Genomic DNA, 230686 nt, shown 5'->3' on the forward strand with positions numbered 1-230686 from the left:
CCCACAACACCATGGCCGACTACTTCTTCAGCGACGGTCCGGGTATCAGCGCCGTCATCATGGCGCTCGCGGACGCCTTCTACGAGGCCGCGATCGATCAGCGCACGGACGTGTGAGCAGCCCGGCCCGTAAGGAGGTCGTCCGGCCCGGTTGACCAGCGTTATGATTCCAACACCACCGCCACTCTGAGGCGGGTTCGGGTGAGCTGATGTTCGGGGAGTTTAGGCGCGTCGATCTGCATCGCGGCGTCAAGGAGCACCCTCGGCACCGGGGCAGCCGGACGACCTCGTGTTCATCACCCGATCGGGGAGGGGCGAGCCGTGGGACGTGAACACCATGCTCGACCGGGTGCTACGGAGAGCGAGCATCGACCGCAGCCGCGTGCATGACTTGCGCCACACCTGCGCGACGCTGCTCCTGGAGGACGGGGCGACCATCCGCGAGGTGATGGAGCAGCTCGGCCACGCCTCGATCACGACCACGGCCAACATCTACGGTCACGTGCTGGACCAGGCGAAGCGCCAGATGGCCGAGCGGATGAACCAGCTGGCCGCGGGGAACTGATGTCACCCCTGGATGTCAACAGGGCCCCGGATGATCTCCGGGGCCCTGTTTGCGCTGCTCCCCCGGCTGGACTCGAACCAGCAACCCTTCGGTTAACAGCCGAATGCTCTGCCAATTGAGCTACAGGGGAACGCTCTGCCTGCCCGGATCGCTCCGGGCTGACGGGAGAGAACTTTAGCTCATGGGCGATCGCGCTCTGCACGCACCCCCCGGCACTTTCGCGGGGGTTGGGGGACAATGAGTGATCGAGCCGGAGACACCAGGAGGCGGGCATGAAGACTTTCCTGCTCGGCGCGGCCGTCGGGTACGTGCTCGGGGCGCGGGCGGGCCGTGCGCGGTACGAGCAGATCGTGCGGACCTACCGGGCGGTCGCCGACCACCCGGCGGTCCAGGGCGCGGCCGGGGTCGTGCGGGCCAAGGTCGGCGAGAAGGTGGGGGAGCGGCTGCCGTTCGCGCGCTCCCACGGTGGGCCGAACGGTCACCGGGCCCGGGAGCCGAAGGCCACGCAGGCCTGAGGCGCCTCGGGGTGGTGATGCTCACTCCGGGCTCCGGGCTCCGGTTCCGGGAATTCCCCGGAGGCGGGCACGCGGTGATCGCGGCTAGCGTCACTGCTCGTGCTCTTGCGTACCTTTCAGCCGCTGTCCCGCGTGACCGGCGACCTCTTCGGTGACTGGGACCGCGTGCCGCCGGCCCTGGTGGCGCCCTACCGGGCGATGGTCGACGCCATGGAACGCGCCGGGGTCGCCACCGGCGGGCGGCCGCCGGTGTGGGCGTGGCGCGGTGAGCTGCGGCTGATCGACGCGGTGTCGCTGTTCGACACCGAGCACGAGCTGAGCCGCGGCTTCGCGACGGTCGAGTTCGACGCGCCCGAGCGGCTGGTGGTGGCCTCGGACTACGGGCGGTGGAACGACTTCCTCGCCGCGTCGCTGGAAGGCCGGGAGTGCGCGTGGGAGCTGGGGCCGGCCGAGCGCGAGCCGGTGCAGGTGTGCCTGCCGTACCTGCGGGCGGAGTGGGTGCGCGACGTCCGGCCGCTGCCGACCGGCGGGTGGGACCGGCTCGACCTCGTGGCCGCGGTGTGAGTCACCTTGTCCTGTTGTGTCATTGACCGGCCGTGGCCGGGCGATGACGATCGCGGAGTGGGAGAGGTGACCGACCTGCCCCGCGGCGACCTGGTGCTGCTGGGGCTGCTCGCGGAGGGGCTGTCGCCGGAGGAGGTGGCCGAGCGGGTGGGCCTGTCCGGGCGAACCGTGCGACGCCGCATCAGGGCCGTCTGCGACCGCCTCGGCGTGGCGACGCCCATCCAGGCGGTGGTGTGGGCCGTGCGGCGCGGGGTGATCTGACTTCGTGCCCGGCGGAGGCCGGGTCGGCGGTGGCACGGGGGCGCGCGTGCCCGCGGCCGTGTGGTGGCGGGGGCACGGGCGTGGGCGGTGGCTCCGGCGGGCCTGCCAATCCCCGCCGGAGCCGGACCCCGCCCGCCTAGCGCAGCCGCAGGGCGGCCAGGTAGTCGTGCATGCGGTCGGCCCGTGAATCGGTCAGCGGGTTGCTCTGGTCGTCGTTCTCGATGATGAACTCGCGCATGCCCAGGCGGGTCGCGCCGCTGAGGATGGTGCGGTAGTCGATCACCCCGGTGCCCAGGTCCGCCAGGTTGCCGGAAGCGTCCAGGTCCTTCACGTGCGCCAGCAGCATCCGCCCCCGGTTCGCCCGGATCAGCTCGACGTTGTCCTGCGCGCTCAACCCCGCCGCCGACGACCACGCCATGTCCAGCTCCAGGTACAGCAACTCCGGATCCGAACCGTCCAGCAGGATCTGGTAGAAGCTCCGCCCGTCCGGCCCGTGCCCGGTGAACTCGCTGGTGTGGTTGTGGTACCCGAGCTTCATCCCCGCCCGCCGGATCCGCTCGCCGGCCCGGTCGAACACGGTAGCGGCCTCGGCGAAACCCTCCGCCGTGTCCGGCACCCCGCCGGGGCACACGATGTACCGCTGCCCCAGGATCCGGGCCATCTCGATCAGCTCACCCACCCGCGCGTCGTCGAGGAACTCCGCGTACCCGTGGTGACTGGACACCGCCCGCAGCCCGTACTTCTCCAGCAGCGGCCGGACCTCCCGCGCGTGCGCCGGATCCGTCCCGCCCGGGAACCCGGCGAACTCCAGGTTCCGGTACCCGGCCCGGGCCAGCGCCCGCAGCACCGCCTCCGGCTGGGACATGAACGCGTCCCGCACCGAGTACATCTGCAACCCGATCCGGCTGTTCGGGATGCGCCGCCCCGGCGAGGCGGCCGCCGTCGCGGGGACCCCCAGCGCCGCCACCCCGGCCGCCGTCGCCGCCACACCCTTCAGGAACCGCCGCCGGTCGACGACGACGGGCACACCACCACACATGCCGCTCTCCTTCGCGAATCTCAGTGTTCGTGGACACCGGGCGGCATGGTGCCGTCGGCGTTGCGCACCAGGAACATCCCGGCCATCCCCATGTCCGAGTGGTTCTGGACGTGGCAGTGGTACATCCACATCCCCGGCCCGACCCCCTCGCCGGCGATCACCTGGAACCCGAACGACACCCCGGGGTTGAGGTCCTTGATGTCGATCAGCGGGCTGGGGTCGTACTCGCTGGTCCGCATCCCGGTGCGGTTGTCCAGCCAGCGGTGCCCGTGCAGGTGGAAGGTGTGGAAGTTGCTGCCGTGCCCGATCGCGATCCACTCCACCCGCTCGCCGAGGTTCGCCTCGAACGTCGGCGCGTCGTGGTGCGACCGGTTGTTGATCATCATGTCGTTGAACACCACGGTGAACTGCCGCTTCGGCAGCAGATCGCCCTGCCGCCGCACCACCAGCGCCCCGTACAGGCCCTTGAGCACACCCTCGGTGCCGTGCTCGGTGCCCATCGCGTGGTCGTGGTAGTGCCAGTAACCCGCCGTGCCCTCGGCCCACGACCCGTCCGCCCGCCGGTAGCCGACGTGGCTCTTCCACACGTACCGCCGGGTCTGGCCGGGCATCACCGCGGAGCCGTTCATCAGCGTGCCGTCGGAGTTGATGTCGTAGTCGACGCCGTGCGGGTGCAGCGACAGCACCCGGTCGGTCGTGTTGACCAGGTCGATCTCGAGGGTGTCGCCCTCCCACATCTCCAGCACCGGCCCGGGCACCGTCGCCCCGCCGGGCGCGAGGCCGTAGCCGTACAGCTCGTCGGAGATCTTCTCGGCGTACATCGTGATCCGCCGGGTCGTGCCCTGCGCCCGCACCGGTGCCGCTGCCGCGACACCGGGCACCGACGCGGCCAGCCCGGCCGCCGCGGTGCCGAGCACGGCGCGCCGCGTCAACTTGGCCATGAATGGTCCTTTCGTGAAAGGGAGGAGTCACACCATGCGTTCGAACGCCGGGTTCGGCTGCCGCTCCTGCTTCGAGGGGCCGCTCGACGACACGATGGTGAACGTGACGCTGCCGATCTCGCTGGTGTTGCCTGCCTCGTCGGTGGCGCGGTAGCGGATCGTGTGGGTGCCGACGCGGTCGACGACGAACGGCTTGCGGTAGCGGGTGAACACGTTGCCGTCCAGCGAGTACTGGATGCGCGCGACACCCGAGGCCTCGTCCGTCGCGGACAGCGTGACCGTCACCGGGCCCACGTAGTCCCACGACCAGTTCTGCGCCCCGGACAGCTGCACGGACACGACGGGCGCGGTCAGGTCGCCGGCTTCGGCGATGGTGAACGACAGCATCCGCACCGCGCTGGTGTTGCCTGCCCGGTCGGTCGCCCGGTAGTGCAGCATGTGCGTGCCGACCGCGGTGATGGTCACCGGCTGGCCGTAGCGGACGAAACCGGCGCCGTCCAGGTCGTACTCGATGGAGGCGATCCCGGATTCGGTGTCGGTGGCGGCCAGGACGAGCGTGGCCTTGCCGACGTAGGAGCCCTCGGTGTTCAGCTCGCCGTCCAGGTCGGCCGTCACGTAGGGCGCGACGACGTCGCCGAGCGGATCCACCTGCACCGTCAGGGTTTTCGGCTCGCTGGTGTTGCCGGCCTTGTCGGTGGCGCGGTAGGTCAGCGTGTGGGTGCCGGTGCCGAGCACGACCGGCTGGGTGTAGGTCACGTACCCGCCGCCGTCCATCGTGTACTCGACCTTCGCCACGCCAGACTCGGCGTCGGTCGCGCTGAGCGTCACGGTGGCGCTGCCCGCGTAGTTCCCGGCGTCGTTGCGCTCACCGGCGACGCTCGCGGTCACCTGCGGCGCGGTGGTGTCGTCGTTGGGCTGCACGACGTTGATCACCAGGGTCTTCGGGTCGCTCGCGTTGCCCGCCTTGTCGGTGGCGCGGTAGTGCACGGTGTGCGCGCCGGGCGCGGTGATCGTGACCGGCCCGCTGTACGGGCGGTAGGTGTCGTCGTCGAGGGTGTATTCGACGGTCCCGACCCCGGAGCTGTCGTCGGTCGCGGTCAGCGTGAGCGTGGCCGTGCCGACGTAGTTGCCGTCGGCGTCGGTGGTGCCGTCGACGGACGCGGTCACCTCGGGCGGCGTCGTGTCCTGCTCGCCGCTCTCGGTGACGATCAGCTCGCCGCTCATCGTGTGCCCGGGCATCGCGCAGTAGTAGCGGTACTTGCCCGGGGTGAGGGTCACCTGCGCCTGGTGCAGCCCGTGCTGGGCGTCCAGCGGGCTCGCGGTGATGTTGAGGTCGACGTCGTGGTTGTAGCCCGGCGTCGACGTGTCGAAGGTCAGGGTGTGCGTCATGCCGGTGGTGTTGCCGGTGTCCGTGCTGTTCTCGAACACGATGGTCGCCGGGCCCGCCACCGCCGTCGCCGGCGCCGAGGCGTACTCGGTCAGGCTGTCGTCGGCGGTCCAGGTCAGCACCTGCTCGGCCGCCGCGGTGATCGGCACCGGCTCGGCGACCGCGGCGGTGGTCGTGCCGGTGAGCAGGCACAGTCCCGCCGTCGCGGCCACGAGCGCGCCACGCAGAATTCTCATGGGTTTCCTCGCAGGGGGGAGCCCGGTGGCGCCGCGCGCGGCGGCGCCACCGGGGAAACGGGAGTTGCTTACAGCTGCCGCACCCGGATGTTGCGGAACTCGATCACGTCGCGGTCGCTGTGGTTCTGCAGCCCGATGAACCCGCTGAAGAACTGCCGCAGATCGGTCGGCGGGTCACCGGCACGCGACGACTGCTTGCCGGGCGTGTTGTCGAACTCGTTGATCACCACGCCGTTGCGGATGACCGTGTAGTGCTGGCCGGTCACCCGCACCTCGTAGTCGTTCCACACGCCCTTCGGCGTCGGCATCGCCCGGTCCAGGCCCACCTGCGAGAAGTTGTAGACCGAACCGGTCTTCTGCGCGTCACCCGCGGTGTTGTCGTTGATCTGGATCTCCTGTCCACAGTAGATCGCGACCCACGCCTGCGAGGTCCGCGCCGAGCCGACCGTGCCGCAGCTGCCCGGCGGGCGTTGCTCCAGCGGGATGCGCGGATCGGGGAACCGCGTGAACACCCCGCTGTTGGCCCGGTCACCGGCCGGTGCCACGTCCCGGAACTGCAGCCGCACCGAGAAGTCGCCGAACGCCTTGCCGGAGTACCACAGCATGCCCATGCCGCCCGCGCTGTGCAGCGTGCCGTCCGGTTGCAGGTCGAACCGGCCGTCCGGCGCCTGGCTCCAGCCGGCCGTCGAGGTGCCGTCGAAGAGCCATTCGTAGGCGGTGGACCGGCCGACCTGGGACGCCGAGGCCGCCCGGGTCAGCTGGTTGGCCTCCTTGTCGGACAGCAGCCCGAAGCCACGCAGCTTCGCCGCCACGTCGGTCACGTACGCGGTGAACGCGTCGTGGCTCGCCCACGGCCGCTCGTCGTCGACCAGGTCGTTGATCGTGCAGGCGAGTCCGATGTTGCGGTTGGGCACCGCGGTTTCGCTGTCCAGCAGCCACACCTTCTGCCGGGCGTCGGGCGCCGGGCAGCTGACGGTCACCGGCAGGTTCGCGGTGGCCTTCTCCCCGTCGGCGTAGGTGACCTCCAGCGTCGCGTAGTACGTGCCGCCGCGCAGGTAGGTGTGCTTCGGGTTGGCCTCGGTGGAGGTGGTGCCGTCACCGAAGTCCCAGCGCCACGCGACGCCACCGGCCTTGGCGCCGGTGAACGCCATGGTCATCGGGCCGGCCTGCGTGGTGGTCCCGACCGTGGCGGCCGCGGGAGCCGGGGTGGCCGCCCCGCCGTGGTAGGTGATGCGCAGCAGCTTCTGGTTGGGGTCGAGGCTGAAGAAGCCGCCCGCGTAGTCCAGCAGGTACAGCGCGCCGTCCGGGCCGAACTTGGCGTCCATCCAGCTCTGCAGGCCGGTGTCGCCACCGCCGCCCTTGATGATCTGCCGCAGGTCCTCGGCGAACGCGGGCGCGCCCTGGGCAGGCACGCGCGCCGGGTCCAGCGTCACCGCGATCCGGTTGTTGCCGTTGGACTCGTCACCGATGAACCACTTGTCCTCCCAGTACGCCGGCCACGCGACACCGCTGGCGGTGTTCACCTCGGCGCGGTGGTAGGTCGGACCGGACATCACGGCCTGCCCGCCGCCCTTGAGGTAGGGCTCGGTGTAGGTCGCCTCGGACTGCACGTAGGACGGGACGCCGCTGCCGTCCGCGCGCGCCGGGTAGACCGGGCCGCCGCCCTGCGGCGAGTACCAGATCGCGTTGTCCCGGGCGGGCGGGATGTCCACCAGGCCGGTGTTGCGCGGCGAGGTGTTCTTCAGGTTGTCGCAGTCGTACCAGCCGGTGAGCACGCTGGCGTCGGTGTTGCTGCGGTCGCGGTAGGGCTGCCGGTTGCCCATGCAGTACGGCCAGCCCTGGTTGCCCGCCGAGGTGATGACGGTGGCCGTCTCGTACTTGGCCGGCCCCAGTTCCGGGTTCGGCGCGCCGGCGTCCGGGCCGACCCAGCCCGCGGTGAGCCAGTCGTGCTGCTTGTCGACGGCCAGCCGGGCGATGTTGCGCACGCCCATCACGTAGATCTCCGGGCGGGTCTTGCCGCCGCCCTCCTCGGTGCCGGTGAACAGGTTGCCCGGCGGGATCGTGTAGGTGCCGTCCGGCTCCGGGTGGATGCGCAGGATCTTGCCGTTGAGGTCGTTGGTGTTGCCCGACGTGCGGCGCGCGTCCTGGAACGAGACGCCCTGGTACTCGGCCGTCCAGTTGTTGCCGGAGTAGCCGTCGGAGCCGCCGGAGGAGTTGTTGTCCCCGACGCCGATGTAGAGGTTGCCGGCGTCGTCGAACGCCATGCCGCCACCGGCGTGGCAGCAGCTGTGGATCTGCGCCGGCCAGTGCAGCAGGTCCTTGCGGGTGGCCTGGTCGATGGTCTGGCGCGCGGCGTCGTAGGTGAAGCGGGACACCGTGCGCTGGCCGATCCGCTTCTCCCGGTCGATGGAGGAGTGCGGCATCCAGTAGACGTAGAACCAGCCGTTGCGCGCGAAGTCCGGGTCGAGCGTCATGCCCACCAGGCCCTCTTCGTTCTTGACCAGTTCGTCACCGCTGCCGCGGTTGCCCATCACGGGCAGCGTGGTGAGCAGCTTGACCTGCTTGGTCTTCGGGTCCCACTGGTGGATGGTGCCGCAGCCCAGGCCCACGTTGGGGTCGTTCCAGTCCACGATCGGGCCGGACGGGCAGGCGGCCTTGCCGATGTAGAACACCTTGCCGTCGGGGGCGATGGTCAGGCCGTGGGGTTCGCCGATCTGGTCGAGCTGGCCGGGCGCGTTCTGCTTGGTGAGCCGCTCGACGGTGTAGTTCGAGGCGATCGTGGCCTTGCAGTCGCCGCGCACCATGCCGGTGGTCCAGCGGATCGCGCCGAGCAGGTGGCCGCGGAAGAGCTGGTCGGTGGTGTAGCTCTCGACGGTGCGGCCCATGCCGGTGTAGAAGGAGCGGCCGCCGGAGTAGTCGCGGCACCAGGACACCGGGTGGAACGCGCCGTTGGCGCCCTGCCCCGGCTGGTACTTCCACTCCTCGACCTGCGCGATCGTGTGCACCTGGCCGACCGGGTTCGGGCTCCAGTTCAGCCACTGGTCGGAGCGGGTCCAGTTCAGCGGCAGGCCGGCGTTGGCCGGGTGCTGGCGGTCGGTCACGTCGACGACGGCCTGCTGCACGGTGTCCGGGCTGGTGGTGGGCCGGGTGCCGATCAGGCCGGTGAACCAGTCCGATGTGGACTGCGCGCGAGCGGCGTCGTGGACGCCGACGAACCCGTTGCCCGCGGCGACGAACGCCTTGAGCGCGTCCTCCTGCGCGGCGCTGAGCGTGACCGAGTTCGCGGAGAGGAACACGACGCCGCGGTAGCGGGCGAGGTTGGCCGGGGTGAAGGCGGCCGGGTCGGCGGCGACGTCGGCCTGGAATCCGCCGGTGCGGCCGAGTTCCTGGATGGCCGCGGCGGCCGTGTTGACGGGGTCGGCCTGGCGGTCGGAGGGGCCGTGGAAGACCAGGACCCGGACGGGTTCGGGCGCGGCGGCTGGTGGTTGCTGTGGTGGGGGTGCCGGTGCCGCGAGTGCGGGCAGCACGGGCACGGCGGTGAGCAGGACCAGCCCGCACAACTGGGCCAGTACCCGGCGGAACCGGCGTCTTGATCGGTTCGGTTCGAGGACACGTCGGTGGCGCATACCATCCCTCGCTCGGATTTCCTGGGCTGCGCGGGGTTCTCCCGCTCGGGTTCAGATGAGCTTGCGCCGCGCGGCCCAGACCACGGCCTGGATCGGGGCGTGCACGTCCAGCCGGTCGCAGATGCGCCGGATCCGGCGCTGCACCGTGCGTTTGGACAGGTTGAGCCGCCGCGCGACCGCGTCGACGGGCAGGCCGTCGGCGAGCAGCGCGAGGACCGCCAGCTCTTCGGCGGTGAGCAGGGCGGCTCTGAGGGGTTGGTCGAGCGTGGCGGTCACTTCACGCCCGCCCGGAGACCGGCCGGCAGCGTGAAACGGGATCGGATCGACATTGATCTCTGCCCTCCCAGCAGCGGGCTACTGATGCTCTGGGAAACTAACCACTTCTGCGCACGGTAGGAAGATGTCTGTCGCGAACTGGCCACTGGAAGGTCGCAAACAGGAAGAAGTGACTCCGTTCGGACCACAACTTTCGAAGGGAGTTCCGGTGGGGTGACCTGGCGTCAGCGGGGCGCGGCGACCTGGCGGTGCGTCCGTTGCCACGGCGGGGATGTTGCCGTGCCGGGCATCGCGGTGGACGCCCGCGGCAACTCCGCGTCAGGGGGCCGAGGAACTTCAGGTGCGGCCGCTGTCGCCCCCGCAGCGTCGAGGCCGCGGCGATTGCGGCCAGGAGCACCGCCGCGCGCCACGCGGCGCCCTCACCTCAGTGAGACGACGACCTGGCGGTGCGTCCGTCGCCACGGCGGGGATGCTGCCGTGCCGGCGGCACCGCGGCGCCCCCGCGTCAGCGAGGCCCGAGGAACTTCAGGTGCGTCCGCTGCCGCAGGCGCACCGACGACGCCACCGCTACCGCGGCCAGCAGCACCGCCGTGCATGCCACCCCGTGCAGCACTCCGCGCACCAGGCAGCCGCTGTCCACGCCCTCGATCGCGTACGTGCCGATCTCCCGGCTGAACCAGAACGGCAGGGCCCGCGCCACCGCGCTGCCGGGGGGGGGGGTCGGTCAATCATCCGCAGCCCGACCGCTCAGGGCCAGCCCGAACGGCACGAGACGCCACCATGATCACCATCGTCAGCGCCACCGGCCCGTGCCGCACGCCGTCCTGGTCCGGGGTCTTCGCACACGTCACCGCGGAGGCGCCGCAGGGTGCGTCCGCAGTGGACCGCGACGTGCCAGGCCGAGGCAGCCCACGGGGAGCAGGGCGGCGCTGATCGTGCTGGCCCTGTCACGGTGCGCGGTACCCGGTCGCCGCACTTGCTCAACCGGCGCCGGTGGCGGCTGAACCGTCGATCACCGCCCACACCGCCTTTCCGCCGTCCGCCCTCAGCCGGTGTCCCCACGCGGCCGACAGCCTGTCTGCCAGCACCAGGCCCCGTCCGCGTGGCGACTTCGGGTTCCCGTCGCCCAGCAGCGGGGGGTCCGGGGACCCGTCGTCGACCTCCACCAGGATTCGGTTGCCGCTGCGGGACAGGCGGATCCGGCCGTGCCCGCCGCCGTGGTCGTAGGCGTTCGTGAGCAGCTCGGTCGCCACCAGCTGCACCGCGGCCACCCGGGCGTCCCCCAGGTCGGCCAGCTCGGCCGCGATCCACCGGCGCACCCGCACCAGCGGCGGCACCGGGTCCGGCAGGTCGAGCACGAACTCGCCCCTCGCCGGTGCGTCGTCCATCCCGCTCACCTACGCCCTGTCTGCTCAAAGCGCTGCGAGCGGCCGTCCCGCTCGCCGAAACCACGGCCAGTCCATGGCACACCCTGCGAGCCGGAAGCGCCACCCCCGCCTGTGATCACGGCCATCTGGACCGCGCACCCCGGCGTTGATTTAGGATCGGCTTGCCTAATCCCGAGAGGTTTCCCATGCGTTTCCCACGGCCGCGTGCGCGCGGTTCCCTCCTGGCTCTCCTCCTGGGCGCGGTCCTCGTGCTCGCGGGTTGCGGCTCGCCCGCGGAGCAGGGCCCGGCCGAGCCGGCGACCCCGGCCACCGGCCAGTTCCCGGTCACCATCCCGACCGCGTTCGGTGACGTCACGATCGACCGGCAGCCGCAGCGGGTCGTCGCGCTCGGATGGGGTGATGCGGAGGTCGCGCTGACCCTCGGGGTGCAGCCGGTGGGCGCCGCGGACTGGCTGCCGATCGGCGGCGACGGCGTCGCGCCGTGGATGCCGCAGGACAAGCGCTACACGACCGCGCCCACGATGCTCGGCACGATGGAGGTCAGCGCCGAGCAGGTCGCCGCGCTGAACCCGGACCTGATCCTGGACACCCGCGCCAGCGGCGACCGGGCCCGCTACGACCAGCTGGCCGCCCTCGGCGTCCCCGTCCTGGGCATCCCGGCCGGCGGCGAGGCCTACGCGACCACCTGGCAACAGCAGCTCGACATGATCGGCAAGGCGCTCGGCCGGACCGCCCAGGCCGAGCAGGTGAAGGGCGACCTGGACGCCAAGTTCGCCCAAGCGGCCGACGCGCACCCCGAGTTCAAGGGCAAGACCGTCGCGGTCGGCGCGAAGATGGCCACCTCCTACGGCGCCTACGTCAACGGCGGCGCCCGCGTCGAGTTCCTGGAGCGCCTCGGCTTCACGCAGTCCCCGCGGGTGCAGGCGCTGGCCGGGAAGGACTTCTACATCACCGTCTCCCCGGAGCGGATGGACCTGTTCGACGCTGACCTCACCGTCATGTCGCCGATCGGCATCGACGCGAGCCAGATCGGCAGCGACCCGCTGTTCCAGGCGGTGCCGTCGGTCAAGGCCGGGCACGTGGTCGTGCTGTCCGACCAGACGATCTCGCAGGCCTTCGCCAGCGCCACCCCGCTGGGCCTGAGCTACGCGATCGACAAGGTGGTGCCGATGATCACCGAGGCGATGGCACGCTGAGCGAGGTGCTCCGCGAACCCACGACCGGACTCCCCCAGCGCCGCCGGGCCCCGCTCGGCCTGGGCCTGATCCTGGGCCTGGTGGCGCTGGGGCTGGCCGTGGTGGCCAGCGTCGCGGTGGGGCCAAGGGGCTCCCGCCGTCGGTCGTCGCCGACGCCCTGCTGCACCACGATCCGGCGAACCCGGACCACCTGATCGTGTGGCAGATCCGGATCCCGCGGACCCTGATCGGGGTGCTGGCCGGCGCCGCGCTCGGCCTGGCCGGGGCGATCATCCAGGGCGTCACCCGCAACCCGCTCGCCGATCCCGGCATCCTCGGCGTCAACGCGGGGGCGTCGCTGTGCGTGGTCGCCGCGATCAGCCTCGCCGGGATCCAGTCGATGACCGGGTACGTCTGGTTCGCGTTCCTCGGCGCGGCGCTCGCGGCGGTCCTCGTCTACGGCATCGGCTCGCTCGGCCGCGACCGCGTCACCCCGCTGAAGATCGCGCTCACCGGCGCCGCGTGCGAGGCCGCGTTCCGGTCGCTGACCACCGGCATCCTGGTCACCGACAACGCCACCTACGAGCAGTTCCGGTTCTGGCAGGTCGGCTCGCTGGCCGGCCGCGACTCCGCGGTGGTCACGCAGGCGCTGCCGTTCCTGGTCGTGGGCTTCGTGCTGGCCCTGGCCGCCGCGCGCGCCCTCAACGGCCTGGCGATGGGCGACGACGTGGCCCGCGGGCTCGGGGTGAACGTCAACGCCGGCCGGGCGCTGTGTGCGCTGGCCGTGGTGATCCTGTGCGGCACGGCGACCGCGATGGCCGGCCCGATCGCCTTCGTCGGCCTGATGGTGCCGCACGCCGCGCGGCTGATCACCGGTCCGGACCACCGGTGGCTGCTGCCGTACTCGATGGTGCTGGCGCCGCTGGTGCTGCTGGCCGCCGACATCCTCGGGCGGGTGCTCGCGCAGCCCGGCGAGCTCCAGGTCGGCATCGTGACGGCCGCGATCGGCGCGCCCGTGTTCATCGCGCTGGTGCGCCGGAAGCGGGTGCGCGGATGAGCACGGTCCTGGCGGTCCACCGCCGCACGGCGCGCCGGACCGCGATCGTCACCGCCGCGCTGGCCGTGGCGGTGCTCGCGGTCTTCCTGCTCGCACTGTCCATCGGGGACTTCCCGATCGCGCTGCCCGACGTGGTGCGCACGCTGTTCGGCGGCGGCACGGTCCGGGACGACTACATCGTGCTGCGGCTGCGGCTGCCCCGCGCGCTCGCCGGGCTGCTGGCCGGGTTCGCGTTCGGCCTGTCCGGCGCCCTGTTCCAGCGGCTCCTGCGCAATCCGCTCGCCAGCCCGGACGTCATCGGCGTGACCGCGGGCTCGTCGCTGGCCGCGGTGCTGTGCCTGATCACCTTCGGCGTGTCCGGGCTGGTCGTGCCCGCCGCCGCGCTCACCGGCGGTCTCCTCACGTCGGTGCTGATCTACGTGCTGGCCTGGCGGCGCGGCGTCACCGGGCACCGGCTCGTGCTGGTCGGCATCGGGGTCGCCGCGCTGGCCGCGAGCGCCATGTCCTACTTCCTGACCCGCGCGGACGTGCGGATCGCCGCGCAGGCGCTGGTGTGGATCACCGGCAGCTTCGGCCGCGTCGGCTGGGGCGAGGTCCGGATGGCGGCGGTGTTCCTGGTCGTGCTCGTGCCGGCCGCGTTGCTGCTCGGGCGCGCGCTGGCGGTGCTGCAGCTCGGCGACGACGCCGCCAAGGGACTGGGCGTGCGCGTGGACCGGGTGCGGCTCGGGTTGCTGGCGCTGGCCGCCGCGCTGTGCGGGGTGGCGACGTCGGTCGGCGGGCCGATCGCGTTCGTGGCGTTCCTGTCCGGGCCGATCGCGACGCGCGTCCTGCGCACCGGGCGACCGGGGCTGGTCCCGTCCGCGCTGGTCGGTGCGCTGGTCACGCTCGTCGCGGACTTCGCCGCGCAGCACCTGCTCAGCGGCGCGCACCAGCTGCCGGTGGGGGTCGTCACCGGGGCGGTCGGGGCGCCGTACCTGCTGTGGCTGCTGGCCACCGGGAACCGCGGAGCGCGCTCGTGACCCGCCGTCAACCGCGGCGCGGGCGGTCCGCCAGCGCGGTGGTGATCGCGCGGACCGCGGCGTCCGGGTCGTCGGCGTAGAACCGGATCGTGCGCGCCTCACCGGTCCGGCCGAGGGGACGCGTGACGGTCACCGGGTGGTGGAGTTCGAGCACCACGTTCGTCTGCCAGGACAGCGCGAGGGTGAAGATGTCGCCGGCGAGGTGGATCATCGGCTTGCCGGAGTGGTCTTCGCGCCGGATACGCGCCGCGGCGATGGCGTCCGCGGGGATCGGGACGTCCACGTAGGCGCCGTACCGGACCCGGACTTCCTCGGGTGAGGCGCTGTGCGGGTAGCAGGTCATCGAGCACAGCAGACCCAGCAGGAGGAGCAACGAGTACACCTCGACGACGGCGAGGACGAGGTGCACCGCGACCCCGAAGCCGACGAGCACGAACAGCAGGCCCTCGGCCACGGTCAGGACGGCGAACACGATCAGCAGCGGGCGCTGTGCCCGCGAATAGGGCATCGCGTCGGCGTCGGCCGCAAGCGCTTTCCTGCCGCGCAGCGCGAGCCCGATGGCTGCGAACGTGCGGCGCTCGTTCCGCAGGTAGTGACGTACCCCCATGGCGCCCCCAGCGTCGTTCGTGTGCTCCAGGGTAGCGACGGCTTGACCTTCGAGCCGGTCGAAGGGGCAACGTGGGCGTATGTCGAGAGAAGAGCTGGCCCGGGCGATGACGGCGGAACCGGCCGAGGCGCGGCGGATCCTGTTGCGGTTGTGGGAGGAGGGGCCGGCGGTCGACCGCTGCGCGGCGGCGCACTTCCTGGCCGACCGGCAGGAGTCGCCGGAGGAGGAGTTGCGGTGGGACCTCCGCGCGCTGGAGGTGGCGCGGGCCGCCGATCCCGCGGAGGTGCGGGGGTTCTTCCCGTCGCTGCACCTGAACCTGGGCGACGTGTATCGCCGGCTGGGTGATGTGCGGCGGGCGCGCGAGCACCTGGCCGAGGCGCAGGCGGAGATCGGCACGCTGGCGGACGACGGTTACGGCCGCATGATCCGGGACGGGATCGCGCGCCTGGCGCAGCGGCTGGCGGTGACGGACACGAGCGGCTGAGGTGGTGGGGGTGGCGTTCGGCGGAGGGGATTGGGGCCTGGGGCGGGGCGCGGGCGCGAGTGGGGGAGTGGCTGGGAGCGCCCGGTGCGGGTGGTTGAGTTGGGGTGGCTGGCGCCGGTGGTGGGGGTGCTGCGCGTGGTGGGGCAGCGGGGAGTGCCTGGCGTGGGTGGCTGAGCTGCCGTGTCTGGTGGAGGGGCTTGGGCCGGGTTCACCGCCGCGAGTGGGGGAGTGGCTGGGGAGCGCCCGGCGCGGGTGGCGCGGTTGGCTGACTGGCGCCGGTGGGGGTGTTGCGCGTGGTGGGGCAGCGGGGAGTGCCTGGAGCGGCTGGGGCTTCCTGGTCCGGGTAACTGAGGCCCCTCAGAAGATCCCCGGTCCCGGGGTCAGCACGCCCGCCGGGTCGTAGCGGGACTTCCATGCTCGCAGGGACGGCCACTGGTCGCCGAAGTGGTGGTGCCAGTCCGGGGGCGTGAAGGGGATCGCGCCGATCGGGTACGTCACTCCACCCAGCTCGCGGGCCTCCTCGTAGAAGCGGCGGTTCTCCGTGACCTGCCGGGCCGCCAGCGCGGCGTCGTCCGGGGGAAGCGCAGGAGCGCGACCAGGAAGGCGATCCGCTCGGCCGGCAGACGCACCAGCGGAGCCCGCACCCGGCCGGTGAAGACGGGGTAGAACAGCACACACCCGGCCTCGCCGAGATCCTCCGGCCTCAGCCGCTCCACCAGCGTGCTCAGGAAGTCCACCGCGGCCGGCTCGGGCAGGAAGCAGTTCCACCACGGGTGCGGGTGGAACCACGCGCCGGTCCCGGTCAGCAGCGCCTCCGCGGCGTCCAGCCGGTGCTGGAACTCCAGGAACGGCAGGTCCCCGCCCCCTTCGGAGTACGTCTCCAGGAACACCCGCCGCCCGGAGCCGCCAAAACGAACCTGCCCCTGCACGAAGTCGAACCGGTCCTCGGAGATGAACCGGACCTGATCGAGCGCCGCCGCCGCCACCGTGTCGTAGTCCAGCTCCTGACGGCGCACGTGCGCCGGTGCGGGGACCAGCCGCAGCGTGGCACGCGTGATGATCCCGCACTGGCCCAGCCCGCCCAGCACCGCCGCGAACAGCTCGTCCCCCGGCCCGCACGTCCGCACCACACCATCACCCGTGACGACCTCCAGCGAAAGCACCGTGTCGGTCTGCAACCCGTGCCGGAAGCTGGTCCCGCCGATCCCGCCGGCCGACAACGTGCCGCCCACCGACAACCCCAGGTAGTCGGTCAGCACCGGCGGCGTGCGCCCGCGCTCCCACGCCGCCGCGAGCACCGCGTCCCACCCCGCGCCCGCGTCCACCACGATCCGGTCGTCACCTGCTTCGTGCACCGCCGCCAGCGTGGACATGTCGGCCACGACACCGTCCGTCAACGCTTGCCCGTACCCGGAGTGACCGCGTCCCCGCGCCGCGACCGGCACACCGTCCGCCGCCGCGCTCCGGACGACACCGGCGATCTCCGCGGCCGAGCGCGGGCGCACCACGGCGGACGGCCGCCGCCGCACCAGGTGTCCGAAGTCGACGGACGCGTCGGAGACGTTCACCCGGCTAGTACCTCTGCCAGACCCCGGCCGGTTTCCGCGCGCCCACGCCCGGCTTGCCCCAGTCGCACACCCCGTCGGGGAACGCGGCACGCAACCGCCGCTGCTCCTCACGGGTGAAACCCACCGGGTAGTCGCGGAAGTCGATCGGCTTCAGGCGGCACTTCAGCGCCTCCATCGCCAGCCCCGAACCAGCCACCAGACGCGGGTTCGCGGCCACCGGGAACAACTCCCCGCACCGCCCGCTGGACGGGTAGGTCAACGGCTCCCGCAACCGCTCGGTCGCCGACACGTAACACCCGTCACCCAGGTCCGCGGGCCGGTTCGCCACCACCTTCTGCTGCGCGCCGCGCGGCGACCGGTCGTTGCCGATCGCCGTCAGCCAGCGGTCCATCGCGTCCAGCTCGTAGCGAGCCGCCACCGCCGCGTCGGCCGGACGGCTCGCGATGATGACCTGGTTCTCCGCCGTCCCGCTGCGCCGCAGCCGCTCCCGCATCACGAACGACCACTCGGTCGTGTGGATGTCGGCCCCGAACCCGGCCAGGTCCAGATCCGTGCGCTGGTCGATGATCGGCGTCGTGCGCAACCCCAGCGACGCCGAGTTGAACAGCCCCGACCGGTAGGCCGCCGACAGCGCCTTCGGATCGGCCGCGCTGCGCTGCGGAACCGGGGCGCCCGTGTAGTCCAGCCCGCCGATCGAGGCGTTCAGGTCCACGAACTGCGCCGCGGAGATCCGCCCCGATCGCAACGCCGCGAGCCCGTACTGCACCCCGGTGTTGTCCAGCGTGCTCCGCGCGAACCCGGTCCGCGGATCGCGCCCGAGCTGGTTCACCAGCTGCTCGTTGGAGTTGCAGATGACACCGTCCGGATTGGACACCGGATCCCACCGCTCCGGCACCGGGATCAGCGGGCTGCAGCTGCCGGTCGCCGTCGCGCGGTTGGCGAACGTCTGCTCCCACGACACGCACGTGCTGTAGGTGTGGAACCCGGCCACCGCCACCCGCTGCTCGGGAGTGAACGAGCTGCCCGGCCCGGCGAAGTACCGGTTGAGCAGGCGGCAGTCGGTGACCGGCCCGCCGGTGCTGAGCGGGTCGGGGTAGGAGATGCCGGGGATGATGCCGTCCAGGATGCCCGGGTAGTTCTCGGCGATGTCGTACTGCTGGATCGCGCCGCCGGACCCGCCCCAGCCGATCGTGTGCCGCACCGGCCCGTACGTCTCGGTGAAGTGCTCCTTGACCATCATCGCCGCCTCCGCGGAGATGATCGGGCTGCAGTTGTTGTCCAGCACGTTCAGGCTCGACGAGGCCACCGCGTAACCCTGCGACAGGAACAGGTCGTTGAGCACCCCGCCGGTCGAGGCGCCCTGGTGGAACCCGGAATTGCAGCCGCCGCCGAAGGTGTAGACGAGCCGTTCGTTCCAGCCGCGCTCCACGGTGAACGGGGACGGCGCGGTGCCGTCCGTCAGCGCGGCGATCTCGTAGACCGCGCGATCGATCGTGCCGCGTTCCACCCGCACGATGTAGGGCATCCCGTTGACCGAGGCGAGATCCGCCGGCCGGGACGCGGGATCGGCCAGCGGCCGGAACTGCCCGCCGGTCGTCCGGTACTGGTAGCTGACCCGGGTCGGCGCGGTGCACAGCGGCGGGGTTGCGGCCGGCAGCCCGTACGCCTGCGTCTCGCAGTAGAACGGCTCTTGCTGCCGCCCGGAGAACACCGGTCCGGTGATCGGGTGGTTGGTGACCCGCAGGCTCGCGCGGCCCCGCCCCGGCGCGCTCGCGACGATCTCGGTGGCGCCGTCCGGCAGGCCGTCGACCAGGCCCAGCAGTGTGTCGCCGGTCTGCTTGAACGCGCCGGTGACGTCGCGCCCGTTGGCCGTCACCCGCACGTCCCGTGCCGCCGGCACCCGGACCAGCACCTGCCCGCCGCTGACCAGGTCGGGGTGCGGGTTGGACACGGATTCCACGGTCAGCCGGGGCGGGGCCGCGACCGCCGCCGGGACGGTGAGCAGCGGCGCCGTCAGCGCGGCGGCCAGCACCAGTGCACGCAACACGGGAGAACCCCCAGGCTCGTGCGCCACCTCCTCGTGGCGCTCAGGCCGGTATAGCACGGTGCCCGGTCAAGGCAAAAGTGTGGAACTGGGTTCTGTTCGATCACGCTCGAGCGGATTGTCCGAAGGGGCTGTGCAAGACAGCCCGATGTGTGTACGGTCCCTCCAAACCGAACCTGATTCTGTTTTACGCACCTGCGAAGAGGCGGTGGTCGCGAGAAATGGCGCAGCACGCTCCGTTGCTACGAGTGGACGAGCTGAACGTGTCCTTCGGCGGGTTGAAGGTCCTCCAGGCGGTCTCGCTCGAGGTGACCGAAGGGGAGGTGCTCGGCGTCATCGGTCCCAACGGCGCCGGCAAGACGACCCTGTTCAACACGATCTGCGGGTTCGTCCGCCCGGACTCCGGCACCCTGTCCTTCGACGGGCACCGGCTCGTGCCCCGGCCACACCGGCTCACCCGGCTCGGCATCGCCCGCACCCTGCAGGGGCTCGGGTTGTTCCCCAACCTCAGCGCGCTGGACAACGTCGCCGCCGGTGCCACGCACCGCTCGCGCACCGGCCCGGTCGGCGCGCTGCTCGCCTCGCCGTGGGCCGAGCGGCACGAGCTGCGGCTGCGGGACCAGGCGATGGGGATGCTGGAGCAGTTCGGCATCGCCGACGCCGCGCACCGCCCGTGCGCGAGCCTGCCCTACGGCATCCGCAAGCGCGTCGCGCTGGCCCGCGCGCTGATCAGCGAACCGCGCCTGCTGCTCCTCGACGAACCCGCGGCCGGGCTGTCCGCCGCCGAGACCGGCGAGCTGGCCGAGATCGTGCGCGGGTTGCGGCAGCGCACCACGGTCATGCTCGTGGAGCACCACATGGAGTTCGTGATGAACCTCTGCGACCGGCTCGTCGTGCTCGACTTCGGCGAGGTGATCGCCACCGGGACGCCCGCGCGGGTGCGGGAGGACCCGGCCGTGCAGCGCGCCTACCTCGGCGAGGCGGTGGCGGCCGATGCTTGAGGTCAGCGGCCTGGTCGCCGAGTACGGACCGGTGCGCGCGCTGCACGACATCGACATGACGGTGGAACGCGGCTCGATCACCGCGGTGCTCGGCGCGAACGGCGCCGGCAAGACGACGCTGCTGCGCTCGCTGTCCGGGCTGCTGCGGCCCAAGTCCGGGTCGGTGCGCCTGAACGACCGGGACATCACGCGTCACGGCCCGGAGGACCTGGTCCGGCTGGGCGTTGCGCACGTGCCCGAGGGCCGCGGCGTGATCGTCGAGCTGACCGTCGAGGAGAACCTGCGGCTGGGCGGGCTGTGGCGGCGGGACCGGGCGTGGCTGCGCACCGGCGTGGCGCGGATGTTCGAGCTGTTCCCGCCGCTCGAGCAGCGGCGGCACCAGCGCGCGGAGACGCTGTCCGGCGGCGAGCGGCAGATGCTCGCGATCGGCCGCGCCCTGATGAGCCGTCCCGACCTGCTGCTGCTCGACGAGCCGTCGCTCGGGCTCGCGCCGCGCACCGCCGCGCAGATCGTCGCCACGCTGCGCCGCCTGCGTGCCGAAACCGGTCTGACCCTGCTGCTGGTCGAGCAGAACGCGGGCACGGCGCTGTCGGTGGCCGACCGCGCCGTCGTGCTCAACGTCGGCCGCAAGGTCGCCGACGACGAAGCCGCCCGGCTGGCCGCCGACGACCGGGTCCGCCGGGCCTACCTGGAGATGTGATGGGACGGTTCCTCGACTTGACGCTCGCCGGGCTGACCAGCGGCGCGGTGTACGCCGCGGTCGCGCTGGCCCTGGTGCTGATCTGGCGCTCCACCCGCATCGTCAACTTCGCGCAGGGCGGGATGTTGATGATCACGACGTTCCTGGGCTACACCGTGGTCAGCAACGGCGGGTCCTACTGGCTGGCGCTGGCCGTCGCGATCGCCGCCGGGCTCGTGCTCGGCGCGGTCGTGGAGCGGGTGCTGATCCGGCCGGTCGCCAAGCGGCCGCCGCTGGACGCCGTGGTGGTCACGTTCGGCCTGCTGGTCGGGCTGCAGGGCATCGCCGGGATGGTGTTCGGCGGCACCCCGCAGTCCTACCCGCCCGCGTTCTCGATCGCCGGGTTCCAGGCCGGCGGGCGCCAGATCCTGTTCTCGCCCAACGACCTGTGGATCGTGCTCGTGGTGCTCGCCGTGATGGTGGTGCTGGCGGTGGTGTTCCGCCGGACCTCGGCCGGGCTGCGGATGCGGGCGACGGCGTTCGCGCCGGAGGTGGCCCGGCTGCTGGGGGTGCGGGTCGGCCGGATGCTGACCGTCGGCTGGGCGCTGGCCGCGGTGGTCGGCGCGATCGCCGGGGTCCTGATCGCGCCGAGCACCTTCGTCAGTCCGACGGCGTTCGACGCGGTGCTGGTGTTCGGGTTCACCGCCGCCGTGATCGGCGGGCTGGACAGCCCGCCGGGCGCGGTCGTCGGCGGGCTCGCGCTGGGCCTGGTGCTCAGTTTCGTCTCGGGCTACCTGGGCCCGGACATCGTGACGCTGGGCGCGCTGGTCGTGCTCATCGTGGTGCTGATGGTGCGGCCGCACGGGTTGTTCGGCGCGGGAGCGAGGCGGCGGGTATGACGATGACGGAAACGCAGGCACCCCGGCGGGAGACGCCCCGGGTGCCGGTGTGGCGGCGCTCGACGTTGCTGCGCCACGGGTGCTGGGCGGTGCTCGGGCTGGCCGGGTTCTGGCTGGTGTCGATCGCGCTGGACCCGTTCGCGAACCTGCAGCTGGCCCAGATCGCCTACATGGCCATCGCCGTCGCCGGCCTGACGGTGCTGTCCGGCCTCAGTGGACAGATCTCGCTCGGGCACGGCGCGTTCGTCGCCGTCGGCGCCTACACCTCCGCGCTGCTGCTGGAGAACGCGGAGTGGAGCCTGGTGCCGGTGCTGATCGTGGCGACCGCCGGCACCGCGCTGGTCGGCGCGCTGGTCGGGGTGGCCGCGGCGCGGCTGCGCGGGCCGTACCTGGCCGGCGCGACGCTCGCCCTCGCGGTGGGGCTGCCGTCGCTGGCCGACTACCACGGCCTGCGCGACGTCCTCGGCGGCGCGAACGGGCTGATCGTCAGCCCGCCGGTGCCGCCGCTGTCGCTCGGCGAGACGTTCCCGCTGGAGCGGTGGCAGGCCTGGATCTGCGGCATCTGCCTGGTGATCGTGTTGTTCCTGCTCGCCAACCTCAGCCGCAGCCGGCTGGGCCGGGACATGCGGCTGGTCCGCGAGGACGAGGACGCCGCCGCCCTGTCCGGCGTGCACGTCGCCCGCACCCAGATCCTCGCGTTCTGCGTCAGCGCCGGTTGTGCCGGGCTGGCCGGTGGCCTGTTCGCGATCGTCAACAACCTCGCCGCGCCCGGGGCGTTCACGCTGGCCCTGTCGCTGTCGCTGCTCACCGCAGCGGTGCTCGGCGGGCTGGGCAGCCTCGCCGGCGCGGTGTACGGCGCGGTGATCGTGACGCTGCTGCCGAACTGGTCCACCGATCTCGCGCAGCAGGCCGACCTGCCGCGCGCGGTCTACGCCAACATCCCGCTGGTCCTTTATGGACTGGTCCTGATCCTGGTCATCCTGGCCTTCCCCGGCGGCATCCAGTCCGGGGTGCGCCGGATCGGCCGCCTGCTCCGCCGTAACCGCACGAACTGAAGGAGACGAGATGGTCCTGTCCAGACGCCCGCGCGCGGCGGTCGCGCTCACCGCGGCGCTCGCCCTCACGTTGACGGCGTGCGGCGGTGGTGGTGGCGGTGGCGGCAGCACGCCCGGCGTGACCGACACCGAGGTGCTGATCGGCAGCACCCTGCCGCTGACCGGCAACGCGGCGCCCGGCTACAGCGAGCAGGGGCCGGCCGCGAAGGCGATGTTCGACTACATCAACGCCAACGGCGGCATCCACGGGCGCAAGATCAACCTGAAGTACGTCGACGACGCCTACAACCCGGCGAACACGGTGACGCTGACCAAGCAGCTGGTGCTGGAGGACAAGGTGTTCGCGATGGTCGGCGCGCTCGGCACGCCGACCCACACCAAGGTCGTGGACTTCCTCAACAGCTCACGCGTGCCGGACCTGTTCGTCGCGTCCGGCTGCACCTGCTGGGACCAGCCGGACCGCAACCCCTACACCTACGGCTGGCAGCCCGACTACACGGTCGAGGGCAAGATCCTCGGCGACTACGTGGCGAAGAACTTCGCCGGCAAGAAGGTCGCCTACTTCTACCAGGACGACGACTTCGGCGCCGACGGCATGAAGGGGCTGGACAAGTTCATCGACCAGAGCCTGGTCGTGGCGCGGCAGCCGTACCAGCCGGGCAACACCGACGTCGCCGCCCAGGTGTCGGCGATCGCGCGCAGCGGCGCGGAGGTCGTGGTGCTGGAGACGATCCCGGCCTACACCGCGTTGTTCAAGCTGACCGCGCTGAAGCTGGGCTACAACCCGCAGCTGATCGCGTCCAGCGTCGGCGCGGACCCGGTGACGGTGTCCGGGCTGCTGGAGAACTTCGCCAAGCAGAGCGGCGCCTCGGTCAAGGGCAGCGACCTGGTCGAAGGGCTGGTCAGCAGCGCCTACCTGCCGGCCAGCAGCAGCGCGGACAACTCGTGGATCCAGCTGTTCAAGAAGGTGCACGACACCTACATCCCGAACCTGCCGTTCGACGGCAACGTCATCTACGCGATGTCCTACGCCTACACGTTCGCGCAGGTGCTGCAGGCCGCGGGCAAGGACCTGACGCGGCAGGGGCTGATCGACGCGCTGAACAAGGGCGGGTTCACCGGGCCGGGCCTGGTGCCGTTCCGGTACGGGCCGGACTCGCACGCCGGCTACACCGGCGGGCAGATCTCGACCATCCGCGGCGGGCAGCAGGTGCTGTCCGGCACGCCGCTGACCACCGACGGCGGCGACGGCCCGGTGGTGCCGTACACGACGCCGCAACCGGCGGCGCCGGCCAACGGCGTGCCGGCGGCGTGAGGTGGGCGCCGCGTCCCGGCGGGGCTCACGTCACGCCGGGACCGGCGCGAGCCGTGCGGTCCGGCACAATCGGGGTATGACCGAGGCCACCACCGGGAGCACGCGGGCGCAGATCACGCGCGCCGCCCTGCTCGACGCTGCCCGCGAGGTGTTCGTCGCCTCCGGTTACGAGGACGCCAAGCTGGTCGACATCGCCGACCGGGCGGGTGCCAGCATCGGCAGCCTCTACCACCACTTCACCGCCAAGTCGGACCTGTGGATCACGCTGTACGACGAGTACACGCGGCGGCAGCAGCACCGGTCGGCGCGCGCGTTCCGGAGCGCGCTGGCGGCGGGGGAGGAGGACGCGCTGCGGCTGTTCATCGCCGGTACCCGGGCGTACCTGGAGGGGTGCTGGGAGGAGCGGCAGCTGGCGCGGATCTTCCTGTCCGGCAGCGGGCCGGCCGGGTTCGGGCTGCTGACGCGGCAGCGGTTCCGCGAGTGGCTGCACGCGAACTCGACGCTGGTCAACGGCCACGAGCGGCCGCTGTCGGACATGCTGGTGCTGTGCCTGACGGCGATGGCGACGGAGGCGGGCCGCGAGGTCGCGGCGGCCCCGTCGAAGGCGAAGGCCCGCAAGATGATCGACGAGGTGCTGGAGCTGATGGGGCACCTGTACCCGGGCTCGGAGTGATCCCCCTGGACAGCCCTTGTCCCGGTCAGACCGGTGCGGTCTCGCCGGCTCGCCGGTGTTCCGCGGCTTCGAGGTAGCCGTGCAGGGTCTGGCGCGCCCGGAGGAGCGTGCCGATGTGGTCGTCCAGCCCGTGCAGCCTGCCGCGCAGGACTGCCAGCAGCTCGTCGCACGGCTCCAGGTCCGGCGCGGCCCCGCTGGCGCAGGGCAGCAGCACCCCGATCTCCTCCGTGGACAACCCGGCGTCCAGCAGGTTCCGGATCTGTGTGACGGTCACCACGGCGTCCTCGCCGTACTCGCGGTAGCCGTTGGTGCCCCGGTCCGGTTTCAGCAGGCCCTGGGCCTCGTAGTAGCGCAGCTGGTGGGTGTTGACCCCGGTCCGCCTGCCGAGCTCGCCGATCAGCACGCCGGTTCCTCCTTGACCTTCATACCGGTGTGAACCCCGACCATCGTGCCATGACGAAGAACTCCGTGACCGTGCTCGGCCTGGGGCTGATGGGCCAGGCGCTCGCCGGTGCGCTGGTGCGCGCCGGTCACGCCACGACGGTGTGGAACCGCTCGCCGGCCAAGGCGGACGCCCTGGTCGCGCAGGGGGCGACCCGCGCCGGATCCGTTCGTGACGCCGTGACGGCGAGCCCGCTGGTGATCGTGTGCGTCACCGGCGCCGATGCCGTGCGGGAAATCCTCGACCCGGTGGCCGGCGAGCTCGGCGACCGCGTCCTGGTGAACCTGAGCTCAGGCACCTCCCGGGAGGCGCGGGAGACGGCGGCGCGCCACCCGGGCCGGTACCTGGACGGCGCGATCATGGCCGCCCCGCCCGCCATCGGCACGCCGGAGGCGGCCATCGTCTACAGCGGAGCGCGGGCGGCCTTCGACGAGCACGAGCAGATCCTGCGCGACCTCGGCACGGCGACCTTCCTCGGCGACGACCCCGCCCTGTCGGCGCTGCACGAGACGGCCGTGCTGGGCCTGATGTACGGCATCCTGAACGGCTTCCTGCACAGCGCCGCCCTGCTCGGCGCCGCGGGGGTGCCGGCGGACTCGTTCCTCCCGTTCGCCCGCGCGGGAATCGACACGGTCGCCGGGTGGTTGCCCGGGTATGCGCGCCAGATCGACGAGGGCACCTACCCGGCACTCGACGCCACCCTCGGCACCCACCTGGCCGCCATCGAGCACGTCGTCCACGAGAGCGAGGACGCCGGGGTCGACCCCGCGCTGCCGGCGCTCGTCCGCGCGGCCGCGCGGCGCGCGGTGTCCGCGGGGCACGGCGGCGACAGCTACGCCTCGGTGATCGAACAGTTCCGCGACAAGGAGTCCGCATGACCACGTCCTTCGACCCGCACCAGTTGCTCGCCGAGAGCCGGATCGCCGTCCTGGCGACCATCAAGGCCAACGGCCTGCCGCAGCTGTCGCCCGTCACGCCGTACTACGACCGCGACGCCGGCCTGATCTACGTGTCCATGACGGAGGGCCGGGCCAAGACCCGCAACCTCCGCCGCGATCCGCGCGCGGCGCTCGAGGTCACCAGCGCCGACGGCTGGGCGTGGGCGACCGCCGAGGGCAGCGTCACCCTCACCGGCCCGGGCACCGACCCGCACGGCCCCGAGGTCGCAGCGCTGGTCGACTACTACCGCGCGGCCGCGGGCGAGCACCCGGACTGGAACGAGTATCGCGAGGTCATGGTGTCCGACCGCCGGGTGCTGATGACGCTGAAGGTCGAGCGCGTCTACGGCGAGAAGATCCGCTGACGCCTCAGAGGTCGAGGCGGATCAGGCCGGTCTCGGTCATCGGCTCGCCGTGCGCGGCGGCGCTGCTCAGCAGGTCCCGGACCCCGGCGGGGAAGTCCAGTTCCACGCCGTGGGCCTGCGCGTACGCGATCCGCGCGTTGACCCCGTGCCGCTCGCCGGCGCCCCACGCCGGCCAGCGCGCCCGGGCGGCCGCCTCGATCGCGGCGAAGTCCGCGGACCCGGCGACCGCCTCGCGCAGCCACTCGAAGTACTCCCGCACGTCCGCGACCGGGTCGTCCGCCGCCGCGGTCACCGGGCCGTGGCCGGGCACGTACGTCGTGGCGCCGAAGGTTTCCAGCCAGGTCAGCGCCTCCAGCCACCCGGCGATCGACCCGGCGAGCGCGAGCGGCGTGACCCCCAGGAACAGCAGGTCGCCGGTGAACAGCGTGCCCGACTCCGCGTGCCAGACCACCAGGTCGCCGTGCGTGTGGGCGGGCCCGGGCACCGGCACGACCGTCACCGACGTGCCGCCGAGGTCGAGGTCCCGCGGCTCGGTGACCGGGGAGATGCCGGACGGCGGGTCGATCGCGCCCCAGTCGCAGCTGAACAGGAAGTCGTACGTGTGCGGCCCGGACAGCACCTCGCCCGCGGCCGGCGGGGTGGCCAGGATCGTCGTGCCCGCGGCGGCCAGCCGTCCGGCTCCGTGGGCGTGGTCGCCGTGGGCGTGGGTCAGCGCGACGGTGCGGCGCGTGCCCGGTTCGAGGTAGGCGTCGATCGCGGTCTCCAGCCGCCGGTTCAGCGGCTCGGTCGCGAACGTGTCGATCTGCAGGGCGGCGTCCCGGCCGGCGACGAGTCCGGCGTTGCTGACGAACCAGCCGCCGGGCGGCTGGTGGAAGGCGATGACGCCGGGGTGCAGCGCCACCGGGTTCAGGTCTGGTCTGGACACGCGGCCCAGCATCCTCCCTCGGCGCGCGTGCGGGGAAGAGCCCTCCGGGACGAACACCTCGCCCCGAAGGGCTCATTCCATTGTGGACTTCCTCACTGCGGTGGCGGCTGTTCCTGCTGCCCGCGCGCGAAGTCCTTGGCCTTCTGCGACGCCTGGTCGATCTTGTCGGCGTGCTGACCGAAGCGGTCCTTGGCGGCCTCGGCCACCTTGTCGATGCCCTGGTCCGCCTTGTCCGGGTTCTTGCCCAGGGCGTCCTTGGCCTTGTCGAACATGTTCATGGCTACCTCCTCGGCGCCCCGGCTACCCGGACCGGATCGGCGAAAACGCCACGTCCCCCGCTCGCGGGTCACTCACGTGAGCGGAGGTTTCGGCCCGGCCCGGTGTTGGATCGGTGTGGTCCACGGTGCTCGAACTGATTGGCCCGTTGCGGTCCCGGCACGATGAACGGCGCCGTGGGGCGCGTCGCCGCCGCGGTGGACGTGCCGGTCAGCGCCGACATCGAGAACGGTTACGGGGAACGGCCCGGGACGTGGCCGCGACGGGCACCGCCGTCCTCGACGCGGGTGCCGCCGGGATCAACCTGGAGGGCTCGCGGGCACCGTCGCGATCGTGCGGCGTTGACCTTGTCACTGTGTCAGCCTTTTACCGTCGCCGCATGAGTGGAGTGGTTGTCATCGGCGCGGGGCCGGGTATCGGGCAGGCTGTGGCGAGGCGGTTCGCGCGCGAGGGGTTGCCCGTCGCGCTCGTGGCGCGGACCGAACGGACCCTGCCGGGGGCGCGCAGTTTCGTCGCCGACAGCACCGACGAGCACGCCCTGCGGGAAGCCCTGGACGCGGCGGCCGCGGAGTTCGGCACGCCGGACGTGCTGGTCTACAACGCGGCGATCATCCAGCCGGACGCGCCGGGGGAGCTGCCCGCGCGGGCGCAGCTGGACGCGTGGGCGGTGAACGTCGTCGGCGCGCTGACCGCCGCGGCGCACGTCGCGCCCGCGATGGCCGCCCGGGGCAGCGGCACGATCCTCGTCACCGGCGGGATGCCGGAGCCCGACCCGCGGTACGTGAGCCTGTCGCTGGGCAAGGCCGGGGTCCGCACGCTCGTCGCCCTGCTCGACGCCCAGTACGGGGCCGCCGGGGTGCACGTGGCGTCGGTGACGGTCGCCGGGCCGGTCGCCCCGGGCACGGCCTTCGACCCGGACGACATCGCCGAGCACTACTGGGCCCTGCACACGCAGGACCGGCCCTGGTCGCTCGAGGTGGTCCACGACGGGCGGGCCAACCAATGGAACGCGGGCTGATCGGGGTGCGCGGGTCATCCGATACTGCAGCTCCCTCGGATCGAAGGAGCCCCGATGTGCGACCGCCCGGCCTCGCGCCGTTCCGCCCTGAAGATGAGCCTCGCCGCAGGCGGGGCGCTGCTGGCGGGGAGCACGCTCACCGCCGCACCCGCCCAGGCCGCGACCGGCGACCGGCTCGTCATGCTGGGCGTGGACGGCGGGCCGAAGGTCAACGCCGGCCGCGCCAAGCCCGCCCTCGCGCTGGTCACCGGCGGCCGCACCTACCTCGTCGACTGCGGTCTGGACACCACCCGGCAGCTCGTGGCCGCGGGGCTGACCTTCGCGTCGGTGCGCAACCTGTTCGTCACGCACCACCACCTCGACCACACCTCCGGGCTGCCGGACCTGGTCCTGCACGGCTGGACCAACGCCCCCACCGCCCTGAGCGACCTCGGGCTGTGGGGGCCGCCCGGGATGAGCCGCAAGGTCGCCGGCCTGAAGACCTTGTTCGGCCAGGACGTGGAGCTGTTCGAGACCGGTGGCGGGTTCCCGGAGTTCCCGCGGCTGCGGGCGCGGGACGTGTCGGTGGGCGCCCGGATCACCCACGTGATGGAGGACGAGCACGTCGTGGTCGACGCGACGCGCGTGTTCCACGGCCCCGAGGTGAAGAACGCCTACGCCTACCGGTTCACGCTCAAGCGCAGCGGCAAACGGGTGGTCTTCTCCGGCGACACCGCCGCTCCCGACCCGAACCTCATCGAGCTGGCGCGGGGCTGTGACGTGCTGGTGCACGAGGTCCAGGACAACGACCAGGTCGACGCGATCGCGAACACGCTGCCCCCGGACCAGGGCGAGGCGCTGCGCCGGCACCTGCTGGAGGCGCACTCGAACGTGACGGACGTGCCCGCGGTGGCGAAGGCGGCCGGCGTGCGGACGCTCGTGTTCTGCCACTACACGCCGGTGCCGCAGCCCGCCTCCGTCTACCTCGGGAAGGCGAAGGCGGCGGCGGACGCGATCGGTTACCGGGGCACCATCATCGCGCCCGGCGATCTCGACGTGATTCCACTGTAGACCGGACGCCGATTCCGGGGCCGGTTTCAGGGTGTTCCCGGATGCCCGGGCCGCCGGGACCGAGCACCATCACCGGCATGATCCGGAGATCTCTCGTGCTCGCCGTGACGGTGCTGCTCGCGTCGGCGGTGCCGGTGTCCGCGGCGCCGAAGCTCGCGTTGCCCCAGCCCACCGGTCCGTACCGGGTGGGGGAGACCGCCCTGCACCTGGTCGACCCGGCGCGCACCGACCCGTGGCGCGGCGGCCCGCGCGAGCTGATGGTGACGCTGCACTACCCCGCGTTGCCCGGCCCGGGGCGCCCGGCGCCCTACATGCTGCCCGGCGCCGCGGCGCACTTCGACGCGGTCACCGCCAACGGTTTGCTGGGTCTCGGCGTGCCCGCCACGGACTGGGCGTCGGTGCGGACCAACGCGCGCCGCGACGCCGTGCCGGTGCCCGGGCGGCACCCGGTGATCGTCTACTCGCCCGGGCTGGGCGAGCCGCGCACCTGGGGCACCGCGACGGCCGAAGACCTGGCCGGCCGCGGGTACGTCGTGGTGAGCATCGACCACACGTGGGAGTCGCCGGAGGTGGAGTTCCCGGACGGCTCGGTGCGGACCATGGTCGACCCCGGCGAGCCTGACGCGTTCCTGCGCAAGGCGCTCGGCGTGCGGGTCGCGGACACGCGGTTCGTGCTGGACGCGCTGTCGAGCCGCCTGGACGTGAGCCGGGTCGGCATGATCGGCCACTCGATGGGCGGGGCGGCCGCGGCGCTGACGATGGCGGCCGACCCGCGCGTGGTGGCCGGGGTGAACCTGGACGGGAACCTGACGTGGTTCGACGGCAGCCTCATGCCCCCGGCGGCGGACGGCCTGCACGGGCCGTTCCTGCTGGTCGGCAAGGACGGCGAGACCGACACCGGCCCCGGCTGGACGGCCTTCCTCGCCGCGACGCACGGCTGGGCGCGGCAGCTGAAGCTGCTCGGCTCGGAGCACGCGTCCTTCACCGACGCCGCGGCCCTGCTGCCGCAGCTGGGCGTGCCGCTGGGCACCCTCCACCCGGCGACGGCCGTGCGCACCCAGCGCGCGTACGTGGCGTCGTTCTTCGACCGGTGGCTGCGCGGCCGCGACGACCACCTGCTGGACGGCCCGTCGCCGCGTTACCCGGAAATGGTGTTCCCGCGCGGCAGCTCCTGAGCCAGGATGAGCCGATGCTGGCCGATCACTTCCCGCTGCTCGCGCTCCGCGTGCGGACCCCACGGCTCGAACTGCGGCTGCCCGCGCCCGACGAGCTCGCCGAGCTGGCCGAACTCGCCGCCGAGGGGATCCACGATCCGGGCGCGATGCCGTTCCTCGTCCCGTGGACCGACCAGGAACCGGGGCTCGTGGCGCGGTCGCTCGTGCAGTTCCACTGGCTCCGGCTGGGCAGCTGGAGCCCGGACGACTGGGGCCTGGACCTCGTCGTCTTCCGCGACGGCCAGGTGGTCGGCCAGCAGAGCGTGAGCGCGAAGCGGTTCGCCATCACCCGCGAGGTGCACACCGGCTCGTGGGTCGGCCGGCGGCACCAGGGCCAGGGCATCGGCACCGAGATGCGCCGCGCGGTGCTGCACCTGGCCTTCGCCGGGCTCGGCGCGGAGGAGGCGGCGTCCGGCGCGTTCGAGGACAACGCCGCTTCGCTCGCCGTGTCGCGCAAGCTCGGCTACCGGCCGGACGGCGTCGCGCGGCACGTGGTCCAGGACAAGCTGGCGGTGGAGCACAGGCTGCGCCTCAGCCGCGACGCGTGGCGCGACGAGATCCCGGTGACGATCGAGAGTTTGCCGCCCTGCCTGCCGCTGTTCGGGATCTAGAGTCGGCGGGTGCGTGTGGCGGAGTGGGCGGCCCGCTGGGTGCCGCCGGGGGCGGTGGCCGCGACGACCGCGCACGCGCCCAGCAGGGGAAGCAGCCGGTCCCGCCCTCGCGCGACGACGTGGAGCACCAGCGCGGTGGCGGCGAAGGGATCCCAGAGCACCCCGAGGAACGCGGCCGCCGACGACACCACCAGCACCGGGACCGGCCACCGCCGCTGGAGCAGCACGGCGAGCCCGAGCACGATCGCGACCGCCACCGGCCCGCCCAGCCGCCAGCCGGTGTCGTCGCGCAGCAGGTTGCCCCGACGGCGACGTCCACGGCGACCAGGAGCGCGGCCGGGAGAGCGGCGGTGGCTCGTGTCCGCCACGGGGAAGGGCGCATTTCCGTGAGGCAGGCACGTCCGCCCAGGGCGGTCATCCCTCGGTCCAATGGCGCCCGAGCGATATCGGGATGGCGGTCACGCCCTGGGCGCGGTGATGGTCGGAAGCGCGGTGCCCGTGGCGGTCCGGGCTGCGGCCCGCGATATCCGGCCGGTGCGGTCCCGCGGCGGTCATACCCAGGTCCGACCCCGCCGCCGGAACTGTCCGCCCTGGCCCGATTCGCCGCGGACGGGCGCTGGCAGGTTCGCCCCATGACTCGTGAACTGCGCTGGATCGGTGGTCCGGCGATGATCGCCGCGCCGTTGTCGTTGCTCGCCGGGATGCTGCTGCTGTGCCCGGCGGTGCTCGCGTTCGCCGCGCGGGCCGGGACCGGCTGGGGTGCCTGCGGCGCGGTTCTCGTCGTGACCAGGCTCTTCGGGCGGGTCTGCCACGCCGGGTTCGACCAGGCCGCCCTCGCCCGCCATCGCGGCGCCGGGTTCGTCGGCGACGCCTACGGGGACCCGCACCTGTTCAGCTACCTGACGTTCACGATCCTGCTCGGCTGGCCGGTGCTCGCGTTCGCCGCCTGGCGGGCGCGCGTGCTGCACCCGGTCCAGGCCCTCGGGCTGGCGGCGACGGCGGCCCTGCCGCTCGGCGTGCTGAAGGGGACCACCGCGCTGTCCCTCGTCGCGGTGGCGGGCCTGGGCGTGGCGCTCGTGCCGGAGGGGTCCGCCTGCTCCGCTCCGCGCCGCGGCCGGACCTCCGGCTGGTGGCCGCCGCGGTGCCGGTCGTGGGGCTGCTCGCGTACGTGAGCACACTGGGGTGAGCGTTTCCCGGCCCGGCGCCCTGGGCAATCCGCCCGGTATGGCCAAGGTTCTCGTGCTCGATGTGGACGGCACGCTGGTGGACACGAACTACCACCACGCGCTCGCGTGGTTCCGCGCCTTCCGCGGCCACGGCGTGACCGTGCCGGTGTGGCGCCTGCACCGCGCCATCGGCATGGGCGGTGACCAGCTGGTGCCCGAGGTCGCCGGGCCGGAGGTCGAGGACTCCTGCGGCGACGACGTCCGCGCCAAGTGGAAGGAGCTGGTCGACGGGATGCTGCCCGAGGTGTGCGCGCTCGACGGCGCCCACGAGCTGCTCCAGGCCGCCCACGACGCCGGCTACCGGGTGGTGCTGGCCAGCTCGGGCAAACCGGACCACGTCGACCACTACCTCGACCTGATCGACGGCCGCGAGCTGGCCGGGGACTGGACCAGCTCCCAGGACGTCGAGGCCACCAAACCGGAACCGGACCTGCTGGAGGTCGCGCTGGAGAAGGTGCGGGGCGAGCAGGCCGTGGTGATCGGCGACTCGGTCTGGGACTGCGTCGCCGCCGGGCGCATCGGCCTGCCGTGCGTCGGCCTGCTCACCGGCGGGTTCTCCGCCGCCGAGCTGACCGAGCACGGGGCCGCGCGCACCTTCGCCGACCTGCACGAACTCCGCGCGAGCCTGGACGACCTGCCGTTCGGATCGACCCCGCGCTGAGGTTACGGCCGCAGGTGGGCGGGCACGCCGTCGAGCGCGACGCGGGTCTGATCGCCGGACGCCATGTCCCGCACGGTGACCTCGCCCGCCTCCTGCTCGGCCGGGCCGTAGATCAGGACCGTGCGCGCGCGCTGGTCGTTGGCCCACTTCAGCTGGCGCGCGAGCTTGCCGGAGGTGCCCAGGTAGACGCCGGTGCGCAGGCCGCGCGCACGCAGCCGGTTCGCCAGCCGCAGCACCTCGTCCTCGGCGCCGAGGACGGTGAGCGCGACGTCCAGGCCACCGGTTTCGGCGTCGGCCGCGGCCTGTCCGGCGAGGATCCGCTCCAGGCCGATCGACCCGCCGCAGGCCGGCATGTCCGGGCCGCCGAGCTTGGCGACGAGCCCGTCGTAGCGGCCGCCGGAGGAGATCGAACCCGGGTAGCCGGCGGTGCTGACCTCGAAGATCGGGCCGGTGTAGTAGTCCAGGCCGCGCACCATCCGCGGGGTGAACACGACCCGGCCGGACGGCAGCCCGGCGGTGAGCTCCAGCAGCTTGTCGACCTCGGCGAGGCCGGCGCGGCCGCGTTCGGTGGTGTCGAGCTGCTTGCGGACCCGGTCGGTGTCGGCGGACACCACGTCGCCGACCAGGCTTTCCGCGGTGCCGGTCGCCAGGCCGCGGTCGGCCAGCTCGGCGATCACGGCGTCCGGCGTGGCCTTGTCCAGCTTGTCCAGGCTGCCGAGCACCTTGGCGCCGGCCTCCTCGGGGATGCCGTAGGCCTCCAGCAGGCCGTGCAGCGCCTGGCGGCTGTTGACCAGGAAGCGGAAGTCCTCGACGCCCAGCGCGATCAGGGCGTCGTTGATCGCCCACAGCGTCTCCGCGTCGGCCAGCGGGGACGACGAGCCGACGGTGTCCAGGTCGCACTGGACGAACTCGCGGAAGCGGCCCTGCGCGGGGCGGTCGGCGCGCCACACCGGGCCGATCACGTAGCGCTTGTAGGGCGCGGGCAGCTTGCTGCCGTAGGTGCCGATGACCCGGGCGAGCGGCACGGTGTGGTCGTAGCGCAGCGCCAGGTCGGCCTCGCCGGAGGCTTCGTGCACGCCGCGTTTGAGGATCTTGAAGATCAGGGCCGATGCGTCGTCGCCGAGCTTGCCCGCGAAGACCTCGAGGCGTTCGAAGGCCGGGGTCTCCAGGGGGTCGAAGCCGTAGCGCTCGAAGACGGCGCTGACGGTGTCGAACGCGGCCTTCCGGCGACGCACGTCGTCGGCCAGGAAGTCGCGGGTACCTGAAGGTGGCTCGGCGGCCTTCGCCATGAATCGGTCCTTTGCTGGTCGGGTGCGCCTGCCATTGTCCCGCGCCGGTGCGGGCGGCCGCGCACGACCCCTGGGCAGACGGAAGCCCCGGCCCGCCGAGGGGGAGGTGGGCCGGGGCTTCCTGCTCCATCCGACGGCACCCCTGCGTCCACCGGATTGCGACTCCGGCGCCTGGTTACCCCGGCCGCCGAGCGGGTAAACCGCCGATGCGGGAAAAAATCACCGGCGGCCGGATTCTGGGATGATCGGGTTCCATGACGACGCCGACGACCCCGTCCGCCCTGATCATCGAGCCGGCGCGGGTGGTGCTGCGCGAGGACGTCGAGCGGTTCCTGGGCCAGGCCGGCGAGCCCCACGATGCCGACGAGCCGGTCCGTCGCCTCGTCCGCGATGACGTAGCTGTCCGGACGCGCGAGGAGCACGGCGCGCACCAGACGCTCGCCGTCGCCGCGTGGCGGGAGTTCCGGGCCTCGTGACCGGACGCGACGCACGGCGGATCGACGTGTCACGCCTGCCGGCGGATGTCGTGGCACTCATCGACGCCCTGGAGCCGGGCGAGGACCTCGTGATCACGCGGAACGGTGAGGCGGTCGCGACGATCTCCAGCACGCTCGGCGCGCCCGGTTCCCGGGGCTCCGCCGGCCCGGCGGCCGAGGGTGAGGTGATGGTGGTCGCCACGGCGATGCGGCTGTCGGAGTCGGCGCGGGCGTCGCTGTCGGCCGAGCTCGGCACGGACTACATCGTGATCGACATGCACGCGGCACCACCGACGGCCGACGTGCTGCTGGTGCCGCCGGTGAGCCCGCAGCTGATCGGCAACCTCCGGAGGTCGTTCCCGCGGGCGCGCGTGGTGGTGGCCGAGATCGAGGACGCCGAGCTGGGCGTCAGCTACGAGGGCCCGGTCCGGCGAATGCTCAACGCCGGCGCGACGACGTACCTCCCGTCGACGACGATCCCCCGCCTGGCACACCAACTCGACCGGACGATCACCGAGGAACGCCAGCTCACGGGCGGGACCCGGCCCCGGCGGGAGATCGATGCGCCGCCGGGGCCGCCGCCTTCGCCGGCCTGATCCCGCTGCCCGGGGTGGCGGAGGATCACGGGCGTGGCGGCGTGGTGGCCGTGCCGGGGTGAGCCTGGTGGGGTGGTGGTGCCGGGGCCGGTTGGTGGGGTGGCGGTCATGCCGGGGTGGGCGTGACTGGATGGCGGCGAGGTGGCCGAGCGCGCGCCTCCCGCGGAGAGGGTGGCTCGCCGCCCCGTCATCGCACTAGGCGGAAGAAGTTCTGGAGTTCCGTTACCCATACCTGCGGTTCCTCCAGCGCCGCGAAGTGGCCGCCGCGGGTGGGTTCGTTCCAGTAGCGGATGTCGGTGTAGCGGCGGGCCGCCCAGCGGCGGGACGGGCGGGGTACCTCGCGCGGGAAGACCGAGCATCCGGTGGGCACCGCGACCGTGTCCGAAGTGGACTTGCTGAACCACTCGGACACCTGCGCGAAGCTCTCCCAGTACAACCGCGCCGACGACGCGCCGCTGCGGGTGAACCAGTACAGGCTCACGTTGTCGAGCAGCTGATCCCGCGTCAGTGCACTTCCGGTGTCCACCCACGAGTGGTACTTCTCCACGATCCACGCGCACAACGCCACCGGCGAGTCCACCAGGCCGTACCCCACGGTCTGCGGCTTCGTCGACTGCTCGGCCGAGTAGCCCGACTCCCGCGACTCCGCCACGGCGAGCGCGTCCAGCGCCTCCCGTTCCCGGGGCGACAGGTCGTCGAACGTCGCCGGGTCGGGGGCGGCGATCGGGGGCTGCACGTGGATCCCCGCCAGCACCTCCGGGTGCTGCTGCCCCAGCGCCGTGGTGACGCTGTTGCCCCAGTCGCTGCCGTGCGCCCCGTAGCGCGTGTACCCGAGCGAAGCCATCAGCGAGGCCCACGCGTCCGCGATCCGCTGCACACCCCAGCCCGGCGACGTGGGCTTGTCGCTGAAGCCGTAGCCGGGCAGCGTGGGCAGCACGAGGTGGAACGCGTCCGAAGCCGACCCGCCGTACGCCACCGGATCGGTCAGCGGCCCGATCACGTCCAGGTACTCCACGATCGACCCCGGCCAGCCGTTCGTCAGCACCAGCGGCAACGCGCCGGGGTGCGGCGAACGCACGTGCGCGAAGTGGATGCCCACCCCGTCCACCGTCGTCCGGTACTGCGGCAGCTCGTTCACCCGCTTCTCGAACGCCCGCCAGTCGTACCCGTCCGCCCAGTACGCGCACAACGACCGCAGGTACGCCAGCGGCACCCCCTGCGACCAGTCGTCCACCGTCTCGGCGTCCGGCCAGCGCGTGCGCTCCAGCCGGTCCCTCAGGTCCGCCAGTTCACCCTCGTCGATCGCGATCCGGAATTCCTCCACGGGCCGACCATAACGGCACCCACCGACAATTCACGGCAACGCGGGCAGCACCTTGTCCAGCGTGATCGGCAGGTCCCGGATCCGCGCCCCGGTCGCGTGGAACACCGCGTTCGCCACCGCCGCCGCCGTGCCCACGATCCCGATCTCGCCGATCCCCTTGACCCCCAGCGCGTTCACGTGCGGGTCGTGCTCGTCGAGCCAGTGCGCCTGGATGTCGCCGGCGTCGGCGTTCACCGAAATGTGGTACTCGGCCAGGTCGTGGTTCACCACCTGCCCGAACCGCGGGTCCCACACGCTCTCCTCGTGCAGCGCCATGGACAGCCCCATCGTCATGCCGCCGAGGAACTGCGACCGCGCGGTCCGCGGGTTGACGATCCGCCCGGCGGCGAACACCCCGAGCAGCCGCGGCACCCGGATCTCGCCGGTGTCCGCGTGCACCCGCGCCTCGGCGAACTGCGCGCCGAACGCGTACATCGCGTACTCCTTGCGCGCCGGGTTGTCCCCGGTCGTCGCGTCGGCCTCGTCGCCGTCGGCGGGGTCGCGGCCGAACTTGTCGCGGAACGTGCGTGCCGCCTCGAACACCGCCGAACCCCACGTCGCGGTGCCCGTCGACCCGCCAGCCACCGCCGCCTTCGGGTACGCCGTGTCGCCGAGGCGCATGTCGATCTCCTCGACCGGCACCTCCAGGGCCTCCGCGGCGATCTGCGGCAGCACCGTCCACGCGCCGGTCCCCAGGTCCGCCGCGCCGATCTCCACCGCGTACCGGCCGCCCTCGAACCGCACCACCGCGGTCGACCCGGGCCGCGTCGACGACGGGTACACCGACGACGCGACCCCGGTGCCGACCAGCCAGCCGTCCGCCATCCGCACGCCCGGCCGCGGGTCCCGCGAGTCCCAGCCGAACCGCCGGGCGCCCTCGCGCAGGCAGTCCACCAGGTGCCGGCTGGAGAACGGGCGGCCCGAATCGGGGTCCACCTCGGGCTCGTTGCGCACCCGCAACTCGACCGGGTCGATGCCCAGCTGGTGGGCCAGTTCGTCCATCGCCACCTCGGGCCCGAACATGCCGGGGCACTCGCCGGGCGCCCGCATCCACGACGGCACCGGCACGTCCAGCGCGGCCAGCCGGTGCGTGGTGCGGCGGTTCGGGGCGGCGTACATCATGCGCGCCGGCAACGCGGTCTGCTCCGCGAACTCCTTGATCCGCGAGGTCTGCTCGACCACGTCGAACCCGATCGCGGTCAGCCTGCCGTCACGCGTCGCGCCGAGCCGCATCTTCTGGATCGTCGGCGTCCGGTACCCGGCCAGCGAGAACATCTGCTGCCGCGTCAGCGCGAGCTTCACCGGCCGTCCCGGGTACGCCCGCGCGGCCATCGCGGCCAGCACCACGTTCGCGTGCGGCAGGCCCTTCGAACCGAACCCGCCGCCGACGTACGGGCACACCACCCGCACCCGCTCCTCGGGCAGCCCGAACACCTTCGCGATCGCCTTGCGCGACGGGTGCACGCCCTGCGTCGAGTCCCACAGGGTCAGGAAGTCGTTGTCCCACAACGCCGTCGTCGCGTGCGGCTCCAGCGGGTTGTTGTGGTACATCGCCGTGCGGTAGGTCTGCTCGACCGTCACGTCGGCGGAGGCCATCGCCGCGTCGACGTCGCCGGTGGCGGTGTCGGTGGGGAACGCGGGGTTGACCTTCTCCGGTTTGTACAGGTCGTCGCGGTCCGCGGACAGCTCGGTGTCGTGCTCGCGCTCGTCGTAGGTGGCGAACACCAGCTCCGCGCCGTGCCGCGCGATCTCCGAGGTCCGCGCGACCACCAGGCCGATCACCTGGCCGCGGAAGGCGACCTCGCGGTCCTGCAGCACGGCCAGCTCGGCGTCCTCTCTGGACGCCAGCCGTTCGGCGGTGCGGTAGGTGATGACGTCCAGCACGCCGTCGAGCATCTCCGCCTCGGCGGTGTGGATCGCGGCGATCCGGCCGCGCGCCACGGTGGCCTGGACGGGGTGGCAGAACACCGGCGCGTCGACGGGGGTCTCGTAGGCGTAGGTGGCGGTGCCGGTGACCTTGCGCGCACCGTCCCGCCGCACCAGCGGTTCACCGATCATGACAGCTCCCGGAGCACGGCGACGAGGGTGCGGGTCAGCAGCGGGACCTTGAACTCGTTGCCGGGCAACGGCCGCGCCTGCGCCAGCTCCGCCGCGGCGGCCGCGCGGAACGTGTCGTCGGTGGCGGGCGCGCCGCGCAGCACGTCCTCGGCCTGCCAGGCGCGCCACGGTTTGTGCGCGACACCGCCGAACGCGATCCGCGCGTCCGCGACCACGCCGTCCTCGACGCGCAGCAACGCGGCCACCGACACCAGCGCGAACGCGTAGGACGCGCGGTCGCGGACCTTGCGGTAGCGCTGCCGGGACGCGGCCGGGGCAGGCAGGTCGATCGAGGTGATCAGGTCGCCGTGCGCCAGCACGGTGTCCCGCTCCGGCGAGTCGCCGGGCAGGCGGTGCAGTTCGGTGAACGGGATCGTGCGCTCGCCGTCCGGGCCGAGCACGCGCACCTCGGCGTCGAGCGCGGCCAGCGCGACCGCCAGGTCGGAGGGGTGCGTGGCGACGCAGTGCTCGGAGGCGCCGAGGATCGCGTGGTAGCGGGTGTAGCCGCCGATCGCGGAGCACCCGGAGCCGGGCTCGCGCTTGTTGCACGGCGTCGTGACGTCCTGGAAGTACACGCACCGCGTGCGCTGCAACGGGTTCCCGCCGGTGGTGGCCATGTTGCGCAGCTGCCCGGACGCCCCGGCGAGCAGCGACTCGGCCAGCACCGGGTAGCGCGACCGGATGCGCGGGTCGGCGGCCAGGTCGCTGTTGCGCACGCCGGCGCCGATCGAGAGCACGCCGTCGCGTTCGGTGATCTCGGCCGAGGTCAGGTGGGTGACGTCGACGAGCCGTCCCGGGCGCGCGATGCCGAGCTTGAGGTGGTCGACCAGGTTCGTGCCGCCGGCCAGGAACACGGCCGACGGGTCGGCGGCGACGGCGCGGACGGCGGTGGCGGCGTCGGCGGGGGAGTCGTAGGTGAACGGCTTCACTCGGCCGCCTCCTCGATCGCGCCGACGATGCCCGCGTAGGCGGCGCACCGGCACAGGTTGCCGCTCATCCGCTCGGCGATCTCGGCGCGCGTCAGGGCGGGGCGGGCGCTCACGTCCGGGCTCGCGTGGCTCGGCCAGCCCTGCTTGACCTCGTCCAGCACGCCCACCGCGGAACAGATCTGGCCCGGCGTGCAGTAGCCGCACTGGAACCCGTCGTGCTCCAGGAACGCGCGCTGCACCGGGTGCAGCTCACCGTCCGGCGCGAGTCCCGCGGCGGTGGTGACCTCGGCCCCGTTCTGCGCGACGGCCAGCGACAGGCACGACAGGATCCGGCGGCCGCCGACCAGGACCGTGCAGGCGCCGCACTGGCCGTGGTCGCAGCCCTTCTTCGGGCTGGTGATGCCGAGCCGGTCACGCAGGGCGTCCAGGAGGGTGGTGCGGCTGTCGAGCGTCAGCCGGTGGGTGGCGCCGTCGACACGCAAGGTGATCTCCGCGTCCATGACGTGGGGCGTACCCGGCGGGGCAGCCGCGAAACGGGCGATCAGACCGGAAGGGCAACCGCGCCGCTCTCGACGCGCCGTGTCCGGACGATCCGCGCGCCGACGGTGATGACCAGTACGAACGCGATGAGCGCGGTCAGCGAGCGCGCGACGTTGAACGCCTCCCACCGATGCAGGATCGACGCGTGGTCGGCCGGTGCCCCGGTGACCGCCCACACCTTGATCCGTCCGTTGATCGGGACGTTGCCGAACCGGGTGATCAGCAACGATGCCAGCGCCAGCGCACCAGCCGCGCCCGCCAGATACCGCGACGCGCCACGGCTGAGCACGGCCAGCGCGAGCGAACTCAGGATCGCCAGCGCCATCGTCGTCTGCATGACCACGCCGTTGAGGTGCATGAGGGCCGTGTGGAAGGTCAGGCGCACGTCGAGCGGCACCGCGTTGAACGCGGACACCAGGTTGACGGCGCCATAGCCGAAGGCTCCCGCCAGCAGGCCGGTGGCCAGCAACGCGAAGGCGGTGACGTACCGGACCATGGGAGCCTCCTATTGCTGAGTTTCTACTCAGAAAATATAGCGTGCTCGGACGCGGGTGGTCCAGCGGAATGTGCGGGGTCAGCCCGGGAGCAGGCCCGGCAGGAGGGTCTCCACCACCTGTGCCGTGCCCGCGACCCCGGGAGTGCCGCCCAGCACGCGGTACACGGCGCGCTGGTGGGCCGTGCCGAGGATGATCAGGGCGACGGCGTCCAGGTCGGCATCGGCGCGCACCCGGCCGAGATCCCGTTCCCTGGCGAGGTAGTCCACGACGGGTGCGAGGCCGCGGCGCGGACCGATGTCGGCCTCGGCGCTGCGCTTCGTGAAGAGATCACGCAGCTCGTGGTCGGCCTGCACCACGGCCAGGACCGGCGTGATGCGCGTGTAGAACGCCTCCAGGCTGTCGAGCAGTTCGACGAGGTTGTCCCGCACGCTGCCGTGCCCGGCCCGCCGGCCGACCTCCGCCGCCACCTCCTTGTACCGCGGCAGATGCAGGTGGACCACGGCGCGCAGCAGCCCGAGCCGGTCCCCGAAGTGGTAGAAGATGCTCGACTCGGCCACCCCGGCCCGCCGGGCGATCTCCTTCGTCGACAGGCGGGCGACGCCGGCTTCGGCGAGGATTTCCTCGGCCGCGGCCAGCACCGCCTCCCGCACCCCTGTCCTGGGCCGCCCCGGTCGCCGCGCGTCTGTCGCCACGCGGTCATCCTGCCAGCGGGGCCGTCCGCGGCCCGCCTTCGTGGGAAAATGCCCGGATGCGGCAGATCGGGAACGACGCCAACCTCGCCGGGAAGATCCTCGACGAGCTCAAGACCGCCATCGTCAACGGTGAACTCGTCGCGGGCAGCCTGTACTCGGTGCACGACCTCGCCGAGCGGCTCGGCGTGTCCCGGACGCCGGTGCGCGAGGCGCTGATCCAGCTGGCCGAGCGCGGCATGGTGCGGTTCGAACGCAACCGGGGCGTGCGGATCCTCCAGACCTCCCTGCACGACCTGGAGGAGGTCTTCGCCATCCGGCTGCTGCTCGAGGTCCCGGCGACCTACCGCGCCGTCACCCAGCGCACCACGGCCTGGGTCAAGGAGCTGGGCGCCCAGCTCAAGGCGATGCGCGCCGCCGCGGACAAGCACGACGAAGCCACCTTCATGGCCGCCGACCGGCGCTTCCACCTGATCATCAACGAGGCGTCCGGCAACCTGCGCCTCGCCCGCTACATCGACTCGCTGCGCGACATGGTCCTGCTGCGCGGCACTTCCACCGTCGACACCTCGCGCAGCCTGCACGACATCCTCGCCGAGCACGAGGAGATCTTCACGCTCATCGGGGCGGGCAAGGCCGACGAGGCGGCCGAGTCCATGCGCGCCCACCTGCTGCACACCGGCCGTCTGCTGATCGGCCAGGAGGCGGCAGCGAGCGGGGACGCGGTGCCGCCGGTCTCGTTGGAGTGGACCGGCTACCCACGTCGTTGACGAGTAGCATGCTACATGCCACTCTGTGCTCGGCCCTGCCCTGACGCGCAAGGAGGCGCAGATGTCGGCACCGAGCAAGGTCCACCTGCTCAAGACCGGAACCATGGAGTGCGACCAGACCTGGCTGCTGCTCAAGCCGGGCGCGACCATCACCGACCGCTCGAACACCCGCAAGGAAGCGGTGTGGACGACCTGCCCGACCCACGCGGTGCTCATCGAGCACCCGGACGGTCGCATCCTCTGGGACACCGGCGTCCCGCAGGACTGGGAGACCCGCTGGGCGCCGACCGGGCTGCAGGAGTTCTTCCCGGTCCAGGAGGGCACCACCTACCTGCAGGACTCGCTGGCCGCTCTGGAGCTGACGCCGGACGACATCGACGTGGTCGTGCTGTCCCACCTGCACTTCGACCACTCGGCGAACGTGAAGCTGTTCGCAGGCGGCAAGACCCGGTTCATCGTCAACCGCGACGAGCACGAGGGCGCGTTCGGTTTCGACGGGCCGTTCCAGGGCGCCCACGTCAAGGTCGACTACGAGGGCATCGACTACGAACTGGTCTCCGGGGACGCCGAAATCGCGCCGGGGGTCAGCGTCATCGCGACACCGGGCCACACCTGGGGGACGATGTCCCTGCGGGTGGACCTGCCGGAGGCGGGCACCAAGATCTTCACCTCCGACGCCGTCTACCTCAGCGAGAGCTGGGGCCCGCCGGCCATCGGCGCCGCGATCGTCTGGGACAGCGTGCGCTGGCTGGAGTCGGTGGAGAAGCTGCGCCGCATCGCCGAGGAGACGAACGCCGAGGTGATCTTCGGGCACGACCCGGAGCAGGCCACCAAGCTTCCGTTCGCCCCCGACGGGTACTTCGGCTGAAAGGCACGGGGATGACCGAATACCTCAACGAGACCGTCTTCACCTGGGGCGCCACGCCGCTGAAGTTCGGCGCCGGTGCCGTCGACGAGATCGGCTGGGACCTCGCGCAGATGGGCGCGGAGCGGGTCCTCATCGTCACCGACCCGGGGGTCGCCGCGACCGGCGTGCCGCAGCGGGTCGCCGACGCCGCCAAGGCCGGCGGGCTGACCGTCGAGGTCTACGACCAGGTGCACGTCGAGCCGACCGACGCCAGCATCCAGGCCGCGGTGGACTTCGCCAAGCAGTCGGAGTGGGACGGGTTCATCGCCGTCGGCGGCGGCTCGTCGATCGACACCGCCAAGGCCATCAACCTGATGACCACCTACCCGGCCGACCTCTACGACTACGTCAACAAACCGATCGGGCAGGGCAAGGCGCCGGCCGGGCCGCTCAAGCCGCTGGTCGCGGTGCCGACCACGGCCGGCACCGGCTCGGAGACGACGCCGGTGTGCATCATGGACTTCCTCGACCTGAAGGTGAAGTCCGGCATCAGCCACCCGCGGCTGCGGCCGTCGATGGCGGTCGTCGACCCGCTGCTCACGCTGAGCATGCCGCCCGAGGTGACCGCGGCCAGCGGCATGGACGTGCTGTGCCACGCGCTGGAGTCCTACACGGCCAAGCCGTTCGACTCCTTCGCCCGGCACCGCCCGGAGACCCGGGTCGCCTACTGCGGGTCCAACCCGATCTCCGACGCCTGGACCGAGCAGGCGCTGACCCTGCTGGCCCGCTCGTTCCGCAAGGCCGTGCTCAACGGCGGCGACCTGGCCGCGCGCACGGACATGATGCTGGCCGCGACCTTCGCCGGCATGGGCTTCGGCAACGCGGGCGTGCACATCCCGCACGCCTGCGCCTACCCGATCGCCGGGCGGGTGAAGGAGTACCGGCCGAAGAACTACCCGCAGGACGAGGCGATGGTCCCGCACGGCGAGTCGGTGTCGCTGACCGCGCCGGCCGCGTTCCGGTTCACCTTCCCGACCAGCCCGGACAAGCACCTGCGGGCCGCGCGGATCCTCGACCCGCACGCGCCCCAGCAGCGTGACCCGGTGGACCAGCTGCCGTTCGTCCTGTCGTCGCTGATGCGGGACATCGGCACCCCGAACGGGATAGGTGGCGTCGGCTACGACGAGAGCGACATCCCGGACCTGGTCGACGGCACGCTCAAGCAGGAGCGGCTGCTGGCCACGGCCCCGCGGCCGGTGCGCGGCGAGGACCTCGAAGCGATCTTCGCCCAGTCGATCGAGAACTGGTGATCCGATGCCGATCTACGACTACTCCTGTGAGTGCGGGAACCGGTTCGAGGCGCTCGTGCCGTCGTTCTCCTCGCCCGCGCCGGCCTGCGGATGCGGGTCGGTGCCGCACCGGCTGCCGCCCGCGGTGCGGCTCGGCGGGGTCGCCTCGGCCGGGCCCAGCCGGGACGACGCGCCGAAGAGCTGGCGCGGGACCGGCAACGGCGACCGGGAGACGGTGCGGCACTGGCACCGGCAGATGACCCGGCGGGAGAAGCTGGAGCAGAAGTACCCGGAGCTGGCCGGTGACCGCCGTCCGGTGCTCGCCCACGAGGGCCGGTTCGCCGCCGCGCCGCTGCGCGCCGGTGATCCGCTGCCGGGGGATCCGGCTTCATGACGGTGGTCGCGGACGAGCGGGTGGCCCGGTTCCTGGCGGAGCTGGGCCGCGCGCTCACCGGTGAGGTGGAGTCCGGCACGACGGCACGCGCGACCTACAGCATGGACGCGTCGAACTACCGGCACGTGCCGCTGGCCGTCGTGTTCCCGTCCACTGTGGAGGATCTGGCGACGACCGTCCGGCTGTGCCGGGAGTTCCGGATCCCCATCACCGCGCGCGGTGCCGGCACCAGCATCGGCGGTCAGGCGCTCGGCGAGGGCGTGGTCATCGACTACAGCCGGCACCTGAACCGGGTGCTGGAGATCGACCCGGAGGCGCGGACCGCGCGCGTGCAACCCGGGGTGGTGCTGGACGCCCTGCGGGCGGCGGCCGCGCCACACGGGCTGACGTTCGGGCCGGATCCGTCGACCCACAGCCGGTGCACGATCGGCGGGATGGTCGGCAACGACGCGTGCGGGTCGCACTCGGTGGCGTGGGGGCGGACCGCGGACAACGTGGTCGCGCTGGACGTGCTGACCGCGGACGGGACGCGGCTGACCATCGGCCCGTCGCTGCCGGACGATCCGCGGGTGGCCGCGTCGAAGCAGCTCGCGCTGGACAACCTGGCCCTGCTGCGCACGTCGTTCCCGTCGATCCCGCGGCGAGTGTCGGGGTACGCGCTGGACCAGCTGCTGCCGGAGAACGGCACGAACCTGGTCCGCGCGCTGGTCGGCACCGAGGGCACGTGCGTGCTGCTGACCGAGATCACCGTGCGGCTGGTGCCCGCGCCCGCGGCTCGCGCGCTGGTCGTCGCGGGGTACGCCGACGACGTCGCGGCCGCCGACGCCGTGCCGTCGGTGCTGCCGCTGAAGCCGTTGACCGTCGAGGGCATGGGCCGCGACCTCATCGACTCACTGCTGATGCGCCGGTCCCACCCGGCGGTCGACCTGCTGCCCGCGGGGCGCGGGTGGCTGTTCGTCGAGGTCGGGGGAGCGGATCCGGCGGAGGCGGCGGCGCGGGCCGCCGAGGTCGCGGCGGTGCTGGAGCGGGAGACCGGGGCGGCGACGGTCGTGGAGACGCGGCCGGCCGACCAGCGGGTGCTGTGGTCGGTGCGCGAGGCCGCGGCCGGGATCGTGACCCGGATGCCGGACGGGTCGGAGGCGTGGCCGGGATGGGAGGACTCCGCGGTCCCGCCCGCCAACCTCGGCGGGTACCTGCGGGATTTCCGGGCGCTGCTGGGGAAGTACGGGTTGCGCGGTGTCCCGTATGGACACTTCGGCGAGGGCTGCGTGCACGTGCGCATCAACTTCGGCCTGATCACCGAGGAGGGGCGCCGGCAGTTCCGCGGGTTCCTGGAGGACGCGGCCGATCTCGTGGTGCGGCACGGCGGGTCGCTGTCCGGCGAGCACGGCGACGGGCAGGCGCGCGCGGAGCTGCTGTCGCGGATGTACCCGCCGGAGATCCTGGCGCTGTTCGAGCGGTTCAAGGCGATCTGGGACCCCGGCGACCTGTTCAACCCCGGCAACCTGGTGCGGCCCCGGAAACTGGACGCGGACCTGCGGTTCGACGGGCCGGTGCGCTCGCTGCCGGTCACGCTGAAGTACCCGCACGACGGCGGCAGCGTCGCGACCGCGACCCGGCGGTGCGTCGGAGTCGGGGCCTGTGTCGACAAGTCGTCCGGCGTGATGTGCCCGAGCTACATGGTCACCGGGCGCGAGGAGCATTCCACGCGCGGACGATCGCGGTTGTTGTTCGAGATGATGCGCGGGGAGACGGTCACCGACGGGTGGCGGTCGTCCGAGGTGCTCGAAGCGCTCGACTTGTGCCTGGCGTGCAAGGGATGCCTGTCCGACTGTCCGGTCAACGTGGACATGGCTTCGTACAAGGCGGAGTTCCTGCACCAGCACTACGCGGGGCGGCTGCGCCCGGCGAGCCACTACACGCTCGGGTTCCTGCCGGTGCTGGCGCGGCTGGCGTCGGGCGCGCCGCGGCTGGCGAACCGCGTGCTGGGCGGGCGGTTGTCCGGGCTGGTGAAGAAGGCAGGCGGGATCACGCCGGAGCGGTCGCTGCCCCGGTTCGCGCCGCGCACGTTCCGGCGCGGGTTCCGCGCGCAGGAGCGGGGGCGCCCGCGGGTGGTGCTGTGGCCGGACACGTTCACGAACTTCCTGTCGCCCGAGGTCGGGCACGACGCGGTGCGGGTGCTGGAGCACGCCGGATTCGACGTGGTGCTGCCGTCGTCGTCGGTGTGCTGCGGGCTGACCTGGATCTCGACCGGGCAGCTCGGGGTGGCGCGCCGGGTGCTGCGGCGGACGGTGCGGGTGCTGCGGCCGGAGCTGGAGGCGGGCACGCCCATCGTGGGGCTGGAGCCGAGCTGCCTGGCGGTGTTCCGGCACGACTCGCGCGAGCTGCTGGACGACGGCGAGCTGCACGGGCTGCCGTCGCGGGCGTTCACGCTGGCGGAGTTCCTGGAGAAGTACGCGCCGGACGTGGAGTTCCCGCAGGTGGAGGCGTCGGCGATCACGCAGCAGCACTGCCACCAGCACGCGGTGATGGGTAACGCGGCGGACGAGCGGTTGTTGCGCCGGGTGGGGGTGGCGAACCGGACGCTGGACTCCGGGTGCTGCGGGCTGGCCGGGAACTTCGGGGTGGAGAAGGGGCACTACGAGGTGTCGGTCGCCGCGGCGCGGCGGGTGCTGGTGCCGGAGGTGGAGGCCGCCCCGGAGGACACGATGGTCCTCGCGGACGGCTTCAGCTGCCGCACCCAGATCGACGACCTCACCGGGCGGCGGGCGCTGCACCTGGCGCAGGTGCTGGCCCGCGCCCTGGACCGCGGTGGGGCCTAGAACCGCGTTGACCCCGCTGTCCAGGACGCCCTAGGATCATTCCGTCGCGCCTCTCCGGGCTCTGCCCCGCGACTCGTCTCGACTGCGGTGTTCCGGTTCTGCCCGCATCGACACCCTCCCCGCACGCCGGTTCTTCAGCCCTGCCCGAGAACGGAGTGAAACCCATGCCCAGCAACAGAATCACCGATGGCGCGGAACGCGCGATCATCGAAAACATGCTCGATCGCAACCGCGCGGCGCTGATCGCGTCCGTGCGCGGCCTCTCCGAAGCCGACGCCCGCCGCCGGCTCGTCGCGTCCCTCACCACACCCGTTTCCTTGATCAAGCACGCCGCGGCCGCCGAACGGATCTGGTTCCAGCGGTTCTGGGCGGGGCTCGACGAGTCCGAATGCGACGGGTACTCGAACCGGGACGAGGGCACCTTCGCCGTCGCCGCCGACGAGTCCGTGGCTGACGTGATCGCCGAGTTCGAACGCGCCAGCGAACGATCACGCGAGATCGCCGCCCGCTTCGACCTCGACGACACCAAGCACAATTCCCGTGAGGGAACGGTCAGCATGCGGTGGACGCTGCTCTCGATGATCGAGGAGTTCGCGCGGCACGCGGGGCACGGCGACATCCTCCGCGAACAGATCGAGCACGCTCCGCCCGTGGCGTAGGCGAGGACCACGCCGCCCAGGCATCGCCCACGGCGTCCTGGGGACCCCCGGACGGGGGCAACTTCTCGACCCGTCCCGTTAACCGCTGCTAACGTGGCTCGGTCATCGGCGCCAAAGGAGGCGAGGATGGAGGACGCCGCGCTGCGGCCCGAGATCGCGTCGTCGTGGCGGCGGGCCGAGCTGTCCGGGCTCCGGCCGGACGCCGCGGTCGACCGGCTGACCGTCGAGGACATCGACCGGCGCAGCAGGCTCGTCCTCGCCGCCGAACCGGTCCTCGACCAGGCCAGCCGCGAGCTCGCCGGCACCGCGTTCGGCCTCGTCCTGGCCGACCGCGACGCCTGGATCGTCGACCGCCGCTTCGGTGAGCGCCACCTGGAGGCGACCTTCGACCGCATCGGCGTCGTGCCCGGCACCCGCTTCACCGAGGAGAACACCGGCACCAACTCGATCGCCACCGTCTTCGAGCTGCGCCAGGGCCTCGCCGTGCACGGGCACGAGCACTTCATCGACAGCTTCAAGCCCTTCGCCTGCTACGGCCACCCGATCACGCACCCGGTGACCCGCCGGCTGGAGGGCGTCCTCGACATCACCTGCCTCGCCGGCCACGCGAATCCGCTGCTCGGCCCGTTCCTGCGCCGCGCGGTCGCCGACATCGAACAGCGCCTGCTGGCCGGCTCGCGCGCCGCCGAGCAGCGCATGCTCGCCGCCTACCAGGCCGCCGCCCTCAACCGCCTGCGCCCGGTCCTGGTCCTGGGCGACGACGTGGTGCTCGCCAACGCCGCCGCCACCGACCTGCTCGACGCCGCCGACCACGCCGTCCTGCGTGGGCTCGCGATGGACGCCCCGTTCGGTGTCCGGCAGGCGCGCAGCGTCCGGCTGTCCTCGGGCCGGGTCGCGGACGTGTCGTTCGAGCGCATCAGCGGCGCGTCCGGTGTGCTGTTCGAGCTGGAACCGCCCGCCGTGCAGGCGATCCCGCGCCGCGTCACCCCGCGGCCGGTGCAGCGCGACTTCGCGGCCTACCGCGAGCAGCGCACGCACGTGCTCATCAGCGGCGAGCCCGGCACCGGCCGCTCGACCGTGGCCCGCGAGCTGGCGGGCGATTCGGCGCCGGCCGTGCTCGACGCCGTCGACGCCCAGCACTGGGCGCCCACCCTCGACCAGCTCGCCGCGTCGCACACCGGGCTGCTGGTGGTCGAGAACATCGCGCTGCTGCCGTCCGAGGCCGCCGCCCGGCTCGCCGCGATCATGGACCGTGGCGCGTGCTGGGTCGCGCTCACCGGCCCGCCGCCGTCCGAGCTGACCGGACCCGCCGCCGACCTCGCCAGCCGCTGCATCGCCCGCCGCGAGCTGGCCCCGCTGCGCTCCCGGCGGGACGAGTTGCCTGCCCTGGTCGCGGCGATGCTGGCCGATCTCGGGTCCACGCTCCGGTTCGTCCCGCGCACGCTGGAGGTGCTGGCCGCGCAGCCGTGGCCGGGGAACCTGCGTGAGCTGAAGGCGCTGCTGCGGCACATCGCGGCTAGCCGGGCGTGTGGGGACGTGCTGCCGCGCGACCTGCCCGAGGCCTACCAGGGCAGCCCGGAAGCACGCCGGCTGACGCCGATCGAGCAACTCGAACACGACGCGATCGCCGCGGCGCTGCGGGACTGCGGCGGGAACAAGGCCCAGGCCGCCAAGCTGCTCGGCATCAGCCGCTCGACGCTGCACCGCCGGGTCCGGAGCCTGCGGCTGAGCTGACCCGTAGCCGGGAACCAGCCCGCCGCGGCGGGCGTCACTGTGTCAACTTGACACGGTTAGCTCGTTGTTGCGCAGGTCACCATTACCGCCACGTCCACGACGAGGAGGTTGGTGTGACTGCGGTAGCGGAGCAGGCCGTGCGGCCGGCGGTGCGGGAGTTCGTGTCCGGAACCAAGCAGCTGCTGATCGGCGGGCAGTGGGTGAACGCGGCGTCGGGCCGGACGTTCCCCACCTTCGACCCCGCCACGGGGGAGAAGATCACCGAGGTGGCGCACGGCGCCGCCGAGGACGTCGACCGCGCGGTGGCCGCGGCGCGGCGCGCGTTCGACGACGGGCCGTGGTCCCGCACCACCCCGTCGGAGCGGCAGCGCCTGATCTGGCGCATGGGCGACCTGCTGCTGGACCGCGCCGAGCAGTTCGCGCAGCTGGAGGCGCTCGACAACGGCAAGTCGGTGGCCGTCGCGCAGGGGGTCGACGTCGCCTGGTCGGCCGACATCTTCCACTACTACGCGGGATGGGCGACCAAGATCGAGGGCCGCACGATCACCCCTTCGGTGCCGTGGATCCCGGGCAGCCAGTGGCACGCCTACACGCTGCGTGAACCGGTCGGGGTGTGCGCGCAGATCATCCCGTGGAACTTCCCGCTGGTGATGGCCGCGTTCAAGCTGGCCCCCGCGCTCGCGGCGGGCAACACGGTCATCCTCAAGCCGGCCGAACAGACCCCGCTCACCGCGCTGCTGCTGGGCGAGCTGTTCTGCGAAGCCGGGTTCCCGGACGGCGTGGTCAACATCGTCACCGGGTTCGGCGACGCGGGCGCGGCGCTGGCCGCGCACGACGACGTCGACAAGGTCGCCTTCACCGGCTCCACCGAGGTGGGCAAGAAGATCGTCGACGCGGCCAAGGGCAACCTGAAGAAGGTGTCGCTGGAGCTGGGCGGCAAGAGCCCCAACATCGTGTTCGCCGACGCCGACCTCGAAGCCGCGATCCCCGGTTCGGCCAACGCCTGGCTGTTCAACCACGGCCAGTGCTGCGTGGCCGGCACGCGGTTGTTCGTCGAGGAGTCCATCTTCGACGAGTTCACCCAGGGCGTCGCCGAGTTCGCCGGCCAGGTCAAGATCGGCCCCGGCCTGGACCCGGCCACACAGCTCGGCCCGCTCGTGTCGCAGGAGCAGCTCGACCGGGTCACCAGCTACCTGCGGCAGGGCCTCGCCGACGGCGCCCGCGCCCTCACCGGCGGCGGCCGTCACGGCGATTCCGGCTACTACGTCGAGCCGACGGTGCTGGTGGACGTGCGCGAGGACATGAGCGTGGTGCGCGAGGAGATCTTCGGGCCGGTGGTGGCCGCGATCCCGTTCTCGGCCGAGGACGGTCTCGCCGCGGCCGCGAACAACACCGAGTACGGCCTCGCCGCCGGCATCTGGACGCGGGACATCTCCAAGGCGCACCGGGTGGCCAAGCAGATCAAGGCCGGTTCGGTGTGGGTCAACTGCTACAACGGCTTCGACACCGCGATCCCGTTCGGCGGGTACAAGCAGTCCGGCTGGGGCCGCGAGCTCGGCGCCGAGGCCATCGACCTCTACACCCAGACCAAAGCCGTCAACGTCGCGCTCTGAGGAGAATTCCCATGAAGGTCAAGGCAGCTGTTCTGACGGACTTCAAGACCCCGTTCGAGATCACCGAGCTGGACCTGGACGGCCCGCGGGAGGGTGAGGTCCTCATCCGGTACGTCGCGGCCGGGTTGTGCCACTCGGACCTGCACCTGTCCGACGGCGACCTGCCGCCGCGGTTCCCGATCGTCGGCGGGCACGAGGGCGCCGGGATCATCGAAGAGGTCGGGCCGGGGGTGACGAAGGTCAAGCCCGGCGATCATGTCGTGTGCTCGTTCATCCCGAACTGCGGCACGTGCCGCTACTGCGCCACCGGGCACCAGAGCCTGTGCGACATGGGCGCGACGATCCTGGAGGGCAGCTTCCCGGACGGCAGTTTCCGGTTCCACTCCGGCGGGGTGGACTACGGCCAGATGTGCATGCTGGGCACGTTCGCCGAGTACTCCACGATTTCGCAGCACTCGGTGGTCAAAGTGGACGAAAGCGTGCCGCTGGAGACCGCGGTGCTCGTCGGCTGCGGGGTGCCGACCGGGTGGGGCACGGCGGTGTACGCGGGTGACGTGCGCCCGGGCGAAACCGTGGTGGTGTACGGGATCGGCGGAATCGGCATCAACTCGGTGCAGGGCGCGGCACACGCCGGGGCGAAGCACGTCGTGGTGGTCGATCCGTTGGCGTTCAAGCGGGACACCGCGTTGAAGCTGGGCGCCACGCACGCGTTCGCCACCGCCGCGGAGGCGCACGAAGTGGTGGCGGAGCTGACCCGGGGCCAGGGCGCGGACAAGGCGCTGGTCACGGTCGGGGTGGTGGACGAGGAGGTCATGTCGGCGGCGTTCGACGTCGTCGGCAAGGGCGGGGTGGTCGTGGTGACGGGCCTGGCCGACCCCGCGAAGGCGACGATCCACGTCTCCGGCGCGGTGCTGACCCTGTGGGAGAAGACGATCAAGGGCAGCCTGTTCGGCAGTGGGAATCCGCAGCGGGACATCCTGAAGATGCTGGACCTGTACCAGGCCGGGACGTTGAAGCTGGACGAGCTGGTGACCAGTCGCTACCGGCTGGAGGACGTGAACCAGGGGTACGAGGACCTGGTGGCGGGGAAGAACATCCGGGGCGTGGTGGTGCACGGCCAGTAGGAAGGGAGGCGGGGGAGGAGGAACGGGCGGCCGGCGAGGCAAGGGTCTCGGGTGCGGGGCGGTCCGGGCCAGCGGACACGACCGTCGGTCGGCGAGGCAAGGGTCTCGGGTGCGGGGCGGTCCGGGCCAGCGGCGCGACCGGCGGTCGGCAACGCAACTATCCGGCTGCAGGGCGGGCCGGGCCAACGCCCGTGACGGGCAGACGGCAACGCAACTGCGCTGGTAGGCGGCTGCCCGCGCGGCAGCCCTGCAAACCGCAAGCCGGCAACGGAAGCCGATCGACCAAGCCCCACACCTCCCCCGCCCCCGATCCCCAGCCCGCTTTTGGTCGCCGAGCAGCGGGGTCAAGGTACTCTTTCCCGCCTTGACGCCGCTGCTCGGCGACCAATACACACTCAACGAGAGGGGGCGGGGGAGGTGGCACCCAAGGTGACCGTCAGGCGCCGTAGGCGCCCTGGTTTTCCCGCCCGCAGGGCGGGCTCTTCGTCTGCCCCCAGCCACCTCTAAAGATCAAAAGATGTCCTCGCCGGACGGGCAGGCTCCGGGATGACGGGGAATGCAGGCACGTCACCTTGACGGGGTGGTCGCTGGGTGGTCATCCCGTCGCCTTCCGGTTTGTGCATATCACCTTGAGCCAGGGCCGCAAGGTTGGCATGCCAACTCACGACCCAGCCCGGGTTGCGGCCCTGGCTCAAGGTGATCGTCCGGTGTCAGGCTCCGGGATGACCACCCAGCTTCGCTGTGTGCGCTGCGCGGCTGGACGTCTGCGTTAGTCAGCGTTAACCTGTTCCTGTGGCGAGTGTGCGTGAGCTGGGGCTGCCCCAGCGGGAGGCGTCCCGGGGCGAGTTGCCCGCTCGGGTTGCGATCTGGGAGGTCGGGCCGCGGGACGGGCTGCAGAACGAGCAGACCGTGATCGGCCTGGACACCAAGCTCGAGTTCCTCGACCGGCTCGCCGCGGCGGGGCTGACGACCCTCGAGGCGACCAGTTTCGTCCACCCGAAGTGGGTCCCGCAGCTCGCCGACGCCGATGACCTGCTCGCGAAGCTCGACCGGCGCCCGGGCGTGAAGTACCCCGTCCTCGTCCCCAACGAGCGCGGCCTCGACCGGGCCCTGGCGCTGGGCGTGGAAGCGATCGCCATCTTCGGCAGCGCCACCGAGACCTTCGCGCGCAAGAACCTCAACCGCTCGTTCGACGAGCAGTTCGCCATGTTCGAGCCGGTCGTGCGGCGGGCCCGCCACGAAGGGCTCGAGGTGCGCGCCTACCTCTCCATGTGCTTCGGCGACCCGTGGGAGGGCGCCGTGCCCGTCGAGCAGGTCGCGGCCGCCGGGCGGCGGCTGCTCGACATGGGCTGCTTCCAGCTCTCCCTCGGGGACACGATCGGCGTCGCCACGCCGGGGCACGTCGAGGCGGTCCTCGGCGCGTTCGGCGACGTCTCCCAGCTCGCCGTGCACTTCCACGACACCTACGGCCAGGCGCTGTCCAACACGCTCGCCGCCCTGAGGGCCGGAGTGACCACAGTGGACTCCTCCGCGGGCGGCCTCGGCGGCTGCCCCTACGCGAAGGCCGCCACCGGCAACCTGGCCACCGAGGACCTGGTCTGGATGCTCGACGGCCTGGGCATCGAGCACGGCGTGGACCTGGACGCGCTCGTGCGGACGAGCGCCTGGATGGCACAGCGGCTCGGCCGCCCCAGCCCGTCCCGCGTCGTCAAGGCCCTGACCGGCGGCTAGGCCGATTCGATCGGCAGCTTGCCCGCCTCCCGGTCGGCCCGCAGCTGCGTCTTCAGCACCTTCCCGCTCGGGTTCCGCGGCAGGGCGGGCACCACCGCGATCCGGCGCGGCCGCTTGTACCGCGCCAACCGGTCGAGGCACCACTCCTCCAGCTCCGCGGCCGTGGGCGCGTCGCCAGGGGTGCGTGGCGCGATCACCGCCAGCGGCGTCTCGCCCCACCTGTCGTCCGGCACGCCGATCAACGCCACCTCGCCGATCTTCGGGTGCGCCGCCAGGACGTTCTCCACCTCGGCGCAGTAGATGTTCTCCCCACCGGAGATGATCATGTCCTTCTTGCGGTCCACCACGAAGTAGTAGCCGTCCTCGTCCTGCCGCACCAGGTCACCGGAGTGGAACCAGCCGCCGCGGAACGCCTCCGCCGTCTCGGCCGGCTTGTTCCAGTACTCCTTCATCACCATCGGGCTGCGGTAGACGATCTCCCCGACCTCGCCCCGCGGCACGTCGTTCATGTCGTCGTCGACCACGCGCACCTCGACGTTGAGCATCGGCTTGCCGACCGACCCGATCTTGCGGATCGAGTCCTCGCCGCGCAGCAGTGTGGTCACCGGGCTGCACTCGGTCTGCCCGAACGCCGTCGTCACCTCGGCCTGGGGGAACGTGTCGATCATCGTGCGCAGCAGGGTCGTCGACGCCGGCGCCGCGCCCCACGAGATCTTCGACAGCGCAGACAGATCGCGCTCGCGGATCCCGGACACGTTCACGATCGCCTGCCACTGCGCCGGCACCAGGAACACCGACGACACCCGCTCGCGCTCCATCAGGTCCACCACCGCGACCGGGTCGAACCGGCCGCTCGGCAGCAGCACCGTCCGGCCGCCGAGCAGCAGGTTCGGCAGCATCCCGGACAGCCCGGCGATGTGGAACAGCGGCGCGGCGGCCAGCCACACCTTGTCCTCCGGCCCGGTGCCCAGCGTCGCCATGTTGCTGAACGCGTGCATCAGCAGGTTGTAATGGGTGAGCACGGCGCCCTTCGGCCGTCCCGTGGTGCCCGAGGTGTACATGATGAACGCCGGGTCCTGCTCGTCCACCGTGATCTCGTCGAACTCCGGCGACGCCGCGGCCAGCGCCTCCGCGTAGTCCGCCATGCCCTCGAACGCGCCGCCGAACACCAGGCACGGGCCCCGGTCGCCGACCTGCTCGCGCGCCTTCGCCAGCGCCGGGGCGAGCGGAGCGTGCACCACGCTGGCCCGGGCCCCGCTGTCGGCGAGCACGTAGGCGATCTCGTCGGCCACGAGCCGGAAGTTCACCGGCACGCAGATCGCGCCCAGGCGCGTCGACGCGAAGTAGGTCTCCAGCACCTCCAGCGTGTTCAGGCCGAGCACGACCACCCGGTCGCCGTAGCCGACGCCCCGGTCGCGCAACGCGTTCGCCAGCCGGCTCACGCGCGTGTCGAACTGGCCGTAGGTGAGGGTGGTGCCCTCGAACGAGAAGGCGGGCTGGCCGCCCTGGGTGCGGGCGTGGCGGGCGAGCTGGTCGCCCATGGTCATCCCGCGCCCGAGCAGGCGGGGTACTTCGACAACTCCGGGCATCGGCAACCTCGGCGATCCGGCGGGTCAGGTACCGCGTTTCTACCGTGCCCGCGGCGAAACAGTCAACACTGACCGTCAGTGAAGAGCAGGCGGTGCGCCAGCGACTTCCACAGCGGGACGTGCGGATCGTTCGCCGGGTCCCGGTGGCGTTCGAAGGTGTAGGGCAGCGCCGCGCCCCGCATGCTCGTGAACAGCAGTTCGCGCAGCTCGGGGTAGTTCGGGTGGGCGCACACCGCCGGTCCCCAGATCCGGTCGCCGACCTCGCGGATCGCCTCCCGCAGCGCCCGCTCCTCCGGCCGCAGCGCCGCCGCGAGCGCCGGGTTGGTCCGCGCCGCCGTCCACAGCTCGACCGCGGCCCAGAACGGCGGCTCGTGGAAGGTCGTCCACAGCAGCTCGATGCACCGCTCGACCCGCCGCGGGCCCTCCGGCTCGTCGGCGAGCTGCTCGGCGACCCGCACCTCGGTCTGGGCGAGCCGGGTCGCCGTCAGGTGCTGGGAGGCCGCGACCAGCAGCTCGTCCCGGGACGGGAAGTGGTGCAGCAGGCGGCCACGGGACACGCCGGCCTTGGCCTGGATGGCCAATGTGGACGCGCCCGCGTAGCCCAGCTCGACCAGGCACGCCACGGCCGCGTCCAGGATCAACGTGCGCGTGCTCGTCGCGCGGTCCTGCCGGTTCCGGGTTTCGGTCACCACGCCGATCACCATAGCCGTTAACAGTCGGTGTTGACTGTTACGCCGGAACCTTGCACTCTCGCAGGGGAGTCCCACGGTTCGAGGAGGAGCCGCATGTACCCGGGTACCCACGCCGACGCCGATCCCGGCAAGCCCGCCGTGATCATGGCGGGTTCAGGCGAGCGGCTGACCTACGGCGAGCTCGACGAGCGGTCCACCCGCCTCGCCGACGCCCTGACCCGCGCCGGCCTCGGCCGTGGCGACACCGTCGCCCTGCTCAGCGACAACTCGGTGCGCGCCTACGAGGTCTACTGGGCCGCCCTGCGCTCCGGCCGCTACCTCGCCGCGGTGAACAGCCACCTGTCCCCGGGCGAGGTCGCCTACATCGTCACCGACTCCGGCGCGCGGGCCCTGGTCGTCTCCGCCGCACTGGGCCCGCTGGCCGCCGCGGTCGCCGAGCTGCTCCCGGACGTGCCGGTCAAGCTCGTCTACGGCGGCGCGGCCGACGGGTACGCGGACTTCGACGACTTCCTCGCCACCGGCTCGCCCGAGCGCCCGGCGGACCAGCCGGCCGGGGCGGACATGCTCTACTCGTCCGGCACCACGGGCCGCCCGAAGGGCATCAAGGTCGACCTGCCGGACCGCCAGGTGGACGAGCCGGGCGACGTGCTGACCCCGGTCCTGCAGCACATGTACGGCTTCGGCCCGGACACGGTCTACCTGTCCCCGGCGCCGGTCTACCACGCCGCGCCGCTGCGGTTCGGCGCGACCGCACAGCGCCTCGGCGGCACGGTGGTGATGATGGAACGCTTCGACGCCGAAGCCGCGCTGCGCGCCATCGAGACCCACCGCGTCACGCACAGCCAGTGGGTGCCGACGATGTTCGTCCGGATGCTCAAGCTGCCCGGCGAGGTGCGCGGCCGCTACGACCTGTCCAGCCACCGCGTCGCGGTGCACGCCGCCGCGCCGTGCCCGGTCGAGGTCAAGCGCGCGATGATCGACTGGTGGGGGCCGGTCCTCTACGAGTACTACGCCTCCACCGAGGGCGCCGGGATGACGTTCATCGACAGCGAGCAGTGGCTCGCCAAGCCCGGCTCGGTGGGCCGCGCGGTGGTCGGCGTCGCCCACATCTGCGACGACGCGGGCGAGCTGCTGCCGCCCGGGGAGATCGGCACCGTCTACTTCGAACGCGACGAGGTCCCGTTCACCTACCACGGTGACCCGGACAAGACCCGCGAGGCGCAGCACCCCGAGCACGAAACCTGGACGACCACCGGCGACGTCGGCTACCTCGACGAGGACGGCTTCCTCCACCTGACCGACCGCAAGGCGTTCATGATCATCTCCGGCGGGGTGAACATCTACCCGCAGGAGGTCGAGGACGCGCTCGCGCTGCACCCCGCGGTGTTCGACGTCGGGGTGATCGGCGTGCCGGACGAGGAGATGGGCGAGGCGGTCAAGGCGTTCGTCCAGCCCGCGCCCGGCGCCACGCCCGGTCCGGAGCTGGCGGCCGAGCTGCTGGCCTACGTCCGCGAGCGGATCGCCCACTACAAGGCGCCGCGCAGCGTGGACTTCGTGGACGAACTGCCCCGCACGCCGACGGGCAAGTTGGTGAAGCGGCGGCTCAAGGAGAAGTACGTGGCTCCGGCCGCGGCCGAGTGAAGGAGGAGCCGTGCGAGACGCGGTGATCGTGGAAGCGGTGCGCACCCCCGTGGGCAAGCGCGAGGGCGGCCTGTCCGGCGTGCACCCGGTGGACCTGTCGGCACACGTGCTGCGTGGTCTGGCGGAGCGGTCCGGGCTCGATCCGGCCGAGATCGACGACGTGGTGTGGGGGTGCGTGAGCCAGGCCGGTGAGCAGACCGGCGACATCGGCCGCAACGCCGTGCTCGCCGCGGGCTGGCCGGAGAGCGTGACCGGCGTGACCGTGGACCGGCAGTGCGGGTCGTCCCAGCAGAGCGTGCACTTCGCCGCCGCCGGGCTGATCGCCGGGCACTACGACGTGGTGGTGGCAGGCGGTGTCGAATCGATGAGCCGGGTGCCGATGGGCTTCTCCGCGCAGGGCAGGAACCCGCTGGGCGAGCAGGTCCTCGCCCGGTACGGCGGGGTGCGGCCCAACCAGGGCATCGGCGCGGAGATGATCGTCGAGCGGTGGGGGTTCAGCCGCACCCAGGTCGACGAGTTCTCCCTCGCCTCGCACGAGAAGGCCGCCGCCGCGCAGGACGCGGGCGCCTTCGACGACCAGCTGCTGCCGATCGCGGACGTCACCGCCGACGAGGGCGTGCGCCGCGGCGGTTCGCTGGAGAAGCTGGCCGGGCTCAAGCCCGCGTTCCGCGAGGACGGCGTCATCACGGCGGGCAACAGCTCGCAGATCAGCGACGGCGCCGCCGCCCTGCTGATGACGACCAGTGAGAAGGCGGCCCAGCTCGGCCTGCGGCCGATCGCACGCGTGCACACCGCGGTGCTCGCGGGCGACGATCCGGTGATCATGCTGACCGCGCCCATCCCGGCGACGAAGAAGGCCTTGCAGCGCAGTGGCTTGTCGATTTCCGACATCGGCGTGTTCGAGGTCAACGAGGCGTTCGCGCCGGTGCCGATGGCGTGGCTGGCCGAGACCGGCGCCGATGCCAAGTCCCTCAACCCGCACGGCGGCGCGATCGCCCTCGGCCACCCGCTCGGCGCGAGCGGCGCGCGCATCATGACCACGCTCGTGCACCACATGCGTGCCGCCGGCATCCGCTACGGCCTGCAGACCATGTGCGAGGGCGGCGGCCAGGCCAACGCCACCATCCTGGAGCTGGTCGCATGAGCGAGTTCCGCGAGAAGGTCCGGGCGTGGCTCGCCGAGAACGTCCCCGGCGACGAGGAACTGGCGACCGCCAAGCGGTTCCAGGCCGCGCTCTACGACGCGGGGCTGGCCGGGATCACCTGGCCGGCGGAGTTCGGCGGTCAGGGCCTCACCGCGGCCGAACAGCAGGTCTTCGACCAGGAGTCGGCCCGCTACGACCTGCCCAACTCGGTGTTCCGGATCGGCATGGGCATGTGCGGGCCGACGATCCTCGACCTGGGCACACCCGAGCAGAAGGCGCGCTACATCCCGCCGCTGCTGCGTGGTGACGAGATCTGGTGCCAGCTGTTCTCCGAGCCGGGCGCCGGGTCCGACGTCGCGAGCCTGCAGACCCGTGCGGTCCGCGACGGGGACGAGTGGGTGATCAACGGGCAGAAGGTGTGGACGACGGTCGCGCACCTGGCCGACTTCGGTGCGTTGCTCGCCCGCACCGACCCGGACGTGCCCAAGCACCAGGGCCTGACGATGTTCCTCATCGACATGCACGACCCGGCCGTGACGGTGCGGCCGCTCAAGGACATGACCGGGCGCGCGCCGTTCAACGAGGTGTACTTCGAGAACCTGCGTCTGCCCGCGGACGCGGTGCTCGGCCAGGTCGGGCAGGGCTGGCTCGCCGCGGTGACCATGCTCGGTCACGAGCGCGTGTCGATCGGCGGGTTCGTCCGCAAGCGGCACGACCCGCTGGCCCACGCGAACCTCGCCGAGACCGCGCGCCGGTACGGGCGCGACGCCGATCCCGTGGTGCGAGCCGAACTCGCGAAGCTGTACGCGGCGGAGCGGGCGCTGGCGCTGTTCAACACGCGGCTGCGGCAGGAGGCCGAGGCCGGGTCCCCGCCGGGCGCGCGCGGGTCGGTGGCCAAGCTCGCCGGTGCACAGCTGCAACAGCAGGCCGTCGCGGTCGCCGGGCTGATCGCCGGGCCGCGGGCCACGGCGTGGGAGCCGGGCGACGCGGCCGGGGACGAACTGGCGCTGGCGATCAACCAGACGCCGTCGTCGAGCATCGCCGGTGGCACCGACCAGATCCAGCGCACCATCATCGGGGACCGCATCCTCGGCCTGCCCCGCGAACCCGTCGTCGACCGCGACGTGCCCTTCCGCGAGCTGCGGGTGGGCACGCAGCGACCCGCCTGAAAGGAGAGGGATCGTGCAGCTGGTGCTCGACACCGAACAACAGCAACTGCGGTCGACGGTGCGCAAACTGCTCGCCGACCACAGCGACGTCCGGTCCGTGGTGGACGGTGACGAGACCTACGACGCCGTGTTGTGGCGGCACCTGGCCGAGCTGGGCCTGACCGGGCTGGTCGTGCCCGAGGACCAGGGCGGCGCGGGCGCCGGGCACGTCGAACGGTGCGTGGTGCTGGAGGAACTGGGCCGCGCGCTCGCGCCGGTGCCGTTCTTCGCCTCCGCGGTGCTCGCGGCCGACGCGCTGGTGGCGCTGGGGGACACCGAGGTCCTGCCCGCGCTGGCGGTCGGGGAGAAGATCGGCGCGCTGGCCGTGTCCGAGTCCTGGGGCCCGGCGCCGGTGACCGCGACCGAGCGGGACGGCGGCTGGGTGCTCGACGGGCACGCGCCGTTCGTGATCTCCGGTGACGTGGCCGACGTCTTCGTGGTGTACTCGGCCGACGGCTGGTTCGTCGCTGAGGACGCGCGGCGCACGCCATTGACCACTTTGGACCCCACGCGCGGGCAGGCGAAACTGGACTTCGCGGGCACCCCGGCGCGGAGAGTCGACACCGCGGATCCGGCCGCGGTGCTGGAGAAGGTGCGTGACCTCGCGTCCGTGGCGCTGGCCGCGGAGCAGGTCGGCGGCATCGCGAAGGTGCTGGAGACCACCGTGGAGTACGCCAAGGTGCGGGTGCAGTTCGGCCGCGCCATCGGCTCCTACCAGGCGGTCAAGCACGCCTGCGCGGACCTCTACAGCACGAGTGAACGCGCGGAATCCCTGCTGCGGCACGCCGCGTGGACCGCCGACCACGACCCGGACGCGCTGCCGCTGGCCGCGGCCACCACGCAGGTGTTCACCGGGCCCGCCTACTTCGCGGCGGCGGCGTCCGGGCTCCAGCTGCACGGCGGCATCGGCTACACCTGGGAGCACGACGCGCACCTCTGCTACAAGCGGGCCAAGAGCAGCGAGCTGTTGTTCGGCGGCCACGACGAGCAGCTGGCCCGGCTCGCGCGGCGGCTGGACGGTGTTTCGTGACGGACCAGCCGGTGCTGCTCGACCGGGCGGGCGCGGTGCTGACCGTGACCCTGAACCGGCCGCACCGCAAGAACGCGATCGACCAGGCGATGTGGGACGGGCTGTACGACGCGTTCCACCGGGCCGAGCGGGACGACGACGTGCGGGTAGTCGTGGTCACCGGCGCGGGTGGTGACTTCTGCGCGGGCGCCGACCTGTCCGCGGACCGCAAGGACCACCCGTTGACCCGGATGCACCGGGTCAACGACGTCGCGCTGGCGCTGAACGAGATCTCGAAGCCGACGATCGCGAAGGTAGACGGCGTCGCGGTCGGGGCGGGCTGGAACCTCGCGCTGGGGTGTGATCTGGTGGTGGCCACCGAGCGGGCGCGGTTCAGCCAGATCTTCGCCCGCCGCGGGCTGTCGCTCGACTTCGGTGGCTCGTGGCTGCTGCCCCGGCTCGTCGGGTTGCAGCAGGCGAAACGGCTCGCGTTGCGGGCCGAGATGATCGGCGCGGCCGAGGCGCACGACCTCGGCCTGGTCACCTGGATCCAGCCGGACGGCGAGCTCGATTCCTTTGTGGACGGCCTGGCGGCGGAGCTGGCCGAGGCGCCGCCGATCGCGCTGGCGCTGAGCAAACGGCTGCTCGAAGAGGGCGCGAGCCGGACGCTGCGCGAAGCCCTGGAGGGCGAGGCACGAGCGCAGACGGTGAACTTCGCGACCGAGGACGCGCCGGCCGCGTTCGAGGCGTTCCTCAGCAAGACCGAAGCGGTGTACACGGGACGATGGGCGGTGCGGTGAGTTACGACGAGATCATCTACGAGGTCTCCGACGGGATCGCCACGATCACGTTGAACCGGCCGGTGCGGCTCAACGCGTTCACGCTGGAGATGGCACACGAGCTGGTCGCGGCGTTCGACGAGGCCGACGCGGACGACTCGGTGCGCGTGGTGGTGGTCACCGGCGCCGGGCGCGGGTTCTGCGCGGGCGCGGACCTGGAGCGGGGCGCGGGCACGTTCAACAAGGACGCGATCGGCGACGTCGAGGGGTTCGGCGAGATCGACGGTGTGCCGCGGGACGCCGGTGGCGCGGTGGCGCTGCGGATCGCGGCGTGCAAGAAGGTCGTCATCGGTGCGTTCAACGGGCCCGCGGTGGGTGTCGGCGTGACGATGTCGCTGTCGATGGACATCCGGATCGCCAGCGAGAACGCCAGGTTCGGGTTCGTGTTCGCGCGACGCGGGATCCTGCTGGAGGCCGCGTCGTCGTGGTTCCTGCCGCGGGTCGTCGGCATCTCGCAGGCGATGGAGTGGGTGGCGACCGGGCGGGTGTTCGACGCGGCCGAGGCGCGCGCCGGCGGGCTGGTCTCGCGGGTCGTGCCGCCGGACGAGCTGATCCCGGCGGCGATGTCGATCGCCCGGGAGGTCGCGGACAACACGTCGGCGGTGTCGGTCGCGGTGTCGCGGCAGCTGCTGTGGGGCATGCTCGGCTCACCCACGCCGTGGGACGCCCACCGCGCGGACTCCCGCGCGCTGCTGCAGCTCGGCGCCGGCAAGGACGCGATGGAAGGCGTGATGGCGTTCCTGGAAAAACGCGCGCCGACCTTCCCGGGCCGCGTGTCCACGGACTACCCCTCCGGTGTGCCACCCTTCCCCGGGACCCCGTGAGCCCGCCCCGCGAGTCCCACGTTCCCGCGCGCGAGTTCCACGTTCCCGCGCGCGAGTTCCACGTTCCCGCGCGTGAGTTCCACGTTCGCGGCGGTGTCGTGCTGCGGCCGAATGTGGAACTCGCGGCCCTGAATGTGGGACTCGCGGTCCTGAGTGTGGGACTCGCGGGGTCAGAAGCTGAGGTAGCCGCCGTCGACGGTGATCGTGTCGGCGGTGTGGAAGGCGCTGGCCGGGCTGGCCAGGTACACGGCGAGCGCGCCGAAGTCGTCCGGCCTGCCCCAGCGCCCGACCGGCATCCGCGGCAGCACCCGGCGCTGGAACCCTTCCGAGTCCAGCGCCGGGGCCGCCAGCGGCGTGTGCACCCAGCCGGGCAGGATCGCGTTGGCGCGGATGCCGTGCCGGGCCAGCTCGACCGCGATCGACTTGATCATCGCGGTCAGCCCGGCCTTGCTCGCCGCGTACGCCTGCCCGCGCGGCTGGCCCTGCACCGCCGCCACGCTGGAGGTGCCGACCAGGCTGCCGCCGGTGCCCTGCGCCAGCATCACCCGCGCCGCCGCCCGCAGGGTCAGGAACGCGCCGTCCAGGTCCACCCGGGTGACGCGGCGGAACTCCGCCAGCGACGTCTCGGTGAACCGGCTGCCCGCGCCGCCCACCCCGGCGTTGACGAAGCAGGAATCCAGGCGCCCCAGCGCTTCCACGCTGCGCGCCATCGCGGACTCGACTTCGTCCTCGTCGCCCACGTCGCAGCGAACGGCGAGCACCGTCGTGCCGTGCCGGGACAGCTGGGCGACGGCCGTGTCGTTGCGTTCGGGGTTGGTGCCCCAGATGGCGACGTCGGCGCCGGCGGCGGCGAGCGCGCCGGCCATCGCGAGGCCGATCCCGGAATTGCCGCCGGTGACGACGGACGCGTGCCGGTGAGGTCGAACGGGTTGGTCATCCGCGGATAGTGCCCCACGTTTCTCCCGCCACGCAAGGAGTTGCCTGATGGACTTCGAGTTGCCCGGGGCGCTGCGGCAGCTGCTCACCGACCTCGACCGGTTCCTCGCGGACGAGATCTGGCCCCTGCAACGCCAGGACGACAACGAACGCTTCTTCGACCACCGCCGCGAGTACGCCCGCACCGATTTCGAAGCCGGCGGCACGCCCCGCCCGGAGTGGGAGGAGCTGCTGCGGGAGATGTTCCGGCGCGCCGACCGGGCGGGCTGGCTGCGGTACGGGCTGCCGAAGTCGGTCGGCGGCGGCGACGGCAGCAACCTCGACATGGCGGTGATCCGCGAGCACCTCGCGGCGAAGGGGCTCGGTCTGCACAACGACCTGCAGAACGAATCCTCGGTGGTGGGCAACTTCCCGTTCGTGCACATGTTCCTCGCCGCCGGCACGCCGGAGCAGCAGAGCGAGTTCGTCGAGGACATGATCACCGGCCGCAAACGGGTCGCGTTCGGACTGACCGAACCGGACCACGGCAGCGACGCGACCTGGCTGGAGACCACCGCGGTGTGCGACGGCGACGACTGGATCCTCAACGGCGCCAAGCGGTTCAACTCCGGCCTGCACTCCGCCACCCACGACGTCATCTTCGCCCGCACCTCCGGCGCGGGCGGCGATCCACGCGGCATCACCGCGTTCATCGTGCCCACCGGCACGCCCGGGTTCTCCGTGGACTTCCACTGGTGGACGTTCAACATGCCGACCGACCACGCCGAGGTGACGCTGACCGACGTCCGGGTGCCGTCGACGGCGGTGTTCGGCGAGGTCGGCGGCGGGCTGGCGCTGGCGCAGCACTTCGTGCACGAGAACCGCATCCGGCAGGCCGCCTCCGGGGTCGGGGCCGCGCAGTACTGCATCGACCGCAGCGTGGACTACGCGCGGGAACGCCGCACGTTCGGCCGCCCGCTGGCCGAGCGGCAGGCGATCCAGTGGCCGCTGGTCGAGCTGCAGACCGAGGCCGAGCTGGTGCGCACGCTCGTGCGCAAGACCGCGTGGGAACTCGACCGCACCGACCACCTGCTGATCAGCGACAAGGTGTCGATGTGCAACTACCGCGCCAACCGGCTGGTGTGCGAAGCCGCCGACCGCGCCATGCAGGTGCACGGCGGGCTCGGCTACACCCGGCACACCCCGTTCGAGCACATCTACCGGCACCACCGCCGCTACCGGATCACCGAGGGCGCCGAGGAGATCCAGATGCGCAAGATCGCCGGGTACCTGTTCGGGTTCGCGGGGCCGGGCAGGCGATGACCGGGCTGGCGGAGGCGCTGGGGCGGCGGCTGGGCGCGAAGATCACCGGGCTGCGGCGGCTCAGCGGTGGCGCGAGCCGGGAGACCTGGGCGTTCACGGCCGAGCCCGGCGGGCGGCTGGTGCTGCGGCGAGACCCGCCGGGGGAGTGCCGTCCGGAGGAGATGGCGCAGGAGGCCGCGTTGTTCCGGGCCGCGCGCGAGGCCGGTGTCCCGGTGCCGCGGCTGGTGGACCACGGCGCGGACGTGCTGGGCTCGCCGTACCTGATCACCGAGCACGTCGACGGCGAGACGATTCCCCGGCGGCTGCTGCGGGAACCGGAGCTCGCGGACGTGCGGCCGAAGCTCGCCGCCGAGCTGGGCCGGGTGGCGGCGCGGATCCACGCGATGCCCGCCGTGCCCGGACTGTCCGAGGTGGATCCGCTGAACTCGCTGGTGGAGCTGTACGACTCGCTCGGCCAGCCGTTGCCGTCGCTGGAAATCGGGCTGCGGTGGCTGCGAGAACATCGGCCGGAACCGGCGGGGGACACCGTCGTGCACGGCGACTTCCGCAACGGCAACCTGATCGTGGGCCCGGACGGGCTCGCCGCCGTGCTGGACTGGGAGCTGGCGCACCGCGGCGACCCGCTGGAGGACCTGGGCTGGTTGTGCGTCAAGGCGTGGCGGTTCGGCTCGCCGCTGCCCGTGGGCGGGTTCGGCAGCCGGGAGGAGCTGCTGGACGGCTACGCCGAGGTGGCCGGGTTCCGGCCCGATCCGGCGGCGGTGCGCTGGTGGGAGGTGTTCGGGACGGTCCGGTGGGCGGTGTTGTGCCTGCGGCAGGCCGACCGGCACCTGAGCGGGCGCATCCGGTCGGTCGAGCTGGCGGCGGTCGGGCGGCGGGTGTGCGAGCAGGAGCACGACCTGCTGACCGCGCTCGGGGTGCCCGCCGTTCCGGTCGACGCGGTGCCGGATCCGGTGCCCGATCTGCACGGCCGGCCGAGCGCGGCCGAGCTGGTCGAAGCGGTGGGGGAGTTCCTGCGCGCCGAGGTCATGCCGGGCACCGAGGGGCGGTTGTCGTTCCAGGCCCGGGTGGCGGCGAACGTGCTGGGCATCGTCTCGCGGGAGTTGCGTTGCGGTGCCGGGCAGGAGCGGCGGCACGGGGAACGGCTGGCGGCGCTGGGGTTCTCGTCGCGCGCGGAGCTGGCGCGGGCGTTGCGGTCGGGTGCCGTGGCGGTGGCGGAGGTCGTCGCGGCGGTGCGGGCCGACGTGACCGACCGGGTGCTGGTGGCGAATCCGAAGTACCTGGAGCAGGAGTGAGGGAGATCGCGAGCGGGCTGCGGTTCCCGGAGGGGCCGGTCGCGCTGGACGACGGTTCGGTGCTGGTGGTGGAGATCGAGCGCGGCACGGTGTCGCGGGTGTGGCCGGACGGGTCGGTGACCGTGGTGGCGGACTGCGGCGGCGGGCCGAACGGCGCGGCGATCGGCCCGGACGGGGCGGTCTACGTCTGCAACAACGGCGGGTTCGCCTGGCACCACCGCGGCGGGGTGACGCTGCCCGGGGACCAGCCGCCGGACTACCGGGGCGGGTGCGTCCAGCGGGTGTCGTGGGACGGCGCGGTGACGGAGCTGTACACGTCGGTGGACGGGCGGTCGTTGCGCGGGCCCAACGACCTGGTGTTCGACGCGCACGGCGGGTTCTACTTCACCGACCTGGGCAAACACCGGCCGCGGGAGAGCGATCGCGGTGGGTTGTACTACGCGCGGGCGGACGGTTCGCGGGTCGCGGAGATCGCCTACGGGTTCACCGGGCTGAACGGGGTGGGCCTGTCCCCGGACGGTTCGCGGGTGTACGCGGCGGAGACGGTGACCGGGCGGGTGTGGTTCTGGAACGTGGACGGGCCGGGCCGGATTTCGCGCCCGCCGGGTGGGGTGCACGGCCCCGCGGGGGCGGCGTTGCTGCACGGTTTCGGCGGCTACCAGATGCTCGACTCGCTCGCGGTGGATTCGGCGGGCAACGTCTGCGTGGCGACGCTCATGACGGGCGGGATCAGCGTGCTCAGCCCGGCGGGGGAGCTACTGGAGGTGGTGCGGCCGCCGGAGCCGGACCGGTTCGTGACGAACATCTGCTTCGGCGGCCCCGGCCTGCGGACGGCGTACATCACGTCGTCGGGTGCCGGCAAGCTCTACGCGACGGAGTGGCCGCGCCCCGGCCTGCGGCTGAACTACGCGGATGCCGCGCCGACAGGCAGCTGACGGGCGGAAATTCACCCGGACGGGGCTCCGCGGGCTCAGGTGCCCTTCGTCAGCTTGTCCAGCTGCGTTTGCAGCAGCGCCACCTCCGCGAGGGTGCGTGAGCCACTCGCCCGGTCGTGCCGGGCCACCCGCTCGGGTTGCGGCTCAACTATGCGGGGGCACGGGCCGCGGTGACGGCCCGGGACGGTGCGCAAGTCACCTTCCGGGGTGGTCGTTTCCGGGCACCGGCGCGAGGCGGCCGTTCCGGAGCCAACCGCCCGGCCCGCGGGCTCAGCTGCCCTTCGTCAGCTTGTCCAGCTGCGTTTGCAGCTCGTCCAGCCGCGCGTGCAGCAGCGCCACCTCCGCCGACAGCAGCGGCACCAGCTCCGGCCCGCCGGTCGTGGCGCCCGTGGTGAACGCCACCGCCCGGTCGTCCCGGTGCACGGGCACCCCGGCCAGGCGGCTGAAGTGCTCCAGCGTCAGCGGTGGCCGGTTGCCCGCGCACGTCGAGCACACCGGCAGCAGCTTGCGCCACCCCACGACCCCGGTGCCGGTCGCCACGAACACCTGCGCCGGCCACCCGCACGCGCACAACCCGGCGTGCACGGCCGTCACCGTCTGCTTCGAGTACCGCACGCCCCGCTCGTACAGGAAGTACCGCCCCGCGGCGTCCACCTCCAGCAGCACGCTCTGCTGGTACTGCGGATCGCACGCCAGGGCGCGGGCGTCGGCGAGTTCGTGGAAGCAGTAGAACCCGCAGTCGCACAGGCGGGACGGGCTCTGGTGGCGGCTGCTCTGCGCGCACTTCGCCTCGGCGGTCACGCGGTAGGCGTGCGTGCGGCCGAGCGACACCCCGGTGAACCCGGCTTCGGTGCCGTCGGCGGAGAGCATCGGGTACGCGAGCTTGTAACCGCGCAGCGGGACGTCGCGCCGTTCCTGGGGCGTGCGGCGCAACGACAGCCAGCCCGCCATGGCTCAGCGGTCGGCGGTGACGGGGGCGGGGCGCTCCGGTTGGGGGGTTTCGGCGGTCTCGCGTGGTTCCTCGACCGGGGTGACCTCTTCGGCCGTGGATTCCTCGACGACGCCGACGGCAAGTTTCCGGCCCAGTCTCATCGCAGCCTCCTCGCGGATCACGGATGCGTTTTTCCAGCGTGACCCGTCGGCGCGGCGATGTCCAGAGCTATTCGAAACGCGCGGTGTCCCCGGCACCCGTTCGGACGATCTCCGGCTCCCCGCCGGAGAAGTCGATCACCGTCGTGGGCTCGGTGCCGCAGTCGCCGGAGTCGACCACCGCGTCGACCACGTGGTCCAGCTCGTCCTTGATCTCCCAGCCCTGGGTGAGCGGCTCCTCGTGGCTGGGCAGCAGCAGCGTGCTCGACACCAGCGGCTCGCCCAGCTCGGCGAGCAGCGCCTGCGCGACGACGTGGTCCGGGATCCGCACGCCGACCGTCTTCTTCTTCGGGTGCAGCAGCCGCCGCGGCACCTCCTTGGTGGCCGGCAGGATGAACGTGTAGCTGCCCGGGGTGGCGGCCTTGATCGCGCGGAAGATGGTGTTGTCGACGTGCACGAACTGGCCGAGCTGGGCGAAGTCGCGGCAGACCAGGGTGAAGTGGTGCCGGTCGTCGAGGTGCCGGATGGCGCGGATGCGGTCCAGGCCGTCCCGGTTGCCGAGCTGGCAGCCCAGGGCGTAGGCGGAGTCGGTCGGGTAGACGATCAGGCCGTCGCGCCGCAGCAGGTCGACGATCTGACCGATCGACCGGCGCTGGGGGTTGTCCGGGTGCACGTCGAAGTACTTCGCCATTCCCCGAGCTTAGGGTCCGGCCGGCCGGCCCCGCCCACGGCCCGTCAGTTGCCGGTGAACGACCAGAGGGTGTCGTACGACTCGAGGCCCGGGTCCCGTTGACCGCTGCGGCACAGCGTACGGATCAGCCGACGGACGCTCGGCACTCGGGACCGTCGAGGAGATCCGCCGCAATCCGCACGGCAGCGGAACCTGGGCCAAGTGCACGCGGAACTGGGCTTGCGCAGCCAGGACCCCGCGCTGTGCGGAACGGTGGGTGCACCACACCCTGGTTGCGGCGCGCGGTTCCGCGGAGAGTGGCCGGTGAGGAAAGGAGAACCCATGTCGGGCAAGATCGTTGTCATCACCGGCGCGAGCAGCGGGATCGGCCGGGCGACCGCGGAAGTGCTGGCCGAGGCCGGTCACCGGGTCGTGCTGGGCGCGCGCCGGGTCGAGCGGCTGGCGGAGCTGTCGGCGAAGATCGGTGATGCGTCGTACCGCCGGCTGGACGTCACGGACTCCGCGGACGTGCAGTCCTTTGTGGACTGGGTGGTGGCCGGGCACGGCCGCGTCGACGTGATCGTGAACAACGCCGGCGTCATGCCGTTGTCCGCGCTGGAGCGGCTGAAGCTCGGCGAGTGGAACCGGATGATCGACGTGAACCTCCGCGGCGTGCTGCACGGGATCGCGGCGGGCCTGCCGGTGATGCAGCGCCAGGGTGGCGGGCACTTCGTGAACGTGGCGTCGATCGGGGCGCACGAGGTGGTCCCGACGGCCGCGGTCTACTGCGCGACGAAGTACGCGGTGTGGGCGCTGTCGGAGGGGTTGCGCCAGGAGACCGGCCCGGACATCCGGGTCACCACCATTTCGCCGGGCGTGACGGAATCGGAGCTGGCGGACACCATCACCGACGCGGACGCGGCGGAAGGCATGCGCACCTACCGCGCGAACACGATCCCGGCCACGGCGATCGCCCGCGCCATCGCGTACGCGATCGAGCAGCCGGCGCAGGTGGACGTGAACGAGATCATCGTCCGGCCCGCCGCGTAGTTCACCGCAGCAGGGAACCGAGTCGCTGGGCCGCCTCCACCACCGTGCGGCCCAGCGATTCCTCGTCGGGGGCCGAAAAGAGCGACAGGCCGATGCTGACCTCCCGCCCGGGCACCATCGCCGAAATCCCGATCACCGACGGCGCGATTTCCCCGTAGGACACCGCGAAACCCCGCTCGCGGGCCAGCGACACCTCCTCCCGCTCGCCCGGCACCGGCGGCGCCGCGGCCAGCAGCGCCAGGCCCGCCGAGCCGCGGTCGATCGGGTCCACCTGGCCGGGCCGGAAGCTCACGTGCATCCGCGCCTGCCGCGGCTCCACGATCATCAGCATCCGCACCTCGTCGGCGTTCTCGCGCACCACCAGGTGCGCCGTGGCCTGCGTGAGGTCGGTCAGCTCCTCCAGCACGGGCCGCGCGAGCGTGCGCAGGTCCTGTTCCACCGGCTCGGCCAGCCGCACCAGGCCCGCGCCGAGCGAGATCCGCTTGAACCGGTCCCGCCGGCACAACCGGTGCGCCTCCAGCGTCCGCACGAGACGGTGCGCCACCGTCCGGTGCACGCCGACCCCCTCCGCGATCTCCGTCAGCGTCATCCCCTGCGGGTGCGCGACGAGCAGTTCCAGGATCTGCAGCCCGTTGTGCAGCGTTTTCGACATCCCCGAGTCGACTTCGGACACGCGGGCACCCCCTTGACGACGAACCGGACCGCGACCTACTGTTTCCGTAGTCGCACGCTGCGTGCGATAATAGCACGCAGATCGCAGCGTGCAAGCCCCGGAGGAGGTCAACGTGGACGCGGACACGCTCGCGCTCGTGCACCAGCTGTACGGCGCGCAGAGCCACCACATCGACGAGGGCCGTGCCCACGAGTGGGCGGAGACCTTCACCCCGGACGGCGAGTTCTGCTCACCGAGCTACCCGGCGCCCGTCACCGGGACGGCGGCGCTGACGAAGTTCGCCGAGGACTTCGCCGGGCAGGACGGCGTCACGCGGCACGTCCTCACCAACCTGCACGTCACGCCCGCGGACGACGGCCTTGTCGTGCGCGCCTACCTGCAGATCGTGCGCACCCTGCCGGACAGCCCGCCCGAACTCCTGCGCCAGACCACGATCACCGACCACCTGGTCCGCCACGCGGGCACCTGGCGCATCCGCCACCGCACGGTGCGCCGCGACGACCTGAAGGAGAACCGATGAGCGACACACGCGCCCAGCACGAGCCGATGACGGCCGTCTACCCGGAATTCGCGGGCAAGGTCGCGGTCGTCACCGGCGCCGCCCGCGGCATGGGCGCGCGCTTCACCGCCGCACTCGCCGCGCGCGGGGTGCACGTCGTCGCCGCCGACATCAACGAAGAGCAGATGCTGGCGACCGCGAAGGAACTCACCGCGGAACTCGCGAACAGCGACAAGCCGGGCCAGATCGTCGGCGCCCGCCTCGACGTGACCAAGCCCGCGGACCACGAAACCGTGGCACAGCTGGCGCTGGAGCGGTTCGGGCGCCTCGACTTCTGGGTCAACAACGCCGGCATCTTCCCGTTCGCGCCGGCCGAAGACATCACGCCGGAACAGATCACCGCGACCCTGTCGGTCAACGTCGAAGGCGTCCTCTACGGCGCGCAGACCGCCGCGCGGCACCTGGAACCGGGCGGCGCGATCGTGAACATGTCGTCGGTGTCGGCCGTCCGCGTCCGCCGTGGCCGCGCCGCCTACTGCACCTCGAAGGCCGCCGTCGCGCACCTCACGGAGTCGCTCGCCGTCGAGTTCGGCGACCGCGGCATCCGGGTCAACGCGATCGCCCCCGGCTACATCGACACCGAGATGACCCGCTGGGTCAAGGAGGACCCGGAGGCGCTGCGGCACGCGCTGGACGTCGTGCCGCTGCACCGGCTCGGCTCGCCGGAGGAGGTGGTCGGCCCGCTGCTGTTCCTGCTCTCCGACAGCGCCCGGTACGTCACCGGGCACAGCATCGCCGTCGACGGCGGGTCGCGGCATGTCTGAATACCCGGACACGGTGCTGATCACCGGCGCCGCCGCCGGTATGGGCGCCGGCCACGCCCGCGCGCTCGCCGAACACGGCACGCACGTCTGCCTCGCCGACATCGCCGACGCGACCCCGGTGGCCGAGGAGATCGCCGAGGACGGCGGCTCGGTCTCGGTGCACGAACTGGACGTCACCGACCCCGCCGCGTGGGCGCGCGTGGTCGAGGAGATCAAAGCGGCCCGCGGCCGCCTCACCGGCCTGGTCAACAACGCCGGCATCTCGCGTCGCCTGGAGTTCCTCGACACCACCGACGAGATCTGGGACCGGGTGCTGCGCGTCAACCTGTCCGGCCCGTTCTACGGCATGAAGGCCGTCGCCGGGCTGATGCGTGACTCCGGCGGCGGGTCGATCGTCAACATCTCCTCGATCTCCGGCCAGATCGGCTACTTCTCGCCCGCGTACAGCTCCAGCAAGTGGGGGCTGACCGGACTGTCCAAATCGGCCGCCGGAAACTTCGCCAAGTGGGGGATCCGGGTCAACTCCGTCCACCCCGGACTCGTCGAGACCGCGCTGCTGGCCGGGTCCGGCAGCTTCGTCACCTCGGCCGTGGCGAGCATCCCGGCCGGGCGCATGGCGACACCCGCGGAGATCACCGAGGCGGTGCTGTTCCTGCTGTCGAGCAGGTCCAGCTACATGACCGGCAGCGAGGTCACCGTGGACGGCGGTCTGGTGTCCAACGGCCTCTACCACCGCATCATCGCCGAGACCGGAGGGGATTTCGCGTGACCGACGAATGGGACGTCGTGGTCGTCGGCGGTGGCGGCGCCGGGCTCGCCGCGGCCGTCTCCGCCGCCGAGCGGGGCGCTTCGGTGCTGCTGTTCGAATCCGAAACCGACCTCGGCGGCTCGACCCAGCTCTCCGCCGGCATGTTCACCGCCGCCGGCACGAGCGTGCAGGCCGCGCTGGGCGTCGAGGACTCCGCCGAGCGGTTCTTCCAGCACTACATGGACCTCAACGCCTGGCAGCTCAACCCCGGGCTGATCGAGGCCTTCTGCCGCCACTCGGGCCCGACGCTGGAGTGGCTGATCGGCCTGGGCGTGGAGATCCCGGCGAAGGTGTCCGGCGACGCGCACACCCCGGGCCTGTGCCGGGCCGGGGTCGAGGACGTGTGGCGCGGGCATGTGCCCAAGGACCAGGGCTACGGCGTGGTGCAGGTGCTCGCCAAGGCCGCGCGCGCCCGGGGCGTCGAGGTCGTCCTCAACACCCGCGTCGAGCGGCTGATCGAGACCGGCGGCCGGGTCCGCGGCGTCGTCGCCGACGGCATCGAGGTGCGGGCGACCGCCGTGGTGGTCGCCAGCGGCGGGTTCGCCCGGGACCCCGGCCTGCTGGCCCGTTACTACCCGGCGGCGCTGCGGGCGGGCGAGGACCTGTTCGTCGTCGCCGCCGACGGCAGCCGTGGCGACCACCTGCGCTTCGGCGAGCAGGTCGGTGCCGGGGTCACCGGCGCGGGCTGGGGCCTGATGCTGCCCACCGCGTACTTCCAGCGGCTGCACCACTGGCAGTCCGGGTTCCCGCCCAAGTCGCGGATCCACGTCGACGCGGCCGGCCGCCGGTTCATGGACGAGGACGCCTCCTACGCGGTGTCCGGCGGCATCCTCGATGCCCACGGCGGCACCGCGTGGGTGATCTTCGACGAACGCGCCCGCCGCGGCCTGCCGCCCGGGTACGCGCACTGGGACGCCGGCCACGTGCTGGCCGAGGCCGAGGCCGGGCGCACGCTGCGTGCGGGCAGCCTCGAGGAGCTGGCCGGCAAGGCCGGGATCCCCGCGGACGCCCTGGTCGCCACCGTGCGCCGGTGGAACGAGCAGCTGCCGTCCGGTCACGACCCGGAGTTCCTGCGGCACCGCACGCTCGCCGCCAAGGGCGCGACCGGCCACCCGGACCCCATCGGCGAACCCCCGTTCTACGCGGCGCGCCTGCTGCCCGCGGAGCTGGTGTGCACGCACGCCGGGCTGGAGATCGACGCCCGCGCGGCGGTGCGCGACGAACGCGGCGAGGTCATCGCGGGCCTGTTCGCCGCGGGCGAGGCCGGGGCCGGCGTGCTCGGGCCGCGCTACGTCGGTGGCGGCAACGCGGTCGCCAACGCCCTGACCATGGGCCGCCTGGCCGGCGTCAACGCCGCGGCCTGACTTCGCGCGACACTCAACGAGGAGAGACATGAGCGAAACCACCGCCGCCGGGGATCCCGGCAGCCGCACGATCCGCAAGGTGAGCAAGAGAGTGCTGCCGCTGGTCGCGCTGCTCTACGTGTTCAACTACATGGACCGGTCCAACATCAGCTACGCCCAGCTGGGCATGCAGCACGAGCTGCTGATCACCACGGCCGTGTTCGGCACCGCGTCGGCGATCTTCTTCCTCGCCTACGTCGTGTTCGAGATCCCCAGCAACATGATCATGAAGAAGATCGGCGCGCGGATCTGGCTCGCCCGCATCGCGATCAGCTGGGGCATCGTCACCGCCGTCACCGGGTTCGTGCAGAACATCCCGCAGCTCTACCTCGCGCGGATCGTCCTCGGCATCGCCGAGGCCGGCCTCTACCCGGGCCTGCTGCTCTACCTGACGCTGTGGTTCCGGCCGAAGGAACGCGGCCGCGCCATCGCGACCCTGGCGATCGCGCAGCCGATCGCGATGATCCTCGGCAGCCTCACCGGCGGCCTGATCCTCGACCACGTCCACTGGTTCGGCATGTCCGGCTGGCGCTGGGTGTTCATCCTGCAGGGCCTGCCCGCGGTGCTGGTCGGCCTGATCGTGCTCGCGTACCTGCCGAACAAGCCCAGCCAGGCGCGGTTCCTCTCCCGCGCGGAGAGCGAATGGCTGGAAGCCGAGATCAACAAGGACTACGCGCCGGAACAGCAGGAGACCTTCCTCGGCCAGCTGCGGGTGATGAAGGACCGCAAGGTGCTGTACCTGGCGTTCGCGAACCTGTTCGCCGCGTGCGGCCTGTACGGGTTCACCTTCTTCCTGCCGCAGATCGTCAAGCAGATGGACCCGTCGTACTCGGCGACCAACATCGGGTTCCTCGGCGTGATCCCGTGGATCGTCGGCGCCATCGGGATGCTGCTGGTGGCGCGCAACTCCGACCGCACCGGCGAACGGCGCGGGCACGTGGTGGCGATGATGCTGCTGGCCGCGATCGGCCTGTTCGGCACGATCCAGTTCCGGCACACCCCGGTGGCGGCGCTGATCTGCCTGTCGCTGGTCGCGATCGGCGTGCTCGGCTACCTCGCGCCGTACTGGGCGCTGGCCTCGCGCGTGCTGTCGAAGGAGCACACCGCGGTCGGGCTGGCCGCGATCAACTCGATCGCCGCGCTGGGCGGGTTCTTCGGGCCGTACGTGATCGGCAAGAACGCCACGGCCGACGACGTGTCGGTGGGCCTGTACTTCCCGATCGGCTGCCTGGTCCTCTGCGCGGTGATGCTGTCCTTCCTCAAGGTGACCAGGGAACGACGTGTCGCAGCTGCCGCCCATGAGGTAGTTTAGATATTAACTACTTCTTCCGGCGATAGGGTTGCGGTCATGGCTGAGGGCGAGCTCGACTTCTGGTCCTTCGTCGAGCTCGCCAACCGCCGGCTCGCCGGGGAGTTCGGCTTCCGGCACCAGCTCGCCACCGAGGTGCTGCTGACCCTGAACCGGGCCTCCAACATCGTCACCTACGACCTGGAGGCCAGCGTCCACCGGCCGCGCGGCCATTCCTGGTCGGCGTTCCGGCTGCTGTTCGTCACCTGGCTGGCCGGCCCCTTGGAGGCCAAGAAGGCCGCCGAGCTGACCGGCATGAGCCGCGCGGCGGTGTCCAACCTGGCGAAGACCCTGGTCGCGGACGGGCTGCTGGAGCGCGCGCCCGGCGAGCACGACGGCCGCTCGGTGCTGCTGTCGCTGTCCGAGCGCGGCCGGGCCGAGATGGTCGAGGTGTTCCGCGAGCACAACGAGCGCGAGCACGAGTGGACCAGCGTGCTCACCGAGGCCGAGCAGCGCATTCTCGTGATGCTGCTGGACAAGCTGATCACCAACCGCGACCAGTTCGACGTGCGCGGCCGCAACTGACCCTTGCGCGCCGGAGAAGTAGTACATACATTTACTACATCGGACCGGCAAGGAGGCGAGGTCATGGCGTACTACCGGCAGGTCGGTGCGGTTCCCCCCAAGCGGCACACGCAGCACCGCACGCCCGAGGGCGGCCTGTACTACGAGGAGCTGATGGGGGAGGAGGGCTTCTCCAGCGACTCCTCGCTGCTCTACCACCGCAACATCCCGTCGGCGATCGTCGATTCGACCGTCTGGGAGCTCCCGGACCTGACCACCGAGGCCAACCACCCGCTCCGGCCGCGGCACCTCAAGCTGCACGAGCTGTTCCCGGGCGAGGAGTGGAAGTCGCACGACGTCGTGACCGGGCGGCGGCTCGTGCTCGGCAACGGCGACGTGCGGATCTCCTACGTCGTCGCCGGGGAGGCGTCGCCGCTGTACCGCAACTCGATCGGCGACGAGTGTGTCTACATCGAGTCCGGTGAGGGTGTCGTCGAGACGGTGTTCGGCGTGCTGCCGTTCCGCCAGGGCGACTACGTGATCCTGCCACGCGCCACGACGCACCGCTGGGTGCCGGACGGCCCAGTGCGCGCGTACGCGATCGAGGCGAACTCGCACATCACGCCGCCGAAGCGGTACCTGTCGAAGTACGGCCAGCTGCTGGAGCACTCGCCGTACTGCGAGCGCGACCTGCACGGGCCCACCGAGCCGCTGCTGGTCGAGGGCACCGACGTCGAGGTGCTGATCAAGCACCGCGGCAGCACCGGGATTGTCGGCACCCGGTTCGTCTACCCGCAGCACCCGTTCGACGTCGTCGGCTGGGACGGCTGCCTGTACCCGTACACCTTCAACGTCAGCGACTTCGAGCCGATCACCGGCCGCGTGCACCAGCCGCCGCCGGTGCACCAGGTGTTCGAGGGCCACAACTTCGTCGTCTGCAACTTCGTGCCGCGCAAGGTGGACTACCACCCGCTGTCCATCCCGGTGCCGTACTACCACTCCAATGTGGACTCCGACGAGGTCATGTTCTACTGCGGCGGCGACTACGAAGCGCGCAAGGGTTCGGGCATCGGGCAGGGCTCGATCTCGCTGCACCCGGGCGGCCACTCGCACGGCCCGCAGCCGGGCGCCTACGAGCGCAGCATCGGCGTCGAGTACTTCGACGAGCTGGCGGTCATGGTCGACACGTTCCGGCCGCTGGAGCTGGGCGAGGGCGGCCGCGCGGCCGAAGACCCGGCGTACGCGTGGACCTGGGCCGGGCGGGGGCCCCGGTGAACACCGTGAACCTGTTCCGCGGATTCCTCGACGACGCGGCGGTGTTCCCGCCCGGGCTGAAACCCCTGGCGCGGGCGGTGCCGGACCACGCCACGCACCTGCGTGCGGGCTACGGCGAGCTGGTCGGCCCGCTGGTCCTGGCGGCGCCCGCGCTCGCCGAGCTGGACGCGGTCGTCTCCGAGCCGCTGGACCTGGCGGTGACCGCGCCGGGTGGCCCGGCCCAGCTGCCGGACGCTCTGGGCCGGGCCGCCGACCTGCCGGTGCGGCTGGCCGGGTTCGAGGTCGCGATGCCCGCCGAGTCGTCGGTGCCGGAGTTCTTCCGCGCGCTGGAGGTCGCCGGTGACGTGCCGGTGTTCGTCGAGGTGCCGCGGGACTCCCGCCGCGCCGAGGTGATCGCGACCTGCGCGAAGACCGGGCATTCGGCGAAGTTCCGCACCGGCGGGGTGCAGGCTTCGCTGTATCCGGGCGAGGCGGAGCTGGCCGCGGCGGTGCTCGCCGTGGTCCGCGCGGGCGTGCCGTTCAAGGCGACGGCCGGGTTGCACCACGCGCTGCGCAACACCGACCCGTCGACCGGGTTCGAGCAGCACGGTTTCCTGAACCTGCTGCTGGCGACGGCGGCAGCCCGGTCCGGCTCGTCCGAGGACGAGCTGGTCGCGTTGCTGGCGGAGCGGGACGGATCCCGGGTGGCCGAGCTGGTGTCCGAAGTGGACCCGGGTGCGCGCGAGTCGTTCCGCTCGTTCGGGACCTGCAGCATCGACGAACCGGTGGCCGAGCTGGTGGACCTCGGACTGGTCCCGGCTTCGGCGCTGGATGGAGGAGTGACGGCGTGACCACGATCGACATCCCCGAGGGGTCGCTGTTCGGGCTGGACAACCTGCCCTACGGCGTGTTCTCCACGCGCGGGAGTGCACCGCGGGTCGGCGTGCGGGTCGGCGATTCGGTGGTCGACCTGGCGGTGGCCCTGGGCGAGGAGGTGTTCGCGCGGCCGTCGCTGAACGCGTTCATGGCGCAGGGGTACGACCGGTGGGTCGAGGTGCGGTCGCGGATTTCTGCGCTGGTCGCCGGGGACGTGCCCGCGGAGGCGGTGTTCGGAGTGTCCGAAGTGGAGCTGCACCTGCCCGTCGAGGTCGCGGACTACGTGGACTTCTACGCGTCCGAGCACCACGCGTCCAACCTGGGGCGGCTGTTCCGGCCGGACGCCGAGCCGCTGATGCCGAACTGGAAGCACCTGCCGGTGGGCTACCACGGGCGGGCCGGGACGGTCGTGGTGTCGGGGACGGACATCGTGCGGCCGTGCGGGCAGCGGAAGGCGCCGGACGAGCCGTCGCCGACGTTCGGGGAGTGCCGCCGGCTGGACATCGAGGCCGAGCTGGGGTTCATCGTCGGCGTGCCGTCCGGGCTGGGGACCGCGGTGCCGACGGAGGACTTCGCGAAGCACGTGTTCGGCGCGGTGCTGGTGAACGACTGGTCGGCGCGGGACATCCAGGCCTGGGAGTACGTCCCGCTGGGCCCGTTCCTGGGCAAGAGCTTCGCCACGTCGATCTCGCCGTGGGTGGTGCCGCTGCTGGCGCTGGAGGCCGCGCGCGTGCCGACGCCGGAGCAGTCGCCGGTGCCGTTGCCGTACCTGCGGGAAAGCGAGCCGTGGGGGCTGGACGTCGCGTTGTCGGTGTCATGGAACGGGCAGGAGGTCAGCCGCCCGCCGTACCGGGAGATGTACTGGTCACCGGCGCAGATGCTGGCGCACATGACGGTCAACGGCGCGTCGTCGCGCACGGGCGACCTGTACGCCTCGGGCACGATCTCCGGCCCGGCGAAGGACCAGCGGGGCGCGTTCATCGAGCTGACCTGGGGCGGCAAGGAGCCGGTCACGGTCAACGGCGAGGAGCGGACGTTCCTCCTGGACGGCGACGAGGTGGTCATCTCGGCCACCGCCCCGGGCCAGGCGGGCCGCATCGGCTTCGGCGAGGTGCGGGGCCGGATCCGGCCGGCCACGGAGGCCAAGCGCTGAGGCGAGGGCACCCCGGCTCGCGCTGGGGTGCCTCCCGGCGGTGACCGCTCGATTCACCCGGATCAACGAAAACGGTTGAGCTCCCAGGCGTCCGGCAGCGGCCGGCCGGTGCTCGTGACGGCGGTCACAGTCACCACCATTCCGGGCGAATTCGGCGCGGCACCAATACTCGCGGGCCTCCGTGGCGAATGCCGAGTATGGCTGAGACCGGAACACCGCCGCAGGCACCGTCCGCTCCACCCGAACGGGTGCGGCTGAGAGCGTGGGTGGCCGCGCTGTGCGGCGTGCTGGCGCTGGTCGCGGCGCTGGCGGCCGGGCACCTCGTCGCCGGGTTGATCGCGGTGAACGCCTCGCCGTACCTGGCGGTGGGCAACGGCGCGATCGATCTGACGCCGGTGGAGCTGAAGGACTTCGCCGTGCGCACCTTCGGCACCTACGACAAGCTGGTGCTCCTGGCCGGCATGGCGCTGGTGCTGGTCGTGGTGTCCGCGCTGGCGGGGCTGGCCTCGCGCCGTTCGGTGTGGCCGGGCGCGGTGGTGATCACCTTGTTCGGTGTCGTCGGCATCGTCGCGGTCGCCGCCCGGCCCGACCTCGGCGCGGCGGCTCTGCTGGCACCGCTGGTGAGCCTGATAGCCGGCGCCGCGGTGTTCGTGGCGCTGCACCGCGCCGCCCGTCCCCGGGCGGTTTCCGCCGCTACGGGCACGTCGCGGCGGGCGTTCCTGACCACCGGGGCCGGCGTGGTGGTGGGCTCGGCTCTGGCCGGGGTGGGCGGTCAGGCACTGGCCGGCTCGAAGAACGCGGCGGCGTCGCGGGCGGCGGTCGGCCCGCTCGTCCCCGCGCGGACGGCACCGGCCATCCCGGCCGGCACCGATTTCGCCGGGCTCGGCACCCCGTCGTTCCTGACGCCCAACCCCGAGTTCTACCGGGTGGACACGGCGCTGACCGTGCCGCAGGTGCGCGCCGAGGACTGGTCGTTGCGGGTGCACGGCATGGTCGGCCGGGAGAAGCGGTACAGCTACCAGGACATCCGCGACCGCCCCCTGGTCGAACGCACGATCACGATGACGTGCGTGTCCAATGAGGTCGGTGGTGCCTACGTGTCGACCGCGAACTTCATCGGCATCGACTTGGCCGATCTGCTCGAGGAGGCCGGTGTCCAGCCGGGCGCGGAGCAGTTGTTCGCCACCAGTGTGGACGGCTGGACCTCCGGCACACCCGTGCCGGCGGCCCTGGACCGCGAGCGTGGCGGAATGCTGGCGCTGGGGATGAACGGTGAACCGCTGCCCCTGGAGCACGGGTTTCCCGCGCGCCTGGTCATTCCCGGCTTGTACGGGTACGTGTCGGCCACCAAGTGGGTCACCGATCTGGAGGTCACCACCTGGCGGGCGCGGCGGGCGTACTGGCTCAACCGCGGCTGGGGCGAGCAGGCTCCGATCAAGACCCAGTCGCGCATCGACTTCCCCAAGGGTTTCGCCACCCTTCCGGCCGGAACGGTGCGCATCTCCGGGGTGGCGTGGGCGCAGCACACCGGCGTCGCCCGCGTCGAGGTGCGCGTGAACAACGGACCCTGGCAGGACGCGACGCTGTCCCGTGAGGTCAATGTGGACACCTGGCGGATGTGGTACGCCGAGATCACGGTTCCCGCGGGCACCCATCAGGTGAGCTGCCGGGCAACCGACCGATCGGGCTACACGCAGACGCAGGAGCGCGTCGGCACCGTTCCCGACGGCGCGACCGGCTGGCACACGATCTCCTTCACCGCCAAATAAAAAAAATCGAGCCCGGTCCAATCCGGAACCCGGGCACCGCCGAATACCCGATGACAGCAGGGCGCGCATCCACTCGCGTGGCCCCGCCAATCCCGAAATGGAGTGATTCCTCGTGAAGACTGCCCGCTACGCCGGAGCCGGCCTCGCCGCCGCCGCGATGTTCTCCCTCGCCGCCTGCGGCAGCAGCGGTGACGACTCCGCCTCCAGCCCGAGCAGCCCCACCACGGCGCCCTCGGGCTCGATGTCCGCGCCGATGACCAGCGGCGCGGCCACCGGTGTGACCACCAACGCCGACGTGTTCGGTCCGGCCTGTGGCCAGCTGCCGCAGGGCAACGCGCCGGGCTCGCTGGACTCGATGGGCCCGCAGCCGGTGGCCAGCGCGGCCTCCACCAACCCGCTGCTGACCAAACTGGTCGCCGCGGTCAAGGCGACCAACCTGGTCGACACCCTCAACAGCCAGGAAGCCATCACGGTGTTCGCCCCGGCGGACAGCGCCTTCCAGGCCCTGGGTGACGCGAAGTTCAACGAGCTGGCCCAGAACCCGTCCCAGCTCGCCCCGATCCTGCAGTACCACGTGCTGCCGCAGCGCTACGACGCCAAGGGCCTGCAGGACGCCGCCACGGCCCAGACGCTCAACACCGACGGCGGCTCGGTCAAGATCGCCGGCAGCGGCGAGAACATGACCGTCAACGGCGCCAAGGTGCTGTGCGGCAACATCCCCACCAAGAACGCGACGGTCTTCGTCATCGACACCGTCCTCACCCCCGGCACGAACAAGTAAGAACCCGGCAGTACCACTCCGAGCCCGGACCGCCCTCACGGCGGTCCGGGCTTCGGTCATGTCCGGGACCAGCGTCTGGCACCGCCTCCCGGCGAACCGCCGATGCCCCTCCGAGCACGGCCGTTGCTGATCAGTTCTGGCGGTCCTGCCGAACTGCGGTGATGAACGCGTCCACCAGTTGCTGTTGCTGCGCGGGTTCGGCGTCGGACAGTTCCAGGACGTGGTCATCGATGGTGATGCTCACCCGGCGGCCCCGCCCCCGAGTGATCCACCCTCTCACGATCTGGGTGAGCCCCGTCAGCGCGGCGCTCAGCACCGCCGAGTCGGCGAGGGCGACCACCAGGCCGCCGACGCTGTCCACGCTTCCTTTGGCGCCATCGGGGGCATGTCCGTCGCGCGCATATTCGACGTCGTCGACGTCGGCAGCCAGGAGTTCGTTGCGGAGCAATCGGGTCAAACGTTCTCGTTCTTCGAGATCGCCGTCCTCGGCCTCGACCTGCACCACCGCACGCACCAGCACGTCCTTTCATCCGGAACGACCCCAGGATGCCACAACCGGCAACGAGCTGATCACGGAACTTGTACGATCGTCGGCGTTGACTGCTCGGAAGCGGAGGTTCGGCGCGGTGGGGGAGCGGAGGATCGGGCTGGTCATCACGACCGACACCTACGCCGACGAAACGTTCCGCCAGCTCGACGCGCCGAAGGCAGACGCTGAAGCGCTCCAGGCCGTCCTGGCGGACCCGCGCATCGGGAGGTACGACGTCACTCTGCTGCACAACGCAGCCGAGCATGAGGTCCGTATCGCGATCGACGACCTGTTCTCCGAAGCCCGGCCCGACGATCTGGTGCTGCTCTACGTCTCGGGGCACGGCGTGAAGGGCGATGACGGCCGGCTGTATTTCGTCATGCGGAACTCGAACTCGCGGCGGCTTCAGTCTACCGCCATCGACGGGGACTGGGTGCGCGAGCAGATGGAGCGCAGCCGTTCCCGCCGCATCGTGGTGCTGCTGGACTGCTGCTACGCGGGTGCGTTCCTCGTGAATTCACGGCACAGGACGGGCGAGCGTGTCGACGTGGTGCCCCAGTTGCGCGGACGGGGCCGGGCGGTGATCACCTCGTCGTCCGCAGTGCAGTATTCGTACGAGGTCACCGCCGGTGCGACCCCGACCGTGACCGGGTCCGCGACACCGTCGATCTTCACCGGGGTGTTGGTCGAGGGCCTGCGCACCGGTGATGCCGACAAGGACAACGACGGCCTCGTTGATGTTGAGGAGTTGTACGACTACGTCTACGACCACGTTCGACAGTCCGGTTCCCCCCAGCGACCGCAGGCCGAGTTCGGCATCGAGGGCACCCTGTACATCGCAGCTTCCCCGGTGCCGGGGACCAGCGGTTCTCATCCGGCCGACGTCGTCGACCTGGTCGCCGGCAATTCGAACCTGAAGCTGGCGCTGCTGGAGGGAATCGAGCTGCGTGGAGGGGCGGGCGAAGGTGACGAGGAGGTGCTCGCGCGCCTGGCCGGTGACCCCGAGCCGGCAGTGGCCGCGCGTGCTCGAGCATTGCTGACCGGGCCCTTGTGGGCGGGTGCCGATCCGCTGCCGGGAACCGAGGGCCACCCGATGCCGGGGCAATCAGGGCTGGTCGAGTGGGCGAGGACGACGGCTACGTCCTTGACGACGGGCGGTGCATCCGCGACGGCCGGCAGTAGAACGGCGGGAGATGAACTGGGTGCTGCGGCGGCATGCGCTGTCTTCGCCATCGGTGTGGTGGTCTGGTTCTTCAGCGTGCTCGCCCCGTTCGTGCTGGGAAGCGCGTTCGGTCGGATAACCGACCTCACGGGGCTCGGAATCGGCAACATCGCCGCGCTGGTCGTGAGCGTGTTCGTGGTCGGCCTTTCCTTGTCCGGTGTCGCGTCGTTCTGGTGGACCCAGGGGGACTTGGACATCTACCCCTCGCAACGACTACTTCCCGGCCTCCTCGTCGCTGGTTCCGCCTCGGCGGGTGTGATGGGCACCGGTTGGCTCGGCGCCGGTACAGTCACTCTGCTCGGGCTCGCGCTGGCGGGAGCGGTGTTCGCCGATTCCGAGGACGTCTTGGCGCCGGTTCCCGCGATTGCCCTGGCGCTCTTCACCGGGGTGTGTCTCGCCGTGTTCCCGTTGCCGGTTCCCCTGTGGGCGATTGTGCTGGGCATCGCGGCTGTCGCGGGCACCACCGCTGCCATGGTCGAGTTCGCTAAAATGTACTGGACGCTCTGCTTCATCATCTGCGGACTGATGGCGTACCTGCATGTGCAGCAACCGCACTGGCGGTGGCTGGATGAGCTGGGCCGAACCGTGATGAACTGGTTGGTCTGGCGATTCTGATGTCGTGCACCTTGGTGTTGGTCCACTGTCTCATCTCCGGACCTCGCTACGGAGGCGACGCTGGCCCTGATGCCGGATCTGCATTCGACAGCGCCGCGCAGAGCATGCTCGCCGCCGCATCCCGTCTCGAACGCGCCCGGGATCTGCTGCTGGGACAGGAGCCACCGGTCGACGGCGAGGACGAGCAGACCGAGCCAGTGGACTCGCTCGGTGCCGGCAACGAGGAGTCGGCCGCAACCAAGCGGACCTGGCGGTGACCGACGCTTCCGCTGCGTTCACCACCCTCGGCGTGGCGCTGATGCCCAGTGGTGCCCTCGTGCAGGTGATGAAGGCGATGCAGCCGCAATCCGACCATCGCCGAGGTGTTCGACGGCCGAGCGGAGGAGGCGATCCCCTTGGCCTGGGTGCACGAGCACAGGGCGAAGACCTGCCCCATGGCTGCCCGCCTGCCGACGACCGAATTCGCCGAGCTGTTGAGGCTGCACGGCGTACTTCCCGAATGGACAAGGAGCGGTCGGAACATGTCCGCGGCTGCCTCAGCCCCGGACACCGCCCCGCTCTACCTGGGTTACGGCAACGCCTGCCTGTGATTACGCCCGGAATAGGGGCTTCTACGGCTGGTACGCACGTGGGCGCTCAGGTGGCTTGTGAAGCAGCGCGAAGCGGCGGAACATGACCGGAGGTCGCGGATCCAGGCAGCAGTGCTCCGGAAACGGCGTGCGTACGAAGAGCTGAGGCATGCTGCAGCAGGAGTCCGGTCGCACGTCCCCGTCGATTTGCCCAGAAGCGCTTGGGCCGCCGGGCATTTTGGCAGGCGCGGGGACCTCGGCGGCGGTTCTGACCATGGCAACTACGTGCAGCGACGTGACCAACTCATCGAGGCGCATCGGCAGCGGGTGCTCGAGCTGTCGGTGCCGTTACTCGCCGCCGTGGACCGCATACGTTGGTCATCGACGCGATCGGTGCCGGCGAAGTCGACGCTGAGGTCTCGCGGCATTGGGCGTCCGGCGGGGCTCATGGCGTCGTCAGCTACGCCACCGTGGCGACCGAGCTCGGCGCCGTTCTGGGCATGGCGTTCTGAAGAACTGCAGTTGCCCAGGACGTGGCGTCTCGACCAGCTGGCGAGGTCCCGTCGGGCCTGCTGTCGCTGGCGTCGGCAGGCGTGGCCGTCAAGAGTTGATCGCACGCGGTTCCGATCGGCCTGTCGACACCGGCGGCTGGCCGCTTTGGCTTCCCGGACGTACTAGGGATCGACCCTGTTGTGCGTCGTCGCATGCGGTCACGCCGACCAGCCGTCCCCGAGTTGTTCCGGGCCACTCACCGGACCAGCCCGGGGCAAGCCGGCGGGGGGTGGGTGGCGAATCACCTGTAGGCCGCTACGAACCGGGTGTCCACCGTTCGGCACCGCGGTAGCGACTCCAGCCCCTCAGCGGAACCGCCATGTCCATCGTCATCCAGCCGTGTCCCCCGTCCGCTCGGTACTACTCCGAGGTACTGGCCTGCCGGTCCTCGCCGATCCCCTGACCGGCGAGGTCAACCACCAGCTCGTCCGCTCGATGCTCGTCGCGCCCATCGTCGCCCTGCCCGGGCAGTGGCTGGTCCCGCCGCCGGCCGGGCGGTGCCTGCCGCCGTGGGCCGCCGTCGTCGGGGCCGTGCGCCGGACCGGGTCCTGGTGACACACCGGACGATCGCCGGCCAACCGCTCAGCCGAGGAACACCATCGCGGCCGCGGGATTGGTGGGCTGCACGGAGCCCGGCGCGGGTTCGGCGGTGATGGCGACGCGGTTGGTGTCCGGGGGCAGCGCGACGAGCAGCGGCTGCCACTGGTGGGGGGTCTCGGCGGTGAGCACACCGGCCGACCGCGCGCCGGACGGCCCCAGGAGCCAGACCTGGTAGGTGCGAGCCGGATCGAGGGGCGGCAAGCCCGCCAGCACCACAGCCTTGCCGTGGAGGCGGGACGCCACGACCCGGGCCCGGTCCGTGTGGCCGGCGTCGTAGCGCGTGGCCGCGTCCGGGGCGCCGAGCACCGTGTTGACCTCGCTCAGGTGCTGCTGCGCGGCGGCGAACTCGTCGCGTTGCTGGCCGGCCGTCTGGATGCCGAGCCCCGCGGCCACCATCGCCGCCGCGGCGGTGGCCAGGACCGCGGCGCGGGCCATCCGGCGAGCCGTGCGCCGGGACGGCCACGACCGCGGCGCGGACTGGCGCACCCGGGCGACGCTGCGGAGAACCAGCCCCTTCATGCCAGGGGGTGGGGTTCGGGCGGCCGCGGCGGCCAGCCGGGCGGCGGTCGTGCGGAACCCGGCGACCTCGGCCTGGCACGCGGGGCAGCCGACGAGGTGTTCCTCGAAGCGCGCGAGCTCTTCGGGAGGGAGCGCATCCAGGGCGTAGGCGCCGGAAAGCGCGTGCAGGTGGCCGGTCACGTCGGTCCTTTCGCGTCGGTCTGCCACGGCAGCAGGGAGACCACCACCGGTTTTCGCGATTCGGTGCCGCGGCCGCCCCGGATTGCCGGTGTTCCCCGCTCGCCCTCCCCGGTGTCGCGCGCGGTTCAGGGCTTGCCGAGGCCGAACTGGACGACGTCGAGGTACCGGCCGCGGAACCCGGCTTCGGAGTAGGCGAGGTAGAACTCCCACATCCGGCGGAAGGTGTCGAAGCCGAGTTCGGTGATGCGGGGCCAGGCGTCGAGGAACCGCTGCCGCCACAGGCGGAGCGTGCGTGCGTAGGAATCGCCGAGGCTGCGCCGGGTGCCGATGCGCAGCCCGGTGTGGCGGCCGACGGCGTCGGTGATCGCTTCCCGGGACAGCAGCTGCCCGCCGGGGAAGATGTACTTGTGGATCCACGTGTAGGAGTGGCGGGTGGCGAGCATGCGGTCGTGCGGCATGGTGATGGCCTGCAGCCCGATCCGGCCACCGGGAGCCAGGAGCCGGTCGAGCGTGGCGAAGTAGGCGGGCCAGTACTCTTCGCCGACCGCTTCGATCATCTCGACGCTGGCGATGGCGTCGTAGCTGCCGTGGGCCTCGCGGTAGTCGGACAGGACGACCTCCACCCGGTCCGCGACGCGGCCTCGGCGAGACGCTTGCGCGCCAGCGTCTGCTGCTCGGCCGAGATGGTGAGGGTGGTGACCTGCGCGCCGCGCTGCGCGGCGCGCAGGGCCAGTTCGCCCCAGCCGGTGCCGATCTCCCGCAGCCGGGTGCCGTCGCGGACTCCGGCCAGGTCCGGAATGCCGTCGATCTTGCGCCGCTGCGCGGTCGCGAGGTCGTCGGTGTCGCCGGCGAACCAGGCTGAGGAATAGGTCATGGTCTCGTCGAGGAACTCGGCGAACAGCTCGTTGGACAGGTCGTAGTGCCGCGAGATGTTGGCCTGCGCCCCCGAGATGGTGTCGCGTTCGCCGGCCGGTTTGCGGGCGTCGGCGAACCGGCGCAGCGCCTGGAGGGGTTCGGGCACCAGGGTCGCCATGCGCGCGGCGAACGGGGTGCGGACGTCGGCCAGGTCGTCGCCGGGCAGCGGCAGGCGCATCCGGTACCGGCCGTGCACGGGCAGGAACGGCGAGACGGAGAACTTCTTGTCGATTTTTGTATGATAATCGGACCTTAGGGTGGGAGTCGCGTGTCGCGCAAGAGGGCGGGGGTCAGGTGCGGGCCGGGACCGCCTGGTTCTCCGCCAGCAGGCGGTCCCGGTGCCGCATGACGCGGCGCAGGTGGTTCTCGGTGGCGAAGCGGGCGCGTGACGGGTCGCCGGCGGCGATCGCCTCGGCGATCTGGACGTGCTCTTCCAGGGTGTTGGCCGCTTCGGACGGGTATCCGGGCCCGGTGCGGTAGGTGTCGCGCAGGAACCCGTTGAGCGGGCGGATCACCAGGGAGAAGAACGGGTTGCCGCTCGCCTGCGCCACGATTTCGTGGAACCGCAGGTCGGCGTCCAGGAATTCGTCGCGGGCCTCGGGCCGGCCGAGCGCGTCGGCCAGCCGGCGGTTGGCGTCTTCGAGGTCGGCGAGGTGCTGCTCGGTCCGCCGCGCCGCGGCCAGTTGCGCCATCTCGACCTCGAGCACCAGGCGCAGTTCGAGGAGCTGGGCGAACGAGCCCTCGCTGCGGCGCATCAGCAGGCCGTACTGCTCGGCGATGAGCCGTCCGTCCAGCTCCGCGACGGCCATGCCGCGACCGGGCTTCACGGTGACCAGCCCGCGCTGGATCAGCAGCCGGGCCGTTTCCCGCACCACGGTGCGCGACACGTCGAAGCGGCGGGCGAGTTCGGCTTCCGTCGGGAGCCGCTCGCCGGGTGCCAGCCGCACGATCTCGTCCTGCAGCTTGTCCGCGAGGGTTTCCGACAGGCGCTTGTGGAGTGCTTCGGCCATTCGGCGATCGTACGATAAACCGCGCTGCGCGGTTCCTCCTGTGCGCCTCCGTGGCGGAGAATCGGCCCGATTGACGGCATCTTTGTACGATGATAGGACGTTAACGGCGCCCGGATGTGGCGCGCGACGAGGAGGGCTGCCGATCCATGAACCTGCACGCCTACTCCGGGGCCGTGCTCCCCGCCGACGCCGCGCGGGCCACCCTGGTGGCCCGCGTGTTCGATCCCGCGGTCGGCGGGCCGTGCGTGGCGGCGGTCCGGGGCGACCGCGCCGTCGACCTGACCCACGTCGCCCCGACGGTCTCCGAACTGCTGGACCGGCACGACGCGGTCTCGCTCGTCCGCGGGCACCAGGGCGGCGGGCACTGGGAGCTGTCCGCGCTGATCGAGGCCACGCTGCGGCGCGACCGGAGCGTTCCCCACCTGCTCGCCCCGGTCGACCTGCAGGTCCTCAAGGCGGCGGGGGTGACGTTCGTCCGCAGCATGCTCGAGCGCGTGATCGAAGAGCGCGCGAAGGGGGATCCGGGCCGGGCCGAGGAGATCAGGTCCCGGATCGCCGAGGTCGTCCGCGGCCGGATCGCCCAGCTGCGCCCGGGGTCGCCGGAGGCGGCCCGCGTCAAGGACGTGCTGGTCGAGGAGGGCTTGTGGTCCCAGTACCTCGAGGCCGGCATCGGGCCCGATCCGGAGATCTTCACCAAGGCGCCCGTCCTGTCCGCCGTGGGCACCGGTGCCGAGATCGGCGTGCTGGCCCGCTCGACCTGGAACAACCCGGAGCCCGAGCTGGTGCTCGCGGTCAGTTCGTCCGGCACGCCGGTCGCCGCCACCCTGGGCAACGACGTGAACCTCCGCGACTTCGAGGGACGCAGCGCGCTCCTGCTCACCGAGGCGAAGGACAACAACGCCTCCTGCGCGATCGGCCCGTTCCTGCGGCTGTTCGACGACGGCTTCACGCTGGACGACGCGCGAGCCACCGAGGTCGCGCTGGACATCACCGGCAGCGACGGGTTCACGCTGCACGGCGTCAACCCGGTGAGCGAGATCAGCCGGGACCTCACCGACCTGATCCGGCACGCGCACGGAGCCCACCACAGCTACCCCGACGGGTTCGTCCTGTTCACCGGCACGATGTTCGCGCCGATCGAGGACCGCGGCGAACCGGGGCAGGGCTTCACCCACCGGCGGGGCGATGTCGTCGCGATCAGCTCGCCCGCCCTCGGCACCCTGGTCAACGTCGTCACCACCGCGGAAGCGGCCGCGGACTGGACCTTCGGCATCCGGGCGCTGATGGCGAACCTCGCCGGGCGCGGCCTGTTGCGCGGCGCGGTGGAGGTGGGCTCGTGACCCGGGTGGTCGTCACCGATCACGCCTTCGGCGGGGTGGCGGACGAGGCCGCCGTCGCCGAGCGCTTCGGCGCGGAGTTCTCGGTGCACGCCTGCCGCAGCGAGGACGAGACGATCCGGGCCGTGGACGGCGCCGACGTGGCGTTCGTGAACTTCGCCCCGGTGACGGACGCGGTGCTCGCGGCGATGGCGCCCGGCGCGACGGTGATCCGCTACGGCATCGGCTACGACAACGTGGACGTCGCCGCGGCACGGGCGCGCGGGATCTCGGTGGCCACGGTGCCGGACTACGGCAGCGACACCGTCGCCGACCACACCGTCGCCCTGCTGCTGACGCTGCTGCGCAGGATCCCCGCATACGACCGCCGCATCCGCGAGACCGGCTGGTGCGCCCCGCGCGATCTCGGCTCGATCCCCGGCTTCGCCGACACCACGGTCGGACTGGTCGGCCTGGGCCGGATCGGGCTCGCGGTGCACCGCAGGCTCGCCGCGTTCGGTTTCCGCGTGATCGCGCACGATCCCTACGCCGAGCCCGCCGACGGGATCACCCTCACACCGACTTGGACACGCTGCTGCGCGAGTCGCACGCGGTCTCGCTGCACGCACCGCTGACCCCGCGGACGCGGCACCTGCTCGGCGCCGCGGCGTTCTCCCGGATACGCGAAGGGGCGGTCCTGGTCAACACCTCGCGTGGCGGGCTGGTCGACCACGACGCGCTCGCCGGGGCGGTGCGGACGGGCCGGGTGGCCGCGGCCGCGCCGCGGACTCGCCGCTGCGCGATTTGCCGCAGATCCTGTTCACCCCGCACGCGACGTGCTATTCGGACAGTTCGCCGGCCGCGCTGCAACGGCTGGCCGCCGAAGAGGCCGAACGCGCGCTGGCCGGGAAACCGTTGCGCTGCCCCGTGACCGGAGGAGGTGGCCGATGAGCCGCGCGATCGATCCCCGCACCGGAGCCGCGATCGGCCCGGAGATCGCCGACACCACACCGGATCGGATCCGCGACGTGTGTTCGCGCGCGGCGCGGGCCGCGCCGTGGCTGGGCGGGCTCGCCTTCCCGGAGCGCGCCGCGCTGCTCGCGGCTCTCGGCCAGGCGCTGCGCGACCACTCCGACGAGCTCGTGGCACTGGCCGATGCCGAGACCGCGCTCGGCCGGCCGCGCCTCACCGGCGAGCTCGCCCGCACCGCCGCGCAGTTCGACCTGTTCGCGGAGGTCCTCCGGGACGGCGCGTTCTGCGAGGCCACGCTGGACGGTCCCGACCCGCAGGCGGTGCCCCCGCACACCGATCTGCGCCGCATGCTCGTCCCGCTGGGCCCGGTGGCGGTCTTCGCCGCGTCCAACTTCCCGTTCGCCTTCTCGGTGGCCGGTGGCGACACCGCGAGCGCCCTCGCCGCCGGCTGCCCGGTCGTCGTCAAGGCGCACCCCGGGCATCCGGGGTTTTCGGTGCGCACCGCGGAGATCCTGACCGCCGCCCTGACCGACGCCGGTGCCGCCGACGGTGTGCTGACCCTGGTGCACGGCGAGGCGGCGGGCCGGGCCCTGGTGGCGGATCCGGCGGTCACCGCCGTCGCGTTCACCGGCTTGCCCGGCGGTGGCCGCGCCCTGTTCGACATCGCCGTGGCGCGGCCCGATCCGATCCCGTTCTACGGCGAGCTGGGCAGCATCAACCCGGTCGTGGTGACGGCCGCCGCGGGAGCGGCCCGGCCGGACGAGATCGCGGACGGCCTGGCGGGCAGCGCGATGCTCGGCAGCGGGCAGTTCTGCACCAAACCCGGGCTGGTGTTCGTGCCCGAGGCGGCCGGCCTGTCCGGCCGGGTCGCGGAGCGGGTCGCCGCGGCGGAGGTCGCCCCGCTGCTCACCGCGCGGATCGAAGCCGGATTCCGCGAGGGCCTGCGACGACTGCTGAACGTCCCGGGAGTGCGCGCCCTGCTGGACGGGGCGGGAGCCGGCCGGCGGCGGGCACCGGGTGGCCCCGCAGGTGGTGACCGCCGATGCCCGGACGTTCCTGGCCAACGCCGCCGTCCTGACGGAGGAGTGCTTCGGCCCGGTGACGGTTCTCGTCACCTACTCCACCGAGGAGGAACTCGCGGCCGCGCTCGCCCGCGTCCCGGGGTCGCTGACGGGCACGGTGCACGCCGAGCCGGACGACCCCGGCGCCGCCTCCGCCGTGGCGGCGCTCGGCGCCAGGGTCGGGCGTCTCGTCCACAACGGCTGGCCCACGGGCGTGGCGGTGACCTGGTCGCAACACCACGGCGGCCCGTGGCCCGCGACGACGGCCGTCCTGCACACGTCGGTGGGCGCCACGGCGATCCGGCGGTTCCTGCGTCCCATCACCTACCAGGACATGCCCCAGCCGCTGCTGCCCGCCGCGCTCCGCGACGGCAACCCGCTCGGCATCCCGCGCCGGGTCGACGGCGTGCTGACCACGGGCGGGAATGCCGGGCGGACAGGCTGATCCGGCCGCGAACCGCTGCTGCCCGTCCGGTCAGGCGCACGGCTGCATGGCCGGCGCGGGTGCCGGGCGGCGCAGCAGTTCGGGCAGCACGGTCAGCAGGCCGAGGGCCGCGAGCCCGGCGCCCAGCCACAGCGGCGCACGCAACCCGGAGGTCTCGATCACCAGCCCGCCGAGCGAGGACCCGAGGATGACGCCGAGCGTGATGAACGACGAGTGCACCGTGTTGACCAGCGGGCGGGCGTTGCCGGCGCGCTGCACGCGGGTCACCATCGCCGGGTTCATCGTGACGCCGACCAGCCCGATGCCGAGCATCGCCACCACCGCCGGCGCGGGCAGGTCCGCGAGCAGGGCGAACGCGGCGAGGAAGACGAGGTTCAGCGCGAGACCGGTCACCAGGACGGGCACCGTGTGCCGGTCGGCGAGCCGCCCGACGACCAGGTTGCCGACCACGGTGGCCGCGCCGTAGGCGACCAGCAGCAGCGGCACGGTGCTGCCGGCGAACCCGGTGACCTCGGTGAGGATCGGCGTGAAGTAGCTGAACGCGGAGAACGTGGCGCCGATGACGAGCGTGCTGGTGGACAGCGCCAGCCACAGCCGCGGGGTGCGGAACACGCCCAGCTCCTCGCGGAAGGTGCCACCGTCGGCGGACGGCGCGAGCGCGGGCACCCCGGCGAGCGTGGCCAGCGCGGCGGCCGCGGCGAGTGCGCCGATCGCCCAGAACGCGGCGCGCCAGCCGAAGTGCTCGCCGACGACGGTCGCCAGCGGCAGGCCGAGCAGGGTACCGAGCATCAGGCCGTTCATCACCACGGCGATCGCGCGGCCGCGCACCTCGGGGCGGGTGAGCTGCGCGGTCAACGAGACGGCGATGCCGAAGAACGCCTGCGCGGCGACGCCGGTGACGATGCGGGCGGCCAGCATCGTGCCGTAGTCGCTCGCGGTGGCGGCCAGGACGTTGCCGGCCAGGAAGATCGCGAACAACACCATCAGCGCGGTCTTCGGGTTCTGCCGCATCAGGGCGACGGTGAGGACCGGGCCGCCCGCGGCCATCGCGACCGCGAAGGCGGTGATGAGGTAGCCGATCTGCGGAACCGTGACGCCCAGCCCGCCGGCGAGCTGGGGCATCAGGCCGGCCACGACGAATTCGCTGGTGACCATCGCGAACACGCCGAGGCTCAGCAGGTAGATCGCGCGCGGCATGCGCACTCCTTCCATAGACAACTGTTCGTTCCAAAAAGCGGCCCAGCCACGAGGGCTGTCAGGAGAGCAGGGACAACGCCTGGTCCACGGCTTCGTCGAGGCGGCGGGCGTCGTCGGTCTTGCCCACGACGCGGATGCCCTGGACGAACGTGACCAGGAAGCGGGCCAGCGCGCGCGGATCCTTGTCCGCGGCGAGGCCGCCCTCGTGCTGGGCGCGGGTGAGGGTGCCGGCCAGCGCCGCCTCCAGTTCCCCGAAGGCGATGTCCACGCGGCGCGCCGCCTTCGCGTCGCGGGGCAGCAGTTCGGTCGCGGTGTTGGTGACCAGGCAGCCCTTGCGGTCGGTGTCTTCGTGGCACTCGGCGGCGTAGCCGCGGACGAAGTCGCGGACCGCGTCCAGCGCCGGGCCGGGCCGGTTGAGCGCGGTCATCGTCTGGACGCCGCGCATCTCGCAGTACCGGTCCAGGGCGCGCAGGTAGAGGTCGTGCTTGCTGTCGTAGGTGGCGTACAGGCTGGCGCGGTTGACGCCCAGGTGGCCGACCAGGTCCTGCATCGAGGTGGCCTCGTAGCCCTGGCGCCAGAACAGCTCCAGCGCGGCGTGCAACGCGGCGTCGGGGTCGAACTCCTTGGTCCTCGCCATGACCGGGAGCCTAGCGTATTGCCAACCGATCGTTCCAGTAACCCTCGTCCGGACGAGTCACGCCGGCCGGTGATCGAGTTGATCGGCAACCGCGCGCGGCCGTGATGTTGCACAATCGAATGATGGATCCGCCGGTGCGGCGGTGACCGGAAGTCATCGGGAGGCGTGAACTGATGAGCCGCACGGGGCAGGCCGCGCGCGAAGCGGTACCGCCCGAAGCGGTGCTGACCCCCGCCGCGGTGGCGAGCCGGCTCGGTGTCGCGGTGGCGACCCTGCGGAGCTGGGACCGCAGGCACGGGCTGGGGCCGAGCTCCCGCGAACCGGGTCGGCACCGCCGGTACACGGTCGGCGACCTGCGGCGCCTGGAGCGCGTGGTGCACCTGGTGCGTCAGGGCGTGCCGGTGGCGAGCGCGGCCGCGACGGTGAGCGCGGGCGCCACCCTGCCGATCGCCTCGCCCGCCCAGGTCCCCGATCGGGTGGCGAGCCGGCGGCGGCGGTCACTGCGCGGAGCCGCCGAGAAGCTCGACCCGGACGCGTTCCGCCGCATCGTGGTCGGCTTCCTCGACCGGCACGGCACCGTGGACACGTGGCAGAAGCTGCTCGTGCCGTTCCTGCAGGAGCTGGGTGAGCGGTGCGCGGAGCCCGGGGGACCGGTCGAGGTCGAGCACCTCGCGACCGACGGGATCATCGCCGCACTGCACGCCGTCCCGCCGGGACAGACCGGATCGGCGTCGGTGCTGCTCGCGTGCGCGCCCGACGAGCAGCACTCGCTGCCGCTGGAGGTGCTGCGGCACGCCCTCGCCGAACGCGGCCGCGGCACGATCTCACTGGGCGCGCGGGTGCCGCCCCGGTCGCTGCTGACGACGGTCACGATCCGCAAACCCCCGGCGACGGTGGTGTGGGCGCACTCGGCGGAGCTGGCGCGCCAGGTACCCACCGGAGAGCTGACCGGCACGCGCCTGTTCGTGGCGGGCCCCGGCTGGGACGCGGTGCCGCTACCGGACGGGACGCGGCAGTTGCGCACCCTGGCCGAAGCGGTGGAGGCGCTGGCCTGACCGGTGCCCGGCGACGCCGGGCTGAGTGACAAGGCGGCGACCGTGTGACAGCGTGACCGCATGATCGAACCTGCCGTCCGGGTCGAGCGCGCCGGCCCGGTGCACACCGTGATCCTGTCGCGTCCGCACGCGCGCAACGCCGTCGACGGGCCGACCGCCCAGGCCCTGCTGGAGGCGTTCGAGGCGATCGACGCCGACCCGTCCGCCGCGGTCGCCGTGCTGTGGGGCGAAGGGGGCACGTTCTGCGCCGGCGCCGACCTCAAGGCGGTGGGCACCGAGCGCGGCAACCGCCTGGGCGAGGACGGTCCCGGGCCGATGGGGCCGACGCGGCTGCGGATGGGCAAACCGGTGATCGCCGCGGTCGCCGGGCACGCCGTGGCCGGCGGGCTGGAGCTGGCGCTGTGGTGCGACCTGCGGGTGGCCGCCGAGGACGCGGTGTTCGGGGTGTTCTGCCGCCGCTGGGGCGTGCCGCTGATCGACGGCGGCACGGTGCGCCTGCCCCGGCTGATCGGCGCGAGCCAGGCGATGGACCTGGTGCTGACCGGCCGCCCGGTGCCCGCGGACGAGGCGCTGCGGATGGGGCTGGCGAACCGGGTCGTGCCCGCGGGCACCGAGCGGGCCGCGGCGGAGGAACTGGCGGCGGCGATCGCGAAGTTCCCGCAGACGTGCCTGCGCGAGGACCGGTTGTCGCTGCTGGAGCAGGACGGGCTGGACGAACGGGCCGCGATGGCGAACGAATGGCGGCACGGCATGGTCTCCCTGGCCGCCGACGCGACGAGCGGAGCGCAACGCTTCGCGGCGGGCGAGGGCCGGGGCGGATCGTTCGGCTAGTTGCCGTCGTTGATCGCGTTGTTGGTGCCGGTCACCAGCCAGCGGGCGACCTCGTGCAGTTTGCGGTTGGTGTTCTGCGAGGCGCGGACCAGCAGGTCGAAGGCCTGGTCGTCGGTCACCCGGTGGCGTTCCATCAGGATGCCCTTGGCCATCGAGATGACGTCGCGGGATTCCAGGGCGTTGCGCAGCTGCGCCTGGGCACGCGACCCGGCCAGCGCGACGGCGGCGTGCGCGGCGAACAGGCCGCAGACGTGCTCGGCGGACTCGTCGAACGCCTCCCGCGCCGAGGAGAACAGGTTGAGCGCGCCGAGCAGGGTCTTCCCGGTGAACAGGCGGACGGCGAGCATCGAGTTGACGCCCAGCGCGGCGGCGGCGTCGCCGAACTTCGGCCAGCGCACGTCCGCCGCGATGTCGCCGGTGCGGTAGGTGATGTCGGCGAACACCGCGTCCACGCACGGCCCCTCGCCGAGCTCGTGCTGAAGCTCGTCGAGGCGGGCCACCCGGTCACTCGACGGGGCGACGGTCGTCAGGTTCCCCGCTTCGAGCAGGGAGATGCCCGCGTCCTCGGTGCCCGGCACGGTCGTCGCCACCGCGTTGACGATGGTCGCGACCGTCCGCTCGACGTCCGGCTCCGGTTCGAGCGTGCGCACGACGGCGCTGAGCGCGTCCGCGAGCTCGAGGTCGGCGGGCTTGATGAGTTCGTCGGTCACCTGGACAGTCTTATGCATGCGCGCGGGCGGCGACAGAGGCTGCCCCGTCTTTCATCCCAGGGCCCCGCCACGACCCCGGCGAAGGTGGTGAGCCGCCTTGATCCACGCCGCCTCGCGACCGCGTCCTCGTCGTACGCTGACGCCCGTCCGCCGGGCCAGCTCGCCGATCCTCATTCCACCTACGACGAACCGGACAGCCCGGGCATTCCTACTCGCAGTACTTCAGCAGCGGCAGGATCGCCCGCTCGGTCAGCGCCGCGGGGTCCGGCTCCGCGCACGCCGCCAGCCGCGCCAGCAGGTCGTCCTCGTCGAGGCCGGTCCCGATCAGCACCAGCCGCGTCGCCGGCGCCTCCGCACCCCACGGCGACCGGTGGAACCGCAGGTACGGGCCGACGGTCTGGAGCAGGAACCGGTCCTGGTGACCGGGCACGCCGAAGTGCACCGGCCCCTTCATGCGGTACAGCCCGGCCGGCCGCTCGGTCAGAAAAGCCAGCAGCCGCCGCGGGTGGATCGGCGTGTCACTCGAAAACTCCACACTGCGGTAGGCGTCGTGCAGGTGCACGTGATCGTCGCCGTCGGAGTGCCGCAGGTCGTCGAACGACAACTGCCGCGCCACCGGCTCCCGCACCCGCGCGTCGAACAACAGGCCCGGGTCGATCGCGCCGAAGGAGGCACGCACCACCGGCCGCCCGTCGCTGACCTTGCGGACCAGCTCCAGGACCCCGGGATCGTCGCACCGGTCGATCTTGTTCAGCACCACCAGATCGGCGAACCGCAGGTGCTCGTCCAGCTCGGGGTGGCGCACCCGGTTGGCCGCGAACTCGGCCGCGTCCACGACCTCGACCAGTCCGCCGTAGGCGATCCGCGGGTTCTCGCTGGCCAGCAGCATCCGGACCAGGTCGCGCGGCTCGGCGAGACCGCTGGCCTCGATGACGATCGCGTCGATGCCCAGCTCCGGCTCGGCCAGCCGCGCCAGCATCCGGTCCAGGCCCGCGGTGTCGACCGCGCAGCACAGGCAGCCGTTGCCCATCGGCAGCATCGCGTCGACCTGCCCGGCCACCGCCAGCGCGTCCACGTTGATGCGGCCGAAGTCGTTGACGATCACGCCGATGCGGTGGTCGCGGGCGTGCGTCAGCAGGTGGTTGACCAGTGTCGTCTTGCCCGAGCCCAGGTAACCGGCGACCAGGACCACGGGAATCGCCTCGGAAGTGCTCACCGCGCAACACCCTAGGGCACCACGACGAGCTTCCCGGTGGCCCGGTCGTCCTCCATGCAGCGGTGCGCGGCGACGACGTCGTCCAGCCCGAACACGCGATGCAGGTTCGGCCGGCAGCGGCCCGCCTCGACCTCGTCCACGATCCGCTGCAACACCGCCGCGCTGCCCTGCACGGTGCGGCTGTGGAAGGCCGTGAGCCGGGTTCCGGTCGGGATCATCGCGATCGGTTCCAGCTCCGGGATCACCCGCCCGCTGAGCGAGCCCGCCACGCACACCGTCCCGCCGCGTCGCGCCACCTGCAGCGAATCCACCGCCGTGCCCGCCCCGACCAGGTCCAGCACGTGGTCCGGGCCGCAGGGCCAGATCGCGTGCACGGCCTCGGCCGGCGACCCACCGGAGTCGAAGTGCAACCGCTCGCCTGGCACCACCCCACGCGCGCCCCGCGCGGTCAGGTACGTCCCGGGCAGCGCGGCCAGGACGTCCCAGGCAGCGTCGTCCTGATCGGCGGCCAGCACCCGCGGGAACACCACGCCCGGGGAATGCCCCTGCCGGGTCCGCAGCTCCGACCGGTGCAGCCCCGCACCCGCACCCGCACCCGCACCCGCACCCGCGCCCGCACCCGCACCAGGCTCCAGCCCTCCCGCACCGCGGGCACCGGCAGTTCCCGGATCTCCAGCACCTCCGGGCCACCCGTCCGGCAACAGACCCCCGCACGCATCGTCCTCCTCACCGACGAGCACGACACGCTCTCCGACGCTCAGCCGCGCCAGTGGTACTGCCGCTCCGGGCGGCCCGTCCCGCCGTAGCGCAGCCGCACCTCGGCCCGTCCGGCGGCGACGAAGTGCTCCAGGTACCGCCGGGCGCTGGGCCGCGACAGGTCCGTCACGCCCGCGCACTCGCTGGCCGACAGCCCGTCCGGGTGCGCCTGCAACGCCTGCCGCACCAGCTCGGCCGTCTGCTCGGTCAGCCCCTTCGGCAGCGCTTTCGGCGTGCGGGCGCCGAAGACGGCGTCCACGTCCTCCTGCCCGGCGGTGCTGCGCTGCGCCAGCCGGTGCAGTTTCCGCCGCAGCGTGGCGAACTCCGCCAGCTGCGCCTGCAACGCCGACGACGAGAACGGCTTGATCAGGTAGTGCAGCGCGCCGCCGCGCAGCGCGCCCCGCACGGTCTCCACGTCCCGCGCGGCCGTGATGATCAGGACGTCGATGTCCTGCGTCGCCGGGTCGGCCCGCAGCTGCCGCAGCACCGACAGCCCGTCCACATCGGGCAGGTAGATGTCCAGCAGCACCAGGTCCGGGTGCAGCTCGCGCGCCGCGCGCAACGCCTCGGCGCCGGTGTGCGCGACCCCGGCCACGGTGAACCCGGGCGTGCGCGCCACGTATCCACTGTGGACCTTCGCGACCATGAAGTCGTCGTCCACCACCAGGACCCGCATCACCGCGGCACCTCCGCCCGCGTCGGCAGGACCGCGGTGAACACCGCGCCGTCGGCGTTGTGCACCGCCACCGAACCGCCGCGCCGCAGGCAGGTCTGCCGGGTCAGCGCCAGCCCGAGCCCGCGCTGGCCGCCGTGCTCGGCGGCCTTCGTGGTGAACCCGTGCGTGAACACCTCGGTCGCGATCTCCGGCGCCACCCCGGGCCCGGAGTCCCGCACCACCACCGACACCGCCCCGGCGTCCTGCCGGATCTCCACCTCGATCCAGTCGCCGTCCCGCCCGGCCAGCGCGTCCAGCGCGTTGTCGACGAGGTTGCCGACCACCGTCACCAGGTCCGCCGACAGCTGGCCGTCCACATCGTCCAGCCGCGTGCCCGGCGCCAGCCGCAGGCCCACGCCCCGCTCGGCGGCCAGGCTGGCCTTCGCGATGAGCAGCGCCGCGACCGCCGAGTCGGCGATGTGCGCGGTGACCTCCTCGTGCCACTTCGTCTGGGCCTCGCTGACCAGGTCGACGTAGTGCCGCACCTCGTCGTACTCGCCCAGCTCGATGAGCCCGGCGATGGTGTGCAGGCGGTTGCTGAACTCGTGCGCCTGGGCGCGCAGCGTGTCCGTGGCCCGCGAGGTCGCCTCCAGCTCCTCGCGCAGCGCGGCCAGCTCGGTGCGGTCCCGCAGCGTCACCACGGCGCCGCGCGCGATCGGCATCCGGTTGAGCGCCAGCACCCGCCCCGCCCGCAGCCCGATCTGGTCGACGCCGTGCGCCCGGCCGGTGAGCACGTCGGTGAGCCGCTCGTTGAGCCCCAGCTCCTCGACCGGCCGTCCCACGCAGTCCGCGGGCAGCGCCAGCAGGTCGCGGGCCTGGTCGTTGACGAGCGTGACGCGGTGCTGGTCGTCCAGGCCGAGCACGCCCTCCTTGATGCCGTGCAGCAGCGCTTCCCGGTGCTCGGCCAGCGCGGTGATCTCCCGCGGCTCCATGCCCAGCGTCTGCCGTTTCACCCGCCAGGTGAGCAGCAGCGACCCGGCGACCCCGACGACCGTGGCGATGCCCAGCATCGTCAGCGCGGCGCTGGGCGAGTTCGCCACACCCTCGAAGAAGCCGGGCGTCTCGGTGCCGGCCGCGACGATCCCGACGATCTGCCCGGCGTCCCCGATCACCGGCACGTGCGCCACGAGCTGCCCGGAGATCTCGCCGACCCACGCGCGGCCCTGCAGCACCGTGCTCGCGCCCAGCGGCAGCCGGGTGCGCAGCTGGTTCGGGTCGGGGGAGGTGAGGACGATCCGGTCGGGCGCGGCGATGATCACCGAATCCGCGCCGGACAGCGTGCGTGCGCTCTCGGCGAAGGCCGGCAGCGCGTCCCGCCGGATCGGATCGGCCAGGCTGGCCCGCACCCCGGCGGTCGCGGCGACCTGTTCGGCGACCGCGAGCAGCTTGCGGCCCTGCGTGTCGGTGAACGTGCGGTCGGACTGCACGGCCGAGTAGCCGAACACGCACGCGAGCAGGGCGAACACGATGATCAGCTGCCAGCCCAGCAGCTGGCGGGCCAGCGATCCTTGCGCACCCACGCCCCTCACTATCGCATCCGCGCCGCCCGATCGTGCCGTGACCACAATGACCACAACGATCGATAGGTGCCTAACGGGTGACAGCGGCCCGGCCCCGGTGCACGATGCCGGGCAACCAAGCTCCACAACGAGGTGCGCTGATGAAGAATCGCAAGGCCCGGCTCGCCGTTCTCGGCGCGGCCGTGGCGCTCCTCCTCGTCCCCCCGCTGGTGTCGGCGGGCGGCGAGGAGACCGGGCCCCAGATCCGGGGCCTGCGGATGATGGTCCCCAACTCACCCGGCGGCGGCTACGACATCACGGCCCGCACGGCCGTGAAGGCGATCGAGGACGCCGGCCTCAACGGCAACGTCGAGGTGTTCAACCTGCCCGGCGCGGGCGGCACGGTCGGCCTCGGCCGCCTGGTGAACGAGCGCGGCAACGGCAAGCTCGCCATGTCCATGGGGCTCGGCGTGGTCGGCTCGGTCTACACGAACAAGTCGCCGTCGTCGCTGCAGGACACCACCGCGATCGCGAAGCTGACCGAAGAGGCCGACATCGTCGTGGTGAGCAAGGACTCGCCGTACCAGACGATCCAGCAGCTGGTCGAGGCGTGGCGGGCCGATCCGGGCAGCGTGCCGGTCGGCGGCGGCTCGGCCCCCGGCGGGCCGGATCACCTGGCGCCGATGCTGATGGCGCAGGCCGCCGGGATCCCGCCGTCGCGGGTCAACTACATCCCGTTCGACGGCGGCGGCGAGCTGATGGCGTCCGTGCTCGGCGGCAAGGTCGGCTTCGGTGTTTCCGGCATCGGCGAGACCCGCGACCAGATCGCCTCCGGTGCGCTGCGGGCGCTCGCGGTGACCAGCCCGCAACGGGTGCCGGGCATCGACGCGCCCACGCTGAAGGAGTCCGGTGTGGACGTCTCGTTCACCAACTGGCGCGGCATCGTCGCACCGCCGGGACTGTCCGACAGCGACAAGGATCGTCTCATCGGGTTGTTCACGCGCCTGCAGGACACCCCGCAGTGGCGGGACGCCTTGCAGCGCAACGGGTGGACGCCCGCGTTCCAGCCCGGTGACGACTTCGCCGCGTTCCTGAAGGCCGAGAACGACCGGGTGGCCGCGGTGCTGAAGGAGCTGGGGCTGGCATGAGCGTGATCGAGAAGGAGACGCCCGCCACGCCGAAGTCCTGGTGGCGCGCGCACTCCGAGCTGGGTGTCTGCGTGTTCCTGTTCGCCGTCGGGGTGCTGGTGCTCGTCGACGCGCTCAGCATCCCGACCGATTTCACGCAGCGCGGGCCGGTCGGCCCGAAGGCGGTGCCGATCCTCGTCGGCTCGCTGCTGCTGCTCGTGTCGCTGCTGCTGGCGCGGGACGTGCTGCGCGGCGGCCGCGGCGAGGCCGAGGCGGGGGAGGACGTCGACCTCGACGCCCCCGCCGACTGGCGCACGGTGCTGCTGCTGTCGGGAGCGTTCCTGGCCAACGCGGCGCTGATCGACACGCTCGGGTTCCCGCTGTCGTCGGCGATCATGTTCTGGGGCGCGGCCTACGCCCTGGGCAGCCGCCACCTGGTGCGGGATCCGCTGATCGCGGCCGGCGTCTCGCTGGTCACCTGGTTCGTGTTCACGGTGCTGCTGGGCGTTCCGCTGCCCGGCGGCCCGCTGATGGGGGTGCTGTAGCTGATGGACCTGTCCAACCTGTGGGCGGGCTTCGGCACCGCGCTGACCCCGTCACACCTGATGTTCGCCGCGATCGGTGTCCTGCTGGGCACCGCGATCGGCGTGCTGCCGGGCATCGGACCGGCGATGGCGGTGGCCCTGCTGCTGCCGGTGACCTACGGCCTCGACCCGACCGCGGCGTTCATCATGTTCGCCGGCATCTACTACGGCGGCATGTTCGGCGGCTCGACCACGTCGATCCTGCTGAACACGCCGGGGGAGAGCGCGGCGGTGGTCACCGCGATCGAGGGCAATCCCATGGCGCGCAAGGGCCGCGGCCCGCAGGCGCTGGCCGCGGCGGCGATCGGGCACTTCACCGGCGGCATCCTCGGCACGATCGCGCTGGTGCTGCTCGCACCGCTGATCGCCGGCCTGGCCGTGGACATCGGCGCGCCGGACTACTTCGCGATCATGGTGTTGTCGTTCGTCGCGGTCACCTCGGTGCTGGGCAAGTCCCGGGTCCGCGGGTACGCGTCGCTGCTCATCGGGTTGACGATCGGCCTGGTCGGGCTCGACGAGATGACCGGGCAGTCGCGGCTGACGTTCGGTGCGCTGCACCTGGCGGACGGCATCGACGTGGTGATCGTCGCGGTCGGACTGTTCGCCGTCGGCGAGTCGCTGTGGGTCGCGGCGCACCTGCGCCACAACCAGTCCGAGGCGATCCCGGTCGGGCGGCCCTGGCTGTCCCGGTCGGACCTGCGGCGGACGTGGAAGCCGTGGCTGCGCGGGCCGGTGATCGGGTTCCCGTTCGGCGCGATCCCGGCCGGTGGCGCGGAAATCCCGACGTTCCTGTCGTACGTGACCGAGAAGCGCCTGTCGCGCCGGCCGGAGGAGTTCGGCAAGGGTGCGATCGAGGGCGTCGCCGGCCCGGAGTCGACGGCGAGCGCGTCGGCGGCGGGCACGCTGGTGTCGATGCTGACGCTGGGCCTGCCGACCACGGCGGTCGCCGCGGTGATGCTGGCGGCGTTCCAGCAGTACGGCATCCAGCCCGGGCCGCTGCTGTTCCAGCGCGAGTCCGCGCTGGTGTGGGCGCTGATCGCGAGCCTGTTCATCGGGCTGGTGCTGTTGCTGCTGATCAACCTGCCGATGGCGCCGGTGTGGGCGAAGCTGCTGCGGATCCCGCGGCCGTACCTGTACGCCGGGATCCTGTTCTTCGCCAGCGTCGGGGCCTACGCGGTCAGCGGGTCGGTGATCGACCTGATCCTGCTCTACGTGATCGGTGTGATCGGGTTCGCCATGCGGCGCTTCGGGTTGCCGGTGCTGCCCGCGATCATCGGGGTGATCCTCGGCCCGGCGGCGGAGCAGCAGATGCGGCGGGCGCTGCAGATCAGCGACGGCGACCTGACCGGGCTGGTGAACTCGCCGCTGGCGATCGCGGTGTACGTGCTGGTGGCGGCGCTGCTGGCGTGGCCACTGGCGCGCAAGCTGGTGCGGCGCAAGGAACCGGCGAAGGTGTGAGTGCGAAGAGGGCGGCCGCGGGTGGATGCGGCCGCCCTCTTCCTTTGTCAGCTGTGGTTGTGCCCCGGCGGTGCACCGGGGAGCGGCTTGACGATGAGCGCGTCGTCGGGGACGCGCTCGCCGGACGGGTTCGGCGTGAAGACGGCTTCGGCCACTTCCGCGCGACCCGCTCGGCGGCGGTGAAGCAGGGTGCGTCCCGCCACGACGCCACGGCGGTGATGGTGGTGTCCGGGAGTGCCCCGGTGCGGATGGCTGCTGCACGTGGCGCCGATCGCACCCACCTCGGGGACGAAGCGGGCGGGCCGGGCAGGAGCGAGCGGAGTGCGGTCGTGGTCATCGGTTCCCTTCCCGAGGGTTGTGAAAAGTCAGACGACGTGGCGGGCCGAAATGTGAGGTGCCAGATCTTGTGGTCACCGCCAGGTCATTCTGGGGCACTCATGACCCATAATGACAAACACGTTACCTGTTTTGGTGCGTCAGACTGCTATACTGAGTCGGTGACGAGCGCAACTGGAGTCCGTGGCCGTACGCGGCGTGCGATCCTCGCCGCCGCCGCGTCCGTGCTGTCGCGTCGGCGTGATGCCTCCCTCGCGGACATCGCAGCGGCGGCGGACGTCGGTCGCAGTACCGTTCAGCGGTACTTCCCGGACCGCGACACGCTGGTGTCCGAGGTCATCGCGGACTGCCTGCGGCTGCTCGATGAAGCGCTGAAGGACGCGCGGATCGAGCAAGGGCCGGCTCGGGATGCGTTGCGCCGGCTGGTGACCGCCATGCTCGACGTCGGGGATCAGGTGTTGTTCCTGTACGGCGACGCGCGGATCCGCGAGGTGATCGCGGTCCAGGACGAACCGGATCCGGCGGCCGAGGAAGTCGATCGCCTGATCAGGCGTGGCCAGGCCGAGGGCATTTTGGACGCCGAGGTGAGCTGTGACTGGATCGAACACGTGCTGTGGGCTCATGTGGCTGCGGGGTGCACGGCGATCAGCGAGGGGAAGCTGCCGCGCCACGGCGCTTCCGAGTGGGTTATCCGCACGCTGGAGAACGGCATCGGGGCTCGACACGCGGCCCCGGCCGATGTTTCGAAGGGTGATGATTCATGACCATTCTGGTGACCGGAGCGACCGGCAACGTCGGGCGGAACGTCGTCCGGCAGCTCGCCGACCGGGGGCACGATGTGCGAGCCCTGACCCGCAGCCCGCGGCCGGGGATGTTCCCCGCGGGGATCCAGGTCTGCGAAGGCGATCTCACCCGCCCGGAGACCATGCGGGAGGCGCTGACGGACGTCACGGCGCTCTTTCTCTTTCCCGTGGCGGCGACCGCCGAGGAGGTGGTCGGCATGGCGAGAACGGCGGGAGTGCAGCGCATCGTGGTGCTGTCGTCGGGTGCGGTCACGACGGGCTTCGACACCGACTTCCACCTGCCGGTGGAGCGGGCTGCCGAAGCCTCCGGGCTGGAGTGGACGCATGTGCGGCCAGGTGAGTTCGCGATGAACAAGCTGGCTCTGTGGGGCCCGTCCATCCGCGCGGAGCGGGTGGTGCGCGACCCGCTCCCGGACGCCGCGTGGTTCCCGGTACATGAGCAGGACATCGCGGACGTGGCTGTCCTCGCGCTGACCGAGGACGGCCATGCCGGCCAGGCGTACACGCTCAACGGCCCCGAGCTGCTCACCCGCCGGCGCCAGGTGGAACTCATCGCCCAGGCGTTGGGGGAGGAGATCCGCTTCGAAGTGGTGACTCCACAGCAGGCCCGCGAGATCTACCTCGCGCAAGGCGGTTTCGCGGCGGAGAACGCCGACTTCCTGCTCGGTTTCGAGGACTACGGAGGCGACGAGTCGGACCCCGCGGAGATCGAGGCGTTCGATCCCTCGTCCCTCGGCCCCATGCCCACGGCCGAGGCCGTCACGGGAAGACCTGCCCGCACGTTCGCGCAGTGGGCCGGCGACCACGCCGCCGATTTCCGCTGACGTTGCCAACGGCAAGGTCGAACGTTTCCCCCTGCTCGACCGGGCGTGCACCTCGGAAAGCAACGACCCCAGCAGTTCCGTGCGATACCGCGTACCGCGGCCTCGTCGACCCGGCCACCCAGCCCATCTGGCTTTGAGCGCGCTAGGGCGTAGCCGGGCGACCTTGCCGATTTCGAGCGCGACGTGCACCTCGCCGTCGGGTGTGCGGGTCAGGCCGTGGGGTTCGGAGCCCCGCGGTGGGCAGCGGGTGGTGCTCGAACTCGCCGTCGGCGGTCACGTGACCGATCCGGCCCGCGCCCCATTCGGTGAACCAGCAACCGCTTTCCCCGTCCGGGACGATCGCGTGCGGGCGGGCTTCGCGATCCGGCAGCGGGAATTCGGTGATCTCGCCGTCCGGGGTGAGGCGGCCGATCTGGCCGGCGCCGATCTCGACGAACCACACCGCGTGATCGTCGGCGGTGATGCCGACCGGCGCGGCCTTCTCGGTGGGCAGGGCGAAGTGGGTGACCCCGCCGTCGGTGGTGAGACGCGTGATGGTGTCGGCCTGGTTGAGGGTCACCCACAGGGCGCCGTCGGGGCCGGTGACGATCGTGGACGGGTAGGAACCGCTCGTGCCCAGGGGGAATTCGGTGAGTTCGCCGTCGTCGAGGCGGCCGATGCGGTCGGTGTTCATCTCGGTGAACCACAGCGCGCCGTCCGGGCCGGCGGTGATCCCGTACGGCCCGCAGTCCGCGGGGAGCTCGACGGAGGTCGCGGTGCCGTCGGTGGTGATCCGGCCGATGCGGTGGTCGCGCAAGCGGCTGAACCACAGCGCGCCGTCCGGGCCGGGGGTGATGACGGCCGGGCCGCATCCGGGGTCGAGGTCGAAAAGCGTGGTGTCGTCGGCGATCCGCGCGATGTGACCACTGTGGACCAGCGTGACCCACAGGGCGCCGTCCGGGCCGGCGGTGATCCCGTAGGGGCCCTTGCCCGGGGCGGGGTGTTCCTCGATCTGCACGCGTTGCCTCCTTAACGCGACGGTTGTCGCGCTAAGATGCTGGCATGACCGACTCGGCATCCGCAAGTGGTTTGCGCCGGCCCGGTGGCCGCACCGCCCGCACTCGTGCGCGGGTGCTCGACGCCGTGACGTCCCTGCTGGTCGAGGCGGGGTTCGACGGGCTGAGCATCGACGCGGTCGCGGAGCGGTCGGGGGTGCACCGGGCCACGGTGTACCGGCGGTGGCGGGACGTGGGCGGGCTGCTGGCGGACGTGTTCGACGCGGCCGCGGGGGACGACTGGGCGCCGGCGGACACGGGTTCGCTGGTCGGTGACCTGGTGGCGCTGAACCGGGAGGTCTTCGCGTCGTTGCGGGAGTGGTCGTCGGTTACGCGGGCGTTGATCGCGGCGTCGTTCCGGTCCGCGCCGGCCGCGGCGGCGTTGCAGGCGTTCTGGCGGGACCGGTACCGGCGGTGCGAAGTGGTGGTCTCGCGCGCGCGGGCGCGTGGCGAGATCGCGGGCCCGGTGGACGCCCAGCGGCTGCTGGTGGCCGCGACGGCGCCGCTTTACCACCGGCTCGTCCTGATGGGTGAATCGCCGCGGGAGGAATTGGCCGAACAGGCCGCGCGGGACGCGGCCTGCTCGGTCTCACCGTTTTTGACGGCCTCCGGTCACCAGGCTCGTCCGACGGTGTAGGAGCTGGTCCAGATGTTCTGCAGGCGGACCACGTCGCCGGATTCGGGGGCGGCCCAGATCTTGTTGTTCCCGGCGTAGATCCCCACGTGGTAGACCTTGCCGCGGCTGGCGAAGAACACCAGGTCACCGGGTCGCATGTCCGATTTGGACACGCTGCGCACGGCGGCCCGCTGGGCGCGGGAGGTGCGGGGCAGATCGATTCCGACCTGCTTGTGGGCGTACTGCGTCAGTCCCGAGCAGTCGAACCCGCCCGGAGCCTCGCCGCCCGTCCGATAAGGACTCCCGGCCTGCCGCGCGGCAGCCTGCACGATGCGATCACCGGTGGAGAGCTGGGCCGCGCCGGCGGGCGCGGTGAGCCCCAGCAGGGCCGCGGTCGCGACGGCGCAGGTGATCGGGAACGTGATCATCCTGCGTATTCGAGTGGGCACGGTATGAACCCCTCCTTCAGTCCTTGAAGGCATTTCGGTTCTTCTCTGGAACTGACTCACCGGCCGGAGCCAGAACCAGCAGCCGATTTCCCAGGGGCCCGATCACGAAACGATATACGCCCGAAGTGGTGAATTAAAACACCATCCACTTGCGGGGTGGCTTGGTTCTGTTTCTCGGGGTTGCTTTCCGTGGCGGGCTTGTCACGGTCAGCTTGGGGTGGGCGGCTGATGGAGCACTCACAGCCGCGCGAGTGGACAGTTGGTGGCCGCGTGAGTGGCCCGGTGGTGGCTGTGCGAGCGGCCTGTTGGTGCTCCGCGCGAGTGGTCCGCTGGCGGCTGTGCGAGTGGACCGGTGGTGGCCGCGCGAGTGGGCCGGTGGTGGCCGTGTGGATGGGCGGGTCGTGATCGTGTGAGTGGGCCGGTCGTGGCCATGTGAAACGGCCACCCGTGGCCCCCACGAGCGGACCGTTCGTGCCGAAACGTGAAGGCGAGTGCGCACCTCGTGGCCCCCGAGGGGATCGTTCGTCCCCCACGAGTGGACGCCTCGTGAGGTGATCAGTGGCCCTCTCGTCGGCAAAACGCGACGACTGGACCAGTGGTGACAGCACGACTGGACCATCCATGCACCGATCGCCAGGCGGTCACCACCAGGCGCAGGCCCATCGCCACGAACAGCCCGCCTCCCCGGACAGCAACCAAACCCCTCAAACCCGCGCCGGTTCGAAGCGCACCAGTAGTCCGGGTCGTGCCTGGGCCGCTTTGTCGACATCCTCCGTCACCACCACCGCGATCACCGGGTAGCCGCCCGTCACCGGGTGGTCGGCGAGGAACAGCGTCGGCTTGCCGGACGGCGGTACCTGCACCGCCCCGGTGACCATCCCCTCGCTCACCAGCTCGCCGTGTCGCGCGCGCGGCAGCACCGGGCCCTCCAACCGAATGCCGATCCGGTTGCTCTCCGACGTCACCGCGTACGGCTGTGCCAGCAGCGTCCGCAACGCCGACTCCGTGAACCAATCGTCCCGCGGGCCGGGCAGGATTCGCAGCGCCAGTTCGTCCGACGGGGGCGCCGCCACGGGCGTGAAGCGCGGCGGCGCCGGCGACGCGACAGCCGCACCCAGTGGCAGCACCATCCCCCGCCGCAAGGGATCCGGGCCCAGGCCGGACAACAGATCAGTCGCCCGGGAGCCGAGTACCGGCTCCACCGCGATGCCGCCCCGCACCGCCACATAGCTGCGCATCCCGGTCGCCGGCCAGCCCAGCCGGAACTCGGCCCCGGCGGGCACCCGCAGCGCCGCGTTCATCGGCGCGCCCATCCGGTCGATCGTGATCGGGCACGGCGCGCCGGTCACCGCGATCGTCACCTCGGCGGTGGCCCGCGCCGCGAACCCGCCGAAGGTCACCTCGATCGCGGCCGCACCCTCACCGTTGCCCGCCAAGCGGTTCGCCAACCGCAGCGAGGCCCGGTCGGCGGCGCCGGACTCCGTCACGCCGATGTCGGCGTACCCGGGCCGGCCCAGGTCCTGCACGGTCGACAACGGACCGCTGTCGACGACCTCGAGCACGGCGGCCATGACAACTCCGATTCGTTTCGGGTGCCGTGACCGTACTGATTGTTGAACGATCCTGCAAGAGGAATCTGTGACTGAACAGCCCGAAATGTCAAAAACCGAACGGGTCGTCCTGTCTCCGCGAAGCCGGACGGCACCGCGGGCACGGCGCCTCCCGCGAGGTGATCAGCCCGGTCGCCGGATCGACGTCGGTCTCCAGGATCCAGCCGCCCGAGTCCCCGCACGTCCGGCAGAGGGTGCTCGTCTCAGCCATGTCAGCCTGCCCGTCTTCCCCCTCGATGGTCGTTGCCCCACCGAGTGTGCGCCGTCGCACTGGCGGATCGGCGGCACCAGCCTGACCGTCCCGCGAGATCGAATCCGCAGGTCAGCGGGCCCGGTACGGCGGCACCACTGCGGTGCTGCGGAAGTCCACAACGGACTCAGGAGACGTAGGCCTGCAGCCGCGCGGTGCGGGATTCCTCGCGCAGTTTGCCCAGCGTGCGCCGCTCGATCTGGCGGATCCGCTCCCGCGTGACGCCCAGCTCGCGGCCGACCTCCTCGAGCGTGCGCTGGCGGCCGTCGTCCAGACCGCAGCGCAGCCGGATCACCTGCTGCTCCCGCGGTTTCAGCGTGGACAGCAGCTCGTCGATCTCCCGCCGCAACACGTGGTACGACGCGGGCACCCCGGGCCGCCCCGGGTGGCACAGCAGATCCGCGAGCACGCTGCTGCCGTCCGTGCCGACGGTCTGGTCCAGGCTGATCGGCTCCTCGTTGTAGGAGAGCAGCTCGATCACCTGGAACGGCGTCAGGCTCAGCTCCGCGGCGATGTCCGCGTGCCCCGGCTCCCGGCCCAGCCGCGTGGCCAGCTCACGCCGCGCGGCCAGGACCCGGTTGACCTGCTCGGCCAGGTGCACCGGGATGCGGATGGTGCGGGACTGGTCGGCCAGCGCGCGGCTGATCGCCTGCCGGATCCACCACGTGGCGTAGGTGGAGAACTTGAACCCGGGCGTGTAGTCGTACTTCTCCACGGCCCGGATCAGCCCGAGGTTGCCCTCCTGGATCAGGTCCAGCAGCGACATGCCGCGGCCGGTGTAGCGCTTGGCGATGCTCACCACCAGCCGCAGGTTCGCCTCCAGCAGGCGGTTCTTGGCCTCCCGGCCCTCCTCGGCGATCGTGCGCAGGTCGGCGTGCCGTTGCGGGTCGAGCACCCGCGTGGTCGCGAGCACGTGCTGGGCGTAGAGCCCGGCCTCGATCCGCTTGGCGAGCGTGACCTCCTCCTCGAGGGTCAGGAGGTCGGTCCGGCTGATGCCGTTGAGGTACGCCCGGACCGGATCGGCCGGCTCGAAGAGCGGTGGGGTCACCTGCCGTTGCCTCCGACGAGCCAGGGGAGTCTGGTACGCCTAACAGAGTGGCCGACCGCCCTGGCACGGAACCGACAGCCCGGCGAGGTGCGTCGAAGGGAAAAAGGCCAGGTCATGGGAAACCCGGCCGCGCGCGAGTGCGGTACGGTGCGGGTCGGCTACGGGTCCGCCGTGAGCGCCGCGGATTTTCGTGCGGTGATCATGGCCGGGTCCGGCGATATCGTTGGCTGGTGGAAGGGGCTCCGCAGGTGATCACGACTGGCCAGCAGCCGCAGGCCGCCGCGCAGTTCGACGCGCGCGGCGGCGGCTCCGCCGAGCTGCGCGCCCAGGCCAGGGGCCAGGCGTGGTTCCGGCCCGTGCGTGGCCGCGGGCGGCTCGGCGTGGTGAGCCTGGCCCGGCTGCTGGCGTTCGAGATCGTGCTCGTGGTCGTCGCCGCGGTCGGCGTGCAGGAACTGTGGGCGCTGATCGCCGCGGGCGTCATCGGGCTCGCGGTGATCGTCGGCATGTTCGGCCGCTCGAAGGGCCGCTGGTGGACCGAGAGCCTGATGCTGTGGATGGGTTTCCGGTCGCGCCGCGGCACCTCGGGCGAGAAGCGGGACGACCCGCGGCTGACCGCGCTGTGCGAGCTGGCGCCGGACCTGGTCGTCGAGGACATCGACGGGCCGGGCGAGGGCAAGCTGGGCATGGGCAGCGACGAGGCGGGCTGGTTCGCCGTGCTGGAGGTGACCGGGGGCGCGGACGTGGCGACCCCGCCGGTGCCGCTGGCCGCGCTGGCCCGCACCGCCGCCGAGGCCGAGCAGGCCGGCGTGGTGATGCAGGTCGTGACGCACTCGGTGCCCGGACGCGAGCCGGGCACCCGGGACCGCGCCCTGTGGGTCGCGGTGCGGCTGGACGCCCGGGCCGTGGCCGAGTCGATGATCGACTCGCCGGGCGGGCGCCTGGACGTGCCCGCCGTGCTGGCCGAGATCACCCGCCGCGCCGAGCGGGTGCTGCGGCGGCGCGGGCTGCGGGCGCGGATGCTGACCGCGGACGAGGTCGTCGACGCGCTCGCCCGCTCCTGCGACCTGCTCCCCGGCGGCGGTCCGGCGCGCGTGCACGAGGCCTGGGAGTCGTGGCACTCCGCGCGCCTGACGCACGGGTGCTTCTGGATCCAGTCGTGGCCCGAGCCCGACCGCGGCACCAACCTGCTCGCCGCGCTGGCCGAGCTGCCCGCGGACCTGGTCAGCATCGCGCTGCTGCTGGAGCCCTCCTTCGACGGGACCACCCTGCGCTGCCTGGTCCGGGTGGCGGCCACGGCGCAGCGGTATCCGCAGGTGTGCGACCTGGTGCAGACGCTGGCCGGGCGCAACGGCGCCCGGGTGTCCCGTTTGGACGGTCAGCACGGCCCGGCCGTGTATGCTTCGGCACCGAGCGGGGGAGGTGCACGATGAACGCCGGACAGTACCCGCCGTCGCGGCCTCAGCCGCCCGCGCAGGCGATGCCGCGGCCCATGATGCCGCCGGCGCAGGCCCAGCCCGGACCGCCGCCGGTGCAGCAGCAGCACGCGCCGATGCCGCCCGGACAGGCCGTGCTCGGCGCGCCGGCCGTGCCGCAGGCGCCCGCCGTGGTCAACGTGCCCGCCCCGGCGCAGACGCAGCAGCAGGGTTCCGCCGAAGCCGCGGCCGCCGCGACGACGGTCGAGGTCGCGCGGCCCGCGCTGGCGGTCGGCGTGCCCACGCCGATGCCGCCCCAGCCGCCCGGCCCCGGCCCCGCCGGTCCCGCGGCCGGCGCCGCGCGCGAGCACCGCGACTGGCGCACGCGACGGCACCGCTCGATCCCGCGGCTGCGGATCGGCGCGCACCACGCCTCCGACGCGGCGCTGGAGTTGCTGCAGGTGTCCGCGTCGTCGGTCGGGCTGCCGCTGGGGCGGGACCAGAACGGGTTCCCGGTGGCGCTGACGTTGTTCCGGCCGGAGCCGGTGTCGGTGAGCCTGATCGGCGGCGCCTGGGCGGCGCGGCTGATGGCGTTCCGCGCGCTGCGGGCCGGGGCGCGGCTGCTGGTGTTCTCGCAGCACCCGGCGGACTGGGTCCAGCTGGGACAGTCGGCGACCGGGCGGACCGACCGGGTCGCGGTGCTGGCGCCGGGTTCGCCGCCCGCGGTCACCGCCAGTGCCGACGCGCCGGTGCTGTGCCTGCACGACGCGCCCCAGTCGCAGAGCGAGCCGGAGGCGTGGCAGACGAGGGTGCTGCTGCACCGGCGGCTCACGCCCGAGCGGGTGGGCGCCGTGCCGGGCTCGGACCTGGTGCTGATGCAGCGGCTCACGCCCAACGAGGCCTCACTGCTCGCCCCGGCGCTCCGGCTGACCCAGCGGACGTCGCAGCAGTTGCAGATGCTGCGGGACGACATGCTGGCCGTGCTCGCGGGGGAGACCAACCACTACGTGTGGGTGGACCCGGCGCCGGCCGAGCGGGCACGCCTGGGACGGCCCGGGCGGTTCTGACTCCGGGCGCGGGAAGGCCGAACCGCCTGCCGGTCTTCCCGCGCCCGGTCCGTCCGCCGCGTGCGTTCGCGGCCGGATGTTCCGGTTCTCGGGCAGTGCAGTGCGGCCGCACTCCACCCCCAGGAGAGTGCGACCGCGCTGCTCCCCGGAAGGGTGATCGCCGCCTGAAGGGGCGCAACTCGTCGTCCGGTGCGCCGGTCCGCAATGGATCCGGCGCACCGGACAGCGGTTCAGTTCCGTCCGTCCAGAGCGGACGGTTCCGCGGGCCGGTACCGCCTCTCCCGCTCCCCGGTCGCGACGACGGGGCCACCCGGCGTCGCGACCTCGAAGACGGCCTCGTCGGTGACCGGCGCCTTCTCGTCCTTCCGGACGACACGCTGGGCGCGATCGGCGTGCACGACCGGCCTGGCGTGCCGGTCCGGAGCCGTGACCACCGGCACCGGCGCCTGCAGGAAGTCCGGGATCTCCCCGGCGGAACCGGCGACGTACTCCTGCGCCGAGTACCGCCCGTCGAACACCGGCGTCGTGCTCACCGGCAGGTTCGCGACGAACTCCGACTGCTTGCGGTCGCCCTGCGTCTTCCGGCGCTTGCGTTCGGCCTGCCACTCGCTGAACGTCTTGGCCGGCGCCTTGCGGTGCGGGTTGGACAGCACCGGCGGCGCGCCCACGCCCGGCGGCAAGCCTTCGCGGGTCCCGCTGGGTGCTTCCTTCGCGCTGCCACCGCGCTTGCTGTCGTTGTTGAGCACCGGCGCGGTCGACGGTGGCGGCTGGAAGGCCGGCGGCCGCTCGGACAGGTCGCTCATCAGCGGTGCGCCGGGCCGCCGACCCGTCTGGACGTCGCGGCCGTTCGGTGCCTGGCCGCCCGGCGGAAGCGGCGGGGCCGAGCCCGCGTTCGGGCCCATCGCCGACTCCGCGCCCGGCGGTACGGGCGGCGCCGACTGCACGGCCTGCCGGAACGCCGAGCTGGCTGCCAGGCTCAGGTGCTCGTCGAAGGGCAGCGCGGTGTCGAACGTGGGCGCGCCGGGCTGGTTGCCGCCCGGCTCCTTGCTCTGCGGTTGCTGCGGCACCTGACCGCCCGGCGGCGGGGTGATCGTGCCCGGCGGGTACGGGCTGCTGTTCTGGCCGAACGACGGCGGGGCGCCCGGAGCGGTCCCCGGGGTGGGGGTCGACGTGGTGTTCAGGCCGAGCGTCGACGGGACGTTGTTCGGGGCCTTGCCGGAGAACAGGTTGGGAGTGGCGCCGTTGTTGCCGAACGAGGGCGCGGCCGGCGCCTTGCCGCCGCCGAACCCGTTCGTGAACATCGGGGCCGCGCCGGCGAGGCCGAGCAGAGCCGGATTGATGCCGGGCGCGTTCCCGGGCGGCGGCGTGCTCGTGAGCCCGTCCGGCGGTGTCGGCGCGGTCGGGGCGGGACCGGGCGGCGTCGGCGCGACCGGCGCCGGGCCGGGGGGCGCTGTCGGCGCCTGGTTGCCGTTGAAAGCCGGGTTGTCCGTGGGCGCGTTGTTCCCGTTGAAGGCGGGCGAGTCGCCCGGGGCCTTCGGCGCGTCACCGGGTGCGTTGGGCGCGTTCCCGGGCGCATCGGGGGCACCGCCCGGAGGGGCGCTCGGCGCGCCACCCGGCGGTGTGCCGGGCGCGCCGGGCGCGCCGATCGTCGGCGGACGCGGCGCGCCGGTCGCCTCCGGGTGCAGGATCGCGTTGAGGAGCTCGATTTTCGGCGCGTGCGCGGACTGCAGCTTGTAGATGTAGGGCGCGTACTGGCCCGCGATCGTCTCGGCGAGTTCGCGCGCGTCCTTGTCGTACTTCTCGGTGACCTTGTTGCCCGCTTCGAGCTTGTCCTGCGCGTTGCCGGGCTTGGTGCCGACCTTCGCCTCGTAGAACGCGCCCATGTCGTGGGTCGCGTTCTCCATCGCGTCCTTCTTCTCGGCCTTGTAGTCGTCGTACAGGGCCTGCATCTTGGCCTGTGCCTCGTACATCGTGTTCGACAGGCCGTACAACGCGGTGCTGTTCCGCAGCGCGGCGTCCTGCCACTCGCGCAGGTGCGCCAGCACCATGCCGACCTTGGCGAGGAAGACCTGTTTGGCGGCGGGGGACTTCCAGTGGTCGGCCAGCGTCTGGGTCTGCTCGCGCAGGTTGTCGGCGACGGTTTGGAGCGCCAGCTGGACGTTGCCCCACTGCCGGGCGCGGTCGGCGGTGGTGCCCGGCTGCTCGCCCTTGACGATGGCGAGGTAGAGCGACTCGATGCCCTCCGTGGAGAAGTCGTAGTTCTTGCAGACCGCGGGAGGCGAATCCTTACCGATGTCGTAGTAGCCCCCACCGACACCGGTGCCGATCTTGCTCAGGTCGTAACCGAAGTAGTCGTCGCCCATGCTCGTCACTACCCCCCTGGTATCGAGCGTCGTGCCTGGTCGAGTTCGGGATGGCCCTGCCGCACATCGGCGCCGGTCGGCAGGTCGTGCTGGGCGCCGACCGTCCGCTGGTCGGTTTTCGTGGGGACCTTCTCGTCCCTGTTGCCGTCCCGGTCGACGTCGTTGACGTCCTTCTGCATCGACTCGCTGTAGTACTGGCGGGAGTGCGTGCCGTCCTGGTGGTTGTACGTGACCACGTGCTGGCTCTTGGCGGGGGCGTCGGACTTGACGGGCTTGCCGTCCTTGTCGTAGCTCTGCGACGTCGTGACCTGGTGGACGACGTTGGGGTCCGAGTCCGTGTCGTGCTTCGTCGTGCGGCGTGTCTCCCCGGCCGGCGCACCGTTGTGATAGGCGGTGGTGACCGTCGTGGTCTCGTGGTCGCCCTTGGTCGAGGTGATCATGTACTGGCGGTTGCCGTTCTTGTCGTCCAGGTACTCGGTGGTCACGTTGCCGTTGGTCTGGACGGTGCGGATGCCGCCATCGGGAGTCCGGAACGTGGTGATCGTCATGTTGCCGACGACGATCTGGTTGAGCTGCTCGTCCTTCCCGGTCTGTGTCACCCCGGTGCCGGCCGGTGGCGTCAGGTACTCCGCGACGGTCTTCTTCTCGTCCAGCCAGGACGGGACGCCTTCCGGCTTCTTGGCGCCGTCCATCCGGAAGGCCCACTGGAGGACTTCGAGCATCGCGGAGTTGCCGCCGTCCATGTTCTCGAAGAAGTCGCCGAAGATGTAGCCGACGGACTCGAGGACCTTGACGTTCTGGTGCGCGTCGGGCATGAACATCCCGAGTTCCTGCGCGTTGCGGTCGGCGAAGGCCTGCATGTCCTGGCCCGGCTCGAACATCGTGGACATCAGCATGTCCTTGCCGCCGGGCCCCTGCAGCGCCGACTGGGCCGACATCATGTCGCTGTTCAGGTCGGCGGCGATCAGGCCGAGGTTCTTGGCGTAGTTGCGGAAGTTCGTCGGATCCAGCTCGAGCTCGGCACCTTTGGCAGCCCACTCGGCGGATGGGACGGTGCCCGGTTCGTCCGGTATCGGTGCCACGATGTCCCTCCCAAACGTCGTGAAGCCCAGCTCGGGTGGCGGGGGCCCGCCGGGGGTAGGGGTCGGCGGCCCCCCGCTTCCCTAGCTAACCACCTCGAGTCAACTCCGGTGGATCACTGTCTCAGGCCTGTGGAGGCAGCTCGGCGAGCTGCACCAGCCGCGCACCCCCGCTGCGGGTGATCAGCCAGCCACGTCCCGGCGGCAGCTTCTGCGGCCGGATGTTGCCCAGCAGCGGACCCTCCTCGCGGTTGCCCGACATCAGGATCCCCGGCGAGGCCAGGTCCCGGATCCGGGCGATGACCGGGTCGAACATCGCCCGCGCGGCGCCACCGCTGCGACGGGTGACCACCAGGTGGAGGCCGATGTCGCGGCCCTGCGTCATGTACTCCAGCAGCGGTGCGAGCGGGTTGTCGTGCGGGTTCGGGGCGACCAGGTCGTAGTCGTCGACCAGGATGAACAGTTCCGGGCCGCTCCACCAGCTGCGGGAACGGAGCTGTTCCGGCGTGATGTCACCTCCCGGCAGTCGCTTCTGCATCGCGTCGATGGTCAGACGCACCATTTCCTGAACGGTTCCGCTCGCGGTCGCATAACCGATCAAGTACTCGTCCGGGATCAGGCCGAGCAGGCTCCGCCGGAAGTCGATGAGGGCGATCTGAGCCTGGTCGGGCGTGTACCGGGCCATGATGCTCGTGGCCAGCGCCCGCAGGAACGTGCTCTTGCCGGATTCGACGTCGCCGAACAGCACCAGGTGCGGTTCGGCGGTGAAGTCCAGGCCCACCGGCTGCAGGTCGGCCTCGGAGATCCCGATCGGGATGCCGTTCTCGTCCGGCGCGGGCAGCGCCGAGTAGGGCAGCATCGGCGGGAGCAGCCGGACCCGCGGCGCGGGGGCGCCGGGCCAGGCGGCGTTCACCGACGCGACGAAGTGCTGGACGCCGTCGGCGAGGTCGTCCGCGGTCTCCTTGCCGTCCACCCGCGGGACGGCCGACAGGAAGTGCGCGCCGTCCGGCGACAGACCACGCCCGGGCGCCTGTTCCGGGACACCCGCGGCCTGCCGCCGCCCGATCACCGAGTCCACCGGGTCGCCCAGGCGCAGCTCGAGCCTGCTGCCGAACATGTCGCGCAGGTTCATCCGCAGGTCCATCCAGCGGTTGGCGGTCGCGATCACGTGCACGCCGAACGCGAGGCCGCGGTTGACCACCTCGGCGATGTCGGCCTCCAGGTCCTCGAACTCCGCGCGCAGGGTGCCCCAGCCGTCCACCACGAGGAACAGGTCGCCGAACCGGTCCTCCGGGAACCGGCCCTCGCGGCGCAGCTTGCGGTAGGTCGCCATGCTGTCGATGCCCTGCTCGGCGAACCGCTGCTCCCGCTCGGCGATCAGGGTGCGGGCCTCCGCGACGCTGCGCCGCACGCGGTCGACCTCGCGCCGGGTCGCGACCCCGCCGACGTGCGCCAGGTCGCGCAACGCGGTCAGACCGCCACCGCCGAAGTCGAGGCAGAAGAACTGCACCTCGGACGGGGTGTGGGTGAGGGCGAGGCTCGCGATCACCGCGCGGACCGCGGTGCTCTTGCCGCTGTGCGGGCCACCCACGATCGCGAGGTTGCCGCCCGCGCCCGACAGGTCCAGCCAGCACACGTCGCGGCGCTGGTCGGCGGGCCGGTCGATGATGCCGGCCGCCGCCCGCAGCGCGCCGCGGTGCTCCCGGATCCCGGTGGTCAGGCCGCGCTCGGGATCGGTGACCAGCGGTTCCAGCAGCTTGTCCAGCGTCGGCGGCTCGTTCAGCGGCGGCAGCCACACCTGGTGCGCCGGCACGCCCTGCCCCTCCAGCCGCTCGACCAGCACGTCCATCAGCGTCTCGCCCAGGTCGTCGGCCTCGGCGGGCTTCGGCTGCTCCACCGGTTTCTCCGCCAGCCGCGGGCGCAGGTAGGCGGTCGAGTAGTCCTGCACCGGGTCGATCTGGCGGCCCTCGTCGTGGGTGCGCTGGATCGTGCCGCGCCGGTGCACCCCGGACACGTACGCCGCCTTGAAGCGGGTCAGCTCGTCCACCCCGGTCTTGAGGAAGCCGTTGCCGGGGGAACGGGGCAGCTGGAACGCGTCCGGCGTGCCGAGCACGACCCGGCTCTCCATCGCGGAGAACGTCCGCAGCGCGATGCGGTAGGACAGGTGCGAGTCCAGCCCGCGCAGCCGGCCCTCCTCCAGCCGCTGCGAGGCGAGCAGCAGGTGAACACCGAGCGAACGGCCGACGCGTCCAATCTGGACGAACATGTCGATGAAGTCCGGCCGCGCGGTCAGCAGTTCGGAGAACTCGTCCACCACGATCAGCAGCGCGGGCAGCGGGTCGAGCGGCGCGCCCGCGGTGCGGGCCTTCTCGTAGTCGCGCTGCGAACCGTAGTTGCCCGCCTTGCGCAGCAGCTCCTGCCGCCGCACCAGCTCGCCGCCGATCGCGTCCAGCATGCGGTCCACCAGGTGCAGCTCGTCGGCCAGGTTGGTGATCACCGCGCTGGTGTGCGGCAACCGGTCCAGCTTGGTGAAGGTGGCGCCACCCTTGAAGTCCACCAGCACGAAGTTGAGGATCTCCGAATCGTGGGTGACGGCCAGCGCCAGCACCAGCGTCCGCAGCAGCTCGGACTTGCCGGAGCCGGTGGCGCCGACCAGCAGGCCGTGCGGGCCCATGCCGTCCTGCGCCGACTCCTTGAGGTCCAGCTCCATCGGGCGGCCGTCGGCGGTGATGCCGATCGGCACCCGCAGCCGGTCCCGGTTGGACCGGGTCTCCCAGCTCTTCGCCAGCTCGAACTCGTACGGGTCGCCGAGTCCGAGCAGGTCGGTCAGCTCCAGCGACCCGGACAGCGGCTGCTCGCTGGCGGTCAGCGCGGACAGCCGCAGCGGCGCGAGCGTGCGCACCAGGCCGCGCATCTCCTCGATGCCCAGCCCGTCGGCGGTGCCGATGTTGCCGGCGCCGTCCATGGTGCGGCTGGTCAGGTTGCCGTCCGGGGAGATGTCCAGCACCAGCGTGGCCGCGTCGAGCAGGCGCGGCGGCTCGCCGGAGAGGTCGATGACGGTGACGCCCTCGACGCCGCCCTCGATCATCAGGTGCTCGGACCCGCCGACGTCGCCGCCGTCGACGAACACCACCACGTGCGTCGAGCCCTCGATCGGCTGCGTGCCCGGGTTGAACCGCGGCCGGTTGGCCACCACGTCGTCGAGCATCGCCTCCAGCGCCGTCACGCTCGGCGCCACCAGCCGGATCTGGCCGACCGCGTCCGTCTTGGACGGGTGCAGCGCGTGCGGCAGCCACTTGGCCCAGTCCCACAGCTCGCGCTCGCGCACGCAGAACGCGGTCAGCACGTCGCCCGGCGCGTGGAACGTGCCCAGCTGCGCCACCAGCGCCCGCGCCATCGCGCGCTTGCGGTCGTCGTCACCGGTCAGGTAGATCCGCGAGAACCCGCGCAGCGCGACCGCGACCGGCAGGTCCGGCACGGTCGAATAGGTGGTCACGAACTTGCGCAGCGCCATCGCGCACAGCGGTTCCAGCTCGTCGATCGGCTTGGTCTCCGGCGGCACCAGCGGCGTCGCCAGCTCCTGCGAGCCCAGCCCGATCCGGATGACGGTGAAGTCCCAGTCGCCGGGGCGGCGCTCCCACAGCCGCGCGCTCTGCGCGGTCGACCACAGCCGCGCCGGATCCGGGTGGCGGTAGAACATCGCCGTGCGCTGCTGGTCGATCGTGTCCCGCACCTGCGCGCGCAGCTGCGACAGCCGGCGCATGTACCGGCGGCGGTTCGCGATCATCTCCTGCTTGCTCGCGCCCTGCCCGTTCTGGCTGATGATCTGGAACAGGATCATGCCGAGCACCGCGACGCCGTACAGACCGCCGGCGACGTACATCAGCGGACCGGACCGCCCGGCGCCGATCAGCAGCGCCATGCCGCCGGTGCCGGCGAGCATCGGCAGGATCATCAGCACCCGCGACCAGCTCTTGCCCGCGGGCGGCGGGTTCTCGGGTGGGGGATCGAGCACCACGTCGCCCGACGGCAGGTCAGGCGCGGGCCGCCGGAGTGGCCGCTTGACTATGATCGTTCCCAAGACCGAAAACCTCCCGAGCGCCCGGGTGCGCCAGCATAGAGCTTTCCGCCAGCCTAGTGTCGCGCTTTAATGGATACTCTCCCAGCCGGGCTCGGGGTCCAATTTGGAGGTAGGGGCAGCATGACGTCGGCGATGGGCACGACCCTCGCGAAGGTGAGCATCACCACGCCCAAGCGCGGGATCGACGTCGCGCTCCCGGAGAACGTGCCGGTCGCGGAACTGCTCCCGTACATCCTGCGCCACGCGGGCGAGGACGCGCCGGACACCGGCGAGCAGCACGGCGGCTGGTCGCTGCGGCGGCCCACCGGCGAACGCCTCGACGGGCAGCAGACGCTCGCCGCGCAGCAGGTGCGCGACGGCGAGATCCTGCACCTGGTCCCGGGTCCGGTGGACTGGCCGGAGATCGAGTACGACGACCTGGTCGAGGCGATCGCCAGCGGCGCCCGGCGCTACGGCCGCAGCTGGGGCCGCGCCGCCACCCGGCGGGCAGGGCTCGTCATCGCGGCGGTGCTGCTGTGCGGGGGCAGCCTGGTGTCCCTGTTGTTCGAACCACCGTGGCTCGACGCCGGCCTGATCACGCTGGCCGCCGCGGTGGTCCTGACCGCGCTGGGCATCGTCGTCGCGCGCGCGGTGCCGGACGCCTACGCGGGCGCGGTGTTCGCCGGATCGGCGCTGCCGTACGCCTTCCTCGGCGGGTACCTGCCGACCGCGCCGGACCACCTGGGGCTGTTCTCCTTCGGCTCCGCGCAGCTGCTGCTGGGCGCCATCTCGCTGCTGGTGTTCGGCATCGTCGGCTACCTCGGCGTCGGCGCGACGAGCCGGGTGTTCGTCGCCGCCATCACCACCGGTTTCCTCGGCGCGCTGGGGGCGTTGTTCGGCGGCTGGATGGACCCGGACGCGGCCGGCGCGCTGGTCCTGACCATCGCGATCGGTCTGCTGCCCGGATATCCGTGGCTCGCGCTGCGGCTGGGCCGGGTGCCGCTGCCCGCGCTGCCGCAGCGGTCGGCCGACCTGCTCAACGACGAACCGCACCCGGCCACCCCGGCGGTGTTCGACGCGGCCGCCCGCGCCGACGAGCTGCTCACCGGTTTCCTCACCGGCGCCGCGCTGATCAGTGCGTGCGCGGCGATCCCGCTCGCCGCGCACGCCGGCGGGTCGCGGCTGATCATGCTGATCCTGGCGTGCGCGGCGCTGCTGCTGCGTGCCCGGCTGTTCCCGGTGCCGCGCCAGCGGATCCCGTTGCTGGTCGCCGGGCTGTGGGTGTTCGCGCTGCTGGCCGCCTGGTGCTTCGGCACCGCGTCGGGCAACGGCGGGCTCGGGCTGTTCCTGCTGGCGCTGGTGGTGCTCGCGCTGCTGGTCGCGGCCGCCGGGCTGGTCTACTCCCGCAAGAACCCCTCGCCGTGGTTCGGCCGCATCGCCGACATCGTGGACGTCATGGCTATCGTGGCCCTCATCCCGTTCGCGGGGTTCATCACCGGATTCTTCACCTACGTCCAGGGCCTCATGGCCTCGATCGGCTGAGGGATAGGCGTGCCCACTCGTCGCGACCAGCTGCAGGCCTACCAGTTCATGATGCAGCGGGTCACCTCCGCGCTCATCGTGCACGAGACCGATCCGGAGCTGACCCCGCTGCGGCGCGGAGTGGGCGCGGTGTTCGCCGGGGTCATGATCGCGGTGCTCATCGCCGCGGGCTTCGGCGTGTACGGCGTGTTCACCGGAGTCGGCGGCACGTCCTGGAAAACGGACGGCGCGGTGATCATCGAGCGGGAGACCGGCGCGACCTTCGTGTACCAGTCCGGGGAGCTGCAGCCGACCCTGAACTACGCCTCGGCGCGGCTGCTGACCAGCGCGGACAAGGCCGGGCCGCACCGCGTGGCGGGCAAGAACCTGGCCGGCCTGCCGCGCAGGCCCGCGGTGGGCATTCCCGGTGCGCCGGACTCGCTGCCGCCCGCCGGCCGCGCGACCGCGACGCCGTGGACGATGTGCTCGGTGCTGGGCCAGAACCTGGCCGGCGCTCCGCTGACCACGACCACGCTGATGGTCGGGCAGTCCATGCCGGGCGGGGTGCCGCTGGGCCAGCGCGCGATCCTGGCCAGCGACTCCACCGACGGCACCGTCTACCTGGTGTGGAACAACCACCGCTACCGGATCACCGACGGCGCGGTGATCCGCTCGGTGTTCGGCGCGCAGGCCGGTCCGGTGGACGCGGGCACGGCCTGGCTGAACGGCCTGCCGGTGGGGCAGGACATCGGGCGGATCGACGTGCCCGGCCAGGGTTCGCCGTCCGCCGTGCTCAGCGGGTTCGCCGTCGGTGACGTGGTCTACTACCCGCTGTCCCGCGGCGTGCAGTACTACCTGGTGCGGCAGGAGGGGCTGGCGCCGCTGACCGAGCTGCAGGTGCGGATCATCTCCGGCCAGTACTCGGTGCGGCCCAGGGAGATCACCGCCGCGGCCGCGAACGCCGCCCCGACCAGCAACGCGCTGGTGCCCGCCGAGGGCGAGGCGGCGCCGCCGGCGCTGCCCCCGGACCTGGTCACCGTGCCCGCCGAGGGCCGCGCCGCGCTGTGCTCGGAAACCCACGACGCCCGCACCGACCCGGTGATCTCGATCGGCGGCGACACGAGCGTCCTGGACCCGGCCATCGACACCACCGCGGAGAGCGGCACCGGCACGAAGCTGGCCGACCGGGTGCTGGTCCCGCCGGGCGGCGTCGCCGTGGTGCGGGTGCTGCCCTCGGCCACCGCGACCACGGGGGCGTACACGCTGGTCACCGACGCCGGCCTGCGCTACCCGGTGCCCGACGACAAGGTGCTGGGTCAGCTGGGGTATTCCGCGTCGTCGGCGGTCGACATCCCCGCCGCGCTCGTGCAGCGCATCCCGGAGGGCCCGACGCTGAACCCGTCGGCGGCGATGCTGTCGGCGGTCCCGTAGTCCACCCGCACCAGGAGCCGGTGAACTTCTGACGAGAAGTCTTGACCAGCGGTTTTGTCCCGTGTCAGGGTGGTACGGGGCGACGGGGGGTTGTCAGCCGCCGCGCCTACTCTGCTGGTAAATGTCCCGCGACATGGGGGGTGACAGGCGTGGCCCTGAATCTCGTACATGATCAAGTCACCAGGCTGAACCAGCTCCTCGCCGATGCCAAGACACGCGGCGAGGAGATCTGCAAGAGCATGCACGGCGACCTCGAGAACGTCGTCGGGTCGGAATGGGCCGGCAAGGCCTCGTCGACCGGTCAGCTCTCGTCGTCCGACCTGCTGGCCTTCTGGCACAGCAACCTCGCCCCGATCCTCGACAGGCTGATGAACGGGATCACGGGCACCCAGAACATCCTGACCAACCAGGACGACGACGACTCCAGCGCCATCAGCGCCGCCGCTTCGGGCATGAACTTCGGCCGCCTGTAGGCCGTCGCCCGACCTCACCGAAAGGGGACCGAGACATGGATGGACGTCTCAAGTACACGAGCATGGTGGGGGACGCCGGTTCGTCCAACATCAAGAAGTCGACCGACCTGGAAGACCTCTTCGACGACTTCATGGCGCAGGCCAAGGGCATCCTCGGTGCGGACTGGGAAGGTGCCGCCGCGAGCGCGTTCGAGCAGGCGCACGTGGAGTGGAACAAGCAGCTGGTCCAGTACGCCTCGACCCGCGCGCAGTTCGGCCAGGCCGTGATCAAGGCGATGGAGAACGCGTTCAACGCGGACCAGCAGGCGAGCAGGGCCTTCCAAGCCTGAGATCTCATCACCACCGCCGGTCCCGGAGCGTGTCCGCGCTCCGGGACCGGTTTGTCTCACGCTCGGGAACGCAGGGGAGGAATCGTTGTGCCAGGGAAGGACGTCACGACCGCTTGGGGCGGTCGCTGAACAGTTCCACCGGCGGCTCGGGACGCTCGTCCTCGGGCCGGTCCTGCGGAACGGGAGCCAGCCCGGCACGCCAGCGGCGGCGACGGCCGAGCGGTCCGAACACGACGATCGCGCTCACCAGCACCACGAGGGCGAAGCCGCCCGCGGCGAGGCCGAAGGCCCAGTCGTCGCTGCGGTCCTCAGCGGCTTGCCGGGCGGCGACGTCCGGCGGGATCGTCGGCGGGACCAGGGGCGGGAGCGCCACCGGGTTTCCCGCGGCCACCTGGTCGGACACCGCCTGGTACGGGTTCACCACGCCGTAGCCGTAGGAGGCGCTTCCGGTGCCTTCCGGGGCCGGTGCCGCCGTGGCGTACAGCCGTTTCGCGACGTCCTGATTGGACAGCTGGGGCAGGTGGGAGCGGACCAGCGCGACCGTGCCGGCCACGTACGCGGTGGCGAACTCGGTGCCGGCCACCGCGCCCAGTCCGGTGTTCGGGAACGTCGTGACGACGTTGGCGCCCGGGGCGACCAGGTCGACCGCCGTGGCACGCGAATCCTGGGTGACCAGCCCGCTCTCGGCGAGGGACCCCACTCCGATCACGCCGTCGTAGCCGGCCGGGTAGGGCACCAGGCCCGGTGCTTCGTTCGACTGCCGCTCGCCGACGGCGGCCACCACCACGATGTTGCGCGACAGCGCCCGCTGCACCGCGCCGCGCAGGGCACCGTTGTCCTCGTAGGTGATCGTCGGGACGGCGATGACGCTCGCGTTGCGGTCGACCGCCCAGTTGATCGCGGCGGCCAGGACCTGGGGCGCCACGCTCTCCCGCGGTTCGCGGCCCGTCGGGTACGAGTCGCCGACGACCTTCGCGGACAGGATCTGCGCACCCGGGGCCATGCCGTGGAACCCCACCACGGACGTGGGCTGCGCGGCGATGATGCCGCTCACCCCGGTGCCGGTGCCGAGACAGTCCGGGCTGCCGCTGGACTCTCCGATGTCCGCCGGCGCGAAGTTCGCCCGCTCGGCCAGATGCCCGGCGAGCTGCGGATTGTCCGCCGCACCGGTGCTGACCACGGCGACGCGCTGGCCGGCCCCGGTGGTCAGCGGCCACACCCGATCGGGTGCCAGCAATTGTTGCGACCACGGAACGGGAACCACGAGCGTCCCGGAAACGACACAGTTCTGCTGGGCCCGCGCGGCCGGCGGGGCCACCGCCACGACGGCGAGCCCGACGGCCGCGGTGACCAGTGCCGCACGGAGGCGCTTGGAGTTCACGGCGGCGATGCTAGCGGAGCGACCGGTGTTCATGGCAATGTCGCCACTGTGCCGGATGGACGGAGGTAGTCATGAGTTCCCCTTCGGGGCGCGTGAATCCCGCGCTGATCGGCATGCTCGAGCAGATCAAGAAAGCCACCGAGGAGCTGCCGAAGGCCAGTCAGCGGATGATGCAGCTCACCGGGGTGGGCTGGTCACCGGACAGACTGGTCAAGGTCGTGGTGGGGCCGCGGGGACAGCTGGCCGACATCGACATCGATCCGCGCGTGTTCCGCAAGCCCGACGCCGCGGCGCTGCAGGCCGCGATCCTGGCCGCTTCCCGTGACGCCGTCACCGACATCAACCAGCAGCGCGAGGAGATCATGGCCGGGCAGTTCCCGGCCGACATGTACTCGCTGCAGCACGAGTTGCGCTCCAACGAGAGTGACACCATCGGCCAGCTGATGAACCGCCTGGACGCAGACATCTACGCAGAAGGGAAGGAAGACCGGTGAGCTACCTCGAGATCAGCACCAGCCCCGCGGAGATCCGCTCGCTCGGCGACCAGATCGCGCTCAACGGCGCCGACCTGGCGAAGCTGGCGAGCGCCGCCAACAGCGAGCACGACCAGAAGGTCGGCCCGGACATGTCCGTCTTCGGCAACGACGATCTCGGCAAGCAGTTCAAGCCGACCTACCGGGGCACCCCGGCGTCGACCGGCGTGCCGGGCTTCGATGCGACCAACGCGGGGCAGTTCTTCGCGTCGATGAAGCAGATCGGCGACGAGCTGGGTGACCTCGGCGGTGGCCTGCGATCGGCGATCGACACGCAGATGGGCGCCGAGCTGGACAACGACGCGGAGATCAGCAAGATCAACCCGCCCGCCTGATCAGCCGAATCCACCCGTCCGAGAGGTCCGCCAATGGGAGTGCACAGAACCATCGATGATGGTTTCGCGTACTTCGCGCAGCTGTTGGCGGACTTCGGGGACGCGGCGGACGAGTTCATCCGCGACGTCAACGACTGGGTCGGGATCCCGGTCCTCCCGCCGATCGTCCGCGCGGCGATCGACGGGTGGCTCGGCGAGTACCCGGAGGCGCACCCGGACGACATCCAGCCCCTCGTCGACTTCTGGAGCACCAACGGCCTGGACCTGGCCGACCTGCAGACGCAGCTGGGCGCGCTCACCGAGATGGTGACGCAGGGCTACCAGGGTGCCGCACCGGCGCAGTTCAGCGCGGCGTCGACCCAGTTCAGCAAGGTCATCCTCGGCGCGGCCCAGAACGCCATGGAAATGGGGATGGGCGTCGGGCAGTTCCAGACCAGCCTCGCGCTGGCGAAGAACAGCTACGAGGTCATGCTGGTCATGACCGTCACGGAGATCGCCGTCTCGCTGGCCGCCGCGGTGCCCAGCCTCGGTGGCAGCCTGGCCGGCATCCCCGGGTCCATCACCGCGACGGGGCTCGCTCTGCGCGCCCTGATGCGCAAGGCGATCGCCGAGGTCGCCGAGATCTCGATCAAGCAGGCGATCAAGCAGTTCTCGATCAAGGGCGCCGGCGCGGCGATCGCCCGCGGCTGGCGGATCTACCTCGCGCACACGGCGGGCCGGATCGGGGCGCGCGAGGTCGAGCGCACCCTGATGCGGATCATGCCGCAGTTCAAGAACCCGGCCATCCGGAGGGAGATCGCCCAGCAGCTCGGACGCGGGTACGGCGGCCGGGAGGTGGCCGAGCGGATCACCCAGCGCGCGGTCCAGAAGGGCGGCCTCACGCCCGAGATGCAGCGCAGGCTCGCGGAGGCGGTGGCCACCCACGTCGCGCGGGGCGGCGCGGGCAAGGTCATCGGCCAGCGGCTGGTCGGCTACAGCGTGCGCAGCGGTGCGATGTACGGCGCGGGCGGCGCCTTGGGTGGCGAGGTCCTGACCGACATCGAGATGGGCGACAGGTACCGGGTCAACTTCACCAACGTCGCCGCGGGGTTCGTCGGCGCCTCGCTCGGTGGCGGTCCGCTGGCGCTGGCCGCGGGGCTGCCGGCGCACGTCATCCTCGGTGCCGCGGGTGGTGTCATCGGCCAGGTCGGGTCGGTGGGGTTCACCGCCGGCATGGACAAGCTGACGAACGCGGAGGGGACGCCGCACGACACCACCGCCCGGAACGCGCGCGGCGGCCAGCAGGCGGGGGAGGACCCGCTCAGCTGGGAGAACCTCAAGAAGGCCGCGCTCGGTGGCGCGATGGGCGGCGTGCAGGAGCTCTACGCGGGCGGCACGTCGATCAAGGAGTTCAAGAGCCACTTCTCGATGAACCTGGCCGACCGCCGGCTGCTGACGGGTTTCCACGCGGGCACCGACTTCTCGAACTTCATCGCGCAGCAGCCCGGGCAGGTGCCGGCCGGTGTCACGTGGACCGGGGACGGCGCCGCGCCCGCCGCCGGGCACTTCGGCGGTGGCGCGACCCAGACCGCGACCGGCGGCGGGACCGGCGGGTCGGGTGGGTCGGCGAGCACGTCGTCCGGCTCGGGTGGCGGGTCGAGCAGCGGCTCGGGTCCGGCGACCCGGGGCGGAGCGGCGTCCGGCGCCGGCGGGTCGAGCGGGTCGGGCGGCTCCGGTTCCGCGCAGAACGCGGGGGATTCGCCCTCCCGCAACGGCCGCACCGGCGAGCAGTCCGGCGAACCGCGGCGGACGACGCCGGACGAGAGCACCAAGCCGGAGACCGAAGAGACCTCGTCCGGCGACGACACCCGGACGGCGCCCGAGGAACAGCGCCGGGTGGCCACCGCGGGCGCGGACCAGCCCGGCGGGGACCGGACTGCCGAGCCGACGCGCGACACCGGCCGTACGACGCAGCCGGACACCGACCACCGCACCCAGACCGGCCGGGACGAGACGGCGGCCCAGAACCGCACCCGGACACCGGAGGCGAACCCGGAACCGTCCACTCGCGACGGTGACACCACGCAGACCCCGGACGCCGCGGACGGTGGGCGTCGGGAGGGTGACAGCACCCAGGCTCCCGATTCGTCCACTCGCGACGGTGAGTCCACGCAGAACCCGGATTCCTCCACGGGCGACGCGGACTCCGGCAGCCGGCCCGAGACGACGGACACCCGCGAACACCGGCAGCAGTTCACCCCGGAGAACCCGCCGGAGAAGGCCGAGCGCGGGCCGGAGACGGCGACCGCGGTCACCGCCCGCACCCTCGACGCGCTGAACGCGGAAGGTTACACGGTCCAGGTGGACCGGGAGACCGGCATGTTCAGCGTCATCTCGCCGCACAACCAGACCGCCGAGTTCTTCCTGACCCTGAACGACGACCTCCCGGCCGGCGCGGTCGAGGTGCGGGGCGACGAGGTCCACGTCTCCAGCCTCGTGTCCGAGCAGATGACCGAGGTGATGCAGAACAACCGGGCCATGATGGACCAGGTCCTGGAGCACCTGTTCGCCCGCGCCCCGTTGCCCGACGACCTCACGCCGTCCCTGGTGCACACCAACGCGGGCCCGGCCGTCGGCGGGATGACGCCGCAGGAACCGGGCACGACGTGGCACGCGCTGCCGCGCACGGTGCAGGCCGGCCCGGACGCCATGCCGGCGGCCCCGGGCGACCAGGACCTGACCGACGCGATCGCCCGCCGCCAGGAGTCCGCGCCGGACAACAGTCTCGCGAGCCCGCGCGTCGCCACCGCGCTGCACGGCGACCCGGGCGAGGGCCCGCTGGTCGTGGAGTACGGCAACGGCAACCGCATCCTCGTGCGCGTCCAGCTGGACGACCGGGTTCCCGACAACCACGTGCAGGTCGACCCCGGCACCTGGCAGGTGCGGGCCGACGGCTCCGCACGGCAGACCGGCGAGGCGACCATCCGGATCGGCCGCGGCGACCTGGACGCGCTGCTGGAAGCGGGCCTGCGGACCGTCGCCGACGGTGTGCCGGGACGCGACCAGCCGCACCACGCGGTCAACCGCCGCGCCCTGGCGCGGGTGCCGGGCGAGCCGGTCAGCGGTTCGGTCGCGGTCACGCGGGACACCACCGCGGACAGCGAAGCGGTCGTCCAGGAGTTCGAGTCCTTCGCGCGCGGACTGGGCCAGACCACGGCGCCGGCCGCCGTGCTCACGCCGTCGGCGCCGTCGCTCGGCGACCCGATCCCGTTGAACCGCCTGTCCGAGCCGGGCGCCCGGCTGCCGCAGCGGGTGGAGTTCCACGACGAGACCGTGCGGCTCGTCTACGACGACGTCACCGTCGACGCGGTCCTGGCGGTCGACTCCGGCCTGGCCGCCGGCGAGTACCAGGTCGTCTACCCCCGCTTCACGGCCGACGGGGTCCAGGCGGAGCCCCTGCAGCTCCGGGTGTCGGACAAGACGCTCAGCGACGGCTTCCAGCGCACCATCGCGGAGCGGGTGAAGTGGCGCCACGTGCTCGGCGAGGTCGGCACGACCCTGCAGGGGCTGGGCGACCTGACCGACGGCACGGTGGCCCTGTACCGCGATCCCGCGGTCACCCCGCTGGCCCGGACCGTGATGACGGCGGTCCGCGGCGCCCGCCTGGTGCCCGACCCGCTGGCGCCGCCGTCGGCGGCGGGCGCGCCGTCCCACTACTCGGTGCGCCTGCCCGATGCCCCCGGATTCCGCGACGGCGTCCAGACGACGGTGCGGGCGCTGGCGGAGTCCGGCCTGCGCCCGGAGACCACCGAGCTGCACTGGGACCACGCCGGATCCGGGGTCGTCACCCGGTGGACCAACCCGGTCACCGGCGAGTCGATCGTGCTGCGGTTCGGCACACCGGAGTCGGTGGCGGCACGGGCCCAGGCCGCCCGGCTGGATCCGGACGGCCCGCACGCCGGGCTCCGGAACGAGATCCTGCGCGGCGTGCTCGAGCCGGACGGCCTGGACACCGTCGAACTGCCCTCCGGTGCCCGGGCGAACGCCTGGGACACCGTGCTCGACCACGAGCAGCGGCCGGCACTGGGCGACCTCGAGGTGTCCGGCGACGTGCTCGACCGGATGCTGGAGCGGCACGGGCCGGAAGCGACCTCCCCCGAGCACATCCGGATCGCCGCGCGGTGGTTCGGCGACGGCACGAACCCCCGGTCCGCGCTCGGTGAGGTGGTGCGGGACGTCGTCCAGCGGCCGGATGTGGCCAGGTTCGACGAAGAAACGGGGTTGTGGGCCGTTCGCGGCGACCGCGACGGGGTGACGATCGCGGCGGTCGTGGCTCCCGACGGAAAAGTCCTGCAGGCCGAACCCCTCCCGGGCCCGAACACCGAAGCCGGCCGCCCCGAACCGCAGGAGCCGGGCACCTGGCGGGAGCCGTTCCAGGACGCCGTCGCCGCCGTCGACGGGGCCCGGCTCCGGCCGACCACGCTCGCCGGCCTGGCTCAGGACGGGCCGGCCCGGTTCACCGTCGACGTGGACGACGCCTCGGTCGCCGACTCACTCGTGCGGGAGTTCGCCTGGCGCGGCTTCGCGCACGGCGAGGTCCAGGACGGCCGGGTCACGCTGCGCCACGTCCAGTCGGGGCAGACGATCGAGCTCCGGCTGCGCGCGCCCGAACCGGCCACCGCGCCGCCGGACACCACCCCGCCGGACCCCGTCACCGTCGCGGTCGCGGCGGTGCCGGGCGCCGCGGTGACCCAGGAGGGGCCGTCCCGCTACACCATCACGGTCAACCCGGACGACTACCTCGCCGACGGCGTCACGGTCGCGGAGGAGCTGGAAAGCCGCGGCTTCACGCTGGACGACGTCGACAGCGCGTGGGGCCGGCGGGACGCGGGGCTGCTCGGCGGGCGTCAGTGGCACGGGTGGCACACCACCTGGACGGCGCCCGACGGCCGTGCCGTCGAGATCAACCTGACCACCGAGGCCGGTGTGCGGCACGCCGCGGAGGTGGCGGAGGTCGCCCGGCAGCGCGACCGGCTGGGCCGCAACGATCCGCGCCGGTTCTGGCTGCAGTCGCGCCTGCGCCACCTCACCGAAAACCCGCCGGCGCCGCAGGACGCCGAACTGACGCCCGCGGTGCGCCGGAGGCTGGCCGGCGGCCGTCTGGCCAGGCAGGTCGCCGGTGAGCTGAACGTGCCGTCGGTGACGCTGACCCGGCTCGACGGCGAGGACGACACCCGGCGGGGTCACCTCGTCGCCCGCACCCCGGACGGCACCGAGGTCGCGGTGGTACGAGTGCACGACGACGTCGCCGCGTTGCGTGCTGAGCTGGACAACGTCAGCCCGACGCTGACCACCACGGTGCACGAGCTGCCGGGTACGGCGGCCGGTGTCGCGGTGGCGCCGCTGACCGGGGGCAGCACCGTGGCCGAGGTGGTCACGATGCTCACCGACGCCACCCGGCCGAACGGCTGGCACCACCCGGACGTCATCTTCGACGCGCGACGCCCGCCCGCCGACCGCATCCGGCTCGAGCCGGACCGCGTGGGGCACATCCTCGACGGCGACCGGGGCGGCGGTCACCGCCACGGCACCGGCCGGCCGGGCAAGACCGAGTTCCCGGAGCGGTGGAAGGACGACGACGCGCGGACCGAGGCGATCATCCGCCAGACCGCCGAACACCCCACCCGCGTCGTGTGGGACGCCGAGCACCAGTCCTGGGTGGCGAGCCGGGAGCACGACGGCGTCATGGTCGTCGTCGCCGTGCTCGAGGACGGATGGGTCGCGACGGCCTACCCCCTGGAGGGCGGGCGCGGGGTGGTCACCAACCCCGTGCCGTCGGAGCCGGCCCGGCACGAAGTGGCGCCCACGCTGCCCCAGCCCACGCTGAACCGGCTGGCGATCCGCAACCCCGATCACCCGGCGCGGGTGGACAAGTTCCCCGCGGAGTGGTTCGAACCAGGGCGGTTGGAGAGCATCCTCGCGCAGGTCGTCACCGAGGGCCTGCGGCCGGAGGCGCTCGCGCGGCGGCCGCTCGAACCGGTCCACCGCAAGAAACAGGAGTGGGTCCACGGGGACTACGATGGCGTCCGGCTCAGGGTCGCGATCGACGCCGGCAACGTCATCCAGAACGCCGAGCCGCTGGACGACCCCGGCGGCGACGGGACGCCGCAACGCGAAGGAGGGCGGGACGATGGAGCTCTCCGAGGTGGAGATCGCTCGGCGGATGAAGGAACTGCCCGGCAGGTTCCTGGACCGGCTGGACGACGAGGCGCTGAACTCGGTTCGCCGGACGCTGAACGTGGGCGAGTGGCCGATGAGCGTGCAGGCGCTGATCCGGGCACTGCGGAGGCTGGACAGCCCGGTGTCGACGCGGGAACGCGAGGAGCTGCGGACGTTGCTGGCGCTGTTCGACAGCCCGGACGACCCGGAACCGCTGAGGAAACGAGCGGCGCGGGTGAGCGAGGACCTGACGGCGCTGACGGAAGTGCCGAGCCTGAGCGAGGTGGAGGCGACCGGACTGGCCGGGACGCTGCTGGAGACGTTCGGGCCGCGGATCCCGGAGCCGGACCGCGCGGAGATGGTCCAGTACGCCGAGCTGGCGAACTGGCCGGATCTGACGCTGACGACGGTGGAGCTGCTGGAACGGCACGGGGTTCCGGTGACACCGGAGGAGCACCGGATGCTCTGGCAGCTGCTGGACGCGATGGATCTGTCCCGCGAGGGGATGACGGCGATCCCGGTGCGGTAACGGCCCTCGACGACGGGACGCGGCAGGCGCTGGCGGACTTCGGCAAGTCCGGCGCCCCGGCGATCGCCGACGCGCTCGGCGTGCCGCTGTCCACCGTGGAGGCGCGGTTCGACCAGCTGGCGGCGAGCGCCTTCGCGCTGGGGGAGCAGGGCATCGCCCGCGCGTTCCCGGGTGACGAAGCGGCCCGCGCGCGGCTCGCGCCGTACGTCACCGCGAGCAGCGTCTACGACTGGGAATCCGGCCGGGTGGGCCTGCGCCTCGGACGGCCGGAGGCCGACCTCGCCACCGAACTAGCCCGCGGCGTGGTCACCTCGTTCCGGACCGCACCGGCCGACGACCTCGCGGCCGTGGACACCGCCGACCGGGCCGCCATCGGCCGGGCGCTCGGCCGCCGCCGGGCCGCCGACCACCGGGTCGTCCTGGCGTGGCTGGACGCGGCCGGTGGCGCCCGCGCCGAGGCGCTCGCGGAGGTGCGGTCCAGGGAGGAGGCCGTGCTCGGGCCCGCGTCCCAGCTCAGCTTCCACAACCGGTTCGACCACACCGCCGAGGTGCTGGCGGCCGTGGCCGAGGGCCGGTCGCCGGTGGAGCCGAACCTGGGAGCCGAACGGCAGACGGGACGGGCGCTGCCGGTGACGACGGCGAGCTTCCCCCTCGCGGTCGTGAGCGCGGTGGACCAGGACGGGATGGCGGACGCGGTCCAGCGCGCGCTGGCCGACGCGGGGGTGCACGCCGTGCGGGAGGCGCACGGTGGCACCACCACGTGGACGCTCACCGACCGGGGTTCGTCGTGGCGGCTCACCGTCGAGGTGAGCGAGTTCGCCACGGAACCGAGCGTCCGGGTCCCGCCGCCGCGGTTCGACGGCGCGCGCTGGGTGCAGGATCCGGTGGTGGCGGTGGTCCCGCCGGTGCCGGTCCACCCGGCGTGGCAGTCCGAAGTGGCCACGACGCTGGTCGGCGAGCTGCTGTCGCAGGTGCCACCCGCCATCCGCGGTCAGGCCGCCGAAGTGGCTTCCGTGGACTGGCCCGCGCTCGCCACGCGAGAGGTCACCGCGCGCGAACCCGGCACGCGGGCCGCCGATCCGGCGGTGGTGCTCGCGATCGATCCGGTGACGGCTCACGACACCCTCGACCGCACGGTGCCGCTCAACGCCGAGCCGGCCATCCCCGGGCTGGTGACCTCGGCCGACCCGGCGCTGGTCGCCGACACCGTCCGTCAGACGCTGGAGGCCACGGGCGCCCGGGACGTCACCTTCGACGGCACGACCGTGTCCGGGGTCTTCGGTGACACCGGTCTCGGGTTCACCGTGCGCGTCGATCCGGACGCGACCCGGGCGCACGTGTCGCTCCCGGTCGTCGAGTTGCGGGTCGAACCGGGTGCGGACCTCCGGGACGGCCGGTGGACCCAGGACCGCCGGGCCGAGATCGTGCTGCCGCCGGTGACCGTCGAGCCGGGATGGCGCCGGACGATGGTCGTGTCCGCGCTGGTGGACGCGCGTGCCAAGGTCGGGCTGCCGGTCGTGGAGACGGTCCGCGGCCTGGAGACCGATCGGCGGGTGGGGGAGCTGCCGCCGCTGCGGAACCTGGCGGCGGACCTGCCCGCGACCGGCGCGCCGGTCGGCGAGCTGCGTCGGGGCGAGCGGACCGTGCTCACCCTGCCCGGGCGGGAGCGGATCGTGCGGGGCGTGCAGGCGCCCGCCGAACCCTGGCGGGCCCGCACCACCGACCCGCGCGCGATCGAGAACACGCTGCGGGACATGCTCTCCGGCGGCGAGGACTGGGCCGGGCGGGTCCGGCCCGACCCGGGCGGGGACGGCACCACCTGGCTGCTGGCCGGTCGCGGCGACGGGCCGGTGCTCCGGTTCCGGGTCCGCGTCGACCCGGACGCGGTCACCGCGCGGGTCGTGCTGCCCGCGATGGACCTGCGGGTCGACGTGGACACCGCGCGCGACAGCGAACCGGGCACGCGGCTGACCGGCGGGCGATGGGTGCAGACGGGCGTGGCGGAGGTCGTCGTGCCCCCGCTGCCCGCCGAACCGTCCTGGCAGCGCCGGGCGCTCCTCCCGCTCGCCGTCGAACTGGGTGTCCGCACGCCCGCGGCGCTGCAGTCCGCAGTGGACGAGCGGGCCGCGGACTGGGTCCGGTGGGAGTTCGTGACCCTGCCCGCGGTGGGCGACCTCGCGACCGAGCCGCTCACCGGAACGGACGGCGCCGAGCCGTTGCGCCCGCTGCCGACCGCGGTGCTGACCACGGACGCGGCCGAGATCGAGCTGCCCGCGTCCGAAGTGGACCGCACCGCGGATCCGGACGAGGTGGCGCGGGCGGTCGAATCGGCGTTCGGCGCCGCCGGGATCCGCACCGAGACCGTCACCCGTCCGGACGGGACGGTGGTCCGCACGGCCCGGGCCGACGGGCTGCGCTGGCAGTACCAGGTGCGCGTCGACCCCGCCGCGACCGCGCCGAGCGTCCGGGTCCCGGCCGTCGAGCTGCACGTGGACCCGCGGACGCAGGCGGACGCGGGCCGCTCCGGCACCCACCTCGCGGAGGGGCGGTGGGTCCAGTCGGCGCCGGTGGAGATCGTCGTCCCGCCGATGACCGGCCAGGCGGCGCTGACCGAGGCCGTGGCCGGCGCGGTCGAGCAGGTGAACAGCCGGATCCTGGAGGACACCTGGCGGGTCCGGTCCGCGGAGGCGTCGGATCCGCCGCACCCGGGTGACCTGGTCCCGTCCGCGGATGCGGTGGTGGCGTCGCTGGACACCGCGCGCGCGGAGATCGGGGACTTCGCCAAGCGGGGCACGCGCGCCATCGCCGACGCGCTCGGCGTGACCGAGGACGAGGTCGTCCGCCGCATCGACGAGAAGCTCGCCGGGGCGTTCGAGCTGTCCGCGCGCGGAATCGTCCGCGGATTCGCCGGCGACCAGGCGGCCTGGGACCGGCTGTCGCCCTACCTGTCGGCCGCCGCGGTGTACGACTGGGAGTCCGGCCGCGTCGGCCTGGCCGTCGGCGCCCCGGTGGACGTCGTCGCGGCCGGGCTGGTCAAGGAGGTGGTCACGTCCTTCCGCGAGCCGCCGGCCGAGGCCGCGCGGACCGCCACCGGTGCCCCGGCCGAGCTGATGCTGGACCGCGAGATCGCCGACCACCTGGCCGTGCTGGCGTGGGCCCAGTCGCTGGACGGTCCGCTCAGCACCGAGCTGGCCGAGGTGCGGACCTGGAGCCCGGAGCTGCTGCGCGAGGTGCTGCAGTGGCGTTATCCGTCCACAACGGACCACGTCGACCGCTTCACCACGGCCATCCACCAGGGCGACCCGGTGGTGGAGCCGAGCCTCGGGCGCGAGCGCGCCGTGGCGGAGGCGGTTTCGGCGACCCTCGCGACGCAGGTTCCCGATGCGGTGGCCCGGGTCGAGGCCGCGCCGTCCGGCCTGGTGATCACGCTGACGGCCGGCGACCGGGAAGTCGTGCTCGACGTGCGGGAGGGAACCGGCCGCCGGCCCGACCCGGACGCGCTGCGCACGCAGCTGGCCGGCGACGCGCGGGCCGAGGTGGAGCTTCCGCTGTCCGCGCTCGGCGAACTGGCCGTGCCGCTGCTCACCGACCTCGCCTCGCACGCCGCCGGGCTGGGCGACGCGGGCGTCCCGGGCCCGGCCCCTGCGGCCGTGGAACCGGCGGTGATCGCCGCAGTGGCGCGGCGCGGCGCGGAGCAGGCGCGGCTGAGCGATTCCGTCACCACCTTTGCGGCCATCCCCGGCACGGATTCACCCTCCGCCACGCTCACCGCGATCAGCTCCGCGGGCCGGCCGTTCCGGCTGGTCGTCGACGTCGCCGCCGGTTCCCCGGCGGCCCGGCTGCGGTTGACCACCGGCGACCCGGCCACCCACCGGCTCACGCTGCCCGACGGGATGAGCGAGCAGGACCAGGAACGCGAGGTGGCCGGCGCGCTCCACGCCGTGCTGGCCTACCGGTCCGTCGTGCTCGGCGACGGCGACATCCCGGCGTTCGCCCAGCGCGACGGTGCGGCCGCTCGCGGCTGGATCGAGGGGACCGAGATCGTACAGCTCCTGTCGGACGCGATCGAGGCACACGCGGAGTCGGACGGCCTGCAGCGCCGGACCGAGTCGGTCCGCAGCTTGCCGCGCCTGTCCGAGTGGAGCGCGATCAGCTCCCGCGCCACGCTCCGGTCGTACCTCGACATGGTCGCCTCCGAGGACACCACGTACAGAGCGGGCGTCATCAGCAGTGCGCACGACGGCATGGTGCGGCTCGACGAGTGGTACTCCGCCCACGAACCCGAACTCACCGTGCACGCGCACACCCCGCCGGGCGCGGCGATGCTCGAGCACCTCCGCGCGCAGCGGGCGTTCCGGGAGTGGATGGCGCACACCGGGGGCCTGCTCGACCGCCGGTTCCTCGCGCGGTCCTGGGCCAGCGGCGGGCACGCGCAGGCGCATCTGATCGCCGCGCTGCAGCGTCACATCGGTCCCGCGGACCCTGGACGCTGGTGGCCGGTCGCGACGGCACTCCTGCCCGCCGGGACGGACGCCCCCGCTTTCGTCGACGGGGTTTCCCTGGCCGACCTGGTCGACCTCGCGACCGTGGTGTACGGAACCGGTGCCCACCCCACGCTGGTGGCCCGCGTGCTCGAGGCGACCGCGCGGGCGCAGGAGCTGCCCGATCTGCCTGCGGGACTCCGCACGGCGCTCGCCGATGTCGTCACGAAGGCCCGTGCCCTCGATGCCGCGGTGGCCGACGCGCGACCGGGTGTGCTGGAGCCGGTGGCGGAGGCGCTCGCGGATCTGCGCGCCAGCCTGCGCACGGTGGGCAGGCACGGCCTCGATGTCTCCTCGCCCCACTGGCCGAGTCCGGCCGAGAGCACCGCGGAGGGCCCGGTCCTGCCCGGCCGCCCGCCGAAGCCCGTCCTGGGCGTGACCATGATGGGCGGCGGGTCCGGTACGTGGGGCTCGGAGCGCCCGGGTCTCAGGGCCTGGCGGCTGAAGGCGATCGGGCAGGCCATCGTCCTCGGGGGCCTGGCGAGGGGCCTGCCCGTCGCGGCCGGGATGATGCGGCACTACCTCGGCAACTCCGGCCGGGACTTCGTGGTCGAGCCCGACCACCTGCTCGGCGCCCTGCCCACGCTGCACGACGCCGCGACGACGCAGGTGCGGTTCGAGGCGTTGCGGCTTACCCGGGCCGCCGAGACTCGTGGCGAAACCGGGACGTTCCCGTTCTCCACCCCGTGGCAGCGCTTCGACACCACCCTGACCGAGGCGAAGAGCAGGGACTGGCACCTCGGAGTGGGCACGTTCTACTTCGCGGTCAGCGGAGCCGTCACCGTCCTGCCGGGACGTGACGGTGGCCGGCCCGACGTCCAGGTCGACTACCAGGTGCACGTGTACGACCGGTACAGCTGGCACCACGGTAACCGTTTCCCGGTGGGACCGCTGTGGGTCTGGGACGACGAATGGCAGATCCTGCACCGCGCCGGGATGGCGCGCGAGTTCGACATCGTCGGGTCCACCGCACGCAAGGTGCACCGCGGGCCCCTGCTGTCGCTGTACGGCCTGGAGATCCCGGTCGACCACGCGGCGTCGCCGCGGGACCGCCTGCTGGACGGTCTGATGAGCGCGGCGCTGCCGCACGTTCCCGATTCCGCGACCGTGGAGCGGTTGGCCGCGCAGTGGCAGGTCTACAGCACGGCGGACGGCGACGACAGCGTCTGGTTCCGGCTCGAGCCGGGTTCGGATTCCATCGTCGTCAGCCGTCCGCCGGGGGAGTCCGGCGGTCGTGACGAGTGGAACGCGCGGCTGCACTGGAACGCGGCCGAAGGCGCCTACGTCGGCGCGGACGGCCGCGTCGAGTTGCTGCTCGACGGCAGGCCCACGAACGGACTGCAGGGCGCGGCCGACAGCGTCCGGGTCCGTTATCCCGACGGCACCACGGGAACTCTCGGGTTCCGGGGCGTGTACACACCGGAGGAGATCGCCGCGGACGGCGCGCACCCGGTCCGGTCCGCGCTGATCCGCGAACTGGACGGTCCGACCCGGCAGGCGGTGCTCCGCTTGATCACGTCGGATGTGGTGCGGGTTCCGGGACGGGACGTGCTGCTGTCCTCGGCACTGCCCGCCGCTTCGCCCACGACCACCGACGCGGGCGCCATCGACGAAGCGGTCGCGCAGGTGCTCGCCGGCGGAATTTCGGGGCTGGAGTCCGCGCGCGCAGTGCCGGATCCGGCCGGCGCCGGAACCCTGTGGCTGCTCGGCCTCCAGGACGGCATCGAGCTCGCCCTGAGGGTGCGGCCGGACGAGAGCGTTACGGATCCGTGGCTGCGCCTCCCGCCGATACGGGTCGGGGACCAGGTCGAACAGGCCGCCGCGGCGGTGCTCGCGCTACCACCGGTTCCCGTCGACGCCGACGGCCGCCGCGCCGCCATCGCGCATGCGCTGGGGCAAGCGGTGGAGCTGCTGCCGGGCACGGTCGACGCGATGGTCCGGCCCGTCGTCGAGAGCAAGCAGGCCGCCGTGCCCGTCACCGGCACGCTCGTTCCCGCCCACGTGCGCGAGCCGGGCCCGGACACCGCGCGGTCCCGCGAATGGCGGCTCCACGAAGCCTTCACGGCACTCGCCCACGGCATCCGGCCCGGCCCGGAGCCGGTGGCGTCCGCCGGGCGCCGGACCGGTCCGCTCGCCACGAAGGACGGCGAGCGGACCGAGGCCGTCTTCCGCAGCCGCGCGCAGCGGCACGGTCCGCTCTACACCAGCACCGCGGTCGCTCCCGAGGAAGTGCAGCGGGGCGGGCTGACCGGGAAGAGGCGGCGCGAAGTCCTCGACGAGGACCTCCAGCGCTCGTCCGCGGAGGCCCCGCAGGTCGTCGTCTCCAGTCCCGTGCTGTCCGTCGCGGCCGCGGACAACTCGAACGGCGGGGAAACGACTTACATCTACGAGCACCACGCCCCCGGCGGCGTGGACGTGGACGCCACCGCGGAACGGCGCGGCACACCGGTTCCCGGCGAGGGCCGGGTGCTGCACAGCCGGGTCGAGCCGGAGGACGTCCGGGGCTGGTGGCAGGTGAGGCGGACCCGGCACCGCGATCTGATCAGCGTCACCTGGCACGACAACCCCGCTTTCGCGGGGGTGCGGGCGCCCGCCGAAACCGGCATCGATCGGCTCGACGTCCTCACCGCGCAGGACGTCGCCGAGTTCGCCGTGCGCGGGTCCGCCCTCGTCGCGGCGCGGTTGGGCGTGCCGGTCGACGAGTTGGCGGGCCGGATCCGCGAGAAGGCCGCGTCCGCGTTCGAGTTGAGCGAGCAGGGCCTTGCGGAGGCGTTCCCCGATGACGAGGCCGCGCGGGACCGGTTGTCGCCGTACCTGAGTGCGTCCGGGGTGTACGACTGGGCGACCGGCCGGGTGGGGCTACGGGCCGGTGAGCCGCTGAGCGTAGTGGCGACCGCGTTGGTGAAGGAGGTCATCACTTCCTTCCGCGATGCGCCCGCCGTGGCGGCCGCGCGGTTCGACGGGGCCACCGCGGATCTGATGTTGCAGCGGGAGGTCGAGGACCACCTGCACCTGCTGGAGTGGGTGCGGTCGTTGGACGGTCCGCTGCCTGCCGAGCTGGCCGAGGTGCGGTCCTGGACCCCGGAGCTGCTGACCGAGGTGCTGCGGTATCGGTATCCGTCCACAACGGACCACGTCGACCGCTTCACGCTGGCGGTGGCGCAGGGTGATCCGGTCGTCGAACCGAGCCTCGGGCGGGAACGCCCCCAGGCGCCGGGCTGGATCGACGAGACGGACTGGCAGCGGCTGGCCACCCAAACCCACGACGCGATCGCCGGGTCCCTCGACTGGTTCGGCGAGCTGTCCACTCCGCTGGTGGGCCCCGGCGGCGTGGTCATGGGGATCCAGGTCGAGTACATGCGAGCGCTCGTCGACGCGCTCGACGAGTTCGACACGCTCTTCGACGACGCGACCGCCGTGCACCGTGCGTTCATCGTCGACACACTGCACGACGATCTGCTGCGTGCCGTCGAATGGGTCGACGCGTGGCAGGCCGAGCTGAGCGTCCGGGCCGCGCCGCCGCCGGGCTCGTCGATGCTCGAGCACCTGCGCAGGCAGGAGTTCTTCACCACCTGGATGGACACCGTCGGCGCGCCGCTCGACCGCCGGTTCCTGGGCCGGACGCAGGCCGGTGGCGAACTCGCGCAGGCGATCCTGGCCGCGGCGCTCGCGCGGCACATCGGCCCCGCGGACTTCGGGCGGTGGGTGGCCGTCGCCGAGGAGCTGCTACCCGCCGGCGAGGACGCACCGTCCTACCGCGACGGCATCACGGTGCGCGACCTCGTGGAGGTCGCAGCCGCGGTGCACGGCGCGGCCGACGGCCGCGGGCCCCTCGCCCGGATCCTGGACGGCATCGCCCGCGCGCAGCGGGAACCGGATCTGACGGCCGGTGCTCGTACGGCGCTGGACCGGGTCGCGGCAGAAGCGCGGCAGTTCGGCGAAGCCGTCGAGCGGTCGATCGCCGGCCGTGACCTGACCGCGGTGACGCAGGCACTGCCCGCCCTCCGCGAAAGCCTCGACGCCCTGGCGCGGGACCACGGCATCGACGTGTCCACGCCGGACTCGACGGCGGCCGGGAACGGCACGCCCGAACTGCCGGGCCGTCCGCCCAAACCCGCTCCGGGTGACACCATCATGGGCGCGGGTTCCGGCCCGTACGCCGTCGAACCGCCGACGGTGTGGGGCCGGGCGCAGCGGGCCGCGGCGCTCACCTCGATCGGCGGCGCGGCCGCCGTCTACTACCCGACCGGGGCGGCGCTGATGCGCCACTTCCTGGGCGGCACGGGACGGGACTTCCTCGTCGACCCGGACCGGATGATGCGTGAAATCCCGGGCCTGCGCCAGGACGCCGGACGGCAGGTGGCCTTCGAGGCACTGCGCCTGGTCCGGGCGGCCGAGGCGCGTGGCGAGTCCGGGACGTTCCCGTTCAGCACCCGCTGGCAGCGTTTCGACAACGAGCGCATGGTGGTGCAGAACGCCGACTGGCACCTGGCGCTCGGCACCTTCTACTACACCGTCAGCGGTGTCGTCGAGGTGGCGCCGGGGCCGGCCGGCACGCGGGTCGAGGTCCAGTACCAGGTCCACGTCTACGACCGGTACAACTGGCACTTCAACGTCACCACACCGTTCGGTGCCGGCGTCCGGATCAACCACTCGGTGTGGCAGGGGCTGCACCGGACGGGGCTCGCGCGCGAGTTCGACGTCGTGGGGTCGACGGGACCGAAGGTGCACCGGGGCACCGCCGCTTCCCTGCACGACCTCGCCGTTCCGCTCGAGCCGGCCCACTCGTGGTCCGGCCGGCTCCTCGCGGGGATCGGCTCCACCGGCCCGCTCGATACGGCCGGGCCGGACGGCCGCTGGCTGCACTACACGCGGCCGGGCGGGACCGACCTCTCGCTCAAGCTCGATCCGGCGACGGGGACGCTGGCGGCCAGCAGCGGCGCCGACACCGCCCGGGGCCTGCCCGCCTGGGACGCCGAGCTGAACTGGGACCCGGCGCTGAACGGCTACACCGGCGACGGGGTGCGGGTGCGCCTGATGTCCGGCGACACCCCGGTCCGCGACACCGAACAGGTTCCGGACCGGGTCGAAGTGACCTTCACCGGACAGGGCGCGCAGGTCACGCAGGTGCTGACCTTCGCCGGAACGCACACGCCCGGCGCCGTCGTCGTGGACACGCATCCGGTGCGGGCGGCCCGGGAGAACGAGCTGGCCAGGGCGGCCGCCGGCGCGATGCGACGGTTCCGCCGGACGCCCGCGGTGACCAGTTCCGGGCGGGACGTGCCGCTGTCCGGCCAGTGGCCGGACGCCGCCGCGACGACGACGGAGGCCGCCGTCGTCGAGGCCACGGTCCGTGAGCTGTTCGGCCGCGGGATCCCCGGCGCCGTGGAGGCGCAGGCGGTCGCCGACGTGTCCGGGCGCGGTGAGATGTGGGTCGTCCGCCTCGGCGACGGAGCGCAAGCCGGGATCCGGGTCCGGGCCGACGACACGGTCGACGGCTCGTGGCTCTACGTCTCCGGGCTGCGCGTCGATGGCGGGCAGGTCACCCAGACCGCGCCGATCGAGGTGGTCGTTCCCGCGGTGCCCGTGGACGCGGACGCCCGGGCGGAGGCGCTCGCGCTGACCCTGCGGCAGGCTCTGGAGCTGCTGCCGAGGGAACTGGAGAGGCTGACCGTCGGCGGCCGCGAGCCGGCCGACCTCGGCCGGCTGGTGCCCGACGACGTGCGGACGGAGCCCGCCGGCGCCACGGCCCGCGCGTGGCAGATCACCGACGCCGTCGCGCGGTGGCGGCGCGGCGAGGGGACGTCGCTGGGTGAGCCCGAGGGCCTGCGCACCGGCACCCTGCCGACCGCGGACGGCGGCGAGGTCGTGGCGCTGCACCGCAGCCGCGCGCACGCCCAGGACGCGCTCTTCATCGTCCGCGCCACCCGGCCCGAGGTCCTCGCCGAGGTCGGTGGCATCACCCGGACACCGGGCGGCGACCTGCGGTTCGACGACCTCCGGGCGCACGCCGAGCAACCGGGCACCGGCCAGGTGGCGTCGACCCGCGACCTGCTGGTCGCGGTCGATCAGCTGCGGGACTTCACCGGCTCCGTCTGGACCTACGTGCACCGTGCTCCCGCCGGAGTCGACCTCGACGCGACGCTGGCGCGCCACGGCGAAGAGGGCACCGGGAACGCCGAGGTCCTCCACGAGCGGATCGCGTTCGCCGACGTCGAAGGCTGGTGGGAGCACACCCTCGGCGAGAACGGGGAAGTGCTCTCCAGCAACTGGTACGACAATCCCGCCTTCACCGGGGCACGCGTGCCGGCCGAGGTGGTGGTCACGCGCCTCGACGACGGCGCGCGGGAGGAGCTGGCGGACTTCGCGAAGCGGAACGCGGGCGTGCTCGCCGACCGGCTGGGGGTGTCCGAGGACGAGGTGCTCCGCCGGATCGAGGCAAAGGCGGCATCGTCGTTCGAGCTGAGCGAGCGCGGCTTGACGGAGGCGTTCGCGGACGACGGGGCGGCGCGGGACCGGTTGTCGCCGTACCGCAGCGCGTCCGGCGTGTACGACTGGGCGACGGGCCGGGTGGGCCTGCGGCCCGGTGAGCCGCTGGGTGTGCTGGCGACCGCGCTGGTGAAGGAGGTCATCACCTCCTTCCGCGACGAGCCCTCGGTGGCGGCGGCGGAGTTCGACGGCCCGGTGGCCGACCTGATGTTGCAGCGGGAGGTCGAGGACCACCTGCACCTGCTGGAGTGGGTGCGGGCGTTGGACGGTCCGCTGCCTGCCGAGCTGGCCGAGGTGCGGTCCTGGACCCCGGAGCTGCTGACCGAGGTGCTGCGGTACCGGTATCCGTCCACAAGGGACCACGTCGACCGCTTCACGACGGCCATCCGCCAGGGCGACCCGGTGGTGGAGCCGAGCCTCGGGCGTGAACAGGATCTCTGGCTGCTGCGCGAGGCCGAGGACGTGCTGCGCGGCGGGCCGGGCGGGCACCCGCTGCACGTGTCCGCCCAGGTGACCGGTCCGGGCCGGGTGGCGTTGCAGTTCACCTACCGCGGCGGGCGTACGGCCACGATCTTCCTGCAGCCGACCGCCCGCGCCGAGGCGATCGCGGACCAGGTCCGGCTGATCGAGCAGCGCTTCGGCGCCGAGCTTCCGGTCGACGCCTTCGTCACCGCCGGTGAAGTGGAGGCGGTGCTTCGCGAGCTGGGCATCCAGGACCGCGCGGACGTCATCCTGTCCGCGCATCCCGACGGCGTCACGATGACCGCGCTGGACGGTGCGGGCCGGACGCACCGGATCGAGTTCCGGGCCGGCGACCGGGACCTGGAGGTGCATCCGGCCGTGCCGGGTGACGACGTGGTCCGCGTCGTGATCCCGACCCAGGCCGATCCGCGCGCCCGCCTCGCCGAACTGGTGGCGGCGGTGCGGGACGCCATCCCCGCGGGCCCGGACGCGACCGGCCCGGACCAGGGCCCCTCCGCGCCCGCGCCGGTGCCGCCGGCCCCACCCGCACCCGACCCGGCCTCACCCGTGCCGCCCGGCCCCGCCAGCTCCGGCGAGACCGCCGAGGCAACGGCCCCGGCGGCGGACGTCCGGGCCCTCCGGGACGAGGTGAACGCCGCCATCGCCGGCGCCGGCCTGCGCGACCACGGTGGCCAGGTCGCCGCACTGACCCACGAGGACCACGTCGAGATCGTGGTGCTCGACCGGTCCGGCCGCCGGCACCGCGCCGAGATCCGCCTCGGCGACGGTCTCTTCGTGGAGCCGCTCGCGCCGCTCGCGGGCGCGGACCGGTTCGCGGTCCCGGCGCCTGCCGACGGCCCGACCCGGACCCGGATGATCGAAGGCGAGCTGCGGGTCCTCGCCGAGCAGTGGGGCCTGGCCGACGCGGAACCCTTCGCGCCCGGCCCGCAGCCGGTGCAGTCGCCGGAACCGCTGCCGGTCACCCCGCGCCGTGCGCCCGTCGTGGAACCCGTCGCGCCCGCGTGGATCCGCCAGGGCGACGGCAGCGACGGTCCGATGCGGACACTCGCCGAAACCGTCGTCGCCCGGATGGCCGGGCACCCGGTCCAGGTCACCGCGACCCGCGCCGACACCGGCGAGGTCCACCTCCAGGTCACCTACGGCGACCAGCGGCCGTTCACCGTCGTGGTGCGCGAGGGCACCGAGGTGTGGCCGTACTTCCAGGACCTGCGCGACGGCGTGCCGGTGCGCGACGACACGTTCGGCCTGCGGACCGGCAACACCTACGACATCCAGCTGCCCCTGACGGCCCTCGGTGACACGCTGCCCGCCGTGGTGGCCGACGCGGTCCTGCAGATCACGCTGTCCCGCTTCCGCGCCCAGCTGAACACCCCGGACCCGGTCCGGTTCTCCCACGAACCGGGCGAAGCCATCCCGGCCGCGGTGGCCGAGCGCGGCGTGGCCCGCGCGGCCCTGGGCGGCTCGGCGCGCGACCTGCGCGTCACGGCGGGCCCGGACGCCGGCGCGGCCACCGTCCGCGCCACCGACTCCGGCGGCAGGCCCTTCCGCGTCGAGTTCCGGACCGTCGAGGGCATCGACGCGCCGCGGCTGCGGGTCGCGGCCGGCGACCACCTGCCGTACGTGGTCGAGGTGCCGCCGGGCACCACGCAGGCCACCCAGGTCCGGATGGTCGCCGACGGGCTGCGCAACGTCCTCGGATACCGGCACGCCGCGCTCGGGCTCGGCGACCCGCCGCCGCCGCGTGGGGAGATCCCGCCGGACAGCCAGGCGGATCTGCTCCCGGCCGTTCCCGGACCGGGCGCGCATTTCGGCGTCCAGACGATGGACCTGACCGCCCTGTTCCCGCAGGTGCAACCGTTGCGCACCGCCGCGGAGCAGATCGCCGAAGACGTCGGTGAGCGACACGCGGAACTTGACCGCGCCCAGCAGGCTTACCTGGCAGCCCTGAACGCGATCGAGGATGACGAGGCCTACTTGCCGTGGGTCGCGCAGGAGTTGGCGGAGCGGCTCAAGGTAGCCCCCAACGACACTCAGGTGCTGGAAGCGCTGGAAGCGGCCTACGACCTGAGCCGTGCCGAGATCGAAGCGCGCATCGTCGAGCCGGCAAAGGTGCTCGACGGGGCACAGGTCATCGAACCGCCCCCGAAGATCGCGCGCGAGATCATCGGACGGACCGCGGTGGACATGATCCGCCTCGTCGTCGACCACCGCACTCGCCTGCTGGTCACGGCCGTGAACGCCGGGAACCGGATGGTCGAGGCCGAACAGCGGTGGCAGCAGGCGCGAGACCACGGTGCCCGTGAGATCGAGCGGATCCGCCAGGACGCCATCGAAGACGGGCTCCCCGAGCGGTACGCGAGCAACGCGACGTCGGCTGCCCTGGCGCGTGTCCTCGACGAGGGCAGGCGGCCGGAGTTCAAGCCCCGCGCCTTCCCGGACAACGCCGGCAAGATCAAGTTCGGCGCGCGCGCCTACGCACCCGGCGACCTGGTGGGAGTGCGCCGCGATCTGGCCCGCGGCGTGCGTGAGCACGAACCGGCCCGCCGCGCGGCCGAGAAACGGTACCGCGCTGCCGCTGCCGATCTGCGTCAGGCGCGCAGGAGAATGAACGAACGCCGTGGGTGGGCGCCCGGCCTGCTGCGCGGTGAGGGTGACACCGCCACCGATGCGCAGACGGTGGCCAACGCGCTGAGCCTCCCGGTGGACTACGTCACCGCGAGCCGTGCCGCCGAAGGCAGGCTGCCGTTCGAGGGCAACCGGACGGAGATCCTGCGCTTGGCCGCCGCGGAGGTCCGCACGCGGCAGGCCGAGCTGGACCGGGCGATCGAGGCCTACCTCGTGGCGGAACAGGCCCGCGACGAAGCGCACCGGGCCTATGTGGATGCTCTGCGCGACGTGATCAAGGCCGCCGCGAACGACGGGGTCAGGCTCGTCGAGATCGCGCAGCGCACCGGCCTGAACGACAGCGAGATCAGCCGGATCACGGGCCGCGTGGTCGCGCCCGGTCGCGCGGAAACCGAATCCCGCTACCGGCTGCCCTACGTCGACCGTTACCTCGAAGCGCACGGACGACTGGACAGGTTCGCACGCCGCTTCCTCAGTGCCGATGCGTTGATGGAGATCGACGAGTTCACCGCCAAGATCCAGGCGATCGACGTGAATTCGCCCGACGCGCTGCAGCAGGTGCTGGACCTCGGGGTGCCGCAGGACTTCGCGCTGATGCTGTTCACCAACCGGCTGTCCACTCGCGACATCAGCGACGTCCACCACCACCTCCTCAGCTATGCGCTCGACAACCAGTTCCTCGGCGCGGGCCGGGAGAACTCGGAAGAGGCCAAGACCCGCAGGAAGCAGGTGCTCGCGTGGCTGAAGCTCGAGCCGAAGATGAGCCTCGCCGAGCGGCAGCTGCGTTACCGGGCGGCTCGGGGCGACCTGGGCCGGATCCTGTACTCGGCGATCCGCGAGCGCGCCTTCGGCGCCGCCGCGGCCAGTGGTGCCGTCTACTACGGCTTGGTCCCCATGCTCCGGGCCGGGCTCATCGACAAGAAGAACATCCTGGAACTGCAGGGCAAACTCGCCGACGTCCTGATGTTCAAGATGTACCGCGAGCTGTCCGAGGACGTGAAGTGGCGGGCCGACGTCGGCTTGGTCGGCACTCGCTGGGACATCCCCGGCGCCGAGGGCTACGACCTCACGATGCTGATGGCCGAGTTCGCCTACCTCGGCGCGGAGCAGACCGACGACAAGGAGGCCATCAAACAGCTGCTCGGCGACGAGGCCAACACCACCTACAACCCGAAGTGGACCAACCAGCTCAAGCTCACCGTCGCCGCGGCGGTGCAGGTCAAGGCCGATCTCGCCGAGGGGAGGCTCACCGGCACCGCGGCCGAGGAGGCGCGCGCGCTGCTCGGGGACCCGGATTCCCTGACCTCGCCCATGGACAAGGCCGACTACCTCGACCAGCTCGTCCACAACGGTGAGACGCTGCGGTACCTGCTGCGCTCGGCCGGCCGTCCGGAGATGGCAGCGAGCCTGCCTGCCGAGGTGCCGGACATGTTCAACCCGCACCTGCTGGCGAAGCTGCGCGCCAACCGGATGACCGGGCAGACCTTCCTGCTGCACAAGGACAACGGGTTCGCCACCGTCGACCTGAACGGGCTGTTCCGGGCCGGCGATCCGGACGAGCGCGGTCTGATCCCCATGATGGCGCTGATGAAGCACCACCCGGAGTTCCGGAACAACCGGATCATCTGGGCGCACATGGGCGTCGGCAACTGGACGACCCTCACGGTCGACCACATCGACATGCTCGACCGGATGATGCAGCTGGTGCCCGGCCTGCACCTGGACTTCTCGTGGACCCCGCTCGGCCAGTACCTGCGCGACAACCCGGCGGTGTTCGAGCGGTTCATCCAGTTCGCGGTCAAGTACCAGGACCGGCTCATCTTCGGTTCGGACGGCATCAGCATGATGCCGAGCACGCAGCTGGACCGGCACGCCACCGAAATGGAGCCGGTCTACCGCGCGATCATCGAACGTCATCCCGATGGCGAGGCGATCGTCGCGAAGCTGCGGGGCGGCAACTACGTCCGCGTGACCGGCGACGCGGAGGGCGACGGGGGTCAGCGGTTCGTCGACGAGTACTTCTCCCGGCACCACAACGCCTGGCTCGAGGTTCTGTCCGGCAAGCCCCCACACGTGGTCGAGGGTTTCCACCGCAAGGCGAAGGAGCTGATCGACAAGGGGCTCGTGCCACATCCCGACCAGGCCGTCGGACCCGGTGTGGGCATGGGCGACGGCTCGGACGTCCGGTCCGCCGAAACCCCGGCCGATCGCAGCCAGCGGTTCGTCGACGAGTACTTCTCCGATCAGCGCGACGCCTGGCTCGCCACGATGGCCGACGCGCCGGAGTCGGTGCGTGAGGCGTTCCACGCCCGCGCTCAGCAGTTGTGGGACCAGGGTTTCCGGCCCCGCGACGGCCAGGCGGTGGGCCCGTCCGGCACCCGCGACGGGAACTGGCGCGAGAACCCGCAGATCCAGTCGTTGCACCACGCCTACCAGATCGCCTACGGCCCGTTCCGCCAGGCGGAGGGTGCCAAGCAGGTGGTGCGCGACATGAAGTCGCAGATCCGCAAGGCCGTGGCCGACCGTTTCGCCCAGATCCGCGACCGCAAGGGTCTCCAGCCCGTGGAGACGGACGAGCTCGGTCTGCAAGCCCCGGTCGAGGCGCTCATCGCCGCGCACTACGCGATGCAGGCGGCGGAGGGCCTGAGCCGGGAGGAACAGGAACAGCTCGTCGGCAAGGTGCTCGCTGATGTGTCGAAGACGGAGAATCAGCGGCTCGCGACGGAAGAGATGCAGGAGAAGCTCCACGCCCATTTCCGCAGGCGCGGATTGGTCGGCTGGACGACCGTCGCCGCCGCCGCGACAGCGGGAGCCACTGCCGCCGTGGCCGGTGCCGTTCCCGCGGCCGTGCTGGGGGCCGCGGCCGGTACCGCGTTCGTCGTGCGGTCCCTGCTGACGAACTTGAAGACCGCGCACACCCAGAGCATCCGGGTCGCCGTCGAATCGATCATGGAGCGCGAGCGCGTCGACGTGGAGTCGGTGCATCGCCTCATGAAGATGACCCGCAAGCTGATGGTCAACGAGATCTCCCCGGGCGGGCGGAAGTTCCGCGGCGACTTCGCCCACATCGTCGCGCGGGTGGTCACGCTGTTCGAACAGCGCGTCAAGGAGATGCTGAAGGCCTACATCGCCGCCGTCGAGCTGGGACTTCCCGAGAACGTGGACGCGCAGAGCCGTCGCGTGCTGGCGAACATGGCGTTCTCGCGGCTGAAGGACTACGTCAACCGCATCCTCGGCGCCACTTCGGACTCCATCAACCGGATGAACCCGACGGCGGGGGTGTTCGGCCGGCTCTCGCATGTGCTCACCGCCGGGACGTGGCTGGTCAACGCGATCTACCAGCTGTACCAGGCGGTGCACGCCTCCGGTATGACCGCGTGGGTGTCGGCGGCCTACCTGCCCTCGTCGATCCTGTTCGGGATCACCGCGATCCCGGCTATCTGGTCCTACTACGACCCGGTTTCGAAACCGGGAATGCGCAAGATCCAGAACATCGTCGCCTTCCCGTTGCTCACGATCGCCAACGCCGGTCTCACCGCGCAGTACATCGGCGATTTCCTCGCCGGCGGCGGAAGCGCCCTCAACATCGTCGTCGGGACCACCTTGACCGCCGCCACCGCGGCGCTGTCGAGGTTCGGCTTCCGGATCGAAGCGAAGCGGGGCCGGGTCGGCGCCAAGCTCGGTCCCGGCGCGATGTTCTTCGCGCAGAGCGCCCTGACCGCGATCGGCGCGTCGATGATCACCAGCAACCCGGTGGTGCTGGCGGCGACCGGAGCGTTCGCGCTCGCCGGCCCGGCGATCTACCTCGCCCGCGGCGCGTGGGCGAGGTTCCGCGCGATCGATCGGTTCAAGCCGTCGGTGCACACCCGCTACGAGGGCGGTGCACCCGCGCGGGCGCCGCGACCGGAGATAACCGCGTCGGCGTCCGGAGACGGCAGTCAGCTGGAGTGGGGCCGGGTCCGTCGGGGCCTCGACGCGGTCGGCCGGCTCGCGCACCAGCCCCACCCGGCCACCGCGGCCCAGCAGTCCGCGCTCGCCACGCAGGTCACCCGGAACCTGCGCGAAGGTGATGCGGAGAAGCTGGCCGAGCACACCCGGCGGTCCTCGCGCGGCCCGGCCACCGGTCCGGGGCCCCGTCGTGATCCGGCGCCGGGCCCCAGCCGCCCGGCCCGGACGGTGCACCGCGGGGACGATCCGTTCGGCACCGGCCGCGCCGACCGCGACACCGCCCCGCTTCCCGCGCCGCGCACCGGCCGCGACCCCGGCGGCCTCGCCGGTGGTGCGTTCGCCTACCACTCGCAGCCGGGCGAGACCCCGGGCGACGGGAGTGTGTTCGGGGAACCCGACGTCACCCCGTTCCGGGAGCGCGAGCACCACGTGCTGGGCCGGCCGTGGAACGTCGGGCAGGCGGCCGAACCGGACGAAGGCTTCGACGAGGCGCTCGCTGCGTGGATGCGCAACCACCACGGTGTGCCAGAGGCGGACGGGGTGTGGCAGTTCGCCGACCCGCAGGGCAACACCTTCCGCGCCCGCGTGACGGTCGATCCGGCCGCGCCGCGGCCGCGGCTGTACCCGCCGGGGGCCGACGGTCTCGCCGAGATCAGGCTGCCCGGGATGCCGGCCGAGCCGAGCCACCGCACCGTGCTCCTGGGCAAGACGATGACCCAGGCCCTGCGGCTGCTGCCCAACATCGTCCAGCCGGTGGCGTCCGCGCCGGTGGGCATAGCCGATCTCGTTCCCCGCCCCGGCACGCCACTGTCCGCACAGGACGCCGGCCGCGGCTTCGCCCGCCTGGTCCGGGGCGTCACGTTCGCGGGCACCGAGGTGTGGCTCGAAGACGCCCGCACCGACGAGAACTCGGTCCACCTGCGCTTCGCCTCCGCCGGCGAAGAGTTCGTCGCCCTGCGCACCTTCTTCTGGGACGGCGGCACGCTGCGGGCAGGGCACGACCACGTCGCCCAGTCCCCGGTCGCCACGGCCCTGGACGAGTTCCTGCGCGAGCGCTACCGCGAGTGGGGCGTGTCCTCTGTGGACGAGTCCGTGTCCGGCGAGACGGCGGTGACCAGGGCGCTGGCCGGTCAGGGCTGGGCTCCCGGACAGGAGGGTCCCCGGTCGGCGCGGGAGGTGCTGGCGCACCTGACCGAAGAGCTCCAGCACCTGCGCGACGGCCGGAGCCGCCTGGCGAAGCAGCTCGAACTCGGGGCGCGGGGCGGTGCCCAGCAGACCGCCCGCCGGTACGGCGCCGCCGACCCGGACACGCTCCTGGACACGCTGAACCGGCAGATCGCGGCCGTCGAAGACATCCTGGCGCGTGGCGGGGACGACGCGTTCGGACGGCCCGATTTCCCGTCACCGCGGGAAATCGCCGAGATCGGGGCGCCCGGCCGGGCCGCGCTGAGCGCGCCGCGGTCGGTCCGCCTCCGCGCGGACCTCTCCGCTCCGGAGCGCGAGCCGTCCTGGCGTCCCCAGCCGCCGGCCGTGCTCACCCTGGCGTCGGGAGCGGATCTGCCCCTGCAACGCCACGACATCGTGTACGACGAGATCACGATCGACGAGCTGCCCCGGCACGAGACGACCGGTGGCTTCGCGCGGACCGCCGGGGAAGCCTGGAACCTGCTCGCCGCCGACGGCAGGCTGACCGTGTCGCTGCCGGTGGCGGTGTCCCCGGACCACGTGGCCGAGGTCCGCGCGGGTCTCGGGAAGTGGTTCGCCCGCACGGAATACGTCACCGTGCCGGGGGAGCGGCCCCGGATCGTCGCCTGGATGCCGCGCGGCCGTCCGCTCCCGGTCCCGCCTCCCACGGGGCGCGTGCACCTCGCCGGTGCCGGCATCGCCGCGGCCCGGCCCGACGGCGAGTTCGACCACGTCCGGTTCGACGACCTGCCGCCCGCCGCGTTCACCGGCCCGGCGATCGCCGCGGTCGCCAACGGCATGGCGGCCCTGCGCGACGGCGGCACCCTCGCCATCACCAGCAGCATCCGCACCGCGCCGCACCTGCCCGACCTGGTGCACGCGCTGGTGGCGTCCGGCGCCACCGCCATCACCGCGGACGGCGACGTCAACGTCGCCATCACCGCCGAGAAGGGCGAGCCGCGCGGCATCGGCCGGGTGTACCGCGAGGCCGTGCGCCGGCTCGAGGCGGCGGGCGCCGATCCCACCGACGCCGCGCTGGTGCACGCGCGGGCGCTCGCCGGAACGACCGGAACCACCTCCGGGGAACCGCGTCCGGTGACCCTGACTCTGGACAACTGGCGCCACGCCGACCTGAGCGGGGAGGCGCTTGCCCAGCTCGCCGACGCGCTCCCCGCGGGATCGACGATCCGGATCACCACCTCGTCCACCGCACCGGCCGGGATGATCCGGGTCGCGCTGGAGACGGCCGGCATCGCGGTGACCGCGGAGACCACCACGGGCAAGACCGTCATCACCGGGTACAAGCGGGAGGCCCCCGCCGCGCCCGTGCTCGTCGCACCGCCGGAGCCCGGCGACCGCCCGGCGGGGCTCGCCGGTTTCTTCCCGCACCAGGGGATCTGGGCGCCCGGGTTCGAGCACGCGGTGCGCGACTGGTTCCGGGGCCTCGGCGGATTGGCGGATGTCGTCGACGTGCGGGCGGTCAGCATGGGCGGGCGCGACACCATAACGGTGGTCGTCGACCTGGACCGCGGGCAGCCGCACGCCGCCACCCTGGAGGTGCGGCTGCACCGGGAGGCGGACGGACGAATCCGGGCCGAGCACCGGTACCCCGGTGCCCCGGACGCGCCGCCGCGGGCGCGGGGACTGGCCCGGGTGACACCACTGCTCGATGACATCTACCGCGAAGCGGGTGTCGCGGAGGTCACCCAGGAGGTGTCCGGGCAGCGCGGCGTGCACCTCGTCGAGGCCGGATACGGCTGGCACCCGGGCGAGCGGGGCCGTCAGGACGCCGCCCGCGCCCTGGCTCACCTGCGGGACATGCGGAACGCGATGGCCACCGCGGTACGCCGGAACCAGCCGTTCGAGGTCACGTACGGAACGCTCCGCGAACCCCGGACGCGGCGCGCGATCGTGCAGGCCGACGCACTCCTGCTCCGGGCCGCGGAACACGAGTTCGGCACCGCGGGATACCCCACCGCGCGGGAAATCTTCGATTTCGGCCGTCCGCACGTGCGTCTCGGGTTCACCGATCCCTGGCCGGGCAAGGACGTGCTGCGATCGATCGGGACCTGGACCGCGTACCGGGAACCGGCCGGGGCCACGGGTACCGGCGGAGCGGCGGCCGTGTCCCGAGCGGTCCCGGCGGCGCCGGCCGTGGTGCTCGACGGCGCCGACGCCGGGGCGATCAGGGTCCGCGACGGCGAACCCGCCCCGGAGATCGTGCTGCGGGGCGTCCGGCCCGACCGGGAGACCGGCGGCGTGGCCGGCGTGGTCGACGCCGCCTGGTCGAAGCTGCGCCACGACGGCCGGCTGGTGGTCGAGGTCGAACCGGGCGTGCCGGTGGACGCCGTCCGCGAGGCGCTGGAGTGGTACTTCACCGAGGTCGGCGCCGAGATCGGCTACGACGGTCACGGTCGCGTCGTCGGCTGGTCCAAGCGCGGCCGTCCGGTCTACCCCGATCTGCCGGCGGGACCGCGCCTCGACGTGGCCGAGGATGTCGCGGCGTCGTCGTTGCCGCACGGGGACTTCACCTCCGTCCACTTCGCGGGCGTGCGGGAGACCGCGTTCACCGGACCGGCGATCGGCGCGCTGCCCAACGCCTTCGACGTCCTGCCCGAGGGCGGCCGTCTCGTGATGACCACCGGCGAGGACGTGGCCGCCCACTTCGCCGACCTGACGGCGCAGGCGATCGCGCTGGGAGCCACCGAGGTGGACTTCCGCGGCGTCTGGACGGGCAGCGCCGCCGTCGAGATGGTGAAGGGCGATCACGACGCGGCCCGGTTCGCCCACGTGTACGCGGAGGCGGTGTCCAGGATCGAGGCGGCCCTGGCCCGGGGCGACGGCGACGAGGCCGGGCTGCGTGCGATGCTCGCGCACGCGCGGGACGAACACAGCCGTCACCTGGCCGCCGCGCAGGGCTCGGCACCGTCGGCGGACCGTCCCGTGCGGGTGCGTCTGCACCGGCTGCCCGCCGAGTCGCTGACGCCGGAGGCGATGCGCCTGCTGGGTGCGGCGATGCCCCTGGCGTCCACAGTGGAAATCGCGGTGGGGGCCGGTGCCGACACGTCCCGGATCGTCACCGCGCTCGCCGGGTCCGGTGTGGACGCTCAGGTGCACCCGGCGCCGGGCGGGTTCACCGTGTTCGGCACCAAGCAGTCCGACCCGCCGCCCGCTCCGGCGCCCGACCCGACGAGTGAGCCACCCGCGCCCGCACCCGCGCCACGGCCCGTGGTGACCAGCGCCGCCGAGGTCCTGGGCGCGGTGCGGCTGCTCGGCGACGCGCTGCCGGACCGCACGCGGGAAACGGCCACCGGCAGCGTGGTCCAGTTCCGCGTGGACGGCACGCCGGTCACGATCTTCCTGAGCTCCGGCGAGCTCCTGAACACCGCTGAGGAGACGGGCGAACCCGTCGTCGCCCGGTCGTCCGTCATCGCCGAGGACGGGGACCACCGGATCCAGGTGGAACTCGCCGCGGGCCTGAGCCCCCGCCAGGTCGGCCGCGAGATCGCCTACCACCTGGGGCGGTCGCTGCACGAGCTGAAGCAGCAGCGCCAGGGCCTGTTCGCCGGGCTGCTCGGCCGCAAGAAGCCCGGGCTGACGCCGGATCTCGCCGGCCGCCTGATGATCCTCGAGGCGATGGCCCGGCAGCGCGAAGCAGGCGACACCCCGGTCCGGGACCTCGCCGAGATGACGCGCTTCCTGGACCGGATCGCCGCCGACCTCCCGGCCGGGCTGGGCATCCGCCAGGTGCAGGCCGACCACCTGACCGAGAAGACCCTCCGGATGCTGGCCGAACAGCCGGCGCCGGACGGTTCGGTCGCCCCGCGGACCACCCGGCGCGGCGAGGACCCGTTCACCGTCAACCGGTTCGACCCGGCGTGGCAGGGCGCGGAGATCCCGGTGACGCCGGCCCGCCGCGCGCCGTCGGTGCCCTTCGACGTCCTGCGGGAAACCGTGGCGCACGGCGACAACGCCTACGCGCTGCTGACCCAGGACCTCGATCTGCCCGCGCTGCACCGGACCTTCGGCGACCTGCTGCCCCAGGCCGTGGAGGTCGCGCACATCCACGGCGCCGAGTACCTGGCCCGGCTCGCGCAGCGCTGGCAGGGTGATCTGCGCACCGGGCTGAACGCCGCGCTGAACGCGACCCCGCCGCGCCCGGTCCCGCGGACGCTCGCCGACGCGGCGCCGTGGTTCGGGTTCCGCGCCGACGATCTCCCCGCGTTCACGGCCTGGCTGGCGCGGGCCGGCATCCCGGCCGGCCTGACGCAGGCGGACCTGCTGCGCCTGCGCGAGGTCGCCGCCCTGCTGGTGCTGGGCGACCACTTCGTCACCGGCCCGGTCCGCAGGCAGTTCGCCGAAGCCGAGCCCACCGCGATCGGCGACGCGTTCCACAGCCTGCCCGCCGGCCTGCCCGCGGCCGCGCTGCTGCCCGGCTCGGACGCCGACTTCGTGCCGGCGGCCCGCGCGGAGATCGCGCGCCTGCCGCAGGCGGAGCAGGTCCGCCTCGCCCGCACCGCGCGGACGCTGCTCGACCTGTACCACCAGGGCAGGAACATCCCCGCCGGCGCGCCCGAGCGGATCCAGGCCGCGCTGCACGCCCACGGCCCGGAGTTCGCCGCGTGGATGGTCGGCCAGCTCATGGGCGCGGCGGTCACCGACGGCTTCGCCCAGCGCGACGTCGCCGCCGAGCTCGCGACGGCCGAAGCGATGCACCACCTGCCCGAGACACCGGAACCCGCGACGCAGCCCGATTTCGCCCCGGACCGGCGCGTGCGGACCCAGCTCGACGAGCTGGCGACGCTGGTCGGGGCGCACCAGCGCGGCTGGGCCGCCCTGGCCAGAGCCACCGAGGGCGGTGACGAGCCGGCCGCCGTCGTCGAACGCGCCGAGGAACTGGCCGCCCCGCTGACCGGCGTGCTGGACTCGCTCGGACCCCGCCTCGACGCGCTGTCGGCGCAGATCGACGAACTTATCGCGCGGCACGAGACGCGGGAGACCGAGACGGAGGTCGCCCTGACCCACCGGTACCGCCGCCTCGCCGGGGTGCTGGAGCTCGTCCGCAACCGCCGGGACGACCACCAGGCGCAACTGGAGCGCGCCGACCTCGCGCTGGTCCGGCTGCACCTGTGGACCCAGACGGCCGAGGAGGCCCGCGCCGCCGAGGCGGCGAACGAGCCGTTGCCGGACCTGGACGGCGAAGCGATCTCGTCCGCGACCGCCGAGCGGTACATCGAGATCTCGCAGCGCAACCTCGAACGCGCGGTCCAGCGCGCCGAGGAGCTGCGGCGGCCGTTCGAGGTGGCCCTGTCCGAGCTGGTGCGGGAGATCGAGTCGCTGCGCCGCGTGCACGAGGAGCACCCGCGGCTGGCCGCCCACGGCGAGGACCTCGACCCGGCGCAGGACGGGTCGCGGGCGCTGCGCCCGGATCCCCTCGGCGAGGACAAGCAGACCGCGGCGACCCTGTCCGAGCGCGACCTGGCCGCCGTCGCGCGGATCTTCGACCTCGTCGAGCAGCACCAGCGGGTCGTCCGGTTCCTCAACGAGCAGGGGCACGAGGGCGCCCGCGCCCGCGACTTCACCGGCCTCACCGATGTCGAGCCCGCGGTGCGGCGCGGGGTGGCCGAACTGGAGGCGGTCGAGGACGACCTCCGGCGCCTGGTCAACGGGGACGCCACCGGCGAGGACCACGGCCTCGGCCTGAGCGTCGGCATCGCCCGCAGCGACCACCGCTTCAAGCTGCTCGAAGACGTCATGCGGGTCCACCCGCGCTTCCGCGACCGCCGGGGGAGTGTCTACTACGGACTGACGCTGCTCGCCCAGATGCGCACGGCCGCGGAACACCCGGCACCCGGGCTCGCGTACGCGCTCGAAGCGACGCTGACGGAGAAGTTCGGCGACAAGAACGTCAAGGGCGTCCTCGACGACCGGCTCTACACCATCAACCTGCAGCAGAGCAACGAGTTCGCCATCAAGACGCTGTTCACTCCGGTGGACGAGCAGGAGCCGCCGGACGCGGTGGCCTCCGCCGAGCCGTCGTTCCACAACGTCGTCAAGGTGACCTGGTGGTCGGGCACGGACGCCTCGCGCGGCGGCCGCCTGTTCCGGTCCGGCTTCACGTTGCAGTTCAACGTCGGCCCGTCGCTGGAGCAGATCGAGGCGGGCACGCACCCGCTGGCGGAGGAGTTCCGCCTGCGGGCCAAGGCGAACTGGATCGAGCAGCACCACGAAGGCGTCCGCATCACCACGCGCGCCGACCTGGACGCGTTCATCGCCGAGCACGGCTCCGATCCCACCGAGGGCGTGCAGCTGGACATGCCGGCGATCGTGCCGGTGATGTGGGTCGACGGCGGCCAGCTGATCGTCGCCGTCCGCCCCGACGCCGGCCGCGACGAGGTGGTCCCGGCGCTGCGCGGGCTGCTGGTCGAGCAGGTCGCCGCCTACCGCTCGCAGCTGCCCACGGCCGGTGTCCAGGCCCGGACCACCCTGCTGGTCCAGCTCGGCAGCGGCGCGGGTGTCGCGGCGGGCACGCTCGCCTCGCTCGCGCTCGGCCAGGGACTCAGCGCCATCTACCTGATCGGCCGCGGGGTCTTCCTCGGCTGGTCCACCGCGGTCGCCCCGGCCGCGTACTACATCTCGATGGCCAAGCAGACCGAGGCCGCCAACGAGATGCGCCGCCTGCGCGCGTTCATCATGCGCGGCGGCATCGGCCCCACCGCCGAATCGCTCGCCCAGGGCGCGCACGACACGGCGACGACCCTGCAGCCGCTGGCCGAGCTGACCCACACCACGGTGCCGGACGCGCCGCCGCCGGAAGCACCAGGGCTGCTCACCGGTGACGAGCTGACCGATCTCCAGCAGCGGATGACCCGCCTCGGGGCGGAGCTCGCCGAGCAGGTGGCGGCGCAGCGGTTCCCGCAGAGCTACCTGCACAACGCGGAGCTGCGGAAGACCTTCGCGGAGATGACGGAGGTGCGCTGGGAGGACGAGCGCATCGCCGAGCAGGACGCGGGCACGCAGTCCGTGCGCGACGCCGGCACCCTGGTGCTGAAGCTGCCCACGGGCGAGACGCTCAAGGTCTCGCTGGTCATCGGCGCCGTGGAGCGCTCGTTCCAGCTGCTCAAGGGCGGCGACGTGCCGTCCTCGGAACAGCGCTACTGGATCGGCGTGTCCCCCAACGCCTACCTCGGCGGGGACGCCGCGATCCGCGCCGCGCTGGCCGAGCAGCTGGTGGACGTGGTGACCAAGGGCTCGCAGCTGTGGATCCAGCCCACCCTGCAGTCGCTGGCGAAGGAGAACTTCACGACCCTGCCGCTGGAAGCCGCGATCACCACCGTGTTCAACCTCTCCGCGGGCAGCCCCGAGCTGATCACGCCGCTGATCATGGGCAGCGCCGGGTCCCGCGGCGGGTTCATGTCGTCGCGCTACCTCAACTTCAAGTACAACGCGCTGGCCCGGAAGCTGTGGGAGGACGCGGTCCGGGAACGCCAGGGCCTCAAGGCGCTCATCGGCGCGAGCTCCAAGATCCAGATGGCGCAGACGTCGGTCCAGCTCGTCGGCGCCAGTGTGGCGGTCAACCGCGGAGTCGCCGCCGAAATCGCCCGGCACCTGCCGGCCAAACCCGCGGTGGAGCTCGCGCCGGACACGGTGCCCGGCCTGGTCGCCGAGGCCGCGGAGAAGTTCCGCGCCCGCGCGATCACCCGTCCCGGCATCCGATCGGCGCGGTTCCTGACCGCGGAGGAGGTCGCGGCCGAAAAGGCGCAGGCCGAACACGAGAAGGCCGTGAAGGCCGTCGCCGCGGCGGAGAAGGCGGTCGACCAGACCGCGGACGAGGTGCGCACGGCCGAGAAGGAGAACGCCTCGCCCGACGTGCTGGCCGAGAAGGTCGTGGCCGCGGAGGCCGCCGTCGCCGCGCTGGAAGCGGCCAAGGCGGCCGAGATCCGAGCGGAGCGCGTCGCCGAGGAGAAGGCCGAAGCGGCCAGGGAACCCGCTAAGCGCAAGGCCGCGGGCGAGGCCTTCACGCCGGAGGAGATCGCCGCGGCGGTCCGCGAGGGTGACGGGCTTACGGTGGTGATTTCGGCCAACCCGCGCCTGCGCACGCCGAAGGTGCCGGGCGAGCTGCGCGTCAAGATCGGCGCCACGGCGGAACTGCCGGGACACGTCTCGCCGATGCTCACCCACGGGCCGATCTACAAGAACGGCAACACCGACGTCCGCGAGTTCGTGATGCGGCTGCCCGCGCAGTGGACCGCCGACGGCACCCGGGTGACGGCCGAGCGCCTGGAAAGCTGGATGCACCGGCACGCCGACGACCTGATCGAGCGGGAACGGTTCATGCACCGCCGCGAGATCCGCCAGCTGGGCATCGCCGCGTTCGGCCGCGCCATGGGCAGCGGCGCGGTCAGCGCCGCGGTCAGCGTGCAACAGGGCAACACCGCCGCGGCCGGGCAGTCCGCCACCGAAGCCGGGCAGCGGACGGTCGACGGCGCGATGCGGATGGTCACCGCCCGCAACGCCATCGAGCGGACCGCGGCCCGCATGCTCAAGGAACTGAACCCGCAGGTGGCGACGGCCCGCGTCATGGACGACTGGGCCTGGGCCCTGGCCACCGAGGTCCGGGAGACCGACGCCGACCTGCGCGAGCTGCTCGGCAGCCACCTGGACGACCCCGCGCTGCGCAAGACGGCGCAGGAGATCCTCGACCGCCGCGCCGAGCTGCCCAAGCCCGGCGCCCTGTTCGAGGAGTTCGAGCGCATGCGGGAAAGCGGCGAACTCACCGAACGCGTCAAGCACCTCGCGAAGGTGCTGCGGTACGGCAACGGCGAGCTCGTCCTGCACATCGACAAGGTCGCCAAACCCGGACCGAAGGAACTGTGGGCCAAGCTCCGCGGCGCGCACCGGCAGCAGCTGATCTTCCGGTTCGTCACCGGCATCCCGGGCGAGCCCACGCGGGTGCTGGCCAACGCGATCGACTCGCACTTCCTGGTCGTCGGCGAGAACGTGGACGAGGCGCTCGACCGGATCTCGCGGATCGTCGCGGTGTACCACCACGGCCCGACCGGCGTGCCCGGCGCGCTCAACCTGATGCTCGACGAGCTCGGCCCGGGCAACGTCGGCAGCTTCCTCAACCGCGCCACCACCGAGGTGCTGCGGCCGGCCCCGAAGCCGAAGCGGCCCGGGGAGGCGGCGCCGGCGGACCCGACCGTGCGGAACATGGTCATGCAGGCGCTGTCCGGGATCGTCTCGACCACTGTCAACGTGATCTCGGCGAGCTGGTTCCGCCGCGGCGACTTCCTCAAGAGCGAGCAGTTCCGCTGGCGCTACGCCTACGACGGCGCGGTCATGTCCGAGGACCGCGACCAGCTGGCCCAGTACTTCGCCAAGCGCACGGCCGAGTACAGCCGTCGTCAGATGCTGGACCTGCTGGAGTTCGCGGAGGCGGCGGGCTGGTACGCGCCGAAGACGGTCGAGGTGCTGCGGGAGGTGCTGGCCGAGGGCACGAAGTCGGCCGCCGAGGTGTTCGTGCGCCACGGTGTCCGTGCCGACCAGTTGCCGGAGCAGTGGACCTGGTCCGATCTCGACCAGCACGTGCGCGACAACGAGCCGCCCGCACTGGCCCGGCGCGAGGCCGAGGAGCTGCTGGCGCGGATCGAGACCGAGATGCGGGAGCTGGACGTGCACCCGGCCGACCGCGACCTGGAGCACCTGGCGCTGCGTGAACGGTGGGGCGAGACGGTCATCGCCCTGGCCCGGTCTCAGCCGGGCGCGGCAGGCTTCTACAACCGCAACGTGCGCGTCGAAACCGGTTTCGGACCGGTCAACGTCCGCATCCCGGTCGACGGCGCGTCCTCTGTGGACCTGCGCGTCTGGCACGAGGCGGACCTGCTCGCCCGGCTGCGGCCGGTGCTGCCCGGCATGGCCACCCAGCTGCCCAACGTCTCCCAGATGTGGCAGTCGCTCGGCGCGAACCAGGTGCAGACCTTCGAGGAGGGCCGCACGCTGGCGCCGGGGGAGCCCGTGCCGGACCACACGCTCGACGCCATCGCGCGGCTGTTCGCCGAAGCGAGCCGGGTGCGGGCGGCGGAACTGCCGCCACTGCCCGACGGCTGGCCGCTCAGCGGCGACACCGCCTCGTTCGGGCGGCGGCTGTCCGACCTGACCGAGCAGGTGCACGCGCGGGCCGTCGCGGAGCACGGCGACCTGCTGAACGTCTTCGCCGTGCCGGAGCGGCCGCTGGCGGCCGTGCGCGAGGGCTGGAGCGAGCTGACCCGGCGGCCGTTCGGCCTGGTGCACATGAACCTGCACCGGGGCAACGTCCTCGTCCGGGACGACGGCGCCGCCTTCCTGGACTGGGAGCTGGCGCTCTACGGCGATCCGGTCGCCGAGATGGCGCGGCACCTGCACCTCATGCGGTACACGGCGGAAGAGGAGGCCCGGCTGCTCCGCCGCTGGGCGGAGGTCATGCCGGCCGAGGCGATCGCCGGCTGGGAAGACGACCTGCCGCGGCACCGCGCGCACTTCCAGATCAAGTCCGCGATCGACGACACGATCCGGGTGGCGGAGGCGTTCGCCGATCGGGACACGTCCCCCGAGCGCAAGGCGGAGCTGGTGGCGGACCTGACCGCCAAGCTGAACCGGGCGCACGAGCTGTGGGGCACCGGCCGCGTCTTCACCGTCCGCCAGGTCCGGCTGGCGGTGGAGGAACACGTCTCCGGCCCGCTCACCGCCGAGCCCGACGTGGAGCGGCCGGAACTGCCGTCCGGCCCGCTGGAGCCGTCGGTGGAAACCGCCCGCGCGGTGGCGGTGCAGGCGGGCCTGGACGTCACCGACGTCCGGATCCGGATCGTGAGCGACCCGGAGATCCTCGCGCTGATGCGCGAGGAGGGCGTGCTGGGCATGACGCCGACGTTCACCGAGGACCAGATCTGGCTGGCGCCCGAGGCGTTCGCGTCGGTGGACACGCTGGCCCGCGTGCTCGGGCACGAGCTGGCGCACGTCGGCCAGCTGCGCCTGGGCGTCCGGCCGACCGCGAACCTCGTCCCCCTGCTGGAGAGCAACGCCGAAGCCCACGGCGACGCGGCCGTGGACCGCCTGCACGGCCGCCACGCCCGTCCACCGATCGTGGAGCCGGACCAGCTGCCGGCCCCCGAGGGCGAGGTCGTCCCGTTCCTGTTCCACGGCGCACACGACACGGCGGCCGGGGCGTTCGCGGCCGACCGGGCGGTGCGCGCGCAGCTCGGTGAACTGGTCACGCTCGCCGACGCGGCCCGTCGTGGCTGGGCGTCGCTGGCCGAGGTGACCGAGCGGCTCGGCGACCCGGTCGCCGCGGTCGAGCGGGCCGAGGAACTGGCGGCGCCGCTGACCGGGTTGCTGGACGCGATGGGACCCCGCGTCCAGCGGCTGTCCGGGCAGCTCGACGAGCTGATCGCGCGGCACCAGGCCGGGGACAGCCGGACCGAGGCCGCCCTCACCGACCGGTACCGCCGGCTGGCCGGGCTGCTGGAGGAGATCCGGAACCGCCGGGAGGACCACCGGGCGCAACTGGCCCGCGCCGCCGTCGCGCTGGTCCGGTTCACCCTGTGGACCGGGATCGCCGAGCAGGCCCGCGCGGCCGAGCAGGCGAACGAACCGCTGCCGGATTTGGACGGCAGGCCGGTCTCGCCGGCCACCGCCGACCGGCGCGCCGAGGCCGCGCGACGGGGGCTGGACCGTGCCCTGCGGCGCGCCGACGAGCTGCACACCCCGTTCGCGGCGGCGTTGTCGGAACTCGCGCGGGAAGCCGAGGCGCTCGACCGGGTGCACCAGGAGAACCCGCGCCTGGCCGTGCACGACGAGGGCATCGACCCGGCCCAGGACACGCGGAAGATGCTGCGCGCCGATCCGGTGGGCGACGGCCCGCTGACGGTCGCGGGACTGTCCGAACGCGACCTGGCTGCCCTGGAACGGCTGTTCGGCCTCGCCGAGCAGCACCAGCGGGTCGTGCATTCCCTCACCGCGCGGGGCCTGGCCGGAACCAGGGCCCGCGACTTCACCGGCCACGCCGACCCGCAGGCGGTGGCCGAGCTCCAGGCGCTGGAGGACGACCTCAAGCGCCTGGTGAGCGGTGACGCGGCGGGTCGCGACCACGGCCTCGGGCTGAACCAGGCGGTCGGCCGCGGTGACGAGCGGTTCCTCCTCGTCGAGGACGCCCTGCTGACCCACCCCCGCTTCCGCGGTCGCGGCACCGACGTCTTCGCGACGCTGAAGCTGCTCGCGCAGCTCCGCACGGCGGAGGAGCACCCGGCGCCCGGATTCGCGCACTGGCTGCGGAGCCTGCGCGAGCAGGGGCTCGGTTTCCCGGACACCAAGGGGGTGCTCGACGACCGGATCTACCACGTGCGGGTGACGCAGACGGCCGAACTCCCGGTCATGGCGCTGTACACGCCCGTGGACCAGCAGGAACGGCCGGACCCGGTCGACGCCGCCGAGCGGTCGTACCACAACGTCGACAAGGTCAGCTGGTGGTCGGGCACCGACAAGTCGTCCGGGGGCAGGCTGCCGCGCGCCGCATTCACCCTGCGGACCGAGGTCGGGCCCTCGCTGGCCGAGATCGAGGCGGGCACGCACCCGCTGGCCGCGGAGTTCCGCCTGCGCACCAAGGCCGACTGGATCGAAGACCGGTTCGGCGTGACCATCTCCACCGAGGCGGACCTCGAGGCGTTCATCCAGCGGCACGGGTCCGACCCGACCGAGGGCCGGGACCTGCCGGTTCCGGCGGCGGTGCCGGTGCCGCTGATCGAGGCGTCCCAGGTGGTCGTCGTGGTGCGGCCGGACGCGACCCGTGCCGAAGCGGACGCCGCCCGGGACCGGATCCTCCCGGCGCAGATCGCCGCCTACCGGTCCGAGCAGCCCTCGGCGGGGGTGCCGATCCGCGCCAACCTGATGGCGCAGCTCGGCGGCGGTGCCGGCGTGGCCGCCGGGACGCTGGCGGCCATCCTGAGCGGCCAGGGGCTCAGCAGCATCTACCTGGCCGGCCGCGCGGCCTACCTCGTGTGGTCCGTCCTCGCCGGCCCGGTCGCGGACCACATCTCCTACGCCAAGCTGGTCGACGCGTACAACGAGTTCCGCCGCCAGGACGCGGCACTCATGGGACGCGGCTTCGGCGCCACCGCGAGCGCGCTCGCCCAGGGCGAGTACGACACGAGCACCGCGTTGCGGCCCCTGGCCGAACTCGCCGGCACCCCCGTGCCGGACGTCGCCCCGCCCGAGCGGCCGGCCCAGCTGACCACCGCGCAACTGGCCGAGTTCGAGGAGCTGATGAGCCGCGCCGGCGCGGAGGTCGCGGCCCGGATCGCGGACGGCGCGTTCCCGGAAACCTATCTGTACAGCACCGATCTGCGGCAGACGTTCGCCCGGATGCGGTCGGTGCGCTGGGAGGACGAGCGCATCGCGTCGCGGGACGCGGGCACGCAGTCCGTGCGGGACGCCGGAACGCTCGTGCTCGAACTGCCGAGCGGGGAAACGCTGAAGGTCTCCCTGGTGGTGGGCCGCCTGGAGCGCTCGTACCAGATGCTCAAGGGCGGTCACGTCCCTGCCCGGGAACAGCGCTACTGGATCGGCATCTCGCCGAACGCCTTCCTCGGCGGGCCGGACGCGGTTCGCGCCGCCCTGTCCGAGCAGCTGGTGGACGTCGTGGTCAAGGGCGAGCAGATGTGGATCCAGCCCACGCTGACGACCCTGGCCAAGGAGCACTTCCCGACGCTGCCCCTGGAAGCCGCGATCACCGCCGCCTTCAACATCGCCGCCGGCAGCCCGGAACTGATCGCGCCGCTGGTCGCCGGCAGCGCCGGGACCCGCGGCGGGATGATGTACTCGCGGTTCCGCACCTGGTCGGACCTGATGCTGTCGTTCAAGCTGTGGGAGGACGGCGTCCGGGAGCGCCAGGGCTTCCAGGAGATCATCGGCGTCGGCGCCAAGATCCAGGCGGCCGACACCGCGCTGCGGCTGATGGACACCGCACACGGGATCGTCCGGAGCGTCCGCGCGGAGATCGACTCGCATCTGCCCCCGGAACCGGAGCGGCCCCTGGTGCCCGCCGATCCGGCCGAGCTGATCGCACGGGCCGCCGGTGAACTGGCCGCCCGCGCCATCACCCGTCCCGGGGTGAAGGCGGCGCGGTTCCTGACCGCCGAGGAGCTCGTGGCCGAACGGGCGGCGGCCGAGTGCGAGGCCGCCAAGAACGCGGTCGCCGCCGCCGAGAAGGCCGGGGACGCCACCGACGCGCTCGTCGAGGCCAGGGCGGAGGCCGAGCGGGCCGCCCGGGAAACGGCGGCCGCCGCCGAGGAGCAGGCGAAGCGGAAGGACTCGGGTGAGGCGTTCACCCCGGCGGAGATCGCCGCGGCGATCCGCGAGGGCGACGGGCTGACGGTGGTCGTCACCGCGCACCCGCGCCTGCACACCCCGAAGGTGCCGGGCGAGCTGCGGTTCACCTTCCGCGTCGCTGACGACCTGCCCACCACGGTCGCGCCGATGACGACCCACTCGGCCATCTACAAGCGGGGTGTCACCGACGTCCGGGAGTTCCACACCTACCTGCCCGCGCAGTGGGCCGGCCGCATTGCCGCGGACGACCTCACGACCTGGATCCACCGCCAGACCGACGACCTCATCGCGCGCGAGCGGTTCCTGCACCGCCGGAGCAGCAGGCAGCTCGCCATGGCCGCGTTCGGGCGAGCGATGGGCAGTGGCGCCGTGAACGCCGTGGCGAGCCTCGAACAAGGCAATACCGTCGCGGCCGGGCAGTCCGCGGCGGAGGCCGCCCAGCGGACCGCGGACGGCGCCATGAGGGTTGTCACCGCCCGGGCCACCGTCGACCGGTACGGGGTCAAGATGCGGAAGGAGATGCCCGCTACCGGTGCGACCCCGCGTGTGATGGACGACGTGGCGTGGGCGACCGCCACCGAGGCGCGGGAGACCGAAAGCCGGCTCCGGGCGCTGCTCGGCCGGCACCTCGACGACCCCGTGCTGGGCGCGAAAGCCCGGGAGATCCTCGCCCGGCGCGGGCCGGAAGCCGCCCCGCCCGGCACGGCGATCGCGGAGATCCGCCGGATGCGGGACACCGGTGAGCTGGCGCGCCGGGTCAAGCACCTGGCCGAGGTGGTCGACCACGGCGACAACCACCTCGTGCTGCGGATCGACCGCGTGCCCCGGCCGGGGCCCTTCGAGCTGTTCGCCAAGTTGCGCGGCGCGCACCGGCAGCACCTGCGGGTCCACTTCCTGCCGGGCGTGCCCGGTGACCGCACGCGGGTGGTCCGCAACTCCGCCGACTCCAGCTTCCTCGTCGTCGGGGAGGACGTGACCGAGGCGCTGGACGCGATCTCCCCGATCGCCGAGGTGTTCCACCGCGGCGCGGCCGGCATGCCCCGCGGGCGGACGCTGCTGGTCAACGAGCTGGGACCGGGGAACGTCGGCGGCGCGGTCAACCGCGGCACCACGGAGGTGCTCCGGCCGGAGCCGAAGTTGCGCAACTTCGCCCTGCAGATGGTGTGGGCGGCGGTGTCGAGCTGGGCGAACATGCGCACGACGATGTGGGCCGGGCGCGGGGAGTCCCTCGACCTCGATCTGTACCGCCAGGGTTACGCCTACGACGGCGTGGTGCTGTCGGCGGACCGGGACCAGCTGGCCCAGTACTTCGCGAGGCAAACGGCCGAGTACAGCCGTCGTCAGATGCTGGACCTGCTGGAGTTCGCGGAGGCGGCCGGCTGGTACGCGCCGAAGACGGTCGAGGTGCTGCGGGAGGTGCTGGCCGAGGGCACGAAGTCGGCGGCCGAGGTGCTCGCGCGGCACGGTGTTCGCGTCGAGCAGCTTCCGGAGCAGTGGGCCTGGTCCGATCTCGACCAGCAGGTGCGCGAGGCCGGGTCATCGGCGCCGGCGCTGCCCGCCGGCCCGGTCGAACCGTCGGTCGAGACCGCCCGCCAGGCAGCGGCCCGGGCGGGCCTGGACCTGACCGGGGTCACGCTCCGCGTCATCGACGACCCCGATCTGCTCCGGCTGATGCGGAGCGAGGACCAGAAGGGAGTCACCCCGACCCGGTACGAGGGCCGGGAGATCTGGCTGGCTCCCGAGGCCTTCGAGTCGATCGACACCCTCGTGCGCGTGCTCGGTCACGAGCTGACGCACGTCGACCAGCTGAGGCAGGGGATCCGGCCGGTGCGGCCGGTGGTGGAGCTGCTGGAGGAGATCGCCCGGGCCGGCGGCCAGGCCGCGGTGGACCGCCTGCACGGCCGGCCCGCGCACCCGCCGATCACCGAGCCGCGCCTGCTGCCGGAGACCGGCGACGACGAGGAGGTCGTCGAGTACCTCTTCGACACCGGCTCCAGCGCGTCCCGGTTCTGGGTGCACTCGTGGCCGGAGCAGACACGGGCCTTCCACGCGGTGGCGCCGCTGTCGAAGATCATCCCGGGGCTGACCGCGTGGATGAACGGACGGCGGGACTGGACCATCCTGCTCGACGACGTGCCCGTCCGGGTGGTGTTCACCGAGGACCCGGCGCCGGGGGGCCGCATCGTCCGCTCCGGCAGGCGGAAGGTGATCGAGATCGAGGTGGAGGCGAGCGCGACGCCGGAAAGGGCCGCCCGCCACCTCGGCTACCAGCTCGGCTGGGCCAGGCAGGAGCTGCGCCCGGCGGGCCTGGTGCGCAAGTCCGTGCGGTTCCGCAGCACCGCGCCCGATGCGCCGGACGCGGTCGGCCCGCACGTCGCCGGACTGCTCGCCTCACTGAACGTCATGGCGGAGCACAAGGCCCAGGCCATCGCGGAGTCCGGCTACGACGTGTCGCTGGAAGACTTCTACGCCGAGGCCGACGAGCTGGCGAACGCGGTGCACGGCAACTGGGACGCCATCGCCCGGCGTCACCTGAGCGACCTGACCCGCGCCCTGCTGGCCGAGCGGGACCACCTCAGGGACCTCGCCACCCGGGAACAGCTCACCGGACTGCCCGCGCACCTGCAGGAGACGTTGCCGGACGGGGACTGGAGCCTGCACAACACGGTGCGGCGAGCCGCTCCGGCCCAGGGGCCCGAACCGGAGACGCACGCGTTCCCGAGCGTCCAGGCGAGCCGGGTGATCGGGGAGCGCGGCGGGCTGCTCCCGGCGCCGGACGCCTACCGCGAGATCGTGGACAAGTCGTTCCACCGCCGCGAGGAGTCCGCGAACGAGCGCCTGCGTCGCTTCGTCCGGCTCGTCAACGGACCCGGCAACGACCCCACCGCGCGGCTCAACGACGTCGACGCGGTCATGACCGTGCACGACTTCGTGGTCGGTCACGGGACCGATGCCGCGGCGCGGCGCACGTTCGACGGCTTCCGCGACGGGGACGTCACGCGGGCGGTGGGGCGCGAGCTCGGGGGAGAGGGGCGGATCGAGGACCGCGGCGGCCGGTTCCAGCGGCTGTTCGACGTGCGGGACCCGCTGCCGGACGGTCTCGATCGCGCCGGCGCCGTCGAGGCCGCCTGGCAGCGGGTGGTGGACGCCGTCCGCGGCGCGCCGCCCGCCGATGTGCCGCGGACCCGGAACGGCTTTCGCCGGGAACCGGGGCCCGCCTTCGCTTACGTGGTCGTGCACCGGGCCGGGCACGAGCCGCTCGTCACCGCCGTCACCGCTTTCGAAGATGCCGAGCCGCTCTTCCTCGACCCGGTGAACCGGACGGCGTCGGAGTCCCCGCTCTACTCCGACGACGTGATCGCGCTGGACGTGGTGGTGTACGGCGATTCCACGGAGACCGGACCGCGGAACAGCTCGGTCCCGATCCCGGGCCTGCCGCTGTCGGAGATCAGCACCCGGCCGCCGACCGCCGCCTACCGGGACGCCATGCCCGCCGCCGACCGCGTGCGGTGGATGGAGCTGGCCCAGCAGGTGGTCGTGGACGAGCTGCTCAACGCCGACGTCGCGCAGTACCCGCTGTCCTTCCCGCCCGAGGTCGCCGCCGAGTTCAACCGCCTGGGCAGCGATCGCCGGGCCCGGCTGGAACTGCGCGCACTCGGGTACACCATCGGCGCCGCGGCGAACCCGGAGGCGTTCATCGCGGCGGTGCGGAGCTTGCAGAACACCGCGCGGTGGCGCGGAATCCCCCTGAGCACGCTGCTGGCCGAGAACTGGGACGCCGAACTCGGGCCCCTGGTCCAGGTGACCGAGACACCGATGCGGTATCCCGAGGGCGCGACCAGCGACGAGGCCTGGCTGAAGAAGGTCAGGAAGCTGGTGCTCGCGGAAACCACGGAGGCCGAACGGCGGCAGCTCGCGCAGGCCCGGCCGGATCTGTGGGCACTGCTCAACTCGACCTACGGTGCCGACGACACCTCCCGTGAGGTCGGCGCCCCGTACGACCGGCCGGACGGCCTGCGGCCGGTGACCAAGGCCGCTCAGGACAAATTGCGGAAGGCGCTGAGCGGCTCCCCGGACCCGGCGATCTGGGGTCCACTGATCCTGGGGATGGGCGCCGAGCCGTTCGAGACGTTCTCGGCGGTGGTTTCGACCCACGTCGACGGTGTGCCGAAGTTGCCCGCGAAGCCGACGCTGGACAGCTACGACGCGGGCCGGTGGCAGGGGTACGAGCTCGGCGCCTCCGGACGGGTCGAGCAGCAGCGGGGTGTCCGGATCCAGAACCTGCCCTCGTGGGGCCTCAGCGTCCGGCGCGACTTCACCAGGCGGATCGAGGCCGCGCTCGCCGCGGCCGGTCCGCAGGCCGTGGCGGTCCTGATCAACCGGTCCGGCGGGTCCGTGGACGACTCCACCGGGCTGGTCATCGCGGCGCGGCACGGCGAGTCCGTCCGCTACGTGGTCCGGGACGATCAGGGCGTTCGCGTCGAGGAGTCCCTGCCGGTCCTGCAGAACCTCGAGCACGGCATCGACGTCGTGGTCATCGACGGGACCGGCGCGCCCGTCCCGGTTCCCGGCGCCGCGCCGAGTCCGCTGAGCACCGTCCCGCCCTCGGCCGCCTACCTGCGTGCCATGGCGGATGACGACCTCCACGCGGTCGTCGGGCGGACGGTCGAGCTCCTCCGGCGCGGTCCGGCGGAACTGGACCTGCCGGTGGAGGTGTCCGCGGTCCACGACGGGCTGTCCGATCCGCGGGCCCGGGCCCAGTTGCTGTCCTGGTTCGACGCGACGGGCCGCGACGCCGGTCTGCTCGTGCGCGGGCTGGAGACGTTCCGCGCCCTCGCGCTGGATCGCTTCGACGGCGACCTCCGCCTGGTGGGCGAGGACGAGGTGGTCGAGCAGGCCCTGGCCCGCGCATGGGACGAGGGGCTGGGCACGGTGGTCACCCTCGACGCGGAGTCCGGCGCGAAGCCGGCCGCGCCGGAGCCGGCCTCGGCCGGACCGCTGCCCGCCACGGTGGAGACCGTGCGGCGGGTCGCCGCGCGGGTCGGGGCGGACCTGACCGGCGCCGAGATCGTGATCAAGGACGATCCGGAGTTCCTGGCGCTGCTCGCCGCCGAGGGGGCCAGCGCCCTGACCGTGACCGCCGAACGGGCGATCTGGTTCAGCCCGGCCGCGTTCCGGACGGAGGCGAAGCTGGCGGAGGTCCTGGGACACGAGCAGACCCACCTCGCCCAGCTCCGGCTGGGTATCGCGCCGCTCAAGCGGCACGTGGCGGGCCTGGAGGAGCTCGCGCTGCGCAACAGCGCGATCGCGGTCCAGAACCTCCGGACCGGGCCCCGCCCGTTGCTGCTGCCCGACCCGGACCACTACGTTCCGGTCCCGATGACGCACCGCGACGTCGTACCGTACTTGTTCGACACAGGAGGAGACAGCGTTGACGACGTTCCAGGTGACCAAGATGGACGATCTGGCGGTGTTTCCGGGGATCCGGCTGCTGGGGCGGGAAGAGGGGGACCCGATCGAGCCGGGGCTGACCCTGACCGACCCGGTGACGGGCCGCGCCTGGCCGGTCCTGTCGGTGGAGTTCCCGACGCCGCTGGCGCGCCGCAACGGGTGGACGACGCTGCTGGTGGAACGCACGGGGGAACCGGCACCGGCCGTGGGGACGACCCTGAGCAGCGAGTCCGGCACGACCGCGAGCAGCTCCACCTCGCACTGACCGGACTCGCCCGGGTGCTGCCCGAACTGAACGTGTCCGTCGTGGACGGACAGGTGCAGGCCGACCTGTCGGGCGTGCCGATCGCGGTCGACTACACCGACGCCGCGACCCGGCGCGGCCCGCGGCTGATGCCGGCATTCGCCGGCGGGCCCGCCGGGCCGACCGGCACGATCCGGCTCCGGCTGGAGCCCGGGACCGGGCGGGACCAGGCCATGCGGGACCTCGCGGACCGGCTCGGCCGGGTCCGGCACGAGCTGCGCCCGGAGACCCGGTTCCAGCGGTTGCGCCGCGGCAAACCGGGTGGCCCCGGTGAGGCGACCGCGGTCGACGCCCCGCTGGCCGGACGGCTCCTCACCCTGGACGTGCTCGCGCTCCAGCAGGCCGAAGCCGTCGCCGAGCACGGGGATTCCGCGGTGAGCGGCGAGCTGGGCGAACAGGCCGGGGACATCGCGATCTCGCTGCCCGAGGGCCGCGATTTCGACGCCATCGCCCAGGCACACCTGCAGCCGCTGACCCGCGCCCTGCTCGCCGAGCGGGACCACCTCCTCGACCTCGCCACCCGCGAGGAACTGCGTCAGCTGCCCGCGGAGGAGCAACTCAGCCTCCCGGAGCCGGAGTGGGCGGTGCACAACGTCGTCCGCGGCGAGGTCCGTGGAATGACGCGCGAATCGCCGTTCCCGCCGGCGCGCGCGTCGCGGGTGCTCGGTGAGCGCGCCGGCCTGGTGCCCTCACCCGGGGCCCGGCTGGCGATCGCCCAGGCGATGCTCGGCGAGAACGGCGAGCGCACCGCGGACGACCTGGCACGCGCGGTGCGGCTGCTCGCGCCCTGGCCGGCCGACCCGGCCGGGCCGCTGGCGCACGCCGACGCCGCGATGGTGCTCCACGACTACTGGATCGGCCTCGACATCGATGTGGCCGCGCGGCGGACGTTCGACGGGTTCGCCGACGGCGACCCCGGCAAGCCGCTGGGCGGTGAGCAGGTGGGCCGCATCGAGGACCGGGGCGGCCGGTTCCAGCGCCTCGCCGACTTCCGGCAGGTGCCGGAGGCCCAGCGCGCGGAGGTGATCGCCGCCGCGTACCAGACGGTCGTCAACGCCCTGGCCCGCACCGGTGGCAACGCGTTCGCCTACGTGGTCGTGCACCGCGACGGCGCCGAACCCCACGTCACCGCCGTCGCCGCCCGCGACGGACAGTCACCCGTGTTCCTCGACCCCGCGCACGGCAGGGCCGCGTCGCAACCGCTCTACGGGCACGAGGACGGCGTGTACGCCCTCGACGTCATCGTCCACAGCGGACCGAGCAGGTCCTCGGCGGTGGCCGCGGCCGTGCCGATCAACGGGCTGGAGCTGTCCGAGATCAGCTCCCGCCCGCCCACCCGGAGCTACCTCGAGGCGATCCCGAAGACCGATCGCGCCGCCTGGAAGAGCCTGGCCGAGCAGATCCACCTCGCCGAGCTGCTCAACGAGGACGTCGCGGCGTACCCCACGTCGTTCCCGCCCGAGGTCGCCTCCCTCTACAACTCGCTCGTCAACGACCGGCTGGCCCGGCTGCAGCTGCGGGCCCTCGCGCACACGACCCGCGAACCGGCCGCGTTCGCGAGGGCGGTCCGGAGCATGCAGAACACCGCCGAGTGGCAGGGCGTCCCCGTGGCCGAGCTGCTCACCAGGATGTGGGAGAACGAGCTCGATTTCTTCACCTCCCAGGCGGTCCTCGCGCGACCGGTCCGGTACCCGGAGAGCGGGATCACGGACGAGGAGTGGATCAACCGCGTCCTGAAGACGATCGACGCCGAGAAGCTGACGCGTGCCCAGCAGCTCCGCCTCGCCGAGGTCCGGCCCGATCTGGCCGCCGCGCTGAACTCCACGCACGGCGCCACGGACACCAGCGCCGAGGTCGGCGCGCCCTACGAGGAGCCGGACGGGTTGCGGGCGGTGATCCACCGGATGCTCGAGAAGCTGCAGGAGATCATGCGCGACGAGACGGGCGCCTTCCTGGCGGGGATTCACCCGAAGAAGTGGGCCCCCCTGTTGTGGCGGCCGGGGATCTCGGCCTTCGAGGCCTTCCTCGCCGCCCGGTCGATCTACCACCTCGGCATCCCCAAGCTCCCCGCGATGGCCGCCTTCCGGGGGATCCGGGACGGCGAGCCGTTCGGCTCCGAGCTGGGCGCCGCGGGCCGGGTGGAACAGGTCATCGGCGCGCGGTTCCGCACCTATCCCGGCGGGGACCCGGGGATCCACGCCCAGGGTGCGGTCGAGTTCGCCCTCCGGGACAGGCCGGGTGCGATGGCCCTGATGCTGCACCGGCTCACCGACGACCCGCACGGCCCGCACGCGGGGGTCATCGTGATCAACCACGAAGGCACCCTGTACTGGCTGACCGACGAGGTGATCAGTGGCAAGCGCCCGTCGTTCCGGCGGCGTGGGGTCCGCAAGGTCGCCGGCCAGGTGGTCGACGGGGCCGCACGCGTCGCGAATGCCGCTCAGTCCGCCGTGACGGCCGCGGAGAGCTCGCGGTTCCAGCCACGGAAGATGCTGCCCCAGGAGCGGATGACACGCCGCCCCGGCTACCCGATGCGATTCGGGACCGACGTGCTGATGATCGACCGCGACGGCAAGCCGGTGCCGCTGCCCGGCACGACCCGCAGCCCGGTCAGCCAGCTCCCGCCGACCGCCGAGTACGTCCGGGCGGCCGAGGACCACGAGCTGGCGGAGTGGGTCACCCGGGCCGTCGGGCTGACCACCTCCGAGGCCGATCCCGAGCACCTGGGCGAACTGGGCGAGACCTACCGGAACCTGACCGATCCGCGGGCCCGGCGCCAGCTGGTCGCCTGGTTCCAGGCGGTGGGCGGCGACCAGGCCCTGATGCGGCGCGGCCTCCACACCTTCCGGGCCCGCGCGGTCGACGCGCACCCGGACCTGCCGCCGGAGACGGCGGTCGAGGAGGCGCTGGCGGCGGAGTGGGACCGGGGACTGGGCGCGCTCGTCCCGGACGGGCTGGCTCCCGGCGCCACGCGGTACGCCGCGCCGCGCGACCTGACGCCCGTCAGCCTGCAGCAAGCGTTCGTGTCGCCGGGGGAGGACGCGCTGCGTGAGTTCGCGAAGCAGCAGCCCGTGCTCGCCGAGCTCCTCCGCAAGCACGGGCTGCGCCTGGCCGAGGAGAACGTGATCGACCTCCGGCGCTACCAGCCCGGCGCGGTCTCGGTGCCCTCCTTCGGCCGGAGCACCGCCGAGGACCCCGCCGAGCGGCTGGCCCAGGACCGGGAAGCGGCGCGGGCCGCGTTCGCCGCCGCGTACCGGGACGATCCCGCGGCGCTGGACCTGCTGACCGACCACGAGTTCTTCTACGACCCGGACAAGAGCGGGATGGTGCTGGTGCACCGCGCGTTCGGGAACCTGCTGGACTCCGTGTACTCGCGCCAGGACCCGCGGCACCCGGCCAGCCCCTATCCCGTCGCGCACCACCCGCTGGCCCCCACGATGACCGGTGAGCTGCGGGAAATGCCGTGGGTGCCCGACGACCGCCCGCTCTTCGAGACGCTGGACGCGAGCCGGCTCAGCCGGGCCGGGATGCAGACGGAAGTGGCCTTCGAGGTGCTGCGCGCGGTGGCGGCCGCGCGACCGGACCACGTCCGGCAGCAGCTGGTCCGCCCGCTGCCGGACTCGGATCACGTCCTCGTCCGGTTGCTCGTCGACGGCGTGGTGCGTGAGGTGGCCGTGCCGAACTCGTTCCCGTGGATGCCCTCGCAGCACGCCGCCCGGTGGATGCGGACCGTGGAGAACGCGCTCATCCACCTGGGCCTGATGACCGCCGGGTACCACGGCAACGCCGATCACGTGCAGCGGGTCCTGGCGGCCGTGTCCGGCCTGCCGGTGACCCAGTCCCTGCCCGGCCAGGGTGCCGCGGTGCGCGCGCTGGAGAACCTGCTGCCCGCGCTCGCGGACGCGAAGATGCCGCTGCTGGCGTCGATGCCGCAGGTCAAGCACGACGTGTACGTGGCGGCCACGCCGGTGTGGGACAACGGCGAGATCCGGCTGGTCATCCCGGGCCTGACCGTCAAGCCCACCATTCCCGTGTTCGAGCGGATGCTCGCTCCCGGGGCGCCGCTGGTGCACGGGGTCTCGCCGCTGCCGGACACCGCTGAACCCGGCCGGGAGCCCGGTCCGAGCACCACGACCCGGCCCGAGGACCGGCTGCTGCGCTTCGAGGACGGCGACACCAAGCCGAAGCCGTGGCCCGCCGAGCGGCTGGACCCGCGGTTCGACTACTGGGAGAGCGGCAAGCTGAAGGTCACGCCGGACAACATCCGGCTGGTCGCGCAGAAGTACGGCATCCAGGTGCACCCGAAGGCCAAGGTGACGATCAACAAGGCCAAACGCGGCATGTACGGCGAGACCCTGCTCGCCGGGCGGGGCGCGCGGATCGAGATCACGCCGGCGGCCTTCGTCAACGAGGAGGTCCTCGCGCGCACTCTGTACCATGAGAACGTCCACGTGGTCCAGATGGAACGCGCGGGCTGGCGCCGCCAGGAAACCGCCGCGGAGTGGCGGGCGTGGGAGGACGACGCACACGCCGCCGACCGGCAGTGGTGGCAGGACCACACGCTCAACCAGGAACGGGAAGGCTGATGGCCGTCGAGCAGCACGCGTCCTACGCGGACTGGCAGCGCGCCTACGGGGACTACTACGAGTCGCTGCCGGACCGGCCCGACCTGGCGTGCCCGAACTGCGGGCACCACGAGCTGCGCCTGGTGTTCGTCGCCGACGCGACCGAACGGATCGGGTACGCGCAGTTCTCCTGCGGGCACTGTGGTTTCGGCATCCACGTCTCGCGCACGTGGGTGCCCGATGGGGTGGAGTTCCTCCCGATCGACACCCCTGTCGAGGAGCTCGACGCGCGGCTGCCAGACTTCACCCTCGTCCATCCGCCCGAGGACGCGGACGGCGACATCGAAGAAGTCCGGTTCTGACGGCGGAACACGACGAAGAGGAAGTGTCTGGAGTGGACTTTCAGTGGCGCCCGGCCAACGAGGTCGAGAGCGGCATGCTGGCCGCGCTGCAGGACAGTGACAGCCGGCGCTACGCCCAGTTGCTGCGCGAGGCCCCGCTGTACGTGCCGGCCACGCCGGAGCCGGGCGACCCGTGGCCGACGAGCCTGCCGATGCCCGAGGGCAACCACGTCATCGTCTTCACCTCGGAGGAGTCGCTGGACTGGGCGCTCGGCGGCGTGGTGGACAGCTGGCGGGAGACGACCATCGCGGGGTTGCGCGAGATCCACCCCGACCACGCCCAGCTCGTGGTGAACCCGGGCATCCCGATCGGCGTGTACCTGGTGCTCGGCGAGGTCGAGGACCTGGCCGAGGGGCGGCAGGAGCTGGTCCCGGTGGAGGACGTGCAGGACGCGATGGTCGACGAGGTGCTCTCCGAGGTCCGTCGCCTGGTGCTGGAGGAGCTGGGCGGGGACGCCGAGGCCGCCGCGGCGCTGCAGCCGATCAACGAGCTGGAGGAGCGGCTGCGCGACGCGGTGTCCGAACTGGACTTCGACGCGTTCCTGCTCGCGCTCATCGGCTCCGACGTGGTGCTGCCGGCCGCCGAGCCGGTCCCCGACCCGGCGGTGATCGAGACCGGCGGGTTCCCGTGGCGGATCCTCGGCGACGACGAGACGCCGGTGGTGCCGGTGTTCAGCTCCGAGCAGGTGCTCGACGTGGTCGCCCCGGGCGGCGCCCCGCTCGCGACCGTGTCCTTTTTGGACGTGCTGTTGAACTGGCCGGGCGAGGATCACGTGCTGTGCTTCAACCCGGGCACGAGCATGGAGCTGACGCTCCCCGGGAGCAGCGTGCCGGAACTGGTATCGGCGATCGCCGAAGCGGCGGCGGCCGGTGGTCCCGCGGACGGCCAGTCCGGAAACGGTGCCGCGCCGGGAGCCTGATGTGGTCCTGGCGTTGCTCGACCCACGCCTGGCCGCCTGACGAAGAACATCACGCCCACGGCTCGTCCCGCTTCGGCGGTCGCCGGGTTCCAGCAGAGGGCACGAACGCCGCTGGTCTCCCGTCGGGTGGCGGTCACGGCGCCGGCTGTCGCGCTGGTGGCCGGGGCGGTCGCCCCGGGGTGGCCAGCGCCGCCCAGCAGGACCGCCCGGAGCGGCAGCAGGTCAGTCTGGCCTCAGCTTGTCGCTGAAGACGAGCCGACGCCAAGGAGCCGCGCAGTACATCAATGCACCGTAGTCAGTGGTGTTGCCGTCAGCACGCCCGATGGCAGCAAACTCGCTGACCGGCGGCGGAAACCGACCTGGTGACGGAGTTTCCGCCGGCCAGGTGGCGGCCTTCACCGGGGCCACGGTGAAGACCGTGTGGCACCGGCAAAGGCTGCTCGACGAATCACCACGCGACAGCTCCGGCTACCGGCGCTACGGATCCGCCGACCTGCTGCGGCTGGTCCAGGTCCGGACCCCGGCCGAGGCCGGCGTACCGCTGGCCGAAGCCGGGTCCCTGGTCGACGCCGAGGCCGAGCAGCTTGCCGCCGCACTCGACGGTGTCGGACGGCGCATCACCGAGCGGATCGCCGACCTGATCGCCGGCGCGACGCACTGCGACAGCCCGCCGACGGCGACCGGCTCCTGCTGCCCGGCACCGGCATCCCATGACGAGAGACCTCAACCCCCAGCACTGTGCCCGGTCCGCTGAATCACTGGATGCGGCTCACCGTCTTGGTGCTGAACCGGAACTCGACCGTGGTGGGCAGGGCCTCCAGGTCGAGGGCCTGGCGCAGCCGGGGGAGGCCGTCGGTGTCGAGCCGGTGGCGGATGTGGGTGGGATCGCCGTCCTGCTCGACCGTGACGACCAGCGCCAGGGTGGGGTTGTCCTGCTGCCCGGCGAGGGTGCCGCGGGCCGAGTGGACTCCGGGGTAGGTCTCGACTTCGGCCAGCAGCGGGGCGATGGCGGTGCTCGCGCCCAGTTCGGTCCGGCCGGTGTCCGGGTTCTGTTCGAAGCGCCACGTGGTCGTCTTGGGCCGGTGGGCGAGTTGTGCCAGCAGCCAGCGCAGCGCGAGCAGCGCCACCACGATCCCCGCCGCGGCGGCGGCGTAGAGCGCCCACGTGGGTGGCGATGCGGTGCCGGGCACCAGTGGGGAGTCCGGCGCGAGCACGGTGAGGAGGCGGAAGTGGGTGCCCAGGGTGAACGCGCCGGCGGCGAGCAGGACCAGCCCGCAGAGGGCGAGCAGGGTGCGGTTGAGGCGGGCGGGGCGGTTGAGGCTGGTCATGACTGGCTCCTCGCGGCCTTGAGCTTGATCTTCACGGCGGGCCGGCGCGCGGGCGCGATCTGGTCGAGCCGGTGCGCGAGGGAGTGCTCCACGGCTTCGGCCAGCCCGGTGGTGTTGGTGCGCTCGGTGCGCACTCGCGCCGTGAGCGACCGGCCGCGCACTTTCAGCTTCACCCCGTCGACGCCGTCCACGTCGGCGGCGGCGCGCAGGGTGCCGCGGTAGCTGTGGCGGGAGGCGCCGGAGTCGATGGCGGTGTCGCCGGCGGCCAGCGGCAGCACGGTGCGGGCGCCGGGGACGACCGCGCACAGCAGCAGGAGCACACCCAGTGCGGCGGCGACGATGCCGGCGGCGAGCACCGGGGTGTCCGTCCACAGCAGACCGTGCAGAGTGCGGGCTGCCTGGTCGTAGCTGATCCAGGTGGGTTCGTTCAGGAGCATCTGCACGGCGGTGACCGCGACCAGCGCGCCCGCGGCGAGCAGGATCACGGCGACCAGTGCCGCGGGCAGGCTGCGGCGGGGACGGCGTTTCACTGGACCCTCCTACGGGCGCTGACGTCGGAGTGCAGGGCGGTGATCGTGATGTCCACACGCGACACTGTGCGGCCGGTCAGCTCACCCACCCGCCGCACCAGGTGCAGTCGCGCGGCTTCGGTCGTCGCCGTGACCGGCGCGGGGTAGGCGACCGACAGCCGGGCCTGCAGCGTGATCTCGTCGCCCCGCACGCGGGCGGTGACCTGCGCGTCACGGTCGAGGTCTTCACCGTCGACGGCGATGCCGAGTACCCGGCGGGCGGCGCCGCCGACACCGTCCACTTCGGTCAGCGCCATGGTGGCGATGCGCTCGACCGCGCGTTCGGACAGGACGGTCTGCCCGCGCTCCTCGACCGGGGTCGTGGTGGTCATCGGTCTCACCCCCGGTCGCGGCCGGTGAGCTGGGACAGGTCGAGCTTGCCGTCGAGATAACGCCCGGCCAGCAGGCCCAGCGCGCCGAGGACGAGGACGACGAGGAAGGCGCCGAACCCGCCGAAGGCTCCGGCGAGACCGAGCACGAGCCCGGTCAGCAGTCCGATGTGGGTGGTGCTCATGGCAGTGTCCCTTCAGCTGGGCCGTTGTCCTGTGGCAGGAGGTCGGCGATGTGCACGTGGACCGCGTGGCCCGCCGTGCCGGGCTGCGCGGTGACGGCGGTGCGGACGTCGTCGCCGATCCGGTCGGCGGTCGCGGGGTAGCGGCCGATGACGCCGACGGTGATCTCGCCGGGCCGGATCCGGATGCCACGGACGCGGCGGTGCGGCAGGTAGGTGGCGATCTCGCCGAACCGGCCGCCGTGCAGATCCGCCACGGTGGGCTGGGCCTGCACGGCGGTGGCGATGCGGTCGGCGTCGATCCCGACGCCGGCGGTCACTGGACGCGGCCGGTGTCGGCCTGGTCGTCGCCCTCGTCGTCGCTGGGCAGGTGCACGTCGCTGACGTTGATGTTGACCTCGACGACCTCCAGGCCGGTCATCCGCTCCACCGCGGTGATCACGTTGCGGCGCACCGCGCGGGACAGGTCGGCGATCGACACGCCGTACTCGACCAGGATCTGCAGGTCCACGGCGGCCTGCTTTTCACCGACCTCGACCGACACCCCCTGCCCGGCCGAGGCGGAGGCACCCGGGATGCGCTCGCGGAGGGCGTTGAACGCCCGCGCGGCTCCGCCGCCGAGGTCGTGCACGCCGGAAACCTCGCGGGTGGCCAGGCCGGCGATCTTCTGCACCACGGTGTCGGCGATGGTCGTGGTGCCCTGCTTGGTCACCAGCGCGCTGGTGCCGGACTTCTCCACATCCCCACCCGAGTGCTTCGCGGTCGTGGTGGCGGTGGCGTTGGTCATGTCCTTCTCCTTCGGCAAGTCCGGTGGGTCTCGGTGGACGTCGTCGCGATGTCCACACTGGAGAGAACCCACGGCGGGAAGAACGTCACGACCCGATCGTGTGGTTTGGATCTCCGGTGTGAGGTGCACCGGTGCGCCCGTGACGGATCCGCGCGGCCGCTGTCCTTCGGGGCGTACGGATACCGAGGAAGGGAGAACCCCATGTCGTTGGGCGACAAGTTCGAGGCCAAGGCCGAGGACCTGGGCGGGAAGGCCAAGGAGACCGCGGGCCGGCTCAGTGGCGACGAGCAGCTGCAGGCCGAAGGCAAGACCGACCAGGTCAAGGCCGCGGCCAAGGGCGCGGTCGAGAAGGTGAAGGACGCGGCGGGCGACGTGGCCGACAAGATCCGGGGCGCCGTCGGCAAGGCCTGACCGAGGGGCGGACCGGTGGCACGCACAGGGCGGCCACCGGTCCTCCCGCGGCCGTTGCGCCCGTCTGGCCCGCTCGACACCGTGACCAGCAACAGCCGCCACCCGGCGAGGTAGACCAGATCCGCGCGCCTCAACGGCGCGGGAAGTGCGCTGCGAACGTGCTCAGAACGCCCACTGGGTGCGGCCGCTGGTCCGGGTGCGCAGTTCCTCGTCGCGGCAGGCGCCGTCGAGGACCGCGGTCGATTCGGCGACCGTCCAGCCGTAGACGCCCTTGGCCATGGTGGAGGTCGCGGTCTTCTCCAGCGCGTGGAACACCTCGGCCCGGACGCGGTGCGCCTCCGTGCCGTCCGGGCCGGCGTCCACCGCCATCTGGGCGAAATGTCCGGCCAGCCGGTGTTCCCCGCAAGCGAGGAGTTCGAGCGCCCGGAGGCGAGCATGGCCGGCGCCCGCGGCTGCCATCCGCACCCTCCACCGGCCAGCGCCACCGCCCTCGACCTGTTCGGACGACGCCCTCCGCGAACGCGAGGAGTTCACCGTCTCCGTCAACCTCCCCCCTCGGGATCGGGACTGCACGGCCGAATGGCTGGTGGAACCACTCGCCGGCCGTTCTCGAGACAGCTCGGATTACCGGGCCTTGACGACCAGGTATGACTGGTTGGCGAGCTCCCGTCCGGTCGGATTGACCGGACGGGATCTCGGCGAGCGCGGTGGCTTCTACCATGGAGGAATGGACGTTTCCCGGCTCCCCGCAGACGCACGACAGCGACGCAGCGCCGAGATTCGCGCGTTCCTGCGCTCGCGGCGGGCCCGGTTGGCGCCCGAGGATGTCGGGATGCCCGCGGGCGGCGCGCGGCGTACGCCGGGGCTGCGCCGTGAAGAGGTGGCAGTGCTCGCCGGTGTCGGAGTCTCCTGGTACACCTGGCTCGAACAGGGCCGCGAGATCAACATTTCGGCGGATGTCCTGGACGCCATCGCCCGGGTCCTGCGCCTCGACGACGAGGAGCGCGAACACCTGTATCTCCTGGCTGGGCTCAACCCGCCGCCGCACCGGCAAGCGAACCGCGAGGTCTCTCCCGCGCTTCGGCGGCTGATCGACGGCTGGCTGCCACGCCCCGCCTACGTGATCGACCGGCACTGGAACTTCGTCGCCGTCAACCGCGCCGCGAATCTGGTGTTCGGGTACGGCGAAGACGACTACAGCTGCCTGGTGAGTTTCTTCACCAATGCGGCCTTCCGCGCGTCGCTGTGCCACTGGGAAGATGGTGCGCGGGCGATCGTCGGCCAGTTCCGGGCGGACGCGGCCCGTTATCCGGACGATCCGGAGTTCGGCCGGCTTGCGGCCGACATGTGCGCGGCGAGCCCTGCCTTCGCCGACATCTGGGCGGAGCACCCGGTCGGTAGCGCGACCGAGGGCATCAAGACCGTCCGGCACGCGGAGTCCGGCGAGCTCGTCTTCGAGTACACTGCGCTGCCGCTTTCCGGCCTGCCCGGTCACCGGCTGCTGCTGTACACGCCGGCACCGGACACCGGCACCCAGGCCCGGCTTGCCGCCCTGCTGGCCGCGCAGAAGCAGACCGAGCGCTGAGGGTGGTGGTGGCAGACCCAGGTCCGACCGGCACTCCCAGGCGCGCGGCGGCCGGTCGACGATCGGCGTATGAAGCGGTTCACCAACAAGACGGTCCTGGTCACCGGCGGTACCAGAGGCATGGGGTTCGCCACCGCGCGCCGGCTCCTCGACGAAGGCGCCTACGTCGTCATCACCGGACGCGACCAGGGGCGCGTGGCGGAGGCCGCCGCCCGCCTGCACACCGAGCCCGAGCGGGTGCTCGCAGTCGCGGCCGATGTGGCCTCCCGCGCCGACCTCCGTCACCTCATGCGGCGCGTCGAGACGTGGCGCGGCAGCCTGGATGCGATCTTCGCCAACGCGGGTGTCGGAATCTTCAAGACCACCACCGAGATCACCGACGACGACTTCGACCACGTGGTCGGTGTCAACTTCAAGGGCGTCTTCCTCACCGTCCAGACGATGCTGCCCCTGATGCGGGACGGCGGTGCCGTGGTCATCAACGCGTCGTGGACCCTCTACCGCGGGCTGCCCATCGCCTCCGTCTACTCCGCGAGCAAGGCCGCCGCACACAACCTCGCCCGGACCCTGGCAGCCGACCTCGCGCCACGCGGCATCCGGGTCAACTCGGTCAGCCCCGGCTACATCGACACGGCGATGTACCGCGACGCCAACCCGGAGCCCGGCGCCGAAGCCCGGAATGCCGCTGAGGTGGCTCTCGGCGGCCTCGGGCACCCGGACGACGTGGCGGCGGCCGTGGCGTTCCTGGCATCCGAGGACGCCTCCTACATCACCGGCCAGGACCTCGTCATCGACGGCGGCCTCGTCGGCGCCGTGCCCGTGGCGTCACCGCGGAGTGTGCCGGCGTGAGGCTGCCCACGGGCGGACGGACGGGCAGCGCACGGCCCGCGATCACCTGCACCGCCATACTCCTGGTTCTGCTGATCCTTCCGACTTCGGTGACGGGGTCGGGGGTGGCGCTCCCGCACATCCGGCGCGATACCGGTGCGTCACTGGACGCCCTGCAGTGGGTCGTGCACGGCTACAACCTGACCTTCGCGAGCTTCATGCTCGCTTGTGGCTCGCTGGCCGACCGGTTCGGCCGGCGCCGCGTGTTCATTGGGGGCGCGGTGCTGTTCACCGTGGCGTCGCTGGTGAGCGCGGCCACGAGCGACATCCTGCTGCTCGACGTGATGCGCGGCCTCGCCGGTGTCGGTGCCGCCGCATTGCTGACCAGCGGCAGTGCCATCCTGGCCACGAGCTTCGACGGCGCGGCGCGTACCCGGGCGTTCGCCGCCGTCGGCATCGTGACGGGTGGCGGGCTGGCCATGGGAGCCATGGCCGCGGGCACGCTGGCGGACGCCCTGGGGTGGCGCTGGTTCTTCGGGCTGCACGCGCTGCTGATGCTGCTGGTGTTGCTCGCCGTCCCGTTCCTGCCCGAATCGCGGGGCGCGGTGACGGCCCGGGTGGACTCGGTGGGCACCGCGACGTTCGTCACCAGCCTCTTCCTCCTCATGCTCGGTGTGGTCGAGGGCCCGCGGTGGGGGTGGGGCAGTGCCGGCGTCGTGGGGCTGCTGGCCGGTTCGGTGGTGTTGATGGTGGCGTTCGTCCTGGTGGAGCGACGCGCCCGGCATCCGATGCTCGATCTGAGACTGCTGCGCAACGCCAAGTTCATGGCGCTGTGCCTGATCCCGGTGGTCGTCTCCTTCTCGTTCGTGATCCTGCTGCCGCTCCTGCCGAACTACCTGGTGGCCGCGAACGGCGCCTCCAGCAAGACGGCCGGCGCCACGATGCTGCTGATGACGCTGCCGATCCTGGTCACCCCGCTCCTCGCCGCGAAGCTGATCCGGTGGGGGTTGACCACGCGGCACGTGCTCGGCCTCAGCTTGGTGTGCCTGACCGGCGGGGTCACCTGGCTCGCAGCGGTCCTGCAGGCCGGCATGAGCCTCACGGCGCTGTCCGGCCCGCTGATCACACTCGGGGTCGGGCTCGGCCTCAACTTCGGGCTGATCGACGGTGCGGCACTGACCGTGGTGGCGCCCGAGGCCACCGGCACCGCGGCGGGCTTGCTCAACGTGCTGCGGCTGGGCAGCGAGGCCATCGCCATCGCGGTGGTCGGCACGGTGCTGGTCGACCTCGTGCAAGGTTCGCTGGGTGACGGCCTGGGCGGCTTTCCCGCCTATCGCGGAAGGGCCGGCGAGTTGGCCGACAGCGTGAACGCCGGCGACCTCACCGGCCCGCTGTCCGAGGTGCCGGCCGAAATCCGGCCGGAGTTCTCCGACTTCGTCACCAGCGGGCTCACCGGCGCGTGGCAGACGGTGCTGTGGGCAAGCGCCGCCATCTGTGCGGTGCTGTCCGTTCTGATCTACGTCATGCTCGCCGGACCGAGGCGCGGACAGTCGCGTGCCGCGGCAGGCGCCGAGCCGCGCCGGGACCATCGGGCGCCCCACCCGGCGGGCCGCGTGGGAAGCGGTCCTCGACCTGCCGCGGAACGAACTCCGGAACCCTGACGGCCTCCATGATGCGGTGAGCGGTTGACGAGATCCCGTCCGAGCGTGGTGATCGGACGGGATCTCGGCGTTGGGTTGTTCGGCAGCTTGTGGCGGTTGGCGGAGCTGGTTTCCGGGTGCGGGAGGGGTCGTTGTCTTTGCGGTGCGCACCGCCCCGGCTGGAGTGACACCCAAGCGTCACTCACCAACCGGTGTGCTCGCGGCCGTCCTGGTCTACCAGGCCGTGCTGCGGGCCCCGGTACCGTGGCGTCGGCGCGATCGCAGCTGCGGCACACCACGTTCTCCTCGGCCACCTGGCCGGCGAATCGGCCGCGGCCGCCGGGCTCGCTCACCAGCTCATGCTCGGGCAGGTCGGGGTACCGCTGGGCGGGTGACCGCCGATGCGCGTTCTGACCCCCAGCCGCTGGTCTGCCCGGGCACGAAGTCCGTGCCGACCACACCCTCGCGGCCGTCGCCGCGGCCACTCGTCTTCGATCTCGGTCGGCTCGAGGTCCCAGCCCACCGCAACGAATTTAGTTGCCGAAAGGCGTTGACTCCGCTGAATTAGTGGTGTTCCATGCGTCACATGGACACGCAGCACATCCGCAACTTCGTCGACGGCAAGGCGGTCGACGCCGCTGACGGTCGGACCCTGGACCTGGTCGACCCGGTGACCGGCGCCGTCCACGCCACGTCCGCGCTGTCCGGGCCCGCCGACGTGGACGCCGCGTTCGACGCCGCCGCGAGGGCCTTCGAGACCTGGTCGGAGACCACCCCGGCGGAGCGGCAACGCGCGCTGCTGCGGATCGCCGACGCGCTGGAGCAGCGCGCGGACGAGTTCGTCCGGTGCGAATCGGCCGACACGGGCAAACCGCTCGCGCTCACCCGCGACGAGGAGCTGCCGCCCGCGGTCGACCAGATCCGCTTCTTCGCCGGCGCCGCCCGGGTCCTGGAGGGCAAGGCCGCCGCCGAGTACCTGGCGGGCCACACCTCGTTCGTCCGGCGGGAGCCGGTGGGCGTGTGCGCTCAGGTCACCCCGTGGAACTACCCGCTGATGATGGCGGTGTGGAAGATCGCCCCGGCGCTCGCGGCGGGCAACACCGTCGTGCTCAAGCCCGCGGAGACGACGCCGGGCAGCACGGTGCTGCTGGCCGAGCTCGCCGCCGAGTTCCTGCCGCCCGGCGTGCTCAACGTCGTGTGCGGGGACCGCGACACCGGCCGCGCGCTGGTCGCGCACCCGGCCCCGGCGATGGTGTCGGTCACCGGCTCGGAGCGGGCGGGCATGGAGGTCGCCGGCGCCGCCGCGGCCGGCCTGAAGCGGGTTCACCTGGAGCTGGGCGGCAAGGCGCCGGTCGTGGTGTTCGACGACGCCGACATCCCGGCCGCGGCCGAGGGGATCGCCGCCGCCGGGTTCTTCAACGCGGGCCAGGACTGCACGGCGGCCACCCGCGTGCTGGTGCACGACGCGGTGCACGACGAGTTCCTGGCCGCGCTGACCGAGCAGGCCAAGGCCACCCGCACCGGGCGCCCCGACGACCCCGACGTCGCGTACGGGCCGCTGAACAGCCAGGCGCAGCTGGACAAGGTCGCCGGGTTCCTCGACCGGCTCCCGGATCACGCCCGCGTCCACAGTGGAGGGTCGCGCGTCGGCGACGCCGGGTTCTTCCACGCCCCGACGGTGGTGGCCGGGCTGCGGCAGGGCGACGAGATCGTCACCGACGAGGTGTTCGGCCCGGTCATCACGGTCCAGCGGGTCGGCGACGAGCAGGAGGCGATCCGGCACGCCAACTCCGTCCGCTACGGGCTGGCGTCGTCGGTGTGGACCCGGGACCACGGCCGCGCGATGCGGATGGCCAAGCGGCTGGACTTCGGTTGCGTGTGGATCAACACCCACATCCCGATCGTGGCCGAGATGCCGCACGGCGGGTTCAAGCACTCCGGCTACGGCAAGGACCTGTCGATGTACGGCCTGGAGGACTACACGCGCGTCAAGCACGTCATGAGCGCGATCGGCTGACCCCTCAGGCGCTCGCTCCCCTCAGAGGTCCTAACGGATTGAGTGTTTCTTGAGCCGGTGCGGGCTCGATCGACCGGGCTCGTCCCGGTTTTCGGTCTCCTTTTAGCGCCCGGACATGCGAGTCGTCGATCGCGGCGCGGGACCAGTCGATCAGTCCGGCCGCGTTCAGCTTGGCCTCCCACCACAAGATCGACAGCGGGAGACATCAAAACACACCAAGATCATTCTGTTACGACCCCTCAGCTGCCCGCGGCGGACTTCCCGTTCGCGGGCAGCAGCATGCGCAACACCCGGCGGCACAGCCCGCCCACCCGCCGCGCCCGGACCGGGCTGACGCCGGTCTCCGACAGGTGCGCGTTGCCGACCGCCGCGCACAGCATCAGGTACGCGATGTCGCTCGCCTCGCGTTTGGGCAGGGCGTGGCCGCCCATCAGCGCGCCGGTCAGCGTGTCGAGGATGTCGTGGTACTCGTCCACGAACTTCTTGCGCAGGTCCTCCGTGCGGCGGGCTTCCTCGAACAGCGCCAGGAAGACGGCCAGCTCGTCGCTGGGTCCGTAGAACCCCGGGTGGAACAGGTAGTCCAGCACGCCGTCGGCCCGTTTCCGGTCGTCGTCGATCCCGCGCACCCGGTCGAAGGCCTCCCGTCCGGGCGCGTTGATCCACTCGGCGAGCGCGGCCACCTGGTCGTGCCGGTTGCCCAGGTAGTGCCGCACGTGCCCGCGTGCCAGCCCGGATTCCGCCGCCACGTCCTCCAGTGACGTGCGGGCGAACCCCGACCGCGCGACGCAGCGGGCGAACGCGCTCAGGATCTGCTCCTTGCGTTCGGCGGCGAGACTGCTCCGGCCCACCGTGCTCTCCCTTCCCGGTCCCTCGTCTGCACGGTAGAGGATATCCGGCCGCCGTGGCGCGTCCGGAGCGCTGGACGAGTTTTTGTTAGTCGGTATTGACTAACTATGGCCGGGGGCACAGAATGATGCCACTCATCCTCGACCGAGGGCGACCGGATCGACGTGGACCCGGGCACCGCCTCGGAGGGAGATTCCCGTGACCAGAAAGCATCTTTCGCGCCGCCGGATCCGTCGTGCCGCGGTGCTCGTGTCGGCCGGCGCCCTCGCGGTCACCACGGGCTGCGGAGGCGGTGGCACGAGCGGGTCCGTCACCCCCGCCGACCTCGTGGTCTCGACCCCGCCCGCCGCCGGCGAGATCGACAAGGTCTCCTGGGCCCTGCCGATGGGCGAGCCGGCGACGGTGGATCCGGTGAAGGCCGGGGATTACTCGCCCAACACGGTGGTGAGCAACCTGTGCGAGCCGCTGATGCGGCTCACCCCGGACTTCTCCGTCGAACCGGGTCTGGCCGAGAGCGTGACGCGGCCGGACCCCACGACTCTGGTGTTCACCATCCGGCCGGGCGTGAAGTTCTGGAACGGCAACCCGCTCACCGCGGCGGACGTCGTGCACAGCCTGCGGCGCAACCTCGACCCGGGAAACCGGCCCGCCCACGCCGACGTCTTCAAGCACGTCGCCGACATCGTCCAGAGCGGGCCGATGCAGGTGACCGTCACCTTCACCAGACCCGACGAGCAGTTCCTGGACAGCATGGCCGGTTCGGTGAGCGCGGTCAGCGAAAAGTCCTTTGTGGAGAGAGCCGGGGACGGCTACGGCACCCCCAGCGTCGGCGTGATGTGCACGGGGCCGTTCCGGTTCGGCCGCTGGGTCCCTGGCGAGCGCGTCGTGGTGACCCGCAACGACGAGTACTGGGGGACCAAGGCGAAGGCGAAGGAGTTCGACTTCGTCTTCTTCACCGACGACAGCACCCTGACCACCGCGCTGGTCGCCGGTCAGATCGACGGGACCTACGAGGCGCCCATCGGCAGCCTCGACACCCTGCGCGGCTCGCCCGGCGGGAAGCTCTACTTCGGACCGTCGACCCAGTCGCTGAGCATCGGCCCGGCGACGACCACCGGCCCGGCCGCCGACCCGCGGGTGCGGGAGGCGCTGGACTTGGCGATCGACAAGACCAGCCTGATCGGCAACGTGCTGCACGGCGCCGGCGCGCCGCTGAAGACGTTCACGCCGCCGCTGTCGTGGGCGGGCGACCCGGCCAAGCCGGTGTTCGACGCCGGCTACGCCGCCCTGCCCGACACCTCCAAGCCCGACCTCGCCCGGGCGCAGGCGCTCATCAGGGAGGCCGCGCCCGCCGCGGAACCCCTGACGCTGGCCATCCCGTCCGGCGACCAGACCGGCCTGCAGACCGCGACGATCGTCCAGGCCGCGGCGAAGCAGATCGGCCTCACCCTGGACATCCGGCAGATGCAACCCACCGAGTTCAGCGAGCTGTTCTACGACCCGGCCAAGCGCCAGACCGTCGACCTGGTGATCGCGCAGGGCTACATCGAGGTGCCGGGGGTCTACTACTACTCGCCCGGGTTCGTCCTCCCCGGCGGCGTGTTCAACTGGACGGGCTGGCGCGACGCCGAGGTCGAGAGGCTGATGACCGAGGGGCAGCAGGCCGCCGACCCGCAGGTGGCGGCGGAGAAGTTCGTGGCCGCGCAGAAGGTCTTCGCCCCGGCGCGGCTGCAGATCAGCCTGGCCCAGCTGCACGAGCGGCTGTATATGAGCAACACCATCACCGGCGCGCCCGCGTCGTTCGCCTACATCGGCTCGGCCTGGGCCGCGGCCGTCGGGAAAGCCTGATGGGCGCCCAGATCGGCCGGTTCGTCGCCCGGCGCCTGGGCGCGCTGGTGGTGACCCTGCTGGCCGCCAGCCTGATCATCTACGGCGCGCTCCACCTCAGCCCCGGCGACCCCGCCGCACTGCTGGCGGGTGGCCGCAACCCCAGCCCGGAAACGCTGGCCGCGATCCGCGCGGAGTACCACCTCGACGACCCGTTCTGGGCCCGGTACTGGCATTGGCTGTCCGGCGTGTTCCAGTGGGATCTGGGCAAGTCGATGTCGTTCGGCGACCAGGTGTCGAACCTGATCTCCGCCCGGCTGACGAACACGCTGTTCCTCGTCGGGTACGCGGCACTGCTGATCATCTTCTTCGGTCTGGCCACCGGCATCGCCGGCGCGCTCGCCGGGAAGGCGGTCAACACCGTCATCACGACGACCACCAGCCTGCTGATGGCGGTGCCGACGTTCGTCGCGGCGATCGTGTTGATCTGGTTGTTCGCCACCAAGCTGAACTGGCTGCCGGTGTTCGGGTCGGGGACGGGTTTCGGCGACCGGATCGAGCACCTGACCCTGCCCGCGCTGGCGCTGACCGCGTCCTACATCGCCTACGTGAGCCGGGTGATCCGGTCGGCGCTGTCGTCGGAGCTGCACGGGGAGCACGTGGAGACCGCTCGCAGCCGTGGGGTCCGGATGCCGTCGATCGTGCGCAGGCACGTGCTGCGCAACGCGGCGGCGCCGGTGCTGACCGTCTCGGGACTCACCGTCGCCGGGCTGATCGCCGGGACGGTCGTGGTCGAGCAGGCCTTCGGTGTCAGCGGCATCGGGTCGCTGCTGGTGCTCGCCGCGCAGAAGCAGGACTTCGTCGTCGTGCAGGACATCGCCCTGCTCATGGTGGCCGCGTTCGTCGTGGTGAACACGGTCGTCGACCTGGTGAGCGCGGTGCTGGACCGGCGCCTGCTGCGGACGGGGGTGTGACCGGGATGCCCGAAACCCCTCTGCTGGCGGCCGAGGCCGTCCCGGCGGCCGGCGTCCCGCGCCGCCGTGGCTTCGGCCGGCTCCGGTCGGTCGCGGCGGTCGGTCCGATCGGGACGGTGGCGGCCGCGGTGTGCCTGCTGCTCGTCGCCGCCGCCGTGCTGGCGCCGTGGATCGCGCCGCACGACCCGAACGCCGTGGACGCGAGCAACGTGTTCGCGCCACCGTCGGCGGCGCACCCGCTCGGCACCGACGACACCGGGCGGGACCTGCTGTCCCGGCTCATCCACGGTTCGCGGCTGAGCCTGCTCGGGCCGTTGCTGGTGACGGTCATCGCGGCGACGCTGGGGACGATCCTGGGGGTGTTGTCCGCATGGCGCCGCGGGTGGCTGGACGCGGTCCTGTCCCGGGTGTTCGACGTGCTGTTCGCCTTCCCCGGCGTGGTGCTGGCGATCCTGGCCGCGGCGATCTTCGGTGCCGGGTTCCTCGCTCCGGTGATCGCGCTGTCCCTCGCGTTCCTGCCGGTCACCGCGCGGGTCATGCGCTCGGCCGCGCTGCGCGAGCGGAACCTGCCCTACATCGAGGCGCTGCACCTGCAGGGCGTGTCCGGCCTGGCGATCTGCGTCCGGCACCTGGTGCCCAACCTGATGCCGTTGCTGCTGGTGCAGGCCACCGTCGGGTTCGGCTACGCGATGCTCGACCTGGCCGCGATCTCGTTCCTCGGGCTCGGCCCGCAGCCGCCGGACCCGAGCTGGGGCGTCATGGTCGCCAACGGCAAGTCCGCGATCCTCGGCGGGCACCCGGAGCAGTCCCTGTACGCCGCGATCGTCATCGTCGTCGCCGTGGTGGCCGTGAACCTCGTGGGGGAGCGGCTGGCGGTCCACTACGAGATTGGTGAGTCATCATGACAGCGCCGTTGCTGCGGGTCTCCGACCTGCGGGTGTCGATCCGGCGGTCCACGACGGACGTCCGGCCGATCATCCGGGGCGTGAGCTTCGACATCCGGGCCGGGGAGGCGGTGGGCCTGGTCGGCGAGTCCGGCTCGGGCAAGTCGATGACCGCCCGGTCCATCATCCGGCTGCTGCCCGGCAACGCCGAGACCAGTGGTGAGATCACGTTCGACGGCGACTCGGTCACCGGCCTGACCCCGGCCGGTCTGCGGCGGATGCGCAGCCACTCGATCGCGATGATCTTCCAGGACCCGCGGGCGCACATCAACCCGGTGCGCACGGTCGGCGACTTCCTCTGCGAGGGTCTCGTGCTCACCCGGGGCGTCCGCCGCAGGGACGCGCTGCGGCGGGCCCGGCAGCTGCTCACCGACGTGTGGATCCCGGACGCGGACCGGCGCCTGCGCCAGCATCCGTACGAGCTGTCCGGCGGACTGCTGCAGCGGGTGATGATCGCGGCCGCGCTGGCGATCGAGCCGCGGCTGATCCTCGCCGACGAGCCGACGACCGCGCTGGACGTGACCACGCAGGAGGAGGTCATGGCGATCCTCGACCAGCAGCGGCGCCAGCGCGACCTGGCCCTGCTGTTCATCACGCACGACCTGGATCTGGCCGCCGCCGTCTGCGACCGGACCGCCGTCATGTACGCGGGCCGGATCGTGGAGACCGCGGCCACCGGCGACCTCCACGCCCGCGCCACCCACCCCTACACCCGGGCCCTGCTGTCCGCGCGGCCCACGACGGGGGAGCGGCGTGCGCGGCTGGCGACCGTCCCGGGTCGCCCGTCCGCGGCGTGGGAGGTGCCGGGCGGCTGCGCCTTCGCACCCCGCTGTCCACTCGCGACGGAGCGGTGCCGGCAGGACGATCCGGCGTCGCGGACCGTGGGGGACAGCGTCGTCGCCTGCCACCACGCGCAGGTGGGAGCCCCGGTATGAGCGTCCCCCTCCTCGACGTGCGGAACCTGCGCAAGGTCTATCCGGGCCCGCGCCGCGGCGAGCTGGTGGCCGTCGACGACGTCAGCTTCGCCGTGCAGCCCCGGACCTGCCTGGCGATCGTCGGCGAGTCGGGGTCCGGCAAGTCCACCTGCGCCCGGATCATCGCGGGGTTGGAGCGCGCCACCGCGGGCACCGTGGCCGTGGACGGGGACGCGTGGCACACCGGGCGGCCGGGCACCCGGGAACGCCGCCGCCGCGCCCGGATCGTGCAGATGGTGTTCCAGGACCCCTACCAGTCACTGGACCGCCGGCAGACGGTCGGCGGCTGCCTCGAGGAGAGCCTCCGGCTGCACTTCGACCTGACCGGCGACGAGCGGAGCGCCCGGGTGGCCGCCCTGCTCGACCTCGTCGGGCTGACCGCCGACCACGCCCGGGCCCGCCCGCGGCTGCTCTCCGGCGGCCAACGCCAGCGCGTCGCGATCGCGCGGGCGCTGGCCAGCGAACCCCGGCTGCTGATCCTGGACGAGGCGGTCGCCGCGCTCGACGTGTCGATCCAGGCGCAGATCCTCAACCTGCTCGCCGACGCCCGCGAGCAGACCGGCGTGGCGTTGCTGTTCATTTCGCACGACCTCGGCGTGGTGCGGCAGATCGCCGACGAGGTCGCGGTCATGCACCACGGCGCGATCGTCGAGCACGGCCCCGCCGCCACCGTTCTCGACGCACCCCGGGACCCCTACACCCGCCGCCTGCTCGACTCCGTTCCGCGCCCCGGCTGGCGGCCCACCCTGCGGCCGGCGTGACCCGTTTTTCGTTCGTCCCCACCAGAGGAGTTGCCACCATGCCGTTGATCGAGCCGACGTTGCAGTTCGCTTTCGAGGCACGCGTCGACATCGCCGAGCCGCTGTGGGTCGGGCGGGCATCCGAGGAAGAGGTGATGTTCACGCCCATCACGGGCGGGACCGTGTCCGGGCCGCGGCTGACCGGCGTGGTGCTCCCCTACGGCGGCGACTGGTCGACCACCCGCGGCAAGGGCAAGGAAACCGAACTCGACGCGCGGTACCTGCTGCGGGCCGACGACGGCGGCACCATCGACATCCACAACCGCGGCTGGTACCGCGCCGGGCCCGACGTCGAAAAGCGGCTCCGGGCCGGTGAGGACGTCAGCGAGGCCGAGTACTACTACCGCACCTTCCCGGTGTTCCGGACGGACGCCCCGGCTCACGCGTGGCTCAACTCGACGGTGTTCGTCGGCATGGCCCGCGCCGAAGCCATCGACCAGGTTCGCATCCGCTTCTTCGCATTGGACTGAACATGCACATCGAACGCATCGGCCCGGCCGAGCGCAGCCCCCTGGCCACCGAGGTGATGGTGCCCATGCGCGACGGGGTCCGGCTCGCCACCGACGTCTACCTCCCCGGCGGCGACACCACGCCGGGCCCGGTGATCCTGACCCGGCTGCCCTACGACAAGAACGGCGGGTACACCGCGCTGCCCGAGGTGGCCGAGTACTTCCTGCGGTTCGGCTACCGCATGGTGGTCCAGGACGTGCGCGGCAAGTTCCGCTCCGAGGGCGAGCGGCTGCTGTTCGTCAACGAGGCCGACGACGGCTACGACACGATCGACTGGATCACCAAGCAGCCGTGGTCCAATGGAATCGTGGGCATGTGGGGCGACTCCTACTACGGCTTCACCCAGTGGGCGGCCGTGTCCACCGCGCACCCCGCGCTGCGGGCGATCGCCCCACGGGTCACCGGCACCCGGCTCGGTGAACTGGCCGCGCCCATCCCGGGCACGCACACCCGCGAGGTGGAGATGGGCGTGCACCGGATGTACCCGCTCACCATGTTCCACGACCAGGACATGCTGATGTGGCAGATGGACTGGACCACGTTGCCCTACCACGACACCGTGGAGAAGTTCTTCGCCCAGGTCGGCAGCCGGTCGGCGTCCTACGACGTGTGGTACCCGAACCCGGTGCGGCTGCGCCGGTTCCGCCACGGCAGCCCGTTCGACGCCCCGGCCGTCCCGGTGCTGATGACGATCGGCTGGTGGGACAACTGCGCGCCTTGGCAGTGGCAGGACCACCGGGAGATCCAGCGGCGCCCGCACTGGGCGATCAACGAGTACCTGCTGATCGAGGCCATCGACCACGAGAGCAACTCGCACTTCGACCGGCCCTGGCTCGGCGGCGGCGCGCGGCCGACGCCGGAGGAGCGACGCGCGACGCTGCCGCGGTACCTCGGCCCGGCGGTCGAGTTCTTCGACGTCTTCCTGCGCGGTGCCGGAAAGCCGGCCGACATCCCGCGGGTGCGCTGGCAGCTCGCCAACGCCGATCCGTCGTTCCGGGTGAGCGAAACCTGGCCGCCGCCGGAGACCACGACGATCACCCTCTACCCGTCGGACGCCACCGCGGCGCGCGGGAAGGCGCCTGGTGGCGTCCTGGGTCCCGATCGCCCGGCCGCGGGCGTGGAGGCGACCTGGAAGCACGATCCCACCGGCCCGGTGCCGTCACTGGCTCCCGATCCCTTCGCGTACCTGCTGTTCCACCCCGATCAGCGGGGCAACCTGGACCGGCCCGACGTGCTGGTGTTCGGCGGGCCGCCGCTGGCGGAGCCCCTGGACCTCGTGGGTCCGGTGTCGTTGCGGGCCCAGGTCCGCGCCGACGGCCCGGAGCTGGACCTGTTCGCGAAGCTGTTCGACGTGGCACCCGACGGCTCGGCGCACCTGATCGCGCGCGGCCAGGTCACCGTGCTCGCCGCCGGGTACGACCGGGATGTCGAGGTCGACCTGGGGCACGCCGGCTACCGGCTGCCCGCCGGGCACGCGCTGGGCCTGGCGATCGCCGGCAGCGACGCGCCCGAGTTCGTGCCGTTCTGGGGCCAGGAGGGCAACCGCTGGGCCCAGACCACGGCGTCGGTGACGACGCAGTCGATCACGCTCGGCGGCCCGTCCGGTGCCGCGCTCAGCCTCACCGTCCACCGGGGGACCGGCTCATGAGCACGACGGTCTTCCGGAACGGCGCTGTCTTCTGCGCGGACGCGGCGCGATCGGTGGCCAGCGCGGTCGCCGTGCGGGACGGCGTGATCGTCGCGGTGGGCGGGGATGCGGAGGTCGCCTCGATCCGGGCCGGCGACGTGGTCGATCTCCACGGCCGGCTGCTGCTGCCGGGTTTCGTCGACGCGCACGTCCACCCGGTGATGGGCGGGCTGGAGCGGCTGCGGTGCGACCTGAGCGGGCTGGCGACCGCGGACGAGTACCTGGCCGCCATCGGCGGCTACGCGGCGGCTCATCCCGATCGGGCGTGGATCCTCGGCGGCGGCTGGTCGATGAGCGCGTTCCCGCGCGGCTGCCCGACCGCGGCGGTCCTCGACCGGACGGTGCCGGACCGGCCGGTCTTCCTGCCCAACCGCGACCACCACTCGGCCTGGGTGAACACCCCGGCACTGGAACTGGCGGGCATCTCCGCGGACACGCCGGACCCCGCCGACGGCCGGATCGAGCGGGACGAGCACGGCCTGCCCACCGGCACGCTGCACGAGGGCGCGATGGCGCTCGTCGAACGGCTGGTGCCCGCCCCGGCGCAGGCCGACTTCGACGCGGGGCTGCGGGAGGCCCAGCGCCACCTGCACTCGCTCGGCGTCGTCGGCTGGCAGGACGCACTGGTCGAAGTGGACGGTCCGGGCGCGTCGGTCCATGCGGCCTATCTGCGGGCGCAGCGGGAGGGCACTTTGACGGCCCGGGTGACGGGTGCGTTGTGGTGGGACCGCGCGTGCCCGCCCGACGGCGTCGCCGACCAGGTCGCCGCACTGGTGAAGCTGCGCGAGGAGACCGCCCGGCTCGGCGGCCGGTACGACGTCGGCACCGTGAAGGTGATGCTGGACGGGGTCGCGGAGACGTTCACCGCCGCCATGCTGGAGCCCTACCTGGACCGGTGCGGGCACCCCACCGGCAACCGCGGGCTGAGCTTCCTCGACGCGGAGCTGGCGAAGGCGGTGACGATCGCGCTCGACGCGGCCGGCTTCCAGGTGCACTTCCACGCCCTCGGGGACCGCGCGGTGCGCGACGCGCTGGACGCCATCGCGGCGGCCCGTGCCGCCAACGGATCGTCCGGCCGGCGGCACCAGCTCGCGCACCTGCAGGTGGTGCACCCCGACGACGTCCCGCGGTTCCGGCGGCTCGGTGCGACCGCGAACCTGCAGGCGTTGTGGGCGACGCACGAGCCGCAGATGGACGAGCTGACCATCCCGTTCCTCGGCGACGAGCGCGCGGCCCGGCAGTACCCGTTCGGTGATCTGTTCCGCGGCGGCGCGACGCTGGCGATGGGCAGCGACTGGCCGGTGAGCTCGCCCGATCCGCTGGCCGCGGTGCACGTCGCGGTGAACCGCGTCGGCTACGACGCGCCGGCCGGGACGCCGCCGCTCGGCGCGCACCAGGCGTTGCCGCTGCCCGTGGCGCTCGCCGCCTACACCGCGGGTTCGGCGTGGGTGTCTCGTGTGGACACGGGCACGATCGCCGTCGGCAGGCCCGCCGACCTCGTGGTCCTCGACCGGGACCCCTTCGACGGGCCGGTCGGCGAGATCGGCGCCGCGAGGGTGGCCCGCACCTACATCGACGGGCGGCTCGTGCACGATGAACGCTGACTCCGCCCTGCGCGACGCGCGGGAACTGCCGTTCTGGCTCGACCAGCCGGACTGGCGGCGCCCGCCCAGCGAACCACTGCTCGGGACCGATCGCTGTGACCTCGTCGTCATCGGCGGTGGGTACGCGGGCCTGTGGACGGCCCTGCTGGCGAAGGAACGCGACCCGGGGATCGACGTCGTCCTGCTCGAAGCGCACCAGATCGGCTGGGCGGCGTCCGGGCGCAACGGCGGGTTCTGCGCCGCCAGCCTCACCCACGGTCTCGCCAACGGCGTCCAGCGGTTCCCGGCCGAGATCGAGCGGCTGGAGCAGCTGGGGCGGGCCAACCTCGACGCGATCGAGTCCGCGGTGCACCGGTACGCCATCGACTGCGACTGGCAGCGCACCGGCGAGCTGACGGTGGCGACCCAGCCCTGGCAGGTCGACGAACTCGCCGGAACCCGGGCGCTCGCCGCGCGGCACGGCACCGAGTTGCGCCTGCTGGACCGGGACGAGGTGCGGGCCGAGGTCGACTCACCCACCTACCTCGCGGGACTGGCGGACCCGGACGGGGTGGCGCTGGTCGACCCCGCCCGGCTGGCGCGGGGGCTGCAGAACGCGTGCCAGGCCCTCGGGGTGCGCATCCACGAGGGCACCAGGGCCGACCGGATCGAGCGGGACGGGGCCGGCATGCGGATCGTGACCGCGACCGGGGTGCTGCGTGCCGGGAAGGTGGCGTTGTGCGCGGGCGTGTTCGGGCCGCTGCTGAAGCGCCTGCGCTGGTACCTGGCTCCGGTGTACGACCACGCGCTGGTCACCGAACCCCTGACGGCGGACCGGCTCGCCGCGATCGGCTGGGCCAGGCGGCAGGGGATGAGCGACGCGGGAAACCAGTTCCACTACTACCGGCTCACCGCGGACGACCGGATCCTCTGGGGCGGCTACGACGCGATCTACCACTACGGCAGCCGGATCGCGCCCGATCTGGAGCAGCGCGACCGGACCCGCCGCCAGCTCGCCCGGAACTTCTTCGTCACCTTTCCCCAGCTGGCGGGGATCCGGTTCACGCACACCTGGGGCGGGGTGATCGACACCTGCACGCGGTTCAGCCCGTTCTTCGGCAGGGCTTGTGGCGGCCGGGTCGCCTACTCGGCCGGGTACACCGGGCTCGGCGTCGGAGCCACGCGGTTCGGGGCACAGGTGATGCTGGGCTTGCTCTACGGCCGTGACCTGGAGCTGACGTCGCTGGAGATGGTGCGCCGGAAGCCGGTGCCGTTCCCGCCGGAGCCGTTCCGCTACGCCGGGATCCAGTTGACCCGGTGGTCGCTGGGCCGGGCGGACCGGGGCGGCGGGCAGCGAAACCTGTGGTTGCGCACCTTGGACCGGCTGGGGGTCGGGTTCGATTCGTGAACCGCGAGGGGCGGCTGCCGAAGGTTGAGGGGTTTCCGGCCGGACCGGGTGGCCTCCGCGGGCCACCCGGTCCGGCCGGATGGGTCAGAGCCGCGACCACGCCTCGGTGAAGGCGGTCCGCAGGATCTGCTCGATCTCGTCGAACTGCTGCTGCCCGCAGATCAGCGGCGGTGACACCTGCACGACGGGCTCGCCGCGGTCGTCGGCCCGGCAGTAGAGGCCGCCCTCGAACAGCGCCGTCGACAGGTAGCCACGCAGGACCCGTTCGCTCTCCTCGGCGGTGAAGGTCTCCTTGGTCGCCTTGTCCTTGACCAGTTCGATGCCGTAGAAGAAGCCGGCGCCCCGCACGTCGCCGACGATCGGGAGATCGCGGAGCTTGTCCAAGGTGGACTTGAACGCCTGCTCGTTCGCGCGCACGTGCTCGTAGAGACCGTCGCGCTCGAAGAGGTCCAGGTTGGCCAGCGCGACCGCGCAGGACACCGGGTGCCCGCCGTAGGTCGAGCCGTGCATGAACGTCGTGTCGCCGTGGCGGAACGGCTCGGCCAGCCGGTCGCTGATCAGCACGGCCCCCAGCGGCGCGTACCCGGAGGTCAGTCCCTTGGCGGTGGTGATGATGTCCGGCTGGTAGCCGTATCGCTGCGCGCCGAAGGCGTGCCCGAGCCGGCCGAACGCGCAGATCACCTCGTCCGACACCAGCAGCACGTCGTAGGTGTCGCAGATCTCCCGGACCCGCTCGAAGTAGCCGGGAGGCGGCGGGAAACACCCGCCGGTGTTCTGCACCGGCTCCAGGAACACCGCGGCCACCGTGTCCGGTCCCTCGAACTCGATCGCCTGCGCGATCTGGTCGGCCGCCCACCGCCCGTAGGCCTGGTAGTCGTCGGCGTGCTCCGGCGCGCGGTAGAAGTTCGTGTTCGGCACCCGCAACCCACTGGGCACGAGGGGCTCGAAGTCCTGCTTCGCGCCGGGGATCCCGGTGATGGACAGGGCGCCCTGGGACGTGCCGTGGTAGGCGAGGTGGCGGCTGATCACCTTGTGCTTGCCGGGTTTCCCGGTGAGCTTGAAGTACTGCTTGGCCAGCTTCCACGCGGTCTCGACGGACTCGCCGCCGCTGACGGTGAAGAACACGCGGTTCAACTCGCCCGGCGCCTCGCCGGCGAGCCGTTCGGCCAGCTCGACGGCGGTCGGGTGGACGTAGGACCACAGCGGGAAGTAGGCCAGCTCCGCGGCCTGCTTGGCCGCCGCCTCGGCCAGTTCACGCCGGCCGTGGCCGGCCTGCACCGCGAAGAGCCCGGCGAGCCCGTCGAGGTAGCGGCGGCCGCGGTCGTCCCAGATGTAGGCCCCCTCGCCGCGGACGATCAGCGGGACCTCGTCCTTGTCGTAGGCGGACAGCCGGCTGAAGTGGAGCCAGAGGTGGTCGCGTGCGGCGGTCGGGGTCATGAGTGTCCTCGCAGGGCTTCGGGCTGTACCTTCCCCTACGTTTATCGCACATCAAGACCCTGGAGGCAACTAAAAACTACCGTGTACCCCACTGATACGACTGTTTCCGTAGCTTGAGGTAGGTCAGCGTCTCGATGTCACGCACCCCGGGGATGGTCCGGATCCGGTTGGAGAGCAGGTCGAGCAGCCGGTCGTCGTCGGGGCACACCGCCTCGCACAGCAGGTCGTACTTGCCGGCGCAGATCACCACGTAGTCGATGTGGTCGAGCTCGGCGAGCGCGTCGGCGACCGGCTCCAGCGGGCCGTCGACCTTGAGCATGATCATCGCCTGCCGGAACAGCCCCACCTGCATGGGATCGGTGACCGCGACGATCTGGACGACCCCGCTCTGGGTCAGCCGCGCGACCCGCTGCCGCACCGCGGCCTCGGACAGCCCGACCGCCTTGCCGATGGCCCCGTAGGGTCGCCGGCCGTCCTCCTGCAGCTGCTCGATGATCTTCTTCGACACGTCGTCCAGCGGCGCGGCGACGGACGGCTCGGGCGTGGTTGAGTTCTTGCGCACGGCCGCATCATCGCCGCGCCGCCGGAGCGCGGCAACAACCGGGGCTTACGTGTCGGCCGGCACCGCCACCGGAGCCGGGTCCGCGACGGGCTCGCGGTGCCGCGTGAAGTACGGCGAGCGCCGCACCCAGGCGATCGTCATCGGCACCAGGCCCAGCGCCAGCGCGCCGAGCCCGATCGCGTTCACCTCGGCGTCGTTGGTGAGCACCGCCTGGATGAAGATCCACAGCAGGAACGCCGCGCCGAGCAGCGGCCACAGCCCGACGAACACCAGGTTCCGGACGGACTTGAGCAGCTCGCGGCGATACGTGATCACCACCGCGAGCCCGGCCAGCCCGTAGTAGAAGGCGATCTGCAGGCCGATCGCGCTGATCGCGGCGGTCAGGATGGTCCCGACCGAGCCGAGGAAGTTGGACAGCACGAACAGCGCCAGCGCCACGGCGGCGACGATCACCGTGGCCAGCCAGGGGGTGCGCCACTTCGGATGCGTCCGCCCGAGCGCGGCGGGCAGGGTGCGGTCCCGGCCCATCGCGAACATCGTGCGCGTGACCTGGACCAGCGTCGTCTCCAGCGTGGCGATCGTGGACAGCATCACCGCCAGCGACAGGATCTTGCCGCCGGCCCCCGGCCAGATCGCCTGCCCCAGCACGTCGAGCAGGTTGCCGCTGTCGGCGGCGATGGTGTCCGCGGACAGCAGCATGTTCACCATCACCGTGAACGCCAGGAACAGGCCGAGCACCACGAGCACGCCGGTGATACCCCCGGCGCCGGCGGCGCGCCGCGCGGATTTCGTCTCCTCGTTGAGGTTCGCGCTGACGTCCCAGCCCCAGTAGTAGAACGCGGCGACCAGCGCCGCGGCGGCGAACCCGCCGAACCCGTCGAAGTGGCCGAAGCCCAGCCAGGACCAGGAGAAGGACTGCACCGCGATCTGCGGCGCCCTGGCGAAACCGGCGACGACGAAGCCGGCCAGGATCGCCACCTCGACCCCGGTCATGATCCACTGGACGCGGGCCGTGACGTGGGCGCCGAGCAGCACCACGATCGCCATCACGAGGAACCACCCCGCGCCGACCACCGTGACCAGCGCGGTGTTGCCGGCGAGGTCCGGGTTGAACAGCGACAGCGTCAGCGCGCCGGCCGGCAGCGACCCGGCGACCATGAACAAGGTCGCCGACACCACCAGTGCCCACCCGGACAGGAACCCGAGTGCCGGGTGCAGGGCCCGGCCGACCCACGCGTAGCTCGCCCCCGCGTTGACCTCGGCCCGGCCGAGGTAGCTGAACGCCCAGGCGATACCGAGCATCGGGATGCCGCAGTACAACAGCGCGGCCGGGCTGGCGAGGCCCGCGGCCGCGACGAGAGTCGCGGTGGTGGCGGCGATCGAATAGGCGGGGGCGCTGCCGGCCACGGCCATCATCGCGGTGTCCGCCGCGCCGAGTGCGTTGGCGCGAAGCCCTGGGGAATGTCCTTCGGTCATGCGCGGCCTCCGTGAGGTGAGGAGAAGCGTTGCCCCATTGAAGGTTCTGATACCGAAGCCGTCAAGCCTTTGGGCGACTAAATTCGTGTTACCGAGCTGAGGGGGCGCTTGATATCGTTGTCGGCTTGCCTGGGTGAGGGCGCCCGGCGCCGGCGCCCGGATTGTCACGAATCGGTATAGCCGCAATCCCGCACGCGGGACTGCGTCGAATCATCCGTACCGCTCCAGCCCCCGGTGGAACCGCGCTCACCCGGGAGGCATCGTGAAACTGAGAGCATCGCCGGTGGATGCGGCGCCCGGCCGAAGAATTCTCACCGTCGCGCTGCGACTGATCACCGCGGCGGCGCTGGCGATGGACGCGTACGTGCACTTCGACCTGGCGTCCACATACGACACCGTCGCCGACGTGATCAGCCAGGGCACGTTGTTCCGCGTCACCGCCGTACTCGCCGTGGTAGCCGGGTTGCTGGTGCTGCTGGTCAACCGCGTCTGGGCCCCCGCGTTCGCGCTCCTGGTCGCGGCCGGCGCCCTGGTGCCGGTTTTGCTGTACCGCTACGTCGATGTGGGCGAACTCGGTCCGATACCGAACATGTACGAGCCGGTCTGGTACCCGGACAAGACGCTGACCGCCGTGGCCGAAGTGGTGGCGGTGGCCGGTGCCGCAGCACTCCTCGTGCTCGCCAAGCGCCGATCCGGCCGCGCCGCCTGACTGCGTCGAACAGGAAAGAGAAGAGAAATGCGCACAGTGTTGATCGCAGTGGTGCCGGTGGTGATCCTCGCCCTGTCCGGGTGCGGCGGAGGATCGGAATCCCCGGCGCCGCCCGCGTCCCCGGCCGCACCCGGGCAGGCCGAGCCGGCACCCGGGTCGACGGTGATGACCAAGCTGCTGAAGTTCGACCCGGAGAAGCTCACGGTCAAAGCCGGAACCACCGTGGTGTGGAAGGTCAGCGACCAGCTCGGGCACACCGTCACCACCGGCACCTTCAGCGTCGGCGGCAACAACCTCCGCACGTCGGAAAACCCCGATGGGTTGATCGACATGCCGCTGACCAAGGACGAGGAGGTGTCGTTCACCTTCGGCAAGCCCGGCACCTACACCTACTACTGCTCGATCCACAAAGGAATGAACGGTGAAGTCACCGTCACCCCTTGACAGCAGCACAACCCGGAACAACGGAAGGGTAAGATCATGAAACACCCACTCCCCAGGGGGGCGGCACTACTCGCTGCGGGACTGCTCGTGCTCGCCGGGTGCAGCTCGGGCGAAGAGTCCCAGGCGCCGCCGCCTTCGCCACCGTCGCCGACATCGGCGCCTGCGGCCACCGCGGCCACCGGTAAGGCCGCCACGACGACTGCCGCGGCGGAGTTGCGTTCCGGCCTGACGTACCTGCTGACCGAACACGTCTACGCCGCCGGGATCGCCGTCACGACTGCGGTGTCCAAGGGCGGCGACATGAACGACGCGACGGTGAAGGCCGCGGTCGAGGCCCTGGATGCGAACTCGGTGGCGCTGTCCAAGGCCGTCGGTTCGGCGTATCCCGATGCCGAGCAGCCGTTCCTGGAGTCGTGGCGTCAGCACATCGGTTTCTTCGTCGACTACACCCTGGGCAAGGCGACCGACGATCAGGCCAAGGTGGACAAGGCCAAGACCGATCTCGACGGCTACCGGACCTCGTTCGGGCAGCTCATCAATTCCGTGGTGCCGGAACTGCCGGCCGGCGCCGTCGCCCAGGAACTGCAACCCCACGTGCAGAGCCTCTTCGACGCCATCGACTCCGTGGTGGCCGGTGACGGCCAGGCCTTCGCCAAGCTGCGCACCGCGGCCGAGCACATGCCGATGACCGCGGCCACCCTCGCCGGTGGCATCGCCGAGAACAAGAAGCTCAGCTAGTCCCGTCGGCCAAGGCCGGCCGGCTCGGTCACCCGACCGGCCGGCCGGTCTTGACACCTCACTCGGGAGATCCCATGAACACCGGCCCAACACCACCGCGGAGCCGGCAGTCCCGCACACCGGCCGTGGTGCTGGTGGCAGTGCTGTTCGCCGGAGCGGCCGTTTCCCTCACCCTCGGCCTGCTCGGCGCCGCACTCGGCGAACCCCGCAGCCTGCCCACGTGGGGCTTCTCCAGTGTGCAAACGTTCAAGGCGTGGCTGGCCGGCGCGGTGCTCGTGCTGGTGCTCGCCCAGCTCGTCACCGCGCTGTCGATCTACCAGAAGCTGCCGGGCCGGCGACCGGCACCGCGGTGGGCGCACCTGCTGCACCGGATCACCGGCACCGCCGCGTTCCTGGCCGGCCTCCCGGTCGCGTTCTACTGCCTCTACGGCTTCGGGTTCGACGCCACCACGCCACGCACGCTGATGCACTCGCTCGCCGGATGCCTGTTCTACGGGGCGTTCACCACGAAGATGCTCGCGCTACGCGGCAAACGGCTGCCCCGGCTCGTCCTGCCGCTCGCCGGCGGGGCGACCTTCACGCTCTTCGTCCTCGCCTGGACGCTCGGCGCGGCGTGGTGGTTCCGGCAAACCGGGCTGACGACGTGACCACGGGCCGCTCGACTGTCCGATCAGGAGGGAAAACCTGGCGTGCCCGCGCGGCCGGGGCCGCCGGCGACCCGCTCGTGAGCGGCAGCTGCCCGGTCAGCCCGTGCCGCGGACCGCCTCCAGCAGGTCGTCCAGCGTGAGGGTCCGCAGGTCGTCGCGGGTGGGGCGGTGGCCCAGCGAGCGCAGCCGCGTCGACTGGGCCTTGCGCATCCGCTCCAGCAGCTTGCGCGCCTCACGCGCGTTGCCGAAGTTCTGGTCCCGCTCCATCTGCGCGAACCACTCCAGCAGCGCCACGTCGAGGTCCTCGCCGAGCAGGTAGTCGTCGTTGCGGGCCATGTGCAGGCTGATCGACACCAGTTCCTCGGGGCTGTAGTTCTCGAACTCCAGCGTCTTGCCGAACCGGGACGCCAGACCCGGGTTGGCGTCGAGGAACTCGCCCATCTCGCCGGTGTACCCCGCCACGATCACCGCGACCTCGTCCCGGTGGTCCTCCATCAGCTTCACCAGCGTGTCGATGGCCTCCTGGCCGAAGTCCGCGCCACTGCCGCTGGAGCGGGACAGCGTGTAGGCCTCGTCGATGAACAGCACGCCACCGCGTGCCTCGTCGAACGCCGACGCCGCCTTCTCCGCCGTGTGACCGATGTACTGGCCCACCAGATCCCGCCGCGAGACTTCCTTGAACCGCCCGTTTGGCAGGATCCCCAGCGCCTTGAGCAGCTGGCCGTAGATGCGCGCGACGGTGGTCTTACCGGTACCGGGCGCGCCGGCGAACACCAGGTGGTTGCTCACCGTGCCGACGGACAGCCCCTCGCTGCGGCGCCACTCGTTGACCTGGATCTCGTCGATCAGGCCGCGCACCTCGGCCTTGACGCTCGCCAGGCCGATCATGCCGTCGAGCTCGCCGAGCAGCTTGTCGACGGTCTCCAGGTCCTGGTGGTTGCCGGTGGTCGCGACCGCGCCGACCGGGACCTTGCCGCGCGACGGGTCGCCTTCGCGGATCTCCGTGCGCGCGCCGTCGGCGAGGTGGATGCCCGGCACGGCGGTGTTCTCCACGCGGCAGTCCTCGATCACGCCACCGCAGCCGCGGCCGACGCTGATCCCGGCGCCCTGCGTGTCGTGCACCCAGCAGGTGCTGATCGTGGGCGAACTCTGGTCCGCCACCGCGACCCCGGCGTCGCCCGTCTGCGAGATGTCGCAGCGGTCCAGGCCGGAGTCGCCGGCCTGGTACATGTACACCCCGCGGAACCCGCACCCGGCGATCGTCGTGTGCTGCACCTTCACCCGCGCGCCGAGCCGCAGGATGACGCCGTCGTCGGCGATCTCGCGGATCTCGCAGCGGTCGATCACCCCGTCGGACTCCTCGACGACGATCCCGTACTGCGCGCCCGTCACGTGGGTGTTGCGGACCTCGATGCGGTCGGCGCCGGCGACGTCGATGCCCGGCGCGAACCCCGCGGTGGCGGTGCAGTCGACGATCTTCACCTCGCCGCCGCGCACCCGGACCGAGGAGTGCTCCTCGGAGGCGAACTTCAGCCCGATCAGCTCGACCCGGGCGTCGGTCAGCGACACGACCGGCTGGTCCGGGAACGGCGAGCTGATGGTCACGCTGCCCGCCTCGCGCGCCGACAGGGTCACGTGCTGCCGGTTGATCGAGATCGGCTCGGGGTAGTCCCCGGGCGCGATCGAGATCACCGCACCGTCGTCGGCCGCCTCGAGCGCGTCGCGGATGGTGGGCAGGGCGCCGCGCTGGTCAGGGGCGACGAAGAGGGTGCGTGGCATGGCTTCCGTGGTTCGGCCGACTAGGGTTTGCAGGACAAAAGGTACCCCAGAGAGGCAAGCACGCGTGGAACCTTCCTGGCAGCCGGGCAATGACCTCGAGCACGCGCTGATGGCGGCGATCGAGGAGGGGGACCCCCAGCGCTACGCGCGGCTGGTGCTGGACGCGACCTTCTACGTGCCGGTGCTCCCCGATCCCGGCACCCCCGAACGAGAAGAGGTGACACGTCAACTCGGCCTGAGCGAGCACGACATCCTGGTCTTCACCTCGCCCGCCGTGCTCGGGCGGTTCCTCGGACCCGACGCCCGCGGCCACACCACGGCGACGTTCGCCGAGCTGACCGCCGGGGCGGCGGAGGAGGCCCGGTTCATCATCGATCCGGGCCTGCCCATCACCGCGGTCCTGCCCCCGGCCGTGGTGCCCGAACTGGCCGAGGGACGGCAGGCGACCGCGCCGGTGTCGGAGCTGCGCGACGTCGTCCGCGACGAGGTGCGCCGTCTCGTCCCGTTGCTGTCGCTCGCGGAATTCGCCGGCGACCGGGAACCGCGCACCGACCTGCCACCGTCCAACGCTCTGGAACACGCGCTGGCCGCGGCGCTGGCGGAGCGGAACGAGGAAGCGTACATGCGGGCGCTGGTGAGCGGGGAGGTGGTGGTCCCGACCACGGGACCGGTGCCGGCCAACGACCTTCCGGGCATCCCGCCGCTGCCGTGGCGGCTCGCCGGCACCGACGAGATCCCGGTGATCACCGTGTTCTCCTCGGTGGCCATGCTGGAGGAGGTCGCGGGCAAGGACCAGCACTACACGACCGACCTGCTGTTCAACGTGTTCATCCGGTGGCCGGACGAGCGCCACGTCCTGTGCGTCAACCCGGGCGCCGAGACGGAGATGGTCCTGTCCGGACAGGCGGTGCTGGAGATCACCGACCTGATCGCGACGGACCTGTCATCCGATGGTGGTGGTTCCTAGCGGTCCGGGTGCGTCTTCTGGTTGTTTGCAGCCATGACCCGGGCGGTGGCCCGCGTGCGGAAAGGTGATGACGAGCTGTGCCCGAGACCCCGTCCCGCCCGGTGCGGTACCGGCTGCTGGGCCCGATCGAGGTATCGGGACCGGACGGGCCGGTGCGGCTGGGCGGGCCGAAGCAGCGGTCGGTGCTCGCGGCGCTGCTGCTCGCCGCCGGGCGCGTGGTGCCCGACGAGCAGCTGTTCTCCCTGGTCTGGGGTGCCGCGCCGCCGGCGACGGTGCGTGGACAGGTGCAGGTGTACGTCTCCGAGCTGCGCAAGCTGATCGGCGCCGACGTGATCAGCCGGCGCGCGCCGGGGTACGTGATCGAGGTCGGGCCGGGGGAGCTGGACCTGCACGAGTTCGACGACGCCGTCGCCAGGGCGCGGGACGACCTCGACGCCGGCCGCGTCGGTGAGGCGGCCCGCCGGCTGCGCGCGGCCCTCGACCTGTGGCAGGGACCGGCGCTGGGCGGGGTCACGCAATCGCTGCTGGACCGGGAAGGCCCGGCGCTGGCCGAGAAGCGGCTGAGCGCGCTGGAGGACTACTTCGACGCCGAACTCGCCGCCGGGCGGCACCGCGCGGTGGTCACCGAGCTGCGGCAGGAGGCCGAGGCCAACCCGTTCCGGGAGCGCCTGCAGGCCCTGCTGATGCTGGCGCTGCACAAGTGCGGGCGGACGCCCGAGGCGCTGGAGGTCTACACCGCGGTCCGGTCCCGGCTCATCGAGGAACTCGGCGTCGAGCCGGGGCCGTTGCTGCGGGACACCCAGGTGCGGCTGCTGCGCGACGAACCCGAGGAGGGGCCGGTGCCGCGGCAGCTGCCCGGTGACGTGCCGCAGTTCGCGGGGCGGATGCGCGACCTGGCGCGGCTGGACGCGCTGCTGCCGCTGGACGGCAGCGGCGGGCGGCCGTCGGTGTCGGTGGCGGTGGTCAGCGGCGGCGCGGGTGTCGGCAAGTCGGCTTTCGCGGTGCACTGGGCGCACCGCGTGCGGGAGCGGTTCCCGGACGGGCAGCTGTACGTCAACCTGCGCGGCTTCGATCCCGGTGCGTGCGCGATGAGCGCGGCGGAGGCGGTGCGGCGGTTCCTCGACGCGCTCGCCGTTCCGGCGCAACGGATCCCGGTGAGCGTCGAGGCGCAGGTCAGCCTGTACCGCAGTCTCCTGGCGGACAAGCGGGTGCTGGTGGTGCTGGACAACGCGCGCGACGCCGGCCAGGTGCGCCCGCTGCTGCCCGGCGCGCCCGGCAGCTTCACGCTGGTGACGAGCCGGAACCAGTTGTCCAGCCTGGTCGCGGTGGAGGGCGCCGCGCCGGTGAGCCTGGATCTGCTGTCCGACGCGGATGCCCGCGAGCTGCTCGCGCGGCGGCTGGGTGCGGACCGGGTCGCGGCGGAGCCGGAGGCGGTCGCGGCGATCAACACGCTGTGCGCGCGGCTGCCGCTGGCGCTGGCGATCGTCGCCGCGCGGGCCGCGACGAACCCGGGGTTCACGCTGGCGGAGCTGGCCGCCGAGCTGCGCGCCGCGCGCGGCGGGCTGGACGCGTTCGAGGGCGATGACGCGACGTCCGACGTGCGGGCGGTGTTCTCGTGGTCGTACCACGCGATCAGCCCGGAGGCGGCGCGGTTGTTCCGGTTCCTGGGGCTGCACCCCGGGCCGCACGTGACGGTCGCGGCCGCGGCGAGCCTCCTCGGGGTGCCGCGGGTGAAGCCGCTGCTGGCCGAGCTGTCGCGGGCGCACCTGGTCACCGAGCGCGCGCCCGGGCGGTACGCGTTCCACGATCTGCTGCGCGCGTACGCGATCGAGCTGACGCACGAGGAGGACTCGGAGGCGGAGCGGACCGCGGCGGTGCGGCGGATGCTCGACCACTACGTGCACACGGCGCACGCGGGCGCGGCGGGGTTGAGCCCGCAACGCGAGCCGCTGGTGCTGGACCCGCCGGCGCCGGACGTGGTGGCCGATCCGCCCGACGACGCGGGGGCCTGGTTCGCGGCCGAGCACCCGGTGCTGCTGGCGGCGATCGACCGGGCGGCGGCGACCGGGTTCGACACGCATGCGTGGCAGCTGGCGTGCGCGTTGAGCCACACGTTCGTGCGGCAGGGCAGGCACTGGCTGGGGGAGCCGCGGACGTACCAGGTGGCGCTGGAGGCGGCCACGCGGCTCGGGGACCCGGTGGCGCTGGCGCACAGTCATCGGGGGCTGGCGGTGATCCTGACGGCGCTCGGCCGGGACGTGGAGGCGCGGGAGCAGCTGGACCGGGCGCTGGATCTGTTCGAGGAGCTGGGGGATCTCGGGTACCAGGCGGATGTGCGGCAAGGGCTGACGTGGGTTTGCGATCGGCTCGGGGACTACGCCGAGGAGTTCCACCACGCGCGGCGGGCGCTGGAGCTGTTCCAGGCGGCGGGGAACCGGTCCGGGGCGGCCAGCGCGCTGAACAACATGGGCTGGAGCTGCGCGCGCTTGGGGGATCACGAGCAGGCGCTGGCGTACTGCAAGGAGTCGATCGCGGTGCAGGCCGAGCTGGGAAACCTGGTGGGGGAGGCCAATGCGTGGGACAGCGTCGGGTACGCGCAGCAGTCGCTGGGAAACCTGGACGAGGCGGTGCGCTGCTACGAGGTCGCCGTGGGGCTCTACCGGCGCCACGGAAGCCGCTACTACGAAAGCCGAACACTGAACCGCCTGGGCGACGCCCACCTGACCCGGGGCGACGGCGCCGCCGCGAGGCGCGCCTGGCAGGCGGCGCTGGACTTGCTGGAGGAGCTCGGTTCACCGGACGGAGGCCAAATCCGAGCGAAGCTCGGCGGAGCGGCGGTCGTCGGCGGGGCGGCGGTCGTTGGTGGGGCGGCGGTCGTTGGTGGGGCGGCGGTCGTTGGTGGGGCTTCGTCAGGTGGGGCTTCGTCCGGTGGTGGGGCTTCGTCTGGTGGCGGGGCGCCGTCCGGTGGTGGGGCTTCATCTGGTGGTGGGGCTTCGTCCGGTGGTGGGGCTTCATCTGGTGGCGGGGCGCCGTCCGGTCGTGGGGCTTCGTCAGGTGGTGTGGCTTCGTCAGGTGGGGCTTCGTCTGGTGGCGGGGCGCCGTCCGGTGGTGGGGCTTCATCTGGTGGCGGGGCGCCGTCCGGTGGTGGGGCTTCATCTGGTGGCGGGGCGCCGTCCGGTGGTGGGGCTTCATCTAGTGGTGGCGCGCCGTCCGGCGGTGGGGCGCGTGAGGGCGCGGCGGTCGTCGGTGGGGCGCGCGGTGGTGGGCCACCTGAGGATGCGCTCGACGACGCTACCTCCGAGCAGCGCTCCTAGCTGCCCCGGCGGTGAGTGAACGGACCATTCATGCCCGCGCGAATAGCACATTTCGTGAGGGGCCGAGCGGCAGTCTCGTCCGCCTGCAAGCGGCCGGTTCAGTGGCGGGAAGAGATGAACGGACCATTCATCGCCGCGCGACTGGCGCTCTCGTGGGCCGGCGAGTGGTCTAGTGGTGGCGGGAAGCGATGAATGGTCCGTTCATCGCCGTGCGAGTGGCTCTCTCGTCGGCCATCGAGGGGGCCAGTCGCGCCGGGAAGGGATGAATGGTCCATTCATAGCCACGTGAGTGGCGCTGTCGTCGGCCGGCGAGTGGTCCAGTGGTGGTGGGAAGTAATGAACGGACCGTTCATCACTGCGCGAATGGCGCTCTCGTCGGCCCGTGAGTGGTCCAATCGCGGTGGGAAGCCATGAAGGGTCCGTTCATCGCGGCGCGACCGGCCGTCTCGTAAGCCATCGAGGGGGCCAGTCGCGCGGGAAGCGATGAATGGTCCGTTCATCGCCGTGCGAGTGGCGCTCTCGTCGGCCGGCGAGTGGTCCAGTGGTGGCGGGAAGCGATGAATGGACCATTCATCGCCGTGCGAGTGGCGCTTTCGTGGGCCATCGAGGGGGCCAGTCGCGCGGGAAGCGATGAACGGACCATTCATCGCCGCGCGAGTGGCGCTCTCGTCCACCACCGAGGGGCCCAGCCGTGCCGGGAAGTAATGAACGGACCGTTCATCACCTCCCGAACAACCCACCCGCACCCATCATCACCCTCCGCAACCGCCCCTCACCCACCGAACCCACCAGGCAACACCCGCATGAACTTCAGGCAACCAACGCAACCCGAACACCCCTTCGAAGCGTTTTCGAAGCGGGGTTTGTAACTCTGTCGGAGTAACGCGGGAACGGCCGGGCGCACCAGTGCGTCCCAGGCTGCGAACGACGAAGATCGGGGGCGGTGAACGAATGAGCGACGGTTCGCGGAGCCGCTTGGGTGCCCTGGTCCAGGGCTTCCGCCGGCGCGCGGGTCTCACCCAGCGCGAGGTCGCCGACCTGGCCGGGCTGAGCGTGGCCGGCCTTCGTGACGTCGAGCAGGGCCGTGTCACCCGCCCGCGCGTCTCCACCCTGCGCAAGCTGGGCGACGTGCTCGGCCTGTCCCGGGTGGAGCTGGGCGAACTGCTCCGCGAGGCCGGCAGCGAACAGGCCACCAACCCCGGCCTGCGCGTCGAAGTCCTCGGGCCGCTGCGGGTCATCGCGGAGGGTGAACTCGTCGACCCCGGCTCGGAGACCCAGCGCACCCTCCTCGCCCTCCTCGCGCTCTCCCCGAACACCCCCGTCGGCCGGGACGCGCTCGTCGAGGCCGTCTGGGGCGACCAGCCCGACAGCGGCACCGTCGACCTCCTCCAGTCCCGCATCTCCCGCCTGCGCCGCCGCCTCCAGGCCGACCCGGAAAACGGTTTCATCGTCTCCGCCCGCGGCGGCTACCAGCTCAAGGTCGCCGAGGGCCAGCACGACCTGCTCCTGTTCCGCCAGCTCGTCGCCCGCGCCCGGCACGTCCGCGAAGACGGCGAACTCACCGAAGCGTGCGGCCTGTTCGCCGAAGCCGTGGGCCTCTGGCGCGGCGAACCACTGGAAGGCCTGAGCGCGCTGGAATCCCACCCGATCGTCGTCGCGCTCGTGCGGGAGTACCGGGCCGTCGTCGTCGAGTACGCCGGCGCCGCCTCCGACCTCGGCCGCTACCAGGAGGTCCTGCCGCTGCTCCAGCGCGTCGCCGAGGCCGACCCGCTCCACGAGGCCGTCCACGCACGCCTCATGATCGCCCTCGCCGGCAGCGGTCAGCAGGCCGCCGCGCTCGACGTGTTCGACACCCTGCGCCGCCGCCTCGCCACCGAACTCGGCGCCGACCCCGGCCCCGAGCTGGCCACCGCCTACCAGCGCGTGCTGCGCCAGGAGGTCGCGCGCCCGGAGTTCGCCCCGGTCAGCGCCCACCGGCAGCTGCCGCTGGACACCGCCGACTTCAGCGGTCGCGAGGCCGAACTGACCACCCTGCGGGACGGCCTCCGCGCGATCGACGGCGGCACCGCGGTCGGCATCGCGCTCATCGAGGGCATGGCCGGCGTCGGCAAGACCCGCCTCGCGGTGCACGTCGCGCACCAGCTGCTCGCCGAGGGCCGCTACGGCGACTGCCAGCTCTACGTCGACCTGCGCGGCCACTCCGACCAGCCGCCCGCCGACCCGGCGGCGGTGCTCGCCTCGTTCCTGCGCCTGCTCGGCGTGCCCGGCGACCAGATCCCGCCCAGCCTCGACGAGCGCGCCTCCCTCTACCGCGACCGCGTCTACGGCCGCGACGTGCTGGTGCTGCTGGACAACGCGGCCAGCGAGGACCAGATCCTACCCCTGCTCCCGGCCGGCCCGACCAACCTCGTCCTGGTCACCAGCCGCCGCGCGCTCGCCCTCGACGGCGCCCGCACCCTGCCGCTGGACGTCTTCACCCCGGCCGAGGCCCGCGAACTGCTCGTCCGGGTCGTCGGCGCCAAGCGGGTGGAACCCGAACCCGAAGCGGCGCGGCGCGTCGGCGAGCTGTGCGGGTGGCTGCCGATGGCCGTCGCGCTCGCGGCCCGGCGCCTGCAGTCCCGTCCCACGTGGACGGTCGCCGACCTGGCCGCCCGGCTGGCCGAAACCGGCGACCGCATCGACGAACTGGCCGCGGGCAGCCGCCGCCTGCGTGCCGTGTTCGAACTGTCCTACCAGGCCTTGGCGGCCGACGAACAGCGTCTGTTCCGCCTGCTGGGCCTGCACCCCGGCGCGGACTTCACGCCCGAATCGGTCGGCGCGCTGGCCGGGCTGGCTCCGGCGCGGGCCAGGTGGCTGCTCGACCGCCTCGTGGACGAGAACCTGGTCACCGTCGTCACGCGCGACCGGTACCGGCTGCACAACCTGCTCGCCGAGTACGCGCGCGGTCTCGCCCGCGACCACGAGCCGGAGCCCGCGCGGCGCGCCGCGATCACCCGCGTGCTCGACTTCTACCTGCACACCGCGGCCCGCGCCACGCACCTGATCTACCCGGCCAAACACCTCCCGCTCACCGGCGCCGCGCCCGCGCACGGCCCCGTGCTGCCCGACCGCGAGGCGGCGAAACGGTGGCTGGAGGCCGAGCGGCCGTGCCTGATCGCCGCGGTGAGCCTGGCCGCCGAGCAGGGCTGGCCGACACACGCCTGGCAGCTGACCCGGTGCCTGCGCGCGTACCTGTACCTCTACGGCTACAGCCACGACCACGACTGGGTGCACACGCACGAGGCGGCGCTGGCGGCCGCGACCGCCGCGCAGGACAGCGTCGGCGAGGCCCACACCCGCTCCGACCTCGCGGCCGCCTACCTGCACCACGGCCGCGCCGCCGACGCGCGCGAGCAGTTCCTGCGCGCGATCGACCTGCACGGCGAGAACGGCGAGCGGGAACTGGAAGCCACGTCGCTGACCGCGCTGGGCGTGCTCTGCCACCGCGTCGGCGAGTTCCCCGAGGCGCTGCGGCTGTTCCGCACGGCCGGGCCGCGCTGCGCCGGGGACCCGTGGCTGGAAAGCGCTGTCGCGGCCAACCTCGGCGCCACGCTGGCCACGCTCGGCCGGCTCGACGAGGCCGTCGACCAGTACCGGCACGCGCTGGTGCTGTCCCGGCAGGCCGGCGACCCGGACGCCGAAAGCGGCGCGCTGGCCGACCTCGGTGACGCGTGGCGTCGGCTGGGCCGGCACCGCGAGGCGATCGAGCACTTGAAGGAGGCCGCCGACCTCGCCGAGGCGCACGGCCTGGAGCCGCGGATCGCCTACGCGCGGCACCGGCTCGGCAACACCTACCGCCGGACCGGCCGGTTCGACGACGCGCTCGGCAACCTCAACGAGGCGCTGCGGATCGTCCGCACGGTCAGCGGCCCGGCGACGGAGAGCGAGGTGCTCGTCGACTTCGGCGGCGTGCACCGCGACATCGGCGACCTGCTCACCGCCGCTGACCTGATCGAGGCCGGCCTGCGCGCCGCGATCAACCGCGGCGAGCGGTACCAGCAGGCGCGGGCGCTCAACGAGCTGGCGGAACTGCACCGGTGCGCCGCGCGGGCCGGGCTGGCGCAGGACTACTGGCGCCGCGCCTACGCCCTGTTCGACGAACTGGGCACGCCGGAAGCGGCCGAGCTGCGCGACTTCACCGGAAATTGCTGGCCCGTCACGTCCGTGGCCTGACTCCGAACTCCCGGGACGGCCATCGCCCGCCCCGGGACCAGCGGACACGCCGAGGCGCCGCCTCGCCTCGGCGTGTCCGCCACTCAACGGCCGGATCCGGCACCGTCCACTCCGGACGTCCGGCGCCCGCTCAGATTAGCCCGTTGCGCAGCGCGTAGGACACCGCGTGCGTGCGGTTGCGCAACCCCAGCCGGCTGGTGAGGCTGTGCAGGATGTTCTTCACCGTGCGCTCCGAATAGGACATTTCCGCGGCGATCTCCGCCGTGTCCTGGCCGTCGGCGAGCCGGCGCAGCACCTCGGTTTCCCGGCGCGACAACCCGTTCAGCATCAGCTCCCGCGGCGACAGCACCTCGCGCTGCAGGCGGGCCAGCCCGTGCAGCACCTGGCCCAGCTGCTCGGCGGGCAGGTGCCCGTGGCCCTGGTGCGCGTCGGCGATCGCGCGCAGCAGCCGGGTCGTCGTCAGCTCCGCGCGCGGGATCAGCACCACCAGGCCGTTCTCGATCGCGGTCCACAGTTCCGCCGGGCGGGGCGTGCCGGTGATCAGCACCAGCCGCGCGTTGGTGGGGGCGCCGGCCACCAGGTCCGGCAGGTCCGCCGCCGACCCGGTCATCGCGACCAGCACGTCCGCCGACGCGGGCGGCCCGGCGACCACGTGGATGCCCGGTTTGCCCTGGATCTCACTGAGCAGGCCGGCACGCAGGAACACGTCGTCGGCCAGCACCGCGACGCGGACCACGGCGCGGTCGGCAGCCGGAACGGCGTGCAGGCGGGCGGCGGGCCGGCCGCCGGGGATCTCCCGCGTCGCGGGGCTGAACGGCATAGGGCCACCTAACCGTACCGATACAGGGGGAACCAGGCGGAAGCACCGGCAGGTTTTCGGCTCCTGAAGTTCTGCCGGTTTAATGGGTGGCGGTGAGCGAGACACTGGATCCAGGGTCACCGGGGGAGGATCCGACCTTCGGTGAGCTGCTGCTACGCCATCGCCGCTCGGCCCGGCTCACGCAGGCCGATCTGGCCCAGGCCTCGGGTGTCAGCGTCCGCGCCCTGTCCGACCTGGAACGCGGCCGGGCCCGCGCCGCGCAGCGCCGCTCGACCGAGGCCCTCGCCGACGCGCTCGGGCTGATCGGCGGCACCCGCGAGGACTTCCTGGCCGCCGCCCGCGACGGCCGCCGCCGCAGGTCCAGACCACCGGCGCCGTTCGCGGGCCTGCCGCCGGCCGCGGTGCCGGACCTGGTGGGCCGCGAGCACGAGCTGGACACGCTGCGCTGCGCCGCCGCCGACGCGCTCACCATCCCGAGCGGGGTGGTCGTGTCGCTGGTCGGGCATCCGGGCGTGGGCAAGACCGCGCTGGCCCGCACGGCCGCGCACCTGCTGGCCGGCGAGTTCCCGGACGGCTTCCTGTCGGTCGACCTGCGGGGCATGGACGACCAGCCGGTCACCCCGCGCGCGGCGCTGGACGTCCTGCTGCGCGGCCTGCACGTGCCGGCGGCGGAGATCCCGGCCACGGTCGCCGAGCAGTCCGCGCTGTTCCGTTCGCTGCTGGCCGGCCGCCGTGTGCTGGTGCTGCTGGACAACGCGGCCGACGAGGCCCAGGTCCGCCCGCTGCTCGCGGCCGCCACCGGCTGCCTGACGCTCATCACCTGCCGGCGTGCCCTGGCCGGGCTGGAGTCGGCGCGCTGGTTGTGGTTGCGGCCGCTGGAGACCGCGGACGCGTCGGCGCTCGTCGCGGCGATCGCCGGGCCGGACCGGGTCCGCGCCGAGCCGGAGGCGGCCGCGGAACTGGCCGAGCTGTGCGGGAACCTGCCGCTGGCGGTGCGGATCGCGGGCAACCGGCTGGCGAGCCGTCCACACTGGACGATCGCCTACCTGGTCGACCAGCTGCGCGACGAGAACACGCGGCTGGCCGCGTTGTCGGCCGGGGATCTGCGGGTGCGGTCGGCGTTCGAAATGTCGCACCGGCGGCTGTCCCCGGCCGCGCGGTTGGTGTTCCGCCGCCTCGCGGTGATCCCGGGGCCGGATTTCGGCGCCGACCTGGCGGCCGTCGCCACGGGCATGGCGACGCCGGACGTGCGCGCCCACATCGACGAACTGGTCGACGCGAACCTCCTGCAGGCCGGGAGCGTGCCCGGCCGTTACACGTTCCACGACCTGATCCGCCTGTTCGCGCGGGAGCGGCTGGCGGCCGAGGAGGACGCCGGCGAGACGTCGGCCGCGATGTGCGCGGTGCTGGACCACCTGCTGGACGCCGGGATCGAGGCCGGGCGCCTGTTCTACCCGGACGCGCTGCGCGATTCGGTGGAGGCGAGCCGGTTCGCCACGCGCGAGGAGGCCGGCGCCTGGCTCGACGCGGAGGCCGCGAACTGGCTCGCCGCGCAACGGGTCGCGCTGACGCACGGCAAGTACGGGCAGGTGGTGGACCTGGCCCGGGCGCTGCACTGGTTCTCCGACGGCCGGATCCAGCAGCTGCCGTGGGACGAGGTGTTCGCGCTCGGCGTGGAGGCCGCGCGGGCGCTGGGCAGCCGTGCCGATGAGGCGGTGCTGCTCAACTTCCTCGGCTGGGCGCGGTACTACTGCCTGGGCGACAACGAGGGTGGCCGCGCCGCGCACCAGGAGGCGCTGGAGATCGCGACGGAGATCGGTGACCGGCGCGAGCAGACGTGGGCGCTCGGGTACCTCGGTTCGGTGCTGTTGCGGCTGGGGCGGCCGGCGGAGGCGCTGGACCACGTCGAGCGGGCGGTCGGCTTGGCGGACATGGATTTCTGGTTGGGGCAGGGCTCGATCCGGAACGTGCTCGGGAGGGTGTTGTGCGCGGTCGGTCGTCCGGGGGAGGCGCTGCTGGTGCACCGCGAGGTGCTCGCCGACACCGATCGTCACCGGGAGGACGCGAACCCGTTCACGTACCGGTTCTTCCGGGCGCTGACGTTCCAGCTGATGGGCCGTGCGCTCACCGAGACGGGGGACTGGCCGGGCGGCGCGGAGGCGTTCCGGACCGCCCGGACCCTGTTCGAGAAGGGCGGTTTCGCCGTGCCGGGCGCGGAATGCGCCGTGCAGGAGGGCACGGCGTGGCGGGAGGCCGGGCGGCTCGGGCTGGCGGAGGACTGTTTGCAGGCGGCGTTGGGGGTTTTCACGGACGTGCTCACGCGGTGGCAGCGGGCGCAGGCGCTGGCGGAGCTGGCGCAGGTGCTGGAGGCGACCGGACGGCGCGCGTGGGCAGAGGAACACCGCCGCGAGGCGCTTACGCTGTGCGAGACCCTGGACACCGAGGCAGCGGCCGAACTGGGGAAGCGCTTGCTGGAGGGGTGACCGCTGGGGCCGGCCTTTCTCGGCGGTGCGCCGCAGCTCGGGCGGGCGGTCAGCCGCTGAGGGCCGTGGATCGCTGCCGGGTTGGTTGGGTGGGATGGTCGTTGCTGCGACGGCCCGTCCGCGGGCCTCGCAACTGAGGCGGCTGGTGAGCCACTGAGGCCGTGTTTCACTGCCGCGTGGGTCGCCTGGGCTGGTTTGTCCTGCGGGCAGGGCTGCATCGATCGCGGGCCGCACAGCTCGGGCGGCGGGTGCGCCAGTGAGAGTCCACGGGTCTGTCCCGCTGCCGGTTTTCGAGCCGGGCGGGCACGGTTGACCGACCGATAGGGCATGCCGGAGCGGGCCCGCTGGCGTCGCGGCCGCCGCCGGGTTTCACTGAGCGTGATCTGGGCAGGAACGAGCAGCACGGGAGCGCGGACGTGGGCGAGCAGGACGCGCAGAATTGGCCTGCGCGCAGCTATCGCGAACTCCACGAAACGTTGCGCGTGGTGAACCGCACGACCGCCGCGGTCGCCGGGTCGTGCCGGGGCAAGGCTTCGTGGGTGCTGCATCGCAGCGGGCGACGGAACCCTCGCCGAGCCACCGTCGCTCGACCTGGAGGAGACCCTGGAGCGCCTGTTCGCCCACGGAGCCGAGGGCCTGTTCGAAGCAGCCGGCGACCTGAGACCGCCGAACGTCCGGGCACAGCCTCCGGTCCGGGAAACCTCGACTTCCGGCGGAGCGATCCGCCGGTTCCGTCCGCGCCCGTGATCAGCGGTCCGCGGGCGGCGCCACCCATCGGCCGGGTGCGGTGAACTCGCCCCGGCCGCCCGGCACGCGAACCACCGGCCCGGCGATCCCGGGTTCCGGCGGTTCTGCCTCGTTGTGCCCCGGCACCGCCGGTTTCGGCGGTGCCGGGAGCCCGGGCAGCGGTGGCGGCGCGTTCACCGTCCGGTTCGGCGAGGCGGGGCCCGGCGCAGGCGGCCGGGTCCCCGCTGCGTGACCGGTGTGGCCCGCCGAAGACCCGACTTCGTCCTGTCCGCGCCGTTCGACCTGCCGCGGGGCGACCTCCAGCTGCCGCCCATGCTCTAACCGCCGCGGGTGCCGAGCACCGGCCGCACCCCGGCCGAACGCGCCCGGCTCACCGATGAGGTGTACGGCTCGTGTGCGGAACGCGGTCTCGCCTCGGGGGCGACGCCTCGACTCCCGGCTGGAGGCGCCGCTGTCTCTGCTGGCCGGTCCGGAGGTGTGTCGACGCCGCGGGGCACATCGGTCACCCGGTCCGGGCCCTCGCCGTAGCCGCTGGCCGCACCGGAGTGCCGGCCCTCCTCGCCGGTGGTGAGATCTGGCTGACCGAGATCCCGCCGTCCGCGCTCGTTTCGGCGATCGTCTCGGTGTTCCCGCCCGGAATCCCGGCGCCCCGGGCCACCCGTTCGCTGTGGACGCACTGGCCGGAACCCGTTCCCGCAGCGGGCAGATCGGAACAAACACCGGGATACGATCGTCCACTGTGGTCACCTGGTTCGGCACCTCCCTGGCCGAACGCGGGACCGCACTGTTGACGGACACCGCCAAGATACATACTGTAGGTATGTAACTGTCCGCGGTGTTGCGAGGTGTCCATGGCGCACGCAGGGCCCAGTGCCACGGGCCGGATCGAGATCGGCGCCGAGCCGGGGCGGGTGTACGACCTGGTCAGCGATCCGGGTGTGCTCGCGGAGCTGGCCGAGGAGTACAGCGGGTTCCGCTGGCTCGCCGGGGTGACCGGTGCCCGGGTCGGCGCGCGGTTCCGCGGGATCAACCGCCGCGGGGTGCGGTTGTGGAGCACCGTCAGCACGATCACCGACGCCGACGAGGGAAAGCGGTTCGCCTTCGAGGTGCGGTCCCTGGGAATTCCGGTGTCCCGGTGGCAGTACGACATCGAACCCTCGGCTGATGGCTGCGTGGTCGTCGAGAGCACGTGGGACAAGCGGCCCGGTTGGTTTCGTGCGCCCAGTTCGCTCGTCACGGGTGTGTGGCAGCGCGAGGACAAGAACCGCGCCAACATCGCCGCCACCCTCCAGCGACTGAAGGCTCGCGCCGAACATCGCTGACGTCCTGCCGGGGAAAGACGCCTTCCCCGTGCACGATGCCCGTGCGCTCGCGACCATGCAAGCCGGTTGGCGCTGGAAACTCTGGCCCACTCCGCTGGTTTCGGCCGGGTCGCTGGGTGAGTGGCTGAGCCACTTGAGGCAGTCGTATAGCGGCTGGCGAATTCGCTTACTGGACGAGTGGCTGGACCGCTTGGCTGGCATCAGGGTTGAGCGGCAGTGGGGAGTGCCTGGGCCGCTGGGCTCCGGAACTGCTGCCGGACAGGGTTCCGTGGATTGGCTGAGCCACTGGGTTGCGCGGCAGGCATTGGGAAAGTGGCTGAGCCACCGGTCCGGAAGGCTCCGGGAGTTTGCCGCAAGCGGCTGAGTCCTGCGTGGCGGGGCAGGCATTGGACGAGTGGCTGAGCCACCGGTCCGGAAGGCTCCGGGAGTTTGCCGCAAGCGGCTGAGTCCTGCGTGGCGGGGCAGGCATTGGACGAGTGGCTGAGCCATCGGTCCGGAAGGCTCCGGGAGTTTGCCGCAAGCGGCTGAGTCCTGCGTGGCGGGGCAGGCATTGGACGAGTGGCTGAGCCATCGGTCCGGAAGGCTCCGGGAGTTTGCCGCAAGCGGCTGAGTCCTGCGTGGCGGGGCAGGCATTGGACGAGTGGCTGAGCCATCGGTCCGGAAGGCTCCGGGAGTTTGCCGCAAGCGGCTGAGTCCTGCGTGGCGGGGCAGGCATTGGAAAGTGGCTGAGCCACCGGTCCGGAAGGCTCCGGGAGTTCGCCGCAAGCGGCTGAGTCCTGCGTGGCGGGGCAGGCATTGGCCGAGTGGCTGAGCCACTCGTCTGGAAGGTTCGGAGGGGTCTATGAGTGGCTGAGCCACTTGACCAATCCCGGCGAGCGTACGGGCTTCTGGATGGCTGGTTGGGCCGCTGGAGCCATGCACCGAAACGGTGAGCCACGGGGACCGAGTGGGCTGAGTATTGCGCCGCCCGGCAGGTTCTGGCTAAGTGGCTGAGCCACTGCGCCGCAGACGCTGGAGTGGTCCGCTCAGCGGTAGACGACCAGCGCGCCCCGGCTCTTGCGCAGCGTGATGTCCGGCTGGACCTGGATCAGCTCCCCGTCGACGGCCAGGCGCAGGCGGCCGCTGGGCGCGCTGATCCTCAGCTGCGCCGCGGCCGGCCGGTCCTGGTAGGGCGGGCACCACCGCAGCGTCCCGGTGAGCACGGCCAGCACCACCCGCGTGCGCGCGAGTGGACGTTCCGCGTACACCGTGCGTATGTCGAGCAGCCCGTCGTGCAGGCTGGGCCGGTAGGTCGGCGCGAACCCGCGCGGGCGGTACGCGCCGTTGCCCGCGAAGATCATCCACACGCGGCGCCGCTCGCCGTTGACGATCAGCTCCTGCGGCTTCGCCCGGCGCAGCACGTGCACCAGCCCGACCAGCACCGCCGGCCACTTCCCGATCCGCTTCTCCCACCTCTCCCGGTAGCGGACGAGATCGGTGTAGAGCCCGGTGCTGCAGGTGTTGACGAAGACCTGGTCGTCTGCGATGCCCAGGTCGATCCGCACGGCGGAACCGGTCCGCAACGCGGTGATCGCGTCGTCCGGGGTCTCCACACCGAGATCGCGGGCGAAGTGGTTGAGGGTGCCCGCCGGGACGACGAGGAGCGGCACGTTGTGCGCGGCAGCGACGCGCGCGGCGACGTTGATCGTGCCGTCCCCGCCCGCGACGCCCAGGACGCGGCAGGTCCGGGCGGCCTCGGTGAGCGCCTCGGTCAGGTCCTCGCCGTCGGCCGGTTCGACGATCTTCGCCTGCGGCAGCTCGGCGGCGATCCGGTCCAGCACCGTCGCTCCCGCGCTGCCCGCGGCGGCGTTGGCCACCAGGACCAGCCCGTCGCCGGTCGGCAGCGCGGGCGCCGGGCAGGGTTGCGCCTCCGACGGGTCGGACGGGGTGCGCGGCCACCAGGACAGCGTGACCAGGCCGGCGGTCAGGCCGAGGCCGACCCCGGCGAGCACGTCGGACGGGTAGTGGGCGCCGGTGACGACGCGGGAGGTCGCGACGCCGGCGGCGAGAGCGCCGACCGGCGCGGCGAGCGCGGGCCACTCCAGCGCGGCGCCGGCGGCGAAGGCGGCCGCGGAAGCGGAGTGCCCGGACGGGAACGACGTCGTCCAGGGCGTGCGCCGCAGCTGGCGGACCGGCGGGATGGCGACCGTCGACGGGCGGGTCCGGCCGATGACGCGTTTGCTCAGGCCGTTGGCCGTCGCGCTGGCGATGCCGAGGGCGAGCATCCCGCGCAGGGCGGCGCGGCGGGCGCGGCGGTTGCGCGTCGCGGCGAGCGTGCCGCTGACCGCCCACCACAGGCCGCCGTAGTTGGCCGCGCGGCCCAGGCGGGGCAGTACCCGGTCCAAGAGCACGGAATCGGTCGCCGCCACCCGGGCGAACACCTGCCGGTCCACCCGGGACACCCATCGCCGCATGCCCGCAGTCTATGCGCGCCCGGGGCTTGTCTCCGGGGCCGGCGAGGAGTAGACCGGACTTATGTCAGGTGTCATAACGCTCCGGGAGCTGGACGGGACGTGTATCGCGGACGTCGCCGACCTCGTCCTGGCCTGCTCCGCGGGGACTTTGCGGAACCGGTTCTTCATGCCAGGGCAGCCGGAGCCGCGGGACATCCTCGACCGGTACCGGCGCTACCTCCTCGCGGGCCCGCCGCACGGGGTCGCGCTGGTCGCGTTCAGCGGAGGGGCGGCCGCGGGGCTGCTGAACCTGGTGGCAGGTGAGCCGGGGGTGGCGGAGCTGGGCATCATGGTCGCGGACCCGTGGCAGCGGCGTGGCATCGGGACCGGCCTGGCCGCGTGGTTGCGGGCGTCGGGGCGGTGGGCGGGGTGGACGGTGCGGGCGGTGACGCAGGCGGACAACGCGGCGGCGAAGGCTTTGCTGCGGGGGCAGGGTTTCCGGTTGGTGCGCGGGGTTGATCGCGGGGAGTACCGGTACGAGCTGACGATGCCGGGGGTGGTCTGACGGTGGGTGGACGGCGTGGTGGTGAATGGGCTGGCGGGGTGACGCGGCCGGAATGGCTTGGTGGCGGGATGCACGGTGCGTGGGCTGATGGGGTGGCGTGGCCGGATGGCCTCGGTGACGGAGGTGGCGGCGTGACGGTGAGCGGGATGATCGGGCTGCGCGGCTTGGTGGGTGGTGGTCCGAGCGTGCGTGGGTTGATCGGGTGGCGCGGCGTGACGGTGAGTGGGCTGGCAGGGGTGGATGGCCTGGTCGGTGATGGGCGGCTGCTGGGGTGGCGCGGTCTGAGGGGCCGTGGTCGCGGTGCGACGCGGCGTGGGCTGACAAGGCTGCCCGGTCGGACGGTCTGGTTCGTGGCGGAGATGGTGGCGTGACGCGGGGGCCGCGGGAGCGGATGGTCTACAGCGCGGCGCAGCTGATCCGGACGCAGGGGGTGAGCGGGACCGGTATGCGGGAGGTGGTCGAGCACGCGTCGGCGCCTCGGGGGTCCTTGCAGCACTACTTCCCGGGCGGCAAGGACCAGCTGGTGCGTGAGGCGCTCGCGTGGTCGGGGGAGTTCGCGGCGCGGCGGGTCAAACGCTACGCCGAAGCCGCGCCGACGCCGGCCGGGTTGTTCGCCGGGATGGTGGCGCAGTGGCGGGACCAGTTCCGCGACGAGCGGTTCGCGGCGGGATGCCCGTTCGTCGCCACGACGGCGGATGTCGTGGCGGGCAACGAAAATCTGCGGCAGGCCGTGTGCGCGGGGTTCGAGACGTGGCTGCGGCCGATCGAGGAGAGCCTGCGGGAGATGGGGGTCCCGGAGGAGCGGTGCCGGTCGCTCGCGCTGGTGATGATCAGTGCGCTCGAAGGGGCGATCGTGATGGCGCGGGCGCAGGAGGATGTGGCGCCGCTGGATGCGGTGGTGGCGGAGCTGGGGCCGGTGCTGGACGCGGCGCGGGCTTGAAAACGGGGGCGGGTGTGGTGGCGAAGTTGGGGTCTGGGGTGGGTGCGGGACGGGTCTGAGGGGTGCGGGGGAGCGGGGCGATGCGGGGGTGCCGGGTGTGGCGGTGGAGTTGGAGTCCGGGGTGGGTGCCGCGCGGGCTCGAGAGGCGCGGGGGAGCGGAGGTGGGTCGCCGCGCTGACCGGCGGCTGCGTGGCCGCCGTCCGTCGGCCGTGCTCGCGGGTGTGGCGCGTCGTCGAGCGGTGCTTCTGCCTGCGGTCGCCCAGTCTGGGCGCGCTGCCCATTGTGGACGAATCCGGCACTGTCGGGTGAAAAGCCGCTCGCGGAGTTTGCCGTCTGGGCACACCAGGGAACCACCGCCACGAGTATCCGGAGTGGACCCACCGGGGCCCGCCCCGAGAGGAGGCTCACCGTGAGTGGATGGGTGCGGGTGCACGACGAGCCAGGAGGGCTGAACGCGACCTTCGTCCTCGCCCGGCCGCGCTCCGGCACCGTCGGCGAGACCCAGCGCGTCGCCCACGTCTTCCCGCTGCCCGCGGAGCGGCCCGGGCTGCTGGTCGCCTACTGCGGCTTCGAAGGCCGCCGCGGTGAGCTGGACCTGCTGGACCGGCCCGTCGGCATGCCGTGCGAGCGATGCCTGGTCGTGGCCGCCCGCCGGGCCGGCGCCGGCACCATCCCCCAGCAGCGGCGCAACTGAGCGGACGAGCGTCCCACGCAAACCCCCTCGAACAGAACCTCCTTGACGCACGTCTGCGGTCAAACTTAAAGTACAGTCGTCCACAAACTTTCGAGGGGGCGGCATGACCACCGACGTGCTCACCGGAACCTTGCGCGGCGCACCCTGGCGGCGGCTCGCGATCCTCGGCGACAGCGTCGCCGAGGGGCTGGGGGACCCGGCCGACGGCTACCCGCCGCCACCGTGGGCCGACCGGCTGGCGGACCTGCTGCGCGAACACCAGCCGGACCTGGCCTACGCCAACCTCGGCCTCCGCGACACGCGCGCCGCCCAGGTGCGGGACACCCAGCTCGCCGCGGCCCTGGACTTCCGGCCGGACCTGGCGGTGGTCGCGGCCGGTGGCAACGACATGCTCCGCCGCTCCTTCGACCCCGTCGCGGTCGAGCAAGCGCTGTCCGAAATCGTTTCCGCGCTCCGCGCAGCCGGGGCCGCGGTGGTGATCATGGGCCTGTTCGACATCTCCCGCTCCCCGCTCGCGGCCGCGGACCGGCGCGACGGGCTCCGCGTCCGGCTGGCCCAGCTCGCGCGGCTCACCCGCCGCGTCGCCGACCGGCACGGCGCCTGGTACGTCGACCTCGGCGACCATCCCGCGTCAGCCGACGCAGGGATCTACAGCGCGGACCGGTTGCACGTCAACGCCCGCGGCCACGCGATCGTCCTCGCCGAGACCGTCCGCCGCCTCGCCGCGGAACTGCCGCGCTGACCCGCCCGAGGATCGTCGACGGTGCGCTGAGCCAGTACGACCGGTTCGCCGACCTCATCGAACCGGCCGACGCCGGCTGGGACACGCCGACGCGGTGTACCGGATGGCGGGTGCGGGACGTCGCCGCCCACGTCGTCGGCAACGCCGTGGACACCGCCGACGGCACCATCGGCAGACGCAGCCCCGACGAGCAGGCCGCCGCCCTCCGGCACCACGACCCGGCCGAACTGGCCGCGATGCTCCGCGCGGCCAACGGAAGACTCCGCACGTCACTGTCCAGACTGGACGACGAGCTGTGGGGCAAACCCAGCGGCGTGCCGGGCCGGACGATCGGCAACGGCGTCCTGACCCTGTGGTACGACGCCTACGTCCACGGCGACGACATCCGCGCGGCACTGGGCCGGGAGTCCGAACGGGACGGTGGTCTGGCCGCCGCCGTGCACTGGGTCGCCGACACCCTCCGGCAGCGCGGATGGGGGCCGGCGCGACTCGACCTGCGCGGCTTCGGCCCGATCGACATCGGCGACGGGGGAGAAACCGTGCAGGCCGACGCGCTCGACTTCGTGCTCGCCGCGTCCGGGCGCCGGGACCCGGCCGCGCTCGGCCTTGCCGACGACGTCAACGTGTACTCACGCTGACCCCTTCTGGGCCGCCGCGTACGCGAGCTTGTCCGGGTTGACGATGGTGCGCAGGGCGACCAGGCCGTCCGCGCCCGGCTCGGGCACCACGATCCCGAACAGCTCACCCCACAGGTGCATCGCGATGCCCGGTTCGCCGTTGATCGAGCGCACCGAGAACTCGATCTCCCCCGCGCGGGGATCGCGCACCAGGCCGGCGACGTAGCGAGCGACGCGCTCGCGCCCGGACACCGGACGCCGGGCCGCGCTGACCTTGCCGCCACCGTCCGCCCAGGACACGACCTCCTCGGCGAACATCCGCTCCAGCGCCGCCACATCGCCGTGCACGGCCGCGGCGAGGAACCGCTCCACGATCGCGCGGCGTTGCTCGGCCGTCGCGGTGAAGCGTGTGCGCCCGTCGCCGACGTGCTGCCGCGCCCGGCGGTAGAGCTGGCGGACGTGGGTCTCGTCGAGGTCGAGGATCTCACCGATCTCGCGGTGGCTGTGGCCGAACGCCTCGCGCAGCACGAACGCCGCGCGCTCCGGCGGGGTCAGCCGTTCCAGCAGGACGAGCAGCCCGATCGACAGCGACTCACGCTGCTCGGCGGTCTCCAGCGGGCCCAGCTCGCCGCCTCCGGTGAACACCGGCTCCGGCAGCCACGGCCCGGTGTAGAGCTCGCGCCGCGCCCGCGCGGAGGTGAGCCGGTTCAGGCACAGGTTCGTGACGACCTTGGTCAGCCACGCCTCGGGCACCTCGACGCCGGTGCTCGCGTCCCAGCGGAGGTAGGCCTCCTGCACGACGTCCTCGGCCTCGGACGCCTCGCCGAGCAGCCGGTAGGCCAGGCCGAGCAGGCGCGGGCGGTTGGCTTCGAACAGGGCGAGGCGGTCCACGCCCCCAGGCTACTGGCCCTGCTGCGGATCGAAGTCGTCGTGCGGGTCTCCCTCGGAGGTGCCCTGCTCGCCCCGCTGGACCTGCTGTTCCTCGGCCGAGGAGTCCTCGGCGCCGGGCAGGTCCTCGCGCGGGTCGTCGTGCTTGCGTTCCATGCGCCCGGGCTACCCGGCGGCGGCGGGCCGAAACGGTTCAGGCCGGTGGTTCGGTGGTGCGGTAGATGGTGGTCAGCCACACGTCGAGCAGCACGTCGACCACGTCCGCCTCGGGCACGGCCGGCCCGTCACCGCCGAAGGTGGCGTACAGGACGCGCTCGTTCATCGAGTTCAGCGCGATCGCCAGGTCCCGCGCGGGAAGCCCGGCCGGAGCCGCGCCGCGCGCCCGCTCCGCCTCGATGGCTTCGGCGGTGCGGCGGACCCACGTCTCCATCATGCCCGCCCACAGCTCCCGCACTTCGGCGTTGGTGTGGCGGGCCTCCGCCGCCGCGAGGGCGACCGCGCGGTGCGCGCGGAAGGTCGTGTAGATCGCGTCCAGGCACTGCCGCCAGCGCTGCGCGGGGCTCGGGCCGGGGGTGTCGAACACCGCCGAGGACGCCCGGTCGGCCTCCTCGGTGACCCGGTCGAGCAGCGTGAGCAGCACCGCGTCCTTGGAGCGGAAGTAGAAGTAGAACGTCGGCCGCGAGATCCCGGCGCCGCGGGCGAGGTCGTCAGTGGAGATCTCGCTCAGCGGCCGCTCCGCGAGCAGCCGCTCGGCGGTGGCCAGGATCGCCAGCTCCCGTTCGTCGCCGCTGGGCCGGGGCGCGCGCCGGCCGCGAGCCGGGCGGGCGCGGACGGCGGGATCGGTGGCCATGCCGTCACCGTAGCAGGCTGTCGACGCCCTGTCGGCGCTCTCGACAGGGTGTTGACCGTCTCGACATACCGTTGGTACGTTGCGGTTCAGACGCCGGAGGAACGGGGAAGCGATGACGCTGGAACACGTCGACGTCCTGATCGTCGGTGCCGGGCTGT

General features: G+C 72.5%; 175 protein-coding genes, 1 tRNA gene and 6 pseudogenes (2 of these 182 cut by a window edge). 114 read left to right on the forward strand and 68 right to left on the reverse strand.

Going from position 1 to position 230686, the window contains the following annotated elements; translation table 11 throughout:
* Nucleotides 1-116: the 3' end of a type I restriction endonuclease subunit R gene (locus tag L1857_RS12230; RefSeq protein ID WP_094004784.1), read on the forward strand. 3022 nt of this gene lie to the left of the window's left edge; only the last 116 of its 3138 coding nucleotides appear in the window; its start codon lies off the left edge, out of view; the stop codon is at nucleotides 114-116.
* 163 nt (nucleotides 117-279) lie between these two features.
* Nucleotides 280-564 (forward strand): annotated as a pseudogene (locus L1857_RS12235) (tyrosine-type recombinase/integrase); the annotation flags it as partial.
* A 57-nt stretch (nucleotides 565-621) separates the two neighbouring features.
* Here L1857_RS12235 and L1857_RS12240 read toward each other — a convergent pair.
* A tRNA-Asn gene (locus L1857_RS12240) sits at nucleotides 622-694 on the reverse strand.
* Nucleotides 695-836: 142 nt separating this feature from the next.
* Here L1857_RS12240 and L1857_RS12245 point away from each other — a divergent pair.
* The 3 genes from L1857_RS12245 (at nucleotide 837) to L1857_RS12255 (ending at nucleotide 1904) form a co-directional block, all read left to right on the forward strand.
* Nucleotides 837-1079 (forward strand): hypothetical protein, encoded by a 243-nt coding sequence (locus L1857_RS12245; protein WP_094004797.1) that lies wholly within the window; start codon nucleotides 837-839, stop codon nucleotides 1077-1079.
* Nucleotides 1080-1178: 99 nt separating this feature from the next.
* A complete protein-coding gene (locus L1857_RS12250) occupies nucleotides 1179-1643 on the forward strand; it encodes a hypothetical protein (RefSeq protein WP_162831189.1) in 465 nt (154 codons plus the stop codon).
* 57 nt (nucleotides 1644-1700) lie between these two features.
* Nucleotides 1701-1904, forward strand: a complete 204-nt coding sequence (locus L1857_RS12255; RefSeq protein WP_094004799.1) for a helix-turn-helix domain-containing protein — start codon at nucleotides 1701-1703, stop codon at nucleotides 1902-1904.
* Between the two features lie 136 nt (nucleotides 1905-2040).
* On the opposite strand, the gene L1857_RS12260 is transcribed toward L1857_RS12255, so the two are convergent.
* From L1857_RS12260 to L1857_RS12290, 7 genes are all read right to left on the reverse strand, one after another.
* The gene (locus L1857_RS12260) at nucleotides 2041-2943 is read right to left on the reverse strand and encodes a sugar phosphate isomerase/epimerase family protein (RefSeq protein ID WP_094004800.1); all 903 of its coding nucleotides are present in this window, start codon (nucleotides 2941-2943) and stop codon (nucleotides 2041-2043) included.
* A 20-nt stretch (nucleotides 2944-2963) separates the two neighbouring features.
* Nucleotides 2964-3884: a multicopper oxidase domain-containing protein gene (locus L1857_RS12265; protein ID WP_094004801.1), complete on the reverse strand. Its 921-nt coding sequence runs from the start codon at nucleotides 3882-3884 to the stop codon at nucleotides 2964-2966.
* A gap of 27 nt (nucleotides 3885-3911) precedes the next feature.
* On the reverse strand, nucleotides 3912-5507 hold the full coding sequence (locus L1857_RS12270) for an OmpL47-type beta-barrel domain-containing protein (protein WP_240323348.1): 1596 nt from the start codon (nucleotides 5505-5507) through the stop codon (nucleotides 3912-3914).
* Nucleotides 5508-5575: 68 nt separating this feature from the next.
* Complete coding sequence (locus L1857_RS12275; RefSeq protein ID WP_116113040.1) at nucleotides 5576-9133, reverse strand: ThuA domain-containing protein; 3558 nt, start codon at nucleotides 9131-9133, stop codon at nucleotides 5576-5578.
* A gap of 51 nt (nucleotides 9134-9184) precedes the next feature.
* Complete coding sequence (locus L1857_RS12280; RefSeq protein WP_094004804.1) at nucleotides 9185-9409, reverse strand: response regulator transcription factor; 225 nt, start codon at nucleotides 9407-9409, stop codon at nucleotides 9185-9187.
* Nucleotides 9410-9914: 505 nt separating this feature from the next.
* Complete coding sequence (locus L1857_RS12285; protein WP_205413357.1) at nucleotides 9915-10109, reverse strand: hypothetical protein; 195 nt, start codon at nucleotides 10107-10109, stop codon at nucleotides 9915-9917.
* Nucleotides 10110-10389: 280 nt separating this feature from the next.
* Nucleotides 10390-10797, reverse strand: a complete 408-nt coding sequence (locus tag L1857_RS12290; RefSeq protein ID WP_116113037.1) for an ATP-binding protein — start codon at nucleotides 10795-10797, stop codon at nucleotides 10390-10392.
* Nucleotides 10798-10982: 185 nt separating this feature from the next.
* Between L1857_RS12290 and L1857_RS12295 the strand changes: the two genes are divergently transcribed.
* From L1857_RS12295 to L1857_RS12305, 3 genes and pseudogenes are all read left to right on the forward strand, one after another.
* Complete coding sequence (locus L1857_RS12295; RefSeq protein WP_094004806.1) at nucleotides 10983-11993, forward strand: iron-siderophore ABC transporter substrate-binding protein; 1011 nt, start codon at nucleotides 10983-10985, stop codon at nucleotides 11991-11993.
* A 5-nt stretch (nucleotides 11994-11998) separates the two neighbouring features.
* Nucleotides 11999-13029: pseudogene (locus L1857_RS12300) on the forward strand (FecCD family ABC transporter permease).
* A complete protein-coding gene (locus L1857_RS12305) occupies nucleotides 13026-14048 on the forward strand; it encodes a FecCD family ABC transporter permease (protein WP_094004808.1) in 1023 nt (340 codons plus the stop codon). The pseudogene L1857_RS12300 and the gene L1857_RS12305 overlap by 4 nt, the downstream one beginning before the upstream one ends.
* 7 nt (nucleotides 14049-14055) lie before the next feature.
* Here L1857_RS12305 and L1857_RS12310 read toward each other — a convergent pair whose 3' ends face one another.
* A complete protein-coding gene (locus tag L1857_RS12310; protein WP_094004809.1) occupies nucleotides 14056-14655 on the reverse strand; it encodes a hypothetical protein in 600 nt (199 codons plus the stop codon).
* Nucleotides 14656-14734: 79 nt separating this feature from the next.
* Between L1857_RS12310 and L1857_RS12315 the strand changes: the two genes are divergently transcribed.
* Nucleotides 14735-15139: a hypothetical protein gene (locus tag L1857_RS12315; RefSeq protein ID WP_116113028.1), complete on the forward strand. Its 405-nt coding sequence runs from the start codon at nucleotides 14735-14737 to the stop codon at nucleotides 15137-15139.
* 357 nt (nucleotides 15140-15496) lie between these two features.
* Here L1857_RS12315 and L1857_RS35390 read toward each other — a convergent pair whose 3' ends face one another.
* The 3 genes from L1857_RS35390 to L1857_RS12325 are packed head-to-tail and all read right to left on the reverse strand — an operon-like array spanning nucleotide 15497 to nucleotide 18754.
* On the reverse strand, nucleotides 15497-15637 hold the full coding sequence (locus L1857_RS35390; protein ID WP_283258008.1) for a hypothetical protein: 141 nt from the start codon (nucleotides 15635-15637) through the stop codon (nucleotides 15497-15499).
* Complete coding sequence (locus tag L1857_RS12320; protein WP_283258009.1) at nucleotides 15634-16707, reverse strand: FAD-binding protein; 1074 nt, start codon at nucleotides 16705-16707, stop codon at nucleotides 15634-15636. The genes L1857_RS35390 and L1857_RS12320 overlap by 4 nt, the downstream gene beginning before the upstream one ends.
* 4 nt (nucleotides 16708-16711) lie before the next feature.
* Nucleotides 16712-18754: a DUF6351 family protein gene (locus tag L1857_RS12325; RefSeq protein WP_116114917.1), complete on the reverse strand. Its 2043-nt coding sequence runs from the start codon at nucleotides 18752-18754 to the stop codon at nucleotides 16712-16714.
* Nucleotides 18755-18972: 218 nt separating this feature from the next.
* Between L1857_RS12325 and L1857_RS12330 the strand changes: the two genes are divergently transcribed.
* The 6 genes from L1857_RS12330 to L1857_RS12355 all read left to right on the forward strand — a co-directional run bounded on the left by L1857_RS12330 (nucleotide 18973) and on the right by L1857_RS12355 (nucleotide 24373).
* Nucleotides 18973-19752, forward strand: coding sequence for an ABC transporter ATP-binding protein (locus tag L1857_RS12330; protein WP_094004813.1), 780 nt, complete (start codon nucleotides 18973-18975; stop codon nucleotides 19750-19752).
* Entirely contained in the window at nucleotides 19745-20452 is a 708-nt protein-coding gene (locus tag L1857_RS12335) for an ABC transporter ATP-binding protein (protein WP_116114921.1), read from the forward strand. The genes L1857_RS12330 and L1857_RS12335 overlap by 8 nt, the downstream gene beginning before the upstream one ends.
* A complete protein-coding gene (locus L1857_RS12340; protein ID WP_094004815.1) occupies nucleotides 20452-21330 on the forward strand; it encodes a branched-chain amino acid ABC transporter permease in 879 nt (292 codons plus the stop codon). Before L1857_RS12335 ends, L1857_RS12340 begins: the two co-directional genes overlap by 1 nt.
* Nucleotides 21327-22385: a branched-chain amino acid ABC transporter permease gene (locus tag L1857_RS12345; protein ID WP_094004816.1), complete on the forward strand. Its 1059-nt coding sequence runs from the start codon at nucleotides 21327-21329 to the stop codon at nucleotides 22383-22385. Before L1857_RS12340 ends, L1857_RS12345 begins: the two co-directional genes overlap by 4 nt.
* A gap of 10 nt (nucleotides 22386-22395) precedes the next feature.
* Nucleotides 22396-23700, forward strand: a complete 1305-nt coding sequence (locus tag L1857_RS12350) for an ABC transporter substrate-binding protein (protein WP_116114925.1) — start codon at nucleotides 22396-22398, stop codon at nucleotides 23698-23700.
* Nucleotides 23701-23776: 76 nt separating this feature from the next.
* Nucleotides 23777-24373 (forward strand): TetR/AcrR family transcriptional regulator, encoded by a 597-nt coding sequence (locus L1857_RS12355; RefSeq protein ID WP_094004818.1) that lies wholly within the window; start codon nucleotides 23777-23779, stop codon nucleotides 24371-24373.
* 25 nt (nucleotides 24374-24398) lie between these two features.
* Here the strand turns inward: L1857_RS12355 and L1857_RS12360 are convergent, their stop codons facing one another.
* Nucleotides 24399-24776, reverse strand: a complete 378-nt coding sequence (locus L1857_RS12360) for a MerR family transcriptional regulator (RefSeq protein ID WP_116114927.1) — start codon at nucleotides 24774-24776, stop codon at nucleotides 24399-24401.
* 50 nt (nucleotides 24777-24826) lie between these two features.
* Here L1857_RS12360 and L1857_RS12365 point away from each other — a divergent pair, with 50 nt between their 5' ends.
* Nucleotides 24827-25693, forward strand: coding sequence for an NAD(P)-dependent oxidoreductase (locus tag L1857_RS12365; RefSeq protein ID WP_249465147.1), 867 nt, complete (start codon nucleotides 24827-24829; stop codon nucleotides 25691-25693).
* On the forward strand, nucleotides 25690-26118 hold the full coding sequence (locus tag L1857_RS12370; RefSeq protein WP_116114931.1) for a PPOX class F420-dependent oxidoreductase: 429 nt from the start codon (nucleotides 25690-25692) through the stop codon (nucleotides 26116-26118). The genes L1857_RS12365 and L1857_RS12370 overlap by 4 nt, the downstream gene beginning before the upstream one ends.
* 4 nt (nucleotides 26119-26122) lie before the next feature.
* Here the strand turns inward: L1857_RS12370 and L1857_RS12375 are convergent, their stop codons facing one another.
* Together L1857_RS12375 and L1857_RS12380 are read right to left on the reverse strand one after the other, a co-directional pair.
* Nucleotides 26123-27043 (reverse strand): MBL fold metallo-hydrolase, encoded by a 921-nt coding sequence (locus tag L1857_RS12375; RefSeq protein ID WP_205413423.1) that lies wholly within the window; start codon nucleotides 27041-27043, stop codon nucleotides 26123-26125.
* Between the two features lie 92 nt (nucleotides 27044-27135).
* Nucleotides 27136-27321 carry an antitoxin gene (locus L1857_RS12380; RefSeq protein ID WP_094004823.1) on the reverse strand — a complete coding sequence of 62 codons (186 nt, stop codon included), beginning with the start codon at nucleotides 27319-27321 and terminating at the stop codon, nucleotides 27136-27138.
* Nucleotides 27322-27698: 377 nt separating this feature from the next.
* Here L1857_RS12380 and L1857_RS12385 point away from each other — a divergent pair, with 377 nt between their 5' ends.
* The 4 genes from L1857_RS12385 (at nucleotide 27699) to L1857_RS12400 (ending at nucleotide 31212) form a co-directional block, all read left to right on the forward strand.
* Nucleotides 27699-28337 carry an SDR family NAD(P)-dependent oxidoreductase gene (locus tag L1857_RS12385; protein ID WP_094004824.1) on the forward strand — a complete coding sequence of 213 codons (639 nt, stop codon included), beginning with the start codon at nucleotides 27699-27701 and terminating at the stop codon, nucleotides 28335-28337.
* A 54-nt stretch (nucleotides 28338-28391) separates the two neighbouring features.
* Nucleotides 28392-29387, forward strand: coding sequence for an MBL fold metallo-hydrolase (locus tag L1857_RS12390; protein ID WP_116114935.1), 996 nt, complete (start codon nucleotides 28392-28394; stop codon nucleotides 29385-29387).
* A gap of 77 nt (nucleotides 29388-29464) precedes the next feature.
* Nucleotides 29465-30562: an alpha/beta hydrolase family protein gene (locus L1857_RS12395; protein WP_249465150.1), complete on the forward strand. Its 1098-nt coding sequence runs from the start codon at nucleotides 29465-29467 to the stop codon at nucleotides 30560-30562.
* Between the two features lie 14 nt (nucleotides 30563-30576).
* The gene (locus L1857_RS12400; RefSeq protein WP_116114937.1) at nucleotides 30577-31212 is read left to right on the forward strand and encodes a GNAT family N-acetyltransferase; all 636 of its coding nucleotides are present in this window, start codon (nucleotides 30577-30579) and stop codon (nucleotides 31210-31212) included.
* On the opposite strand, the gene L1857_RS12405 is transcribed toward L1857_RS12400, so the two are convergent.
* On the reverse strand, nucleotides 31209-31580 hold the full coding sequence (locus tag L1857_RS12405) for a hypothetical protein (protein WP_249465153.1): 372 nt from the start codon (nucleotides 31578-31580) through the stop codon (nucleotides 31209-31211). The two genes, L1857_RS12400 and L1857_RS12405, sit on opposite strands and share 4 nt — an antisense overlap.
* 264 nt (nucleotides 31581-31844) lie before the next feature.
* On the opposite strand from L1857_RS12405, the gene L1857_RS12410 reads away from it, so the two are divergent.
* Together L1857_RS12410 and L1857_RS12415 are read left to right on the forward strand one after the other, a co-directional pair.
* A complete protein-coding gene (locus L1857_RS12410; protein WP_233157180.1) occupies nucleotides 31845-32384 on the forward strand; it encodes a hypothetical protein in 540 nt (179 codons plus the stop codon).
* 52 nt (nucleotides 32385-32436) lie between these two features.
* Complete coding sequence (locus L1857_RS12415) at nucleotides 32437-33099, forward strand: HAD family hydrolase (protein WP_094004828.1); 663 nt, start codon at nucleotides 32437-32439, stop codon at nucleotides 33097-33099.
* Nucleotides 33100-33101: 2 nt separating this feature from the next.
* Here L1857_RS12415 and hisS read toward each other — a convergent pair whose 3' ends face one another.
* Entirely contained in the window at nucleotides 33102-34388 is a 1287-nt protein-coding gene (hisS, locus tag L1857_RS12420; RefSeq protein WP_249465158.1) for a histidine--tRNA ligase, read from the reverse strand.
* A 254-nt stretch (nucleotides 34389-34642) separates the two neighbouring features.
* Between hisS and L1857_RS12425 the strand changes: the two genes are divergently transcribed.
* Both L1857_RS12425 and L1857_RS12430 read left to right on the forward strand, forming a co-directional pair.
* Entirely contained in the window at nucleotides 34643-34864 is a 222-nt protein-coding gene (locus L1857_RS12425; protein WP_094004830.1) for a hypothetical protein, read from the forward strand.
* Entirely contained in the window at nucleotides 34861-35460 is a 600-nt protein-coding gene (locus L1857_RS12430; protein ID WP_094004831.1) for a hypothetical protein, read from the forward strand. Before L1857_RS12425 ends, L1857_RS12430 begins: the two co-directional genes overlap by 4 nt.
* Nucleotides 35461-35647: 187 nt before the next feature.
* Here the strand turns inward: L1857_RS12430 and L1857_RS12435 are convergent, their stop codons facing one another.
* The 6 genes from L1857_RS12435 to L1857_RS12460 all read right to left on the reverse strand — a co-directional run bounded on the left by L1857_RS12435 (nucleotide 35648) and on the right by L1857_RS12460 (nucleotide 41578).
* Complete coding sequence (locus L1857_RS12435; protein ID WP_116115077.1) at nucleotides 35648-36784, reverse strand: epoxide hydrolase family protein; 1137 nt, start codon at nucleotides 36782-36784, stop codon at nucleotides 35648-35650.
* Between the two features lie 30 nt (nucleotides 36785-36814).
* Nucleotides 36815-38881, reverse strand: a complete 2067-nt coding sequence (locus L1857_RS12440) for a xanthine dehydrogenase family protein molybdopterin-binding subunit (RefSeq protein WP_116115079.1) — start codon at nucleotides 38879-38881, stop codon at nucleotides 36815-36817.
* The gene (locus L1857_RS12445; protein WP_116115080.1) at nucleotides 38878-39849 is read right to left on the reverse strand and encodes an FAD binding domain-containing protein; all 972 of its coding nucleotides are present in this window, start codon (nucleotides 39847-39849) and stop codon (nucleotides 38878-38880) included. The genes L1857_RS12440 and L1857_RS12445 overlap by 4 nt, the downstream gene beginning before the upstream one ends.
* Nucleotides 39846-40349 (reverse strand): 2Fe-2S iron-sulfur cluster-binding protein, encoded by a 504-nt coding sequence (locus L1857_RS12450; RefSeq protein ID WP_116115082.1) that lies wholly within the window; start codon nucleotides 40347-40349, stop codon nucleotides 39846-39848. Before L1857_RS12450 ends, L1857_RS12445 begins: the two co-directional genes overlap by 4 nt.
* 41 nt (nucleotides 40350-40390) lie before the next feature.
* Nucleotides 40391-40885, reverse strand: a complete 495-nt coding sequence (locus tag L1857_RS12455) for an anthrone oxygenase family protein (protein ID WP_094004836.1) — start codon at nucleotides 40883-40885, stop codon at nucleotides 40391-40393.
* A 78-nt stretch (nucleotides 40886-40963) separates the two neighbouring features.
* Nucleotides 40964-41578, reverse strand: coding sequence for a TetR/AcrR family transcriptional regulator (locus tag L1857_RS12460; RefSeq protein WP_233157181.1), 615 nt, complete (start codon nucleotides 41576-41578; stop codon nucleotides 40964-40966).
* A 56-nt stretch (nucleotides 41579-41634) separates the two neighbouring features.
* Between L1857_RS12460 and L1857_RS12465 the strand changes: the two genes are divergently transcribed.
* From L1857_RS12465 to L1857_RS12510, 10 genes are all read left to right on the forward strand, one after another.
* The gene (locus tag L1857_RS12465; RefSeq protein WP_094004838.1) at nucleotides 41635-42345 is read left to right on the forward strand and encodes a GntR family transcriptional regulator; all 711 of its coding nucleotides are present in this window, start codon (nucleotides 41635-41637) and stop codon (nucleotides 42343-42345) included.
* A 61-nt stretch (nucleotides 42346-42406) separates the two neighbouring features.
* Nucleotides 42407-43213, forward strand: a complete 807-nt coding sequence (locus tag L1857_RS12470) for an N-acyl homoserine lactonase family protein (protein ID WP_116115084.1) — start codon at nucleotides 42407-42409, stop codon at nucleotides 43211-43213.
* An 11-nt stretch (nucleotides 43214-43224) separates the two neighbouring features.
* Nucleotides 43225-44502 (forward strand): hydroxyacid-oxoacid transhydrogenase, encoded by a 1278-nt coding sequence (locus tag L1857_RS12475; RefSeq protein ID WP_094004840.1) that lies wholly within the window; start codon nucleotides 43225-43227, stop codon nucleotides 44500-44502.
* A 4-nt stretch (nucleotides 44503-44506) separates the two neighbouring features.
* A complete protein-coding gene (locus L1857_RS12480) occupies nucleotides 44507-44875 on the forward strand; it encodes an FmdB family zinc ribbon protein (protein WP_094004841.1) in 369 nt (122 codons plus the stop codon).
* Nucleotides 44872-47697, forward strand: coding sequence for an FAD-binding and (Fe-S)-binding domain-containing protein (locus L1857_RS12485; RefSeq protein WP_249465161.1), 2826 nt, complete (start codon nucleotides 44872-44874; stop codon nucleotides 47695-47697). The genes L1857_RS12480 and L1857_RS12485 overlap by 4 nt, the downstream gene beginning before the upstream one ends.
* Nucleotides 47698-47861: 164 nt before the next feature.
* Complete coding sequence (locus L1857_RS12490) at nucleotides 47862-48356, forward strand: DinB family protein (protein WP_116115091.1); 495 nt, start codon at nucleotides 47862-47864, stop codon at nucleotides 48354-48356.
* A 126-nt stretch (nucleotides 48357-48482) separates the two neighbouring features.
* Complete coding sequence (locus tag L1857_RS12495) at nucleotides 48483-50090, forward strand: sigma-54-dependent Fis family transcriptional regulator (protein ID WP_249465167.1); 1608 nt, start codon at nucleotides 48483-48485, stop codon at nucleotides 50088-50090.
* Between the two features lie 113 nt (nucleotides 50091-50203).
* Nucleotides 50204-51703, forward strand: coding sequence for an aldehyde dehydrogenase family protein (locus L1857_RS12500; protein ID WP_116115095.1), 1500 nt, complete (start codon nucleotides 50204-50206; stop codon nucleotides 51701-51703).
* Nucleotides 51704-51714: 11 nt separating this feature from the next.
* Nucleotides 51715-52827, forward strand: a complete 1113-nt coding sequence (locus L1857_RS12505; protein WP_094004845.1) for an NDMA-dependent alcohol dehydrogenase — start codon at nucleotides 51715-51717, stop codon at nucleotides 52825-52827.
* Between the two features lie 792 nt (nucleotides 52828-53619).
* Nucleotides 53620-54558, forward strand: coding sequence for a hydroxymethylglutaryl-CoA lyase (locus L1857_RS12510; RefSeq protein WP_162830999.1), 939 nt, complete (start codon nucleotides 53620-53622; stop codon nucleotides 54556-54558).
* On the opposite strand, the gene L1857_RS12515 is transcribed toward L1857_RS12510, so the two are convergent.
* Both L1857_RS12515 and L1857_RS12520 read right to left on the reverse strand, forming a co-directional pair.
* Nucleotides 54555-56147 carry a long-chain-fatty-acid--CoA ligase gene (locus tag L1857_RS12515; RefSeq protein WP_116110086.1) on the reverse strand — a complete coding sequence of 531 codons (1593 nt, stop codon included), beginning with the start codon at nucleotides 56145-56147 and terminating at the stop codon, nucleotides 54555-54557. The two genes, L1857_RS12510 and L1857_RS12515, sit on opposite strands and share 4 nt — an antisense overlap.
* Nucleotides 56148-56209: 62 nt before the next feature.
* A complete protein-coding gene (locus L1857_RS12520; protein ID WP_233157183.1) occupies nucleotides 56210-56839 on the reverse strand; it encodes a TetR/AcrR family transcriptional regulator in 630 nt (209 codons plus the stop codon).
* Nucleotides 56840-56932: 93 nt separating this feature from the next.
* Here L1857_RS12520 and L1857_RS12525 point away from each other — a divergent pair, with 93 nt between their 5' ends.
* Genes L1857_RS12525 through L1857_RS12550 form a run of 6 tightly spaced genes read left to right on the forward strand, consistent with a single transcriptional unit; the run spans nucleotide 56933 to nucleotide 63504 of the window.
* On the forward strand, nucleotides 56933-58480 hold the full coding sequence (locus L1857_RS12525) for an acyl-CoA synthetase (protein WP_094004851.1): 1548 nt from the start codon (nucleotides 56933-56935) through the stop codon (nucleotides 58478-58480).
* 10 nt (nucleotides 58481-58490) lie between these two features.
* Complete coding sequence (locus L1857_RS12530) at nucleotides 58491-59624, forward strand: thiolase family protein (RefSeq protein WP_094004852.1); 1134 nt, start codon at nucleotides 58491-58493, stop codon at nucleotides 59622-59624.
* Entirely contained in the window at nucleotides 59621-60793 is a 1173-nt protein-coding gene (locus tag L1857_RS12535; protein ID WP_116110083.1) for an acyl-CoA dehydrogenase family protein, read from the forward strand. Before L1857_RS12530 ends, L1857_RS12535 begins: the two co-directional genes overlap by 4 nt.
* Before the next feature lie 13 nt (nucleotides 60794-60806).
* The gene (locus L1857_RS12540) at nucleotides 60807-61862 is read left to right on the forward strand and encodes an acyl-CoA dehydrogenase family protein (protein WP_116110082.1); all 1056 of its coding nucleotides are present in this window, start codon (nucleotides 60807-60809) and stop codon (nucleotides 61860-61862) included.
* Complete coding sequence (locus L1857_RS12545; RefSeq protein WP_249465169.1) at nucleotides 61859-62641, forward strand: enoyl-CoA hydratase/isomerase family protein; 783 nt, start codon at nucleotides 61859-61861, stop codon at nucleotides 62639-62641. The genes L1857_RS12540 and L1857_RS12545 overlap by 4 nt, the downstream gene beginning before the upstream one ends.
* Entirely contained in the window at nucleotides 62626-63504 is an 879-nt protein-coding gene (locus L1857_RS12550) for an enoyl-CoA hydratase-related protein (protein ID WP_116110080.1), read from the forward strand. The genes L1857_RS12545 and L1857_RS12550 overlap by 16 nt, the downstream gene beginning before the upstream one ends.
* Before the next feature lie 170 nt (nucleotides 63505-63674).
* On the opposite strand, the gene L1857_RS12555 is transcribed toward L1857_RS12550, so the two are convergent.
* Nucleotides 63675-64370, reverse strand: coding sequence for an SDR family NAD(P)-dependent oxidoreductase (locus tag L1857_RS12555; RefSeq protein WP_240323114.1), 696 nt, complete (start codon nucleotides 64368-64370; stop codon nucleotides 63675-63677).
* Nucleotides 64371-64488: 118 nt separating this feature from the next.
* On the opposite strand from L1857_RS12555, the gene L1857_RS12560 reads away from it, so the two are divergent.
* The 3 genes from L1857_RS12560 to L1857_RS12570 are packed head-to-tail and all read left to right on the forward strand — an operon-like array spanning nucleotide 64489 to nucleotide 67969.
* Entirely contained in the window at nucleotides 64489-65742 is a 1254-nt protein-coding gene (locus L1857_RS12560; RefSeq protein WP_249465170.1) for an acyl-CoA dehydrogenase family protein, read from the forward strand.
* Entirely contained in the window at nucleotides 65739-67034 is a 1296-nt protein-coding gene (locus L1857_RS12565) for a phosphotransferase family protein (RefSeq protein WP_116110078.1), read from the forward strand. The genes L1857_RS12560 and L1857_RS12565 overlap by 4 nt, the downstream gene beginning before the upstream one ends.
* The gene (locus L1857_RS12570; RefSeq protein ID WP_116110077.1) at nucleotides 67031-67969 is read left to right on the forward strand and encodes an SMP-30/gluconolactonase/LRE family protein; all 939 of its coding nucleotides are present in this window, start codon (nucleotides 67031-67033) and stop codon (nucleotides 67967-67969) included. Before L1857_RS12565 ends, L1857_RS12570 begins: the two co-directional genes overlap by 4 nt.
* A gap of 35 nt (nucleotides 67970-68004) precedes the next feature.
* On the opposite strand, the gene L1857_RS12575 is transcribed toward L1857_RS12570, so the two are convergent.
* The 4 genes from L1857_RS12575 to L1857_RS12590 form a co-directional block, all read right to left on the reverse strand.
* Entirely contained in the window at nucleotides 68005-68163 is a 159-nt protein-coding gene (locus tag L1857_RS12575) for a hypothetical protein (RefSeq protein WP_162830998.1), read from the reverse strand.
* Nucleotides 68164-68239: 76 nt separating this feature from the next.
* Nucleotides 68240-68920 (reverse strand): hypothetical protein, encoded by a 681-nt coding sequence (locus L1857_RS12580; RefSeq protein WP_094004861.1) that lies wholly within the window; start codon nucleotides 68918-68920, stop codon nucleotides 68240-68242.
* Nucleotides 68921-68923: 3 nt separating this feature from the next.
* Nucleotides 68924-69061 (reverse strand): hypothetical protein, encoded by a 138-nt coding sequence (locus tag L1857_RS12585; protein WP_167481506.1) that lies wholly within the window; start codon nucleotides 69059-69061, stop codon nucleotides 68924-68926.
* 67 nt (nucleotides 69062-69128) lie between these two features.
* Nucleotides 69129-69749, reverse strand: a complete 621-nt coding sequence (locus L1857_RS12590) for an L-threonylcarbamoyladenylate synthase (RefSeq protein ID WP_094004862.1) — start codon at nucleotides 69747-69749, stop codon at nucleotides 69129-69131.
* A 321-nt stretch (nucleotides 69750-70070) separates the two neighbouring features.
* Here L1857_RS12590 and L1857_RS12595 point away from each other — a divergent pair, with 321 nt between their 5' ends.
* Nucleotides 70071-70778: an SDR family oxidoreductase gene (locus tag L1857_RS12595; RefSeq protein ID WP_116110076.1), complete on the forward strand. Its 708-nt coding sequence runs from the start codon at nucleotides 70071-70073 to the stop codon at nucleotides 70776-70778.
* Between the two features lies 1 nt (nucleotide 70779).
* Here the strand turns inward: L1857_RS12595 and L1857_RS12600 are convergent, their stop codons facing one another.
* Nucleotides 70780-71451 carry an IclR family transcriptional regulator gene (locus L1857_RS12600; protein WP_233157184.1) on the reverse strand — a complete coding sequence of 224 codons (672 nt, stop codon included), beginning with the start codon at nucleotides 71449-71451 and terminating at the stop codon, nucleotides 70780-70782.
* Nucleotides 71452-71563: 112 nt separating this feature from the next.
* Between L1857_RS12600 and L1857_RS12605 the strand changes: the two genes are divergently transcribed.
* The 11 genes from L1857_RS12605 to L1857_RS12655 all read left to right on the forward strand — a co-directional run bounded on the left by L1857_RS12605 (nucleotide 71564) and on the right by L1857_RS12655 (nucleotide 82670).
* Nucleotides 71564-71971 (forward strand): nuclear transport factor 2 family protein, encoded by a 408-nt coding sequence (locus tag L1857_RS12605; protein WP_094004864.1) that lies wholly within the window; start codon nucleotides 71564-71566, stop codon nucleotides 71969-71971.
* The gene (locus L1857_RS12610) at nucleotides 71968-72774 is read left to right on the forward strand and encodes an SDR family NAD(P)-dependent oxidoreductase (RefSeq protein ID WP_205413195.1); all 807 of its coding nucleotides are present in this window, start codon (nucleotides 71968-71970) and stop codon (nucleotides 72772-72774) included. Before L1857_RS12605 ends, L1857_RS12610 begins: the two co-directional genes overlap by 4 nt.
* The gene (locus L1857_RS12615; RefSeq protein WP_116110075.1) at nucleotides 72767-73543 is read left to right on the forward strand and encodes an SDR family NAD(P)-dependent oxidoreductase; all 777 of its coding nucleotides are present in this window, start codon (nucleotides 72767-72769) and stop codon (nucleotides 73541-73543) included. Before L1857_RS12610 ends, L1857_RS12615 begins: the two co-directional genes overlap by 8 nt.
* Entirely contained in the window at nucleotides 73540-74946 is a 1407-nt protein-coding gene (locus L1857_RS12620) for an FAD-dependent oxidoreductase (RefSeq protein ID WP_283258010.1), read from the forward strand. Before L1857_RS12615 ends, L1857_RS12620 begins: the two co-directional genes overlap by 4 nt.
* 28 nt (nucleotides 74947-74974) lie before the next feature.
* Entirely contained in the window at nucleotides 74975-76297 is a 1323-nt protein-coding gene (locus L1857_RS12625; RefSeq protein ID WP_116110073.1) for an MFS transporter, read from the forward strand.
* 36 nt (nucleotides 76298-76333) lie between these two features.
* Nucleotides 76334-76858 (forward strand): MarR family winged helix-turn-helix transcriptional regulator, encoded by a 525-nt coding sequence (locus L1857_RS12630; RefSeq protein WP_094004868.1) that lies wholly within the window; start codon nucleotides 76334-76336, stop codon nucleotides 76856-76858.
* Between the two features lie 63 nt (nucleotides 76859-76921).
* Entirely contained in the window at nucleotides 76922-78112 is a 1191-nt protein-coding gene (locus L1857_RS12635; RefSeq protein WP_094004869.1) for a homogentisate 1,2-dioxygenase, read from the forward strand.
* Nucleotides 78082-78942 carry a hypothetical protein gene (locus L1857_RS12640; protein WP_116110072.1) on the forward strand — a complete coding sequence of 287 codons (861 nt, stop codon included), beginning with the start codon at nucleotides 78082-78084 and terminating at the stop codon, nucleotides 78940-78942. The genes L1857_RS12635 and L1857_RS12640 overlap by 31 nt, the downstream gene beginning before the upstream one ends.
* Nucleotides 78939-80120, forward strand: coding sequence for a fumarylacetoacetase (gene fahA / locus L1857_RS12645; protein WP_249465173.1), 1182 nt, complete (start codon nucleotides 78939-78941; stop codon nucleotides 80118-80120). Before L1857_RS12640 ends, fahA begins: the two co-directional genes overlap by 4 nt.
* A 197-nt stretch (nucleotides 80121-80317) precedes the next feature.
* Nucleotides 80318-81889, forward strand: a complete 1572-nt coding sequence (locus tag L1857_RS12650; protein WP_240323113.1) for a molybdopterin-dependent oxidoreductase — start codon at nucleotides 80318-80320, stop codon at nucleotides 81887-81889.
* Between the two features lie 112 nt (nucleotides 81890-82001).
* On the forward strand, nucleotides 82002-82670 hold the full coding sequence (locus L1857_RS12655) for a fasciclin domain-containing protein (protein WP_094004872.1): 669 nt from the start codon (nucleotides 82002-82004) through the stop codon (nucleotides 82668-82670).
* A 130-nt stretch (nucleotides 82671-82800) separates the two neighbouring features.
* On the opposite strand, the gene L1857_RS12660 is transcribed toward L1857_RS12655, so the two are convergent.
* Nucleotides 82801-83184, reverse strand: a complete 384-nt coding sequence (locus tag L1857_RS12660) for a hypothetical protein (RefSeq protein ID WP_162830996.1) — start codon at nucleotides 83182-83184, stop codon at nucleotides 82801-82803.
* Nucleotides 83185-83266: 82 nt separating this feature from the next.
* Here L1857_RS12660 and L1857_RS12665 point away from each other — a divergent pair, with 82 nt between their 5' ends.
* From L1857_RS12665 to L1857_RS12680, 4 genes are all read left to right on the forward strand, one after another.
* Nucleotides 83267-85036 (forward strand): caspase family protein, encoded by a 1770-nt coding sequence (locus tag L1857_RS12665; RefSeq protein ID WP_162830995.1) that lies wholly within the window; start codon nucleotides 83267-83269, stop codon nucleotides 85034-85036.
* A gap of 104 nt (nucleotides 85037-85140) precedes the next feature.
* On the forward strand, nucleotides 85141-85293 hold the full coding sequence (locus tag L1857_RS12670; RefSeq protein ID WP_162830994.1) for a hypothetical protein: 153 nt from the start codon (nucleotides 85141-85143) through the stop codon (nucleotides 85291-85293).
* 686 nt (nucleotides 85294-85979) lie between these two features.
* Nucleotides 85980-86117, forward strand: coding sequence for a hypothetical protein (locus L1857_RS12675; protein WP_158224409.1), 138 nt, complete (start codon nucleotides 85980-85982; stop codon nucleotides 86115-86117).
* A gap of 379 nt (nucleotides 86118-86496) precedes the next feature.
* Nucleotides 86497-86712, forward strand: coding sequence for a hypothetical protein (locus tag L1857_RS12680; RefSeq protein ID WP_094004875.1), 216 nt, complete (start codon nucleotides 86497-86499; stop codon nucleotides 86710-86712).
* 27 nt (nucleotides 86713-86739) lie between these two features.
* Here the strand turns inward: L1857_RS12680 and L1857_RS12685 are convergent, their stop codons facing one another.
* From L1857_RS12685 to L1857_RS12695, 3 genes and pseudogenes are all read right to left on the reverse strand, one after another.
* Complete coding sequence (locus tag L1857_RS12685) at nucleotides 86740-87456, reverse strand: anti-sigma factor (RefSeq protein ID WP_249465175.1); 717 nt, start codon at nucleotides 87454-87456, stop codon at nucleotides 86740-86742.
* Between the two features lie 125 nt (nucleotides 87457-87581).
* Nucleotides 87582-88525: pseudogene (locus tag L1857_RS12690) on the reverse strand (class I SAM-dependent methyltransferase); the annotation flags it as partial.
* A 136-nt stretch (nucleotides 88526-88661) separates the two neighbouring features.
* Nucleotides 88662-89381 (reverse strand): FadR/GntR family transcriptional regulator, encoded by a 720-nt coding sequence (locus L1857_RS12695; RefSeq protein WP_094004877.1) that lies wholly within the window; start codon nucleotides 89379-89381, stop codon nucleotides 88662-88664.
* 146 nt (nucleotides 89382-89527) lie between these two features.
* On the opposite strand from L1857_RS12695, the gene L1857_RS12700 reads away from it, so the two are divergent.
* From L1857_RS12700 to L1857_RS12715, 4 genes and pseudogenes are all read left to right on the forward strand, one after another.
* Nucleotides 89528-90721, forward strand: coding sequence for a fumarylacetoacetate hydrolase family protein (locus L1857_RS12700; RefSeq protein ID WP_116110066.1), 1194 nt, complete (start codon nucleotides 89528-89530; stop codon nucleotides 90719-90721).
* An 83-nt stretch (nucleotides 90722-90804) separates the two neighbouring features.
* Nucleotides 90805-91628: pseudogene (locus L1857_RS35680) on the forward strand (NAD(P)-dependent oxidoreductase).
* Between the two features lie 16 nt (nucleotides 91629-91644).
* Nucleotides 91645-92460: pseudogene (locus L1857_RS12710) on the forward strand (aldehyde dehydrogenase family protein); the annotation flags it as partial.
* 241 nt (nucleotides 92461-92701) lie between these two features.
* Entirely contained in the window at nucleotides 92702-93175 is a 474-nt protein-coding gene (locus tag L1857_RS12715; protein WP_240323112.1) for an aldehyde dehydrogenase family protein, read from the forward strand.
* 30 nt (nucleotides 93176-93205) lie between these two features.
* Here L1857_RS12715 and L1857_RS12720 read toward each other — a convergent pair whose 3' ends face one another.
* Both L1857_RS12720 and L1857_RS12725 read right to left on the reverse strand, forming a co-directional pair.
* Entirely contained in the window at nucleotides 93206-94372 is a 1167-nt protein-coding gene (locus L1857_RS12720) for an MFS transporter (protein WP_116110065.1), read from the reverse strand.
* A 58-nt stretch (nucleotides 94373-94430) separates the two neighbouring features.
* Nucleotides 94431-95009 carry a TetR/AcrR family transcriptional regulator gene (locus L1857_RS12725; RefSeq protein ID WP_094004882.1) on the reverse strand — a complete coding sequence of 193 codons (579 nt, stop codon included), beginning with the start codon at nucleotides 95007-95009 and terminating at the stop codon, nucleotides 94431-94433.
* Nucleotides 95010-95182: 173 nt separating this feature from the next.
* On the opposite strand from L1857_RS12725, the gene L1857_RS12730 reads away from it, so the two are divergent.
* Nucleotides 95183-96064, forward strand: coding sequence for a MerR family transcriptional regulator (locus L1857_RS12730; protein ID WP_094004883.1), 882 nt, complete (start codon nucleotides 95183-95185; stop codon nucleotides 96062-96064).
* A 60-nt stretch (nucleotides 96065-96124) separates the two neighbouring features.
* The gene (locus L1857_RS12735) at nucleotides 96125-96895 is read left to right on the forward strand and encodes a crotonase/enoyl-CoA hydratase family protein (RefSeq protein WP_094004884.1); all 771 of its coding nucleotides are present in this window, start codon (nucleotides 96125-96127) and stop codon (nucleotides 96893-96895) included.
* Here the strand turns inward: L1857_RS12735 and L1857_RS12740 are convergent.
* The 5 genes from L1857_RS12740 to L1857_RS12760 all read right to left on the reverse strand — a co-directional run bounded on the left by L1857_RS12740 (nucleotide 96892) and on the right by L1857_RS12760 (nucleotide 101812).
* Nucleotides 96892-97605: a GAF and ANTAR domain-containing protein gene (locus tag L1857_RS12740; RefSeq protein WP_094004885.1), complete on the reverse strand. Its 714-nt coding sequence runs from the start codon at nucleotides 97603-97605 to the stop codon at nucleotides 96892-96894. The genes L1857_RS12735 and L1857_RS12740 overlap by 4 nt on opposite strands.
* Before the next feature lie 208 nt (nucleotides 97606-97813).
* Nucleotides 97814-98821: a CobW family GTP-binding protein gene (locus L1857_RS12745; RefSeq protein WP_482746739.1), complete on the reverse strand. Its 1008-nt coding sequence runs from the start codon at nucleotides 98819-98821 to the stop codon at nucleotides 97814-97816.
* An 11-nt stretch (nucleotides 98822-98832) separates the two neighbouring features.
* Complete coding sequence (locus L1857_RS12750; protein WP_233157187.1) at nucleotides 98833-99351, reverse strand: zinc-binding dehydrogenase; 519 nt, start codon at nucleotides 99349-99351, stop codon at nucleotides 98833-98835.
* Between the two features lie 227 nt (nucleotides 99352-99578).
* On the reverse strand, nucleotides 99579-100256 hold the full coding sequence (locus L1857_RS12755) for a response regulator (RefSeq protein WP_205413192.1): 678 nt from the start codon (nucleotides 100254-100256) through the stop codon (nucleotides 99579-99581).
* A complete protein-coding gene (locus L1857_RS12760) occupies nucleotides 100253-101812 on the reverse strand; it encodes a sensor histidine kinase (RefSeq protein ID WP_249465177.1) in 1560 nt (519 codons plus the stop codon). The genes L1857_RS12755 and L1857_RS12760 overlap by 4 nt, the downstream gene beginning before the upstream one ends.
* 140 nt (nucleotides 101813-101952) lie before the next feature.
* Here L1857_RS12760 and L1857_RS12765 point away from each other — a divergent pair, with 140 nt between their 5' ends.
* From L1857_RS12765 to L1857_RS12785, 5 genes are all read left to right on the forward strand, one after another.
* On the forward strand, nucleotides 101953-102939 hold the full coding sequence (locus L1857_RS12765; protein ID WP_116110061.1) for a Bug family tripartite tricarboxylate transporter substrate binding protein: 987 nt from the start codon (nucleotides 101953-101955) through the stop codon (nucleotides 102937-102939).
* Nucleotides 102936-103463, forward strand: coding sequence for a tripartite tricarboxylate transporter TctB family protein (locus tag L1857_RS12770; protein ID WP_094004889.1), 528 nt, complete (start codon nucleotides 102936-102938; stop codon nucleotides 103461-103463). The genes L1857_RS12765 and L1857_RS12770 overlap by 4 nt, the downstream gene beginning before the upstream one ends.
* Nucleotides 103464-103466: 3 nt before the next feature.
* Nucleotides 103467-104960 (forward strand): tripartite tricarboxylate transporter permease, encoded by a 1494-nt coding sequence (locus tag L1857_RS12775; RefSeq protein ID WP_116110059.1) that lies wholly within the window; start codon nucleotides 103467-103469, stop codon nucleotides 104958-104960.
* 497 nt (nucleotides 104961-105457) lie between these two features.
* A complete protein-coding gene (locus L1857_RS12780; protein ID WP_240323111.1) occupies nucleotides 105458-106060 on the forward strand; it encodes a TetR/AcrR family transcriptional regulator in 603 nt (200 codons plus the stop codon).
* A complete protein-coding gene (locus L1857_RS12785; RefSeq protein ID WP_116110057.1) occupies nucleotides 106057-106923 on the forward strand; it encodes an SDR family oxidoreductase in 867 nt (288 codons plus the stop codon). The genes L1857_RS12780 and L1857_RS12785 overlap by 4 nt, the downstream gene beginning before the upstream one ends.
* Before the next feature lie 138 nt (nucleotides 106924-107061).
* On the opposite strand, the pseudogene L1857_RS12790 reads toward L1857_RS12785, so the two are convergent.
* Nucleotides 107062-107980 (reverse strand): annotated as a pseudogene (locus tag L1857_RS12790) (Vgb family protein); the annotation flags it as partial.
* Between L1857_RS12790 and L1857_RS12795 the strand changes: the two are divergent.
* Nucleotides 107965-108594 carry a TetR/AcrR family transcriptional regulator gene (locus L1857_RS12795; protein WP_116110056.1) on the forward strand — a complete coding sequence of 210 codons (630 nt, stop codon included), beginning with the start codon at nucleotides 107965-107967 and terminating at the stop codon, nucleotides 108592-108594. The pseudogene L1857_RS12790 and the gene L1857_RS12795 overlap by 16 nt on opposite strands.
* On the opposite strand, the gene L1857_RS12800 is transcribed toward L1857_RS12795, so the two are convergent.
* The 4 genes from L1857_RS12800 to L1857_RS12815 all read right to left on the reverse strand — a co-directional run bounded on the left by L1857_RS12800 (nucleotide 108570) and on the right by L1857_RS12815 (nucleotide 111930).
* Nucleotides 108570-109001, reverse strand: coding sequence for a C40 family peptidase (locus L1857_RS12800; protein WP_233157188.1), 432 nt, complete (start codon nucleotides 108999-109001; stop codon nucleotides 108570-108572). The genes L1857_RS12795 and L1857_RS12800 overlap by 25 nt on opposite strands.
* Nucleotides 109002-109726: 725 nt before the next feature.
* Nucleotides 109727-110593, reverse strand: coding sequence for a 5-oxoprolinase subunit C family protein (locus tag L1857_RS12805; protein WP_094004896.1), 867 nt, complete (start codon nucleotides 110591-110593; stop codon nucleotides 109727-109729).
* Between the two features lie 88 nt (nucleotides 110594-110681).
* On the reverse strand, nucleotides 110682-110843 hold the full coding sequence (locus L1857_RS12810) for a hypothetical protein (RefSeq protein ID WP_167481508.1): 162 nt from the start codon (nucleotides 110841-110843) through the stop codon (nucleotides 110682-110684).
* A gap of 166 nt (nucleotides 110844-111009) precedes the next feature.
* Nucleotides 111010-111930, reverse strand: a complete 921-nt coding sequence (locus tag L1857_RS12815) for a sigma-70 family RNA polymerase sigma factor (protein WP_094004898.1) — start codon at nucleotides 111928-111930, stop codon at nucleotides 111010-111012.
* A 230-nt stretch (nucleotides 111931-112160) separates the two neighbouring features.
* Here L1857_RS12815 and L1857_RS12820 point away from each other — a divergent pair, with 230 nt between their 5' ends.
* Entirely contained in the window at nucleotides 112161-113360 is a 1200-nt protein-coding gene (locus tag L1857_RS12820; RefSeq protein ID WP_240323110.1) for a type VII secretion protein EccE, read from the forward strand.
* Nucleotides 113357-114409: a hypothetical protein gene (locus L1857_RS12825; protein WP_094004900.1), complete on the forward strand. Its 1053-nt coding sequence runs from the start codon at nucleotides 113357-113359 to the stop codon at nucleotides 114407-114409. Before L1857_RS12820 ends, L1857_RS12825 begins: the two co-directional genes overlap by 4 nt.
* A gap of 230 nt (nucleotides 114410-114639) precedes the next feature.
* Here the strand turns inward: L1857_RS12825 and L1857_RS12830 are convergent, their stop codons facing one another.
* From L1857_RS12830 to eccCa, 3 genes are all read right to left on the reverse strand, one after another.
* On the reverse strand, nucleotides 114640-116781 hold the full coding sequence (locus tag L1857_RS12830) for a hypothetical protein (RefSeq protein ID WP_116110053.1): 2142 nt from the start codon (nucleotides 116779-116781) through the stop codon (nucleotides 114640-114642).
* Entirely contained in the window at nucleotides 116781-117854 is a 1074-nt protein-coding gene (locus L1857_RS12835; RefSeq protein WP_116110052.1) for a hypothetical protein, read from the reverse strand. Before L1857_RS12835 ends, L1857_RS12830 begins: the two co-directional genes overlap by 1 nt.
* 121 nt (nucleotides 117855-117975) lie before the next feature.
* Nucleotides 117976-121932, reverse strand: a complete 3957-nt coding sequence (gene eccCa, locus L1857_RS12840; protein ID WP_249465180.1) for a type VII secretion protein EccCa — start codon at nucleotides 121930-121932, stop codon at nucleotides 117976-117978.
* A 120-nt stretch (nucleotides 121933-122052) separates the two neighbouring features.
* On the opposite strand from eccCa, the gene eccD reads away from it, so the two are divergent.
* The 4 genes from eccD (at nucleotide 122053) to L1857_RS12860 (ending at nucleotide 125665) form a co-directional block, all read left to right on the forward strand.
* A complete protein-coding gene (gene eccD, locus L1857_RS12845) occupies nucleotides 122053-123453 on the forward strand; it encodes a type VII secretion integral membrane protein EccD (RefSeq protein WP_094004904.1) in 1401 nt (466 codons plus the stop codon).
* 9 nt (nucleotides 123454-123462) lie between these two features.
* Nucleotides 123463-124863, forward strand: a complete 1401-nt coding sequence (eccB, locus tag L1857_RS12850; RefSeq protein ID WP_116110050.1) for a type VII secretion protein EccB — start codon at nucleotides 123463-123465, stop codon at nucleotides 124861-124863.
* 149 nt (nucleotides 124864-125012) lie between these two features.
* The gene (locus L1857_RS12855; RefSeq protein WP_233157190.1) at nucleotides 125013-125336 is read left to right on the forward strand and encodes a hypothetical protein; all 324 of its coding nucleotides are present in this window, start codon (nucleotides 125013-125015) and stop codon (nucleotides 125334-125336) included.
* A 35-nt stretch (nucleotides 125337-125371) separates the two neighbouring features.
* On the forward strand, nucleotides 125372-125665 hold the full coding sequence (locus tag L1857_RS12860; protein WP_233157191.1) for a WXG100 family type VII secretion target: 294 nt from the start codon (nucleotides 125372-125374) through the stop codon (nucleotides 125663-125665).
* A 103-nt stretch (nucleotides 125666-125768) separates the two neighbouring features.
* On the opposite strand, the gene L1857_RS12865 is transcribed toward L1857_RS12860, so the two are convergent.
* A complete protein-coding gene (locus L1857_RS12865) occupies nucleotides 125769-127046 on the reverse strand; it encodes a S8 family serine peptidase (protein WP_233157192.1) in 1278 nt (425 codons plus the stop codon).
* 71 nt (nucleotides 127047-127117) lie between these two features.
* Here L1857_RS12865 and L1857_RS12870 point away from each other — a divergent pair, with 71 nt between their 5' ends.
* The 6 genes from L1857_RS12870 (at nucleotide 127118) to L1857_RS12895 (ending at nucleotide 180668) form a co-directional block, all read left to right on the forward strand.
* Nucleotides 127118-127540 (forward strand): YbaB/EbfC family nucleoid-associated protein, encoded by a 423-nt coding sequence (locus tag L1857_RS12870; protein WP_233157193.1) that lies wholly within the window; start codon nucleotides 127118-127120, stop codon nucleotides 127538-127540.
* Nucleotides 127537-127914, forward strand: a complete 378-nt coding sequence (locus tag L1857_RS12875; RefSeq protein WP_094004909.1) for a hypothetical protein — start codon at nucleotides 127537-127539, stop codon at nucleotides 127912-127914. The genes L1857_RS12870 and L1857_RS12875 overlap by 4 nt, the downstream gene beginning before the upstream one ends.
* 33 nt (nucleotides 127915-127947) lie before the next feature.
* Complete coding sequence (locus L1857_RS12880) at nucleotides 127948-178614, forward strand: toxin glutamine deamidase domain-containing protein (RefSeq protein ID WP_249465184.1); 50667 nt, start codon at nucleotides 127948-127950, stop codon at nucleotides 178612-178614.
* A complete protein-coding gene (locus L1857_RS12885; protein WP_094004911.1) occupies nucleotides 178614-178955 on the forward strand; it encodes a hypothetical protein in 342 nt (113 codons plus the stop codon). The genes L1857_RS12880 and L1857_RS12885 overlap by 1 nt, the downstream gene beginning before the upstream one ends.
* A 32-nt stretch (nucleotides 178956-178987) precedes the next feature.
* Nucleotides 178988-179914 carry an SseB family protein gene (locus L1857_RS12890; protein WP_249465186.1) on the forward strand — a complete coding sequence of 309 codons (927 nt, stop codon included), beginning with the start codon at nucleotides 178988-178990 and terminating at the stop codon, nucleotides 179912-179914.
* A 385-nt stretch (nucleotides 179915-180299) separates the two neighbouring features.
* Entirely contained in the window at nucleotides 180300-180668 is a 369-nt protein-coding gene (locus L1857_RS12895) for a MerR family transcriptional regulator (protein WP_240323109.1), read from the forward strand.
* A gap of 1 nt (nucleotide 180669) precedes the next feature.
* Here L1857_RS12895 and L1857_RS12900 read toward each other — a convergent pair whose 3' ends face one another.
* Genes L1857_RS12900 through L1857_RS12925 form a run of 6 tightly spaced genes read right to left on the reverse strand, consistent with a single transcriptional unit; the run spans nucleotide 180670 to nucleotide 183109 of the window.
* Nucleotides 180670-181242 (reverse strand): alkaline shock response membrane anchor protein AmaP, encoded by a 573-nt coding sequence (locus L1857_RS12900; protein WP_116110045.1) that lies wholly within the window; start codon nucleotides 181240-181242, stop codon nucleotides 180670-180672.
* Nucleotides 181239-181772 (reverse strand): DUF6286 domain-containing protein, encoded by a 534-nt coding sequence (locus L1857_RS12905; RefSeq protein ID WP_116110044.1) that lies wholly within the window; start codon nucleotides 181770-181772, stop codon nucleotides 181239-181241. Before L1857_RS12905 ends, L1857_RS12900 begins: the two co-directional genes overlap by 4 nt.
* Entirely contained in the window at nucleotides 181769-182143 is a 375-nt protein-coding gene (locus L1857_RS12910) for an Asp23/Gls24 family envelope stress response protein (protein WP_116110043.1), read from the reverse strand. The genes L1857_RS12905 and L1857_RS12910 overlap by 4 nt, the downstream gene beginning before the upstream one ends.
* Before the next feature lie 5 nt (nucleotides 182144-182148).
* Nucleotides 182149-182325 carry a hypothetical protein gene (locus L1857_RS12915; RefSeq protein WP_094004916.1) on the reverse strand — a complete coding sequence of 59 codons (177 nt, stop codon included), beginning with the start codon at nucleotides 182323-182325 and terminating at the stop codon, nucleotides 182149-182151.
* Nucleotides 182322-182642 carry a hypothetical protein gene (locus L1857_RS12920; RefSeq protein WP_233157194.1) on the reverse strand — a complete coding sequence of 107 codons (321 nt, stop codon included), beginning with the start codon at nucleotides 182640-182642 and terminating at the stop codon, nucleotides 182322-182324. The genes L1857_RS12915 and L1857_RS12920 overlap by 4 nt, the downstream gene beginning before the upstream one ends.
* On the reverse strand, nucleotides 182639-183109 hold the full coding sequence (locus tag L1857_RS12925) for an Asp23/Gls24 family envelope stress response protein (protein ID WP_094004917.1): 471 nt from the start codon (nucleotides 183107-183109) through the stop codon (nucleotides 182639-182641). Before L1857_RS12925 ends, L1857_RS12920 begins: the two co-directional genes overlap by 4 nt.
* 201 nt (nucleotides 183110-183310) lie before the next feature.
* Between L1857_RS12925 and L1857_RS12930 the strand changes: the two genes are divergently transcribed.
* Nucleotides 183311-183520, forward strand: a complete 210-nt coding sequence (locus L1857_RS12930) for a CsbD family protein (protein ID WP_094004918.1) — start codon at nucleotides 183311-183313, stop codon at nucleotides 183518-183520.
* Nucleotides 183521-183682: 162 nt separating this feature from the next.
* Here L1857_RS12930 and L1857_RS12935 read toward each other — a convergent pair whose 3' ends face one another.
* A complete protein-coding gene (locus L1857_RS12935) occupies nucleotides 183683-183979 on the reverse strand; it encodes an alkyl sulfatase dimerization domain-containing protein (protein WP_143266171.1) in 297 nt (98 codons plus the stop codon).
* Between the two features lie 268 nt (nucleotides 183980-184247).
* On the opposite strand from L1857_RS12935, the gene L1857_RS12940 reads away from it, so the two are divergent.
* The 4 genes from L1857_RS12940 (at nucleotide 184248) to L1857_RS12955 (ending at nucleotide 189590) form a co-directional block, all read left to right on the forward strand.
* A complete protein-coding gene (locus L1857_RS12940) occupies nucleotides 184248-185105 on the forward strand; it encodes a helix-turn-helix transcriptional regulator (RefSeq protein ID WP_116110042.1) in 858 nt (285 codons plus the stop codon).
* A 69-nt stretch (nucleotides 185106-185174) separates the two neighbouring features.
* Entirely contained in the window at nucleotides 185175-185954 is a 780-nt protein-coding gene (locus L1857_RS12945; RefSeq protein ID WP_249465189.1) for an SDR family NAD(P)-dependent oxidoreductase, read from the forward strand.
* Entirely contained in the window at nucleotides 185951-187594 is a 1644-nt protein-coding gene (locus tag L1857_RS12950; protein ID WP_275895888.1) for an MFS transporter, read from the forward strand. Before L1857_RS12945 ends, L1857_RS12950 begins: the two co-directional genes overlap by 4 nt.
* A gap of 565 nt (nucleotides 187595-188159) precedes the next feature.
* Nucleotides 188160-189590 (forward strand): gamma-aminobutyraldehyde dehydrogenase, encoded by a 1431-nt coding sequence (locus tag L1857_RS12955; protein ID WP_116110039.1) that lies wholly within the window; start codon nucleotides 188160-188162, stop codon nucleotides 189588-189590.
* Nucleotides 189591-189829: 239 nt separating this feature from the next.
* On the opposite strand, the gene L1857_RS12965 is transcribed toward L1857_RS12955, so the two are convergent.
* A complete protein-coding gene (locus L1857_RS12965; protein ID WP_094004924.1) occupies nucleotides 189830-190438 on the reverse strand; it encodes a TetR/AcrR family transcriptional regulator in 609 nt (202 codons plus the stop codon).
* A 196-nt stretch (nucleotides 190439-190634) separates the two neighbouring features.
* Between L1857_RS12965 and L1857_RS12970 the strand changes: the two genes are divergently transcribed.
* Genes L1857_RS12970 through L1857_RS13010 form a run of 9 tightly spaced genes read left to right on the forward strand, consistent with a single transcriptional unit; the run spans nucleotide 190635 to nucleotide 201143 of the window.
* Nucleotides 190635-192284, forward strand: coding sequence for an ABC transporter substrate-binding protein (locus tag L1857_RS12970; RefSeq protein WP_249465193.1), 1650 nt, complete (start codon nucleotides 190635-190637; stop codon nucleotides 192282-192284).
* Nucleotides 192284-193237 (forward strand): ABC transporter permease, encoded by a 954-nt coding sequence (locus L1857_RS12975; protein ID WP_116110037.1) that lies wholly within the window; start codon nucleotides 192284-192286, stop codon nucleotides 193235-193237. Before L1857_RS12970 ends, L1857_RS12975 begins: the two co-directional genes overlap by 1 nt.
* Nucleotides 193238-193242: 5 nt before the next feature.
* Nucleotides 193243-194142: an ABC transporter permease gene (locus tag L1857_RS12980; protein ID WP_094005001.1), complete on the forward strand. Its 900-nt coding sequence runs from the start codon at nucleotides 193243-193245 to the stop codon at nucleotides 194140-194142.
* Complete coding sequence (locus tag L1857_RS12985) at nucleotides 194139-195116, forward strand: ABC transporter ATP-binding protein (protein ID WP_094004927.1); 978 nt, start codon at nucleotides 194139-194141, stop codon at nucleotides 195114-195116. The genes L1857_RS12980 and L1857_RS12985 overlap by 4 nt, the downstream gene beginning before the upstream one ends.
* Nucleotides 195113-195916 carry an ABC transporter ATP-binding protein gene (locus tag L1857_RS12990; RefSeq protein WP_116110036.1) on the forward strand — a complete coding sequence of 268 codons (804 nt, stop codon included), beginning with the start codon at nucleotides 195113-195115 and terminating at the stop codon, nucleotides 195914-195916. The genes L1857_RS12985 and L1857_RS12990 overlap by 4 nt, the downstream gene beginning before the upstream one ends.
* A gap of 38 nt (nucleotides 195917-195954) precedes the next feature.
* Nucleotides 195955-196425 (forward strand): DUF3237 domain-containing protein, encoded by a 471-nt coding sequence (locus L1857_RS12995; protein WP_094004929.1) that lies wholly within the window; start codon nucleotides 195955-195957, stop codon nucleotides 196423-196425.
* A gap of 2 nt (nucleotides 196426-196427) precedes the next feature.
* Nucleotides 196428-198113 carry a CocE/NonD family hydrolase gene (locus tag L1857_RS13000; RefSeq protein ID WP_116110035.1) on the forward strand — a complete coding sequence of 562 codons (1686 nt, stop codon included), beginning with the start codon at nucleotides 196428-196430 and terminating at the stop codon, nucleotides 198111-198113.
* Complete coding sequence (locus tag L1857_RS13005) at nucleotides 198110-199756, forward strand: amidohydrolase (protein WP_094004931.1); 1647 nt, start codon at nucleotides 198110-198112, stop codon at nucleotides 199754-199756. Before L1857_RS13000 ends, L1857_RS13005 begins: the two co-directional genes overlap by 4 nt.
* Nucleotides 199746-201143: an NAD(P)/FAD-dependent oxidoreductase gene (locus L1857_RS13010; RefSeq protein WP_116110034.1), complete on the forward strand. Its 1398-nt coding sequence runs from the start codon at nucleotides 199746-199748 to the stop codon at nucleotides 201141-201143. The genes L1857_RS13005 and L1857_RS13010 overlap by 11 nt, the downstream gene beginning before the upstream one ends.
* Nucleotides 201144-201227: 84 nt before the next feature.
* Here L1857_RS13010 and L1857_RS13015 read toward each other — a convergent pair whose 3' ends face one another.
* The 3 genes from L1857_RS13015 to L1857_RS13025 all read right to left on the reverse strand — a co-directional run bounded on the left by L1857_RS13015 (nucleotide 201228) and on the right by L1857_RS13025 (nucleotide 204618).
* A complete protein-coding gene (locus tag L1857_RS13015) occupies nucleotides 201228-202580 on the reverse strand; it encodes an aspartate aminotransferase family protein (protein WP_094004933.1) in 1353 nt (450 codons plus the stop codon).
* A 76-nt stretch (nucleotides 202581-202656) separates the two neighbouring features.
* Nucleotides 202657-203142 carry an Lrp/AsnC family transcriptional regulator gene (locus L1857_RS13020; protein WP_094004934.1) on the reverse strand — a complete coding sequence of 162 codons (486 nt, stop codon included), beginning with the start codon at nucleotides 203140-203142 and terminating at the stop codon, nucleotides 202657-202659.
* Between the two features lie 45 nt (nucleotides 203143-203187).
* Entirely contained in the window at nucleotides 203188-204618 is a 1431-nt protein-coding gene (locus L1857_RS13025; protein ID WP_116110033.1) for an APC family permease, read from the reverse strand.
* 262 nt (nucleotides 204619-204880) lie between these two features.
* Here L1857_RS13025 and L1857_RS13030 point away from each other — a divergent pair, with 262 nt between their 5' ends.
* The 4 genes from L1857_RS13030 to L1857_RS13045 all read left to right on the forward strand — a co-directional run bounded on the left by L1857_RS13030 (nucleotide 204881) and on the right by L1857_RS13045 (nucleotide 207156).
* Nucleotides 204881-205327, forward strand: a complete 447-nt coding sequence (locus L1857_RS13030) for a hypothetical protein (protein WP_198958185.1) — start codon at nucleotides 204881-204883, stop codon at nucleotides 205325-205327.
* 27 nt (nucleotides 205328-205354) lie between these two features.
* On the forward strand, nucleotides 205355-205771 hold the full coding sequence (locus L1857_RS13035; RefSeq protein WP_116110032.1) for a cupredoxin domain-containing protein: 417 nt from the start codon (nucleotides 205355-205357) through the stop codon (nucleotides 205769-205771).
* A 213-nt stretch (nucleotides 205772-205984) separates the two neighbouring features.
* Nucleotides 205985-206509 (forward strand): hypothetical protein, encoded by a 525-nt coding sequence (locus L1857_RS13040; protein ID WP_249465195.1) that lies wholly within the window; start codon nucleotides 205985-205987, stop codon nucleotides 206507-206509.
* 128 nt (nucleotides 206510-206637) lie between these two features.
* Nucleotides 206638-207156, forward strand: a complete 519-nt coding sequence (locus tag L1857_RS13045) for a DUF6529 family protein (RefSeq protein WP_240325270.1) — start codon at nucleotides 206638-206640, stop codon at nucleotides 207154-207156.
* A gap of 96 nt (nucleotides 207157-207252) precedes the next feature.
* Here the strand turns inward: L1857_RS13045 and L1857_RS13050 are convergent, their stop codons facing one another.
* The gene (locus tag L1857_RS13050; RefSeq protein WP_094004939.1) at nucleotides 207253-208935 is read right to left on the reverse strand and encodes a right-handed parallel beta-helix repeat-containing protein; all 1683 of its coding nucleotides are present in this window, start codon (nucleotides 208933-208935) and stop codon (nucleotides 207253-207255) included.
* A 64-nt stretch (nucleotides 208936-208999) separates the two neighbouring features.
* On the opposite strand from L1857_RS13050, the gene L1857_RS13055 reads away from it, so the two are divergent.
* The 3 genes from L1857_RS13055 to L1857_RS13065 all read left to right on the forward strand — a co-directional run bounded on the left by L1857_RS13055 (nucleotide 209000) and on the right by L1857_RS13065 (nucleotide 217428).
* Nucleotides 209000-209902, forward strand: a complete 903-nt coding sequence (locus L1857_RS13055; RefSeq protein WP_158224412.1) for an SseB family protein — start codon at nucleotides 209000-209002, stop codon at nucleotides 209900-209902.
* Between the two features lie 77 nt (nucleotides 209903-209979).
* Nucleotides 209980-213216 carry an AfsR/SARP family transcriptional regulator gene (locus L1857_RS13060; protein ID WP_249465197.1) on the forward strand — a complete coding sequence of 1079 codons (3237 nt, stop codon included), beginning with the start codon at nucleotides 209980-209982 and terminating at the stop codon, nucleotides 213214-213216.
* Between the two features lie 951 nt (nucleotides 213217-214167).
* Complete coding sequence (locus L1857_RS13065; protein ID WP_249465199.1) at nucleotides 214168-217428, forward strand: BTAD domain-containing putative transcriptional regulator; 3261 nt, start codon at nucleotides 214168-214170, stop codon at nucleotides 217426-217428.
* Nucleotides 217429-217558: 130 nt separating this feature from the next.
* On the opposite strand, the gene L1857_RS13070 is transcribed toward L1857_RS13065, so the two are convergent.
* The gene (locus tag L1857_RS13070) at nucleotides 217559-218248 is read right to left on the reverse strand and encodes a helix-turn-helix transcriptional regulator (RefSeq protein WP_094004941.1); all 690 of its coding nucleotides are present in this window, start codon (nucleotides 218246-218248) and stop codon (nucleotides 217559-217561) included.
* An 86-nt stretch (nucleotides 218249-218334) separates the two neighbouring features.
* On the opposite strand from L1857_RS13070, the gene L1857_RS13075 reads away from it, so the two are divergent.
* The 3 genes from L1857_RS13075 to L1857_RS13085 all read left to right on the forward strand — a co-directional run bounded on the left by L1857_RS13075 (nucleotide 218335) and on the right by L1857_RS13085 (nucleotide 222800).
* On the forward strand, nucleotides 218335-220731 hold the full coding sequence (locus L1857_RS13075; protein WP_429727756.1) for an ATP-binding protein: 2397 nt from the start codon (nucleotides 218335-218337) through the stop codon (nucleotides 220729-220731).
* Nucleotides 220732-221870: 1139 nt separating this feature from the next.
* Nucleotides 221871-222269 (forward strand): ESX secretion-associated protein EspG, encoded by a 399-nt coding sequence (locus L1857_RS13080; protein ID WP_240323461.1) that lies wholly within the window; start codon nucleotides 221871-221873, stop codon nucleotides 222267-222269.
* Between the two features lie 60 nt (nucleotides 222270-222329).
* Nucleotides 222330-222800, forward strand: coding sequence for an SRPBCC family protein (locus L1857_RS13085; protein ID WP_116115256.1), 471 nt, complete (start codon nucleotides 222330-222332; stop codon nucleotides 222798-222800).
* Nucleotides 222801-223825: 1025 nt separating this feature from the next.
* On the opposite strand, the gene L1857_RS13090 is transcribed toward L1857_RS13085, so the two are convergent.
* Complete coding sequence (locus L1857_RS13090; protein WP_094004945.1) at nucleotides 223826-225253, reverse strand: bifunctional phosphatase PAP2/diacylglycerol kinase family protein; 1428 nt, start codon at nucleotides 225251-225253, stop codon at nucleotides 223826-223828.
* Between the two features lie 61 nt (nucleotides 225254-225314).
* On the opposite strand from L1857_RS13090, the gene L1857_RS13095 reads away from it, so the two are divergent.
* The 5 genes from L1857_RS13095 (at nucleotide 225315) to L1857_RS13115 (ending at nucleotide 228811) form a co-directional block, all read left to right on the forward strand.
* A complete protein-coding gene (locus tag L1857_RS13095; protein WP_240323462.1) occupies nucleotides 225315-225797 on the forward strand; it encodes a GNAT family N-acetyltransferase in 483 nt (160 codons plus the stop codon).
* Between the two features lie 367 nt (nucleotides 225798-226164).
* A complete protein-coding gene (locus L1857_RS13100; protein WP_240323463.1) occupies nucleotides 226165-226737 on the forward strand; it encodes an LmrA/YxaF family transcription factor in 573 nt (190 codons plus the stop codon).
* Between the two features lie 409 nt (nucleotides 226738-227146).
* A complete protein-coding gene (locus tag L1857_RS13105) occupies nucleotides 227147-227431 on the forward strand; it encodes a hypothetical protein (protein WP_233157201.1) in 285 nt (94 codons plus the stop codon).
* Between the two features lie 103 nt (nucleotides 227432-227534).
* Nucleotides 227535-228173 carry an SGNH/GDSL hydrolase family protein gene (locus L1857_RS13110; RefSeq protein WP_094004947.1) on the forward strand — a complete coding sequence of 213 codons (639 nt, stop codon included), beginning with the start codon at nucleotides 227535-227537 and terminating at the stop codon, nucleotides 228171-228173.
* Between the two features lie 26 nt (nucleotides 228174-228199).
* Nucleotides 228200-228811 (forward strand): maleylpyruvate isomerase family mycothiol-dependent enzyme, encoded by a 612-nt coding sequence (locus L1857_RS13115; RefSeq protein ID WP_249467411.1) that lies wholly within the window; start codon nucleotides 228200-228202, stop codon nucleotides 228809-228811.
* Here L1857_RS13115 and sigJ read toward each other — a convergent pair.
* From sigJ to L1857_RS13130, 3 genes are read right to left on the reverse strand one after another with little or no spacing between them, the layout of a single operon-like run.
* On the reverse strand, nucleotides 228803-229681 hold the full coding sequence (gene sigJ / locus L1857_RS13120) for an RNA polymerase sigma factor SigJ (protein ID WP_116115319.1): 879 nt from the start codon (nucleotides 229679-229681) through the stop codon (nucleotides 228803-228805). The genes L1857_RS13115 and sigJ overlap by 9 nt on opposite strands.
* 9 nt (nucleotides 229682-229690) lie before the next feature.
* On the reverse strand, nucleotides 229691-229834 hold the full coding sequence (locus L1857_RS13125; RefSeq protein WP_167481551.1) for a hypothetical protein: 144 nt from the start codon (nucleotides 229832-229834) through the stop codon (nucleotides 229691-229693).
* A gap of 37 nt (nucleotides 229835-229871) precedes the next feature.
* Nucleotides 229872-230528 carry a TetR/AcrR family transcriptional regulator gene (locus L1857_RS13130; protein ID WP_094004949.1) on the reverse strand — a complete coding sequence of 219 codons (657 nt, stop codon included), beginning with the start codon at nucleotides 230526-230528 and terminating at the stop codon, nucleotides 229872-229874.
* 112 nt (nucleotides 230529-230640) lie between these two features.
* On the opposite strand from L1857_RS13130, the gene L1857_RS13135 reads away from it, so the two are divergent.
* On the forward strand, nucleotides 230641-230686 hold the beginning of the coding sequence (locus L1857_RS13135; RefSeq protein ID WP_116115315.1) for a flavin-containing monooxygenase. Its footprint extends 1439 nt past the window's final position; the window shows 46 of its 1485 coding nt (coding positions 1-46); it begins with the start codon at nucleotides 230641-230643; its stop codon lies off the right edge, out of view.

It is taken from the genome of Amycolatopsis thermalba, from assembly GCF_023376025.1.
GTDB classification, from domain to species: Bacteria; Actinomycetota; Actinomycetes; order Mycobacteriales; family Pseudonocardiaceae; genus Amycolatopsis_E; species Amycolatopsis_E thermalba.

What these genes read in the sequence shown, in the direction of transcription:
- L1857_RS12245 (WP_094004797.1), top strand. Translation starts at nt 837, where the DNA reads ATGAAGACTTTCCTGCTCGGCGCGGCCGTCGGGTACGTGCTCGGGGCG.
- L1857_RS12260 (WP_094004800.1), bottom strand. Translation starts at nt 2,943, where the DNA reads ATGTGTGGTGGTGTGCCCGTCGTCGTCGACCGGCGGCGGTTCCTGAAG.
- L1857_RS12265 (WP_094004801.1), bottom strand. Translation starts at nt 3,884, where the DNA reads ATGGCCAAGTTGACGCGGCGCGCCGTGCTCGGCACCGCGGCGGCCGGG.
- L1857_RS12270 (WP_240323348.1), bottom strand. Translation starts at nt 5,507, where the DNA reads ATGAGAATTCTGCGTGGCGCGCTCGTGGCCGCGACGGCGGGACTGTGC.
- L1857_RS12275 (WP_116113040.1), bottom strand. Translation starts at nt 9,133, where the DNA reads ATGCGCCACCGACGTGTCCTCGAACCGAACCGATCAAGACGCCGGTTC.
- L1857_RS12290 (WP_116113037.1), bottom strand. Translation starts at nt 10,797, where the DNA reads ATGGACGACGCACCGGCGAGGGGCGAGTTCGTGCTCGACCTGCCGGAC.
- L1857_RS12295 (WP_094004806.1), top strand. Translation starts at nt 10,983, where the DNA reads ATGCGTTTCCCACGGCCGCGTGCGCGCGGTTCCCTCCTGGCTCTCCTC.
- L1857_RS12305 (WP_094004808.1), top strand. Translation starts at nt 13,026, where the DNA reads ATGAGCACGGTCCTGGCGGTCCACCGCCGCACGGCGCGCCGGACCGCG.
- L1857_RS12310 (WP_094004809.1), bottom strand. Translation starts at nt 14,655, where the DNA reads ATGGGGGTACGTCACTACCTGCGGAACGAGCGCCGCACGTTCGCAGCC.
- L1857_RS12315 (WP_116113028.1), top strand. Translation starts at nt 14,735, where the DNA reads ATGTCGAGAGAAGAGCTGGCCCGGGCGATGACGGCGGAACCGGCCGAG.
- L1857_RS12330 (WP_094004813.1), top strand. Translation starts at nt 18,973, where the DNA reads ATGGCGCAGCACGCTCCGTTGCTACGAGTGGACGAGCTGAACGTGTCC.
- L1857_RS12335 (WP_116114921.1), top strand. Translation starts at nt 19,745, where the DNA reads ATGCTTGAGGTCAGCGGCCTGGTCGCCGAGTACGGACCGGTGCGCGCG.
- L1857_RS12340 (WP_094004815.1), top strand. Translation starts at nt 20,452, where the DNA reads ATGGGACGGTTCCTCGACTTGACGCTCGCCGGGCTGACCAGCGGCGCG.
- L1857_RS12345 (WP_094004816.1), top strand. Translation starts at nt 21,327, where the DNA reads ATGACGATGACGGAAACGCAGGCACCCCGGCGGGAGACGCCCCGGGTG.
- L1857_RS12350 (WP_116114925.1), top strand. Translation starts at nt 22,396, where the DNA reads ATGGTCCTGTCCAGACGCCCGCGCGCGGCGGTCGCGCTCACCGCGGCG.
- L1857_RS12355 (WP_094004818.1), top strand. Translation starts at nt 23,777, where the DNA reads ATGACCGAGGCCACCACCGGGAGCACGCGGGCGCAGATCACGCGCGCC.
- L1857_RS12365 (WP_249465147.1), top strand. Translation starts at nt 24,827, where the DNA reads ATGACGAAGAACTCCGTGACCGTGCTCGGCCTGGGGCTGATGGGCCAG.
- L1857_RS12370 (WP_116114931.1), top strand. Translation starts at nt 25,690, where the DNA reads ATGACCACGTCCTTCGACCCGCACCAGTTGCTCGCCGAGAGCCGGATC.
- L1857_RS12380 (WP_094004823.1), bottom strand. Translation starts at nt 27,321, where the DNA reads ATGAACATGTTCGACAAGGCCAAGGACGCCCTGGGCAAGAACCCGGAC.
- L1857_RS12385 (WP_094004824.1), top strand. Translation starts at nt 27,699, where the DNA reads ATGAGTGGAGTGGTTGTCATCGGCGCGGGGCCGGGTATCGGGCAGGCT.
- L1857_RS12390 (WP_116114935.1), top strand. Translation starts at nt 28,392, where the DNA reads ATGTGCGACCGCCCGGCCTCGCGCCGTTCCGCCCTGAAGATGAGCCTC.
- L1857_RS12395 (WP_249465150.1), top strand. Translation starts at nt 29,465, where the DNA reads ATGATCCGGAGATCTCTCGTGCTCGCCGTGACGGTGCTGCTCGCGTCG.
- L1857_RS12400 (WP_116114937.1), top strand. Translation starts at nt 30,577, where the DNA reads ATGCTGGCCGATCACTTCCCGCTGCTCGCGCTCCGCGTGCGGACCCCA.
- L1857_RS12410 (WP_233157180.1), top strand. Translation starts at nt 31,845, where the DNA reads ATGACTCGTGAACTGCGCTGGATCGGTGGTCCGGCGATGATCGCCGCG.
- L1857_RS12415 (WP_094004828.1), top strand. Translation starts at nt 32,437, where the DNA reads ATGGCCAAGGTTCTCGTGCTCGATGTGGACGGCACGCTGGTGGACACG.
- hisS (WP_249465158.1), bottom strand. Translation starts at nt 34,388, where the DNA reads ATGGCGAAGGCCGCCGAGCCACCTTCAGGTACCCGCGACTTCCTGGCC.
- L1857_RS12425 (WP_094004830.1), top strand. Translation starts at nt 34,643, where the DNA reads ATGACGACGCCGACGACCCCGTCCGCCCTGATCATCGAGCCGGCGCGG.
- L1857_RS12440 (WP_116115079.1), bottom strand. Translation starts at nt 38,881, where the DNA reads ATGATCGGTGAACCGCTGGTGCGGCGGGACGGTGCGCGCAAGGTCACC.
- L1857_RS12450 (WP_116115082.1), bottom strand. Translation starts at nt 40,349, where the DNA reads ATGGACGCGGAGATCACCTTGCGTGTCGACGGCGCCACCCACCGGCTG.
- L1857_RS12455 (WP_094004836.1), bottom strand. Translation starts at nt 40,885, where the DNA reads ATGGTCCGGTACGTCACCGCCTTCGCGTTGCTGGCCACCGGCCTGCTG.
- L1857_RS12465 (WP_094004838.1), top strand. Translation starts at nt 41,635, where the DNA reads ATGCGGCAGATCGGGAACGACGCCAACCTCGCCGGGAAGATCCTCGAC.
- L1857_RS12470 (WP_116115084.1), top strand. Translation starts at nt 42,407, where the DNA reads ATGTCGGCACCGAGCAAGGTCCACCTGCTCAAGACCGGAACCATGGAG.
- L1857_RS12475 (WP_094004840.1), top strand. Translation starts at nt 43,225, where the DNA reads ATGACCGAATACCTCAACGAGACCGTCTTCACCTGGGGCGCCACGCCG.
- L1857_RS12480 (WP_094004841.1), top strand. Translation starts at nt 44,507, where the DNA reads ATGCCGATCTACGACTACTCCTGTGAGTGCGGGAACCGGTTCGAGGCG.
- L1857_RS12485 (WP_249465161.1), top strand. Translation starts at nt 44,872, where the DNA reads ATGACGGTGGTCGCGGACGAGCGGGTGGCCCGGTTCCTGGCGGAGCTG.
- L1857_RS12490 (WP_116115091.1), top strand. Translation starts at nt 47,862, where the DNA reads ATGCCCAGCAACAGAATCACCGATGGCGCGGAACGCGCGATCATCGAA.
- L1857_RS12495 (WP_249465167.1), top strand. Translation starts at nt 48,483, where the DNA reads ATGGAGGACGCCGCGCTGCGGCCCGAGATCGCGTCGTCGTGGCGGCGG.
- L1857_RS12505 (WP_094004845.1), top strand. Translation starts at nt 51,715, where the DNA reads ATGAAGGTCAAGGCAGCTGTTCTGACGGACTTCAAGACCCCGTTCGAG.
- L1857_RS12515 (WP_116110086.1), bottom strand. Translation starts at nt 56,147, where the DNA reads ATGCCCGGAGTTGTCGAAGTACCCCGCCTGCTCGGGCGCGGGATGACC.
- L1857_RS12525 (WP_094004851.1), top strand. Translation starts at nt 56,933, where the DNA reads ATGTACCCGGGTACCCACGCCGACGCCGATCCCGGCAAGCCCGCCGTG.
- L1857_RS12535 (WP_116110083.1), top strand. Translation starts at nt 59,621, where the DNA reads ATGAGCGAGTTCCGCGAGAAGGTCCGGGCGTGGCTCGCCGAGAACGTC.
- L1857_RS12550 (WP_116110080.1), top strand. Translation starts at nt 62,626, where the DNA reads ATGGGCGGTGCGGTGAGTTACGACGAGATCATCTACGAGGTCTCCGAC.
- L1857_RS12555 (WP_240323114.1), bottom strand. Translation starts at nt 64,370, where the DNA reads ATGGCCGGCGCGCTCGCCGCCGCCGGCGCCGACGTCGCCATCTGGGGC.
- L1857_RS12560 (WP_249465170.1), top strand. Translation starts at nt 64,489, where the DNA reads ATGGACTTCGAGTTGCCCGGGGCGCTGCGGCAGCTGCTCACCGACCTC.
- L1857_RS12565 (WP_116110078.1), top strand. Translation starts at nt 65,739, where the DNA reads ATGACCGGGCTGGCGGAGGCGCTGGGGCGGCGGCTGGGCGCGAAGATC.
- L1857_RS12580 (WP_094004861.1), bottom strand. Translation starts at nt 68,920, where the DNA reads ATGGCGGGCTGGCTGTCGTTGCGCCGCACGCCCCAGGAACGGCGCGAC.
- L1857_RS12585 (WP_167481506.1), bottom strand. Translation starts at nt 69,061, where the DNA reads ATGAGACTGGGCCGGAAACTTGCCGTCGGCGTCGTCGAGGAATCCACG.
- L1857_RS12590 (WP_094004862.1), bottom strand. Translation starts at nt 69,749, where the DNA reads ATGGCGAAGTACTTCGACGTGCACCCGGACAACCCCCAGCGCCGGTCG.
- L1857_RS12595 (WP_116110076.1), top strand. Translation starts at nt 70,071, where the DNA reads ATGTCGGGCAAGATCGTTGTCATCACCGGCGCGAGCAGCGGGATCGGC.
- L1857_RS12610 (WP_205413195.1), top strand. Translation starts at nt 71,968, where the DNA reads ATGAGCGACACACGCGCCCAGCACGAGCCGATGACGGCCGTCTACCCG.
- L1857_RS12615 (WP_116110075.1), top strand. Translation starts at nt 72,767, where the DNA reads ATGTCTGAATACCCGGACACGGTGCTGATCACCGGCGCCGCCGCCGGT.
- L1857_RS12625 (WP_116110073.1), top strand. Translation starts at nt 74,975, where the DNA reads ATGAGCGAAACCACCGCCGCCGGGGATCCCGGCAGCCGCACGATCCGC.
- L1857_RS12630 (WP_094004868.1), top strand. Translation starts at nt 76,334, where the DNA reads ATGGCTGAGGGCGAGCTCGACTTCTGGTCCTTCGTCGAGCTCGCCAAC.
- L1857_RS12635 (WP_094004869.1), top strand. Translation starts at nt 76,922, where the DNA reads ATGGCGTACTACCGGCAGGTCGGTGCGGTTCCCCCCAAGCGGCACACG.
- L1857_RS12650 (WP_240323113.1), top strand. Translation starts at nt 80,318, where the DNA reads ATGGCTGAGACCGGAACACCGCCGCAGGCACCGTCCGCTCCACCCGAA.
- L1857_RS12670 (WP_162830994.1), top strand. Translation starts at nt 85,141, where the DNA reads ATGCTCGCCGCCGCATCCCGTCTCGAACGCGCCCGGGATCTGCTGCTG.
- L1857_RS12695 (WP_094004877.1), bottom strand. Translation starts at nt 89,381, where the DNA reads ATGGCCGAAGCACTCCACAAGCGCCTGTCGGAAACCCTCGCGGACAAG.
- L1857_RS12700 (WP_116110066.1), top strand. Translation starts at nt 89,528, where the DNA reads ATGAACCTGCACGCCTACTCCGGGGCCGTGCTCCCCGCCGACGCCGCG.
- L1857_RS12720 (WP_116110065.1), bottom strand. Translation starts at nt 94,372, where the DNA reads ATGCCGCGCGCGATCTACCTGCTGAGCCTCGGCGTGTTCGCGATGGTC.
- L1857_RS12725 (WP_094004882.1), bottom strand. Translation starts at nt 95,009, where the DNA reads ATGGCGAGGACCAAGGAGTTCGACCCCGACGCCGCGTTGCACGCCGCG.
- L1857_RS12730 (WP_094004883.1), top strand. Translation starts at nt 95,183, where the DNA reads ATGAGCCGCACGGGGCAGGCCGCGCGCGAAGCGGTACCGCCCGAAGCG.
- L1857_RS12735 (WP_094004884.1), top strand. Translation starts at nt 96,125, where the DNA reads ATGATCGAACCTGCCGTCCGGGTCGAGCGCGCCGGCCCGGTGCACACC.
- L1857_RS12765 (WP_116110061.1), top strand. Translation starts at nt 101,953, where the DNA reads ATGAAGAATCGCAAGGCCCGGCTCGCCGTTCTCGGCGCGGCCGTGGCG.
- L1857_RS12770 (WP_094004889.1), top strand. Translation starts at nt 102,936, where the DNA reads ATGAGCGTGATCGAGAAGGAGACGCCCGCCACGCCGAAGTCCTGGTGG.
- L1857_RS12775 (WP_116110059.1), top strand. Translation starts at nt 103,467, where the DNA reads ATGGACCTGTCCAACCTGTGGGCGGGCTTCGGCACCGCGCTGACCCCG.
- L1857_RS12785 (WP_116110057.1), top strand. Translation starts at nt 106,057, where the DNA reads ATGACCATTCTGGTGACCGGAGCGACCGGCAACGTCGGGCGGAACGTC.
- L1857_RS12795 (WP_116110056.1), top strand. Translation starts at nt 107,965, where the DNA reads ATGACCGACTCGGCATCCGCAAGTGGTTTGCGCCGGCCCGGTGGCCGC.
- L1857_RS12800 (WP_233157188.1), bottom strand. Translation starts at nt 109,001, where the DNA reads ATGATCACGTTCCCGATCACCTGCGCCGTCGCGACCGCGGCCCTGCTG.
- L1857_RS12805 (WP_094004896.1), bottom strand. Translation starts at nt 110,593, where the DNA reads ATGGCCGCCGTGCTCGAGGTCGTCGACAGCGGTCCGTTGTCGACCGTG.
- L1857_RS12810 (WP_167481508.1), bottom strand. Translation starts at nt 110,843, where the DNA reads ATGGCTGAGACGAGCACCCTCTGCCGGACGTGCGGGGACTCGGGCGGC.
- L1857_RS12825 (WP_094004900.1), top strand. Translation starts at nt 113,357, where the DNA reads ATGAACGCCGGACAGTACCCGCCGTCGCGGCCTCAGCCGCCCGCGCAG.
- eccD (WP_094004904.1), top strand. Translation starts at nt 122,053, where the DNA reads ATGACGTCGGCGATGGGCACGACCCTCGCGAAGGTGAGCATCACCACG.
- L1857_RS12860 (WP_233157191.1), top strand. Translation starts at nt 125,372, where the DNA reads ATGGATGGACGTCTCAAGTACACGAGCATGGTGGGGGACGCCGGTTCG.
- L1857_RS12870 (WP_233157193.1), top strand. Translation starts at nt 127,118, where the DNA reads ATGAGTTCCCCTTCGGGGCGCGTGAATCCCGCGCTGATCGGCATGCTC.
- L1857_RS12880 (WP_249465184.1), top strand. Translation starts at nt 127,948, where the DNA reads ATGGGAGTGCACAGAACCATCGATGATGGTTTCGCGTACTTCGCGCAG.
- L1857_RS12885 (WP_094004911.1), top strand. Translation starts at nt 178,614, where the DNA reads ATGGCCGTCGAGCAGCACGCGTCCTACGCGGACTGGCAGCGCGCCTAC.
- L1857_RS12900 (WP_116110045.1), bottom strand. Translation starts at nt 181,242, where the DNA reads ATGACCAGCCTCAACCGCCCCGCCCGCCTCAACCGCACCCTGCTCGCC.
- L1857_RS12910 (WP_116110043.1), bottom strand. Translation starts at nt 182,143, where the DNA reads ATGACCACCACGACCCCGGTCGAGGAGCGCGGGCAGACCGTCCTGTCC.
- L1857_RS12915 (WP_094004916.1), bottom strand. Translation starts at nt 182,325, where the DNA reads ATGAGCACCACCCACATCGGACTGCTGACCGGGCTCGTGCTCGGTCTC.
- L1857_RS12925 (WP_094004917.1), bottom strand. Translation starts at nt 183,109, where the DNA reads ATGACCAACGCCACCGCCACCACGACCGCGAAGCACTCGGGTGGGGAT.
- L1857_RS12930 (WP_094004918.1), top strand. Translation starts at nt 183,311, where the DNA reads ATGTCGTTGGGCGACAAGTTCGAGGCCAAGGCCGAGGACCTGGGCGGG.
- L1857_RS12935 (WP_143266171.1), bottom strand. Translation starts at nt 183,979, where the DNA reads ATGGCAGCCGCGGGCGCCGGCCATGCTCGCCTCCGGGCGCTCGAACTC.
- L1857_RS12940 (WP_116110042.1), top strand. Translation starts at nt 184,248, where the DNA reads ATGGACGTTTCCCGGCTCCCCGCAGACGCACGACAGCGACGCAGCGCC.
- L1857_RS12945 (WP_249465189.1), top strand. Translation starts at nt 185,175, where the DNA reads ATGAAGCGGTTCACCAACAAGACGGTCCTGGTCACCGGCGGTACCAGA.
- L1857_RS12955 (WP_116110039.1), top strand. Translation starts at nt 188,160, where the DNA reads ATGGACACGCAGCACATCCGCAACTTCGTCGACGGCAAGGCGGTCGAC.
- L1857_RS12975 (WP_116110037.1), top strand. Translation starts at nt 192,284, where the DNA reads ATGGGCGCCCAGATCGGCCGGTTCGTCGCCCGGCGCCTGGGCGCGCTG.
- L1857_RS12980 (WP_094005001.1), top strand. Translation starts at nt 193,243, where the DNA reads ATGCCCGAAACCCCTCTGCTGGCGGCCGAGGCCGTCCCGGCGGCCGGC.
- L1857_RS12985 (WP_094004927.1), top strand. Translation starts at nt 194,139, where the DNA reads ATGACAGCGCCGTTGCTGCGGGTCTCCGACCTGCGGGTGTCGATCCGG.
- L1857_RS12990 (WP_116110036.1), top strand. Translation starts at nt 195,113, where the DNA reads ATGAGCGTCCCCCTCCTCGACGTGCGGAACCTGCGCAAGGTCTATCCG.
- L1857_RS12995 (WP_094004929.1), top strand. Translation starts at nt 195,955, where the DNA reads ATGCCGTTGATCGAGCCGACGTTGCAGTTCGCTTTCGAGGCACGCGTC.
- L1857_RS13000 (WP_116110035.1), top strand. Translation starts at nt 196,428, where the DNA reads ATGCACATCGAACGCATCGGCCCGGCCGAGCGCAGCCCCCTGGCCACC.
- L1857_RS13005 (WP_094004931.1), top strand. Translation starts at nt 198,110, where the DNA reads ATGAGCACGACGGTCTTCCGGAACGGCGCTGTCTTCTGCGCGGACGCG.
- L1857_RS13010 (WP_116110034.1), top strand. Translation starts at nt 199,746, where the DNA reads ATGAACGCTGACTCCGCCCTGCGCGACGCGCGGGAACTGCCGTTCTGG.
- L1857_RS13015 (WP_094004933.1), bottom strand. Translation starts at nt 202,580, where the DNA reads ATGACCCCGACCGCCGCACGCGACCACCTCTGGCTCCACTTCAGCCGG.
- L1857_RS13025 (WP_116110033.1), bottom strand. Translation starts at nt 204,618, where the DNA reads ATGACCGAAGGACATTCCCCAGGGCTTCGCGCCAACGCACTCGGCGCG.
- L1857_RS13035 (WP_116110032.1), top strand. Translation starts at nt 205,355, where the DNA reads ATGCGCACAGTGTTGATCGCAGTGGTGCCGGTGGTGATCCTCGCCCTG.
- L1857_RS13050 (WP_094004939.1), bottom strand. Translation starts at nt 208,935, where the DNA reads ATGCCACGCACCCTCTTCGTCGCCCCTGACCAGCGCGGCGCCCTGCCC.
- L1857_RS13065 (WP_249465199.1), top strand. Translation starts at nt 214,168, where the DNA reads ATGAGCGACGGTTCGCGGAGCCGCTTGGGTGCCCTGGTCCAGGGCTTC.
- L1857_RS13070 (WP_094004941.1), bottom strand. Translation starts at nt 218,248, where the DNA reads ATGCCGTTCAGCCCCGCGACGCGGGAGATCCCCGGCGGCCGGCCCGCC.
- L1857_RS13085 (WP_116115256.1), top strand. Translation starts at nt 222,330, where the DNA reads ATGGCGCACGCAGGGCCCAGTGCCACGGGCCGGATCGAGATCGGCGCC.
- L1857_RS13090 (WP_094004945.1), bottom strand. Translation starts at nt 225,253, where the DNA reads ATGCGGCGATGGGTGTCCCGGGTGGACCGGCAGGTGTTCGCCCGGGTG.
- L1857_RS13095 (WP_240323462.1), top strand. Translation starts at nt 225,315, where the DNA reads ATGTCAGGTGTCATAACGCTCCGGGAGCTGGACGGGACGTGTATCGCG.
- L1857_RS13110 (WP_094004947.1), top strand. Translation starts at nt 227,535, where the DNA reads ATGACCACCGACGTGCTCACCGGAACCTTGCGCGGCGCACCCTGGCGG.
- L1857_RS13125 (WP_167481551.1), bottom strand. Translation starts at nt 229,834, where the DNA reads ATGGAACGCAAGCACGACGACCCGCGCGAGGACCTGCCCGGCGCCGAG.
- L1857_RS13130 (WP_094004949.1), bottom strand. Translation starts at nt 230,528, where the DNA reads ATGGCCACCGATCCCGCCGTCCGCGCCCGCCCGGCTCGCGGCCGGCGC.